Genomic DNA, 230,686 nt, shown 5'->3' with positions numbered 1-230,686 from the left:
TCTTCCCTGCAAACCCGTCTGACGCTAATGAGCAACCGTCAGCAGGGGGGCTCTGCGGGCGGCGTGTTCGCCATGGGTGCCATCGCCGGGCTGATTTGCTCCCCTTGCACCACCGCGCCGCTGAGCGCCATCCTGTTATACATTGCCCAGAGCGGCAACCTTTGGCTCGGCGGCGGCACGCTGTACCTTTACGCGCTCGGCATGGGTCTGCCGCTGATCCTTGTGACGGTATTTGGCAATCGTCTGCTGCCGAAGAGCGGCCCGTGGATGGAGACAGTGAAAACAGCGTTTGGTTTTGTCATTCTGGCGCTACCGGTATTCCTGCTGGAACGCATCATCGGTGATGTGTGGGGTACGCGTCTGTGGGCTATGCTCGGCGTGGCCTTCTTCAGCTGGGCATTTATCGTGAGTCTGGGTGCGAAGAAACCGTGGATGCGCCTGCTACAGATCCTTCTGCTGGCGGCCGCGCTGGTGAGCGTCCGTCCGCTACAGGACTGGGCGTTTGGCACCCCGACAGATCAGACGCAGGCTCATCTGAATTTTATACAGATTAAAAACGTGGACGATCTCAACCGCGCCCTGGTGCAGGCGAAAGGCAAACCGGTCATGCTCGATCTCTATGCCGACTGGTGCGTGGCCTGCAAAGAGTTTGAAAAATACACCTTCAGCGATCCGCAGGTACAACATGCGCTGAGCGATACCGTTCTGCTCCAGGCGAACGTTACCGCCAACAGCGCGCAGGATAAGGCTCTGCTGAAGCAACTTAACGTGCTCGGGCTGCCTACCATCCTGTTCTTCAATGAACAGGGGGAAGAACAGCTGACGCAGCGTGTAACCGGGTTTATGGACGCGACGGCATTCAACGCGCATTTGCGCAATCGCCAACCGTAAACAACACTTTAGACGGGACAAACCGTTGGGAATAGCGGAGGAGATAACCGTGCAACGCGAAGACGTACTGGGACAAGCCCTGCAATTACTTGAGATTCAAGGGATCGCCAGCACCACGCTTGAGATGGTAGCCGACCGTATCGATTACCCTCTGGATGAACTTAAGCGCTTCTGGCCGGATAAAGAGGCGCTGCTGTATGATGCCCTGCGCTATCTCAGCCAGCAGGTGGATATCTGGCGCAGGCAACTGATGCTGAATGAAGAGCTGACCACCGAGCAAAAGCTGCTGGCACGCTATACCGCACTGACGGAGTGTGTCACCAACAACCGTTACCCAGGCTGTCTGTTTATCGCCGCCTGCACCTACTATCCGGATCCCGGACATCCCATCCATCAACTGGCAGATCAGCAAAAACGAGCCGCGCACGAGTTCACACACGAGCTGCTGACCACACTTGAAGTGGATGATCCGGCAATGGTCGCGAAGCAGATGGAGCTGGTGCTGGAAGGTTGCCTGAGCCGCATGCTGGTGAACCGTAGCCAGGCGGATGTGGATACGGCGCACCGTCTGGCGGAAGATATTTTGCGGTTTGCGCAGTGCCGTATGGGTGGTGCACTGACCTAAGCCAGCATTCCCGTCCAGGCGGAAATAAACAAACACAGCGCCATTGCACGTTGAAATCGCACCATCGCCACGGTGGTGCGGAAAATCCGGTTCACCGCCTTCCCCAGCCACGCCCAGCACAACAAACAGACCACTGAGATCGCCAGAAACCATAGCGCCATCAGCGAAATATCCCGTAATGCATGGTCGCTTGCCGGAGCAAACAGGCTGACGACGGCCAGCGCCATCATCCAGGTTTTTGGGTTTACAACCTGTAATAACGCCGCTGCCCGCGCGGTAAATCGCACATGACGCCTGGAGGAGAGATTCGCGGCCGGGGCGCTAAACAGCTGCCAGCTCATCCAGGAAAGCCACAGCACACCCGCCCAGCTCATCACCTGACGTATCAGCGGATACTGGCGTAACACTTCTCCTGCCCCAGCGCCTGAAACCAGAACAATAGCGCTGGCGGCAATACACCCACCCAGGATCGCAGGAATCGTATTTTTTACGCCAAAGTGCTGACTGTTAGCCAGTACCAAAATATTGGTTGGCCCCGGCGTAATCGAGGCGACAAATGCAAACAGCAGGAAGGGTATTAAATTCACAGGTGGCTCCTTTTAGTAGAGCCATGAATGTGCCGTTATTTTCTGGAAACGTCTGGAAGGTTTGTGCACAACCGACGGTAGTGTGCCGGAGAAATACGGTACGCCCGCTGGAACCAGCGACCAAGATGGCTTTGATCGGCAAAACCTACTGCCGTCGCCACATCAACAGGCAGTTCCCCATACGCCAGCATCTGTCGGGCCTTTGCCAGGCGCAGCTGGATAAGCCAGGCGTGCGGCGCAAGGTGAAATTCGCGCTTAAAGCAGCGGGTGAGCGTAAAGCGATCCGTCCCCGTCTCCCGCGCAAGGTCTGACAGCCCCACGTTCTCGCCGATATGCGCATAGAGATAGTCGCGGGCACGATGCGCCACAGCGGAGCTTTGTAACTGCGACGGGAGTTTCTTCCGCCAGTGGCAGTGGGCTGTAATCTTAGTGAGCAGGTTATCCATTGTGCTCTGTTGTACGATCTTCATCTCATCGTTATGCAGCGAGGCAAATGTATCACCGATAGCGCGCACCAGCTGAGGCTCTCGCGTTAGCGTTTGGGCAAAGTGGAGGGTGTAACTCCCGGGTGTAGAGTCATACAGCCCTTGAAGCGTACGGGTGAGCCAGTGTTCATCCAGATAAAAGGTCAGATAAGTAAAGCCACCCTCTACCGGTGCATCACCGTCATGAATTTCACCAGGCTCAAGTAAAAAAGCATCGCCCGGCTGGCTACGGTGGCGTTCACGGCGACAGTGGAACTGCTGGGTACCGGAAAGGGTTATTCCGACCAGATAGCTATCATGCCAGTGGGGATCAAAGGCGTGTCCTTCGAAATGCGCCTTAATTGTCTCAATACCTGTTTCTGCATGCTGACGCAGCTCAAGCCAGTCGTTTGCCATACTGCCCTCCTCTTACCGTCAGCATTGTCACATCTTGCCTGAACTGTCTGGAAGATTTGTGCATTTTCAGCGCACAAACGGACAGATTGCCGCAAACTTAAGCAGTTGAACAGCTTTTCCCGAAATAATGTTGACGATCGCGCGCGATTGCGGTTTAATGCGCTCCGTTGCCCGGATAGCTCAGTCGGTAGAGCAGGGGATTGAAAATCCCCGTGTCCTTGGTTCGATTCCGAGTCCGGGCACCACTATTTAAAGAACCCAGCCTATGGCTGGGTTTTTGCTTTTCTGCGCTTATTAAAACCTTACCTTAAATTTATTCCTGTATCTCTTCCCGATGTGGTCGCGCAGCCAGCATTGCCCGGGGGCGCTGCGCTTACCGGGCCTACAAAACCCGCAGGCCAGATAAGGCGAAGCCGCCATCCGGCATGTTTTTCCGCGCACAAAGCAAAAAACCCCGCACCTTCCGGTACGGGGTTCTTCCTGATTGATGCCTGGCAGTTCCCTACTCTCACATGGGGAGACCCCACACTACCATCGGCGCTACGGCGTTTCACTTCTGAGTTCGGCATGGGGTCAGGTGGGACCACCGCGCTAAAGCCGCCAGGCAAATTCTGTTAATCTGTATCAGGCTGAAAATCGTGTCTGTCTCTCGTTCGCCGAAACAGCTTCGGCGTTGTAAGGTTAAGCCTCACGGTTCATTAGTATCGGTTAGCTCAACGCATCGCTGCGCTTACACACCCGACCTATCAACGTCGTAGTCTTCAACGTTCCTTCAGGAGACTCAAGGTCTCAGGGAGAACTCATCTCGGGGCAAGTTTCGTGCTTAGATGCTTTCAGCACTTATCTCTTCCGCATTTAGCTACCGGGCAGTGCCATTGGCATGACAACCCGAACACCAGTGATGCGTCCACTCCGGTCCTCTCGTACTAGGAGCAGCCCCCCTCAATTCTCCAGCGCCCACGGCAGATAGGGACCGAACTGTCTCACGACGTTCTAAACCCAGCTCGCGTACCACTTTAAATGGCGAACAGCCATACCCTTGGGACCTACTTCAGCCCCAGGATGTGATGAGCCGACATCGAGGTGCCAAACACCGCCGTCGATATGAACTCTTGGGCGGTATCAGCCTGTTATCCCCGGAGTACCTTTTATCCGTTGAGCGATGGCCCTTCCATTCAGAACCACCGGATCACTATGACCTGCTTTCGCACCTGCTCGCGCCGTCACGCTCGCAGTCAAGCTGGCTTATGCCATTGCACTAACCTCCTGATGTCCGACCAGGATTAGCCAACCTTCGTGCTCCTCCGTTACTCTTTGGGAGGAGACCGCCCCAGTCAAACTACCCACCAGACACTGTCCGCAACCCGGATTACGGGTCTACGTTAGAACACCAGCCATTAAAGGGTGGTATTTCAAGGTTGGCTCCACGCAGACTGGCGTCCACGCTTCAAAGCCTCCCACCTATCCTACACATCAAGGACCAGTGTTCAGTGTCAAGCTATAGTAAAGGTTCACGGGGTCTTTCCGTCTTGCCGCGGGTACACTGCATCTTCACAGCGAGTTCAATTTCACTGAGTCTCGGGTGGAGACAGCCTGGCCATCATTACGCCATTCGTGCAGGTCGGAACTTACCCGACAAGGAATTTCGCTACCTTAGGACCGTTATAGTTACGGCCGCCGTTTACCGGGGCTTCGATCAAGAGCTTCGCGTTGCCGCTAACCCCATCAATTAACCTTCCGGCACCGGGCAGGCGTCACACCGTATACGTCCACTTTCGTGTTTGCACAGTGCTGTGTTTTTAATAAACAGTTGCAGCCAGCTGGTATCTTCGACTGATTTCAGCTCCGTCCGCAGGGACCTCACCTACATATCAGCGTGCCTTCTCCCGAAGTTACGGCACCATTTTGCCTAGTTCCTTCACCCGAGTTCTCTCAAGCGCCTTGGTATTCTCTACCTGACCACCTGTGTCGGTTTGGGGTACGATTTCGTGTTACCTGATGCTTAGAGGCTTTTCCTGGAAGCAGGGCATTTATCACTTCAGCACCGTAGTGCCTCGTCATCACACCTCAGCGTTAACAAGGTACCGGATTTACCTGGAACCTCCGCCTACATGCTTAAACCGGGACAACCGTCGCCCGGCTGACATAGCCTTCTCCGTCCCCCCTTCGCAGTAACACCAAGTACAGGAATATTAACCTGTTTCCCATCGACTACGCCTTTCGGCCTCGCCTTAGGGGTCGACTCACCCTGCCCCGATTAACGTTGGACAGGAACCCTTGGTCTTCCGGCGAGCGGGCTTTTCACCCGCTTTATCGTTACTTATGTCAGCATTCGCACTTCTGATACCTCCAGCACCCCTCACAGGACACCTTCAACGGCTTACAGAACGCTCCCCTACCCAACAACGCATAAGCGTCGCTGCCGCAGCTTCGGTGCATGGTTTAGCCCCGTTACATCTTCCGCGCAGGCCGACTCGACCAGTGAGCTATTACGCTTTCTTTAAATGATGGCTGCTTCTAAGCCAACATCCTGGCTGTCTGTGCCTTCCCACATCGTTTCCCACTTAACCATGACTTTGGGACCTTAGCTGGCGGTCTGGGTTGTTTCCCTCTTCACGACGGACGTTAGCACCCGCCGTGTGTCTCCCGTGATAACATTCTTCGGTATTCGTAGTTTGCATCGGGTTGGTAAGCCGGGATGGCCCCCTAGCCGAAACAGTGCTCTACCCCCGAAGATGAGTTCACGAGGCGCTACCTAAATAGCTTTCGGGGAGAACCAGCTATCTCCCGGTTTGATTGGCCTTTCACCCCCAGCCACAGGTCATCCGCTAATTTTTCAACATTAGTCGGTTCGGTCCTCCAGTTAGTGTTACCCAACCTTCAACCTGCCCATGGCTAGATCACCGGGTTTCGGGTCTATACCCTGCAACTTAACGCCCAGTTAAGACTCGGTTTCCCTTCGGCTCCCCTATACGGTTAACCTTGCTACAGAATATAAGTCGCTGACCCATTATACAAAAGGTACGCAGTCACCCCATAAAGAGGCTCCCACTGCTTGTACGTACACGGTTTCAGGTTCTTTTTCACTCCCCTCGCCGGGGTTCTTTTCGCCTTTCCCTCACGGTACTGGTTCACTATCGGTCAGTCAGGAGTATTTAGCCTTGGAGGATGGTCCCCCCATATTCAGACAGGATACCACGTGTCCCGCCCTACTCTTCGAGTTCACAGCAAGTGTGCTTTCGTGTACGGGACTATCACCCTGTACCGTCGGACTTTCCAGACCGTTCCACTAACACACAAGCTGATTCAGACTCCGGGCTGCTCCCCGTTCGCTCGCCGCTACTGGGGGAATCTCGGTTGATTTCTTTTCCTCGGGGTACTTAGATGTTTCAGTTCCCCCGGTTCGCCTCGTTAACCTATGTATTCAGTTAACGATAGTGCAACGGATTGCACTGGGTTTCCCCATTCGGACATCGCCGGGTCAAAGGTTCATATCACCTCGCCGGCGCTTTTCGCAGATTAGCACGTCCTTCATCGCCTCTGACTGCCAGGGCATCCACCGTGTACGCTTAGTCGCTTAACCTCACAACCCGAAGATGTTTCACTTCATGATTGCGAAAATTTGAGAGACTCGAACACACCATTAAAGATGTGTCGTTTCAATTTTCAGCTTGATCCAGATTTTTAAAGAGCAAATATCTCAAACATGACTCGCAAGTCAGTTTTGAGATATGACGGCAGGTGACTTTCACTCACGAACCAGCAAGTGGCGTCCCCTAGGGGATTCGAACCCCTGTTACCGCCGTGAAAGGGCGGTGTCCTGGGCCTCTAGACGAAGGGGACGTACAGTCTCAATCGCAAGACGCCTTGCTATTTACTTTTCATCAGACAATCTGTGTGGACACTACAAAGGCAGGTTCTTTAAGGTAAGGAGGTGATCCAACCGCAGGTTCCCCTACGGTTACCTTGTTACGACTTCACCCCAGTCATGAATCACAAAGTGGTAAGCGCCCTCCCGAAGGTTAAGCTACCTACTTCTTTTGCAACCCACTCCCATGGTGTGACGGGCGGTGTGTACAAGGCCCGGGAACGTATTCACCGTGGCATTCTGATCCACGATTACTAGCGATTCCGACTTCATGGAGTCGAGTTGCAGACTCCAATCCGGACTACGACGCACTTTATGAGGTCCGCTTGCTCTCGCGAGGTCGCTTCTCTTTGTATGCGCCATTGTAGCACGTGTGTAGCCCTACTCGTAAGGGCCATGATGACTTGACGTCATCCCCACCTTCCTCCAGTTTATCACTGGCAGTCTCCTTTGAGTTCCCGGCCTAACCGCTGGCAACAAAGGATAAGGGTTGCGCTCGTTGCGGGACTTAACCCAACATTTCACAACACGAGCTGACGACAGCCATGCAGCACCTGTCTCAGAGTTCCCGAAGGCACCAAAGCATCTCTGCTAAGTTCTCTGGATGTCAAGAGTAGGTAAGGTTCTTCGCGTTGCATCGAATTAAACCACATGCTCCACCGCTTGTGCGGGCCCCCGTCAATTCATTTGAGTTTTAACCTTGCGGCCGTACTCCCCAGGCGGTCGACTTAACGCGTTAGCTCCGGAAGCCACGCCTCAAGGGCACAACCTCCAAGTCGACATCGTTTACGGCGTGGACTACCAGGGTATCTAATCCTGTTTGCTCCCCACGCTTTCGCACCTGAGCGTCAGTCTTTGTCCAGGGGGCCGCCTTCGCCACCGGTATTCCTCCAGATCTCTACGCATTTCACCGCTACACCTGGAATTCTACCCCCCTCTACAAGACTCTAGCCTGCCAGTTTCGAATGCAGTTCCCAGGTTGAGCCCGGGGATTTCACATCCGACTTGACAGACCGCCTGCGTGCGCTTTACGCCCAGTAATTCCGATTAACGCTTGCACCCTCCGTATTACCGCGGCTGCTGGCACGGAGTTAGCCGGTGCTTCTTCTGCGGGTAACGTCAATCGACAGGGTTATTAACCCTGTCGCCTTCCTCCCCGCTGAAAGTACTTTACAACCCGAAGGCCTTCTTCATACACGCGGCATGGCTGCATCAGGCTTGCGCCCATTGTGCAATATTCCCCACTGCTGCCTCCCGTAGGAGTCTGGACCGTGTCTCAGTTCCAGTGTGGCTGGTCATCCTCTCAGACCAGCTAGGGATCGTCGCCTAGGTGAGCCGTTACCCCACCTACTAGCTAATCCCATCTGGGCACATCCGATGGCAAGAGGCCCGAAGGTCCCCCTCTTTGGTCTTGCGACGTTATGCGGTATTAGCTACCGTTTCCAGTAGTTATCCCCCTCCATCAGGCAGTTTCCCAGACATTACTCACCCGTCCGCCACTCGTCAGCGAAGCAGCAAGCTGCTTCCTGTTACCGTTCGACTTGCATGTGTTAGGCCTGCCGCCAGCGTTCAATCTGAGCCATGATCAAACTCTTCAATTTAAAAGTTTGATGCTCAATGAATTAAACTTCGTAATGAATTACGTGTTCACTCGTTGAGACTTGGTATTCATTTAGTGTCCGAAGACATTAAGAATCCATGTCACTTTGAGTGCCCACACAGATTGTCTGATAAATTGTTAAAGAGCAGTTGCGACGCGCTTCAGCGCTCTGTCGCGAGGTGGCGTATATTACGCTTTCCTCTTTCAGAGTCAACCCGTTATTTCAGGATTTTTTCTCTTCAACCGACCGGGTTGTCTGTGAAGTGATTCACATCTGCCGTGTCGATGGAGGCGCATTATAGGGAGTTCCCGAGCGACCGCAACAGAAAAGTTGCAAAAAAATGACTGACTGCTGTATTCCCCAGCAAAACCCCGCCTTATACCCTTTTACGCACAGAGTTATCCACAATCCATTGACGATCCCGGTGCGATCCCACTAATTGAACACTATACTAGCGGCAAATATTCCTCTCGCAGACCAACCTGATGACGACACAACGACTTCAACGTGACTGGCGTATCCCAACCGCCGGGCTCGCCGTGCTGGTGTTACTTATGGCAGGTTTCGCACTGCATACGCACTGGAATGCATTTATTCAGTGGTGCCTCGCCGCTCAGATCACCCTGCACCGTTATCTGGTGATGTATTTGCTGCAACTTAATAATCATCAGTACAGCGGTGGGCTGTGGTTGTTAACCGGTGCGTTTCTTTATGGTGTACTCCATGCCGTTGGACCAGGACACGGCAAATTTATCGTCGCCACGTATCTCAGCACCAATAAAGAGAGCCAGCTCGCGGCGCGCGTCGTACCGTTTATCGGTAGCCTGATGCAGGGCGTCAGCGCGATCCTCTTTGTCTTTATCCTGGCGGTTGGATTGAACCTCGCGGCAGGGGATATCAGTACCAGCCGTTGGTACGTCGAGAAAATCAGCGCCTTACTGATTGCCGCCTTCGGTGCGTTTATCATTTATCAGGCGCTCAGCAGCCTGCGTCCGCGCAAAATGGCGATTAGCGCCATCAAGCCGCATCATCATAATGAACACTGTGGCTGCGGCCATCACGGCGTAGGGGTGGATCTGGCTAAAAGCGACTGGAAAACCCGTCTGGGCGTGGTGCTGGCCATTGGCGCACGCCCGTGCAGCGGAGCAATTATGATCCTGATGTTCTCGAATGCGCTCGGCATTATTAGCTGGGGAATTGCTGCTGTGATGACAATGTCGCTGGGCACGGCGCTGTCGATTATGGGGCTGTCGCTGGCAGTACGTTACGCGCGTGAACGCACAGTAGCCTGGTTTAGTGGCGGCACTTCCCTGAACTGGGTAATGCCGATGGTCAAAATAGCCGGAGGAGTTGTTCTGATACTGTTCGCAACTATCCTCTTCCTGACGGTGATCCCCGTCAGCGTCAGCGGCGACTATATCGCCGCAGGATGCTAATAAAAGAAAACCCGCCAGCGGCGGGTTTTTTATCACTCGTTAATTCGCGGATGCTGGTCAACCAGGCGAGAACGTTTTTTCTGAAGCTCTTCAATCTCTGCGTCAATATCTTCAATCTTCTGCTCTACGTTATCGTAGTGCTCGCGCAGGATCTCCTTCGCTTCCTGAATATCGGACGCCGCAGGCGTTGCCCCTTTCAGTGGACGGTTCGCCGTCTCCTTCATAGTAATACCGGTAATCAGGCCAATCACCGCAATAACCATCAAATAGTAAGCAGGCATCATCAGGTTCTGCGTGCTCTCCACCAGTGAAGCAGCAAGCGTCGGCGTCAGGCCCGCAATCAGAACGGAGATATTAAAGGCTGCCGCCAGCGCACTGTAGCGAATATGCGTCGGGAACATTGCCGGTAGCGTAGAAGCCATCACCCCGATAAAGCAGTTGAGGATCACCGCCAGCATCAGCAGACCGGCGAAAATCAGCCCCAGCACATTGCTGTTAATCAGAATAAAGGCCGGGATTGCCAGCGCGAACAGTGCGACGCTACCGAGAATAATGAATGGCTTACGGCCAAAGCGATCGCTCAGCAGGCCCATAATCGGCTGCACAAACAGCATGCCTACCATGATGGCGATAATAATCAGCACACCGTGGTCTTCCGAGTAGTGCAGGTTATGCGACAGATAGCTCGGCATGTATGTCAGCAGCATGTAATAGGTCACGTTGGTGGAAATCACCAGACCGATACAGGTCAGCAGGCTGCGCCAGTGTTTGGTCGCAATCTCCTTGAACGACACTTTCGGGCCATCCTGCAACCCTTCACGGTCGCCCTGTTCCAGCTTTTCAACGTGCTGCTGGAACGCAGGCGTCTCTTCCAGGGCGTGACGCAGGTAAAGACCGATGATGCCAAGCGGCAGCGCCAGGAAGAACGGAATACGCCAGCCCCAGTCGAGGAAGTTCTCTTCACCCACTACGGTTGAAATCAGAACCACAACTCCCGCGCCCATGACAAACCCGGCAATCGAACCAAAGTCGAGCCAGCTGCCCATAAAGCCGCGTTTTCGATCCGGAGAATACTCAGCGACAAAAATCGATGCACCGGTATATTCGCCGCCAACGGAGAAGCCCTGCGCCATCTTACAGATCAACAGCAGGATCGGTGCCCATATACCAATGGTCGCATAGGACGGAATAAGGCCGATACAGAATGTACTTATCGACATGATGACAATAGTAATAGCCAGGATCTTCTGGCGACCATATTTATCACCCAGCATGCCGAAGAACAGGCCACCGAGAGGGCGAATAAGGAAGGGAACAGAGAACGTACCCAGCGCGGCAATCATCTGCAAGCTGGGATCGGCACCGGGGAAGAACACTTTACCAAGCGCATAGGCAACAAAGCCGTAGACACCAAAATCGAACCACTCCATCGCATTACCGAGCGAGGCCGCCGTAATCGCTTTGCGCAGTTTCGCATCATCAATAATGGTGACATCGCGCAGCGTGATGGGTTTTACTTTTTTCCTTCTAAGCATAGCTTTCCTCGTAGACTCAGCCCCGTCCGTTTCACAGCGCATTTGCAAGCTGTGAACCAGAGATCCGCTCCATGCGAATCTCCTTATTCAAGCGTAGCAGGTTTACTTACATTGACGTTTTACCTCAATACAACCGAACCTGTTGACGCCTGTCTGGGCAGTTAAAGACCTTTTTACCCTACCAGCGTTTATATATGTGATCAACTTCACATATATTTTTCCGGTTCGTAAGTTGGCTTCAGGTTTTGTCAATTCACGATAAATAAGGTCATTCTCACCCCCTTTATCAAGCACATCTTAACACCCGTTATTATTCCTCTTAAAACAAAAAACAATCACATTTCTTCACATCGAATTTACACAAAATTTAATTATTAACAGCGGGCATTCCTGTTTACATTCAATATGTGACGCAGATAACTAAAACAGTGTTTTATTTTCATTGAATCGCAATTCCAAAGATCGCATGATAAACCCGAACACAATATCCCAGCGGCTTTCAAATGAAGGAATGCTAAGCACCTGAATTTCGCTTTACAGCATAAGTAACGAATCGATTGGTCTTCAAAAAAGGCAATCATTTGAATTTGTTGATCTATTTTTTGAGATTTCCGCCAGCCACGCGGGCGAGATGTGAGGGTTAATGATGAAGATTAAAGCAACAATAGAACGCATCCCGGGCGGGATGATGCTGGTCCCGCTGGTACTTGGCGCGATATTAAATACGCTGGCCCCGAATACCGGTGCTTATTTTGGCGGTTTTACAAAAGGTATGATCACCGGAACGGTGCCGATTCTGGCAGTCTGGTTCTTTTGCATCGGCGCATCTATTAATTTACGTGCAACTGGTACGGTATTACGTAAATCAGGGACGCTGGTCATTACTAAAATTGCGGTCGCCTGGGTCGTTGCCATGATCTGCGCGATGTTCATTCCGGAGAATGGCATACAGACCGGATTCTTCGCCGGATTATCCGTTCTGGCCATTGTTTCAGCAATGGATATGACCAACGGCGGTCTCTATGCCAGCCTGATGAATCAATATGGCACCAAAGAAGAATCAGGCGCGTTCGTGCTGATGTCCCTGGAGTCGGGTCCGCTAATGACCATGCTGATTCTGGGTTCCGCCGGCCTTGCCTCCTTTGAACCCCACCATTTTGTCGGGGCGATCCTGCCGTTCCTGATTGGTTTTGCGCTAGGCAACCTCGATCACGATCTGCGCGATTTCTTCAGCAAAGCCACCCCGGTACTGATCCCGTTCTTCGGCTTCGCGTTGGGCAATACCATCAATCTGAACGTGATTCTGGAAACCGGCCTGCTGGGTATTGTGCTGGGTGTTGCCGTCATCGTCATCACGGGTATCCCGCTAATTATTGCAGACCGCGTCATTGGGGGCGGTAACGGAACCGCAGGTGTGGCCGCCTCGTCGGCCGCAGGCGCTGCGGTAGCTAACCCGGTGATTATCGCCCAGATTAACCCGGCCTTTGAACCGGTGGCGGCTTCCGCCACGGCCCTGGTTGCCGCCAGCGTGATTGTGACGGCGATTCTGGTCCCGATCATCACGGCGCTGTACGCCAGACGTTTTGGACAGGTTCCGGAGACCCAGGCAGAGCCGAAAGCGGTAGAAATGCACCACTAAGCCGTTCGCCCCCTCCTTAAAAAGAGGGGGCAATCACGCACTAAATATCTCTTCCACCATGCCATCCACCAGCCGTTTTGCCGAACAGAGTCTCGGCATACCCAGCGCGACCGTTTGCCAGCTCTGCGTCACTGACCAGCTCACCGGATGTTTATCCGCCTGACACCAGTCCCCCAGCCAGCCAAGCATATCTTTATAATCCATCAGACCAGGAGAAGCGGGCGTCGTCAGCCACTGATGGTAAAAATGCCGGGTGGTGGGAGAAGCATTAATCCCCTGTGCCAGATAGTTTGCGGCCATGCTGCGCAGGTTATCTTTCAGCATGGCCGCCACATCACTATTCGCCAGACGACAGGCATCGCCAAACGCGCCCCAGCGCAACTCTTCCAGCACGATAAAGCAGCGGCCAGCCAGCGACCAGCCGTCATACTGCCCGGCTCGCCAGCGGGTAAAAATTTGCTCGCTGTGCTCACCCGCCTGAACCGTAAGGCCGCGCTGCGCGAGCGCTTTCTCTTTATAGGCGGCACGCTGGTTGAAATGTGCGGAGAGCGCCTCGTACTGTTGCAACAATCCGGAAGGTTGAGGGAGGCGTGGATTAACCTGCTGGCGCAGGGCTACCAGCCTGTCGGACATGCGGGTCAGCGCCAGGTGTCCGGGGTCGAGCATACCGGCCAGTTTCTCCGCCAGACCCAGCCGCAGTGCTGCATTTTCGTTGAGCATTCCCGCCATTGCCCATGGCCGCAACCGGGTCTGCGTAACGATCTCCTGCGTCAAACGCTCACGAAATTGCAGTTGCTGTGGCCCCAGGAGGGTGTGACGAGCAGCATCCGCCCCCTGGACCAAATCGACCATAAATTTTGGATGAATACACTCCAGCGTCCGCCCGGGACCGTCCAGTAGCTGTGTTGTCATGGTTGCTCTGCCGCGAATAAGGTTTGAATATCATCGCGTAACAGTCGGGTATCTTCCTGAATCCACGCCGCTGTGGTCATACTTTGCTTCAACAACTGGCTAAGCGCCCGGGTTGAATGCTCATTCTGCTGCCGCACGGCAAGGCTATCACGCAAGCTTTCCTGTAACCCGGTCAGGCACAACGAAAACTCTGCAAAAAACGTTGCCATACCTGCCGTAACAGAGACATCGACCTGCGCGGCCAAAGCTTTACGTATTTGATCGCAAAACTGATCGGTATGCTGCGTAAATTTGCCATGAAGCTGAGCGATATCGATGACATATCGGGTGCGCGTCTCCACATACGCTTCCCAGCCCCAGCCGGGATGATTGAGCCAGCGCGAGACGGTATTACGTACGCTGCCCGCCCCTGCAGGCTGACTGGCGGGAGGGGTGTCCTGCACAATGGCATCATTAAATAAGCCGCGCGTATTGAAGTTAAGCTGGTTTGCCTGAAACGCCGGAAAGCTAATCCGCGCCCGAAAGCCGGCATGACTGAGCTGTTCCTTAATTTGCATCTCGATGGGGCGCATCGCCTCATTCAACGATCGGGCGAGCGTAGACTCCAGCTGATCGAAGCGTAACGCCAGCTCCCGGCTAATTCTGCTCTGCGCATTCAGCAAAATCTGCTCGCATGACGATCGGATCTTGCTCAGGACAATCTGTGCCTGCCCTTCATCGTCAAGCACCAGCTGCTGGTTCTCATCCGTGTCGTCTGTACGCATGCTGGATGGCTCGCGCCCGGCTAAATCAAGAATTAACGGGCGGCTAAACATGTCGTCCAGCGCCTGGTGAAGTTCACCTTTCTGACTAAGCAGAAATGCATCCGCTGCGTTGAGCGCCTCTTCAACTTCATGCTGGACCTCATCGCTCACTACGCTCTGCCGCTGACGCAGCATCGCCATGTCCTCTTCCAGGCGCTTAATATTCCGCTCCAGCTCATCAAAGGCGACCGTCAGTCCCTGATGGCGAAAATCCAGGTATTCTCTGGCATTTTGCGCATAGTTCAGCAGCTTATGCGATGCCGACCGCAGGGCGAACAGCGAGGCGTTGGCGTAAGCCGCGTAAATCAGCTTGCGGATGGGCTGTTCGAACAGCGAATCCTCCCACAGCAGATCCGCCGCATGGCGAATATGGTCACTATCGTCGAGATCGGCCGTACGCCAGCGGCGGCCCAGCGCGGCCTCGGCAAAATCCTGCACCCAACGCTGATCCTGATGATCGGGAAGCCGCCCATGGGTGTTCATCTCATAGCGGGCGCGGTTTGCCAGGTAGGCCCACATGGAAGAGACCGGATAAATTTGTCCCGGAGAAATATTCCCTTTCATCAGCGTGCCGGAAATCATCGCCCGTATCTGCTCTTCATCGTCGCTGTTACGATCTTTCTGATCGAATTTGTTGACCAGGGCGTAAAGCGGCACGGATTTCCCCGCCGCCGAAATTGCCTGACGAACCTCGGCGTCGGAAATGGATTTAAGCTGGGTATAGTCCATCACCGCCAGCACGGCGGAGGCGCGCGCCAGCTGCTCGCTGAGCATTTTTTGCAGGTGCGGCTGACCGGCCTCGTTCGGCCCCGGCGTGTCGAGCAGCGTCAGTTGCCCCAGGTGCGCATCCAGACCGGCGAGGTGCACAAATTCCACCTCAATCACCGGAATATGTTCAATCGCGGCGTACTCAGAAAAAGGAAACTCCACGCCCAGCGCCTGAGAAAGCCGCACCAGATCGTTCAGGCTTTTCAGACAATGAAAGATGGGCTCCGCGCCCAGGTGATGTTTTCCGAACGCCTCACCTCTTTCGATGCGCTCCAGCAGCGTATTCATGTCCTTGTCGATTTCCAGACGCCGCGCCAGCTTGCCGCGATCTTTATCGCACAATTTCGTCTGCAACTGGGAAATCAGGGTATCAATGGGCGCAACGTGCAAAAAATGCAGCACCGGCTCCTTCTGGCCCGGCGTATGGCGGATCAGCGTGGGCAGCGCCGTCATCGGACGATTGCGGTTCGGCAGCACTTCCGTGCCCACAATCGCATTAATGGTGGTCGATTTTCCCGCTTTCATGGTACCCACAATCGCCAGCACCATTTCGAGGCGGGTTATTTTGCGTAATTCGTTATTCAGCAACGCCTGCTGAGCGTCGACACCCCGCGCGCTAAAATGTAATGGCAAAACGTTGTTATTAACGCCGCTCATGGCAGCGGCTGTGCTATCCAGCTTTGCAATCGGCATTGATTTTAATGAATCAAGATTGTTCAGAGCCAGCTGTAACAAACGTTCGGCTTCCTGGCTTAATTCAAATATGGTCTGTGTGTGCATGATAAAAGCCTTCCCTTAACGCAAATTTATTACTTTTATTAAGCCACGTTTTTTTAATTATACTGTTCAGGCTTATATGATCACGTATGGAAAACATGTTCATTTAATACAAGTAACTGAAGATAATGAGAATTTAAATCTCACCCTTCTAATACGTGTAAAACATCCCTCTGGTCAGAAGACCAAAAGTAAATAGACAAAACGCATTTTCAGGAAACATCAGGAGATATCATCGTTATTTACCCACCAAAAAAGAGAGGTATTCCCTGACACCAAAAGATGTATAGCATCAGAAAGGATAGATAAATAACGGCTTGTTCCTTCACCTTATCCGAAATGGCACAGCGTAGCAATTTGCTGTAATAAAATATTCGATATATTTATCATCATAACGATCACTGCTGTGCAGGGCATAAGCTTCCCTTAATTCACTGACAGTTCGTGTCATCTTTTACGCATTTTTGCGCTATTTTTCTAAAACAATATCACCGACAAAAGTGGGGATTTGCGTTATACTCGCTGCCTTTTTCGGCACACTGCCGTCATTTAGCTGGCGTTTTCCAGCGTGTTAACACTTTTGAGGATACCAACATGCAACTTCCACACTGCCCGAAATGCAATTCTGAATACACCTATGAAGACAATGGCATGTTCGTTTGCCCGGAATGCGCCCATGAATGGAACGATGCGGAGCCTGCGCAGGACAGCGATACGCTGATTGTGAAAGACGCGAACGGCAACCTGCTGTCAGACGGCGACAGCGTTACCGTTGTGAAAGATCTGAAGGTAAAAGGCAGTTCTTCCATGCTGAAGATTGGTACCAAAGTGAAAAACATCCGTCTTGTTGAAGGCGATCATAATATCGATTGCAAAATTGACGGCTTCGGTCCGATGAAACTGAAATCTGAGTTCGTGAAAAAGAACTGATTGACCCGCCCGGTGACGCTTCGCTTACCGGGCGTCCGGGAACTACACTTAACGGGCTTTTCTTACGTGAGGTAAAGATTATGCCGTTAAGTCCCTACATCTCTTTCGCTGGCAACTGTGCGGAGGCCACCGCCTTCTATCAGCAGGCCGTCGGCGCAGAACTCCTCTACAAAATCACCTTCGGCGAAATGCCTAAAGACGAAAACAGCGAAGAAGGCTGTCCGTCCGGCATGAACTTCCCGGATACCGCCATCGCCCACTCTAACGTCCGCATCGCGGGCAGCGACATTATGATGAGCGACGGGATACCGCCTGGCAGCAGCGCGCAATACGCGGGTTTCACACTGGTGCTCGACACCCAGGATGTGTCGGAAGGCAAGCGCTGGTTCGACAACCTCGCCGATGGCGGCAATATTGAAATGGCCTGGCAGGAGACCTTCTGGGCGCACGGATTTGGCACTGTGACCGACAAATACGGCGTGCCGTGGATGATTAACGTCGTTAAATCGTAGGCTGGATAAGCGCAGCGCATCCGGCAATAGCGTCCGGTGGCGCTGCGCTGACCGGGCCTACGGTGATTGTCATCAAATCCCCCTCAACTCTTCAAACTCCCGCAACCAACACTTAACCTGAATGTCATATTGATGCGCCAGCATGAGGCCACATTTATCGTGAGGCCCAGCACATGCAAACTGTCATTCGCGTCGAGAAACTGAGCAAAACCTTCCATCACAACAAGGCGCTGCATGCCGTTGATCTGACCGTCCAGCAGGGCGAAATGGTGGCGCTGCTGGGGCCATCCGGTTCAGGAAAATCCACCCTTCTTCGTCACTTAAGCGGCCTCATTACCTGTGACAAAACGCCGGAAAGCCGCGTCGAGCTGCTGGGTAACACCGTGCAACATGCGGGGCGTCTGGCAAGCGATATTCGCAAAAGCCGCGCGCAGACGGGCTATATCTTTCAGCAGTTCAACCTGGTGAACCGCCTGACGGTGCTCGAGAACGTGCTGATTGGCGCGCTCGGCAGCACCCCGTTCTGGCGCACCTGCCTGCGCTGGTTCTCCCCTTCCCAGAAACAAGAAGCCTTACAGGCGCTGACCCGCGTCGGCATGGCGCATTTTGCCCACCAGCGCGTCTCAACGCTCTCCGGCGGACAGCAGCAGCGCGTCGCCATCGCCCGCGCTCTGATGCAGAAAGCCAAAATCATTCTGGCCGATGAGCCTATCGCCTCGCTGGATCCGGAATCGGCCCGCATCGTGATGGAAACCCTGCGCGACATCAACCAGAACGACGGCATCACCGTGGTGGTGACGCTGCATCAGGTGGATTACGCCCTGCGCTACTGCGAGCGCATCGTCGCCCTGCGTCAGGGCCACGTGTTCTTCGATGGCGCCAGCCATCAGTTTGATAACGAACGTTTTGATCATCTCTACCGCAGCGTAAACCGCGTCGAAGAACGCGCGCAGGCTGCTTAACGCCCCGATAACGAGGAATGGAAATGAACTACAAAGCCGTTGCCGCGCTGGCCTTCACCAGCATGTTCAGCATCAGCACCCTGTTAAGCCCGGCCTGGGCAGAGGAACAGGAAAAAGCGTTGAACTTTGGCATCATTTCAACGGAATCACAGCAAAACCTGAAGCCGCAGTGGGAACCGTTCCTGAAAGATATGGAAACCAAACTGGGGATCAAAGTGAACGCCTTCTTCGCCCCGGACTACGCGGGCATTATCCAGGGAATGCGCTTCAACAAAGTCGACATCGCGTGGTACGGCAACCTCTCTGCCATGGAAGCGGTAGATCGCGCCAACGGCCAGGTCTTTGCCCAGACCGTTGCAGCAGACGGCTCCCCGGGCTACTGGAGCGTGCTGATCGTTAACAAAGACAGCCCGATCAACAACCTCAACGATATGCTCGCCAAACGCAAAGAGCTGACCTTTGGTAACGGCGACCCGAATTCTACGTCCGGCTTCCTCGTCCCGGGTTACTACGTCTTCGCGAAAAACAACATCTCCGCCAGCGACTTCAAGCGCACGGTCAACGCCAGCCACGAAACCAACGCCCTGGCCGTAGCAAACAAGCAGGTAGACGTTGCCACAAACAACACTGAAAACCTCGACAAGCTGAAGACCTCCGCGCCGGACAAGCTGAAAGCGCTGAAGGTGATCTGGAAATCGCCATTGATCCCGGGCGACCCGATTGTGTGGCGTAAAAACCTCTCCGAAAGCACCAAGGACAAGGTCTACGACTTCTTTATGAACTACGGCAAAACGCCGGAAGAGAAAGCAGTGCTGGCGCACCTGGGCTGGGCACCGTTCCGCGCGTCCAGCGATTTGCAGCTGGTGCCGATTCGCCAGCTGGCGCTGTTTAAACAGATGCAGGGCGTGAAGGACAACAAAGGTCTGAAGGAAGAAGAGAAGACCAGCAAAGTGTCGGAAATTCAGGCGCAGCTGGACGATCTCGACCGCCTGACCGCCGCGCTCGGGGCGATGACCAGCGTGAATAAAGCGGTGCAGTAACTCAAGTCCCCTCTCCCACAGGGAGAGGGAGAACAGATTAAGGAGCCAACATGCAAACCATCACCCTCCCGCCGCCAAAGCGCAGCTGGTTCTCGCTCATAAGCTGGGCCGTTCTGCTGGCGGTGCTCGTTATCTCCTGGAAGGGCGCGGAGATGGATCCGCTGCTGCTCTTCAGGGACTCGGGCAACATGGCGACCTCCGCCGCCGACTTCTTCCCACCTGACTTCAGCCAGTGGCAGGACTACCTCAGTGAAATGGCCACCACCCTGCAAATCGCCGTCTGGGGCACCGCCCTCGCCGTGATCCTCTCCATTCCGTTTGGCCTGATGAGCGCCGAAAACATCGTGCCTTGGTGGATCTACCAGCCGATGCGTCGCCTGATGGACGCCTGTCGCGCCATCAACGAAATGGTCTTTGCGATGCTGTTCGTGGTCGCCGTCGGCCTGGGTCCGTTCGCTGGCGTGATGGCGCTGTTCATCCACACCACCGGCGTACTCTCCAAGCTGCTCTCCGAAGCGGTTGAAGCCATCGAGCCCGGCCCGGTGGAAGGCATCCGCGCAACCGGCGCGAACAAAATCGAAGAGATCCTCTACGGCGTCCTGCCGCAGGTCATGCCGCTGCTCATCTCCTATTCGCTATACCGCTTCGAGTCCAACGTTCGCTCCGCCACCGTGGTCGGCATGGTGGGCGCAGGCGGTATTGGCGTCACCCTGTGGGAAGCGATTCGCGGTTTCCAGTTCCAGCAAACCTGCGCATTGATGGTGCTTATCATCGTCACCGTCAGCCTGCTGGATTTCCTCTCTCAACGCTTGCGTAAGCACTTCATCTGAGAAGCGAGGCTTTGATTGGTATGCACTTATCCAGACATCCGACCAGTTACCCTACCCGCTGGCAAGAGATTGCGGCAAAGCTCGAAGTGGAGCTGCGCACGCACTATCGGTGCGGCGACTACCTGCCTGCCGAGCAGCAGCTTGCCGACCGCTACGAAGTGAATCGCCACACCCTGCGTCGCGCCATCGATCAGCTGGTGGAGCGCGGCTGGGTCCAGCGTCGTCAGGGCGTCGGCGTGCTGGTGCTGATGCGCCCGTTTGACTACCCGCTCAATGCCCAGGCGCGTTTTAGCCAGAACCTGCTCGATCAGGGCAGCCACCCCACCAGCGAAAAGCTGCTGTCTGTCCTGCGCCCGGCCTCCCGCCACGTAGCGGACGCGCTGGGGATTCAGGAGGGCGACAACGTCGTTCACCTGCGCACGTTGCGCCGGGTGAACGGCGTGGCGGTCTGTCAGATCGACCACTACTTCGCGGACCTCTCCCTCTGGCCCGTGCTGCAACATTTCGCCAGCGGTTCCCTGCATGATTTTCTTCAGGAGGCGACGGGTATCGCGCTCAAACGCACCCAGACGCGCATCAGCGCCCGCCGCGCGCAGGCTAAAGAGAGCAAGGTGCTGGAGATCCCCAACATGGCCCCGCTGCTCTGCGTGCGCACCCTCAACCACCGTGACGGCGACGTCAACGCAACGGAATACTCCGTCAGCCTGACCCGCGCCGACATGATTGAATTTACCATGGAGCACTGAATGCACTTCGACACCTCCACTCGTCAGCGCTGGATGCGCGTGCTGGCCCACAGCCAGCCTGCTGCGCTGGCTGCCCGCATGAACGCGCTCGGCCTGACGCCGGACTACGACACGATCCGCGCGCCGGAGATCGGCCTGGTGCAGATCCAGGCACGCATGGGCGGCACCGGCGAGCGCTTCTTCGCCGGCGATGCCACCCTCACCCGCGCGGTGATCCGCCTGAGCAGCGGCACGCTGGGCTACGGCTACGTACTTGGGCGCGACAAAACACACGCCGAGCGCTGCGCCGTGATCGACGCGCTTTTACAGGAACAGCCGCATTTTCAGACCTTAATGGAAACCCTTATTGCCCCGCTGGAAGCTGACCGCGCCGCACGCCTTGCCGCGCGTCAGACCGAAGTGAATACCAGCCGGGTCGACTTCTTTACGCTCGTTCGCGGAGACAACGCATGACGCTTCAACCTGCCTTTACCCTGGCCGTCCAGGATGCCCAACAGAGTTTCCGTCGCCTGCTGAAAGCCATGAGCGAGCCCGGCGTGATCGTCTCGCTGCACCAGCTTTCGCAGGGCTGGCTGCCGCTGAACCTCGCCTCTACCAGCGTGCTGCTGACGCTGGCGGACAACGACACGCCGGTATGGCTGTCAGGGGCATTGCTGAACGATATCGCCAGCCAGAACCTGCGCTTTCACACCAACGCGCCGCTGGTCGAGCAGCCCCAGCAGGCGGTCTTCGCCGTGGCAGACGAGCAAATCAGCCACGAGCAGCTTAACGCCCTGAGCGAAGGCAGCGCCGTCGCCCCGGAAACCAGCGCCACGCTGATTTTGCAGGTCTCCAGCCTGAGCGGTGGTCGCATGCTTCGCCTGACGGGTGCAGGCATCGCCGACGAGCGGATGGTCGCCCCCCAGCTGCCGGAGTGCATCATCCATGAGCTGACCGAGCGCCCGCATCCGTTCCCGCTCGGTATCGACCTGATCCTGACCTGCGGCGAGCGCCTGCTGGCGATCCCGCGAACCACTCACGTGGAGGTGTGCTGATGTACGTTGCCGTCAAAGGGGGCGAGAAGGCGATCGCCGCCGCCCATGCCTTGCAGGCGCACAGACGCCGGGGGGATGACGCTCTTCCCGAGCTGAGCGTCGCCCAGATTGAACAGCAGTTAAATTTGGCCGTCGACCGCGTGATGACCGAAGGCGGCATCGCGGACCGTGAGCTGGCGGCGCTGGCGCTGAAACAAGCCAGCGGCGATAACGTGGAAGCCATCTTCCTGCTGCGCGCTTACCGCACAACGCTTGCGAAGCTGGCGGTGAGCGAGCCGGTAAATACGGCGGAAATGCGTTTAGAGCGCCGTATTTCTGCGGTGTATAAAGATATTCCTGGCGGCCAGCTGCTTGGCCCCACCTACGACTACACCCATCGTCTGATGGACTTCGCTCTGCTGGCAAACGGTGAAACACCGCAGCTCAGCGCCTCTGATGCTGAACAAGACGCCTCCCCGCACGTCTTTAGCCTGCTGGCAAACCAGGGGCTGGCGAAGGCGGAAGAAGACACCGGCAGCACACCGGATGACATCACCCGCACGCCGCCGGTCTATCCCTGTTCGCGCTCGTCCCGTCTGCAACAGCTGATGCGCGGCGACGAAGGGTATCTGCTGGCGCTGGCCTACTCCACGCAGCGCGGCTACGGGCGCAACCACCCGTTCGCGGCAGAGATCCGCAGCGGCTATCTCGATGTCGAAATTGTGCCAGAAGAGCTGGGGTTTGCGGTGAACATCGGCGAACTGCTGATGACCGAGTGCGAAATGGTCAACGGTTTTGTCGCGCCAGAAAATGAAGATCCACACTTTACCCGCGGCTACGGGCTGGTGTATGGCCTGAGCGAGCGCAAGGCGATGGCGATGGCGCTGGTTGACCGTGCGCTCCAGGCGCCGAACTACGGCGAGCATATTGCAGGCCCGGCACAGGACGAAGAGTTCGTGCTGGCCCACGCGGATAACGTTGAGGCCGCGGGCTTTGTCTCGCACCTCAAGCTGCCGCACTACGTCGATTTCCAGGCCGAACTGGAACTGCTGAAACGCCTGCAACGGGAGCGCGCCAATGGCTAACTTAAGCGGCTACAACTTTGCCTATCTGGACGAGCAAACTAAACGCATGATCCGCCGCGCCATCCTTAAGGCTGTGGCGATCCCCGGCTACCAAGTGCCGTTCGGCGGCCGCGAAATGCCGATGCCCTACGGCTGGGGCACCGGCGGTATTCAAATCACCGCCAGCGTGATAGGCGAAGCGGACGTGCTGAAGGTCATCGACCAGGGGGCAGACGACACCACCAACGCCGTGTCGATCCGCAACTTCTTCAGGCGCGTAACGGGCGTCAACACCACTGAAAAAACCGAAGACGCGACGCTGATCCAGACCCGTCACCGCATTCCGGAGACCCCGCTGACTGAAGATCAGATTTTGATTTTCCAGGTGCCGATCCCGGAGCCGCTGCGCTTTATCGAGCCGCGGGAAACCGAAACCCGCACCATGCACGCCCTGGAAGAGTACGGGATCATGCAGGTCAAACTGTATGAGGACATCGCCCGCTTCGGCCATATCGCCACCACCTACGCCTACCCGGTGAAGGTGAACGGCCGCTACGTGATGGACCCGTCGCCGATCCCGAAATTCGATAACCCGAAGATGGACATGATGCCCGCCCTGCAACTTTTTGGTGCCGGACGTGAAAAACGCATCTACGCCGTGCCGCCGTACACCCGTGTGGAGAGCCTGGATTTCGACGATCACCCGTTTACGGTGCAGGAGTGGGACGAGCCGTGCGCCATCTGCGGTTCGAAGCATAGCTATCTGGATGAAGTGGTGCTGGACGACACGGGCAAACGGATGTTTGTCTGCTCCGACACCGATTACTGCCGCCAACAGAGCGAGGCGAACAGCCAATGAAACCGCTGCTTTCGGTTAATAACCTGACTCACCTTTATGCGCCGGGCAAAGGCTTTAGCGACGTGTCGTTTGAGCTGTGGCCGGGCGAAGTGCTGGGCATTGTCGGCGAGTCCGGCTCCGGTAAAACCACCCTGCTGAAGTCCATCTCCGCGCGCCTGACGCCGCAGAATGGCGACATTTTGTATGAGGGCGCATCGCTGTACGGCATGAGCGAAGCCGAGCGCCGCCGCCTGCTGCGCACCGAGTGGGGCGTGGTGCATCAGCACCCGATGGACGGCCTGCGCCGTCAGGTGTCAGCGGGGGGCAACATCGGTGAACGGCTGATGGCCACCGGCGCACGCCACTACGGCAATATCCGCGCCACGGCGCAGCACTGGCTGGAGGAAGTTGAAATCCCCGCCTCGCGCATCGACGACCTGCCGACCACCTTCTCCGGCGGCATGCAGCAGCGTTTACAGATTGCCCGCAATCTCGTCACCCATCCGAAGCTGGTGTTTATGGACGAACCGACCGGCGGGCTGGACGTATCCGTGCAGGCTCGCCTGCTCGACCTGCTGCGCGGCCTGGTGGTGGAGCTGAACCTGGCGGTGGTGATTGTCACCCATGATTTAGGCGTCGCGCGCCTGCTGGCGGACCGTCTTCTGGTGATGAAGCAGGGTCAGGTGGTGGAAAGTGGGTTAACCGACCGGGTGCTCGACGATCCGCATCATCCGTATACCCAGCTGCTGGTGTCGTCGGTGTTGCAGAACTGAGGGCGCTGTTGCCGGGTGGCGCTGCGCTTACCCGGCCTACGAACAGCGCACCTGTAGGCCGGGTAAGGCGAAGCCGCCACCCGGCAAAACGAACACCGCACCCGTAGGCCGGGTAAGGCGAAGCCGCCACCCGGCAAAACGAATCGCGAGGCAAAAATGATCCACGTTGAAAATGTCAGTAAAACCTTTGTGCTCCACCAGCAAAACGGTGTCCGCCTGCCGGTACTGCAAAATGCCTCATTAGAGGTCAGCAACGGCGAATGCGTGGTGCTGCATGGCCATTCCGGCAGCGGAAAATCCACCCTGCTGCGCTCCCTGTATGCCAACTACCTGCCGGACGAAGGCCATATTCATATCCGCCATAACAATGAATGGGTCGATCTGGTCCAGGCTCCCGCGCGCAAGGTGCTGGAAGTACGCCGCTCGACGATCGGCTGGGTCAGCCAGTTCCTGCGGGTGATCCCGCGGATCTCTGCCCTGGACGTGGTCATGCAGCCCCTGCTGGATCTCGGCGTGCCGCGCGAAACCTGCGCCGCTAAAGCCGCCAGCCTGCTGACGCGTCTCAACGTACCGGAGCGTCTGTGGCACCTCGCCCCGTCGACCTTTTCCGGCGGCGAACAGCAGCGCGTGAACATCGCCCGCGGCTTTATCGTCGATTACCCGATTTTACTCCTGGATGAACCCACCGCCTCGCTCGACAGTAAAAACAGCGCAGCGGTGATGGAACTGATCGAACAGGCCAAAGCGCGCGGCGCGGCGATCGTCGGGATCTTCCACGACGACGCCGTACGCCATCGCGTGGCGGACAGACTGCACCCGATGGGGACAAACGTATGATTATCAATAACGTCAGGCTGGTGCTGGAAAATGAGGTCGTGATCGGCTCGGTTGAGGTGCGGGACGGTGTCATCCGCGCCTTTGCCGAAACCCGGAGCCGCACTCCTGAAGCGATGGACGGCGAAGGCGGCTGGCTGCTGCCGGGGCTGATTGAGCTGCATACCGATAATCTCGATAAATTCTTCACCCCGCGCCCAAAGGTGGACTGGCCTGCTCATTCAGCGATGAGCAGCCACGACGCGCTGATGGTCGCCAGCGGCATCACCACGGTGCTGGACGCGGTGGCGATCGGCGACGTGCGCGACGGCGGCGATCGGCTGGAGAACCTGGAGAAGATGATCAATGCCGTGGAGGAGACGCAAAAGCGCGGCCTCAACCGCGCCGAGCACCGCCTGCACCTGCGCTGCGAGCTGCCGCACCACACTACCCTGCCGCTGTTTGAAAAGCTGGTGGGCCGCGAGCCGGTCTCGCTGGTTTCCCTGATGGATCACTCGCCGGGGCAGCGCCAGTTCGCCAACATTGAAAAGTATCGCGAATACTATCAGGGCAAATACGCGCTCAATGATGCCGAGATGGCGCGCTATGAAGAAGAGCAGCTCCAGCTTGCGGCGCGGTGGTCGCAGCCGAATCGTCTCTCCATTGCCGCGATGTGCCGTGACCGTAATATTGCCCTGGCCAGCCATGATGACGCTACGCACGACCATGTTCGCGAATCCCACCAGCTTGGGAGCGTGATCGCCGAATTTCCCACCACGTTCGAGGCGGCAGAGGCATCGCGTAAGCATGGCATGAACGTGCTAATGGGTGCGCCGAACATCGTGCGCGGCGGGTCACACTCCGGCAACGTGGCGGCAAGCAAGCTCGCCTCCCTCGGCCTGCTGGATATCCTCTCATCTGACTATTATCCCGCCAGCCTGCTGGACGCGGCCTTCCGCGTCGCGGACGACGAAGGCAATAGCTTCACGCTGCCGCAGGCAATTCGTCTGGTGACGAAAAACCCGGCCTCGGCGCTTAATCTTCACGATCGCGGGGAAATTGCCGAGGGGAAACGGGCCGATCTGGTGCTGGCGCACCGTAAGGGCGAGCATATTCATATCGACCACGTCTGGCGTCAGGGAAAAAGGGTGTTCTGATGGGAAGACTCATCTGGTTAATGGGCCCGTCCGGCTCCGGGAAGGACAGCCTGCTGTCGGCGTTACGGCAGCGGGAACACTCACAGCTGCTGGTGGCGCACCGCTATATCACGCGCGATGCCAACGCCGGAAGCGAAAACCATATCGCCCTGAGCGAGCAGGAGTTTTTTACCCGCGCCGGACAAAACCTGCTGGCGCTAAGCTGGCATGCCAACGGTTACTACTATGGCGTCGGCATTGAGATCGACCTCTGGCTGCACGCGGGGTTCGACGTGCTGGTTAACGGCTCACGGGCGCATCTCCCGCAGGCTCGCGCCCGGTACGAAGCGGCGCTGCTCCCGGTCTGTTTGCAGGTTTCCCCGGAGGTTCTGCGTAGCCGGCTGCAAAAGCGGGGGCGCGAAAACGCACGCGAGATCGACCAGCGGCTGGAACGGGCGGCGCGCTACACCCCGTCGGGTTGCCATCTCCTCAATAACGACGGAAGTTTGCTACAGTCAGTCGAGACCTTTCTATCGCTTATTCGCCAGAAGGAGAAACAGCATGCCTGACTGCCAGCTTCGCCCCGCCACCGCCGACGATGCGCCGATCGTTTACGCTCTGATCTGCGAACTTAAGCAGGCCGAGTTCGATCATCAGGCGTTTCACGCCGGGTATCTGGCCAACTTGCAGGATCACAATATGCGCTACCAGCTGGCCGAGCTGGACGGGAAGATCATCGGGATGATCGGCCTGCACATGCAGTTTCACCTGCACCACGCCCGCTGGATCGGCGAGATCCAGGAGCTGGTGGTGATGCCGCAGGCGCGCGGATTGAAAGTGGGCAGCCAGCTGCTGGCCTGGGCAGAGGAGATCGCACGCCAGGCAGGCGCCGAGCTGACCGAGCTTTCCACCAGCGTGAAGCGCGTGGACGCGCACCGTTTTTATGTACGTGAAGGGTATACGCAAAGCCATTTCCGCTTCACCAAACCGCTGTAGAGGTGCGTTATGAGTCTGACGATCACGCTGACAGGAACGGGAGGGGCGCAGCTGGTGCCGGTGTTTGGCTGCGACTGCGCGGCGTGCCGACGGGCGCGTTTGCAGGAAAACCATCGCCGTCGCCCCTGTAGCGCGGCGGTGAAATTCAACGATGCGGTCACCTTGCTGGACGCAGGTATTCCACACCTGATGGACGACTGGCCCGCAGGGAGTTTCAGACAGTTTTTGCTTACCCACTATCATATGGATCACGTTCAGGGGCTGTTTCCTCTGCGCTGGGGCGTGGGGGCGACCATTCCGGTTTACGGTCCGCCGGACGACGCAGGCTGTGACGACCTGTTCAAACATCCGGGCCTTCTCGATTTCAGCCACACGGTAGAGCCGTTTGTAACGTTTGAACTTCAGGGCTTGCGGGTCACGCCGCTGCCGCTCAACCATTCAAAACTCACATTTGGCTATCTGCTGGAGTCTGCCCACAGCCGCGTGGCGTGGCTTTCTGATACCGCCGGGCTACCGGATAAAACGGTGACATTTCTGCTAAATAATCAGCCGCAGGCGATGATTATCGACTGTAGCCATGAACCGCGCCAGGAGACGCCGCGCAACCACTGTGATTTGAATACGGTGATTGCGCTGAACGAGGTGATTGGCTGTCCGCAGGTGATCCTGACGCATATCAGCCATCAGTTTGACGTCTGGATGATGGATAACCCGCTGCCGGACGGCATTGAAGCGGGGTATGACGGGATGGTACTGGTGCTGGATTAGGTTTTGCCGGGTGGCGGCTGCGCCTTACCCGGCCTACGCGTTGCGATACCGGGGTTTACCACCGATCGTAATCATCCTCTAACCGGCGCTCATCCTCCTCTAACCGACGCCGGTCGTCATCCAGCTGCCGCTGACGCTCGTCTAAGCGCTGGCGTCGGTCTTCTAACTGCCGGCGACGATCGTCGTACTGGCGGCTGTCGGTTTGACGGCTGCGATCGTAACGATCGTCGTCATCGTCATTACGGCTGCTGCCGGGGTTATAGGCGTCGTTGATCGCCTGCTGAATATTGCCAATAGCATCATCAATCACATCGGCATGCGCCAGTTGGCTGGTTAAAGTCAGCAGACCCAATAACAGAGCGGTAGAGTAACGTTTCATAAGGCCAGACTCGCAGGTGAACTGGCCTTAAAGTAATGACTGGCTACTGGCTGGTGTAGCGGAGGAATCTCAAATTACCATCACCTTGCGCAGCGCCTGCGCCAGCTGTGCGCGGGTGAACGGTTTTCGCAGTAACGGAACGTCCGGCAGCTGCGGGTTATGCGCCGGGCGCAAATCCTGCCCGCTGATCAGCAGAACCGGCAACTGCGGATAGTGGCTGCGTACATGGCCGATCACCTCCGCACCGCTCAGGCCGCCCGGCAACATCAGGTCGCTGATAAACATACCGATATCCGGCGACACGTCCAGCATGTTCAGCGCCTGCTCGCCGTTTTCGGCTTCAAGTGTCAGGTAGCCAAGCTGGTGCAGTTGCTCGCACAGGGTCTGCCGCACGCCCGCCTCATCTTCCAGGACCAGCACAAGCAGCTCACTTTCTGCCGGGGCCGTGGTCGCCAGCACGACATCATCGGAGAACGCGGGCAGCGTCGAGCGCGGCAGCTGGAGCCGCACGGTGGTTCCCTGCCCCGGCGCGCTTTCGATCTCAACGCGACCACCCGACTGGCGCACAAAGCCGTACACCATCGACAGCCCTAACCCGCTGCCGCTGCCGGTCTGTTTGGTGGTGAAGAACGGTTCAAAGACCTGCGATTTCACCTCCTGCGACATCCCGCAGCCGTGGTCAATCACCTCCAGCGCGACCATATCCTGCCTGCGCCCGTCGCTGCGGGTCACACGCTGGTTCCAGGTGCGGATTTTGATCACACCGTATTGCCCCTCCATTGCGTCACGGGCGTTCATTACCAGGTTGATAATGGCGTTTTCCAGCTGGCTGACGTCAATCCATGCGGGCCAGGCCGGGGTTTGCGCTTCAATATCCAGCGTCAGCGTGGCGGGAAGCGAGTGCCGCATCAGCTCGCTCAGGTTCTCCAGCAGCGGCTTCATCTCTACCGCATGTGGATGCAGGGATTGCTTGCGCGAGAAGGCCAGCAGACGCTGGGTGAGCATGGCTCCGCGTTCCGCGGCTTTAAGCGCACGGGTGATGCGCGGCGCGTCCGGTGATGCCGAATCGGTCAGCTCCAGACTGCCGATAATCACCGCCAGCAGGTTATTAAAATCATGCGCCAGGCCACCCGTCAGTTGCCCGACCGCCTTCATTTTCTGGCTGTGCAGCAGCGCCTCCTCCAGCCCCTGACGTTCGATGCGGTCAACCTCCATCTGTGAGGTCTTCACCTTCAGCAGCCGCGTGGTGTGCTCCAGCGAAGCGGTATTGCGGGCGAAAACGTTAAACGCGCGCGCCAGTTCCCCCAACTCATCACGCCGCTGTAGCGCGGGCACCGACACATCCTGCTCCCCGTGAGCGAGACGCGACATCGCCCTTGAGATAGCCGTCAGGTTGGAGCCCAGATTGCGGTAAATATACCAGCAGGCACAGCCGGTGATGATCAGCGCCAGCACCGCGAAGATGCTGATAAACACGCTGATGGATTGCAGCTCGTGATGGCTCTGGGCCGTGCGAAGCCGGGAAGCCTGCGCCACCTGTTCAACGTACTGATTAATGTCGCTGTTTAATATCGCCACCAGCGCCTTGATGTGGAACATGTACCAGCTGATGGACAGATCGCTCTCCTCCAGCTGCGTCGACAGTGGTGCGAGCTTGCGCAGCTCATCATTAAAATCCGGGAGCACCAGGTTGGCCACCGGTTGCAGGGCGCTCGCGGGTAACCCCGCGGTTACTGCATCCAGCTGCTGCACCGTGGCGCGCGGTGAAGGGGTATCAATGGCGGCAACGATCAGCCTGTCCATCTCTGCAAGCTGTCGGGCGTCTGGCACATTGCTCGCGTAACGGCGGTTGATATCCTGCAAATGACGCAGGTAGCTTTGGCTTTGATAGAGCGAGCTGAGCAGCGCGTTACGCTCCAGATGCCGCTTTTGCCCGCGCTCCAGCATTCCCGTCACGCTCTGCTGTAATTCATTACTCCTGCGAATAATTCGCGCCACCAGCGCCGGCTCCTGCTGCGCCAGCGGCGCATCGGCAAGTTGATCCAGCGAGTGGCGCAGCGCCATCTGCGTCTGTTTCAGCCGCTCGGCTTCGCCTTTGTACTCCAGCGCACCGACCACCTGCGACAGCCGCACCGCCGCCGTTGCCACATTTGCGGTATCACGGGCGAGGTTCATGCTGCCGGTCATGTCATCCAGCGTTTGCTGTTGGACCTGCTCCTGGATCTGGCTGGCGTGACGAAAGCCGAGCACCGCCACACCGCTCACCATCAGCGTGACGGCGACCACCAGCAGATTAAAAATCAGCAGGCGTCCGCGGGCGCTGGTGAAGAACGGGGGGCGTGAAGACATGGGTTTGGGCTCCTCTGCGGATTGGTGCCCTCACCCTGGCCCTCTCCCACAGGGAGAGGGAAAAGGAAAATGTGATGGCGATTAGCTATTCATAACTATGACAAATATGAACAGCTTCTGACATTTTGCATTTACGCGCCTGTGATGAAGTGCAGATATCGACATTCACAGGAGATCCGCCATGAGCAGAACCCCGGTTTTAGAGATGCGCCACATTGCCAAAACCTTTGGCAATTTCCACGCGCTCAAGGGCGTGGATTTGACGGTTTTCCCCGGTGAGATCCACGCGCTGATGGGGGAAAACGGCGCCGGAAAAAGCACGCTGATGAAGATCCTCGCAGGTGCCTATACCGCCAGCAGCGGCGACATCCTCATCGACGGTAAGCCGTTTCATATCAAAGAGCCGAAGGATGCGCTGGCCGCAGGCATTACCCTGATTTATCAGGAGATGCAGCTTGCTCCTAACCTGACCGTGGCGGAAAACATTTTTCTCGGCAGCGAGCTGTCGCGCGGCGGGCTGGTCCAGCGCAAAGAGATGGCTGCCCAGGCGCAGGCGGTCATTGACCGCCTCGGTGCGCAGTTCAGCGCCACCGACCTGGTCATGAAACTGACCATCGCCGAGCAGCAGCAGGTGGAGATCGCCCGCGCCCTGCACCGCAACAGCCGCATTCTGGTGATGGACGAACCTACCGCCGCCCTCTCCTCACGCGAAACCCACCGTCTGTTCGAACTGATTTTGCGCCTGCGCGATGAAGGCATGGCGATTATTTACATCAGCCACCGGATGGCGGAAGTGTATGAACTCTCTGACCGCGTCAGCGTGCTACGCGACGGGCAATACGTCGGCAGCCTGACGCGCGACAAGCTCAACGCCTCCGAGCTGGTGCGCATGATGGTGGGCCGTCCGCTCAGCGATCTGTTTAACAAAGAGCGCGATATTCCCCTCGGCAGCCCGCGTCTTAACGTCCACCACCTCACCGACGGCAAAAAAGTACAGCCGTGCAGTTTGCAGGTGCGCTCCGGTGAAATCGTCGGGCTGGCAGGGCTGGTCGGGGCCGGGCGTTCCGAGCTGGCGCAGCTGATCTTCGGCGTGCGCAAAGCCACCGGCGGCATGATTGAGGTGGACGGCGAACCGGTGGTGATCCACTCCCCGCGCGCGGCCATTGAGAACGGCATCGGTTTTCTTACCGAGAACCGCAAGGAGCAAGGTCTGTTTCTGGAGCTGGCGGCGCAGGAGAACATCACCATGGCGACGCTGGAGCGCGACGCCACCTTCGGCTGGCTGAACCGCAAAAAAGCGCAGTCGATTTCCGATGACGCCATCGCCCTGCTCAATATCCGCGTGCCCCATTCACAGGTGCGCGCGGGCGGGCTCTCCGGCGGCAACCAGCAAAAACTGCTGATCTCCCGCTGGGTGGCGATAGGCCCGCGCATTCTGATTCTGGACGAGCCCACGCGCGGCGTGGACGTCGGCGCAAAAAGCGAGATCTACCGCATCATGAACCAGATGGCGCGCAAAGGCGTTGCGATACTGATGATCTCCAGCGAGCTGCCGGAAGTAGTAGGGATGAGCGACCGGGTGTACGTGATGCGGGAAGGCAGCATTGCGGGTGAACTGCACGGGCGCGACATCTCTCAGGAAAACATCATGACGCTGGCAACCGGCGTAAACGACACACATCATCAGGCGGTGTAATTATGACAACTCCAACCCATCCGCAGCAGGTGGCGAAATCCGCCTCCGCCAAAAAAATGCTGATGAGCGATCTGATGCAAACGATCGGCATTTTGCCGATTTTAATCCTGATTGTGGCGGTATTTGGCTTTATCGCCCCGAACTTTTTCACCGAGAGTAATCTGCTCAACATTACCCGGCAGGCGTCGATCAACATTGTGCTGGCGGCCGGGATGACCTTCATCATCTTGACCGGCGGGATTGACCTCTCCGTGGGCTCGATTCTGGGCACCACGGCAGTGGCGGCGATGGTGGTCTCGCTTATCCCTGAATTTGCGATGCTCTCCATTCCGGCGGCGCTGATGCTCGGTATGGTGCTGGGGCTGTTCAACGGTGCGCTGGTGGCCTTCGCCGGACTTCCGCCGTTTATCGTCACGCTCGGCACCTATACGGCGCTGCGCGGCGCGGCCTACCTGTTGGCGGACGGCACGACGGTTATTAACTCCAACATTAACTTCGAGTGGATCGGCAATAACTACCTCGGCCCGATTCCGTGGCTGGTGGTGATCGCCCTGGCGGTGATTGTGGTGTGCTGGTTCATCCTGCGCCGCACCACCCTCGGCGTTCACATCTATGCGGTTGGTGGCAACATGCAGGCGGCACGCTTAACCGGCATTAAGGTCTGGCTGGTGCTGCTGTTTGTCTACGGCATGAGTGGCCTGCTCTCGGGCTTAGGCGGCGTGATGAGCGCTTCACGTCTCTACAGCGCCAACGGCAACCTCGGCACGGGGTACGAGCTGGATGCGATTGCGGCGGTGATCCTCGGCGGCACCAGCTTCGTCGGCGGGATCGGCACGATCACCGGCACCCTGGTGGGCGCGCTGATCATCGCCACCCTCAACAACGGCATGACGCTGATGGGCGTCTCCTATTTCTGGCAGCTGGTGATCAAAGGGGCGGTGATCATCATAGCGGTGCTGATCGACAAATACCGTACCCGACACCATCAAAGTGCATAACAACAATACCCTACGTGAGGAATACAGCATGAGATTGAAGCCCTTAGTGACCGCGCTCTGTGCTGGCGCGCTGCTGGCCGCAACCCCGTTTGCGCAGGCAAAAGATCTGAAATCCATCGGCGTGACGGTGGGTGACCTGGCTAACCCGTTCTTCGTGCAGATCACCAAAGGTGCCGAGCTGGAAGCGCGCAAGCTGGCGGGGGACAACGTCAAGGTGACGCTGGTCTCCAGCGGGTACGATCTGGGCCAGCAGGTGTCGCAGATCGATAACTTCATTGCGGCGAAAGTAGACATGATCATCCTCAATGCCGCGGATTCCAAAGGGATCGGCCCCGCGGTAAAACGCGCTAAAGAGGCGGGGATCGTGGTCGTGGCGGTGGACGTGGCGGCGGAAGGGGCCGATGCGACCATCACCTCCGATAACACTCAGGCGGGAGAAATGGCCTGTAAGTACATTACCGACCGCCTGAAAGGTAAAGGCAACGTGGTGATCATCAACGGACCGCCGGTTTCTGCGGTACAAAACCGCGTGGAGGGCTGCCAGACCGAGTTCAGGCGCCACCCGGATATCAAAGTGCTCTCGGATAATCAGAACGCCAAAGGCAGCCGCGAAGGCGGCCTGGAGGTCATGACCTCCCTGCTGGCTGCCAATCCGAAGATCGACGGCGTATTCGCGATTAACGATCCGACCGCGATCGGCGCCGATCTGGCGGCTAAACAGGCGCAACGCAACGAATTCTTTATCGTTGGCGTGGATGGCAGCCCGGATGGTGAAGAAGCCCTGAAGCGCGAAAACTCCCTGTTTGTGGCGACGCCAGCGCAGGATCCGCAGGTGATGGCGGCGAAGGCGGTGGAGATTGGCTATGACATTCTTCAGGGCAAACCTGCGCCGAAAGAGCCCGTGCTGATCCCGGTGACGATGATCGATAAAAAGAACGTCGGCACATATAAGGGTTGGACGGTTAAGTAAGCCCCTCACCCCGGCCCTCTCCCCAAAGGGGAGAGGGTGTTCAAGTTCCCTCTCCCCTTTGGGGAGAGGGTTAGGGTGAGGGGGCGGCAAAAACTCAAGGAGTCCCCATGAAACGCTCCGACATCAATGAAATCCTCGGCCACACGCGGCAGTTCTTCTCCATGCACGACGTGCATCTCCCCCCTTTTGCCAGCTTTCCGCCGACAAAATGGCAGCAGCTTGACCAGGCAGCATGGCAGGAGGTGTTTGACCTCAGGCTCGGCTGGGACGTGACGGCATTTGGTGGCAACAACTTCGCTGCACAGGGGTTAACGCTGTTCACCCTGCGCAACGGCTCCCCCAACGGCGTGCCCTATGAAAAGTGCTATGCCGAAAAAATCATGCACGTCCGCGACGGCCAGGTGACGCCGATGCATTTTCACTGGCGCAAGCGGGAGGACATTATTAACCGCGGCGGCGGGAATCTGATTATTGAGTTATGGAATGCGGGCGCGCATGAAGAGACCGAAAACACCGACGTGACCGTCACGATAGATGGCTGTCGGCAGACGCACATGCCCGGCAGCCAGCTGCGCCTCACGCCAGGGGAGAGCATCTGCCTGACGCCCGGCCTGTACCACAGTTTCTGGGGTGAACGCGGCTTTGGTGACGTGCTGGTGGGCGAAGTGTCGTCGGTCAATGACGATGAACACGACAACCACTTTTTACAGCCCATTGACCGCTACAACACCATTGAAGAAGACGAACCGGCGGTGCTGGTGCTGTGCAACGAGTACACCCTCTTTCGGATATAAGGAGTGAATGATGCCATTGATTTCTCTTGCCGACGGTCTGGCCCACGCCAGGGAACACCGCTACGCCCTGGGCGCGTTCAACGTGCTCGACTCCCATTTTCTGCGCGCGCTGTTTGCCGCCGCGAAGCAGGAACGCTCGCCGTTTATCATCAACATCGCCGAAGTGCATTTTAAGTACGTGTCTCTGGAGTCGCTGGTGGAAGCGGTGAAATTCGAAGCTGCCCGCCACGATATTCCCGTGGTGCTGAACCTCGACCACGGACTGCATTTTGAGGCGGTGGTGCGCGCCCTGCGTTTAGGGTTCAGCTCGGTGATGTTCGACGGCTCCACGCTGAGCTATGAGGAAAATATCCGCCAGACCCGGGAAGTGGTGAAGATGTGCCACGCGGTGGGCGTCTCGGTAGAGGCGGAGCTGGGCGCGGTAGGCGGGGATGAAGGTGGCGCGCTGTACGGTCATGCGGATGAAGCCTTCTTTACCGACCCGCAACTGGCGCGCGAATTTGTTGATTCAACCGGCATCGATGCGCTGGCGGTTGCCATTGGCAACGCGCACGGCAAATACAAGGGCGAGCCGAAGCTTGATTTTCCGCGTCTGGACGCCATTCGCCAGCAGACGGGCCTGCCGCTGGTTTTACACGGCGGCTCTGGCATAAGCGACACTGATTTCCGCCGCGCCATTGAACTCGGTATTCATAAAATCAATTTCTATACCGGCATGTCGCAGGCCGCACTTGCCGCCGTTGAGCAACGCATGGCGAACCGCCAACCGCTTTACGATGAGTTTGCCGAGCTGCTGCTGGGCATTGAAGAGGCCATTACCGATACGGTTGCGGAACAGATGCGCATCTTCGGCAGTGCGGGGCAGGCCTAATGGAACGCAAAGGGATCGTCGCCGCAGGCAATATGCTGGTGGATCACGTCCACCAGATCGTACAGTGGCCGGAGCGCGGCTGGCTGGCAGAAATCACCCACAGCGAACGCTCAACCGGCGGTGCGCCGCTCAACGTTCTGCTGACGCTGGCAAAAATGCACGTCGGCCTGCCGTTACAGGCGGTGGGGCTGATTGGGGAAGACAGCGACGGAGACTATATTCTGGCGATGCTCGACCAGTATCACGTCAATCGCCAGCGCGTGCAGCGCACGACGTTCTCCCCAACGTCGATGTCGCAGGTGATGACCGACCCCAGCGGACAGCGCACCTTTTTCCACTCGCCGGGCGCCAACCGCCTGCTGGATCTTCCCGCCTTCGATCGTTTAGACGGATCGCTGAAGATCTTCCATCTCGGCTATCTGCTGCTGCTCGACAGCCTGGATATGCCGGACGAGGAATTTGGCACCCGCAGCGCGCGGTTACTGGCACAGATGCACGATCAGGGGTATGAAACCTCGCTCGATCTGGTGTCCCGCAAGGGCGACCCGCGCTATCAGCCGCTGGTGCTCCCTGCCCTGCGCCATCTTGATTATCTGGTGATTAACGAGCTGGAAGCCGGTGAGTTTAGCGGGCTTGAGATCCGCGACAGCCATGATGCGCTGAACATGGCCCATATCGCCGACGCTGCCGCACAGCTGCTGGCGGCAGGCGTGCGGCAGCGGGTGGTGATCCACTGTCCGGAAGGGGCATGGGGTGAAGCGCCGGGTGAAAAAGGGCAATGGGTTCCGTCGTGGAAGCTGACGCAGGACGAGATTATCGGCAGCGTCGGCGCGGGCGACGCGTTTTGCGCGGGCTTTTTATACGGCTGCCATGAATCCCTGCCGCTGACGGAGAGTATTTATCTGGCGCACGCCTGCGCGCGGGCCAGCCTGCTGGCGGCTAATGCAATTGACGGCGCGAAAACGCTGGCCGAGCTTCAGACGTTTATTCAGGAGAACGGTCAGGCGGCTTTCTCATGATGGGAAACGTCCGTGGCAAAAACATAGCCCAGACCGCGAATGGTTTTGATCAGCAGAGGCTGGTGCGGATTGACCTCAATTTTTCGCCGCAGCCGCATGATCAGCACGTCGATAGTGCGGTCAAAGACCTCGGCGCTTTCGCTGTGGGTCAGTTCAAGCAGCTGTTCACGGCTCAGTACCCGGCGGGCGTTTTGCGTTAATGCCAGCAGCAGGCCATATTCGCCCTGGGTTAACGGCACGGTATTACGCTGCGGATCGCTCAGCTCGCAGCGGGTGGTGTCCAGCGTCCAGCCGTTAAAAGCAATACCCTCAACGCGCGGCGCGGCAGGCTCCGCGGCCAGCGCGCCGGTACGACGCAGCACCGCCTTAACGCGGGCGACCACCACGCGCGGATTGAACGGTTTTCCGATGTAATCATCAGCGCCCATTTCCAGCCCAACGACCACATCTGATTCACTTCCCAGCCCCGTCAGCATCACCACCGGTAGCGACGGTCGCCGCTTTTGCATCTGCAGCAAAACCTGTAATCCGTTGATATCCGGCAGCATCATGTCCAGCAGAACCAGCGCAATGCCGGAGTCCTGCTGGACACGGTTCACCGCTTCCTGACCGGTGTGACACGTCAGCACGGTAAAGACGTGCTCGCTGAGCACATCCTGTAGCAGTTCGCAGACTGCGACATCATCATCAACCACCAGAATCGCCGGTTTCATCGCATGCTTCCGTCAGGGAATTATGTTAAGTCTGAACCATTCTGCCGCCGGCTCCAGCCGAATTGTTTTTTACGTGACGGAAATTCAATCCATGTCACATCCCCTGCCCTTTCGACACGTCAATTTTGACGATTGGCTGTTTTTCGTCAGGGTTTTGCCCCGCAAAGGGTCGTAAAGTCAGGAAATACCCATAGTAAAAACATGGCATAGAAGCTGCATATTGGGCAGGTAAGAACTGTTTAACTGGAGCAAAGTGATGAAAAAAGTCGTCACGGTTTGCCCTTATTGTGCCTCAGGTTGCAAGATCCACCTGGTGGTCGATAACGGCAAAATCGTCCGGGCGGAAGCGGCGCAGGGTAAAACCAATCAGGGCACGCTGTGCCTGAAAGGGTACTACGGCTGGGATTTTATTAACGATACCCAAATCCTCACCCCGCGCCTGAAAACCCCTATGATCCGCCGCGAGCGCGGCGGCAAGCTGGAAGCCGTCTCCTGGAATGAAGCGCTGGATTATGTTGCCACGCGCCTTAGCGCCATCAAGGCCAAGTATGGCCCGGATGCGATTCAGACCACCGGCTCCTCACGCGGAACCGGGAATGAAACCAACTATGTGATGCAAAAATTCGCGCGCGCCGTTATTGGTACCAATAACGTCGACTGCTGCGCTCGCGTCTGACACGGCCCATCGGTTGCAGGTCTGCACCAGTCGGTCGGTAACGGCGCAATGAGTAATGCCATCAATGAGATAGATAACACCGATCTGGTGTTCATCTTCGGCTATAACCCGGCGGATTCTCACCCTATCGTCGCGAATCACGTGATTCGCGCCAAACAGAACGGGGCGAAAATCATCGTCTGCGATCCGCGCAAAATTGAAACCGCGCGCATTGCCGATATGCACATCGCACTGAAAAACGGCTCGAACATCGCGCTGTTGAATGCGATGGGGCACGTCATTATTGAGGAGAACCTCTACGACCAGGCGTTTGTCGCAAGCCGTACGGAAGGGTTTGAAGAGTATCGCAAGATTGTCGAAGGCTATACGCCGGAGTCCGTAGAGGCGATAACCGGCGTCAGCGCACAGGAGATCCGCCAGGCGGCGCGGATGTACGCCGGAGCGAAAACCGCCGCCATTCTGTGGGGTATGGGCGTGACCCAGTTCTACCAGGGCGTGGAAACCGTGCGCTCGCTCACCAGCCTCGCCATGTTGACCGGCAATCTGGGTAAAGCGCATGTGGGCGTGAACCCGGTACGTGGTCAGAATAACGTGCAGGGCGCGTGCGACATGGGCGCGCTGCCGGACACCTATCCGGGCTACCAGTACGTCAAATTCCCGGAAAATCGCGAGAAATTCGCGAAGGCCTGGGGCGTGGAGAGCCTGCCTGAGCACACGGGGTATCGCATCAGCGAGCTGCCGCACCGCGCGGCGCACGGTGAAGTGCGTGCGGCCTACATCATGGGTGAAGATCCGCTCCAGACCGACGCCGAGTTGTCTGCGGTGCGTAAAGGGTTTGAGGATCTGGAGCTGGTGATTGTTCAGGATATCTTTATGACCAAAACCGCGGCGGCGGCGGATGTGATTTTACCGTCGACCTCCTGGGGAGAGCATGAAGGTGTCTATACGGCGGCAGACCGCGGCTTCCAGCGCTTCTTCAAGGCTGTCGAGCCGAAGTGGGATCTGAAAACGGACTGGCAGATCATCAGCGAAATCGCCACCCGCATGGGCTACCCGATGCACTACAACAACACCCAGGAGATCTGGGACGAGTTGCGGCATCTGTGCCCGGACTTTTATGGGGCAACCTATGAAAAAATGGGTGAGCTAGGCTACATCCAGTGGCCGTGCCGGGATGAGTCAGAGGCGGATCAGGGAACGTCGTACCTCTTTAAAGAAAAATTCGACACCCCGAACGGGCTGGCGCAATTCTTCACCTGCGACTGGGTCGCGCCGATCGATAAACTCACCGACGAGTATCCGATGGTGCTCTCCACCGTGCGTGAAGTGGGCCATTACTCCTGCCGTTCCATGACCGGCAACTGCGCCGCGCTGGCGGCGCTGGCGGATGAACCGGGCTACGCGCAGATCAACACCGCCGATGCCGAACGGCTCGGTATTGAAGATGAAGCGCTGGTGTGGGTGAACTCGCGTAAAGGCCGCATCATTACCCGCGCGCAGGTCAGCGACCGTCCGAACAAAGGCGCGGTCTATATGACCTACCAGTGGTGGATTGGCGCCTGTAACGAGCTGGTGACGGAGAACTTAAGCCCGATAACCAAAACGCCGGAGTATAAATACTGCGCCGTAAACGTGGAGCCCATAGCGGATCAGCGCGCAGCGGAACAGTACGTGATCGACGAATATAACAAGCTGAAAGCCCGCCTGCGTGAAAGCGCAATGGGATGAAGCTGTTAATTAATCGCTGACTAAATGGGGTGAGATATTCACCCCATTATTATTTCTGGCATCGCTATTAATAATATCAATATATTTCTCTGAAGACGTCTCGCAGAAAAATGTAATTTGCGCGAAAATTAATTACATCTTTGCATTTTAATTCAGAGGGATAAGATATGCGGCGGGTGCTTAAGACTTTCTGTCTTGAGCATTGTTGAGGGACAGAAAGTGGAAAGCCCCGGGAAATTTGCATTTACCCGAGGCTACCCCTCAACCCCCAACAGGTTGAGAGTAGCCTCTTATTCTTTTTTTCACAAGGAGTAAAAGGCATGACGCCATTAAAAACTGCGTTAGGCATCGTCTTTATTATTTGCCTGACGATAGTGATCTTTACCTTTATTACTCGCGGTAACTTATGTGAGTTTTCAATAAAGAGTGAACATCAGGAGGTGGCGGCTAAATTAGCCTGTAATGCAGGCTAACCTCTTCGGGCGGAACCCGTGTTCCGCCCGGCTTGTGGGATGCTGAGGTCTTAACGCACCCGTTTTTTTCTTCTGTCGCCGCGATTATACTGCGCGGCATGTACCCCGATGATAAGAATCCATGAAAGCCATTTTTCTGTTGTTATTATTTTTAACCGCCTTTGCCCGTGCCGATGAGATAGGCAGCCAGTATCGTAAACAGGCGGAAGCCGGTGATGCGCGCGCCCAGTATTATCTTGCCGATACGTACTTCAGCTCCGGCGACAGCAAGCAGGCCGCGCTGTGGGCCGAGAAAGCGGCGAAAGGCGGCAATGTCGACGCCATGGCGCTGCTGTCGCAAATCCTCTTTACGCAGGGCGACTACGCACAGGCCAAAGCTCTGGCCCAACAGGCAAACATTGCGGGCAGCAAACGCGGCGCGATCATGCTGGCACGGGTGCTGGTGAACACGCAAGCAGGCAAGACCGACTACCCGCAGGCCATTAAACTGCTGCAAACGGCGACCGAAGACATCGATAGCGACTCGGCGGTAGACGCGCAACAGCTGCTGGGGCTGATCTATGCCAACGGCGTTGAAGTCCCTCAGGATGACGTGCAGGCTGCGGCGTGGTTCAAGCGGAGTTCGGCTCTGTCCCGGACGGGCTATGCGGAGTACTGGGCAGGCATGCTGTTCAGGCAGGGTGAGAAAGGCTTTATCACACCGAATAAACAGAAAGCGCTTTACTGGTTAAACCTGAGCTGTACGGAAGGGTTTGATACCGGGTGTGAAGAGTTTGATGCGTTGAGCGGAGAGTAAATTATTGCCCGGTGGCGCTGCGCTTACCGGGCCTACGGTTATGTAGGCCGGGTAAGGCGAAGCCGCCACCCGGCATTTTTACATCATTGGTCAGCCGTTTTATCAAAACGACCCAGCACCTCGCGTTCATACGCCAGCGCTTTTTTACGGTCGAACTTGTGTTCCCACTTGGAGATTACCAGCACCGCCAGCGCATTACCCACCACGTTCAGCGCGGTACGCGCCATGTCGAGGATACGGTCCACACCGGCGATAAACGCCAGGCCTTCCAGCGGAATACCGACGCTGCCCAGCGTCGCCAGCAGCACCACGAAGGAGACGCCCGGCACGCCTGCGATACCCTTTGAGGTCACCATCAGGGTCAACACCAGCACGATTTCCTGCCACAGCGACAGGTCAATGCCGTACAGCTGAGCGATAAAGATTGCCGCAATACTCTGATACAGCGTTGAACCATCCAGGTTGAAGGAGTAACCGGTCGGTACAACGAAGCTGGTAATGGACGCCGGTGCACCGTAGGCCTCCATCTTCTCAATGATACGCGGCAGCACGCTCTCGGAGCTTGCCGTGGAGTACGCCAGAATCAGCTCATCTTTCAGAATGCGGATCAGGATCCAGATGCTCAGCCCGCACAGGCGCGCCACAATCCCCAGCACTACCAGCGCGAAGAACAGGATCGCGAAGTGCACCAGAATCACCAGCTTCGCCAACGGCCACAGGGAAGCAAAGCCGAAGTTCGCCACGGTTACGGCGATCAGCGCAAAAACACCCACCGGCGCATAGCGCATCACCATGTGGGTGACTTTGAACATGGTTTCAGAGATAGAGCGGAACACCGTTACCAGCGGTTCACGGTGCGTCGCGGGCAGGGAAGAAAGCCCCAGACCAAAGAGCACCGAGAAGAAGATGATCGGCAGCATCTCGCCCTTCGCCATTGACGCGATAATGTTGGTCGGCACCAGTGACAGAATTGTGCCCATCAGACCGTGCGAATGGCTCTGCACGTCGGCGGTGGTGCTTTGATATTTCGAAATATCCACCGTCGCCAGCTGCGACATATCAATCCCGGAACCTGGCTGGAACACGTTCGCCAGGGTGATACCAAGAATGATGGCAACCGTGGTGATCACTTCGAAATAGAGAATGGTTTTAACGCCGATGCGGCCTAACTGTTTCGCATCACCTACCCCGGCAATACCGACCACCAGCGTCGAGATCACAATCGGCACAACAATCATCTTGATCAGATGAATAAAGATATCGCCCGCTGGCGAGAGAAGGTTCGCAATCAGCCACTCGCGGCTGTCGCTATGGTAATGGAGGTAACTGCCCAGCAAGATGCCCAGCACAAGGGCCAGCAGGATCTGCCAGGCCAGGCTGACTTTCAAATTTTTCATAGAAACTGACTTCCTCAATGAAATCTCCGCACCAGCAAAACTGCATGAATATGGAGACATACTGAAAGGGTATGAATTGTGTTGCGTTGGTTTATGGGATTTTTTAACGCGCCGTATGAGTATCATTTGCACGGCATGCTGCGCAAGCCTTAAAGAACAAGGCATTTCACTGCAAAAAGCGTCATTGACGGTAATTAATAGCAATCCACATCAATAACCGATTGTTATGAAAAAACTTTTACAAACAAAAAAGTGAATAATTCTTCAGATGAATTATTTCCCTTCAAAGTTTCATTCGCTCAATTTTCATACTCTTCAGACATTGCGTGATCTGTCGCCCAAATACTAAACAAAGCTTGTAAAGCCCCTACTATTAACGTTTTTGCGACATATTATTAACATCTTACAAGGAGAAAAAAAGCCATGAGCCAAATACACAAACACGACATTCCCGCAAACATTGCGGACCGTTGCCTGATAAGCTCGGAGCAGTACCAGGAGAAATACCAGCAGTCCATTTCCAGCCCTGACGCATTCTGGGGTGAACAGGGCCACATCCTCGACTGGATCAAACCTTATCAGAAGGTAAAGAACACCTCTTTCGCGCCGGGCAACGTCTCCATTAAATGGTATGAAGACGGCACGCTGAACCTGGCGGCGAACTGCCTGGACCGCCATCTTGCCGAACGCGGCAACGAAACGGCCATTATCTGGGAAGGCGATGATGCCTCTCAGAGCAAACACATCTCATATAAAGAGCTTCATCGCGATGTCTGCCGCTTCGCCAACGTGCTGCTGGCCCAGGGCATTAAAAAAGGCGATGTGGTGGCGATCTATATGCCGATGGTGCCGGAAGCCGCGGTGGCTATGCTGGCCTGCGCGCGCATCGGCGCGATCCACTCCGTTATTTTTGGTGGCTTCTCGCCGGAGGCGGTTGCCGGACGTATCGTCGACTCGAACTCAAAGCTGGTGATCACCGCTGACGAGGGCGTGCGTGCCGGGCGCGGCATTCCGCTGAAGAAAAACGTCGATGAAGCGCTGAAAAACCCGAACGTGAAATCCATCCATAACGTCATTGTCTTCAAACGCACGGGCGGCAACATCGACTGGCACGAAGGCCGAGACCTGTGGTGGAGCGATCTGATTGAAAACGCGAGCGACCAGCATCAGCCGGAAGAGATGAACGCGGAAGATCCGCTGTTTATCCTTTATACATCCGGATCCACTGGTAAGCCGAAAGGCGTGCTGCATACCACCGGCGGCTATCTGGTTTACGCGGCCACCACCTTTAAATACGTTTTCGACTACCATCCGGGCGACATCTACTGGTGTACCGCCGACGTGGGCTGGGTCACCGGTCACAGCTACCTGCTGTACGGCCCGCTGGCCTGCGGCGCAACGACGCTGATGTTTGAAGGCGTACCTAACTGGCCAACGCCGGCGCGTATGTGCCAGGTGGTCGATAAGCATCAGGTCAACATTCTCTACACCGCGCCAACGGCGATCCGTGCGCTGATGGCGGAAGGCGATAAAGCCATCGAAGGGACCGACCGCTCTTCCCTGCGCATCCTCGGTTCCGTGGGCGAGCCGATCAACCCGGAAGCCTGGGAGTGGTACTGGAAAAAGATCGGCAACGAGAAGTGCCCGGTGATGGACACCTGGTGGCAGACCGAAACCGGCGGCTTCATGATCACCCCGATGCCGGGCGCCACGCAGTTGAAAGCCGGTTCGGCCACCCGTCCGTTCTTCGGCGTGCAGCCTGCGCTGGTGGACAACGAAGGCAATCCGCAGGAAGGGGCCACCGAAGGCAACCTGGTAATCGTCGATTCCTGGCCTGGCCAGGCGCGTACCCTGTTCGGCGACCATGAGCGCTTCGAACAGACCTACTTCTCGACCTTTAAAAACATGTACTTCAGCGGCGACGGCGCGCGCCGGGACGAAGACGGTTATTACTGGATCACCGGACGCGTGGACGATGTGTTGAATGTTTCCGGCCACCGTCTGGGCACGGCGGAGATTGAGTCTGCGCTGGTGTCGCATCCGAAGATTGCCGAAGCGGCAGTTGTCGGCATTCCTCACAACATCAAAGGCCAGGCGATCTACGCCTACGTCACCCTGAACCACGGCGAAGAGCCGTCGCCAGAGCTGTATACCGAGGTGCGCAACTGGGTGCGTAAAGAGATCGGCCCGCTGGCCACGCCGGACGTGCTGCACTGGACCGACTCACTGCCGAAAACCCGTTCCGGCAAGATTATGCGTCGTATTCTGCGCAAAATCGCAGCAGGCGACACCAGCAACCTCGGTGATACCTCAACGCTTGCCGATCCTGGCGTGGTGGACAAACTGCTCGAAGAGAAGCAGGCCATCGCAATGCCTTCCTAGTGTTTCTCCCTCTCCCCGTGGGAGAGGGCCGGGGTGAGGGCATCAGACCGCACCTTCCTTCCATCACCCTAACCCTCTCCCCATAGGGGAGAGGGGATAAAAACAAACCAACCTTACCTTTGGAGACTCTGTGATGAATAACGATATTTGTCAGCAGATAGAGAATAGTGCGCACTACAGGGAGCTCGTCGAAAAACGGCAACGGTTTGCCTTTATCCTTTCCATCATCATGCTGGTTATTTACGTCGGCTTTATTCTGCTGATCGCCTTTGCGCCGCAGTGGCTCGGTACGCCGCTGCACGCCGGAACCAGCGTTACGCGCGGCATCCCAATTGGCATTGGCGTTATCGTTATTTCGTTTGTGCTGACAGGTGTGTATGTCTGGCGTGCGAACGGTGAATTCGATCGTCTTAACAGAGAAGTTCTGCGCGAGGTAAAAGCATCATGAAGCGAGTCCTGACGGCGCTTGCCGCCACACTTCCCTTTGCTGCCCATGCGGCAGATGCCCTTACCGGCGAGGTCCAGCGCCAGCCAACCAACTGGCAGGCGATTATCATGTTCCTGATTTTCGTGGTGCTAACGCTTTACATCACCTACTGGGCGTCGAAACGCGTGCGCTCCCGTAACGATTACTACACCGCGGGCGGCAACATTACCGGCTTCCAGAACGGGCTGGCGATTGCGGGAGACTTTATGTCTGCCGCCTCGTTCCTCGGGATCTCCGCGCTGGTTTATACCTCGGGGTATGACGGCCTGATCTACTCCCTCGGCTTCCTCGTCGGCTGGCCGATCATTCTGTTCCTGATTGCCGAGCGCCTGCGTAACCTTGGCCGCTACACCTTTGCAGACGTAGCTTCATACCGCCTCAAACAAGGCCCCATCCGCATGCTCTCCGCCTGCGGTTCGCTGGTGGTGGTGGCGCTGTACCTGATTGCGCAGATGGTCGGTGCGGGCAAACTGATCGAGCTGCTGTTCGGTCTGAACTACCACGTCGCGGTGGTGCTGGTAGGCGTGCTGATGGTGATGTACGTCCTGTTCGGCGGCATGCTGGCCACCACCTGGGTACAGATCATCAAAGCGGTACTGCTGCTGTTCGGCGCCAGCTTTATGGCCTTTATGGTGATGAAACACGTCGGGTTCAGCTTCAATAATCTGTTTACCGAAGCCATGTCAGTGCACCCGAAAGGGGAAGCGATCATGAGCCCAGGCGGGTTGGTGAAAGATCCGATATCCGCGCTCTCGCTCGGTCTCGGCCTGATGTTCGGTACCGCTGGCCTGCCGCATATCCTGATGCGTTTCTTCACGGTGTCTGATGCACGTGAAGCGCGTAAAAGCGTGTTCTACGCCACCGGGTTTATGGGCTACTTCTACATACTGACCTTTATCATCGGCTTTGGCGCGATCATGCTGGTGGGGGCAAACCCGGCGTTTAAAGACGCGGCGGGCGCGCTTATCGGCGGTAACAACATGGCGGCGGTGCATCTGGCCGACGCGGTAGGCGGTAACCTGTTCCTCGGCTTTATCTCTGCCGTGGCCTTCGCCACCATCCTCGCGGTGGTTGCCGGGCTGACGTTGGCTGGTGCGTCTGCGGTATCGCACGATCTCTACGCCAACGTTTTCCGCAAAGGCGCAAGCGAGCGCGATGAGCTGAAAGTCTCCAAAATCACCGTACTGGTGCTGGGCGTCGTCGCCATCCTGCTGGGGATTTTGTTCGAGAAGCAGAACATCGCCTTTATGGTGGGGCTGGCCTTCTCGATTGCGGCAAGCTGTAACTTCCCGATCATTCTGCTCTCCATGTACTGGTCAAAACTGACCACCCGTGGGGCGATGATTGGCGGCTGGCTGGGGCTGCTGACGGCGGTGATTCTGATGATCCTCGGCCCGACCATCTGGGTGCAGATCCTCGGTCACGAAAGCGCTATCTTCCCGTATGAATACCCGGCGCTGTTCTCCATTGCCGTGGCGTTTATTGGGATCTGGTTCTTCTCAGCGACCGACAACTCGCCGGAGGGTAACCTGGAGCGTGAGAAATTCCGCGCCCAGTTTATCCGCTCGCAAACCGGCCTGGGTGTTGAGCAGGGCCGCGCGCACTAAACCTTTTCTCCCCGGTCGCTCTGGCCGGGGAACTTAAAACATCACCCACGCCACCAGCGGCGCGATTAATACCATTGTCACGCCCGAGAGCATCATCACCAGGCTTGCAACAACGCCTTCCTGCTGTCCCAGCTCATACGAACGTGCCGTCCCCGCCCCGTGCGACGCCGCGCCAAACCCCGCCCCTTTCGCCATCCCTTCGCGAATGGAAAGGCGCAGAAACAGCACATCCCCCACTGCCATGCCGAACACGCCGGTCACCACCACAAACAGCGCCACCAGATCCGGCTGTCCGCCGAGCGGTTTAGCCGCCGCCAGCGCGAACGGTGTGGTCACCGAGCGTACCGCCAGGCTGCGCTGGATTTCATCAGACAGGGTAAACAGCCGCGCCAGCCAGACCGAGCTGCACACCGCCACTACCGTCGCGGTGACGACTCCCGCGCTGAGCGACATCCAGTGGCGTTTAATAATTGCCAGGTTGTCATACACCGGCACCGCAAAGGCGATAGTCGCCGGGCCGAGCAGCCACAGCAGCCAGTGGGATTCACCAATGTAGTTCTGCCAGGAGATATGGCCGAAGACCAGCATCAGCACCAGCAGGATCGGCGTAAAGACCAGCGGCATCAGCGGCAGCGTGCGAAAGCGGCGATACAGGCGCTTGTTGGCAAAGTAAATGACGACTGTCGCAATCAGGCATAGCACGCTTATCTGAAAGTTAGTCATGCTTCTGCCTGCTGATTTCAAAGCGATACACTTTATCCACCACCCAGGCGGTGGCGCCCAGCACCATCAGCGTGCTCAGGGCGATAACCGCAAAGATGCGCCAGCCGTCGACCATCAGCAGTTGCGCATAATTCACCACCGCCACCACGGCCGGAACGAAGAACAGCAGCATCTCCGCCAGCAGCCAGCGCGCACCGGCCCGCACCCAGCTAAGGGGTAACGCGCGACAGAGGATCAACGTCAGCATCAGCACCATTCCCACCAGGTTGGCGGGTAAAGGCAGGTTCAGCCAGTCGACAAGATATTCAGCAAAAACAAACAGTCCCGCGTAGAGCAGTACCTGAACCGGTACCTGGAGTCGTTGAACAACGGCAGGCGTAACACGGCTTAACGCCACGGCCATGGGGGTTTTCCTCAGAAATGAGACGAGGCGCCAGTATAGTGAGCGTACGGTATCGACTGAAATGAATTAAAATCATCGAAGGTATAGTTTCGAGGAATAATCATGGACATAAGAACGCTGCGCTATTTTGTCGAGGTGGTTCGCCAGCAAAGTTTTACCCGCGCAGCGGAGAAGTTATTCGTAACCCAGCCTACCATCAGTAAGATGCTGAAAAACCTCGAAGATGAGCTGAACTGTACCCTGCTGATCCGCGACGGGCGCAAGCTGCTGCTGACCGATACCGGTCGCGTAGTGTTCGAGCGCGGGCTGGCAATTCTGGCGGAGTTCCGCCAGCTGGAGGCCGAGCTTGGGGACATCAACCACCTGACAAAAGGGCTGCTGCGGCTCGGCATTCCGCCGATGGTCGGCATGATGATGGCCGGGCCGATTAGCCTGTTTCGCCAGCGCTATCCCGGCGTTGAGCTAAAAATCTCTGAGTTTGGCGGCCTGACCGTGCAGCAGGCGGTGATGAACGGTGAACTGGACGTGGCCATGACGGCCCTTCCCGTGGAAGAAGAGAGCGGGCTGGCAACGCTGCCGCTGTTCAGCCACCCGCTGTGCGTGCTGGTGCCGCGCTCCGGCGACTGGCTGAAGATTGAATCAGTAAAACCCGAGCTGCTCGGCGAACACCCGCTGCTGATTTACAACGAAGATTTCGCCTTAAGCCGCCAGCTGATGGCGCTGTTTAACCAGCACAACGTAAAGCCGCGCATTGCGGTGCGCAGCGGCCAGTGGGATTTTCTGGCGGCGATGGTACAGGCGGGCGTGGGGATAGCCATTCTGCCGCAGCCGATCTGCGAGCGGCTGGATAAAAACACGCTGCGCTGGATCCCGCTGGAGAGCGATCTGCACTGGCAGTTAGGGATGATCTGGCGTGAAGGGGTGTATCTGTCGCACAGCGCACAGGCGTGGTTGCAATGCTGTGAGGGGTTTTGGGTACCCTCACCCTAACCCTCTCCCTGTGGGCTGAGGGATCCCCAGTAATTTTTTTATGCAGAAGCAATAAAGTTGCTTTCTAAATGACTGAGGGCTGTCAGCGATGCCCTGGTCCGGCTGTAAATCGCTGAGGCGTTTGCCTTCCGGCCGGGGCGAGGCGCAGGGATGCGCCGAGAGGGCGGCTTTACAGGGACGTTGCCTCCGCCCGTACCCGATAAGCCGGAAGGAATAAGCCGAGGGCACCGCGAAGCGGCGATTTACCGCCGGGAGCCCGGGTCGCCAGGGTGGTGGCGACTGAGCCACCCTGGCACGTTCACCGGTCATGTCGTTACAGAGTAGCAAGGAACATAAAGTGAACGGAATGACCACCACCGCCGTATGTTCCCCTCACCCTAACCCTCTCCCCGGAGGGGCGAGGGGATTGCTCAGTGCTCGCATTAATTTGTGGGGAACCCTCAGCCCATAGGGAGAGGGAACCGATCGAGCACGTAGGCCCGGTAAGCGCAGCGCCACCGGGCAATTACAGCGCTACTGATTCTCTATCAACAACGCTTCCAGCAGATCCAGATCGTGCAGCAGCTTTTGCAGCGTCTCGTTGCTGATCTGCCGCGTCGCGCGCAGGTGATACAGCTCGGCACGCTCGGAGCGCAGCGCCGCCAGGCGGAAACGGCGCTCGAGGTTCTCTTCCTGCAACGAACTTTCCACGTCGTTACGTCCGTCAGCACGGCGACGCAAATTACCGATCACGCGTGAACTGACTTCCTTCAGCAGCTGGTTATCAATGTTCTCTTCGGCATCGGCGGCCAGACGCTCCTCCATCTTCTCGATGGCGACAATCGCTACTTCCGCCGTCGCCGCACGGGCAATCCGCTCTTCCTTATGCTGCTGCGAGGTGTCACCCGCATCAATATGCTGCAGCAGAATCGGCAGCATAATTACGCCGACAAACAGGGAGAAGAGGATCACGCCCGCCGCCAGGAACACCAGCTCGTAGCGCGCCGGGAAGACGTCGCCCGTCGGCAGAAGCAGAGGAATGGAGAGCACACCAGCAAGGGTGATCGCCCCGCGAACGCCCGCGAAAGAGGCAATCAGCAGCTCGCGCGTGGTCCAGGAGCCGAACTCCATCGGCTTTTTGGTCAGGAAGCGAACGCTGAACTTCTTCATCGTCCACAGCCAGCCGAAACGCACCAGCATCAGCGAAAGGTAGATGAGTACGATATCGGTAAACAGCATCCAGACTTCAACGTTTGGATCCGCTTCGGCCGCGATCAGCGAAGATTCCATAATGCCCGGCAGTTGCAGGCCCAACAGCAGGAACACCATGCCGTTAAAGACAAACTCGAGCATCGCCCAGGTACTGTTCGCGCGCAGACGCATCGCCAGCGGCGCCCGGCGCATCACGCCGGAACGGGTGATGGTCATCCCCGCGGCTACCGCCGCCAGAATGCCCGACACGCCGATATGTTCGGCAATCAGGTAAGAGGCGAACGGCAGCAGGAACAGCAGGACGATCTGCGTCGCCGGTTCATCGCCGCCCCAGCGGCTGAGGAAGCGCAGCGAACGACCGTACAGCCAGCTTACAACAAAGCCTGCGAGGATACCGCCAATCGCCACCTTGAAGAATTCGAGGGTTGCACCGCCGACGGTAAAGACCATGGTGCCCATGGCTACCGCCACGGCAAACTTCAGGGCGACCAGGCCGGAAGCGTCGTTCATCAGCGCCTCGCCCTGCAAAATGCCCATGATTTTCTTAGGAATGCGCCCTTCGCCCACAATGCCGGACAGCGCCACGGCGTCGGTCGGCGACAGCACGGCAGCCAGCGCAAAGGCGGGTATAAGCGGGATCCCCGGTACGGCCCAGTAGATCAGGAAACCAATCCCGACCACGGTAACGACCACCAGCGCCAGCGCCAGACCGAAGATCTCTCGCCCGTGCTCAAGAAATTCGCGCGTCGGCGTTTTCCAGCCATCGGCAAACAGCAGCGGCGGGATAAACAGCACGAGGAACAGTTCCGGATCGAACTCCACGTGCAGACCGAACGTCGGCCACGCCAGCAGCGCGCCGATAGCTATTTGCATTAAAGGCAGGGGGACCTGGAAGGGCAGTACGCGTGTAACCACCCCGGATAATGAGACCACAAGGGTCATGATGAGTATTGTGAAGAAAATTTCCATGCGTTCCCTGTTTGCTGTGTTTCTTTTCAAGCCAAAACTGAGGCGTCGTGCCTCTTATTCTATCCTCTCCAGAGTAACGTAAAAGACAACGGGATGAGTCCTGAAAATAAAAACGGGCGGCCTGAGCCACCCGTTTTCGCATCAATGGATAACTTAAATTGCCCAGCCGCCCGCGTAGAACGCCACCAGCGCAACGGCGATGACAACGGTACCGATGTTCAGCTTGCGCCACTCACCGGAGACCAGACGCCCAATCACCAGCGAGGCGAAACCGATCATAATGCCGGTCACGATGTTACAGGTCAGCACGATAAAGACCGCGGTGATCAGACCGGACATGGCATCAACAAAGTCAGCAAAGTCGATTTTCGCCACATTGCTCAGCATCAGCAGGCCGACGTACATCAGCGCAGGTGCGGTCGCGTAAGCTGGCACCAGATAAGAGAGCGGAGAGAGGAACAGGATCAGCAGGAACAGTACGCCAACGGTAATAGCCGTCAGGCCGGTTTTGCCGCCTGCCGCCGTACCCGCTGCGGACTCAATGTACACTGCCGCTGGCGCTGCACCCACCAGGCCAGAGAAAACGCTGCTCAGGGAGTCGGTGGTCAGCGCTTTGCCGCCGTCAATGATCTGGCCGTCTTTGTCCAGCAGGTTAGCCTGCCCCGCCACCGCGCGGATGGTCCCGGTGGCGTCAAACACCGCGGTCATTACCAGCGCCAGCACGCTTGGCAGGATCACCGGGTTCAGCGCGCCCACAATATCCAGGCTGCCAATCAGGGAGTTACCGTTGTCATCGCTCAGCGACGGCATGGCGAAAATCCCGGAGAAATGAACGGACGGGTCGAAGATCAGACCGACGATGGACACGCCGATAATGGTCAGCAGAATGCCGCCCGGCACTTTCAATTTTTCCAGGCCAATGATCACCGCCAGCCCCACCAGCGACATAATTACCGGGAAGCTCGCGAAGTTACCCAGCGCAACCGGCAGGCCGTCCAGCGGGTTCTTGATGACCAGACCCACGCCGTTGGCGGCGATCAGCAGCAGGAACAGGCCGATGCCGATACCGGTGCCGTGCGCCACGCCCTGCGGCAGGTTGCGCAAAATCCAGCTACGGATGCCGGTAGCAGAGATCACGGTGAACAGTACACCCATCAGGAACACCGCGCCGAGCGCTACCGGGACGCTGATATGCTGGCCCAGCACCAGGCTGAAGGCGGTAAACGCGGTCAGGGAGATGGCGCACCCGATCGCCAGCGGCAGGTTCGCCCACAGGCCCATCACAATCGAACCCACACCCGCAACCAGGCAGGTGGCAACGAAGACCGCCGCTGGCGGGAAGCCCGCTTTGCCGAGCATGCCCGGCACCACGATGACGGAGTACACCATCGCCAGAAACGTCGTCAGACCGGCAACAACTTCCTGGCGCACGGTGCTGCCGCGAGCAGAAATTTTAAACATGGCGTCAAGTGAACCGCCGGTACGCGCAGATGGCGTAGACATAGAAAACATCCCCTGAAAATTTTTATTGAAAGTCCGTAAGCGTGGTGGAGACTCCACTGCCAGCGAAACGTCAAATCCTTGTGCTGCGTTTGCGACGAAAGGGGCGTCACAAAAAAAGCAAACGTTTAGCTCCGCGCTTACAAAACGGGTGGTCAAATGTAGGCAAACGATTATCTAGCCTAATACCCGCCCTTTTCAACTGAACTTTCTCGTTTTTCGCTAAAATTGCCTCATGACGATGAAGAATTAAGCAGAGGATGCGCAAACGTTATCGTCCATGCGCAATTTCGTTACATTTCATCCCCCGCCGGGTATCGTCAGCGGGCCGCCTTTCGCAAGCGTTGTCTGCCAGCCCGGACGTGCCTCCACTCTCTGTTTCCACGCCGCTATGTGGTCGAGATTGTCGATGCCGCCTCTCGCCAGCAGGGCGAAGAGGGGAAAACTCATCTGGATGTCCGCCATGGTCAGCGTGTCGCCGGCAAACCAGCTGTTTTCGGCAAGATGATCGTTAATAAAGCGCGCATGCGTTTCCAGCTGGCGGTTGAGATACGCTTTTTGCACCCCCTGCCCCAGCGCCTTACCCAGCGTGCGCAGGCCAAACGGGACGGGGGGTTTGCCGAGGCTGTTAAATACCAGCTTCATTAACAGCAGCGGCATCAAAGATCCTTCGGCGTAATGCAGCCAGAAGCGATACTGCACTTTATGAGCGGGATCTAACGGTTTGAATCGTGACGCCGAATCGTACGTTTCCTGAAGATATTCCAGAATCGCGCCTGATTCAGCCAGAACCAGTCCGTTATCTTCCAGTACCGGGGATTTTCCCAGCGGATGCACTTTTTTGAGCGCGTCTGGTGCGAGCATGGTTTTTTCGCGCTGGTAGCGCACAATCTCATATGTCAGACCCAGCTCTTCCAGCGCCCAGAGGACGCGATGGGAACGAGACTGGTTAAGGTGGTGGACCGTTAGCATGATGTTCTCCGGTGATTCATACTTTTTAACTATAGAAAACTGAACAACTTCACGAAAAAAATTCGGCTAAAATCTCATCATCTCCGGTGGCAAAAACGGCGGCCGGGCATAGAATTAAAGTGTCAGTACAAACCGGAACCTCCTCCATAAGCTCGACACGAGGAGTACTGATGTCGGGGGAAACCCTCCCGTGAGCCAGCGGGATAGAGAGAAAGACAAAGACCGGAAAAAACTAAAGCGCCCTTAGTGGCGCTTTAGTTCTTTATGCTTGTTGCCGGGTGGCGGCTGCGCCTTACCCGGCCTACAAAACCGAGAGCGTAGGCCGGGTAAGCGAAGCACCCGGCAAACACCTTTCAATCCTCCTCCAGCAACCGCGCCCCTGTTCCCTGCTCGCCCAGCCTGTCACCCGGGTTACGCAGCGGACAATCACTACGTGATAAACACCCGCAACCAATACAGCCATCCAGTTCATCGCGCAGGGCCACCAGCGTGTGAATACGACGATCCAGTTCTTCTCGCCACTGGGACGACAGCTGCTTCCACTCTTTCGCGCTCAGCGAGTGTCCTTCCGGCAATACGCCGAACGCGTCGCCGATGGTAGCCAGGGGGATGCCGATACGTTGCGCAATTTTGATAATCGCCACGTAGCGGAGCACATCGCGGGTATAGCGCCGCTGGTTTCCGGCGTTACGGATACTTTTTATTAACCCTTTGCTTTCATAGAAGTGGAGCGCCGACACCGCCACGCCGCTTCGTTTCGCCACTTCACCGGGGGTTAACAGCGCTTTGATGCGCGGTAATCTCTTTTCCATAAAACCTCTTTACCTCAAGTTAACTTGAGGAATTATACTCCCCCGCAGAGAAAACGACGAATCAACCAGGACAGATGTCTCCACAGAGGGGTAACCTTATGTCGCATCAGCAAATTATTCAGACGCTTATTGAATGGATTGATGAACATATCGACCAGCCGTTGAACATTGATGTGGTCGCTAAGAAGTCGGGCTATTCGAAATGGTATTTACAGAGAATGTTCCGCACCGTAATGCATCAAACGCTGGGTGACTACATTCGCCAGCGCAGGCTCCTGCTGGCGGCGCAGGCGTTACGCTCAACGCAGCGGCCCATTTTTGATATCGCAATGGATCTGGGCTATGTGTCGCAGCAGACCTTTTCCCGCGTCTTCCGCCGCGAGTTTGACCGTACGCCGAGCGACTACCGCCATCAGCTCAATTAATGCGTGTTAACGCAAGGGTTGCTGCTGCCAGGCCATAAATGCCTGGGGCGGCATCGCTTTCGCGAAGTGCCATCCCTGACAATACTGCACGCCACGTTTCAGCAGCCAGCTCACCTGCTCCCCCGTCTCGACCCCTTCCGCAATGGTTTTCAGCCGCAGGCTTTGCGCCATCTCAATGATGTGCTCGGCAATCAGGTGGCTGGTGCTGTTGGTGGTTAAGGTATCGATAAAAGATTTGTCGATTTTCAGGATATCGACGTTCAGCGAATAGAGGTTATGCAGGTTAGAGTAGCCGGTTCCGAAATCATCAATCGCCACTTCATACCCCGCCTGGCGAAACGCCTGAATGACCGGCGTGGTTTTCGGCACGTCAATAAACCCCCGCTCCGTCACCTCAATTTTGATTTGCTGCGCGCGAACCGAGTAAAAGCGGGCTTTGTCGGAGATCAGGGCGATAAGACGCGAAGAGTGAAAATCTGACGCCGACAGGTTAATCGAGACATACAGATCGGGGTGAGCGGCAAGAAAATGGCCCAGATCGGTGAACACCTCCTCCACGACGTAATCCGTAATGCGCTCAATCATCCCCTCTTTTTCGGCCAGGGGAATAAATTCCGCCGGGCTCATAACCTGACCGTTGAATCCTGGCCAGCGCAACAACGCCTCTGCTCCCACGCACTGGTTATTTTTTATATCAATAATGGGCTGATAATGGACGCACAGCTGGCGTTTATTCAGCGCCCGGTGCAGAAGTCGGCCAGGCGAATTGAATTCACGGTGTGTTCGCGACCACACCAGCAAAATAATAATGCTGCAAATCATCCCCAGCGGTAGCGTCAGAGTAGCCTGATGATAAAGCGTTTTATAAAAACGGGCATTGGAGGTTGAAACGATGGCCGCAATGGGCCTCTGCTCTGATTTTACGATCGTATAAAAACGGTCATCTTTCTGAAAAGTCGTTTCCTGATGTCGGAGCATCGAATGCAATAAAGACATATTGGCTTTCTGACTCACAGAAAAGAATGCATTGCTGACGGTGTCATACACTCCCCACGACAGGGAACGATCGTCTGACATCACCTCACTGTACGAAAGCGGGTTGATCACTGCGACATAATTTCCGCGCTGCATATATATCATTTTATAACCATTAAAAAATGGCGTATCGCGAAAATAATAGATAGCAACGTCGGGTTTACGTGTGTAATTGGCAGCGGGGATGATGTAAGGATGATCCGGCGTAAAAAGGGTCGAGCAGAGAAAGTCCTGGCCTTCAGCATAAATTAAATCGGCAACAAAAAGGCGACCGCGGGAAACGTTCAACATATATTGACGATGCTCCGGCGTACACACTTTACCCTGATATTTTTCTGCGTCTTCCCGGGCCATATCAACCTGTTGAATAACCCGTTCAGTTTTGTTTAAAGCAAGTTCAGCAAACGTGCGCAGCTGAGCGCTGATTTCCGACACGGCTCTAAGCTGGGCAAACCATAGCGCAAGCATCACCGGCAGCATAACTACCATGATAATCCCGACCGCTTTGAGCATTTTGCGCCGCGCGCTACGATTCATTTCCCGCTCTGTATCCCTGCATGTTGTACGCCTGTAGCAATGAAGACCGGCTGCTTTGATAAACAGGTGATTACGTTGCATGAATCATGGGAAGTTAGCAACTGACTTTTGGTATTAAAAATCCTAAAATTCGTGATGCCGATAATATTTTCCCGTAAGCCAAACTAAAAGTATTCATTTCGTTTCTGATAAGGATAATAATTACCCGCGACAGGTGTGGAAAATTTGTTGGCTGAAATAGCCTGCTCTTTGTTCTTATGCTGATTTATAAATAATCAGACGCCAGAACCGTTTTTCCTCTTCCCGTACGCTTGGCGTCATATAATGCCTTATCAGCACGCATCAGTATGGCAGAAGTATCCCGTTGCCCCTGACAGACTTCAACCACCCCGGCGCTGAAAGAGAGTACCAGCGTTTTATCGCCCACACGCAGCGGTTTTGAGATCAGCGCGGCACGCAGCCGGGAAGAGAGCAACGTAGCGGCCATACCATCCGTACGCGCCAGCAGAAGAACAAACTCTTCGCCCCCTACCCGTCCCAGTGCCGACCCGGCCGGGCTCACTTCGCGAATACGGTCGCAAAAGTGAATCAATGCCGCATCGCCAACCTGATGTCCCCACCGATCGTTGATCTGCTTGAAATAATCGAGATCGAACATCAGGAGACAGAAATGGCTACTGACATCCTGCGGCGAACTGGCTGCCAGCGCCATTTTGAGCCGCTGTAAAATTGTCGAGCGATTCAGACAGCCCGTCAGATCGTCCGTGGTGGCTTTGACGGTCAGCTGCTGTTCTGCTTTTTTACGTTCGGTGATATCCAGGCCAATATTGAGAATGGAGTTATCCGGTAAAAGGATGTTTGACCAGAGGATGGTTAACGGCGTCCCGTCTTTACGCACCGGGTGCCATTCGTACATATCCTTAAGTGGTGCGAAACGAACCGACTCCTGCACGCGCCGTCGCTCCTCGGGATCCGGGTAAAACAGGGCCAGCGGATCGGGGTGCTCGCCGATTTCAGTCATACTCCAGCCAAAGACTTTTTCGCATTCGGCGTTCCACAATACACACCGGTTATGCCTGTCAAAGGCGTTCATCAATACCGGAGCACGTTCAAATAAAGTTTTATATTGCGTGACGACGCGCTGCATCTCTTGCGCTGTTTTTTCCCGCACGATGATGTCATCAAAATAATCTTTTAGCTTCTCGACCAATACCACCACGATATTTTTCAATATCGGTAACGAGGTCAGTTTTTCATTAAAAGCCAAAAAGAAATAACCACTGCACTGTCTGCCATGCGCTGAGAGTTTACACAGCACGCCGCTTTGCAGCCGCGCATAGCCCGGGTGCTGAGGGGAAAATACCGCCCGACCAATATGCTCTTTCCAGTAGATAACGCGCCAGGCGCGGTGATGCCGTTGCAACAGGGTGCTGGCAAGAAAATCCGCCACGTTGAAGGCGTGACACGTCACGTCGCCGACACAAACCACGCGCGGCCCGTCTGCGGATTCGACACTGACCCACGAGAGATTTGCCCCCAGTGCGCTGTTGATGATTTCCAGCATTTCAACCGGCGAACACTGCGCGTTGAGTTGTGGCATCAGCTTCGCCAGGGCGTGCAGAGCCTGCATGCTGTCGTTAATAATCTCGCGTCTTTTTTCTTTCATTATCTTTTCGCAGGTCATTAATCGAGAGAGCAACCGCAATAACTCATATCTGAATAAAAGAATAAGACCACGAAATCAAAGAGTATGCTGAGTGTTAAAAAAGAATAAAAATCCAAATAATTCAATGTGATGAATTATTTTTGCGGGTACATTTATTGTTCCACACAAGCATAATCCATAGACATACTGCTGTAAACGCTATACAGCCGAGGGTGTTTTGCAAAGGTTTTGCTATCTGAATGAATTAAAAATAAAAATTCCGGCTAAGCGCCGATCTGAGCGAGTACGATATATTTTCCCCGGTTAAAAACCCACTTTTACCTCATAGGATACTGGCGAATAAAACAGCAAATGTGATATAGTTCACACATCTTATGTAACGAGAAACATTGTTTCATTCCAGTTCGTCTGTTTTGTCGAGGATGGGTTTTATGGCAACCATTACCACCAGCATGGTGCTCCTGCGCTGGCCGTTGTTGAGCGCGGTTTTGATGTTCCTGGCCAGCACGTTAAACATTCAGTTCCGAAAGTCCGACTACGCAGGTCTTGCTGTGATTAGCACCCTGTTAGGGTTGGGTGCCGCATGCTGGTTCGCGACAGGTTTGCTCGGCATTACGCTGGTGGATATGGCCGCCGTCTGGGAAAACATTAAAGTGGTGATGGTTGAAGCCATGAGCCACACTCCGCCAGACTGGCCGATGGTGATTACCTGATAGCCTGTTATAAAAAAACCCAGACATTGTCTGGGTTTTTTGTGTTTCACGCGTCTGGATATCAGAACGGGATATCGTCGTCGAAGTCCATTGGCGGTTCGTTAGACGGTGCCGGAGCAGACTGCTGCTGCGGACGAGACTGCGCGCCGCCGCTAAACTGATTGCCGCCCTGAGGCTGCTGAGGCTGACCCCAACCGCCCTGCTGCTGGCCGCCACCTGCCGGTGCGCCACCGCCCTGACGACCACCCAGCATCTGCATGGTGCCGCCTACGTTGACCACCACTTCCGTGGTGTATTTTTCCTGACCGGATTGATCGGTCCATTTGCGGGTACGCAGCTGGCCTTCGATATAGACCTGAGAACCCTTACGCAGATACTCACCGGCCACTTCAGCCAGTTTGCCAAACAGCACAACGCGGTGCCATTCGGTCTGCTCTTTCATTTCACCGGTCGCTTTATCACGCCAGGATTCGGAAGTAGCCAGCGTAATGTTGGCAACTGCGCCACCACTCGGCATGTAGCGTACTTCCGGGTCCTGGCCCAGATTACCGACGAGAATCACCTTGTTTACGCCTCTGCTGGCCATGTTCGTGTCTCCTGAATACGTTTCTTAATAGTGTAAACGCGCGAGTGTACCATTTCCATGCGACACTTTGATAGTTGCGTAGCATGTTCCAGAGTTCTCTCGCGGACTCGACATTGTTACACAGTGAATCAGAAAATGCATTCCAATACTGTATATTCAAACAGGTCATTTTGTGTCATAATTAGCCGTTTCTGACAGCCGTTTGTCCTTCAAACAAATCAGGCAATCCGTGTTCCAACCGGGAAAGGTGAATGGATAAGATCGAAGTTCGGGGCGCCCGCACCCACAATCTCAAGAATATCAACCTCATAATCCCTCGCGACAAACTCATCGTCGTGACCGGGCTTTCGGGGTCTGGCAAATCCTCACTGGCTTTCGACACTTTGTATGCCGAAGGACAGCGTCGTTACGTTGAATCGCTCTCGGCGTACGCGCGTCAGTTCCTGTCGCTGATGGAAAAACCGGATGTCGACCACATTGAAGGGTTGTCTCCTGCTATCTCCATTGAGCAGAAATCCACATCGCATAACCCGCGTTCTACGGTCGGTACCATTACCGAAATCCATGACTACCTGCGTCTACTGTATGCGCGCGTGGGCGAGCCGCGTTGTCCGGATCATGACGTTCCGCTGGCGGCCCAGACCGTCAGCCAGATGGTGGATAACGTGCTGTCTCAGCCGGAAGGCAAACGCCTGATGCTGCTGGCGCCAATCATTAAAGAGCGTAAGGGTGAACACACCAAAACGCTGGAAAACCTGGCAAGCCAGGGCTATATCCGCGCCCGTATCGATGGCGAAGTGTGTGACCTGTCCGATCCGCCAAAGCTGGAGCTGCAAAAGAAACACACCATCGAAGTGGTGATTGACCGCTTTAAGGTACGTGAAGATCTGGCGACGCGTCTGGCGGAATCCTTTGAAACGGCGCTGGAACTGTCGGGCGGCACGGCGGTGGTGTCAGACATGGACGATGCGAAAGCGGAAGAGCTGCTCTTCTCCGCTAACTTCGCCTGCCCGATTTGCGGCTACAGCATGCGCGAGCTGGAACCGCGCCTGTTCTCGTTCAACAACCCAGCGGGCGCGTGCCCGACCTGTGACGGCCTCGGCGTTCAGCAATATTTCGACCCGGACCGCGTGATCCAGAACCCGGAGCTGTCGCTGGCGGGTGGCGCCATTCGCGGCTGGGATAAGCGTAATTTTTACTACTTCCAGATGCTGAAATCGCTGGCAGAGCACTATAAGTTCGACGTTGAAGCCCCGTGGGCCAGCCTGAGCGCGAACGTACATAAAGTGATCCTGTTCGGTTCCGGCAAAGAGAACATCGAGTTCAAGTACATGAACGATCGCGGTGACACTTCCGTGCGTCGCCACCCGTTCGAAGGGGTGCTGCACAACATGGAGCGCCGCTACAAAGAGACCGAATCCAGCGCGGTGCGCGAGGAGCTGGCGAAGTTCATCAGCAACCGCTCCTGCGCCACCTGCGAGGGTACACGTCTGCGTCGCGAAGCGCGTCACGTGTTTGTTGAAAACACGGCGCTGCCGACCATCTCAGACATGAGCATCGGTCACGCAATGGACTTCTTCAACAACCTGAAGCTCTCCGGCCAGCGCGCGAAAATCGCCGAAAAAGTGCTGAAAGAGATCGGCGATCGCCTCAAGTTCCTCGTGAACGTCGGCCTGAACTACCTGACGCTTTCCCGATCGGCTGAAACGCTCTCCGGCGGTGAAGCCCAGCGTATCCGTCTGGCGAGCCAGATTGGTGCGGGCTTAGTCGGCGTGATGTACGTGCTGGATGAGCCGTCTATCGGCCTGCACCAGCGCGACAACGAACGCCTGCTCGGCACGCTGGTTCACCTGCGTAACCTTGGCAACACGGTGATTGTGGTTGAGCACGACGAAGACGCCATTCGCGCCGCAGACCACGTGATCGACATCGGCCCGGGCGCTGGCGTGCACGGCGGACAGGTGGTGGCAGAAGGGACGCTGAAAGACATTATGGCGGTGCCCGAGTCGCTGACCGGCCAGTACATGAGCGGCAAGCGCAAAATTGAAGTGCCAAAACAGCGCGTGGCGGCGAACCCGGAAAAAGTGCTGAAGCTAACCGGGGCGCGCGGCAACAACCTGAAAGACGTGACCCTGACGCTGCCTGTCGGGCTGTTTACCTGCATCACCGGCGTGTCCGGTTCCGGTAAATCGACGCTGATCAACGATACGCTGTTCCCGATTGCGCAGACGGCGCTGAACGGCGCGACGCTGGCCGAGCCTGCACCGTACCGCGACATTCAGGGGCTGGAGCATTTCGACAAGGTTATCGATATCGATCAGAGCCCGATTGGCCGCACCCCGCGCTCCAACCCGGCGACCTATACTGGCGTCTTTACGCCCGTCCGTGAACTCTTCGCGGGTGTACCGGAAGCGCGTTCGCGCGGCTACACGCCAGGACGTTTCAGCTTTAACGTGCGCGGCGGCCGCTGTGAAGCGTGCCAGGGCGACGGCGTAATCAAGGTTGAGATGCACTTCCTGCCGGATATCTACGTGCCGTGCGACCAGTGTAAAGGCAAGCGCTATAACCGCGAAACGCTGGAGATTAAGTACAAAGGCAAGACCATCCACGAAGTGCTGGATATGACCATCGAAGAGGCGCGCGAGTTCTTTGACGCCGTCCCTGCGCTGGCGCGTAAGCTGCAAACCCTGATGGATGTGGGTCTGACCTATATTCGTCTGGGGCAGTCAGCGACAACGCTGTCCGGCGGTGAAGCGCAGCGCGTGAAGCTGGCGCGTGAGCTGTCCAAACGCGGTACCGGTCAGACGCTGTACATTCTGGACGAGCCGACCACCGGCCTGCATTTTGCGGATATCCAGCAGCTGCTGGACGTGCTGCACCAGTTGCGCGATCAGGGCAACACCATCGTGGTGATTGAGCACAACCTGGACGTGATTAAAACCGCGGACTGGATTGTCGATCTCGGCCCGGAAGGCGGCAGCGGCGGCGGTGAAATCCTCGTCTCCGGTACGCCAGAGACCGTTGCAGAGTGCGAAGCCTCGCACACCGCGCGCTTCCTCAAACCGTTGCTGTAATCGTTACACGGAGAGCTGCTGTCGGATCGTTTCCGGCAGCAGTTCTACCGCCTGTTGATACGACGCATCTACCAGGTAGTAAATTTGCGAATCTGGCAGCGAGCCGTCGAGAAACACCGTACTCCAGTGTGCTTTATTCAGATGCTTGCTTGGCCTGACATCATCGTGCTGCTGGCGCAGTAAGTCGGCCAGTTCAGGACTGGTTTTCAGCGATGCCGCAGGACGTCCCTCAACCTCTTTTACCATCGCGAACAACACATCACCCACTTTGATCTGCGTGGCTTTCCAGTCGCTGTGAACGCTCTGTTCTGCGCCCGGCTTGCTCATGCAGTACTGAAGTATCTCCGAAATTGTCATCTTTATTCCCCTTGTAGCGTTGCGATAATTTTACGCGAACCACCGTGAATGCGATGTTCTCCCAGCCAGATCCCCTGCCACGTTCCCAGCAGCAGCCGTCCGTTGTGGACCGGCAGCATCAACGAGACCCCCAGCAAAGAGGATTTGATGTGCGAAGGCATATCATCCGCCCCCTCGTAATCATGGTCATACGGGGCGTTATCCGGGACGGTTTTCAGAAAATGCCGCTCCATGTCAGACCGGACGGTGGGATCGCAATTTTCATTGAGCGTGAGAGAAGCAGACGTGTGCTGAAGCAGCAGATGCAGCAAACCCGTTTTGACGCGCGGCAGGTCGCGGATTTGCCCGATGACTTCGTCCGTCACCAGGTGAAATCCGCGTGGTTTTGCGCTTAAGGTCAGGGTCTGTTGATACCACATGTGCTGCTCCGTGTTGAAAGATGAATCTTTCTAAGTGTGCAGCAAGAAAGCGAAAGGTAAAACCCGCGCGGCGAGATTTGCTTAAAAAAGCATTCACCCCGCGTTAATGCATCAGTATTCGGAGTTAACGATCACCTCTTCACCAAATTTTCCGGCCATTGGCAGAGGCCGGTAGGTGGAGTTCGAGGCGCGTAACACCCGGATGCCTCTGGCTCCCACATCGTGCGCCGCGGTGATGTCGTTATCTGAATCACCGTAGAACACCTTGATATTTTTCTTTTCCAGCCACTGGGTTTTGGTGTTTTGCCCTTCCTGGTCCCCGGCAAAAATGACCGGATTCATGCTGGCCGCCGGGATCAGAAAATCATCCTGTAGCGTTTTCGAGACGGTTTCGGTTTTGGTCTGGCTACGTCCTGTCACGAAGTAAATGCTGTCGCCGCGCTTTACGTGCATGGCGATCAGCGCGCGGGCAACCTCTTTCGGGATACTGAACTCATCCCAGCCGTTGTTCATCTTTTCCCAGAATTCCGGGTTTTTCAGATAGGCTTCGCTCTCAGGGGAGTACGTTTTTTTGCCGCGCCAGAAACCGGGGCTGGAGAAGAGAACGGTATCGTCAATATCGAAGCCCACGGCCATCGGCGGGCGACCCGTCAGGCTGTTTTCGATTTGTGCCACTGAAACCCAGTGAATGGGGGCCTGTTCGGCAAGAATGGCGGCGGTGGTGCCGGTGTAAAGCGGCGTGGGTGCAGAAGCCCGCGCAACAACGGTACTATTAAGCGAGAACAATAAGCAGGCGGCGCTGAGCGCCAGTGTGATCTTGCGCATGTTTTCCCCTGAATATTCAGTTTGTTATCTTTTTATTTTGAGCGGATGGTCAAAAACTATCCGACCATAACCCCAGCGGGAGGGGAAGAAAAGGAGTTTTTGCTTATGAAGCTGAATAAAAAGAAGACGATCACAAAGTGTGGATGAGTGATGTAGGCCCGGTAAGGCGCAGCCGCCACCGGGCAAGATTTTCTGCGGCCTGATGCCCTCACCCCAGCCCTCTCCCACAGGGAGAGGGAGATAATAAGTAGTGAGTACTTACATCACAGCTGCAAACGCCTGCGCCACGCGCTGGACGTTGCTGGCATTCAGACCCGCCACGCACATACGGCCGCTGGCGATCAGGTAGACACCGAACTCTTCACGCAGGCGATCGACCTGCGCTACGCTCAGTCCGGTGTAGCTGAACATCCCGCGCTGCTTGAGAAGATAATCAAAGTTATGCCCAGGCACGGCCTCTTTCAGGACGTTAACCAGCTCCTGACGCATCGACAGGATGCGCTCACGCATCGCTTCCACTTCCGCAAGCCAGGTGGCTTTCAGTGTTTCGTCACCGAGAACTGTCGCCACCACCTGCGCACCAAAGTTCGGCGGGCTGGAGTAGATACGGCGGACCGTCGCTTTAAGCTGGCCCAGCACGCGGCCCGCCGCTTCAGCGTCTTCACACACCACGGACAGACCGCCAACGCGCTCGCCGTACAGGGAGAAGATTTTTGAGAAGGAGTTGCTGACCAGAGCGGGAAGCCCCGCGCTGGCAATCGCGCGAATGGCGTAGGCGTCTTCCTCCATGCCCGCGCCAAAGCCCTGATAGGCGATGTCGAGGAACGGGATCAGGTTACGCGCCTTCAGTACCTCGATCACCGCATCCCACTGGGCATTGGTGAGGTCCGCACCGGTCGGGTTATGGCAGCACGGATGCAGCAATACGATACTGCGCTCCGGCAGGGTGTTCAGTTTTTCCAGCAGCGCATCAACGCGTACGCCGTTGGTTTCGCTGTCGAACCATGGATAGGTCGCAACCTTAAAGCCCGCGCCTTCAAAGATGGCCACGTGGTTTTCCCACGTCGGGTCGCTGACCCACACGCCGGAATCCGGGAAGTACTTTTTCAGGAAATCTGCGCCTACCTTCAGCGCACCCGAGCCACCCAGCGTCTGGATAGTCGCCACGCGCTTTTGCGCGAGCACCGCGTGATCCGCACCAAACAGCAGCGGCGCAATGGTATTACGGTAGGTATTTAACCCTTCCATCGGCAGATAAAGCGAAGCCCCGTGCGGGGTTGCGTTCAGACGCGCTTCAGCTTCGGCAACGGCTTTCAACTGAGGAATGATGCCGTCTTCGTTGTAGTAAAGACCAATGCTGAGGTTCACTTTGTCGCTGCGAGGATCTTCTTTGAAACGCTCCATCAAGGAGAGGATAGGGTCGCCGGCGTAGGCGTCTACTTTCTGAAACACGCGATGTTCTCCGGATTGTTATGAGGCAGGATTTTCAACAATAAACCGGAAGCAGGAGAAGGTCGAGAAGGTTATGAAAACCGTTTCTGGATATGCCCACGAATTTGTTCGATACGTTCAGACGTCGACCCTGTGACGCGTAAATACGGGATATTTCGGCGCGCCAGTTCAGCGATATACCACGACTGCTGCCTGCGGCGAAACGCCGCGCCTTGCCTGGTACCGTCCTGTACGAAGGGAAATTCATCGCCGCACAGTACAACCAGCGAATAGTCCCGCCCGGCTAAGTCGTGCAGCGCCTGAGGCGCCGAGCCATACTGGTCGAGGGTATAAAACAGCGTGGTTAAGGGCGACGTATCACAAATCAGATAAGGCGCCGTGCTGGCTGCGTCCTCACGCCGCACCTGCTCGCGCGCAATATGCAGGAGATCGTCGCATTCCAGTACTCCGTTCTTTTCTTCCCAGTATTCGCGCCCGAACTCAGCGACATAGGGCGCGTTAAACGCTGCTGCCAACGCCCGGGAAAGCGTGCTTTTGCCCGTCGACTCGCCGCCCAATAAGCAAATTCGAAAGACAAAACTCCGGTAAACCTCCGCCGAGAGCATCTCGCGGTAGCGATGAACATCAGAGCGAATAAGCGTGCCTGAGGGCGCATCAGGGCCCTCCGGGCGCTGAAGCCGCACGTGCGTGACCGGTTTGCCAAAACGCTGGCTTAATACGCGGGCAAAGCCATCGCCGTAATCCTCCGCAGTGAATACGGCGTCCGGTCGGCAGTGAAAGAAGCGTTCGCACAGGGTAGCCACGTAGTGTCGGTGGCGATCGGCATCTGCGTCGTTGGGCGGCGGCGGTTCAATATCATGGCCCGCCGCGATCTCTGGCGAAAACACCAGGTGACGACACCGCGGGAAACGCGTCTGTAGCCACTGAAGGCGCTTTTCGGGTTCGCACCCCGGCATTTCCGGTAGCGAATAGCTGATGATAAATACCGTCTCGCACCGGGCAAGCGCAGCGTTGATAAGCAATTCATGTCCTGCGTGTAAGGGCGCGAACTTGCCGACAATCAGACCCTCTGCGTAAGGTTTCATCGCGCGCGGATCTCCTTACGCCATTGATATAAACCGTGCCAGGCGTTAAACCAGAACACCAGATACAGAACCGCGGTCAAATGCAGGCCCCTCATCGCATACAGCGGCACGGCAAGGGTATTGACGGCAAGCCAGACGTACCAGTTCTCCAGGCGTCGGCCCATTAGCATGAACTGCGCCAGGATGCTGAAGGTTAAAATAATGGAGTCCAGCCAGGGTGCCCAGGCGTTGGTATACCGATGCAATAAAAGCCCGTACAGCGCCGCTACTGCCACGGCACAGGCCAGCAGAAGGAGAAAATGTCTGGGGTGGGTTCGCCGCACCGGCAATACCTCTCCGCGGTTTCCTTTCAGCCAGTGCACCCAACCCGTTATGCTCGTGATAATGAAAAAGAGCTGTAGGGTAACATCGGCATAGAGCTGCACTGAATAGAAAACCCAGGCGTATAGCCCGCTGCCGAGAATACCGATCCACCACGTGTTGATATTGTTTCTGGCCGCCAGCCAGACAGAGAGCGCATAGGCCAGACAAGCAGCCATTTCAGATGGTGACATATCCCTTCCCGGATACTGTGATTAGTCGACGTATTTCATCGCGACCCTTGAGGTAAGGCGCGTGATAAGTTCGTAAGCACTCACTTTTGTTATTTCAGCAATACGCTCTACCGGCAGGCCTTCGCCCCACATCACCGCATCGTCCCCCGCTTTATCCTGCGCGTCGGGTCCCAGATCGACACAAATCATGTCCATCGCCACACGGCCGACAATCTTCACTTCGCGACCATTGACCAGTACCGGCGTACCCGTTGGCGCGGCGCGCGGATAGCCGTCGCCGTAGCCCATCGCTACCACGCCAAGCTGCGTGTCGCGCTCACTCGTCCAGGTGCCGCCGTAACCTACCGGCTCGCCTGCTTTGTGCTCACGCACGGCAATCAGCTTTGAAACCAGCGACATCACCGGCTTAAAGCCGAAGTCCGGTCCCCAGGGTTTGTTCTCAAGCGGGGAAACGCCATACAGGATAATCCCCGGACGCGCCCAGTCGAAGTGCGACTGCGGCCACAGCAGAAGGCCGCCGGACGCCGCAATGGAGCGCATCCCCGGTTTGCCTTCGCAGAAGGTGGTGAAGATATCAAGCTGCTGTTCCGTTGCGCCGCATTCAGGCTCATCGGCGCGGGCAAAGTGGCTGACGATATTCACCGGCTGACGCACGTTCTGGCACTGGCACAGCCGTTGATAAAACGCTTCGGCATTCTCCGGGCGCACGCCCAGGCGGTGCATGCCCGTGTCGAGCTTCATCCACACGGTGACCGGCTCGCTCAGTTCGGCCGTTTCCAGCGCGGCCAGCTGTTCTTCGTTATGCACCGCCGTGTGCAGGTGCTGATCGGCAATGGTCGGCAGGTCCGAGGCTTCAAAAAAGCCTTCGAGGAGCAGAATCGGTTGCGTAATTCCACCTGCGCGCAGGCGGAGAGCTTCTTCGAGACGGGCGACGCCAAAAGCGTCGGCATCGGGGAGCGTTCGCGCGGTCTCAAGAAGACCGTGTCCGTAAGCGTTCGCTTTCACGACTGCAACGAGCTTACTGGCGGGCGCCAGTTCTCGCAGACGTTGCAGGTTGTGTCGCAGAGCGCGGCGGTTAATCACAACAGTTGCCGCTTGCATTTGAATTCCTTAGAAATTACTCATCATCATATTGAGGACCGGCATAGTTGTCGAAACGCGACCACTGGCCGTTAAAGGTCAGACGTACCGTACCGATGGGGCCGTTACGTTGCTTACCAATAATAATTTCGGCGATCCCTTTCAGATCGCTGTTCTCGTGATAAACCTCATCACGGTAGATGAACATGATTAAGTCGGCATCCTGCTCGATGGAGCCGGATTCACGCAGGTCGGAGTTGACCGGGCGCTTGTCTGCACGTTGTTCCAGAGAACGGTTTAGCTGCGACAGCGCCACCACCGGCACGTGCAGCTCTTTGGCTAACGCTTTGAGCGAGCGGGAAATTTCGGCAATCTCCAGCGTACGGTTGTCGGAAAGCGACGGAACACGCATCAGCTGGAGGTAGTCAATCATGATAAGGCCGATGCCACCGTGTTCACGGGCGATACGGCGCGCGCGGGAGCGCACTTCCGTCGGCGTCAGGCCGGAGGAGTCATCAATATAGATGTTCCGTTTTTCCAGCAAAATCCCCATGGTGCCGGAGATCCGCGCCCAGTCCTCATCGTCGAGCTGACCGGTACGGATGCGGGTCTGATCCACGCGCGACAGGGATGCCAGAGAACGCATCATGATCTGTTCTGAGGGCATCTCAAGACTGAAGATAAGAACCGGTTTATCCTGCAACATCGCCGCGTTTTCGACGAGGTTCATCGCAAATGTCGTTTTACCCATCGACGGACGCGCCGCGACGATAATCAAATCCGATGGCTGAAGACCTGCCGTTTTCTTGTTGAGATCGTCATAACCGGTGTTCACCCCCGTCACGCCATCGTGCGGCTGCTGGAAAAGCTGCTCAATACGCGCAACGGTGGCGTCGAGCACATCGGCGATGTTTTTCGGGCCTTCGTCTTTGTTCGCACGGCTTTCGGCGATTTTAAAGACACGGGACTCGGCAAGATCAAGTAGATCTTCGCTGGTGCGCCCCTGGGGATCGAAACCGGCCTCGGCGATCTCATTCGCCACCGAGATCATCTCGCGGACAACGGCACGTTCACGGACGATATCAGCGTAAGCGCTGATATTCGCGGCACTTGGCGTGTTTTTTGACAGTTCTGCCAGATAGGCAAACCCGCCGACACTGTCGAGCTGTCCCAGACGCTCCAGCGATTCTGCGAGTGTAATCAGGTCGATCGGGCTGCCCGACTCCTGCAAACGCGCCATTTCAGTAAAGATGTGGCGGTGCGGGCGGGTATAGAAGTCTTCCGCAACAACGCGCTCGGTGACGTCGTCCCAGCGTTCGTTATCCAGCATTAAACCGCCCAACACCGACTGTTCCGCTTCAATCGAGTGCGGCGGGACTTTTAACCCGGCGACCTGATAATCACGTTCACGGGGTTCAGTCTGTTTGTTGAAGGGTTTGTTTCCTGCCATAGTGAATGGAGTTACCGAGATAAAGAGTGGGTCGAAAGATTACCATAATTTTCTAACGGAGGGAGCATGGCAACACGCATTGAGTTCCAGAAACATGGCGGGCCAGACGTACTGCAAGCCGTGGAGTTTACCCCCACGGCACCTGGCGAGAACGAAATCCAGGTTGAAAACAAAGCGATCGGCATTAACTACATCGATACCTATATTCGCGGCGGTCTCTATCCGCCTCCGTCGATGCCGAGCGGACTGGGCACCGAGGCGGCCGGTATCGTCAGCAAAGTGGGCAGCGCGGTTAAGCACATTAAGGAAGGCGATCGCGTGGTGTACGCGCAGTCGGCGCTGGGCGCTTACAGCTCCATCCATAACGTTCCGGCCGAGAAAGCGGCGCTTTTGCCAAATGCGATCGGCTTCGAGCAGGCTGCCGCCTCATTCCTGAAAGGGCTGACGGTCTATTATCTGCTGCGCAAAACCTACGAAATTAAGCCTGACGAGCAATTCCTGTTTCACGCAGCCGCAGGTGGCGTAGGGCTGATTGCCTGCCAGTGGGCGAAAGCCCTGGGGGCGAAGCTGATCGGCACCACAGGCAGCGCGCAAAAAGCGCAGCGCGCGCTGGACGCGGGCGCATGGCAGGTGATCAACTACCGGGAAGAGAGCATCGTTGAGCGGCTGAAAGAGATCACTGGTGGCAAAAAGGTACGCGTGGTGTATGACTCGGTGGGGAAAGACACCTGGGAATCTTCGCTGGACTGCCTGCAACGTCGCGGGCTGATGGTGAGCTTCGGTAACGCCTCCGGGGCTGTCACCGGCGTGAACCTGGGCATTCTGAATCAGAAAGGGTCACTGTATGTCACCCGCCCTTCCCTGCAAGGTTACATCACTAATCGGGAAGAACTTGAGGAAGCCAGCAACGAGCTGTTCTCGCTGATCGCCAGCGGGGTGATCAAAGTGGATGTGGCAGAAGCGCAGAAATATCCGCTGACCGATGCGCAACGTGCGCATGAGGTGCTGGAGAGCCGGGCAACCCAGGGCTCAAGTCTGTTAATTCCCTGAGCCATAAAAAGAAATTGGGCTTCCCATGGGAAGCCCTTTCTTTTTTTTAGTTCGGCTGTATGTAGGGTACAGCTCGATGAATTCTTTAGCGGCAGCCATAGTGACAGATTCGATAAGTAAATCCTATTCTGTTCTAAAGATTGCTGCCGGAAAAGTTGCAGGTATGTGACGTACCCCTCAATACCTTAGTAACGGAAGCGGTTATTACGCTGATAAGTCGGCAGTTTTGGTGATTTAATCGCCCGTATGGCCCATACCACCGCAATCGCCAGAAGTAACCACGGCAAGAGTTTAATCGTCAGGGCAAATAAACCGCCGACAAACATCACCACCGTGGCCACAACGAGCGCGGCCAGAATACCGAGCAGCGACACGCCCGAGACCATCAGCATGATAAAGAAGCCAATCACAAAAAGTAGTTCCAGCATGGTGCTCTCCCACGAGTTCCCGAATGATGCTGCGATCATTACAAGAATCATGCCAAAAATAAGTTGTTGATCTGAAAGCAAAACGCCCCGCAATGTGTTGCAGGGCGTGGCGTATTTGACCATCTTTTAGCGAAATTTAACGTTTATCCGCAACCAGACGCAGCGCGTGTTCCAGTACCTCAATATCCGCACCGGCTTTATGCGCGTTCTCGCTGAGATAACGACGCCACTGGCGCGCACCAGGAATGCCCTGGAACAGGCCAAGCATATGGCGGGTAATGTGGCCCAGATACGTACCATGACTCAGCTCGCGCTCAATGTACGGATACATGGCGCGCACTACGGCCACGGGATCGGTGTCAGCACCCTCAACGCCAAAGATTTCCCGGTCAACCGTCGCCAGAATGCCCGGATTCTGATACGCCTCGCGTCCGACCATCACGCCATCCATATGTTCGAGGTGCGCTTTGGCCTCGTCCAGCGACTTAATACCGCCATTGATCGACATGGTCAGGTGTGGGAAGTCGCGTTTCAGCTGGTACACGCGCGGGTAGTCCAGCGGCGGGATCTCGCGGTTTTCTTTCGGGCTGAGGCCTGAGAGCCAGGCTTTACGGGCGTGGATGATAAACATCTCGCATTCACCCTTCCCTGATACCGTGTTGATGAAATCACACAGAAACTCATAGCTGTCCTGGTCGTCTATGCCGATACGGGTTTTGACCGTGACCGGGATAGAGACGACGTCGCGCATCGCTTTGATGCAGTCCGCCACCAGGTGCGCATTTCCCATCAGACACGCGCCGAACATGCCGTTTTGCACACGGTCGGACGGACAACCGACGTTGAGGTTAATCTCGTCATAGCCGCGTTCTTCGGCCAGCTTCGCGCACTGCGCCAGCGCAGCCGGATCGCTGCCACCGAGTTGCAGCGCAACCGGATGCTCCTCTTCGCTGTACGCCAGATAGTCGCCTTTGCCGTGAATAATTGCGCCGGTAGTGACCATTTCGGTGTATAGCAGCGTATGGCGGGAGAGCTGACGCAGGAAATAGCGGCAATGTCTGTCCGTCCAGTCGAGCATTGGCGCAATGGAAAAACGGTGTGCAGGGAAAGCGGTCTGGAATTCTGACGACATGGCGAACTTTTAAGCATCTGGTGGAAAAGGGGCGCTACTATAGCACAAAGAAAAGCCGGAGGCGCAGCGCCTCCGGTGTACTTTAGAACGTCATGCTCAACTGTGCCCCTGCGCCCCAGGTCTCGTCTTCGCCATAAAGCCCCATCAGGTCAACATGGACGGAGTTGAACGGCGCAAAACCGACACCGCCGGTAAAGACGTTGCTGTCGTTCCCCTTCATATCCGCACGATAACCGGCGCGTACTGCCAGCCAGCTCAGCGGCGTGACTTCGGCACCGACGCCAACGTACTGGGAGGTGTCTTCGCTTTTAAAGCCCTTGGTTTCGGTCAGATCGCCATCTGCGGTCAGCGTGACCAGATCGTTGTGCCAGGCGGCCCCGGCAGTGACCAGCGGACGGATCTGATAGGTGTCTTTATAACTCACCACCTCTCCTGTGCGCCCGTTGCGAATGCGGATATCTTTGGTATCGATATCGCGCGACATCAGGTTTTGCCCGCTCACGCCGACCGTCCAGTTTTCACCGAAATCAGCAGCAATACCGGCATCAACGTTGAAGCCAGTGTCGTCGGTACGGTAGCGGCTGTCGTTCCACTTATTACTGTCGTAATCGTAGATTGAGGTAGTGTAGTTATAGAGCCAGGTTTTTTGCAGCTTCGGCGTGACGCCAACGGAAACCGGAACGCCGCCAAGATCGAACTGACGGGCTACCGCAATACCGTAGTCGGACACAATCGCCGCCCGACCAGACGCCGTAGAGTTAAGGTTTTTGGTGATCTGATCGGAACCGTTTAGCGCGGCATCCAGCGCCACACCGGCAGCCACCGCATCGCTTCGTTGTATACCGCGCAGATAATCAATGTCCTGCTGATCGATTGAAGAGCTGACGCGGCCATGTGCATAGCCTTTGGCCATAAAGGCCACGGAAAGGACATCGTTAGGGATACTGACGGCAATCCCCGCCCCTGCGGTGGCGTGTGCGGTTTTGCCTTTCAGGTAGTCCAGCTCATCAGCGAGATCTTTCGCTGCGCCCTGGAACTGATTGATCGAACCTAATGGATCCGTGATGATATCAATGGGGGTCAGACTATCAACCACGTCCTTGTAATGATTGATTTTATCGTTAATGGTATCAATCTCGTCCTGAAGATTGTCTTCATCGGTCACCTGCACGCCAACGGACGGCAAAATGACCGTCACATCATCCTCGGGCTTAGATTTTGCCAGTAACGCGGGGTTGATTAACGCCCCGCTGCCATAGCTCCCTGCCGCGACACCCGTTCCGCCCATTGCGTCGCTACGCGCTTCCGTCCAGGTATTGGCTGCTCCCGCCTGATTTGCCATAAAAAAGGAGACAGCAATGCTAACCATCGAAAATTTAAAATGTTTTTTCACAGTGTGCTCGTAAATAGTTTGTTATTAGTTAACCCTGTCTGTTATCACCCAAACAGGAACGAACTATTGCTGTGAATAAGTACAAAAAGACCCGCTATTTCCCTAAGTTAAATTCCATCCCGGCCTGTTCTAATGTGTGACGACCATCAATATTTATAGAAGAGGAAATTATTTTCGCCCAGGTTTTCCATCGTGCGGGCCAAAAAACTGAGGCGGATGGTCTACCCAGTGGTCTTCGCGCGTCACGGCATACACCGGATTGAGGGGATAGTAGATGCGGTTATGTTTTTTATTAGCCTCACCCACCACCAGTAAGCGCACCTCTTCATCGGTGTTGTTGATAAAGGTATGGCACACGCCCGTGCCGGCAGGAAATCCCACGCTGTCTCCGGGTTCAAGCTTCCACAGATAACCATTGATCCAGGCCTCAGGGTAACCCTCCAGAACGTAAACAAACTCCTCTTCGTCGCTTTCCGCATGCGGATAAGAAGTACGGCGTCCGGGCGGCAGCCGTTCATGGTGAATACCAATGCGGCCGAGACCCAGCTTGCGGGCCAGCGGCGCGCCAATAGAAAACCGTTCATTGCTGTCCGGATACGTTGCGTCATCGGCGCCTTCCACGTCCCGCCAGTGCCGAATACAGTCAGGTCTTTTCATCATGCGATCTCCCGATTTGCGATGCGTCAGGTATAGCACAGCCCGGCGGATCTCGGTGTTTTTAGCAGAACATGATAAAGTGAGGGTTTTCACCCCTTACCACATCCGAGGTGCCCGATGGACAAGTCCACAAAAGAGCTGTTAGCGCAAGCTGAAAAGCTGTGCGCGCAACGCAATGTGCGCCTGACCCCGCAGCGCCTTGAGGTACTGCGTCTGATGAGCCTGCAACAGGGTGCCATCAGCGCCTACGATCTGCTCGATCTGCTGCGTGAAAGCGAGCCGCAGGCAAAACCGCCGACCGTTTATCGGGCGCTGGATTTTCTGCTGGAGCAAGGGTTTGTGCATAAAGTGGAATCAACAAACAGCTATGTGCTGTGCCATCTTTTTGACCAGCCAACTCACACGTCCGCCATGTTTATCTGCGATCGCTGTGGTGTGGTGAAGGAAGAGTGTGCGGAAGGTGTGGAAGATATTATGCATACGCTGGCAGCCAGAATGGGCTTTGCGCTGCGCCATAACGTGATTGAAGCCCACGGCTTATGTTCTGCCTGCGTGGAGGTGGAGTCATGCCGCCATCAGGATGCCTGTCAGCACGATCACTCTATCCTGGTGAAGAAAAAGCCGCGTTAAAGCCAAAGAAAAAGGCGGCTCAGGGCCGCCCTTGGGGATAGTGCCGGTTACCAGCGGTAGTCGTTACGGGTTTCCCAGTCTTTGACTTCGTTTTCCGCCTGATCTTTTTCGTAACCGTAGCGCTCCTGGATTTTACCTACCAGCTGATCGCGCTTACCTTCAATGACGGTCATATCGTCATCTGTCAGCTTACCCCACTGTTCTTTCGCTTTACCTTTGAATTGCTTCCAGTTGCCGCCGATTTCGTCTTTATTCATAATCGTGTCCTCGTGTTAAGCGTCTATGAGTATCGTCCGCTTCGTTCTTTTCTGCTGGACGTGATTATTATTGTAGTTAAGGATTCGGCAGTTGTTTTTATATTCGGAATCTTTAACCGTTACGATATATCGTGCGGGGCTGGAAACCAGGTATTGTTTCGCCAGTGACGACGCCAGATAACGGCCAGCGAAAGGCCACGCAGTGAGAGAAACACCGCCAGCGCGAGCCACAGACCATGATTGCCGAGATACGGCAAGGCCAGCAGCGTCAGGCCGAACCCCGCCGCAGCGACGGCCATACTGTTGCGCATCTCCGCCCCTCGCGTCGCACCAATAAACATGCCGTCCAGCAAATAGCACCACACGCCCACCACCGGTAATACTACCTGCCAGAGGATGTAGCGATCGGCCAGCTCACGTAGCGCGGGCAACGAGGTGAGAAGCGCGACAATATGCCCACCAAAACAGGCGTAAACCAGAGCAAAGACCAGCGCCACCAGACCCGCCTGACGACAGGCAGCACGCCAGACTTCGCGTAACTGGCCGCTTTCACGCGCACCATAAGCCTGCCCTGAATGCGCCTCGACGGCGTAAGCAAAACCATCCAGCGCGTAAGCGGTAAAGGTCAGTAACGTCATGAGCACTGCGTTGACGGCGACGATCTCAGGCCCAAGACGCGCACCAAAAACGGTTAATGCGCCGAAGCAGAGTTGCAGCAGGAGCGAACGGAGCATGATGTCGCGATTGAGCGCCAGCAGCTTACGCATATTGCCGCGCCAGGCCGATTTCAGCAGATCCAGGGTGATACCGCGCATCGCCAGCACGCGCCAGACCATCCCCAAACCGATCAGCAGCGTCCCGTACTCGGCAATTGCCGTAGCCAGCGCCGCGCCCCGGACGTTCATGTGCAGTCCCATCACCAGCCAGAGATCGAGCACAATGTTAAGCAGGTTGCCCACCACCAGCAGGATCACTGGCGCGCGGGCGTACTGCACGCCCAGCAGCCAGCCCAGAAGGACCAGGTTTGCCAGTGAAGCGGGCGCGCTGAGCCAGCGAATTTCGAGGAACCGCCGGGCTTGTTCCAGTACGGCATCGCTGCCGCCTACAATATGGAGCGCAAGATCAATCAGCGGCGTACGCAACAGAACGATTAACGCGCCAGCACCGAACGCCAGAATGAGCGGCTGAACCAGCGCACGCGCCAGACGCAGGGGATCTTTTGCACCATACGCCTGGGCCGTAAGGCCTGTCGTACTCATGCGCAGAAAAAGTAGCAGCATAAAGAGGAAGCTGGTCGCCGTTGCGCCAATCGCGACGCCGCCCAGGTAAATCGGCGAATCCAGATGCCCGATAACTGCCGTATCCACCAGCCCCAGCAGAGGAACGGTAATATTGGAAAAAATCATCGGTAGCGCAAGACGCCACAACGCCTTATCGGCAGAAGTTAGCAATGCCATGGAAATTACCGGAATCAGAAAACAGGCCAGGCTGTAGAGGAACTACAGCCTGTCAGGAAGAGATTACAGCCATTCACCGTTGCGGATAACGCCGACCGCCAGCCCTTCAATAGAGAAGCTCTGCTCGCGGAGATCCACCACAATCGGGGAGAATTCATTGTTTTCAGGCAGAAGCTGCACGGTATTGCCTTGTTTTTTCAGGCGTTTAACCGTCACTTCATCATCAATGCGCGCCACCACGACTTGCCCGTTACGCACGTCCTGCGTTTTGTGTACCGCCAGCAGATCGCCATCCAGAATACCGATATCTTTCATGGACATTCCGCTAACGCGCAGCAGGAAATCGGCGCTCGGCTTGAACATGCCTGGGTCAACCTGATAGTGCCCTTCGATGTGCTGTTGCGCCAGCAGAGGTTCACCTGCGGCTACGCGGCCCACCAGCGGAATACCGCTCTCTTCTTCCACCAGCAGACGGATGCCGCGTGAGGCGCCGGAAACAATCTCAATCACGCCCTTACGCGCAAGCGCCTTAAGGTGCTCTTCGGCAGCATTAGGAGAACGGAAGCCCAGACGCTGCGCAATTTCTGCACGCGTGGGTGGCATACCCGTCTGGCCGATATGATCCCGAATGAGATCAAACACCTCTTGCTGCCTGGTCGTTAACGCTTTCATACCGCCCCCTGGGTGTATATACAGTTATGCTGTGAGTATATACAGTCAAAGGCGATTTTGGAACCAAAAACTGCACAAAAAACCAGGGACTTAATTATTCCTCGAGGCTCATCGGAAATGCGACCAAAGTAGCGTGACCCAGGTGATCGCCGCCGTGATAATCGACAGCAGTACGGCAGCGGAACCCATGTCTTTCGCCCGGCCAGACAGTTCATGGAATTCCGACCCGATTCGGTCAACAACGGCCTCAATAGCGCTATTCAGAATTTCCACTATCATCACCAGAAGGACAGATCCGATGAGCAGTACGCGGGTGATAGCATCAACATCAAGGAAGCAGGCGATGACAACGGCAACGATTGCGGCAACCGCTTCCTGGCGGAAAGCGGCTTCATTAACCCATGCGGCGCGGAAACCTTTCCATGAATAACCGGCAGCTTTAATGATTCGAGTTAACCCAGTGGTATTATTGGCCATTAAAAGAACCTTTTATGATAAATAGCGTCAGTAACTAAAGCCGCAGCGCGTTTTGCTGCGACCTGAAGTATGACGGGTAACAACAGAAATTTTGCGCGCTTTCTGTTATCCTTGCGCCGCAATTGCATTATTAACCAGAGGCTTTACATCGTTTATGTCCGGCTGGCCACGAATTTACTACAAATTACTTAATTTACCATTAAGCGTACTGGTAAAAAGTAAGTCTATCCCAGCAGAACCTGCGCTGGAATTAGGGCTCGATACGTCGCGCCCTATTATGTACGTTTTGCCTTATAACTCGAAGGCAGACCTGCTAACGCTTCGCGCTCAATGTCTGGCGCACGATTTACCTGACCCGCTTGAACCGCTGGAAGTCGACGGTACGCTGCTGCCGCGCTACGTGTTCATCCATGGCGGACCGCGCGTGTTCACCTATTACACGCCGAAAGAAGAGTCCATTAAGCTGTTCCATGATTACCTCGATCTGCACCGCAGCAACCCCGATCTGGACGTGCAGATGGTGCCGGTGTCGGTGATGTTTGGCCGTCGTCCGGGGCGTGAAAAAGGGGAAGAGAACCCGCCGCTGCGTATGCTCAACGGCATTCAGAAATTCTTCGCCGTCTCATGGCTGGGACGCGACAGCTTTGTTCGCTTCTCGCCTTCCGTTTCACTGCGCCGCATGGCGGATGAACACGGTACTGACAAAATCATTGCGCAAAAGCTGGCGCGCGTTGCGCGTATGCACTTTGCACGTCAGCGTCTGGCGGCCGTTGGGCCACGTCTCCCGGCGCGTCAGGATCTGTTTAACAAGCTGCTGGCTTCCAAAGCGATTGCCCGTGCCGTAGAAGACGAAGCGCGCAGCAAGAAGATTTCGCACGAGAAAGCGCAGCAGAACGCAATCGCGCTGATGGAAGAGATCGCCGCGAACTTCTCCTACGAGATGATTCGTCTCTCTGACCGTATCCTCGGTTTCACGTGGAACCGCCTCTATCAGGGGATTAACGTCCACAACGCCGAGCGCGTGCGTCAGTTAGCGCATGACGGCCACGAGATTGTCTATGTGCCCTGCCACCGCAGCCACATGGACTACCTGCTGCTCTCTTACGTGCTCTATCACCAGGGCCTGGTGCCGCCGCATATTGCTGCCGGTATCAACCTGAACTTCTGGCCAGCAGGTCCGATTTTCCGCCGTCTGGGTGCGTTCTTCATTCGTCGTACCTTCAAGGGTAACAAGCTCTACTCCACCGTTTTCAGGGAGTATCTGGGCGAGCTGTTCAGCCGCGGCTATTCCGTGGAGTACTTTGTTGAAGGCGGTCGCTCCCGTACCGGTCGTCTGCTCGATCCGAAGACCGGCACGCTGTCGATGACTATTCAGGCCATGCTGCGTGGCGGTACGCGTCCTATTACGCTGGTGCCTATTTACATCGGTTATGAACACGTGATGGAAGTGGGCACCTACGCGAAAGAGCTGCGCGGTGCGACCAAAGAGAAAGAGAGTCTGCCGCAGATGCTGCGTGGTCTGAGTAAATTGCGCAACCTCGGTCAGGGCTACGTGAACTTTGGCGAGCCCCTGCCCCTGATGACATATCTGAACCATCATGTTCCGGAGTGGCGCGAGTCTATTGATCCTATCGAAGCGGTACGTCCGGCCTGGCTGACGCCAACGGTCAACGGCATTGCATCCGAGCTGATGGTACGCATCAACAATGCTGGTGCGGCAAACGCCATGAACCTGTGTTGTACCGCGCTTCTGGCCTCTCGCCAGCGTTCACTGACCCGTGAACAGCTGACCGAGCAGATTGATTGCTATCTGGATATCATGCGCAACGTGCCGTATTCCGTGGATTCGACCGTGCCGTCTGCCACCGCCAGCGAATTGATCGATCACGCGTTGCAGATGAACAAGTTCGAAGTCGAGAAAGATACGATTGGTGACATCATCATTCTGCCGCGCGAGCAGGCCGTGCTGATGACCTACTACCGTAATAACATCACGCACATGCTGATGCTGCCGTCACTGATGGCAGCCATTATTACCCAGCACCGCCGTATTTCGCGTCAGGAGCTGCTGCGCCATATTCAGGCCATCTATCCGATGCTGAAAGCGGAGCTGTTCCTGCGCTGGAGTAACGATGAGCTGGCGGCAGAGCTCGATAAAATGTCCGCAGAGATGCGTCGTCAGGGGCTGATTACCATCAGTGATGACGAACTGCATATCAATCCGTCACGTTCCCGAACCTTGCAGCTCCTGGCTTCCGGTGCGCGTGAGACGTTGCAGCGCTACGCCATTACCTTCTGGTTATTGAGTGCTAACCCGTCAATCAACCGCGGTACGCTGGAAAAAGAGAGTCGGACGCTGGCCCAGCGCCTGTCCGTTCTGCATGGCATTAACGCCCCGGAATTCTTCGACAAAGCGGTATTCAGCTCCCTGGTGCTGACGCTGCGCGACGAAGGTTACATTAGCGATACGGGCGATGCTGAGCCGGAAGAGACGATGAAGGTTTACCAGATGCTGGCAGAGCTGATTACCGCGGATGTGCGTTTAACGATTGAGAGTTCGACGCAGGGCGAGTGATGTTAAAGCCGGGTGGCGCTAACGCTTACCCGGCCTACATATTCTGCTAAATCGTAGGCCGGGTAAGGCGAAGCCGCCACCCGGTTTTTTTATGACCAGTAACTCATCGCCAGCCCCATAAACAGCACCAGCCCGACGTAGTTATTATTCAGAAACGCTTTAAAGCAGGCTTCACGCTCGCGCTTCACGATCAGCTTCTGCTGATACGCAAACAGCAGACCCGCCACCAGCACGGACCAGTAAAACTCCCAGTTCAGCCCGTTCAGGCGACCAATCGCCACCATCAGCGCCAGCACCGCCACCTGCAATATGCCGATGATCAGTTTGTCGTGACGGCCAAACAGGATCGCCGTCGATTTGATGCCAATCTTGAGATCGTCATCGCGATCGACCATCGCGTATTGGGTATCGTACGCAACGGCCCAGAGAATATTCGCCAGGAACATCAGCCAGCAGCTGAGCGGAACGGACTCGCTGACCGCGGCAAACGCCATGGGAATCGACCAGCCAAACGCCGCACCCAATACCACCTGCGGCAGATGGGTGTATCGCTTCATAAATGGGTAGACCCAGGCCAGCGCCAGAGCAGCGACGGACAGCAGAATGGTCATGGTGTTAAGGGTTAACACCAGCATGAAAGAGAGAAGCACCAGCACCACAAACAGGATGCGCGCCTCTTTCCCGGTCACCTGACCGCTCGGCAAAGGACGATTCGCGGTGCGCTTAACATGTCCATCAAATTTCCGGTCAGCATAGTCGTTAACCACACAGCCCGCAGCGCGCATCAGCCAGACACCCGCCACAAACACCGCCAGGATCCACAGCGGCGGTACGCCCGGCGTGGCAACCCACAGCGCCCATAAGGTCGGCCACAGCAGCAGCAGCGCACCAATGGGTTTATCAGTACGCATCAGGCGGTGATAGGCCAGCAGCTTATTCTGCGTCAGACTCCACTCCATTTTTTCTCCCTCTTAGTACAACGGCGATGCAGGCAAAAAGAGTTCCGTCAGTATTAACGGCTTGCCACTCAAACGAAGGCGGGAACGGCGCCCCCACAAATCGGCATCGCAACCAATTTCAATAAAATCACGGGTCAGTTCAGACGAGGTGAACAGATAGCGCCCCAGCGGCGTTTTGCCGAGGCGTTGCAGTGCAAGCTCCGGCCCGGAAAGTGTAGACTCAGGAACCACCGTTCGCCCGGCAAGCCACGGCTCGCCATCCGCACAGAGTAAAATTTCACGCAGCCAGTAGCGTTCTTCCTGCGGCAGCAGCGGCAGCTCGCTGGCAATCTCCGCAGGCGAGACAAACCCTTCCTGAATCATCGTCACCGTGACCGTTTTACCCTGTTGCTCAAAACGTTTTGTCATGGAATCTTCCAGCAGCAGCCAGTCCAGCTGTTCCGGGTCAAGCGCAGGGATGTGGTCGAAATAGCGTAGCGCACGCAGCTGCGTTAGCGCGGGGTGTGACATGCCAGACTCTCCGATACATAACGTAAAGGCATTGTATCGCAGATTGGCAAAATGAGGACGGACAAACCAAATTTAGCGATCACTATCGCAACAATGGTGCAACAGCGCGGGAGAAATGTTCGTGGCAGCAATAGCAGAACTTGATTTTGGTTAAGTATCGCGCGGATAAATTGTGAGCTAATGCAGCTCTTGAGAAGGAATATCAGGAACTTAATACATGGATGACAACAAAAATAGCCCCCCTAATCGGTCTTATCATCGTCCCATCTGGGATGACGATGGCACGTTTCATTATAAAGTTTTTTCTCAGCCAAAAGACAAAAACCACATCTCGGTTTGTCTCAAGCCCCCTACAAAAGTGATCCCGGTGATTTTTATTCCTGGGGTGATGGGGTCAAACTTAAAGAGTGGAGATAAAAAAGTCTGGCAGTTCAGCTTGTCATCGCTTAAAAAATGGCCACTTGCTGGCCCCCAAAAAAGAAAGCAACTGCTTGATCCGACGACCACCGTCGTCGATGACTCTGGGGAAATTTTAAACGACGGTGCGGATGGGAAAAAATTCCCGTCCCGTCACGCCCGCGGATGGGGAAGTGCGTTTTACATGAGCTACGGTGAGGCGCTTGACCGGCTGCAATACCTGCTCAGCGACGACGAGATCCTGATGGATAATTACTTTCGGGAGACACAGTTGCAAACGGCACGTCAGCGTTTTATCGGCGTCAGAATCGGTAACGAGCCTCAGGAGCAGGTGCTGAGCGAAGAAGAAGTGGCTCACGGGCACAAGTTCTTATTCCCGCTGCACGTTTTTGGTTACAACTGGCTGCAATCGAATGCGGACTCTGCGGCGTTGCTGGGCGAATATATCCGTAAGGTGCTGAGTGCTTACCACGGACGACTGGCAGTCAACAAGGTCATCCTGGTCACCCATTCGATGGGCGGACTGGTCGCCCGCCATTACTCGGAAAATATGGGCGGGCAGGACTCAATCCTGGGCATCGTACACGGCGTCATGCCGGATCTCGGCTCACCGGCAGCTTATCGCCGCATGAAGATCGGTGAGCGTGGCATCACTGGAATGATTATCGGAGACAGTGCAGAAAAGCTGATGCCGGTGCTGGCACATTCTCCCGGTCCGTTACAGCTGCTGCCGGGCATGGCTTATGGTCCGGGATGGCTGAAAATCAACAGTAAAGAGACTCAACTTTCCCTCCCGGTGGCCGATCCGTATGAGGAAATTTATCTCAACAAAACAGCGTGGTGGCGGCTATGTGAGCAGGATTTGCTGCTGGATGATACTAGGGTCGAATGGAATAAATATGAGAAAACAATAAGTAATATCGTTAAAAAATTTATTGAGAAGTTAAACGGCAAATACCACCCCCAGACCTGGCTATTTTACGGAGCCAGCAAAAGCAACCCGTCAGATGGATTCCTGACATGGGAAGAGCGGATCCCCCTGAGCGTTAAGGAAGCGCAGAGGAGCAGGGAAAATGCAGCTAACCCTTTTGAACTGTCCCCGTTAAGGTCCCATCAACTAATTTCATCTGCAAGCCCCGGCGATGGGACCGTGCCGATCACCTCCGTCTGCACCAGCTCTTCACGTATTCAGGGCGTCCTGGCGACAGATGTCGATCATGAAGGAGCTTATGCTGTCGATCCTGTCGATCTCTCCCGCTCGGTATACAGCGATCTCTCCGACGCACTGGTGTTCACGGTTCGCTCGGTGGTGAAGATTGTGCAGCAGGTTCCCGCCCCATGAAAAAAGACACATCCCCCCTGATTGTTACGCTGACGCTCCTGCTGCTGGCGGCAGGATATTACATCCATAACTATGTGACATTTGTGCATGCGCCCCCGGCGTTAACGGACAAGGAAAAACGTATGGTTAATACTCTTTTTGCCACCACCAAATCCCAGTGCGTGGGGCGCTATGTGTTTGAGGTTCCGGCCTCATTCGAAAACACCTTGACTGACCGGGCACAGATTAATGAGATCCGCATCAGCAGCAAGCGACTCTACCGCCCGGCATTTGAGCAGCGTATCCGGTTGCGGGAACAGAAACTGAAAAACAGCGCTACCGTGGACCCTGTTGATCAGCCATTTCTTAAGCAGATATACAAGCTGAGTGATAATGCGGTCATTTTTGACCGTAATGAAAATGAGAGTGTGGCGGGATTTGGGCGCATTCTGGAAGGTCATCTCTACGTTGACGGAGTAGCGTTTATCCTCATGCAGGGGATTACCGATTATTCTGATCCGCGCTTCGCTAAAGAGCGAGCGTTTTATCTGCGCAAGGAAGCGGGAAGACCTGACTGGATGGCGAATGATAAACCCCAGAAATTGGCGGAATTACAGGACCTCATGTCCCGACTGAGCGGACGGCATAATGAGGATATTCCTTCCGTGCCCGGCACCTGTATTCCGCAAGGGTTTATCCGCGACGGAAACGGCAAGCCTAAGGAAGATATTACCTTTGTTTACCCCTATAGTTCGGTGTTTTCTTTTTCAGTCTGGAGCAATAACGCCCTTAAGGAAAGCACAACCATGCTGGAGCGCAGCGGGGAAATTCAGTCTTACATCAACAGCATAGACGGTAGTACGCTGAGAAAAGGAGAAGCACGCATTGCCGGTTTTAATGCCAGCGAATGGTTAATCACCGCCCCGCCAGATAACTCATCCGATAATCCGTCAAAACAACTAATGTTTACCGCCGTAGCCAATGAAACAAACGCTGATTTTGCACACCCCAGCCTTGATCTGACATTAAGCAATGAAATCTTACCTGAAGGAAGTGATGTCTCATCTCCCCCGGCCTATAGCGACGCTGAACTGGTGGAAATCTGGGATCGCATCATTCGTTCTTTCCGCGTCAGGAAAAATGCGTTCTGAGCAGATCGCCCATGAGTAGTGGCAAAAAAAGTGCGCCCGCGAAGGCGCACCAAACGACTAACAAAATCAGCACTGTGGGGAGACGGTTACCCCTTGCCTTTTACACTGCTGATAAAGGTGGAACGGGCAGTGGTTGAACCTAAACGCTCGGCTTCATCAAGCAGTTTCAGCGCTTTATCGACATCGCCGTTTTTAACTGCCTGCTTGATGGCGTTGTTAAAGTAAGTTTCAGTATCGTTAAGCACCGGCTCGGCTTTTTTCGCCGGGGCCGGGGCTGCGGCTGGTGCTGCGGCTGGCGCGGCATACACAGGCGCGGCAGTATTACCCACCGTTACCGGACCCGGGCCAGATGAGCCAAACAGTGGGCCTACGAGTACGCTGGAGCTGCTGTTGGTTTTCACCTTCAGCTTAAGCAGGCCGTCGGTGGTATGGCGCGCAATCGGATCGGGAATATCGGGAATGGCGTTACCAACCCCTTTGGCATAGGCTTTTGCCGGATCGAGCAGAGTGGTGGTTTGCTGCAAATCTTTTTCAGTGGTGAAGACCAGTACGTAGAGCTTTTGCTGCCCGAGCGCCGGGATCAGACGCATTACCCCTTCCAGGCGGTCCGCGCTCATTACACCCGGCTCTTGATAGGTAAAATAGCTGCTGGGGAAATAGGCGGAAGGCGTCATGTTCTGATCGAGGATCAGAACGTTCGGCGCAAAAACGCTGGTCTGTTTGTTAACTTCACTGGATAAAGTCAACGTTAGCTCACCGATATTAGCCGGTACGCTATAGGCGGCTACCGGCCCGGTAATGCCAGCCACATTGAGCTGTTGGCCACCCGTCGCAAGCTGTGTGCTCTGCGTTTTGGACTGATCCACCGGCGTCCAGGTTAATTGCTGTAGAGCGGCTGTCGGAATGGCAGGCGCTGCGCTGGTATTCTGCGGGACATAATTGACGTCAGCGAGCGTAACGCCAGGCACACAGGCCAGCAGACCCGCTGACAGGCACAGCGCGACGAGATTTTTCTTCATTTTCATTGTTATCACCTCAGAAAGCGTAAGCACTGCGGTGGCCAGGCAATAGCGCGCAGTACCTCAGGAATTGAGGGGCTCTCGCCCCCCAGATTACATCGTCAGATCAGGATGCGGTTACCACCAGATTTCCATCTGGGCGCCGAAGGAGAACTCATCGTCATCGCCGCGGCTGGTAGAGAATCGACCGTTACCGGTGGAGTCAGAGATCGCGTAACGGGTGGCATCGCCGTTACCGTTCTTCGCGTAGCCCCATTTCTCATCCCACTTCGCGTAGGTTGCGAAGACACGGATGGCCGGACGAGACCAGATGCTGTCGCCAGCCTGCCACTGTTGCGCCAGGGTGATTTTGTACTGGCTGTTGCGATCGCCGGTTTCCTGGGATTTGACGTTGTCGTAGCCCACTTCCAGCAGGGTGCTCATGATTGGCGTCCATTTGTACATCGGACGTACACCCACGGTCCACCAGTCACTCCCCTGGTTATCATCCATGTCGAGTTTCTGGTACATACCGACATACATCAGGTCCCACTTGTCGGCCAGGGTGATTGCACCGTGGTCCAGGATGCGCCAGAGGCTGCCGTTGTTGTTAATCACATCGTTGGCGTAGTTGGTCGTCGTGCCATCAGGATTCGTGATGGTAAAGCTGGAAGAACCATAGGAACCCTGGCTCAGACCTTTACCCTGCGTGGTCATTGAGTCCATCGCATACTGCAGCACAAACTTGTTGTAGCCTTTCAGCATGCTCTGGGTATGTTCAGCGGTGAACATCCAGCCATCTTTCGACGCGCCGTCGGCAAGATCATAGCCGTCGGTCGTGTTCGCGCGGCCATAATCCACACCCAGTTCCAGCACGCCGTCCGGGTTAGTTTCCAGGCCCGCTAAACGCACGTCAAATACGTCGTTCGCGGTATCTTTGGTACGGTCATAGATGTTCTGGCTGCTGAAGGCATAAGAACCGCCAGCTTCCTGGGAACGCGTCGCTGCCAGAGACAGTTTACCGAAGCCCAGATCGATGTTTTCAATACCGGCACCAGGACCAGAGATATCCCAGTAGTAGAAGTCGATCATGTGTACGTCATGACGCTGATAGAAGCGCTTACCGGCCCAGATGGTAGAGCCAGGCAGCCATTCAATCAGGTTTTTACCCTGCACGTTAGCTTCACGGAACGCCGGATCGGTACCTTCCCAGTCATTCTGCTGTGCCACGGAGTACGCTACGTTGGTGTCGAAATAGAAGCTCTTGTCGCCTTCTTTCCACACTTCCTGGCCCAGTTTCAGTTCGGCGTAGGTTTCACATTCGTTACCGAGACGGTATTTACTTTGTGCGCCTGTTGCCTGGAAACATTGTTGTTCACCGCCACTACCCGTCCAGCCGATACCAGAACGAGCATAACCATGGAAATCCACTGCCAGTGCCTGAGCAGACATTACGCCCGCTGCGACGGCAACTGCCAAAGGAAGTTTGCGCAGAGTAATCATTATTCTATCTCCTGAGATCATTGCTTTTCTTTGTAATTGGAATGCTTAAACGCCTGGCTCTTTGTGCAACCGACGACATGCAGTGCCATCCTCACGGAACAGATGGCAACGCTCTGGCGGCAAACCGATAGCGAATGTGGCACCCTCTTCTACCAACACCACGTCATTCTGGCGGTAGACCAGGTTCTGACGGATGGCGGGGATCTGGATATGAATCTGTGTTTCGTGACCAAGCTGTTCGACGACCTGAACTTCACCTTCCAGCGTCACATCAGCGATGTGGCTCGGCAGTAAATGCTCAGGGCGGATACCGAGGGACATATTGGCCCCCACCTGTACATTGGCGCTGTCGACCGGCAGCCAGACTTGCTGACGGTTTGGCAGCTCCACCTGTACCTGTTCGATTGCCGTCGCGGTCACTTTTACGGGCAGGAAGTTCATCTTTGGCGAGCCAATGAAGCCCGCAACAAAGCGGTCTGCCGGGTAGTGATACAGCTCCAGCGGTTTGCCCACCTGCGCCACGCGACCGGCGTCCAGTACCACGATTTTGTCGGCCAGCGTCATCGCTTCGACCTGATCGTGGGTGACGTAAATCATCGTGCGTCCAAGACGCTTGTGCAGACGGGAGATTTCGATACGCATCTGGACGCGCAGGGCGGCATCCAGGTTAGAGAGAGGTTCATCGAGCAGGAACACGCGCGGCTCGGCCACCAGCGTACGGCCGATCGCCACACGCTGACGCTGACCACCGGAGAGCGCCTTCGGTTTACGCTCCAGCAGATGTGCCAGCTGGAGCACTTCCGCCACCTGGGTGACGCGCTGGTTAATGGTCTCTTTTTTCGCGCCGGCCAGCTTCAGGCCAAAGGACATGTTCTCGGCAACGGAAAGATGCGGATAAAGCGCATAAGACTGGAACACCATGCCTACGCCACGTTCAGCTGGCGGGATGTCGTTCATTCGGGTATCACCAATAAATAAATCGCCACTGGTGATGGTTTCAAGACCGGCAATCATACGCAGCAGAGTAGATTTACCACAGCCTGATGGACCAACGAACACCACAAACTCACCTTCGTGGATGTCCAGATTGATGTCTTTTGACACCACAACGTCGCCCCAGGCTTTCGTTACATTACGCAGCTGTACGCTCGCCATGCCCTTCTCCCTTCGTTACAACCTGTCACCGACAGAAACATTCAAGATAAGTTCACTATGCGTGTTCCATTACTTTCGTGAATCCTCCACCCCCCGGCTTTTTTATGGGGGAGGAGGCGGGAGGATGAGAGAGCAGGCTCTGCGACCGCAGCGGAGGGGCTAAGGCGAAAATCGTGAAGCGGCCTGCAAAATTCAGTGGGTTTTTATGTGCGCCAGCACTCATAACTTAAATTTATGTTACAGGGATCACACAAACAGGGGGTGGGGCGTAGGGACTGGGAGGATGGAAAGAGGATGTCAAATAAGGAGACTGAGTCACGTTGAACCACCTTATGTATCCACGAGCACATCACCAATAAAGGATGGCAGATATGAAGATCAAGACTGGCGCACGCGTTTTCGCATTGTCCGCCCTCGCAGCAATGATGATTTCCGCACCGGCTCTCGCCAAAATTGAAGAAGGTAAGCTGGTTATCTGGATTAACGGCGACAAGGGCTATAACGGTCTGGCCGAAGTGGGCAAAAAATTCGAGAAAGACACCGGTATCAAAGTCACCGTAGAACACCCGGACAAACTGGAAGAGAAGTTCCCGCAGGTTGCGGCAACCGGCGATGGTCCGGACATTATCTTCTGGGCGCATGACCGTTTCGGGGGCTACGCGCAGTCTGGCCTGCTGGCAGAAGTCACGCCAGACAAAGCCTTCCAGGACAAACTGTTCCCGTTCACCTGGGACGCCGTTCGCTATAACGGCAAGCTGATCGCTTACCCAATCGCGGTTGAAGCCCTGTCACTGATTTACAACAAAGACCTGGTGCCAAATCCACCGAAAACCTGGGAAGAGATCCCTGCTCTGGATAAAGAGCTGAAGGCGAAAGGTAAATCCGCTCTGATGTTCAACCTGCAAGAGCCGTACTTCACCTGGCCGCTGATTGCTGCCGACGGCGGCTACGCGTTCATGTTTGAAAACGGCAAATATGACGTGAAAGACGTGGGCGTGGACAACGCGGGCGCGAAAAAAGGCCTGACCTTCCTGGTTGACCTGATTAAGAACAAACACATGAACGCGGATACCGACTACTCCATCGCGGAAGCGGCGTTCAACAAAGGCGAAACCGCGATGACCATCAACGGTCCGTGGGCCTGGACCAACATCGACAAGAGCAAAGTCAACTACGGCGTGACCCTGCTGCCAACCTTCAACGGCAAACCGTCTAAACCGTTTGTTGGCGTGCTGAGCGCGGGTATCAACGCCGCCAGCCCGAACAAAGAGCTGGCGAAAGAGTTCCTGGAAAACTACCTGCTGACCGATCAGGGTCTGGATGAAGTGAACAAGGACAAACCGCTGGGTGCCGTTGCGCTGAAATCCTTCCAGGATCAGCTGGCGAAAGATCCACGCATCGCGGCCACCATGGATAACGCCCAGAAAGGCGAAATCATGCCGAACATCCCACAGATGGCCGCGTTCTGGTACGCCACCCGTACTGCGGTGATCAACGCTGCAAGCGGTCGCCAGACCGTTGATGCCGCGCTGAAAGATGCTCAGGGCCGTATTACTAAGTAAGTCTGAAAAACGGCGGGTGGCGCATGCGCTTACCCGCCCTACGACTACGGCACGATCCGTAGGTCAGGTAAGCGCAGCGCCACCTGACGATAAGTTTCCACCGTTGTAGAGGAAGAACCCCATGGATGTCATTAAAAAGAAACACTGGTGGCAAAGCGACGCGCTGAAGTGGTCAGTGATAGGTCTGCTGTGTCTGCTGGTGGGTTACCTTGTTGTTTTAATGTACGTACAAGGGGAATATCTGTTTGCCATCATGACGCTGATTTTAAGCTCTGCTGGCCTGTATATTTTCGCCAACCGTAAAGCCTACGCCTGGCGCTATGTCTACCCTGGCGTGGCCGGAATGGGGCTGTTTGTCCTCTTCCCACTGATCTGTACCATCGCCATTGCGTTCACCAACTACAGCAGCACTAACCAGCTCGCGCAAGAACGCGCAACGCAGGTGCTTCTGGACCGCTCTTATCAGGCGGGTAAAACCTTCAACTTCGGCCTGTATCCTGCGGGTGACGAGTGGAAGTTAGCACTCACTGACGGTGAGAGCGGCAAAAACTATCTTTCCGACGCGTTCAAATTTGGCGGCGAGCAGAAGCTGGTCTTAAAAGAGGCCGCGGCCCTGCCGGAAGGTGAACGTGCCAACCTGCGTATCATCACTCAAAATCGCCAGGCGCTGACCCAGCTCACCGCCGTGCTGCCCGATGACAGCAAAGTAACCATGAGCTCGCTGCGCCAGTTCTCCGGCACGCAGCCGCTTTATACGCTGGCGGATGACGGCACGCTGACCAACAACCAGAACGGCGTGAAGTATCGCCCGAACAACGATATCGGTTTCTATCAGTCGGTGAATGCCGACGGCAGCTGGGGCGACGACAAGCTCAGCCCGGGCTATACCGTTACCATCGGCTGGGATAACTTTACCCGCGTGTTTACCGACGAAGGCATCCAGAAACCGTTCTTCGCCATCTTCGTCTGGACGGTAGTCTTCTCCATCCTGACCGTGATCCTGACCGTGGCCGTGGGCATGGTGCTGGCCTGTCTGGTCCAGTGGGAATCCCTAAAGGGCAAAGCGATTTACCGCGTGCTGCTGATTCTGCCGTACGCCGTGCCGTCGTTCATCTCGATTCTGATTTTCAAAGGGTTGTTTAATCAGAGCTTCGGTGAAATCAACATGATGCTGAGCGCGCTGTTCGGCATCAAACCGGCCTGGTTCAGCGACCCGACCACCGCTCGCTCGATGATTATCATCGTGAACACCTGGCTCGGTTATCCGTACATGATGATCCTGTGCATGGGGCTGCTGAAGGCCATCCCGGACGACCTGTACGAAGCCTCGGCGATGGACGGCGCGGGTCCGTTCCAGAACTTCTTCAAAATTACCCTGCCGCTGCTCATTAAGCCGCTGACGCCGCTGATGATTGCCAGCTTCGCCTTTAACTTTAACAACTTCGTGCTGATTCAGCTGTTGACCAACGGCGGTCCGGACCGTCTCGGCACCACCACGCCGGCAGGCTATACCGACCTGCTCGTGAGCTACACCTACCGTATCGCCTTCGAAGGCGGCGGCGGTCAGGACTTCGGTCTGGCGGCAGCGATTGCCACCCTGATCTTCCTGCTGGTGGGCGCCCTGGCGATCGTGAACCTGAAAGCTACACGTATGAAATTTGACTAAGGAGGGCACTGAACATGGCAATGGTACAACCCAAATCTCAGAAACTGCGCCTCCTCGCGACGCACTTAGGCCTGCTGATTTTCATCGCGGCGATCATGTTCCCGCTGCTGATGGTTATCGCCATCTCCCTGCGTTCGGGGAACTTCGCCACCGGGAGCCTGATCCCGGATGAAATCTCCTGGGAGCACTGGAAACTCGCGCTGGGCTTCAGTGTGGAACACGCGGATGGCCGCGTCACTCCACCGCCGTTCCCGGTGCTGCTGTGGCTGTGGAACTCGGTAAAAGTGGCGACCATCACTGCCATCGGCATCGTGACGCTCTCCACCACCTGTGCTTACGCCTTCGCCCGTATGCGTTTCCCTGGCAAAGCGACCCTGCTGAAAGGGATGCTGATTTTCCAGATGTTCCCGGCGGTGCTGTCACTGGTGGCGTTGTATGCCCTGTTTGATCGTCTGGGCCAGTACGTGCCGTTTATCGGCCTGAACACCCACGGCGGCGTGATCTTCGCCTATCTTGGCGGCATCGCCCTGCATGTGTGGACCATCAAGGGCTATTTCGAAACCATCGATGGTTCACTGGAAGAAGCCGCCGCGCTGGATGGCGCCACCCCGTGGCAGGCGTTCCGTCTGGTGCTGCTGCCGCTGTCGGTGCCGATTCTGGCGGTGGTGTTCATCCTGTCGTTTATCGCGGCGATCACCGAAGTACCGGTCGCCTCTCTGTTACTGCGCGATGTGAACAGCTACACCCTGGCCGTCGGTATGCAGCAATACCTCAACCCGCAAAACTACCTGTGGGGCGACTTTGCCGCGGCGGCCGTACTCTCTGCCATCCCGATTACCGTGGTGTTCCTGCTGGCCCAGCGCTGGCTGGTCAACGGCCTGACGGCGGGCGGTGTGAAAGGTTAAGTTTCATCTGTTATGCCACTGCAACCCTCAACTTTAGACGTATTGTATTGAACCAACTTGTGACTGTTGTTAGGCGCTCTTCGGAGCGCCCTTTTTTTATTCGCGTTTCAGCCGCTTTGAGTTGCACAGCCAGAGGGTGATCACCAGCAGCAGGATCGCCGCCGAGTAGATCAGCACGTCGAGCGGGGATTTATGATCGACGATGATCAGCCGCACAATGGCGGTGATGCCAATGTAGACAAAATAGCGCAGCGGGAAGTGAAAGCCGGACTGAAAGTACTTCACAATCAGGGCGATAAATTCAAAGTAGAGAAAGTAGACCACCAGGCCTTCCACCAGCGCGTATTTGCTGGTTTGCTCAGGTGCGAACAGCACATCCGCCAGATGCACCGTCTCTTTACCCAGAAACACGACCAGGATCAGGCCAAGGCTCAGCAGACCGAGGTTCAGCACGGTCTGGAGTATCGTTGAGATAAACTCAACACGCGGACGAGTCAGGGATGTCATACAGCACCTCATTCTCCAGGGCGAGGTTCCTGTATAACGCAAAAATGTGACGGGGATCTATATTTTTTGTTTATGTTTTGTCCATATGAACATTCTTGCCGGGCGGCACTGCGTTTGCCCGGCCTACAAAAATACTCTCGTAGGCCCGGTAAGCGCAGCGCCACCGGGCAAACAAGCATCAGCGGAAGTTAATGTTCTTATCGCTGGTCATATCATACAGCTGGAACTTACGTCCAAGCTGCTGACCGCCGTCGCGCGTCAGCGGCGTCCAGCCCACTGCCGCACGGCTGCGGGTTGGGCCTGACGAGAACAGATCCAGCGGAATCGACACGTACACCCCTTTGGTGAAGTCCCCTTCCCCGTACTCGTCTGGCGAAACGTTGGTGATGGTGGCATAACCGCCTACCACTACGCCGCTGTCGAAGTGTTTGGAGATATCCAGCGTGCCGCCCTTATCGCCCGCCAGGTACTGCCCGACGCTGGCTTTCACCAGCACATCCTGTGCGAACGACGGCGTCCAGTAGGCGGTCAGGTGGCCGGTTTTGACACTGTAGTCGGTGAACTTCATCATGTCCTGCGCGCTGCGCCAGTCACGCTGTTTCACGTAGTTGGCATCAATCCCAAACGCCCAGTTACTGTCGACGGGACGATAAAGCACCTCCGCCCCCGCGCCGCCGAACATGGTTTCCAGATAGCCACCGTAAACCTGGCCGTAGAAGCCGTTACCGAAGTACTGGAAGTAGTTGGCCTGCAGGTTATTCACGTAGATATCGTTCTGCACATATTCGCGAACGCGGGTACGCACGCGCGGCAGTTTTGAATCGTTCGGCGGGTTGGTGTAGTTAAATTTGTCGTAGTTGTTGGCAAGGTTGCCGAACAGACTACCGGTGGTCAACAGGTGGTCGGTCACCCACAGATCCGCCGTCGCCATCGCGCCCAGCTGATACATGTAGAAGTTTTCCGGCCCACCCACGGACTGGTTCAGCACCGGATCGATATGGAAATCGAAGCGGGATTTATCGATATACCAGCCCTGCTCGGTGCTCTCTGGCACCACCGGCTCAACGCGTTTTTGCACCAGCTCGGTTTCATGTCCCAGCGGTTCGCCTTCAAGATGACGCTTAAGGCTGGCAACATCGGTTTCAGTGGTGACCTGCGGCAGGTTGAGACGGTTCTCCGTCACGCGGATCGTGCGGATCCCCTCCGGCAGATCGTTCATGACGATCCGGTTGGCGCGCTCGATCCCTTCGCGGGAGTCGCGGTATTTTACCTGCTCGCCGGTGACGTACAGCGTATCGCCTTTGGTCTGGATCTTCGGATCCGCCAGGCCTGCGTTATATTTCAGCAGCGTCAGCTGGTTCGCTACCACGGAGTGCTGAATGATCGCATCCTGCGGCTCCGGCTGGTATTTGGGCCGCGGGTTATCATTGTAGCGCGGCCGCATGTCGTTAAAGTTGGTGCGCAGCGTAAAGCCAAACATCAGGGTATTACCGCGCTCATAGCTGAGATTAACGTCGGCCCAGTCGGTGACGCGGTAAATGGCGCCGACGTTAAACTTGCTCTTCTGCTCAATCTTGCCGGCAAAATCTTCGCTGTAGTTATTGCCTTCGTACTCCAGCTTCAGGCGCAGCGGCTGCCATGGCGTTTGATACTCTACGCCTCCAAACAGCGAGGCCGGGCCGTGGAACATCTGGTCGCCGTTGATGGAACCCGCTTTTTTATAGCTGTTATCGCGGTAGCAGTATTTGTCGCTGTAGGTACAGAACGGGTTGGTTACGTTGCCGCTGGTGCCGAGGTAGCCCCAGCCAAGACCCAGCGAGAAATCAAACGGTCCCCAGGCTTTGCTGGCAACGATGTATTCCGCATCAAACAGGCCGGTCCCGCCAATGTCTTTCGCCCCGACGGAGACCTGCGGCATCCAGTAGCTCTCTTCCCACAGGCGCAGCTTCACGTCGAAGGCTTTGTCTTTATAGGTCTGATCGCCGGAGAAGGCGTCCACGCTGCTGTACTGTTTTGTACGCACGTCGGTGTAGCGCAGCGTGGTCTCCAGCCAGGGGAACAGCTGCACGGACGCAGAGTAGTAACGGTACTGATCGTTATCGCGATAGTTAAGGCTGATTTCCCCCTCGCGGGCCATACGCGCGGTCGGGGTTTGCAGTAAGCCCACGCCGCCAAAATCGGACTGCGACGGGCCGATGGGTGCCGGATACGTTTCTGCATGACAGGCGGCACTCACGCACAGTGCAAGCATGCTGTAGAGATAGGTTTTTTTCATTATTCCGGTATCCGCTGTATCAGGGAGCGAAGGATATCGGCATTAAGCCCGTCATACGCTTTCGTCCAGAAATGGTCGGCAAAACCGACAAAAATGATGCTGCCTGGCATAGGTTCGATATGGCGTTTATTCCAGTAAGCCACCGGCGCTTTTTGCGTATGCCCGTCCGGATAGACCACCCAGGCATAGCTGTTATCCGCACCGCTGAGCAAGCTTTGCTCGTCGAGATAGCTCACGACGTCCCGGCCCGGCGTAAACGGCTTTTTGCCAGGGCTGCTGATAAGCCCCATCACGGTGACGGTGGAAGGCTGAGCTGGCAGCCACAGGGTATAGTCCCCTTCCAGCGACGGATTGCCGTTTTCGGCGACGCGCACCTCATCCGGATCGAGATTCACCTTCTGGCGACCCGTCACCTTAACCGCCTGAAGCTGCTGACGCAGGCTAGTAATGGCCGCGGCATCGTCAGCATCTTCCTGTTGTGCCAGCCCGCTCAGTCGGGCGAGCAGCGCCTGATGTTTTTGTTCCGCTACAATCGTCGCCTGACGCTCGCTGATAACCGCCCCGGTCCACCAGCTTTTCGCCAGCCTCGGCTGCCCCACCAGATCGAGCAGATGCCCGGCATTGGTTAAGGTTTTAGGTTTTTCGCTGTCCGGGGTGTAGACCTGTACCGTTCCCGCAGACCACGCCAGCGGCGAGGCCAGGCTGGCGAGAAGCGCAACGTGAATGAACATTTTCATGATTTCGCCGCCTTGATCAGGGTGGTCTTCACCGGGAAGAAACCGGCACCGAGATACTGTAAGGACTGGCGGATTTGCCCCTCTTCGTCCACCCAGAAGCGGTTATGCCAGGTGGCCTGATCGGTTGTCACCTCTTCATCCAGCACGCGCACCTGCGTTTCGTCGCTGCCCACTTTGACGCTGTCCGTACCATCCCAGCGGAAGGTGGAGCGGGCCGTGGCGTAGCGCACCTGTTTGTGCTCGGTCCAGCCCATTGTGCGCGTCCAGCTTGCGCCATCGACGATCTGATTCGGCTTGATGAGCGGATCTTCAGCCAGGTTGTTTACCTCAAGCAGGTTGTCGCCGCCGAGCAACGTTTTCACGATTCGGGAATGCTGAGTCACGATGGTGGCCTGATCCTGCGTCACCCATTTCTGCTGCCCGTTTTCATCGAAAGCGAGCACCACAAACAGTTGCGGACCATCGTTTAGCTGCATGTACTGGCTGGCATACGGCATGTTCTGAAGTTCGTCATCGGTCAGATGCACGCCCGGCGTGCCGAACATGCTGTCCCACAGTGAGTGGCCCAGCCCTTTGGTGGTAGCTGAGCACGCCTGCAACAGCAGGCAAATCAGGATGATTGCAGGTCGCTTCACGACTCTTCTCCGAAGGGGCGAAATAACCACACCGAAGTGTGGTTATGATTAAAACACCCGGTATTACTGGGTGCTGGTCGTCGTAGTGGTCGTGGTTCCGGTATTGGAGCCATCACCGCCACCGGTTGCCGCCAGCGCGACACCCACGGCTGAACTTACGGCGCTGGTGCTGGCTGCGGTAGAACTCCCCGCAGACGCAGACGTCGCTGCCGACCCTGCTGCTTCCCCGACCTGGACCGGAGCTGCATAGACAGACGTCGCCGCAAGCGCAGATATGGCAAAAATGCCATACAGTACTTTCTTCATAACAATTTCCCTTCAATGAATGAATGGAGATTTGCCCGAAAAGAAATTCAGGCGGATTCGAGTATACACAACTAAAGCAGTGGGTTTACCGTGGGGGTAAATAGGGATGAGGTTTTCAGACTAATGGTTAAAAATGAAAAGAAAAAAGAATTATTGAAATAGATAACCATTCATTATCAAACAGTTATAATATAAACCCATTAAAGTATCACTCCGTATTTTCTTAAAATAACCCTCAGCAATTAACGGGGTAACCGTGTTTTTCGGATTAAACTCAGATTCAGAATTTGAGATAACTAACAGACATCAGGAATTATCCGATAAAAAAATGCCGGCATATCGCCGGCATTGTTCATGACATATTTATTACGCACGCCATGCTTTATAACGGTTAATCAGACCATTGGTGGAGCTGTCGTGGCTGTCGATTGCTTTATCGTCACCCAGCTCTGGCAGAATGCGGTTTGCCAGCTGTTTGCCCAGCTCAACGCCCCACTGGTCAAAGGTGAAGATGTTCAGAATAGCGCCCTGAGTGAAGATCTTGTGCTCGTAGAGGGCAATCAGCGCGCCCAGGCTGAACGGCGTAATTTCACGCAGCAGAATGGAGTTAGTTGGACGGTTGCCTTCGAACACTTTGAACGGCACAACGTGTTCCAGGGTTGCCGGATCTTTACCCTGGTCACGGTACTCCTGCTCAACCACCTCGCGGGATTTACCGAACGCCAGCGCTTCGGTCTGGGCGAAGAAGTTAGACAGCAGCTTCGGATGGTGGTCGGAAAGCGGGTTGTGCGTAATCGCCGGGGCGATGAAATCGCACGGTACCATTTTGGTGCCCTGGTGGATCAGCTGGTAGAACGCGTGCTGACCGTTGGTGCCCGGCTCGCCCCAGATGATTGGGCCAGTCTGATAATCCACCGCGTTACCGTTACGGTCAACGTATTTACCGTTGGATTCCATGTTGCCCTGCTGGAAGTAGGCCGCAAAGCGATGCATATACTGGTCGTACGGCAGAATCGCTTCGGTTTCAGCGCCGAAGAAGTTGTTGTACCAGATCCCGATCAGCGCCAGCAGCACCGGCAGGTTTTTCTCAGGCGCGGTGGTGGAGAAGTGTTTGTCCATCGCGTGCGCGCCGGAGAGCAGCTCAACGAAGTTGTCGAAGCCGACGGACAGGATGATGGACAGACCGATCGCAGACCACAGTGAGTAGCGGCCACCCACCCAGTCCCAGAATTCAAACATGTTCGCAGTATCAATACCGAACTCACCCACCGCTTTACCGTTGGTGGACAGCGCCGCGAAGTGTTTCGCCACGTGCTTTTCGTCGCCCGCGGTTTTCAGGAACCAGTCGCGCGCGCTGTGGGCGTTGGTCATGGTTTCCTGAGTGGTGAAGGTTTTAGACGCCACCAGGAACAGCGTGGTTTCCGGGTTCACCTTTTTCAGCACTTCAGCGATGTGAGTCCCATCGACGTTGGACACGAAGTGCATGTTGAGATGGTTTTTGTACGGGCGCAGCGCCTCGGTCACCATGAACGGGCCGAGGTCAGAGCCGCCGATACCGATGTTTACGACGTCGGTGATCGCTTTCCCGGTGTAGCCTTTCCACTGACCTGAGATGATCGCTTCAGAGAAGGTTTTCATCTTTTCCAGCACCGCGTTCACTTCCGGCATCACATCTTTGCCGTCAACGATAATTGGAGTATTGCTACGGTTGCGCAGCGCCACGTGCAGCACGGCACGGTCTTCGGTGCGGTTGATCTTCTCACCGGAGAACATGGATTTGATGGCATCTGCCAGCTCAGTCTCTTTCGCCAGATCTTGCAGCTTCGCCAGCGTCTCTTCGGTGATACGGTTCTTGGAGAAATCCACCAGCATCAGGTCATCGAAGGTGGCGGAAAACTTGCTGAAACGATCGGCATCTTTCGCGAACAGATCCGCGATAGTGACGTCTTTCATTTCATCAAAATGTTTCTGTAGTGCCTGCCATGCAGCGGTCTGCGTTGGGTTGATGTTTTTCATAGCAATACTCTTCTGATTTGAGAATTGTGACTGCGGTCGATTGTAGCGCCTGCAAATAAAAATTGTGATGGTTTTTATGCCATTGCCCTGGTCTGCATCAAACGCAGGTGAAAAGACCCGAAAAGTATAGCTGCTGTCGCGCCCTTCCGGCGTGGCGAAATGTTGGTCAAAAAGGGGTAAAAAGGAGCATAAAATATGGGCCTGTTATAAGTCCTGTTTCTGAGGGGTACCCCCCCATGAAAAATCCGCATAATCCCAGCATTGACAGGACCTCCCCCGCATTTTATTTATAGGGCCGTATTTTGCGCCTGCACCTGTTCTCGCTTCATTCTTGTGCCAAGGTCGCTCTATTCATTCCCTGACACGAGGTTGTTATGACGAGTTTTGTGGTCGCCAAGTTTGGCGGCACCAGTGTGGCAGACTACGCTGCCATGAACCGCAGCGCCGATGTGGTGCTGGCCGATCCGAATACCCGCCTGGTGGTGCTCTCCGCCTCAGCCGGCGTGACGAACCTGCTGGTTTCTTTGTCTGAAGGACTGGAAGCGACCGAGCGTTTCGTGAAGCTGGATGCACTGCGCAAAATTCAGTTCGACATCCTTGAGCGTCTGCAAAACCCGAACGTCATTCGTGAGGAAGTGGAACGCCTGCTGGAAAATATCACTACCCTGGCAGAAGCCGCTTCACTGGCAACCTCTACCGCTCTAACCGACGAACTGGTCAGCCACGGCGAACTGATGTCCACCCTGCTATTCGTTGAGATCATGCGCGAGCGCAATATTCAGGCGCAGTGGTTCGACGTGCGTAAAGTAATGCGCACCAGCGACCGCTTTGGCCGCGCCGAGCCGGACGTGGAAGCGCTGGCCGAGCTGACCAACCAGCAGCTTGCCCCGCGTCTGGATGAAGGCATAGTGATCACCCAGGGCTTTATCGGCAGCGAAGCCAAAGGGCGCACAACCACGCTGGGCCGTGGCGGCAGCGACTATACCGCCGCCCTGCTGGGTGAAGCCCTGCATGCCACCCGCGTGGATATCTGGACGGACGTGCCGGGCATTTACACCACCGACCCGCGCGTGGTCTCTGCGGCAAAACGCATTGACGTGATCGCCTTTGAAGAAGCGGCTGAAATGGCCACCTTCGGCGCGAAAGTGCTGCATCCGGCCACGCTGCTGCCCGCCGTGCGCAGCGACATTCCGGTCTTCGTTGGCTCCAGTAAAGATCCAAAGGCGGGCGGGACGCTGGTCTGCAAGAAAACCGAGAACCCGCCGCTATTCCGCGCGCTGGCCCTGCGTCGTAAGCAGACGCTGGTTACCCTGCACAGCCATAATATGCTGCACTCCCGCGGATTCCTGGCGGAAGTGTTTGGCATCCTGGCGCGCCACAATATCTCTGTAGATTTGATTACCACTTCCGAAGTGAGTATTGCGCTGACGCTCGACACCACCGGTTCAACCTCAACGGGTGATACCCTGCTGACGCAGTCGCTGCTGATTGAGCTTTCCGAGCTGTGCCGCGTGGAGGTGGAAGAAGATCTGGCGCTGGTTGCCATCATCGGTAATAAGCTGTCGCGCGCGTGCGGCGTGGGCAAAGAGGTGTTCGGCGTGCTCGACCCGTTCAGCATCCGCATGATTTGCTACGGCGCGTCCAGCTACAACCTCTGCTTCCTGGTCCCTGCCGATCAGGCCGAGCAGGTTGTGCAGAAACTTCATCAGAATTTGTTTGAATAAAATTCGTTAGCACGATAAACATTATCCATAAGCCGGGCACAGACCCGGCTTTTTTATAACAAAACAACACGACAATACTGCAAGGAATTCACTATGCTCTCCGCTATCACCCGGCTGTTCCCGTTATGGGCGCTGCTGCTCTCCGTACTCGCGTATTACACTCCCACCACGTTCACGGGCATTGGTCCGTGGGTCACCACGCTACTGATGCTGATTATGTTCGGCATGGGCGTGCATCTAAAAATTGACGATTTCAAACGCGTGCTGTCTCGCCCGGCACCGGTTGCCGCAGGGATTTTCCTGCACTACCTGGTGATGCCGCTCGCGGCCTGGCTGCTGGCGATGGCCTTTAAGATGCCGCCCGACCTTTCCGCCGGGATGGTGCTGGTGGGGAGCGTCGCCAGCGGCACGGCATCTAACGTCATGATCTATCTGGCGAAAGGCGACGTGGCGCTCTCCGTCACTATCTCTTCCGTTTCCACGCTGGTGGGCGTGATTGCCACGCCGCTGTTAACCCGCCTGTACGTGGACGCGCATATCCAGGTGGATGTGATGGGCATGCTGCTCAGCATTCTGCAAATCGTGGTGATCCCGATTGCGCTGGGACTGGTGATCCACCATCTCTTCCCGCAGGTGGTGAAAGCGGTTGAGCCGTATCTGCCCGCGTTTTCGATGGTCTGCATACTTGCCATTATCAGCGCCGTGGTAGCCGGTTCCGCATCGCACATTGCTTCGGTGGGCTTTGTAGTGATCGTCGCGGTTGTGCTGCATAACACCATTGGTCTGCTGGGCGGATACTGGGGTGGAAAGCTGTTTGGTTTCGACGAATCCACCTGCCGCACGCTGGCGATCGAAGTGGGGATGCAGAACTCTGGCCTGGCGGCGGCGCTGGGTAAAATTTACTTCTCACCGCTGGCGGCGCTACCGGGAGCGCTGTTCTCCGTCTGGCACAACCTGTCCGGTTCGCTGTTAGCAGGGTACTGGTCCGGTAAGCCGATTGATGACCAACCGAAAAAAGATGCGGTGAAACAGGGTTAATTGAGCCGGCTTGCTTTACACTGAAGCCTCCCCATCAGGAGGCTTCAGCAATGGCTACACCACGTTTGACCCAGAAAGACATGACCGAAGCCGAGCAGCGCGAACTTAAAACGCTTCTCGACCGCGCCCGCATCGCGCATGGCCGCACGCTGACGAACGCCGAAACCAATCAGGTTAAAAAAGAGTACATCGATAAGCTGATGGCGCAACGTGATGCCGCGGCGAAAAAAGCCCGCAAGCTGAAAAAAGAGCAGGCGTATAAACCCGACGCAGAGGCGACTTTTTCCTGGTCCGCCAGCACATCAACCCGTGGAAGGCGCTAATCAGCGCCCTTTCTTTTTGCGCCCCGGCTGGGTAAAGCGTTTTCCGTTGCCCGGCTTGCCTCGCCCTTTCTCTTCCGCCTGCGGTGCCTTCACCACCGGACGCTTAATCGCCTGCGTTTTCGGTTTGGCTTTAGCTTTCGGCTTCGCTTCGGACGAGGAGTTCTCGATAAGTTTGAACAGCTCGATCAGCTCGTCATCCGTTAAGTCACGCCACTCGCCCAGCGGGATGCCAGACAGGCTGACGTTCATGATGCGCGTGCGTTCCAGCTTCGTCACTTCATAACCGAAGTACTCGCACATGCGGCGGATCTGGCGGTTCAGGCCCTGAACCAGCGTGATGCGGAACGCAAACGGCGCCTCTTTTTTGACTTTACACTTCTTCGTCACGGTGCCCAGAATCGGCACGCCAGCGCCCATTCCGCGGATAAACTCGTCCGTCACCGGCTTGTTCACCGTCACGATGTACTCTTTCTCGTGGTCGTTACCGGCACGCAGAATTTTGTTCACCAGATCGCCGTGGTTGGTGAGGAAAATCAGCCCCTGAGAGTCTTTATCCAGACGGCCAATCGGGAAAATGCGGCTGCTGTGGTTCACGAAATCAACAATGTTGTCCCGCTCGCCATCTTCCGTGGTGCTGACAATCCCAACCGGTTTGTTCAACGCGATAAACACCAGGTCTTCGGCATCACGCGGTTCGATGACCTGACCATTCACTTTCACCACATCGCCAGGTACCACCTGATCGCCAATGGTGGCGCGTTTGCCGTTAAGAAACACGTTACCCTGTTCAATGTAACGGTCAGCCTCGCGACGTGAGCAGATCCCGCTCTCGCTAATGTATTTGTTTAATCGGGTTGATTGAGTTGGCAGCATAGTTTCTCCTGTGAAGGGCGAAATATACCTTACCTTGCGCCTGACAAAAAAGTCCTAGTAACCGCTGATCAGAAAATCGAGTGCATCCCGCAATGAAGCACTGCTGTTAGTAAGATCGGCAACGCGTTCACCTAACTCTTTTAGCGATATGCCTGCCATCATGTGCATCATCACCACGCAGGGTTTTCCCGCGACCTCAACGGCGGGAGCGACCAGTACATGCTTCATCAGAACGACCTCTGAAAGTCACTAAAGGAGCCGTTTTCATCAACCCACTGGTTAATGGCGTCAATAGAAGCTTTATTTTCTTCAAGCCACTCTGCGCGCCGATGTTCACGAAATTGCTCCTGCAAAGCAGCCGTTAGCACGGCAGAAAGGTTAAGTTTAAGCCTTCGCGCCTCTTCAAGGATGTCCGGCGACAGGGAAACATTCACTGATTTTTTAATACTATTAGCACCGCGTATGGGAACCCCCATTGGAATGCGCATGAACTGGCGAAGTGTAGCGTAATAAATGAGCACTTCCTATTCCCTTAAAAATGTAAGGGTTGAAGAATAAATTGCTCTTTATGGGGAGTCACGCCTCACAAAACCGTTTTGCGAGGCGCTTTCAGAGATTAATACTCATCCCGCTCATCGTCTTCATCCGGTTGCTCCATCACGCTGTATGCCACCGCACAGAACAACGAGTTAAGACGCTTCATATCTCCCAGCAGCCCCAGGTGCAGGGAGCTGGTCTCGATACTCTGCACGTTCTGCTGGTGCAGACGCTCAACGTGGGCGTGCGAGTAGCGCCGGTTGAGGATGCGGAAACGGTGCTTGTTGCGGCGCAGGCGGCGCGCGCTCGGCACGTCGCTGGAGAAGAAGACCGACATCGCCAGCTTCAGGTTGCTGACCAGCTGTTCGTGGAGCGCTTCCAGCTCCTTCAGCCCTTCGACAGAAAACGCCCGACGTGCGGCCAGGGATTTGTCTGCGATTTCACTGCCCATACGCTCGACAATATCCGAAGCCTGCTCCAGGTTAAGCGACATCTCAATGATTTCCGCCCAGCGGCGCGACTCCTCTTCCGCCAGCTCGTCCTGTGGGATCCGCGCCAGATAGAGCTTGATGGCGGTATACAGCACGTTGATATCGTCCGCCAGCCTGCGCAGCTCTTTTTCTTCGCGCGGCTCGCCGTGCATCACCTTTTGCAACCCTTCCAGCATGGTTTCCATCGCGTCACCCATGCGCAGCGTTTCGCGGGCGGCATTCGCGATGGCCAGCGCGGGCGTGTCCAGCACCGAGGTGTCCAGATGCTTCGGTTTAAGGCGCGCGTCCAGCTCCGGTTCATCACGAATAAGCCGCTCGCAGAAGCGGGCCATCGGCGCGGCAAACGGCACCATCGCCAGACAGCGCACGAGGTTGTAGAAGACGTGAAAGTAGATCACCAGCTCCGCTTTCGGCAGAGAGAGGTTGTCCATCAGGTTCGCCAGCGGGTGCACAAACGGCAGAATGATCAGGCTACCCACCAGCTTGAAGAGCAAACTCCCCAGTGCCACCCGGCGGGCAGCAGCATTGGCTGCGCTGTTGTTGAGCATCGCCAGCAGGCCAGAGCCAAGATTCGCACCGATGACCAGGCATAGCGCCACCGGGAAAGAGATCGCGCCCGCAGCGGTTAAGGTCGCCGTCAGGAGGACCGCTGCCAGGCTGGAGTAGCTGACAATGGCAAACACCGCGCCGATCAGCGCATCCAGCATAATATCGCCGGTTAACGAGGCGAAAATGACCTGCACACCGTTGGCCTGGGTAATCGGCGTAACTGCCTGCACAATCAGCTCCAGCGCCAGCAGGATCAGCCCGAGGCCAATACCGACGCGGCCAAGCTGCCCGGCACGGCTTTGCTTACGACCGAGGAAGAAAATGACGCCGATAAAAATCAGCAGCGGCGACAGCCAGGAGAGATCGAAGGTCAGGATACGTGCCATCAGCGCGGTACCGACGTCGGCGCCCAGGACAATCACCAGCGCCGGGGCGAGCGCCACCAGATCCTGCGCCACGAACGAGGTGACGAGCATGGTGGTGGCGTTGCTGCTTTGCACCAGCGCCGTGACGCCAATACCCGCACAGAAGGCGAGCGGCTTCTTCTCAACGCTGCCGCTGAGAACGGTACGTAAACGTGCGCCAAACACGCGCATCACGCCGGTACGAACGATATGGGTGCCCCATACCAGCAGTGCGACTGCGGAGAGCAGGTGTAACAACGTCAACACAGTGGGTTTTCCTCCTTATCGTTATTCATTTTCCTTAGGTTCAGTATAAGGGTTTAAACGTAAGAAAGAGACAAGGCACCATAGCGGTGCCCTGTTTGTTGTAAGGAAAAGTGACGTTAGTCTGCGTCGTAGCCTAAATTCGGCGCCAGCCAGCGTTCCACCTCTGACACGCTCATGCCTTTTCGCAGGGCGTAGTCTTCAATCTGATCCCGCTGAAGCTGTGCCACGGCGAAGTACTTGCTGTCCGGGTGGCTGAAATACCAGCCGGAAACGGACGCGCCCGGCCACATGGCGAACGACTCGGTAAGTTTCATGCCGGTATGCGCTTCCACGTCGAGCAGTTTCCAGATAGTGCCCTTCTCGGTGTGTTCCGGGCAGGCCGGATACCCCGGCGCCGGACGAATGCCCTGGTAGTTTTCGCGGATCAGCTCCTCGTTGCTGAGATTCTCATTCGCCGCGTAGCCCCAGTGCACCTTACGTACGCGCTCGTGGAGGTACTCAGCAAAGGCTTCCGCCAGGCGATCGGCGATCGCTTTCACCATGATTTTGTTGTAATCATCGTGCTGTGCGTCGTACGCGTCCGCCAGCGCGTCTTCTTCCAGACCGCCGGTCACCGCAAAGGCGCCGATATAGTCGGCTTTACCGGAGAGTTTCGGTGCGACGAAATCCGCCAGGCAGTAGTTGGCAAAGCCCACTTTCTCGGTTTGCTGGCGCAGATGGTGGCTCACGGCCAGCACATGGGTGCGGGTTTCATCGCGGTAGATTTCTATGTCGTCGCCCACGCGGTTCGCCGGGAACAGCCCCACCACGCCGCGCGGGTTGAGGGCTTTCTCTGCGCTCAGTCTGTCGAGCATATCGTTGGCATCTTTAAACAGGCGTTTCGCCTCTTCGCCTACTACCTCATCTTCAAGAATGCGCGGATATTTGCCCGCCAGCGACCAGGTCATGAAGAACGGCGTCCAGTCGATGTAGTTACGCAGCGTTTCGATGCTGGCCGTCACGTCCTGCACGCCCAGACGGTGCGCGACCGGCGGCGTATAGCTGGACCAGTCGAACGCCAGATCGTTATCGCGCGCCGCCTGAAGCGAAACCGGCGGCGTGCGCGGTTTCTTACGTCCATGCTGAATGCGGACGGTTTCATACTCTTTGCGGGTGCGGGCGACAAAGTCATCGCGCTGGGTGTCAGACAGCAGCGCGGAGACCACGCCCACGGTGCGCGAGGCGTTTTGGACATACACCGTCGGCCCACTGTAGTTCTGCTCGATTTTCACTGCGGTGTGGGCTTTCGAGGTGGTTGCCCCGCCAATCAGCAGTGGAATAGTGAAGCCCTGGCGCTCCATCTCTTTTGCCACGTTGACCATTTCGTCCAGCGACGGCGTAATCAGCCCGGAAAGACCAATCAGATCCGCATTCACTTCGCGAGCGGTCCTGAGGATTTTATCCGCCGGGACCATCACGCCAAGATCGATAATTTCGTAGTTATTGCATTGCAGTACCACGCCGACAATGTTTTTGCCGATGTCGTGTACGTCGCCCTTCACGGTGGCAATGACCATCTTACCGTTACTGGAGCCCTTCTCTTTGCTGGCTTCGATAAACGGCTCAAGATAAGCCACGGCCTGCTTCATGACGCGGGCGGATTTCACCACCTGCGGCAGGAACATTTTTCCCTCGCCGAACAGATCGCCGACCACGTTCATGCCGTCCATCAGCGGCCCTTCGATCACTTCAATCGGACGGGCTGCCTGCTGACGCGCTTCCTCGGTATCCTGCTCAATGAACTCAGTAATGCCTTTTACCAGCGAGTATTCCAGACGCTTTCTCACATCCCAGGAACGCCATTCGGCCTGCTGAACGTTGGCTGATTCGTCAGCTTTACTGCCGCGGTATTTTTCCGCCAGATCCAGCATGCGTTCGGTGGCGTCGTCGCGACGGTTGAGGATCACATCTTCTACTGCGTCGCGTAGTTCTGCGGGCAGGTCGTCGTAAATCGCCAGCTGTCCGGCGTTAACGATCCCCATGTCCATCCCGTTGCGGATGGCATAGTAGAGGAACACGGCGTGGATGGCCTCACGCACCGGGTCGTTGCCGCGGAACGAGAACGAGACGTTCGACACGCCGCCGGAAATTAGCGCATGCGGTAGCTCGCGTTTGATGTCTTCACACGCGCCGATAAAGTCCTGGGCGTAGTTGTTGTGCTCTTCAATGCCGGTTGCGACAGCAAAGATGTTCGGGTCGAAAATAATGTCTTCCGGCGGGAAGCCCACCTCTTCGGTCAAAATTTTGTACGCCCGGCGGCAAATCTCAATTTTGCGCTCGCGGGTATCGGCCTGGCCCACTTCATCGAAGGCCATCACCACCACGGCGGCCCCGTAGCGACGCACCAGCTTCGCGTGGTGGATAAAGGTATCGACGCCCTCTTTCATTGAGATGGAGTTAACGATGCCTTTGCCCTGAATGCACTTCAGCCCCTTTTCGATGACGTCCCATTTGGAGGAGTCAATCATGATCGGCACGCGGGCGATATCCGGCTCACCGGCAATCAGGTTGAGGAAACGCACCATCGCCGCTTCGGCGTCGAGCATCCCCTCGTCCATGTTGATATCGATAATCTGCGCGCCGCTCTCCACCTGCTGGCGGGCAACGTCCAGCGCTTCGCTGTACTTCTCTTCTTTGATCAGGCGCTTGAATTTAGCGGAACCGGTCACGTTGGTACGTTCACCCACGTTCACAAACAGGCTGTCGTCGCCGATGGTCAACGGCTCAAGGCCGGACAGACGGCAGGCTACCGGAAGCTCGGGTAGCTTGCGCGGTGGAAGCCTGGCGACGGCGCGGCTCATGGCGGCGATATGCTCCGGCGTGGTGCCGCAGCAGCCGCCGACGATGTTGAGGAAGCCAGATTCGGCCCACTCGCGGATTTGCGCCGCCATGGTATCGGCATCCAGATCATACTCACCGAACGCGTTCGGCAGACCGGCGTTCGGGTGGGCGGTGACGTAGCACTCTGCGATGCGCGAAAGCTCCTGCACGTACTGGCGCAGCTCGTCCGGCCCCAGCGCGCAGTTCAGGCCGAAGGAGAGCGCTTCGGCATGGCGCAGAGAGTTATAAAACGCTTCGGTTGTCTGGCCGGAAAGCGTGCGCCCCGAGGCATCGGTGATGGTGCCGGAAATCATGATCGGCAGGTCAACACCCAGCGCCTCGAACTCCTCTTTCACCGCGTAAATTGCGGCTTTGGCGTTGAGGGTGTCGAATACGGTTTCAATCAGGATCAGGTCGGAACCGCCTTTCACCAGCGCTTTAGTGGACTCACGATACGCGGCCACCAGTTGGTCAAAGGTGATATTGCGGAAGGCTGGATCGTTCACGTCCGGAGAAATCGACGCGGTGCGGTTGGTCGGGCCCAGCACCCCGGCAACATAGCGCGGTTTGTCCGGCGTGCGGGCCGTCCACTCGTCGGCGCAGGCGCGCGCCAGTTTCGCCGCTTCAAAGTTGATCTCCGCCGACAGGGATTCCATCTGGTAATCCGCCATGGCGATGGTTGTCGAGTTGAAGGTGTTGGTTTCTACAATATCCGCACCCGCTTCGAAGTAGGCGTTATGGATATCCCTGATGACAGAGGGTTTGCTCAACACCAGCAGGTCATTGTTTCCTTTCAGGTCACAAGGCCAGTCGGCAAAGCGCTCGCCACGGAAATCGTCTTCACTCAGACGATAGCCCTGGATCATGGTGCCCATGCCGCCGTCCAGCACCAGAATTCGTTCATTTAACTGCGCACGCAGTTGCTCTACTTTGCTGCTCACACTTGCTCCCGACAACGTTCAACATGGCCAAAAGGCTGCGTTCCATACTGGCATAATCTCTAAGGGTCGAAAAGTCACACAGCGGTAACATGAGACATGTTCACTATCACTCCTCCGATCAGTCAGGAAAGCGGTTGCAAAACCACCAAATAAAACGAAAATGATTTCCACGATACAGAAAAAGGAGTTCGTCATGGTTACGACCGTTCCCGCTAAACGCGGCAGAAAACCTGCTGCAACCACCGCTGCACAACCTGGCGGACAGGTTCAATCCCTGACGCGCGGCCTGAAGCTGCTGGAATGGATAGCCGAATCGCATGGTAGCGTGGCCCTGACGGAGCTGGCGCAGCAGGCTGGCCTGCCGAACTCCACCACTCACCGCCTGTTAACCACCATGCAGCAGCTGGGCTTCGTACGTCAGGTGGGCGAGCTGGGTCACTGGGCGGTTGGCGCACATGCGTTTATTGTCGGCAGCAGCTTCCTGCAAAGCCGCAACCTGCTGGCGATTGTCCACCCGATTCTGCGCAAGCTGATGGAGGAGTCCGGCGAGACGGTAAACCTGGCCGTGCTGGATCAGAGCGATCATCAGGCGATTATCATCGACCAGGTGCAGTGTACGCAGCTGATGCGCATGTCCGCACCGATTGGCGGCAAGCTGCCGATGCATGCCTCTGGCGCAGGGAAAGCGTTTCTCTCGCAGCTTAGCGAAGAGCAGGTGACGGGTCTGCTGCACCGTAAAGGTCTGCACGCCTACACCCACGCCACCCTGGTGTCGCCGGTGCATCTGAAAGAAGATCTGGCTCTGACCCGCAAGCGCGGCTATTCGTTTGATGACGAAGAACATGCCCTCGGGCTGCGCTGCCTCGCGTCCTGTATTTTCGACGAACACCGCGAGCCGTTTGCCGCCATCTCCATCTCCGGGCCGATTTCACGTATGACCGACGACCGCGTCACCGAGCTGGGTGCGCTGGTGATTAAGGCCGCGAAAGAGGTGACGCTGGCGTATGGTGGGATTCGCTAGGATTGAGGGCGGTCTGGTGCCCTCACCCCGGCCCTCTCCCACAGGGCTGAGGGTTCCCCACAAATTAATGCGAGCACTGAGCAATCCCCTCGCCCCTCCGGGGAGAGGGTTAGGGTGAGGGGAACATACGGCGGTGGTGGTCATTCCGTTCACTTTATGTTCCTTGCTACTCTGTAACGACATGACCGGTGAACGTGCCAGGGTGGCTCAGTCGCCACCACCCTGGCGACCCGGGCTCCCGGCGGTAAATCGCCGCTTCGCGGTGCCCTCGGCTTATTCCTTCCGGCTTATCGGGTACGGGCGGAGGCAACGTCCCTGTAAAGCCGCCCTCTCGGCGCATCCCTGCGCCTCGCCCCGGCCGGAAGGCAAACGCCTCAGCGATTTACAGCCGGACCAGGGCATCGCTGACAGCCCTCAGTCATTTAGAAAGCAACTTTATTGCTTCTGCATAAAAAAATTACTGGGGATCCCTCAGCCCACAGGGAGAGGGAGAAAACATGATGCCCTTACCCTGCGGGAGAGGGAGAAAAGCGGATGCAAAACCGCTGCTTGCGGCGGTAAGCGTAGACATCTTCCACGTGCCCGTTTTTGATCCGCGCTTGCAGCCCGCGCCAGTAGCTGGCGCGGAACAGATCGGCATGCATCTCTTCAAATAACGGCCCGATGCGTGGGTCCGCACACAGCCAGTGGCGAAACTCCTCCGGAAACACATCGCCCGGCGAGACGCTGTACCACGGCTCGCTGGACAGTTCATCTTCCGGGTAGCGCGGCGGCGGGATATCGCGGAAGTTCACCTCGGTCATGTAGCAAATTTCATCGTAATCGTAGAACACCACCCGCCCGTGACGGGTGACGCCGAAGTTTTTAAACAGCATATCCCCGGGGAAAATATTGGCAGCGGCGAGCTGGCGGATGGCGTTGCCGTACTCTTCGATGGCATCACGTAAAGCCTGGCCCTCTGACTGTTCCAGCCAGATATTTAGCGGCACCATACGGCGCTCAATGTAGAGATGGCTGATCGCAATCTTATCGCCAAGATCGGTAATTTTCGTCGGCGCTTCCTGCATGAGCAGCGTCATTAGCGCCGGATCGACCTGCTGCTTATCCAGCACAAAGTTTTCAAACTCCTGGGTATCGGCCATTCGCCCGACGCGATCGTGCTCTTTTACCAGCTGATAGCAGGCACGGACGTGGAATGCGGTCATCTCTTTCTGCGGGGCGAATTTATCCTTAATCACCTTAAACACCCGATCAAAGCCCGGCAGCGTGAAGACCAGCATCACCATGCCGCGGATACCCGGCGCTTCGATAAACTGCTCATCAGCCGTGGTGACATAACGCAGGTATTCCCGATAACTCTCCGTTTTGGCATGCTTCTGACAGCCAATCGCCATATACAGCTCGGCGGTGGTTTTGCCCGGCAGGATCTCGCGCAGCCACTCCACCAGGGCGGCGGGCAGCGGGGCGTAGACCATGAAATAGGAGCGGGCGAAGCCAAATACGATACTCGCCTCAGCGCTGGTAGTCAGGCAGGTATCGACAAACAGTTCGCCGTCGTCGGTACGGTGAATGGGCAGCAGAAACGGCACGATGGCTGTCGGCGTAACCAGTTTGCCCACCAGCCAGGCGGCCTTATTGCGGTAGAAAAGCTCGTTGGCAACCTGCAAATGGCTGCGGCTGAGCACCGCCTCACCGAAGGTTTCACTGAGATACGCGTGGATATAGCCGATATCCCGGGGTTTATTCTGCCACGGCAGGCGCAGCGGCAAATCCGTTAAGACGCGGTGCAGGAGCTTTTCCCAGCCGCGATCGGGAAAGAAATCTTTCGCCAGCGGACGCGGAATGGTACGGAAGCGTCGCTCGGGCTGGGAGCTGAAGATAAATAACCGCTCAGGAGATAATGAGCGGTGGTCAAATAACCGGCAATAGACGGAGTTGAAAAAGCTCTCCGCAATCTCGAAGCGCGGGTAGTCGGGTAACAGATGGGTGTAATGCTCTTTCACGCGCAGTAAAAATTCCGCATCCGGGCTTTTACCGTCGGTGATACAGCGCAGTTGTTCCACCACCAGACCTACATGGTGATCATAAAGATGGATACGCTGCTTCATGGCCTGCTGAACCGCATGCCAGTCGGCGTGCTCAAAACGCTGTTGCGCGCCAGAGGTAACTTCCAGAAAGCGGCCATACTGGGCATCGAAGCCCTGCAAAATAGTTTGGGCTATCAGTAATTCCAGACCACGCGACATATATTCCCCCTCACCCCAACCCTCTCCCCGAGGGGGGAGAGGGGGAAAGATCAGAACTGTGCTTCTTCCGTTGAGCCCGTTAATGCCGTGACGGAGGAAGTCCCGCCCTGAATAATCGTGGTCACATTATCGAAGTAGCCGGTTCCCACCTCCTGCTGGTGCGAAACGAAGGTATATCCCTCTTTACCCGCCGCAAATTCTGGCTGCTGTACCTTCTCAACATAGTGCTTCATGCCTTCGCCCTGTGCGTAGGCATGCGCCAGGTCGAACATGTTGAACCACATGCTGTGGATACCCGCCAGGGTGATGAACTGGTACTTGTAGCCCATATCCGACAGCTGCTGCTGGAAGCTGGCGATGGTCGTGTCGTCCAGATTTTTTTGCCAGTTGAAGGACGGTGAACAGTTATAGGCCAGCAGCTTGCCCGGATATTTCGCATGAATCGCATCGGCAAAGCGCTTCGCCAGCGCCAGATCCGGCGTGGAGGTTTCACACCAGACCAGGTCGGCGTAAGGTGCATACGCCAGGCCGCGGCTGATCGCCTGTTCAATACCGGCATGCGTGCGATAGAACCCTTCGCTGGTGCGTTCGCCGGTGATGAATTCGCTGTCGTACGGGTCGCAGTCAGAGGTGATCAGGTCCGCTGCGTCCGCATCGGTACGAGCAATGACCAGCGTCGGCACGCCGAGCACGTCAGCAGCCAGACGCGCGGCAACCAGCTTCTGGATCGCTTCCTGAGTTGGCACCAGCACTTTCCCGCCCATATGCCCACACTTCTTCACCGACGCCAGCTGATCTTCAAAGTGTACGGCCGCTGCACCGGCCTCAATCATCGATTTCATCAGCTCAAAGGCGTTCAGCACGCCGCCGAAACCGGCTTCCGCATCGGCGACGATCGGCAGGAAATAATCAATAAAACGCGGATCGTGGGGCTCGATGCCCGCCGCCCACTGGATCTGATCCGCACGGCGGAAGGTATTGTTGATCCGATCTACCACTGACGGCACCGAGTTCGCCGGATAAAGAGATTGATCCGGATACATGCTGGAGGCCAGGTTAGCATCCGCCGCGACCTGCCAGCCGGAAAGATAGATAGCTTCAATGCCGGCCTTCGCCTGCTGCAATGCCTGACCGCCAGTCAGTGCGCCGAGGCTGTTGATATAACCTTTTTTAGACCCCCCGTGCAGCAGATCCCACATTTTCGCCGCGCCGTTCTGCGCCAGCGTACACTCCGGGTTAACCGAGCCGCGTAACTTCACCACTTCCTCTGCGCTGTACGGACGGCGAATGCCTTCCCAGCGCGGTTGGGTCCACTCTTTTTGTAACTCTTCGATCTGTTGGGTACGGGTTTTCATGTGCAGATGCTCCATATTGTTATGTGGTGAATTACGCCAGGAAGCGGTAGCCCGGCAGGGTCAGGAAGTCGATTAAGTCATCAGAGGTGGTGATTTGCTCCATCAGGCGCGCAGCGTCATTAAAACGCCCGCTGCTGAAGCGGTGCTCGCCCAGTTCGTCCTGGATGACCCGCATCTCTTCGGCCAGCATCTGACGGAACAGGGCTTTGGTGACCGGTTTGCCGTTGCTGAGCGTTTTTTGATGATGGATCCACTGCCAGATGGAGGTACGTGAAATTTCCGCCGTGGCGGCATCTTCCATCAGGCCGTAGATCGGCACGCAGCCGTTGCCGGAGATCCATGCCTCGATGTACTGCACGGCGACGCGAATATTGGCGCGCATGCCCTCTTCCGTACGCTCGCCCGCACACGGCGCAAGCAACTGTTCTTCTGCGATTGGCGCATCGTCTTCACGGGTGACAAACAGCTGGTTTTTGTTGTCGCCGAGTACGCGGTTGAAGACCTCCATCGCCGTGTCGGCCAGACCGGGGTGGGCAATCCACGTCCCGTCGTGGCCGTTACGGGCTTCCAGCTCTTTATCGGCTTTCACCTTGTTGAGCACCTGATTGTTACGCTCTGCGTCTTTGCTCGGGATAAACGCCGCCATGCCGCCCATCGCAAAGGCGCCGCGTTTGTGGCAGGTCTTAATCAGCAGGCGCGAGTAGGCGCTGAGGAACGGTTTATCCATGGTCACAACCTGACGATCCGGCAATACCCGGTCGGCATGGTTTTTCAGGGTTTTGATGTAGCTGAAGATGTAATCCCAGCGGCCGCAGTTCAGGCCCACAATATGGTCACGCAGCGCATGGAGGATCTCATGCATCTGGAATACGGCTGGCAGGGTTTCAATCAGCAGCGTGGCCTTAATGGTGCCGCGCGGCAGGCTGAAGCGGTCTTCTGCGTAGCTGAAGACTTCACTCCACCACGCCGCTTCCTGCCAGGACTGGGTTTTCGGCAGATAGAAATAGGGGCCGCTGCCTTTCGCCAGCAGGTTCTTATGGTTGTGGAAGAAGTACAGCGCAAAGTCGAACAGGCTGCCCGGAATGGCTTCTCCGCGCCACGTAACGTGTTTTTCTGGCAAATGCAGACCGCGTACGCGGCAGATCAGCACCGCCGGATTCGGTTTGAGCTGGTAAATTTTACCGGCTTCGTTGGTATAGCTGATGGTGCCGTTGACGGCGTCGCGCAGGTTGATCTGCCCGTCGATAACTTTCTGCCAGTCCGGCGCGAGGGAATCTTCGAAGTCCGCCATAAATACTTTGACGTTGGCATTCATGGCGTTAATCACCATTTTGCGCTCTACCGGGCCGGTGATCTCTACGCGACGATCCTGTAAATCTTCAGGGATTCCGCGAATTTTCCATTCACCATGACGAATGGAAGCGGTTTCCGAAATAAACCCTGGCAACTTGCCGTTATCGATCTCCTGCTGTTGATGAATGCGTGCCGCCAGCAGTTTATTACGCTGTGGCGTAAAGCGAGTCACCAGTTCAGTCAGAAACTCTACCGCTTCTGCCGTCAAAACTTGCTGTTCTTGCTCGCCATTCGGCTGGGTAAAGGTCAGTTCATCGACCGTTGTTGCCTGTTGAGTCATCGTTCTGCTCCTCATCAAAGATCCAAAATCACGCCCCCGATGCGAGCGAAAGATCGTTGTGTAGTTTTCGCTCAGCAGAATTAAGACTATCTATAATTTTTCCAAATTCAAAAAACAATTTCCATTTTAATTAATATCCAATCACAACTGTATGATTAATATGGGATTAAAGTTTTTCACGATGTTGAGTTGGTTTTCGGAAATAAAAAAGGCACCCGAAGGTGCCTGATGTGAATAGCTGAAACGCTTTAGGATCGTTTAATGCAGACGATTACTCCAGCGTCGGATTCATGTGGCGCAGATCGTACGGCGTAATCTGGTAGACGTAATAGTTGAGCCAGTTAGTGAACAGCAGATTTCCGTGACTACGCCAGGTTGCCCGAGGCGTGTTTTGCGGATCGTTTTTCGGGAAATAGTTGTACGGGACATCCGGATTCAGACCCGCTTCAACGTCACGAAAATACTCTGACGCGAGGGTATGCGGATCGTACTCAGGATGGCCGGTAACGAACGCGATGCGTTTGTCTTTACTGGCGAACAGGTAGGCATCGCCGTCTTCCGTTTCGGCCAGGATTTCCAGGTCGGTGTAATCGCGGATCAGCTGTGCCGGAAAATCGGCGTAGCGAGAATGCGGAGCCAGGAAAGTGTCATCGAAACCACGCGTCAACAGCGCATGCGGGTGAAGAATGTGGTGTTCGTATACGCCAGAAAGTTTGTCGCTGCGGGTTTGCTTGGGAATGCCATAGAGGATATTCAGCGCGGCCTGTACCGCCCAACAGACAAATAAGGTGGACGTGACGTGATCTTTTGCCCACTCCAGCACCTGCCTGATTTGTGGCCAGTAGGCAACGTCATTAAATTCCACCAGACCCAGCGGTGCGCCGGTGACGATCAGTCCATCGAAATTCTCATCGCGAATATCTTCAAAATTACAGTAGAAGTTATTCAGATGCTCAGCAGGCGTGTTGCGTGACTCACGGGCGTCAATGCGCAGCAGCTGGATATCAACCTGAAGCGGAGAGTTGGAGAGCAAACGCAGGAACTGGTTCTCCGTTTCGATCTTTTTTGGCATCAGATTGAGAATAAGCACCTTCAGCGGGCGAATTTCCTGACCTGTCGCACGCGAAGCCGTCATGACGAAGACATTCTCTTCACGCAAGAAATTGACGGCTGGTAGCTCGTCCTGCACCCGAATCGGCATAACCTTAAATCCTCACAGCATACGTATAAACGTTTAGACATCCAGACAGCTAACGATACCCAGAAACGGGCTTAATGTCGAGTCTGCAAGCGAAAGGTGAGAAAGTTTCAAGGAGGGAAAGCATGTAGGGCGGGTAAGGTGGGGCCACCACCCGACTTTTCAGAACGCACAAAGCAAAAAACCCCGCACCTTCCGGTACGGGGTTTTTTCTGTTTGATGCCTGGCAGTTCCCTACTCTCACATGGGGAGACCCCACACTACCATCGGCGCTACGGCGTTTCACTTCTGAGTTCGGCATGGGGTCAGGTGGGACCACCGCGCTAAAGCCGCCAGGCAAATTCTGTTAATCTGTATCAGGCTGAAAATTTCGTCTCTTCGCCAAAACACCTTCGGCGTTGTAAGGTTAAGCCTCACGGTTCATTAGTATCGGTTAGCTCAACGCATCGCTGCGCTTACACACCCGACCTATCAACGTCGTAGTCTTCAACGTTCCTTCAGGAGACTCAAGGTCTCAGGGAGAACTCATCTCGGGGCAAGTTTCGTGCTTAGATGCTTTCAGCACTTATCTCTTCCGCATTTAGCTACCGGGCAGTGCCATTGGCATGACAACCCGAACACCAGTGATGCGTCCACTCCGGTCCTCTCGTACTAGGAGCAGCCCCCCTCAATTCTCCAGCGCCCACGGCAGATAGGGACCGAACTGTCTCACGACGTTCTAAACCCAGCTCGCGTACCACTTTAAATGGCGAACAGCCATACCCTTGGGACCTACTTCAGCCCCAGGATGTGATGAGCCGACATCGAGGTGCCAAACACCGCCGTCGATATGAACTCTTGGGCGGTATCAGCCTGTTATCCCCGGAGTACCTTTTATCCGTTGAGCGATGGCCCTTCCATTCAGAACCACCGGATCACTATGACCTGCTTTCGCACCTGCTCGCGCCGTCACGCTCGCAGTCAAGCTGGCTTATGCCATTGCACTAACCTCCTGATGTCCGACCAGGATTAGCCAACCTTCGTGCTCCTCCGTTACTCTTTGGGAGGAGACCGCCCCAGTCAAACTACCCACCAGACACTGTCCGCAACCCGGATTACGGGTCTACGTTAGAACACCAGCCATTAAAGGGTGGTATTTCAAGGTTGGCTCCACGCAGACTGGCGTCCACGCTTCTAAGCCTCCCACCTATCCTACACATCAAGGACCAGTGTTCAGTGTCAAGCTATAGTAAAGGTTCACGGGGTCTTTCCGTCTTGCCGCGGGTACACTGCATCTTCACAGCGAGTTCAATTTCACTGAGTCTCGGGTGGAGACAGCCTGGCCATCATTACGCCATTCGTGCAGGTCGGAACTTACCCGACAAGGAATTTCGCTACCTTAGGACCGTTATAGTTACGGCCGCCGTTTACCGGGGCTTCGATCAAGAGCTTCGCGTTGCCGCTAACCCCATCAATTAACCTTCCGGCACCGGGCAGGCGTCACACCGTATACGTCCACTTTCGTGTTTGCACAGTGCTGTGTTTTTAATAAACAGTTGCAGCCAGCTGGTATCTTCGACTGATTTCAGCTCCGTCCGCAGGGACTTCACCTACACATCAGCGTGCCTTCTCCCGAAGTTACGGCACCATTTTGCCTAGTTCCTTCACCCGAGTTCTCTCAAGCGCCTTGGTATTCTCTACCTGACCACCTGTGTCGGTTTGGGGTACGATTTCGTGTTACCTGATGCTTAGAGGCTTTTCCTGGAAGCAGGGCATTTATCACTTCAGCACCGTAGTGCCTCGTCATCACACCTCAGCGTTAACAAGGTACCGGATTTACCTGGAACCTCCGCCTACATGCTTAAACCGGGACAACCGTCGCCCGGCTGACATAGCCTTCTCCGTCCCCCCTTCGCAGTAACACCAAGTACAGGAATATTAACCTGTTTCCCATCGACTACGCCTTTCGGCCTCGCCTTAGGGGTCGACTCACCCTGCCCCGATTAACGTTGGACAGGAACCCTTGGTCTTCCGGCGAGCGGGCTTTTCACCCGCTTTATCGTTACTTATGTCAGCATTCGCACTTCTGATACCTCCAGCATGCCTCACAGCACACCTTCAACGGCTTACAGAACGCTCCCCTACCCAACAACGCCTAAGCGTCGCTGCCGCAGCTTCGGTGCATGGTTTAGCCCCGTTACATCTTCCGCGCAGGCCGACTCGACCAGTGAGCTATTACGCTTTCTTTAAATGATGGCTGCTTCTAAGCCAACATCCTGGCTGTCTGTGCCTTCCCACATCGTTTCCCACTTAACCATGACTTTGGGACCTTAGCTGGCGGTCTGGGTTGTTTCCCTCTTCACGACGGACGTTAGCACCCGCCGTGTGTCTCCCGTGATAACATTCTTCGGTATTCGTAGTTTGCATCGGGTTGGTAAGCCGGGATGGCCCCCTAGCCGAAACAGTGCTCTACCCCCGAAGATGAGTTCACGAGGCGCTACCTAAATAGCTTTCGGGGAGAACCAGCTATCTCCCGGTTTGATTGGCCTTTCACCCCCAGCCACAGGTCATCCGCTAATTTTTCAACATTAGTCGGTTCGGTCCTCCAGTTAGTGTTACCCAACCTTCAACCTGCCCATGGCTAGATCACCGGGTTTCGGGTCTATACCCTGCAACTTAACGCCCAGTTAAGACTCGGTTTCCCTTCGGCTCCCCTATACGGTTAACCTTGCTACAGAATATAAGTCGCTGACCCATTATACAAAAGGTACGCAGTCACCCCATAAAGAGGCTCCCACTGCTTGTACGTACACGGTTTCAGGTTCTTTTTCACTCCCCTCGCCGGGGTTCTTTTCGCCTTTCCCTCACGGTACTGGTTCACTATCGGTCAGTCAGGAGTATTTAGCCTTGGAGGATGGTCCCCCCATATTCAGACAGGATACCACGTGTCCCGCCCTACTCTTCGAGCTCACAACCTGTGCATTTTCGTGTACGGGACTATCACCCTGTACCGTCGGACTTTCCAGACCGTTCCACTAACACACAAGCTGATTCAGACTCCGGGCTGCTCCCCGTTCGCTCGCCGCTACTGGGGGAATCTCGGTTGATTTCTTTTCCTCGGGGTACTTAGATGTTTCAGTTCCCCCGGTTCGCCTCGTTAACCTATGTATTCAGTTAACGATAGTGCAACGGATTGCACTGGGTTTCCCCATTCGGACATCGCCGGGTCAAAGGTTCATATCACCTCGCCGGCGCTTTTCGCAGATTAGCACGTCCTTCATCGCCTCTGACTGCCAGGGCATCCACCGTGTACGCTTAGTCGCTTAACCTCACAACCCGAAGATGTTTCACTTCATGATTGCGAAAATTTGAGAGACTCGAACACACCATTAAAGATGTGTCGTTTCAATTTTCAGCTTGATCCAGATTTTTAAAGAGCAAAACTTCTTAATGCACTCAAAAGTACATTCAGAAGTTCATCATTCATCAGACAATCTGTGTGAGCACTGCAAAGGCAGGTTCTTTAAGGTAAGGAGGTGATCCAACCGCAGGTTCCCCTACGGTTACCTTGTTACGACTTCACCCCAGTCATGAATCACAAAGTGGTAAGCGCCCTCCCGAAGGTTAAGCTACCTACTTCTTTTGCAACCCACTCCCATGGTGTGACGGGCGGTGTGTACAAGGCCCGGGAACGTATTCACCGTGGCATTCTGATCCACGATTACTAGCGATTCCGACTTCATGGAGTCGAGTTGCAGACTCCAATCCGGACTACGACGCACTTTATGAGGTCCGCTTGCTCTCGCGAGGTCGCTTCTCTTTGTATGCGCCATTGTAGCACGTGTGTAGCCCTACTCGTAAGGGCCATGATGACTTGACGTCATCCCCACCTTCCTCCAGTTTATCACTGGCAGTCTCCTTTGAGTTCCCGGCCTAACCGCTGGCAACAAAGGATAAGGGTTGCGCTCGTTGCGGGACTTAACCCAACATTTCACAACACGAGCTGACGACAGCCATGCAGCACCTGTCTCAGAGTTCCCGAAGGCACCAAAGCATCTCTGCTAAGTTCTCTGGATGTCAAGAGTAGGTAAGGTTCTTCGCGTTGCATCGAATTAAACCACATGCTCCACCGCTTGTGCGGGCCCCCGTCAATTCATTTGAGTTTTAACCTTGCGGCCGTACTCCCCAGGCGGTCGACTTAACGCGTTAGCTCCGGAAGCCACGCCTCAAGGGCACAACCTCCAAGTCGACATCGTTTACGGCGTGGACTACCAGGGTATCTAATCCTGTTTGCTCCCCACGCTTTCGCACCTGAGCGTCAGTCTTTGTCCAGGGGGCCGCCTTCGCCACCGGTATTCCTCCAGATCTCTACGCATTTCACCGCTACACCTGGAATTCTACCCCCCTCTACAAGACTCTAGCCTGCCAGTTTCGAATGCAGTTCCCAGGTTGAGCCCGGGGATTTCACATCCGACTTGACAGACCGCCTGCGTGCGCTTTACGCCCAGTAATTCCGATTAACGCTTGCACCCTCCGTATTACCGCGGCTGCTGGCACGGAGTTAGCCGGTGCTTCTTCTGCGGGTAACGTCAATCGACAGGGTTATTAACCCTGTCGCCTTCCTCCCCGCTGAAAGTACTTTACAACCCGAAGGCCTTCTTCATACACGCGGCATGGCTGCATCAGGCTTGCGCCCATTGTGCAATATTCCCCACTGCTGCCTCCCGTAGGAGTCTGGACCGTGTCTCAGTTCCAGTGTGGCTGGTCATCCTCTCAGACCAGCTAGGGATCGTCGCCTAGGTGAGCCGTTACCCCACCTACTAGCTAATCCCATCTGGGCACATCCGATGGCAAGAGGCCCGAAGGTCCCCCTCTTTGGTCTTGCGACGTTATGCGGTATTAGCTACCGTTTCCAGTAGTTATCCCCCTCCATCAGGCAGTTTCCCAGACATTACTCACCCGTCCGCCACTCGTCAGCAAAGCAGCAAGCTGCTTCCTGTTACCGTTCGACTTGCATGTGTTAGGCCTGCCGCCAGCGTTCAATCTGAGCCATGATCAAACTCTTCAATTTAAAAGTTTGATGCTCGTGAATTAAACTTCGTAATGAATTACGTGTTCACTCAGAGACTTGGTATTCATTTTTCGTCTTGCGACGTTAAGAATCCATGTCACTTTGAGTGCCCACACAGATTGTCTGATAAATTGTTAAAGAGCAGTTGCGACGCGCTTCAGCGCTCTGTCGCGAGGTGGCGTATATTACGCTTTCCTCTTTCAGAGTCAACCCGTTATTTCAGGATTTTTTCTCTTCAACCGACCGGGTTGTCTGTGAAGTGATTCACATCCGCCGTGTCGATGGAGGCGCATTATAGGGAGTTCTCCGCAGGCCGCAACCGCTAAATGACAGAAAAATGACTGACTGCTGCATTCCCCAGCAAAACCCCGCCTTATACCCTTTTACACACAGAGTTATCCACAGCGCTTCGAAAAAGTGAAAATATGCGAGCGTTGCGCAAACGTTTTCGTTAAAATGCTCGCGCTTAACAAGGAGGCCTCGTCAGGTGTGTTAGATGAGTTTTTCGCTGGAAAATTCATCTAACGCTCTCTGTAATCGTGAAATCCAGGGGATTTACCATGCAACAACGTCGTCCAGTCCGCCGCGCTCTGCTCAGTGTTTCTGATAAAGCCGGTATCGTCGAATTCGCTCAGGCACTTTCCGCACGCGGTGTGGAGCTGCTTTCTACAGGCGGTACCGCTCGCCTGTTAGCAGAGAAAGGTCTGCCGGTAACCGAAGTGTCCGACTACACCGGTTTCCCGGAAATGATGGATGGACGCGTCAAAACCCTGCACCCGAAAGTGCACGGCGGCATTCTGGGTCGTCGCGGTCAGGACGACGGCATTATGGAGCAGCACAATATTGCCCCCATCGACATGGTTGTCGTTAACCTCTATCCCTTCGCCCAGACCGTCGCCCGCGAAGGCTGTTCTCTGGAAGATGCCGTAGAGAACATTGATATCGGCGGCCCGACCATGGTGCGCTCCGCAGCCAAGAACCATAAAGATGTGGCCATCGTAGTGAAGAGCAGCGACTACAGCGCCATTATTAATGAGATGGACGCCAACGAAGGGTCCCTGACGCTTGATACGCGTTTCGACCTCGCCATCAAAGCCTTCGAACACACCGCCGCGTACGACAGCATGATCGCCAACTACTTCGGTAGCCTGGTTCCTGCCTACCACGGTGAAAGCAAAGATCCATCTGGTCGCTTCCCGCGCACCCTGAACCTGAACTTCATTAAGAAGCAGGATATGCGCTACGGCGAGAACAGCCACCAGCAGGCAGCCTTCTATATAGAAGAAGAGGTGAAAGAAGCCTCTGTTGCGACTGCTCAGCAGGTACAGGGCAAAGCCCTCTCTTATAACAACATTGCCGATACCGACGCCGCGCTGGAATGCGTGAAAGAGTTCAGCGAGCCGGCCTGCGTTATCGTCAAGCACGCCAACCCATGCGGCGTCGCAGTAAGCACCTCCATTATGGATGCCTACGATCGCGCCTACAAAACCGACCCGACCTCCGCGTTCGGCGGCATTATCGCCTTCAACCGCGAGCTGGATGCGGAAACCGCGCAGGCCATCATCTCCCGTCAGTTTGTCGAAGTGATCATCGCGCCATCCGCATCCGAAGTAGCGCTGAAAATCACCGCGGCGAAACAGAACGTGCGCTTGCTGGTTTGCGGCCAGTGGGCAGAGCGCGTTCCAGGTCTGGACTTCAAGCGCGTGAACGGCGGTCTGCTGGTTCAGGATCGCGATTTGGGTATGGTGACAGAAGCCGACCTGCGCGTGGTGACCAAACGTCAGCCGACCGAACAGGAGCTGCGCGACGCGCTGTTCTGCTGGAAAGTGGCGAAGTTCGTGAAGTCTAACGCCATTGTTTACGCCAAAGAGAACATGACCATCGGGATAGGCGCAGGCCAGATGAGCCGCGTTTACTCTGCGAAAATCGCGGGTATTAAAGCAGGTGACGAAGGTCTGGAAGTCAAAGGTTCCGCCATGGCCTCTGACGCCTTCTTCCCGTTCCGCGACGGTATCGATGCGGCCGCTGCTGTGGGCATCACCTGTGTGATCCAGCCTGGCGGTTCAATCCGTGATGACGAAGTGATTGCCGCTGCCGACGAACATGGCATCGCAATGATCTTTACCGACATGCGCCACTTCCGCCATTAATTTCCGGAGCAGAAAATGAAAGTATTAGTGATTGGTAATGGCGGGCGCGAGCACGCTTTGGCGTGGAAAGCAGCGCAGTCTCCGCAGGTTGAAACCGTCTTTGTGGCACCGGGTAACGCCGGTACCGCACTGGAGCCCGCGCTACAGAACGTCGCCATCGGCGTAACCGATATCCCGGCGCTGCTGAGCTTTGCCCGGAACGAGAATATCGATCTGACGATTGTGGGCCCGGAAGCGCCGCTGGTGATCGGCGTTGTAGATGCCTTCCGCGCTGCGGGCCTGAAAATTTTCGGCCCAACGGAAGGTGCCGCACAGCTGGAAGGTTCAAAAGCCTTCACCAAAGATTTCCTCGCGCGTCATAACATCCCGACGGCGGAATATCAGAACTTCACCGAGGTAGAGCCTGCTCTGGCTTACCTGCGTGAAAAAGGCGCGCCGATTGTGATTAAAGCCGACGGTCTGGCTGCCGGGAAAGGCGTTATCGTGGCGATGACCCTTGAAGAAGCGGAAGCCGCTGTGCAGGATATGCTGGCGGGTAACGCCTTTGGCGATGCGGGCCACCGCATCGTGATTGAAGAGTTCCTCGACGGCGAAGAGGCGAGCTTTATCGTGATGGTCGACGGCGAGCACGTTCTGCCGATGGCCACCAGCCAGGATCACAAGCGCGTAGGCAATGCCGACACGGGTCCAAACACCGGCGGGATGGGTGCTTACTCCCCTGCTCCGGTGGTCACTGACGAAGTACACCAGCGCACCATGGACCGCATCATCTGGCCAACCGTAAAAGGGATGGCGGCGGAAGGCAATACCTACACCGGTTTCCTCTACGCAGGCCTGATGATCGACAAGCAGGGTAACCCGAAGGTGATTGAATTCAACTGCCGCTTCGGCGATCCGGAAACTCAGCCGATCATGCTGCGCATGAAGTCCGATCTGGTTGATCTGTGTCTGGCGGCGTGCGAAGGCAAGCTGAATGAGAAAACTTCCGAGTGGGACGAGCGTGCCTCTTTAGGTGTGGTGATTGCTGCGGGTGGGTATCCGGGTAGCTACAACACCGGGGATGAGATCCACGGCCTGCCGCTGGAAGAGATTGACGGTGCGAAGGTGTTCCACGCCGGTACAAAGCTCTCTGACGATGACCGCGTGCTCACTAATGGTGGACGCGTGCTGTGTGCGACCGCGCTGGGTCATACCGTGGCAGAGGCGCAGAAGCGCGCCTATGCGTTGATGGCGGATATTCACTGGAACGGCAGCTTCAGCCGCCAGGATATCGGCTATCGTGCCATTGCGCGGGAGCAGGGAGAGTAATTTCACACCCTCACCCTAACCCTCTCCCTCAAGGGAGAGGGGACTTAAATCAAAAACTCTTTTCTGTCGGCTGCCAGGTGCAGAAATCTTCGTTCGCCACCAGCAACAGCTGAGAGCCTTCCGGCGCTTCCAGCCATGCCACACTCACCTCCACAGATGAATGCCGCTGACGACGCTGAATGTGTTCGGTTGCCCAGGATTCAAGCTCAGGCTTCACTGTCTGCCCTTCGCAGGTGGTCACCGTGCCGTCGGCATGCCAGCGCCCCTGGCGCAGCACCACGCGGCCCTGACGCAGCGCATCGCTGGTCTGGCGAAGTTGTTCAGCACGGTAGCGGTAGAGCGCGACCTGATCGCTGGAAAGCTGCTGTTTCAGTCCACTGACCTCATGCTGCATAAAGCTCAGCTCGCCGTGGTCGTCAAAACGCACCTTCACGTGTTCGGGAGTCTTACTGTAGATATTCAGTTCAATGAGCGACAGCGCATCGCCCTGCCAGCGGTATTCTGCGGTCGAGGTATTGCCGTTATGCCACGGACTGAACGCGGTAAGCATATGCACTTCATCGCTGGAATCTTTGCGCCAGATCCTGACCGCACCCTGGTTGTCAGCGTAGCCGCTGGCGGTAAACGGGGGGAGTGAGGAATCATGACTACAGGCAGACAGCAACAGTACGCCTGCCAGCGCGAGCGGTCCACGCCAGAATGACAAAAGGGGCGTTGCCGCCCCTTCGTTAAAACTGTTCACTGCCACGCGTCTTACTTAACTGCGTCTTTCAGTGCTTTACCAGAAACAAATGCCGGCACGTTAGCTGCGGCGATTTTGATTTCTTTACCGGTCTGCGGGTTGCGGCCAGTACGCTCAGCGCGGTGGTTCACTTTGAAGGTACCGAAACCAACCAGTTGTACAGCATCGCCTTCTTTCAGAGACTCAGTAATAGCAGCCAGGGTAGATTCCAGAGCAGCTTTAGCCTGCACTTTAGACAGATCAGCCTTGTCCGCAATTACATCAATCAGTTGAGTCTTGTTCATAAGTTATCCTTTCAATGTGTTTATCGCTTGCTAAGCATCGAGTGCGACGAAAATGCCAAAAAAGCACTCTCCTGCATACACGCACCGATAGCCACTTTTTTTCGCCCCCCAAATGTAGACCAGACGGGGGGCGAAAGGGAAGAGTCGAGGAGTGACAAAACAGGCGTTAAATCACGTTTTGTTGTCTCATTGGTTAAAAATTATACCAATATTGCTCTCACCGGCCTCGCGCAGGTCCGCGCGAAGCCCTTTGATCAGCTCAATATCACGTTCTTCACACTCCGCCAGCAGACGGAAAATTTCCCACTGAATATCCCATTCCTGTTCAACCGCCGGGTTAGCACGCAGCTCTTCGTCGGTCATTTCACGGCCTTCCTGGGTCATTTCCAGCATCGCGACGGTGGTGATGGATGCCTTACTGACTTCAATGGCGTGCTCCAGGGTTTCACCGCTCAGACGGGAGTGGATCAGCTCGCTCAACGCCACACAGGCATCGATAGCCGGGTAGACGCCATACAGGTCGTAATCGTCCGCCGCAGGAATTGCCTCTTCCAGCTTTTCAAGCTGAGAGTCGAAGTTTACCTTTGCGTCTTTGACCGTCAGCGTCTCCCAGATCAAATCCAGGATACGTCGATAAATCTGGCCTTCGCCAAACTCCGTTTGCTTACAGAACGCGGCATAGTTGGGGTACATGCGCTCGCACAGGCAAGCCATAAACGTCACGTGCTGCCAGCTTTCCAGCTTCTCAAGGCGCAGATGAATCGGGTTTTGTAACATGATGATGTCTCGAATCGAAAATTAGCCGCAGTTTACCTGAATCACGGCTGAATTTCCTGCCAACGAATGAATGCCGGACGTGAAGAGGCAACGGCGTCAGCCCAGCGGGTAGGCTCAGGTAAGCGGTAGCCCTTCATACAGCGTTGCACCCACGCCAGGGCGCTGTCCATGCTGACCCGATGCCCGGTTGCGATAAACAGCGGATTGCATCGCGCTTTACTGCGCCAGACCCACGCCAGCTGCTCGCCTTTATGGATAAGCGGCGCCAGCGCGCCCGGTTCGGCAGAGAGCGGCTCAAACGCGCCGCACAGGCGTTTTTTCGCCACGCCGATGGTCGGCACGTCTACCAGCAGACCAAAGTGGCTGGCAACGCCCAGGCGACGCGGATGGGAGATGCCGTGCCCATCCACAAACAGCAGATCGGGTTTTTGCGAGAGTTGCTCCCACGCGGCCAGCAGCGCGGGATATTCGCGGAAGGAGAGAAAGCCGGGGATATAGGGCATGGTGGTGGCGATACGCGCCACCTTGTACTCCACCAGCTCCAGCGACGGGTATTTCAGCACCACCATCGCCGCTCGCGTCACTTCACCGCCTTGCTCAAACCCGACATCCGCCCCGCCAATGTATCGCGGAGGGTCCGTATCCAGACGATCCTCGCGGATCACCGATGAAGCCAGTTCGATTTGCTGAGCGCGTAGCGACGCGAGATCCATAACCACTCCTTACTTGTGATACTGGGCAGAAAGCCGATGCACCGCCTCCACAAATACGCCAGCGTGTTCTGGCGGTACATCCTGATGAATACCGTGACCGAGGTTGAAGACGTGGCCTTCGCCCTGGCCGAAACCAGACAGTATAGTCGACACTTCTTCTTCGATACGGGCAGGCTGTGCATAGAGCATGGACGGGTCCATGTTGCCCTGGAGCGCCACTTTATCCCCCACGCGACGACGCGCATCGGCAATATCAGTGGTCCAGTCGAGGCCCAGCGCATCACAGCCGGTGGCCGCCATCGCTTCCAGCCACTGACCGCCGCCTTTCGTAAACAGCGTTACCGGCACGCGACGGCCTTCGTTTTCACGCAGCAGACCATCGACAATTTTGTGCATGTAGTACAGGGAGAACTGCTGATAATCACGCCCGGTCAGCACGCCGCCCCAGGTGTCGAAAATCATCACCGACTGCGCGCCCGCTTTAATCTGCGCGTTGAGATAGAGCGTGACGCTCTTCGCCAGCTTGTCGAGCAGGGCATGCAGGGCCTGCGGCTCTGCGTACATCATCTTTTTGATGACGGTAAAGGCTTTGCTGCTGCCACCTTCCACCATGTAGGTTGCCAGCGTCCACGGACTACCGGAGAAGCCAATCAGCGGCACGTCGCCTTTGAGCTCGCGGCGGATGGTGCGCACGGCGTTCATCACATAGCCCAGCTCGCCTTCCGGATCGGGGATCGGCAGCTTATCAACGTCGGCTTTGCTTTTGATCGGTGAGGTAAAACGCGGCCCCTCGCCGGTTTCGAAATAGAGCCCAAGGCCCATCGCGTCCGGAATGGTAAGAATGTCCGAAAAAAGAATGGCGGCATCGAGCGGGAAGCGGCGCAGCGGCTGGAGCGTCACCTCACAGGCCAGCTCGGCGTTTTTGCACAGCGACATAAAATCGCCCGCCTGCGCACGCGTGGCTTTGTACTCTGGCAGATAGCGTCCCGCCTGGCGCATCATCCACACAGGGGTGACATCAACGGGCTGGCGCAGCAGCGCACGCAGATAACGATCGTTCTTCAGTTCGGTCATTTTGCAGTTCCTTATTGCGTCAGTCCGTCAGTGTAACACTACTCATACTCGGCCCGACACATTGCCACGGTATCTTCTATCAGGCGACGCGCCACCGTTCCCGGCGGGGGCAGAAGCGGTAAATCGTCGTAGCGATACCAGTTCGCCTCCAGCAGCTCTTTCTGATCGATAACAATCTCGCCGCTGTCGTATTCCGCCATAAACGCGGTCATCAGGGACATCGGGAACGGCCACGGCTGCGACGTCACATAGCGCAGGTTTTTCACCTTAATGCCGCTCTCCTCCATCACCTCGCGCGCCACCGCCTGTTCCAGCGTTTCGCCGACTTCCACGAACCCGGCGAGGACGGTGTGAATGCCGTTGCGATGGCGGGTATGCTGCGCCAGCAGGATGGAATCATCACGGCGGATGGCGACAATGATGCACGGTGCGATTTGCGGGTAGTAACGTTCACGGCAGTGGCCGCAGAGCAGCGCCCATTCGGTTTTGCTCGGGTGCATGGTGTGGCCGCAGTAACCGCAGTATTTGTGCGAGCGGTAAAACTCCGCCAGCTGTACGCCGCGCCCCGCCAGCTGGAACAGGCCGACGTCCAGATCCAGCACCTGACGTACGGATCCCATATCCTGACGGCGCGCCTGTTGGATCAACCACACGGGATCGCCCTGCCACTCGCCGATCTTCAGTGCGGACTGGCCCACCAGATCGAACGTTTCCGCGGCACCGTAGGGCAACTCTCCTGAGGGCAGCCATAATTTTTGTTCGTGGCTGACGATCCACCAACCCAGATCTGATTTTTCAATAATACGATCCATATCTATTGCACTACCTTCGCTTCACTGACATGTTGTTAGCATTGTGGTTACATTTTGGATAAGCAGATCCCATTTTAAACCTTATGGAGTCGACCATGTTAAACCAGCTGGAAAGCCTGACTGAGCGCGTTGGAGGAAGTAACACCCTGGTGGATCGCTGGCTACATGTGCGCAAGCATCTCCTTGTGGCGTATTACAATCTGGTTGGTCTTAAGCCTGGCAAAGAATCCTTTATGCGACTCAATGAAAAAGCGCTGGACGACTTTTGTCAGAGCCTGGTCGACTACCTCTCCGACGGCCATTTCAACCTTTATGAACGCATTATCCGCGAAATGGAAGGGACAACGCCGTATTTAGCGGCCAGTAAACTCTGTCCGCTGCTGGAAGCCAACACCCAGCAGATCATGGACTACTACGATTCCACGCTGGAGAACGCTATCGATCACGATAACTATCTTGAGTTTCAGCAGGCGCTTTCCGACCTTGGCGAAGCACTGGAAGAGCGATTCACGCTGGAAGACAAGCTCATCGCCCTCGTGCTGGACAACAACCTGACTATCAGCACCAGCGATAACGTTGCGCGCCCTGCTTGAGTTCTTAATCGTTAACGAGTAATTTACAACCATTCGCCCCTCTGCGGAGGGGGATTTTTCTTGTCGGAGTGCCCAGTGTGAAAGCACGGGCTGAGACCGTTAATTCGGGATCCGCGGAACCTGATCAGGTTAATACCTGCGAAGGGAACAAGAGTCACACTGCTGTTGTATCGCCTTCGGGCGATCTTCTCTTGCTTCATCCGTCGTCTGACAAGCCATGTCCTTCACATCTGGAATGAGCTATGTCTACAACAAAACTGACCCGCCGCGAACAGCGCGAACACGCACAACGCTTCATCGACACCCTGGAAGGCACCGCTTTCCCGAACTCAACGCGCATCTACATCACCGGTTCACAGGCCGATATCCGCGTGCCGATGCGCGAAATCCAGCTCAGCCCGACGCTTATCGGCGGCAGCAAAGAGCACCCGCAGTTTGAAGACAACGAAGCCGTGCCGGTGTATGACACCTCCGGCCCGTACGGCGATCCTGATGTTGCTATCAACGTGCAGCAGGGTCTGGCAAAGCTTCGCCAGCCGTGGGTTGATGCCCGTAACGACTGCGAAGAACTGAGCGTGCGCAGCTCGGCGTACACCAACGCGCGCCTGGCCGACGACGGTCTGGACGAGCTGCGCTTTACTGGCCTGCTGACGCCGAAACGCGCTAAAGCGGGCAAATGCGTAACCCAACTGCACTACGCGCGACAGGGTATCGTCACGCCGGAGATGGAGTTCATCGCCATCCGCGAAAACATGGGCCGCGAGCGCATTCGCAGCGAAGTGCTGCGCCACCAGCATCCGGGTGAAGGGTTTGGCGCTCGCCTGCCGGAGAACATCACGCCGGAATTCGTGCGTGATGAAGTAGCCGCCGGGCGCGCGATTATTCCCGCCAACATCAACCACCCGGAATCCGAGCCGATGATTATCGGCCGCAACTTCCTGGTGAAGGTCAACGCCAACATCGGCAACTCTGCCGTCACCTCTTCCATCGAAGAAGAGGTGGAAAAGCTGGTCTGGTCAACGCGCTGGGGCGCGGACACGGTGATGGACCTCTCCACCGGCCGTTACATTCACGAAACCCGCGAATGGATCCTGCGTAACAGCCCGGTTCCGATTGGCACCGTTCCGATTTATCAGGCGCTGGAGAAGGTAAACGGTATCGCCGAAAACCTCACCTGGGAAGCGTTCCGCGACACGCTGCTGGAGCAGGCGGAACAGGGCGTGGACTACTTCACCATTCACGCGGGCGTGCTGCTGCGCTACGTGCCGATGACCGCGAAGCGTCTGACCGGTATCGTCTCACGCGGCGGTTCGATTATGGCGAAATGGTGCCTTTCCCATCATCAGGAAAACTTCCTCTACGAGCACTTCCGCGAAATCTGCGAGATCTGCGCCGCTTATGACGTTTCTCTGTCGCTGGGCGACGGCCTGCGTCCTGGCTCCATCCGTGACGCGAACGACGAGGCGCAGTTTGCCGAGCTGCACACGCTGGGCGAGCTGACCAAAATCGCCTGGAAGTACGATGTGCAGGTGATGATTGAAGGCCCGGGCCATGTACCGATGCAGATGATCCGCCGCAACATGACCGAGGAGCTGGAGCACTGCCACGAAGCACCGTTCTACACCCTGGGGCCGTTGACCACCGATATTGCGCCGGGCTATGACCACTTCACTTCCGGGATCGGCGCGGCGATGATCGGCTGGTTCGGCTGCGCCATGCTCTGCTACGTGACGCCGAAAGAGCACCTCGGGCTGCCAAACAAAGAGGACGTGAAGCAGGGGCTGATCACCTACAAGATTGCCGCCCACGCGGCGGATCTGGCGAAAGGCCATCCGGGCGCGCAAATTCGCGACAACGCCATGTCCAAAGCGCGCTTTGAATTCCGCTGGGAAGACCAGTTCAACCTGGCGCTGGATCCGTTCACCGCCCGCGCCTACCACGACGAAACCCTGCCGCAGGAATCGGGCAAAGTCGCGCACTTCTGCTCCATGTGTGGGCCGAAGTTCTGCTCGATGAAAATCAGCCAGGAGGTGCGCGACTACGCCGCCGCGCAGACCATTGAAGTCGGCATGGCAGACATGTCCGAAACCTTCCGCGCCAAAGGCGGCGAAATCTACCTCAAAAAGGAGGAGGCGTAATGTACCAGCCCGATTTCCCACCTGTCTCCTTCCACTTAGGGCTTTACCCGGTGGTGGACAGCGTGGCGTGGATAGAGCGCCTGCTGGAGGCAGGCGTTCGCACCCTCCAGCTACGCATCAAGGATAAACGCGATGAAGAGGTGGAGGCCGACGTGATCGCTGCTATCGCGCTGGGACGTCGCTACCACGCTCGCCTGTTTATCAACGACTACTGGCGGCTGGCGGTTAAACACCAGGCGTACGGCGTCCATCTGGGTCAGGAAGATTTGGAAACCACCGATTTGAACGCCATCCGCCAGGCTGGCCTGCGCCTTGGCGTTTCAACACACGATGACATGGAAATCGACGTGGCGCTGGCGTCCCGCCCCTCCTACATCGCCCTCGGTCACGTTTTCCCGACGCAAACCAAACAGATGCCGTCTGCCCCACAGGGTTTGGCTCAGCTGGCAGCCCACGTTAAGCGCCTTGCCGATTACCCCACCGTCGCCATCGGCGGGATCAGCCTTGAACGTGCGCCCGCCGTGCTGGAAACCGGCGTCGGCAGTATCGCCGTCGTCAGCGCTATCACCCAGGCCGCAGACTGGCAGGCCGCCACCGCACGGCTTTTACAACTGGCAGGAGCAGGCGATGAAAGATCGTGATTTTATGCGCTACAGCCGCCAGATCCTGCTGGAGGATATCGCCATTGACGGGCAGCAAAAGCTGCTCGCCAGCCGGGTACTGATTGTCGGTTTGGGTGGCTTGGGCGCGCCCGCCGCGCTGTATCTGGCCGGGGCGGGCGCGGGAACGCTGGTACTGGCCGATGACGATGAGGTACACCTCAGCAACCTGCAACGGCAAATCCTCTTCACGACAGAAGATGTTAACCAGCCTAAAGCACAGGTTACGCGCAAGCGGCTGAACCAGCTTAACCCCGATATTGAACTGGTGGCGCTCCAGACGCGGCTGAGCGGAGAAGATCTGCAACGCGAAGTTGCCCTTGCCGACGTGGTGCTGGACTGCACGGACAATATGGCGACGCGTCAGGCCATTAATGCGGCCTGTGTTGCACAGAACACGCCGCTGATCACCGCCAGCGCAGTCGGTTTCGGCGGGCAGATAATGGTGCTTACGCCGCCGTGGACGCAGGGCTGCTACCGCTGCCTGTGGCCGGACGAGGCTGAACCGGAGCGTAACTGCCGCACGGCTGGCATTCTTGGGCCGGTGGTGGGCGTGATGGGTACCCTTCAGGCGCTGGAAGCCATCAAGTTGCTCAGCGGCATGGAAACAGAGCGCAACACGCTCCGGCTGTTCGATGCCCGTTCCAGCGGCTGGCGCCATCTGGCGTTAAACCGCGCCAACCGCTGCCCGGTATGCGGAGGCCGCGATGCGCATTCTGTTTAACGATGAGCCGATGACGTGCGACGACGATCTCACCGTTGCCGCCCTGCTCGACACGCTGCGCCAGCTGAAGCCGGGAACGGCGCTGGCGCTCAATCAACAGATCCTGCCGCGCGAGCGGTGGGAACATCAGCAGGTCAATGAAGGCGACCAGATCCTGCTGTTTCAGGTTATCGCTGGGGGCTGAGATGTTACGTATTGCCGACAAAGTCTTTGATTCACATCTGTTTACCGGAACCGGAAAATTCGCCTCCCCGCAGCTAATGGTGGATGCTATTCGTGAAAGCGGCAGCCAGCTGGTGACGCTGGCGATGAAGCGCGTGGATCTGCGTCAGCACAACGATGCCATACTTGCGCCGTTACTGGAGGCAGGCGTGACGCTCTTACCCAATACCTCCGGTGCGAAAACGGCCGAGGAAGCAATTTTCGCTGCGCATCTGGCCCGGGAAGCGCTCGGCACCTGCTGGCTGAAGCTGGAAATTCATCCGGACGCCCGCTGGCTGTTGCCCGATCCGATCGAAACCCTGAAAGCGGCAGAGACGCTGGTGCAGCAGGGATTCACCGTTCTGCCCTACTGTGGTGCCGATCCCGTGCTGTGTAAGCGTCTGGAAGAGGCCGGCTGCGCGGCCGTGATGCCGTTAGGGGCGCCCATTGGCTCCAACCAGGGACTGGAGACCCGCGCGATGCTGGAGATCATCATCGAGCAGGCGACCGTGCCCGTGGTGGTGGATGCGGGCATCGGCGTACCCAGTCATGCCGCGCAGGCGCTGGAGATGGGGGCCGATGCGGTGCTGGTCAATACCGCGATTGCGGTGGCCGACGACCCGGTGATGATGGCGCGTGCGTTCCGCCTTGCCGTGGAGTCCGGTCTGCTGGCACGACAGTCCGGCCCCGGCTCGCGCAGCTTTCAGGCGCAGGCCACCAGCCCGCTGACCGGTTTTCTGGAGGCACTCTGATGGCTACCTTTACCGATCGCTGGCGTCAGCTTAACTGGGACGATATTGCCTTACGCATCAACAGTAAAACCTCTGCGGACGTAGAGCGGGCATTAACAGCCCGGCATGTGACCCGCGAGGATTTGATGGCCCTGCTTTCTCCGGCAGCCAGCGCATACCTTGAACCGATGGCGCAGCGCGCGCAACGCCTTACCCGCCAGCGCTTTGGCAACACGGTGAGCTTTTACGTGCCGCTTTATCTCTCTAATCTGTGCGCCAACGACTGCACCTACTGTGGCTTCTCAATGAGCAACCGCATTAAGCGTAAAACGCTGGATGAGCATGAGATCGCCCGCGAGTGTGCGGCTATTCGTGAGATGGGTTTTGAACATCTCTTACTGGTGACGGGTGAACATCAGGGCAAAGTGGGGATGGACTATTTTCGCCAGCATCTTCCGGCCATCCGCCGCGAATTTGCCTCATTGCAAATGGAAGTGCAGCCTCTGTCGCAAGAGGAATATGCGGAACTGAAAACCCTTGGGCTGGACGGCGTCATGGTCTATCAGGAAACCTACCACGAGGCGACCTATGCCCGGCATCACCTGAAAGGGAAGAAGCAGGATTTCATCTTCCGGCTGGAAGCGCCGGACAGGCTGGGGCGCGCCGGTATCGATAAAATTGGGCTGGGCGCGCTTATCGGTCTGTCCGACAGCTGGCGGGTTGACTGCTATATGGTGGCAGAGCATCTGCTGTGGCTACAGCAGTACTACTGGCAAAGCCGCTATTCCATCTCATTCCCACGGCTGCGTCCGTGTACGGGAGGCATTGAACCCGCCTCGCTGATGGATGAGCGCCAGCTGGTGCAAACCCTGTGCGCATTTCGCCTGTTCGCGCCGGAAGTGGAATTGTCGCTCTCCACGCGTGAATCCCCCGCGTTTCGCGACCGCGCGATCCCTCTGGCGATCAACAACGTCAGCGCCTTTTCCAAAACGCAGCCGGGCGGTTACGCGGACGATCGCCCGGAACTGGAACAGTTTGCACCGCACGACGGACGACGGCCCGACGCGGTGGCGGAAGCCCTGACTGCACAGGGGCTACAGCCCGTGTGGAAAGACTGGGACAGCTGGCTGGGAAGAGCTTCGCATTTGAGCTGAAACCGCCTGCAACAATGCGGAAAGGTTACGAGACGGCTCGTAAGATCAACGCCGGGCGATTGAGGAGATCTGCCCGGTTTTATTAGGATTAACCACGTCAGCAACGGACGCTGACCAGGGTGAAAATGCTTCTTCCTCGTTTCGCCCTGCCCTCCGCCCCTTAAACAAAATTTCAATTGATAAAATAAATACGTCGTTTCTTATCTACTCTTAAGATAAATCAACCCGTCGGAAATCGCTTTCTGTATAATTTACTACCAGCAATCTGACAGCGACTATGCTGAGGATATCGACAGACGCAACGCGTCTACCATCTGGATTGATGCACAACTCATGGCACTCCACAGTAAAAAGCTCTCTTTCACCCGACCAATTATGGTCAGCTTCGCGGGGATTCTGTTCAGTTTCGCGATAATCGCGATTCTGGTCATCCTTTCACAACGGAAGGATTTTATTGAGGATTATCATAAAATTAATGGTAACTTCACCCATAATCTGGCGGTGAACTATACCGAATCCATTCTGCGAGAAAACGACTATATTCTTGGTCGCGCTGCGATGTACTACGCCCGTGACGACAGAGTGAATCAGACGATAAATATCGATCCAGCACAGGGTTTGCAGATGTTAATGCATTTGCAGAACCTGATGCCGACGGTGTCGTCTATCTCTCTGGCGGACACCGAAGGGCACCATCTGCGCGCGCCGGAAGTACTGCCAACGGAGAAGAGTAGGTCGTTCGACGCACGAACACGCCCATGGTTTATCGGGCAAGCGGAAGCCAGCAACTTTCCTCACTACACCCGCCCCTATCTGGACTATTTCACCCAACATCCTACGGTCACCCTCTATAAACCGGTCATTTCACCGGAAGGCCGTCTGAAGGGCACGCTCGCTTTCCATCTTGATTTAACCTCCATGGGGTATACCCTGCGCCAGATGGTGGCACCGGTTCAGGGTGAGTTTTTTGTCGTGGAACGTGACGGCGCCGTTGTGCTGCATCCGGACACGGGGGCGCTCTTTAAGCAGTACGTAAGCGAAGCGCTGATGGACAAAATGACCAGCGGCGAAGGGCATCTTTTCGACCCCAAAAGTAAAACCTGGTATTACTACTACTCTTTCACCAATCCGGACTGGTTTGTGATTTATCGGGTGTCCGATGCCACGCTTTCCGTCATCACCCGGCATGAAACCACCGTCGTCGGCTGGGGATTTGCGCTGGCGGCAATCATCATCATTCTGTTCGGGCTCTACCTGCGCCATGCCTCGCGTTCTGTGCTGATGAACATTATCAACGCCATCAAAACCGGAGACGTCAATCAGGCGCCACGTCTTGAGGCGATGCTCAGCCATACCATTCGAACCAATAAGGAACGTGAGATGGCCTATGTCCGTCAGGCCACCCATGATGCGCTGACAGGCTGCAAGAACCGCCGTGCTTTCGACAACGATGTGGATGAGCTGCTGACCGCTCATCAACCCTTCGTTCTTGCGCTGGTCGATATCGATAACTTCAAATCTATTAACGACACCTGGGGCCACCTGAGCGGGGATATTGTTCTGCGCAGCGTGGCGCGCGAAGGTATTCAGATCATGCAGCCGCACCACGTTTCCGTTTACCGCTACGGTGGGGAAGAGTTCGGGGTGATTTTCCCGGCCGAGCTGATGAACTCCGCGCACGCGCTACTGGAAGCCTGGCGCACCGCCGTGGAAAAACGGACCTGGCGGGAAGAGAACCTGCGAGTAACCTTCAGCGCGGGGGTGGGAGAGTGGCACTTCGAACCGCTGGAACAATTTATCGGCAGCGTAGATGAAGCGCTGTATACCGCTAAACAACAGGGTAAAAACCGCATCGTAAGCACGGCCAGCCGATAATACCCTTCCTGAAATTCCGCCCGTTAAGACGGGCAGAATGCTTTCATGTATAAAATTGTAACCGGTTTCAGAAAAATGCCGATTTCTTTGTGATGCCTGACACACAATCGCGGTAAAGCGGTTGTTGAAGCGGTCTGCGCGGGATAATTATCAATAAACACATGTAGATCGAGGCTGACTATGAAGAACATCGTTTTATGCTGTGCAGCGGGAATGTCAACCAGCATGCTGGTTCAACGTATGAAAGATGCCGCGCAGAAAAAAGGAGTCGAAGTAACCATTAAAGCCGTTCCGGTCGCGGAGTTTAAAGATAACATCGCGACGGCTGATATCGTATTACTGGGGCCACAGGTTAAATACGAACAGGCAAAACTCCAGGCGCAGGCCGATCCGCTTGGAAAAAAGGTCGCGGTTATCGACATGATGGATTACGGCATGATGAAAGGTGATGCCGTACTGGAAAAAGCGCTCAAGCTGCTGGAGTCATAATGGAAGACTTAGAAACCACAATCATGGAGCTATTGGTCAATGCAGGTGCGGCGCGCAGTGCGGCCCTGACAGCGTTGCAGATGGCGCGAAAAGGTGACTTTGACGAAGCCGAGAAAGCGATGGAAGAGTCGCGTGAATATGTGAAACATGCGCATACTATCCAGACGCAGCTCATCGGTCTTGACGAAGGGACAGGTAAACTTCCGGTTAACCTGATCACCGTTCACTCTCAGGATCACCTGATGAACGCGATGGTCATTCAGGATCTGGCGGGCGATATGATTGAGCTTTATCGACGCATCCCGTTAGTGAATTGAAGACATACAGACGTAAAAAAACCCGCCGAGGCGGGTTTTTTATTGTCGGGTGGCGCTGCGCTTACCCGACCTGTGATTCATATGCCCGGTAATTTTACCTACCGGGCATCAACGATTACTCGTTGTCGGAACCGCCCAGACCTGCGTTCAGCAGTTCTGCAAGGCTCGCGGATGCATCTTCGGCAGTCACCTGCGGTGCAGCTGGCAGTTCACCCGCTGCACGACGACGCATACGATCCTGGTGGTACGCATAACCGGTACCGGCCGGGATCAGACGACCCACGATAACGTTCTCTTTCAGACCGCGCAGTTCATCACGTTTACCTGCAACAGCCGCTTCGGTCAGGACACGAGTGGTTTCCTGGAACGATGCAGCAGAGATGAAGGACTCGGTTGCCAGAGACGCTTTGGTGATACCCAGCAGATCGCGTGCAAAGGTCGCACCGATTTTGCCGTTCGCTTCCAGATCGCGGTTAGCGATCTTAACGCGTGAGTATTCAACCTGCTCGCCTTCCAGGAAGTCGGAGCTGCCCGCGTTTTCGATGGTTGCTTTACGCAGCATCTGACGAACGATAACTTCGATGTGCTTATCGTTAATCTTAACGCCCTGCAGACGGTATACGTCCTGTACTTCGTTAACAATGTAACGAGTAACAGCATGCACACCACGCAGACGCAGGATGTCGTGCGGCGCTTCTGGACCATCGGAGACCACGTCACCACGTTCCACGCGTTCACCTTCGAACACGTTGAGCTGACGCCACTTAGGAATCATCTCTTCGTACGGCTCGCTGCCATCTACTGGCGTGATAACCAGACGGCGCTTACCTTTGGTCTCTTTACCGAAGGAGATGATACCGCTGATTTCAGCCAGGATAGCAGGCTCTTTCGGACGACGTGCTTCGAACAGGTCCGCAACGCGTGGCAGACCACCGGTGATGTCCTTGGTACCGCCGGATTCCTGAGGAATACGCGCCAGGGTGTCACCAGAGCTGATCTGTACGCCATCTTCCAGCTGTACAATCGCTTTACCCGGCAGGAAGTACTGCGCAGGCATATCGGTGCCAGGGATCAGAACGTCGTTACCCTGAGCATCAACGATTTTCAGTGCAGGACGCAGATCTTTACCACCGGTAGTACGTTCAGCAGAATCCAGAACCACCAGAGAAGACAGACCGGTCAGCTCGTCGGTCTGACGAGTAATGGTCTGGCCGTCGATCATGTCAGTGAAGCGGATGAAACCACTTACTTCGGTGATAACCGGCATGGTGTGTGGATCCCAGTTTGCTACGGTTTCGCCGCCGGCAACCTGCTCGCCATCACCTTTCGCCATAACCGCACCGTAAGGCACTTTATAGCTCTCTTTGGTACGACCGAATTCGTCGATCAGCTTCAGCTCGGTGTTACGAGAAGTCACAACCAGCTTGCCTGCGGAGTTAACAACAGACTTCGCGTTGCTGAGCTTGATGCTACCTTTGTTTTTCACCTGGATGCTGGATTCAGCAGCCGCACGAGATGCCGCACCACCGATGTGGAACGTACGCATCGTCAGCTGTGTACCCGGCTCACCGATGGACTGTGCTGCGATAACGCCGATAGCCTCACCTTTGTTGATGATGTGGCCACGCGCCAGGTCACGACCGTAGCAGTGCGCACACACACCAAAGTCGGTGTCACAGGATACAACGGAACGCACTTTCACAGAGTCAACAGAGTTCGCTTCCAGCAGGTCACACCACTGTTCGTGCAGCAGAGTGTTGCGTGGAACCAGAATGTCTGCGGTGCCCGGCTTCAGGATGTCTTCCGCGGTCACGCGACCCAGTACGCGATCGCGCAGCGGCTCTTTAACATCACCACCCTCGATAACCGGGGTCATGGTGATACCTTCGAGGGTGCCACAATCGTCTTCGGTGACGACCAGATCCTGCGCAACGTCAACCAGACGACGCGTCAGATAACCGGAGTTCGCCGTTTTCAGTGCGGTATCCGCCAGACCTTTACGCGCACCGTGCGTGGAGATGAAGTACTGGAGTACGTTCAGACCTTCACGGAAGTTCGCGGTGATTGGCGTTTCGATGATGGAGCCATCTGGCTTCGCCATCAGACCACGCATACCTGCCAGCTGACGAATCTGTGCCGCAGAACCACGCGCACCGGAGTCGGCCATCATGTAGATGCTGTTGAAGGAGACCTGCTGCTCTTCTACGCCGTCACGGTTAATCACGGTTTCGGTTTGCAGGTTATCCATCATCGCTTTGGATACACGATCGTTCGCCGCAGCCCAGATATCGATAACTTTGTTGTAACGTTCGCCTGCGGTTACCAGACCAGACTGGAACTGCTCCTGGATCTCAGCAACTTCAGCTTCCGCTTCAGAGATGATCTCGTGTTTCTTCTCTGGGATGACCATGTCATCGATACCAACAGATGCACCTGAACGCGCTGCATAAGCAAAGCCGGTATACATTGTCTGGTCAGCGAAGATAACGGTCGGCTTCAGGCCCAGAATGCGGTAACAGGTGTTCAGCATTTTGGAGATCGCTTTCTTGCCCAGCGCCTGGTTGACGATGGAGAAAGGCAGACCTTTCGGTACGATCATCCACAGAATCGCACGGCCAACGGTCGTGTCTTTCAGGCTGGTTTTCGCCACGAATTCGCCGTTTTCATCTTTTTCGTATTCGGTGATACGCACTTTAACGCGCGCATGCAGAGAGGCCAGGCCAGCGCGATAAATACGCTCAGCTTCTTTCGGGCCAGTCAGCACCATGCCTTCGCCTTTGGCGTTAACACAGTCACGGGTCATATAGTACAGACCCAATACAACGTCCTGAGAAGGAACGATGATAGGTTCACCGTTCGCTGGAGACAGGATGTTGTTGGTAGACATCATCAGCGCACGCGCTTCGAGCTGGGCTTCCAGCGTCAGCGGTACGTGAACAGCCATCTGGTCACCATCGAAGTCGGCGTTATAGGCCGCACAAACCAGCGGGTGCAGCTGGATCGCTTTACCTTCGATCAGGACTGGCTCAAATGCCTGGATACCCAAACGGTGCAGAGTTGGTGCACGGTTCAGCAGTACCGGGTGTTCGCGGATCACTTCGTCCAGGATATCCCAAACGACAGCTTCTTCACGCTCAACCATTTTCTTAGCGGCTTTGATGGTGGTGGCCAGGCCACGCAGTTCCAGCTTGCCGTAGATGAACGGTTTGAACAGCTCCAGAGCCATTTTCTTCGGCAGACCGCACTGATGCAGACGCAGGTATGGACCTACGGTGATTACAGAACGACCGGAGTAGTCAACACGCTTACCGAGCAGGTTCTGACGGAAACGACCCTGCTTACCTTTGATCATGTCGGCCAAAGATTTCAGAGGACGTTTGTTAGAACCGGTGATCGCACGACCGCGACGACCGTTATCCAGCAGGGCATCTACCGCTTCCTGCAGCATACGTTTTTCGTTGCGTACGATGATGTCCGGCGCAGCCAGATCCAGCAGACGTTTCAGACGGTTGTTACGGTTGATCACGCGACGGTACAGATCGTTCAGATCCGACGTTGCGAAACGACCACCATCCAGCGGAACCAGCGGACGCAGATCTGGCGGCAGAACCGGCAGAACGGTCAGGATCATCCACTCTGGTTTGTTACCAGACTGAACGAACGCTTCCAGCAGTTTGATACGCTTGGTCAGCTTTTTACGCTTGGTTTCGGAGTTGGTTTCGTTCAGCTCTTCGCGCAGAGTTTCACACTCTTGCTCCAGATCCATGCTCTTCAGCAGGGCCTGGATAGCTTCCGCACCCATCTTCGCGTCGAATTCGTCACCGAACTCTTCCAGCGCGTCCAGATACTGTTCTTCGGTCAGGATCTGGTTACGTTCCAGATTCGTCATCCCGCCTTCGATCACAACATAAGATTCGAAGTACAGAACACGTTCGATATCGCGCAGCGGCATATCCAGCAGCAGGCCGATACGGGACGGCAGAGATTTCAGGAACCAGATGTGAGCAGTTGGAGACGCCAGCTCAATGTGGCCCATACGCTCACGGCGTACTTTGGTCTGGGTCACTTCAACGCCGCACTTCTCACAGATCACACCACGGTGTTTCAGGCGCTTGTACTTACCGCACAGGCACTCGTAGTCTTTTACTGGCCCGAAAATACGCGCACAGAAAAGGCCGTCACGCTCAGGTTTGAACGTACGGTAGTTGATGGTTTCCGGCTTTTTAACTTCACCAAAAGACCATGAACGGATCATGTCTGGCGAAGCCAGAGCAATTTTGATCGCATCAAACTCTTCGGTTTTAGTCTGCGCTTTCAGAAACTTTAATAAATCTTTCACGGATTTGCTCCCGTCGGAGTTAGCACAATCTGGTATCGGGGGTTAACCCGACACCAGTGACCTGTTTGAGCGAGAATTACTCGTCTTCCAGTTCGATGTTGATACCCAGCGAACGAATCTCTTTCAACAGTACGTTGAAGGATTCTGGCATGCCCGGTTCCATCTGATGGTTGCCGTCTACGATGTTCTTATACATCTTAGTACGACCATTCACGTCATCAGACTTAACGGTGAGCATTTCCTGCAGGGTGTATGCTGCGCCGTATGCTTCCAGCGCCCACACTTCCATCTCCCCGAAGCGCTGACCACCGAACTGAGCCTTACCACCCAGCGGCTGCTGAGTAACCAGGCTGTAAGAACCGGTAGAACGAGCGTGCATCTTGTCGTCGACCAGGTGGTTCAGTTTCAGCATGTACATGTAACCTACGGTTACCGGACGCTCGAACTGTTCACCGGTACGGCCGTCAAACAGCGTAATCTGACCAGACGTTGGCAGACCACCCAGTTGCAGCAGCTCTTTAATTTCAGCTTCTTTTGCACCGTCGAATACCGGCGTTGCAATTGGCATACCCTTACGCAGGTTTTCCGCCAGACGCAGAACTTCATCATCGCTGAAGGTGTTCAGGTCGACTTTCTGACGCACGTCGGTACCCAGATCGTAGGCACGCTGGATGAACTCGCGCAGTTTCGCGACTTCTTCCTGCTGCTTCAGCATGGCGTTAATCTTGTCGCCGATACCTTTCGCAGCCATACCCAGGTGGGTTTCCAGGATCTGACCGATGTTCATACGAGACGGTACACCCAGTGGGTTCAGTACGATATCTACCGGCGTACCGTTAGCATCGTGCGGCATATCTTCGATCGGGTTGATCTTAGAGATAACACCCTTGTTACCGTGACGACCTGCCATCTTGTCACCAGGCTGGATCTGACGTTTAACAGCCAGATACACCTTAACAATCTTCAGCACGCCTGGTGCCAGATCGTCGCCCTGAGTGATTTTGCGGCGTTTCGCTTCGAGTTTTTTCTCGAACTCGTGTTTCAGTTCGTCATACTGCTCAGCCAGCTGTTCCAGCTGATTCTGTTTCTCTTCGTCGGTCAGGCCCAGCTCCAGCCAGCGATCGCGTGGCAGTTTGTCGAGCTTCTCAGCTTCAACGCCACCGGCAACCAGCACCGCATAGATACGGCTGAACAGACCCGCTTCGAGGATTTGCAGTTCTTCAGACAGGTCTTTCTTAGCCTGTTTGAGCTGCATCTCTTCGATTTCCAGCGCACGCTTATCTTTCTCAACGCCGTCACGAGTGAAGACCTGAACGTCGATAACCGTACCGGAAACACCGTTTGGTACGCGCAGAGAAGAGTCTTTAACGTCAGACGCTTTCTCACCGAAGATAGCACGCAGCAGTTTCTCTTCTGGCGTCAGCTGGGTTTCGCCTTTCGGTGTAACCTTACCAACCAGAATGTCGCCGCCGGTCACTTCCGCGCCGATGTAAACAATACCGGATTCATCCAGTTTAGAGAGCGCAGCTTCACCCACGTTAGGGATGTCGGCAGTGATCTCTTCTGGCCCCAGCTTGGTGTCACGGGACACACAGGCCAGTTCCTGAATGTGGATGGTGGTGAAACGATCTTCCTGAACCACACGCTCGGAGACGAGGATGGAGTCTTCGAAGTTGTAACCGTTCCACGGCATGAACGCTACGCGCATGTTCTGACCGAGCGCCAGTTCACCGAGGTCGGTGGACGGACCGTCTGCCAGCACGTCGCCGCGCTCAACTGGCTCACCCAGAGATACGCAAGGCATCTGGTTGATACAGGTGTTCTGGTTAGAACGGGTGTATTTGGTCAGGTTGTAGATGTCGATACCCGCTTCGCCCGGATACATCTCGTCTTCGTTAACTTTGATAACGATACGGGATGCGTCAACGTACTGAACGGTACCGCCACGCTTAGCAACTGCTGTAACACCGGAATCAACGGCAACAGCACGTTCCATACCGGTACCAACCAGCGGCTTATCAGCACGCAGAGTTGGAACGGCCTGACGTTGCATGTTCGCACCCATCAATGCACGGTTGGCGTCATCGTGTTCCAGGAACGGGATCAGGGACGCACCGACGGATACCACCTGTTGGGTGGATACGTCCATGTAGTCAACCTGGTCGCGGCTGAACAGGCTGGATTCGCCTTTGCTACGGCAGGTAACCAGATCTTCTACAAAGTGGCCTTCGTCATCCAGGTTGGAGTTCGCCTGAGCGATAACGTAGTTGCCTTCTTCGATAGCAGACAGGTAATGAATTTCGTCGGTAACCACACCGTCGGTCACTTTACGATACGGGGTCTCAAGGAAACCGTATTCGTTTGTCTGTGCGTACACGGACAGGGAGTTGATCAGACCGATGTTTGGACCTTCAGGCGTTTCGATTGGACATACGCGACCGTAGTGAGTCGGGTGTACGTCTCGAACTTCAAAGCCTGCACGTTCACGGGTCAGACCGCCTGGGCCGAGTGCAGAGATACGACGTTTGTGCGTGATCTCAGACAGCGGGTTGTTCTGGTCCATGAACTGAGACAGCTGGCTGGAACCGAAGAACTCTTTCACTGCCGCAGAAATCGGCTTGGCGTTGATCATATCCTGAGGCATCAGGGTATCCAGATCGCCCAGAGACAGACGCTCTTTCACCGCACGCTCTACACGAACCAGGCCAACGCGGAACTGGTTTTCCGCCATTTCGCCTACGGAACGGATACGACGGTTGCCGAGGTGGTCGATATCGTCCACTTCGCCTTTACCGTTACGGATATCGATGAGCTTCTTCATCACTTCAATGATGTCGTCTTTGCTCAGGATACCGGAACCTTCGATTTCGTCGCGCAGCAGAGAACGGTTGAACTTCATACGACCTACCGCGGACAGATCGTAGCGGTCTTCGGAGAAGAACAGGTTCTCGAACAGGCTTTCCGCCGCTTCGCGAGTTGGTGGCTCACCAGGACGCATCATGCGGTAGATTTCAACCAGCGCGCTCAGACGATCGTTGGTTGGGTCGACGCGTACAGTCTCAGAGATGTACGGACCGTGGTCCAGATCGTTGGTGAACAGCGTTTCGATACGTTTGTGGCCAGACTGGCTCAGCTTAGCCAGCAGATCCAGGCTCAGCTCCATGTTCGCCGGGCAGATCAGCTCGCCAGTTGATTCATCAACGTAATCTTTCGCGGCTACTTTTCCTGCAATGTATTCAACCGGAACTTCGATGTGTTTGATATCATCTTTTTCCAGCTGGCGGATGTGGCGCGCGGTGATACGGCGACCTTTTTCCACATACACTTTGCCGTCGGCTTCGATGTCGAACGACGCGGTCTCACCACGCAGACGTTCCGGCACCAACTCCATCTGCAACTTGTTGTCGCGGATTTCAAAGATCACTTTCTCAAAGAACAGGTCCAGGATCTGCTCAGTGGTATAGTTCAGTGCACGCAGAATGATGGTTGCAGGCAGCTTACGACGACGGTCGATACGGACAAACAGGTTGTCTTTTGGATCGAATTCGAAGTCCAGCCATGAACCACGGTAAGGAATGATGCGTGCGTTATACAGTACTTTACCGGAAGAGTGCGTTTTACCTTTATCGCTGTCGAAGAAGACGCCCGGGCTACGGTGCAGCTGGGAAACGATAACACGCTCAGTACCGTTGATAACGAAAGTACCGTTGTCCGTCATGAGTGGAATTTCACCCATGTAGACTTCTTGTTCTTTAATGTCTTTTACGGTGCCTTCCGGCGCTTCGCGCTCGTAGATCACCAGACGCAGTTTTACGCGCAGCGGTGCGGAATAGGTCACGCCACGGATCTGACATTCCTGAACGTCAAACACCGGTTCGCCAAGGCGGTAGCTGACGTACTGCAGCTCGGAATTACCGCTGTAGCTCTGAATCGGGAACACGGAACGGAAGGCTGCTTCCAGGCCGTACTGCCCTTCAGGATCTTGCTCGATAAACTTCTGGAACGAGTCAAGCTGGATAGAAAGGAGATATGGAATGTCCAGAACTTGTGGACGTTTACCAAAATCCTTACGAATACGTTTTTTCTCGGTATAGGAGTAAACCATAGGGTTCCTCAGCTCGCTGACAAGTCGACCCATCTGTCCGACGAAGGGACAGTTTGTGCAACACCATTTTGTGGACCGGAAAATTGAATACTTTCCGCAATACCTGTTGCTATCACGCTTAAACCATTTCATTGCGATTTACACAGAGCGAGCACCCTGTCGCAGTATATTAAGTCGTCGATAGAAACAAGCATTGTCAGGACAACCAGCAGTCAAACAGTGTGAAATGCTGCTGATGCCTTACAGCGCAAAAAGGCTGGTGACTAAAAAGTCACCAGCCATCAGCCTAATTACTTAGGCTGCAACCAGAAAAGTTGGCTTATTTAACTTCAACTTCAGCGCCAGCTTCTTCCAGAGATTTTTTCAGTGCTTCTGCGTCGTCTTTGCTCACGCCTTCTTTCAGCGCAGCTGGAGCAGATTCTACCAGGTCTTTAGCTTCTTTCAGACCCAGGCCAGTTGCGCCACGTACTGCTTTGATTACAGCAACTTTGTTCGCGCCAGCAGCTTTCAGAATTACGTCGAATTCAGTTTTTTCTTCAGCAGCTTCAGCCGGGCCCGCAGCTACAGCTACAGCAGCAGCAGCAGAAACACCGAATTTTTCTTCCATTGCAGAAACCAGCTCTACAACGTCCATTACGGACATAGCTGCTACTGCTTCAATGATTTGATCTTTAGTGATAGACATTTAAATTGTTCCTGAAAATCAGAATAAGTTTATACGTAAGCAAATGCTTTATAAAGATAACTGCGATTAAGCAGCTTCTTTCGCATCGCGTACAGCAGCCAGAGTGCGAACCAGTTTGCCAGCCGCAGCTTCTTTCATGGTTGCCATCAGGCGTGCAATTGCTTCTTCGTAGGTCGGCAGGGTGGCCAGGCGATCGATTTGCGATGCCGGGATCAACTCACCTTCAAAGGCTGCAGCTTTGACCTCAAATTTTGCATTCGCTTTCGCGAACTCTTTGAACAGACGAGCAGCAGCGCCCGGGTGTTCCATAGAGTATGCAATCAGGGTCGGACCAACAAACGTGTCTTTCAGGCACTCGAACTGAGTACCTTCAACTACGCGACGCAGCAGGGTGTTACGAACAACACGCATGTATACGCCAGCTTCACGACCTGCTTTACGCAGTTCAGTCATTTTGTCTACAGTAACGCCACGGGAATCCGCAACTACTGCAGACAGCGCGCCTTTGGCTACTTCGCTGACTTCAGCAACAATCGCTTGTTTGTCTTGAAGATTTAAAGCCATTAGCTTTGCTCCTGGATGTTTGCCGGAACTCATGTTCCGGAACTCACTTCACTCGACCCAACGGGAAGAGCGTCTTAATACGGTGAGCAGAAACAAGCCAGAGTATTTAAAATAATCTTAGCGTTCTGTCACCGTCTACGCAGGGGATTAAGTTTCTTGCGAAACACCTGCGGTCTTCGACGGAGGCCTGGATAGGCCAGGCTCCAACGAACAATTCTTTTAGCCGCTAACTTTTGTTAGCAAACGTGGGGGTAAGATTGTAGACAAAATCACCGCCCACGTAAAGGCATTAGTTTGCAGCAGCGCTCAGGCCAGCCTGGTCAACTGCAACACCTGCACCCATGGTGGTGGAGATGCTAACTTTCTTGATGTACACGCCTTTCGCCTGAGTTGGTTTAGCTTTTTTCAGCGCAACCAGCAGAGCTTCCAGGTTTTCTTTCAGTTTGTCAGCGTCAAAGTCCACTTTACCGATGGTGGTGTGGATGATGCCGTTTTTGTCGTTACGGTAACGAACCTGACCTGCTTTAGCGTTCTTAACCGCTTCAGCAACGTTAGGAGTTACAGTACCCACTTTCGGGTTTGGCATCAGGCCGCGTGGACCCAGAACCTGGCCCAGCTGGCCAACAACGCGCATTGCATCTGGAGAAGCAATAACAACGTCAAAGTTCATTTCGCCTTTCTTGATCTGATCAGCCAGATCTTCCATACCTACCAGTTCAGCGCCGGCAGCTTTAGCCGCTTCAGCGTTTGCACCCTGAGCAAATACAGCTACGCGTACGGAACGGCCAGTACCGTGTGGCAGTACAGTTGCGCCACGAACGTTCTGATCGGATTTACGAGCGTCGATGCCCAGGTTAACGGCAACGTCAACGCTTTCAACGAACTTAGCAGTTGCCAGTTCTTTCAGCAGAGCGATAGCTTCGTTGATGTCGTACTGTTTGGTCGCATCAACTTTGTCACGGATCACGGACATGCGCTTGGTCAGTTTAGCCATTTCTTAGTCCTCCACTACCAGGCCCATGGAACGTGCAGTACCTTCAATGGAGCGAGTCATCGCTTCAATGTCGGAACCAGTCATGTCGGCAGCTTTGGTCTGCGCGATTTCCTGCAGCTGAGCGCGGGAAATTTTACCCACTTTGTCTTTGTTCGGCTTACCGGAACCAGACTTGATGCCCGCTGCTTTCTTCAGCAGAACTGCTGCTGGAGGGGTTTTGGTAACGAAAGTGAAAGAACGGTCAGCGTAAACAGTGATTACAACTGGGATTGGCAGACCTTTTTCCATGGATTCAGTTTTGGCGTTGAACGCTTTACAGAATTCCATGATGTTCACACCCTGCTGACCCAGAGCTGGACCAACTGGTGGACTTGGGTTCGCCATACCTGCTGCAACCTGCAGCTTGACGTAGGCTTGTACTTTCTTAGCCATTCTAAAATCCTCTGATTGGGTAATAACGCCTCGGAGAGGCTCCCCGTGAATAAAATTCGTTTTACGGGTCGGAACCCATAAAAACAAAAGGCGCGAAATTGTATTCCAATCTCGCGCCCTGTGCAACGATTAAATCGTCGCTTTTTTGATCGCTGCTTAGGCTTTTTCTACCTGAGCAAAGTCCAGCTCTACCGGGGTCGCACGACCAAAGATAGAAACGGAAACTTTCAGGCGGGACTTCTCGTAGTCCACTTCTTCGACGACGCCATTAAAGTCAGCAAACGGACCGTCGTTAACACGAACCATCTCACCCGGTTCAAACAGCGTTTTCGGACGCGGTTTATCACCCACCTGCTGGAGGCGGTTCATAATCGCATCAACTTCTTTGTCGCTGATTGGCGCCGGACGGTCAGATGTGCCGCCGATAAAGCCCATCACGCGTGGTACGCTGCGCACCAGGTGCCAGCTCGCGTCGTTCATCACCATCTGAACCAGCACGTAACCCGGGAAGAATTTACGCTCGCTTTTGCGACGTTGGCCGCCACGGATCTCAACCACTTCTTCGGTCGGAACCATAACTTCGCCAAATAACTCTTCCATATTGTGTAATTTGATATGCTCACGCAGCGACGTAGCTACGCGGCCTTCAAAACCGGAAAACGCCTGAACGACGTACCAGCGCTTTTTAGGGGCTTCAGACATCTCAGAACCTCAGGCCAGTGATAAAGGATACCAGGCGAACCAGAATACCATCCAGTCCCCACAGGATCAGTGACATTACAGCGGTTACCGCCGCTACAATCAGCGTGGTGTGCAATGTTTCCTGGCGAGTCGGCCAAATGACCTTGCGGACTTCGGTACGCGCTTCGCGGGCAAACGCAACGGTCGCTTTGCCTTTCGTCGTCAACAGCGCGACACCACCCGCCGCAGCAATCAGAATTACCACTGCAAGCGCGCGTAGCGGCAGCATCATGTCACGATAAAGATAGTTGCCGACAATCGCCACAATCAGCAGCACGGCTACAACTACCCATTTCATCGCTTCCAGGCCGCGCCCGCTCCCTTGAGCTTCGGTATTCGCACTCATAAACCAACCTGTCAGAAGTATTCTACAAACATTTTCACCCCGCGAGTGCGAGGCAAACCAATCGAAATGCTATTCGCTTTTCGTATTATACGCTCTCCGCAGAGCCTGTCTCAGCAATGATTATGACAAAATTAATCACTGATGAGCCAGGTTCTGATGTGAAAGCGTGCAAAAAGGGCATCAAATGATGCCCTTTTATTGCGCATTGCGTCAAATGTTATCAGCGATTAGCCGAGAACTTTAGCAACAACGCCCGCGCCAACGGTACGGCCACCTTCACGGATTGCGAAACGCAGACCGTCGTCCATCGCGATTGGGTGGATCAGAGTCACAACCATCTTGATGTTGTCGCCTGGCATTACCATCTCTACGCCTTCTGGCAGTTCGATGGTACCAGTCACGTCAGTTGTACGGAAGTAGAACTGTGGACGGTAGCCTTTGAAGAACGGAGTATGACGGCCGCCTTCGTCTTTGGACAGAATGTACACTTCAGATTCGAACTTGGTGTGTGGCTTGATTGAGCCTGGCTTCGCCAGAACCTGACCACGTTCGATTTCTTCACGCTTGATACCACGCAGCAGAACACCAACGTTCTCACCAGCACGGCCTTCGTCCAGCAGTTTGCGGAACATTTCAACGCCAGTACAGGTAGACTTCGCAGTCTCTTTGATACCAACGATTTCAACTTCTTCACCAACTTTGATGATACCGCGCTCTACACGACCGGTAACAACGGTACCACGACCGGAGATGGAGAATACGTCTTCGATTGGCAGCAGGAATGGCTTGTCAATCGCACGCTCTGGTTCTGGGATGTAAGAATCCAGGAAGCCAGCCAGTTCGATGATTTTCGCTTCCCACTCTGCGTCGCCTTCCAGCGCTTTCAGCGCGGAACCACGAACGATTGGAGTGTCGTCGCCTGGGAAATCGTACTGAGACAGTAGTTCACGAACTTCCATCTCTACCAGTTCCAGCAGCTCTTCGTCATCAACCATGTCGCATTTGTTCAGGAACACGATGATGAAAGGAACGCCTACCTGACGACCCAGCAGGATGTGCTCACGAGTCTGAGGCATAGGGCCGTCAGTCGCAGCAACAACCAGGATCGCGCCGTCCATCTGCGCAGCACCGGTGATCATGTTTTTAACATAGTCGGCGTGGCCTGGGCAGTCTACGTGTGCGTAGTGGCGAGTCGGGGTGTCATACTCAACGTGAGAGGTGTTGATGGTGATACCACGAGCTTTTTCTTCTGGTGCGTTATCGATCTGATCGAAAGCACGAGCAGCACCGCCGTAGGTTTTAGCCAGTACGGTAGTGATTGCAGCGGTCAGCGTTGTTTTACCATGGTCAACGTGGCCGATAGTACCGACGTTAACGTGCGGTTTTGTACGTTCAAACTTTTCTTTAGACATCGATTGTCCCTCTAAGACACGGATAAATCGGTGATATCACCACATCAACCAGGCGAAAATGCCTGAACTGTTGAATACATTTACATTGAAACAGAGAGAAAGGGAGGGAGAAGTGAAGTGGTGCTGATACCCAGAGTCGAACTGGGGACCTCACCCTTACCAAGGGTGCGCTCTACCAACTGAGCCATATCAGCACGTATTGGAGCGGGCAGCGGGAATCGAACCCGCATCATCAGCTTGGAAGGCTGAGGTAATAGCCATTATACGATGCCCGCATCCTGAAACTCGGCTACCCAGTTCTTTCTGTAACAAAAAAAGAGATTTCTCTCTTTTCTGTTCGAGCTGGTCAATTTTTCCAACCAGCTCCGGCGGCGTTGACGCTGCCAGAAAGTGGTGGTGGGGGAAGGATTCGAACCTTCGAAGTCTGTGACGGCAGATTTACAGTCTGCTCCCTTTGGCCGCTCGGGAACCCCACCGGACTTGATGGTGCCGACTACCGGAATCGAACTGGTGACCTACTGATTACAAGTCAGTTGCTCTACCTACTGAGCTAAGTCGGCATCAAGTAGCGCGCATTCTATGGAGACCTGCGCAGTCATGCAACTAAAAAATTGCATAAAACGTTCTTTCGCTCACATTTTATTCGAAACTAGGGCTAACCGCTGTAAATTCATCCGCTCGCGATTAAAAATCCAACATGAACGCCTGATTTCGGCACGCTATAGCCCCGGGTGATGCCTGCCCGGTTAAGCATCGCTTTCCCATATTTTTTCTTATTATTCCTCTCATCTGGTGTTAACCTCCTGCCCATTGTCCAAAATTAACTATGTGATGAGCCCGCACCCGCCGTTTCGTGATGGTTCACAGAAGCATGCTTATGAGCAAAAAAGAGCAAACGTTAATGACGCCCTATCTTCAGTTTAACCGTAGCCAGTGGGCAGCCCTGCGTGACTCCGTCCCTATGACACTGACGGAAGGTGAAATCGCACGGCTAAAAGGGATAAACGAAGATCTCTCCCTGGAAGAGGTGGCAGAAATCTATCTCCCCCTCTCTCGCTTGCTTAACTTTTATATCAGCTCCAACTTGCGTCGTCAGGCCGTACTGGAACAGTTCCTCGGCACGAACGGTCAACGTATTCCTTATATCATCAGTATTGCGGGCAGCGTGGCAGTGGGTAAAAGTACCACCGCGCGCGTGCTACAGGCGCTGCTTAGCCGCTGGCCGGAACACCGCAGCGTGGAGCTGATCACCACCGACGGCTTCCTGCATCCCAATGAGGTGTTGAAAGAACGCGGCCTGATGAAGAAGAAGGGCTTCCCGCTCTCTTATGATATGCACCGCCTGGTAAAGTTTGTCTCTGATTTAAAATCCGGCGTGCCGAACGTTACCGCACCGGTCTACTCGCATCTGATCTACGACCGCATCCCGGATGGTGACAAAACGGTGGTGCAGCCCGACATCCTGATTCTGGAGGGCTTAAACGTACTGCAAAGCGGGATGGATTACCCTCACGATCCGCATCACGTGTTTGTCTCTGACTTCGTCGATTTCTCAATTTATGTGGATGCGCCTGAAGATCTGTTGCAACGCTGGTATATCAACCGCTTCCTGAAGTTCCGTGAAGGGGCGTTCACCGACCCGGATTCTTACTTCCACAACTACGCTCAGCTCTCTGAAGAAGAGGCTATCAACGTGGCGACCGGGCTGTGGAATGAGATCAACTACGTCAACCTCAAAGAGAACATCCTGCCGACGCGCGAACGTGCAAGCCTGATCCTCACCAAGAGTGAGAAACACGCCGTTGACCAGATTCGTTTACGGAAGTAGATCTCAGACGTAAAAAAAACCGGCTAATCGCCGGTTTTTTCCTTTATGCATGCGGCTTTTCGCCGTTTTCATCCTGATCGACCGCGAAGCAGGCCACCAGCTGTCCGCCATAATCTTTCAGTTGTGGCTGCAACTGCGTACACGGACCGAAGCGGCGACGGCAGCGAGCGTTGAACGCACATCCCGGCGGCGGGTTAAGCGGGCTTGGTAACTCGCCGGTCAGCTTAATGCGCTCACGGCGGTCATCCGGGTTCAGTCGCGGCGTCGCAGACAGTAGTGCCTGAGTATATGGATGACGCGGGTTATTAAAGATCTGATCTTTCGTCCCCTTCTCTACGCAGCGTCCCAGATACATCACCATCACCTCATCGGCAATGTGCTCAACCACAGACAGGTCATGGGAGATGAAAACGTACGACAGCCCAAGATCCTGCTGTAAATCCATCATCAGGTTCAGCACCTGCGCACGCACGGATACGTCGAGCGCCGAAACCGGTTCATCGGCAATCACCACGTCCGGGTCGAGCATCAGACCACGGGCGATGGCGATACGCTGACGTTGACCGCCAGAGAACATATGCGGATAGCGATCGTAATGCTCGGTTTTCAGGCCCACCTTCGCCATCATCGCCAGCGCTTTTTCACGACGCTGCTCTTTGCTCAGGTTGCTGTTGATCAGCAGCGGCTCTTCCAGAATCTGCCCCACTTTTTTTCGCGGGTTCAGCGAACCATACGGATTCTGGAACACAATCTGGATTTTCTGACGTCGCAGTTTCTGCGCCTGCGGATCGTGCTTGAGCAGATCCTGGCCCTGATAGTAAAGCTCGCCGCCAGTCGGAACTTCAATCATCGTTAACAGACGGCCCAGCGTGGACTTCCCACAGCCAGATTCCCCTACCACCGCCAGCGTTTTTCCGCGTTCTAGAGTAAAGGAGACACCATCCAGCGCTTTTACCAGGCGCTCAGGAGCAAAGAGGCCCTTCTTCACCGGGTAATGTTTTTTCAGGTCGATGGCCTGCAACAGCATTTGTTGCGTACTCATAGTGTTGGCCTCCCGGCATCATCGAGTGGGTAGTGGCATTTCGACTGACGTCCGTCAGCTAACAGGTTCAGCTCCGGCTCGTCGACGCGGCATTTATCCGTCGCATACGGGCAGCGCGGGTTAAGCAGACAGCCCTGAGGACGGTCATATTTACCCGGTACCACCCCCGGCAGCGAGGCCAGACGCGCTTTATCCTGCGCGAACTCCGGCAGCGCGCGCAGCAGCGCCTGCGTATAGGGATGACGCGGGGCCCGGAAGATATCGTGTGAACTCCCGGTCTCCACCACCTGGCCTGCATACATCACAATGATTTTGTGTGCCGCTTCAGCCACCAGCGCCAGATCGTGCGTAATCAGCACCAGCGCCATATTCTCTTTCTGCTGCAACTCCAGCAGTAGCTCAATAATTTGCGCCTGAATGGTCACGTCCAGCGCGGTTGTCGGTTCATCGGCAATCAGCAGTTTTGGTCGACAGGCAATGGCCATCGCGATCATTACACGCTGACTCATCCCACCGGACAACTGGTGCGGATAAACGTCCAGACGCGATGCCGGATCGGGTATACCCACCTGCGTCAGCAGGTCAATAGCGCGCTGGCGACGGGTTTGCTTGTTACCGCCCTGGTGCACCTTAATGGCTTCCATAATCTGGAAACCCACGGTGTAACACGGGTTCAGACTGGTCATCGGGTCCTGGAAGATCATCGCCACTTCCGCTCCCACCAGCTGGCGACGCTGTTTTTCGGAAATGCGCTGCAGATCCTGACCATTGAACTCCAGGCTTTCCGCCATTACGCGGCCGGGATAATCAATCAGCCCCATGATTGCCAGTGAACTCACTGACTTACCGGAACCGGACTCCCCAACGATACCAACCACTTCGCCCTGATTTACGCTATAGCTGATGCGGTCCACAGCACGAAACGGTGTGCCTTCATCGCCGAAGTGCACCGATAATTTATCTACATTTAATAACGCCATCTCGTGCCTCTTACTGCTTCAGTTTGGGATCAAGTGCATCACGCAGACCATCACCCATCAGGTTAAATGCCAGCACCGTCAGCAGAATCGCCAGACCCGGGAAGGTGACGACCCACCAGGCGCTTTGCGCGAACTGCAACACGTCGGAGAGCATGGTGCCCCATTCCGGTGTTGGCGGCTGCGCACCCATGCCAAGGAAGCCAAGAGCGGCCATATCGAGAATGGCGTTAGAAAAACCGAGCGACGCCTGAACAATCAGCGGTGCAAGGCAGTTAGGAAGAATATTGACGAACATCTGGCGCATCGCCCCCGCACCCGCCACTCGAGATGCTGTCACATAATCGCGGTTCACCTCGACCAGCACGGCCGCACGGGTTAATCGGACATAGTGAGGAAGCGCAACGAACGTTAGCGCGAGCGCGGCATTGCCTATCGAAGGACCAAAGACCGCGACCAGCACCAGGGCCAGCAGAAGGCTTGGCAATGCCAGCATGATATCGACGATACGCATGATGACGTTATCAACGATGCCGCCGAAGTAGCCCGCCACCAGACCAAGCACAACGCCCATGATCAGCGACAACACCACCACGAGACAGCCAACCAGCAGAGAGAGGCGCGCGCCGTACATCAGACGAGACAGCACATCGCGGCCAACGTCATCAGTACCGAGCAGGTGCGTCAGGCTACCACCTTCCTGCCAGGCCGGTGGCGCGAGCAGCGCATCACGGAACTGGTCCGCGGGGTTATACGGCGCAAGGAAGTTCGCAAACACCGCAATCAGGATCATGATGGAAACATATACCAGCCCGACGACCGCGCCTTTGTTGCGCTTGAAGTAGTGCCAGAATTCCTGCATCGGCGTCATTGGCACCGGTGCGGTAACCGCTTTATTTTGAGTAACTTGTGACATGATGGCCCCTTACTTCTTATGACGAATACGCGGGTTCACCACGCCGTACAGCAAATCGACCAGCAGGTTGACGAGGATAATCATCGTCGCGACCAGCAATACACCGCCCTGCACAACCGGATAGTCACGGCGTTGCAGCGCATCAATTAGCCAGCGTCCAAGGCCTGGCCAGGAGAAGATGGTTTCGGTCAGGATCGCCCCGGCCAGCAGCGTACCGACCTGCAAACCGATAACGGTCACCACCGGCAGCATGGCGTTACGCAGGGCATGAATGATGATGACGCGCATACGGGTCAGACCTTTAGCGCGGGCAGTACGAATATAATCTTCGCCCAGCACTTCCAGCATGGAGGAACGAGTCATACGCACGATCACCGCAAGTGGGATGGTGCCCAGCACCATTGCAGGCAGGATCATGTGCGCAACCGCATCAATGAAGTTGCCCTCTTCGCCCCAGATCGCCGTATCAATCAGCATAAAGCCGGTTAACGGGTTGGTGTCGTCAAGGAAAACCATATCGCTGACACGTCCGGAGACCGGCGTCAGGTTCCACTGCACCGAGACCAGCATGATCAGCATCATGCCCCACCAGAAGATAGGCATGGAGTAGCCGGTCAGTGCCAGGCCAACGGCGGTGTGGTCGAAAATAGAGCCACGCTTAACGGCAGCCAGCACGCCGACGGGAATCCCCACCGCGGTCGCGAAGATCATGGCGCAGATGCCGAGTTCCAGCGTCGCCTGGAAACGCGGCACGAACTCGTCCCACACCGGAAGACGGCTTTTCAGTGAAATCCCTAAATCGCCATGTAATACGCCCCAGATGTAGTGGAGGTACTGCTGCCACATCGGCTTATCAAGGCCGAGTTCAGCCAGCAGTTGCGCATGACGTTCAGGGGAGATACCACGCTCGCCCGCCATAATCATCACCGGATCACCCGGGATCATATGGACGAAGGCAAAAGTGAGAAGGGTGATACCGATAAACGTCGGGATAACCAGTCCCAGACGTCGGAGGATGAACTGCAACATAACCCGGATTCTCTCTGATGACGCACGCTCAGTAGCGTGACGTCTGTATTGCTCACAAATGTAAATTCCCTCTCCCTTCGGGAGAGGGTTAGGGTGAGGGGATGCATGCACGCCCCTCACCCCTGCCCTCTCCCACAGGGAGAGGGAGAACACCCTACTTATTATTCAACAGACACGTTTTCGAAGTGGTGTTTGCCCAGTGGATCGACCACGTAGCCCTTCACTTCTTTACGCACTGGCTCGTACACGGTGGAGTGAGCAACAATCAGCGCCGGAGCCTGATCGTGCATGACAACCTGCGCTTGCTTGTACAGTTCGATACGTTTGTTGTGATCATCGGTCGCACGCGCCGGCTGGATCAGGTCTTCAAACGGCTTGTAGCACCAGCGAGAGTAGTTGGAACCGTCTTTCGCTGCCGCACAGCTGAACAGGGTCGCGAAGAAGTTGTCCGGATCCCCGTTGTCGCCGGTCCAGCCCATCATGACCGCCTGGTGTTCGCCCGCTTTGGCGCGTTTCAGGTACTCGCCCCACTCGTAGGTCACAATTTTGGCCTGTACGCCAATCTTCGCCCAGTCAGCCTGAACCATTTCCGCCATACGACGTGCGTTCGGGTTGTAAGGACGCTGTACCGGCATCGCCCACAGCTCAACGGTGAAACCTTTATCCTGGCCCGCTTCTTTCAGCAGCGCTTTCGCTTTCTCAGGATCGTAGGTGTAGTCCTTAATGTCGTCGTTATAGCCCCACATGGTTGGTGGGATCAGGTTCTTGGCCGCAACGCCAGCGCCCTGGTAAACGGCTTTGATGATCGCTTCTTTGTTCACCGCGTAGGTCAGCGCCTGACGCACTTTCACGTCATCGAACGGTTTCTTCTCGGTGTTGAAGGAGAGATAACCCACGTTCAGGCCCGCCTGCTCCATCAGGTTGATATTTTTATCCTGCTTCATGCGCGCGATGTCAGCCGGGTTTGGATACGGCATCACCTGACATTCGTTTTTCTGCAATTTTGCGTAACGCACGGATGCGTCAGGCGTGATGGAGAAGACCAGACGGTCGATCTGCGGCTTGGTGCCCCAGTAGCCCGGGAAGGCTTTATACAGAATACGGGAATCTTTCTGGTACTGAAGCAGCTGGAACGGGCCGGTACCGATTGGGTTCAGGTCCACTTTTTCCGGCGTGCCGGCTTTCAGCATGTTGTCCGCGTACTCTTTAGAGAGAATAGAGGCGAAGTCCATCGCCAGGTCAGCGAGGAATGGCGCTTCCGGACGCGTCAGCACGAACTGAACGGTTTTATCGTCCACTTTTTTCACTTCAGCAATCAGGTCTGGCAGACCCATCCCTTCGAAGTATTCATAGCTGCCGCCAGACACTTTATGGTACGGGTTCTGGGCATTTTTTTGACGGTCGAAGGAGAACACTACGTCGTCGGCGTTAAAGTCGCGCGTAGGTTTGAATTCTTTGCTGTCCTGCCACTTCACGCCCTGACGCAGGTGGAAGGTATAGGTTTTACCGTCTTCGCTGATATCCCACTTTTCAGCCAGGCCAGGAATCACTTCCGTGGTACCGGTTTTAAATTCAACCAGACGGTTATAGATCGGTACAGAGCTTGCGTCGTAAGTCGTACCAGAGGTAAAGAGCTGTGGGTTAAAGCCTTCCGGAGAGCCTTCAGAACAGTAAACCAGGGTTTTTGCCTGTACGCTTGCTGCGACGGTCATGGCCACCAGGCTCAGACCAAGCTTCAGCATCCCTGACTTCTTCAAGGAAATACTCATTATTGTGCTCCAATGTGATGTTTTGCTTTGTTGTGTTACGCCGCCTGACCTTTATTTATTTTTTACCCGGTCCGGTCGGTGATGCCCGAGGGCGTTAAAAGGGATAGAGAATCCTTTCAGAAGAGCGTTTGAGTTGCAGCGCAGATCCTCCCTGAAATGCCCCTCGTGCCCTACAATCTGTCAACAGAATGTGAAAACGTCAATACAGGTGGCGGGGATTTACGTGGAGTGTGAGAAACCGCAAACAAAGATTAAAAAAACTCTGAATGCCAGTTTTCAGCAGAGAAATTTATGCTACTCGCCATGTTGCAGCACAAACCCCTTCCTATTTCGCAACACCCAGTGATTAAGTTTTATTCAGAATGGGTAAATTTTCTTACAGAATGGTGATTATCTGAGCACTAAATACCGCGAACGTTAAAACGCACAGCGAAAAATGCTGAGGTTATCCATAAGCAACGCGAAAAAAGATCAAACTATATATAAAAAAATACAATGGATTATGTCACAAAACCGCAAGCAGGCAGGGGGAAGCAGGGCTAAGGGGTATTTTGAGGACTCGTGTGGGGTAACGCGTTAATGCAAAAAGGGCTAACCTTGCGGTTAGCCCTTTTTAGAATGTGGTCGGCGAGAGAGGATTCGAACCTCCGACCCACTGGTCCCAAACCAGTTGCGCTACCAAGCTGCGCTACTCGCCGAATGCGGAGCGCATCTTACTGCTGAGGTGCGCCCTCGTCAATCCCTTATTTTCAAAAAGCCATTCAACTGGCGATATTCTCGCCAGACCAGCTACTGCGCGGCTTTTGTGGTGTTATCAGGGAGTTTACACCAGTTGTTGTTTTCGTTAATCCCACCGTTCGGTGAGGTATAGCCGAGACAGCCCATAATAGTGTCGTACAGCTCAACGTGACGGCGCGGTACCTTAATCTCTGCCTGCTGTTTCAGGTGGGCAAACATTTTGGCTTTGTCCGGGTTTTCCAGATACTTGTCCGACATCCACATGATCATCGGCACGCGGAACTGCTCTGGTGGCGCCAGCTTACGCGGCGTACCGTGTAAATGCTCTTTCTCGTTGATGGACTCGCCGTGGTCGGCCGCGTAGATCACAATCGCTTTCTTATCGCGAAGCTGGTCAATCACCCGGCTGAGGAAGGTATCCACATACAGAATCGAGTTATCATAGGCATTGATCAACTCCTGCTTGCTACAGTTCTTGTTAATGCCGACGCACTCAGGCGTCCATTTGGCGAAATCGCGCGTGTAACGCTGATAGTAGCTGTAGTGTGACCCTTTGGTATGCAGAACAATTAGGTGCTTACCCTGCGGATGGTTTTTCAGCGACTGTTCCATCTCAGAGAGCAGCAGCATGTCATCAACGTTCTTTCCGCGGTTACGCGGCTCGGCGCCAATCTGCTCGCGGTAGGCGATGTTATCCGCCATGGTGTTGGTGTAGAACCACATCTCACTTTGCATGGCGAACAGATCGGAGCTAAATCCAAGCTGCTTCAGAACAGCAAACACGTTTTGCTCTTTGAGTGTGCGCTGAGGGTTATCACTCGCACCGCCCTCGCGAACAAACATACAGCGCAACGAGAGCTTCGTGGCGGTATCGCAGGAGTAGCCGCGGTATGCCACCAGATTCTTTTCCTGCGCCAGTTTCGGGGTGGTATCGCGGTCATAACCGAGAATACCCATATGATCCCAGCGCGTCGTTTCGCCGATAACGAAGACCACGTAAGTATCATCCAGCCCGTCAGCCGGAGCCTGGTAGGTGAACTTTTTGGTTGGGTTAATCAGCGATTTCACATCGCTGGATTCGTCCGCCTGAGCCCAGGCGTAAAGACCTAACGCCGACAGCCAGTTAGACGGCAGGTACGAGTTAGCCACCACGCCGCCGTAGCTTGGCATATCCACGCCTGTCGCTTTTTCGATCCGTTTTTGCTGCTTTTCCATCAGGCGAATAGGCGCCCATACCAGCAGACCCGCCAGAAGAACGACGGCGACGTTGCGGATGCGCTGTCCCCGGGTACGCAACTGGCGTAACAGGGTGTAGCGACAGGTGTTACTCCAGATAAAGAAGAGCGGGATCAGGCAGGTCAGAATCGTCCACAGGATGAACCCTTGACCCACCACCTCTTTCGAGAGGTCGATGTCCGTGGTCATCACCGAGGCCACAATACCGTAGCCAATGACCACGTTCATGAATGTCATGTAATAGCTTGCGGCGGCGGAGATAATCACCACCAGCGAGGCCAGAATTTGCCATGTACGACGGCCAAAGAGAGAGAGCAGGCGTAACAGGAAGAAGGTCGCCAGAATTGAGCCAAACACTTCAATCGCGGCAAAAATTCCATTTCTTACAGTGAGGTGTTCGAAATAACCTTCCACTCGTCTGAACAGCACCGCGCCATTCAGAAACAAACCGATATAGACAGCCAGCATCAGACACAATCTTTGCTGGGTAAGAGACCTAATATATTTCATGCAAACAACCCTGGGGGAAGGGGTATAAAAACCCGCCGAATCTCAGTGAGAAAGCTGACAGAGTAAGTAGATGCGAGAGAAACCGTTATCAGAAACGTCTACAAGCGCGATAAGTAGACCACAGCAGGGAAGAAAAGTGGCAGCAGAGAATGTGAATCGATGAAGATTTTTACAAAATAGCAAGTCCGGAAGCGATTTAGAAATAAATAAAAGAGGCCCTGCGGCCTCTTTTCATCGCATCATACATGCGCTTCTTTATACAGTTCGCGCTGCGGCTGACGGATCGTGGTGGACAGCGCCAGCGAAATAATCAGCAAAGCGAATATCACGCAGAAGGTCACGTAGAAGCCGCCAAACAGCGAGGCAATCAGTGAACCGCAAATACTGCCGATACCGAAGCCGAGATAAATGACGCCGTAGTTTTTCGCCAGGTTGTTCAGGCCGAAGAACTCGCTCACCAGTGACGGGAAGACGGTAATAGTGCCGCCAAAGTTAAAGGCTACGCAGGCAATTGCTGCAAAGAATGTCGCCTCGTTCAGCGGAGCGAACAGCAGTGCTGCCATACCCACCAGGGAGATGACCTGCCCCAGCGTAATCACACGGATACGGGCGATTTTGTCAGACAGGATACCCAGTACCAGACGACCCGAGAGGTTAGCGATGGAGATGACCGTTACCGCGTTCGCCGCCGTCGCCGCGTCCAGTTTTACCATCCCCTGCGCGATATCTTTCGCCACACCGATGACATACAGACCGCTCATGCAGGCCGTCAGGAACATCACCGCCAGCATCCAGTACTGCGGCTTACGCATGGACTGAGCGAGGGTGAAATCGTTCTCCACCACGCCGTTAACGGTTTTCACTTCCTGCTGCGGCGCATCTTTCATCAGCGTGGCGCCGAAGAGGATCATTACCAGCACAATCACGCCCCAGATCATAAAGGTTTTCTCAAGCCCAACCGAGGCCAGCAGATGGGAGTCAATGAATTTGAACCCCAGGCTGCCCAGGCCATATGAACCAATGGCAAACGCGGAGATAAGCCCTTTACGCTCCGGGAACCACTTCACGCAGTTAGACAGCGTCAGCAGATAACCTGCGCCGTCCGCCAGACCCACCAGCACCCCGGCGCTTAGCCACAGCATCATCAGGTTGTTTGAATGTGCCGTCAGGAAGAAGCCCACGCCCAGCAGGATCCCGGAGGCCATGGTTACGCGCTTCACGCCGAAGCGCTCCTGAAGTTTGCCCGCCACGGAAGAGGAAATCGCTAATCCAAGGCTCAGCAAGCCGAAGGAGAATGCCACCTGGCTTATCGGTGCGCCGAGCTTATTGGACAGGGCGCTGTTAAACAGGCTCCAGGTATAGACCGAGCCCAGTGCGAACTGGGTAACGATGGTGCCGAAAAGCGTCAGCCAACGCGTGCGGTTATAAGTTGATGTGTTCATGGCAGTGTCCTGCAAGAGAAATTAAGGAAGTTCGCTGAGGACACGATAAACAAAACCCCAAAACGCCAGGGGTAAAACGGCATGAAATGCAGGAGATACGGAATGAAATGCCTGGAAGCGGGAATGAATGACCTTGCCGGAAAAGAAAACACTTAAAGGTGAGTGACCACTATCACCACAGCCCGCGCCGTTATTGTATTAAATATGTTACCGCAGCGTTTAAAAAAGTAACAACCCTAAAATTTGGCGCTTAAACCCAGGGTGTACAAATATTCTTCCTCCGACTGCTGGTTGTAGCTGATCTTCGCCCAGGGATGTAAATCACCATACTGCGTATCAACGCGCCACCCCAACGAGTTCACGCTGGCATGCCAGAGGGGATCGGTAAGCGGCTGCGTGGTAGTTGCCTCACCAAATGCATTCACCGTTGCAGGGGGAGCGCCATCAGTGCGCCACGCCATGACGGGGCCGGTGGTAAAATGTCCCGCCACGGGAAAATTCCAGCCGACGCTCAGAACGGTTTCCGCATCTGAACCGGATGGGTCGTTCAGGGCAAAGCCCGCAGCATTCTGCGAATGGTTGATACGCTCCGCGAGAATATCTTCATAACGAGGTTGGTGATCGGCGTCCCATGTATAGCGTTCCGTCGTATTACTTTGTGCATCTGAAACGATATATTCCTGTTGCCACGCAAAAGCGGTGTTACATATAAGCAGGCAGGCTGAGACACCCACCAGGCCAGAAGCAGCATGGCGACCACTGATTTTTTTTAACATCATCAAAGCGACTCCAGAAAGAGCCGAGTTCGGCGATATATGTCATTGTTCGAAGAGGTATTAGGGCGTATAGCCCTGTATTAACTATTGCCTCTTTAGCAAACACGTCAAGCCGGGCAGATTGAAATTTTTGCGTTTACCGTATCAGGAAGGGAGATGACCTATGCAACGTTGCGGCTGGGTAAGCCAGGATCAGCTTTATATCGATTATCACGACAAGGAATGGGGCGTGCCGGAAACCGACGGTAAAAAACTGTTTGAAATGATTTGCCTTGAAGGCCAGCAGGCCGGGCTGTCGTGGATCACCGTTCTGAAAAAGCGTGAGAACTATCGCAAGGCCTTCCACCATTTCGATCCGGTTGCGGTGGCCGCCATGACCGACGAAGACGTGGAAAGGCTGGTTCTGGATACCGGTATCATCCGCCATCGCGGTAAAATTCAGGCCATTATTGGTAACGCGCGTGCTTATCTGGCGATGGAGCAAAACGGCGAACCCTTCTCAGCTTTTGTCTGGTCGTTTGTGGATAACGAGCCGAAGGTGACGCAGGCCGCCACGCTTGCAGAGATCCCAACGTCTACCCCCGCCTCAGATGCCCTGTCAAAAGCACTGAAAAAACGCGGCTTTAAGTTTGTGGGCACCACCATCTGTTACTCCTTTATGCAGGCCTGCGGGCTGGTCAATGACCACATTAAGGGCTGCTTCTGCCACCCGGAGGGCCACCATGATCCGCAAATGGCAAAGTGAGGATACCGCTCCGCTTTTGAGTCTGTGGCTGGAGAGCACCACCGAGGCGCATCCGTTTATCGACGCAAGTTACTGGCAAGCGAATGAAGCGGTAGTGCGGGATGATTACCTTCCCGCCGCCGAGACCTGGGTCTGGGAGGAAAACGGTACCCTGTGCGGTTTTATCAGCGTCATGCAGTTCCAGTTCGTGGGGGCGTTGTTTGTCGCCCCGGCGTTCATCGGAAGGGGGATCGGGCGTGCGCTGCTGAACTATGTTCAGCAGCACTACCCGTATTTAACCCTGGAGGTGTATCAGAAAAACGTGCGGGCGGTGAATTTCTATCATGCTCAGGGTTTTCGCATCGAAGACAGCGCCTGGCAGGATGATACCCAACACCCGACGTGGATCATGAGCTGGCAGGCGGATCAAATGCCGTAAGGGGAAGCGCCGGCCCCTCATATTTCTCCACCCATGCCAGCGCCGTATTCCCCGCACAGCCGTTCCCCAGCTTCGAGCTGGGGAGATCTTTGGTCAGCACGTTTACGGCGCCGTTCTTACAAATACCGCCCTCGTCCAGCGCCAGATCCGGCCATGCTCCCTGATGAATGCAGAACACGCCTGGGCGGATCCCGTCACTCACCACGGCGCCAGCCAGCACCTGCCCGCGTGCGTTCCAGACGCGAACGAGATCGCCGTCGTTAATCCCCCGCGCCTTTGCATCGTCGCTATTCAGCGCGATCGGCTCACGACCCGCCACCGCATACTGCTCGCGCAGAGCCGAATAGTTGAGCTGGCTGTGCAGACGATGGGCAGGATGGGCAGACAGCAGCTGAAGCTGCCCCGGCTGCGCATTGCCATGCCATTCGTCCGGCTCCAGCCACGCCGGGTGCGGCGGGCAGTCCGCGTAGCCAAAGCTGGCGATGCGCTCGCTGTGGATCACAATCTTCCCGCTTTCGGTTTTTAACGGGTTATTCTCCGGATCGCGACGGAAGTCAGCAAAGCGCACAAACCGCGCGTTCTGCTCGCTTTCCGGCATTTCGAAGAGTTGATTCGCCTCCCAGAACTCAGCAAATGGCGGCAGCGTCACGCCCTGCGCAGCCCCGCGCTGGCAGGCAATCTGGTAAAACGTTTCCAGCCATTGCAGATCCGTTTTGCCCTCGGTGAAACGCTCCCGTCCGCCCGCTTCCCATAATTCACTCAGGTCAGCAAAGACGTCAAAATCATCCCGCGCTTCATCCCGGGGAGCCACTACGCGCTTCATCGGCACCATATGCTGGTTGCTGTAATCCCCCGTCATGGTGAGATCGTTACGCTCGAACGAGGTCGTGGCGGGCAAAACGATATCGGCATGTTTCGCTGACGCGGTCCAGAAGCACTCCGAGATCACCACCAGCTCCGGTTTCTGCCAGGCGCGGATCAGGCGGTTGGTATCCTGGTGATGGGTGAAGTTGGCCCCACCCGCCCACCAGACAAACTTAATATCCGGGAAATGGCGATCCTGACCGTTGTGCTGATAAAACCCGCCGGGGTTCTCCAGAGCTTCAACAATGCGTGCCACCGGAATTTTATCCACAGCGTCCACGCCCCCCTGCACCGAGCCCTGCATGGACGCCAGCACCGCCGCTTTACGCGTCGGGTTACCGCCGTTGGCAAAGTGATAGGAAAGGCCAAAACCGCCGCCGGGTGTGCCAATCTGCCCAAGCATCGCGGCGAGCGTCACCAGCATCCAGTGCTTCTGCTCGCCAAACTGCTGGCGCTGCATCCCCCATCCGGACATGAGCATCGTGACATGGCTATGGAATAACGCTGCCAGTTCGCGGATTTTAGCGGCATCAACGCCGCAAATCGCCGCAGCCCACTCTGCGGTTTTGGCGATACCGTCGGTTTTGCCCGTCAGATAGTCGGCAAATTTATCGAACCCCGTTGTGCAGCGCGTCAGAAATTCCGTGTCGTGCCAGCCCTTCTCCACCAGGGTGTGGGCGATACCCAGCATCATCGCCACGTCGGTGCCCATATGCGGCGCGATCCACTCGGCGCTGTCGCCGAAGAAATCAAGCGTTTCAGAACGCATCGGATCGATACAGATGATGCGCTTGCCGCTTTTGCGCAGCGCATCGAAGTAGGAAACGCCCTGCTCGTCGGACGCATTCCAAGCAATTTTAAGGGTATTGAGCGGGTTGGCGCTCCACAGCACCACCACCTCTGTATGCTCCAGCACCAGCGGCCAGCTGGTCTGCTGCTGATAAACCTCATTCCCGCCCACGACATACGGCATGATCGCCTGCGCCGCGCCGGTCGAGTAATCACCCAGATGGCCGGTATATCCTCCGGCCAGGCTCATATAACGTTGCAGCAGGGTTGCGGCCTTATGCAGCACGCCGTTTGAGCGCCAGCCATAGGAGCCGGCAAAAATGGACGACGGGCCATAGCTGTCGCGGATGCGTTTATGCTGCGTATGGATCAGCGCCAGGGCATCGTCCCAGCTCACGCGCACGAACTCATCCTGCCCGCGAATACCTTGCGGTTTATCCGGTGACGCCAGAAAGCCTTTACGCACCATCGGCCAGCGTACGCGGGTTTTGCTATGTACCTGATCGCGAACGACGGTCTGTAAAGAGTTGAGATGGCGCGAAGGCAAAGCCCCGCGAGACGACAGCACGGTGTCGCCATCGGTTTCGACCAGCATCGGCCCCCAGTGGGCGGCGGTCAGAATGGTTTTTGTTGAGGTGCTCAAAGCGTGCGCTCCTGGTTGCGTGCAGGTATGACGGCCTTTCATTGAGGCAGTTTATCGTTTGTGACAAATTTCAGAGTTATACACTGAATTTTCTCCGTATTCGGACGTCATAATCCACTGCCACGTCCGTCGTGGCAAAGAATAAAAAGGATTAAGGAAATAAGATGAAAAAACGCGTACTCGTTATTGCCGCTCTGGTGAGCGGTGCACTGGCTGTTTCAGGCTGCACAACCAACCCTTACACCGGCGAACGCGAAGCGGGTAAATCCGGCATTGGCGCGGGTATTGGTTCCCTGGTGGGCGCTGGCGTTGGCGCACTCTCCTCCTCCAAGAAAGATCGCGGTAAAGGTGCGCTGATTGGCGCAGCGGCAGGTGCAGCCCTGGGCGGCGGCGTGGGTTATTACATGGATGTGCAGGAAGCAAAACTCCGTGACAAAATGAAAGGTACAGGCGTGAGCGTGACGCGCAGCGGTGACAACATCATCCTGAACATGCCAAACAACGTGACCTTTGACAGCAGCAGCGCGACGCTGAAACCCGCAGGCGCGAACACCCTGACCGGCGTGGCCGCGGTGCTGAAAGAGTACAACAAAACTGCCGTGAACGTGATTGGCTACACCGACAGTACCGGCAGCCAGGATCTGAACATGCGTCTGTCGCAGCAGCGTGCCGATTCCGTGGCCAGCTCGCTGATCACCCAGGGCGTAGAAGCGAACCGCATCCGCACCAGCGGCATGGGTCCGGCTAACCCGATCGCCAGCAACAGCACGGCGGAAGGCAAAGCGCAGAACCGCCGCGTTGAGATTACGTTGAGCCCTGTGCAGTAGGTAAAAGCAAAACGGCAACCCTGTTGCCGTTTTAGTGTTTGCGCCCTCTCCCGTGGGAGAGGGTTGGGGTGAGGGCATCAGACCGCCACCCGGCAAATTGCTTGATTCGTCAGATTTTCCCGCTAAGGTATTCTCACTAATTTCAGGGAAATCAGCGATGAGCAAACCAACCCGGGCCACCATCAGCGACGTGGCGAAAGCCGCCAAAACCGGTAAAACCAGCATTTCACGCTACCTCAACGGCGAGAAACACCTGCTTTCCGATGCACTGCTGGCGCGAATTGAACAGGCCATTGCCGATCTCGACTACCGTCCCAGCCTGATGGCGCGCGGCCTCAAGCGGGGTCGTACCCGTCTGATTGGCCTCATCATCGCCGATATCACCAACCCTTACTCCGTTAACGTCCTCAGCGGCATTGAGGCGGCGTGCCGTGAGAAAGGCTTTACCCCGCTGGTCTGTAACACCAATAACGAAGTTGATCAGGAGTTGCACTACCTCGATCTGCTGCGCAGCTATCAGGTGGAAGGGATCGTGGTCAATGCCGTCGGGATGCGCGAAGAGGGACTGAATCGCCTGCAACAATCGTCGCTGCCGATGGTGCTTATTGACCGCAAAATCCCGGAATTTGCCTGCGATGTGGTCGGGCTGGATAACACCCAGGCGGCCACCACTGCCACCGAACATCTGATTGAACAGGGTTTCGAAGCCATTTTGTTCCTGAGCGAACCGCTGGGTATGGTTAACACCCGCCGCGACCGCCTGGCTGCATTTCGTGCCACGCTGGCGCGTTATCCCGGTGTGATCGCCGAAAATGCCGAAATCTCCCTCCATGAAGCCGGTCAGCTGGATAATACCCTGCGCCAGTTCCATACCCGCCATCGGGGTATGCGCAAAGCGGTGATCTCCGCGAACGGGGCGCTGACGCTTCAGGTTGCCCGCTCGCTTAAACGCATTGGCCTGCACTGGGGCAGCGACATCGGCTTACTCGGCTTTGATGAACTGGAGTGGGCTGAACTTGCTGGCGTAGGCATTACCACCCTCAAACAACCCACCTGGCAGATCGGCTATGCCGCGGTTGAACAAGTGGTTCGCCGCATTGAAGGCACCCGCGACGCCGTACGCGAGCAGGTTTTTTCTGGCGAGCTGATCGTTCGCGGCTCTACTACCCGTTAATTTCCCCTTCGTGACAGCGATCATAAATTCAGCATCCCGATCTTTTCTTTGGAACCGGTTCCATCTAGCGTAATACTATCGATTACGCCCTGGAGTCAGGAAATGAGCAGGAAAATTATGGTGGTCACCGCCGCGTATGGCGCGGATCAGGTGCGACAAGCAGGCGGTCAACGGGCGATGCTTCCCGTTATTGCCGGCGCAGGGGCTGATGGCGTTGAAATCCGCCGCGAGCTCTTCAGCAGCGACGAGTTAATGGCCCTGCCTGCGCTCGGCGAGTCCATTGAACTGCTGGGTTTACTGGCGTGCTACTCCGCCCCGGCCCCCCTGTTTATGCCCGATGGAACCCTCAACCCGGATCTTCCGCGCTACCTTAGCGAAGCCAGCACCCTGAACGCCCTGTGGCTTAAAGTCTCGCTGGGCCATTTCAGCGACAAACAACAGCTTGAAGCCCTGCGCGTACTGCTGGATGAAAGCGGCATGACGCTGGTGGTGGAAAACGACCAGACCGACTGCGGTCAGCTCGCTCCGATGCAGCGCTTCAAAGCCGCCTGCCGGGTAATGGCACTGCCGGTCACGCTGACGTTCGATATGGGCAACTGGCTGTGGGTTGGCGACTCCCCGGAAGAGGCTGCACGTCAGTTGGCTCCCGCCGTGAGCTACATTCATGTGAAGGCCGCGATCCCGCATAAGGCGCAATTCCGCGCCGTCGCGCCGGATCAGACCGATTCTCGCTGGCGGGATCTGCTTAATCAACTGCCTGCCGATGCGCCACGCGGTATCGAATTTCCGCTGGAAGGGACGGATCTCACCGCCGTCACCCGCCATTACGTCAACCTGCTGCGCGAGGAGTAAACCATGCACAAGACGCTGGATGTCATCACCATCGGCGAGGCCATGGCGATGTTTGTCGCCACCGAAACAGGCGAGCTGAACGCAGTGGAGCACTTTATCAAACGCGTTGCAGGTGCTGAGCTGAATGTTGCTACCGGCCTTGCGCGGCTGGGGCTGAATGTTGGCTGGGTAAGCCGCGTGGGAAATGACAGCTTTGGCCATTTCGTACTCGACTCGCTGAAAAAAGAGGGCATTGATGCCGCAGGCGTGACCCTCGACGGACGCTTCCCGACGGGCTTTCAGCTGAAATCTAAAGTTGAAAATGGAACCGATCCCATCGTGGAGTATTTCCGTAAAGGCTCAGCGGCAAGCCATCTCTCCGTGGATGATTATCACGCCGCGTATTTCTCCTCCGCGCGCCACCTGCACCTGAGCGGCGTGGCGGCGGCGCTCTCGGCCAGTTCGTACGATTTACTCGATCATGCCGCTTCGGCAATGAAAGCGCAGGGCAAAACGATCTCCTTTGATCCAAACCTGCGTCCGGTGCTGTGGAAAAGCGAAGCGGAGATGGTTGAGAAACTCAACCGACTGGCGTTTCAGGCGGACTGGGTACTGCCGGGGGTAAAAGAGGGAATGATCCTCACTGGCGAGAGCACGCCGGAAGGCATTGCTGATTTTTACCTCAACAAAGGAGTAAAAGCCGTGGTGCTGAAAACCGGTGCTGACGGTGCATGGTTCAAAACTGCCGACGGCGAGCAAGGCGCCGTCGCTGCGGTAAAAGTCGACAACGTGGTCGATACCGTGGGTGCGGGCGATGGGTTTGCCGTCGGGATCATCAGCGCCCTGCTGGAGGGCAAACCGCTGTCGCAGGCCGTGGCGCGAGGCAACAAAATTGGTTCGCTGGCGATTCAGGTGCAGGGCGACAGCGAAGGATTACCAACACGAGCAGAGCTCGGAGTCTAAATTCTCTCTCCCACAGGGAGAGGGCCAGGGTGAGGGCAGCAATCCGCACCAGATAATTAAGCCACCGTGTACCCTACAGACAACGGCGGCAACAACCTCAACAACAGAGGCAAGCCTATGAACAGTTCGACCAATGCAGTAAAACGCTGGTGGTACATCATGCCAATCGTGTTTATCACGTACAGCCTGGCGTACCTGGATCGTGCCAACTTCAGTTTTGCATCCGCCGCCGGGATCAACGAAGACCTCGGGATCACCAAAGGGGTCTCCTCCCTGCTGGGCGCCCTCTTCTTCCTGGGTTATTTCTTCTTCCAGATCCCCGGCGCGATTTACGCTGAACGCCGCAGCGTGCGAAAGCTCATTTTCATCTGCCTGATCTTATGGGGTGCATGTGCATCGCTGACTGGCGTGGTGAATAACATTCCTGCTCTGGCGGCTATTCGCTTTATTCTCGGCGTGGTTGAGGCGGCCGTCATGCCAGCAATGCTGATTTACATCAGCAACTGGTTCACAAAATCTGAGCGTTCACGTGCCAATACGTTCCTGATACTCGGTAACCCGGTCACCGTGCTGTGGATGTCGGTGGTTTCCGGCTATCTGATCCAGTCCTTCGGCTGGCGCGAGATGTTCATCATCGAAGGGGTTCCCGCGATTATCTGGGCCTTCTGCTGGTGGGTGCTGGTGAAAGATAAGCCAGCCCAGGCTAAATGGCTTTCTGAAGACGAAAAAGCCGCACTCCAGGCGCAGCTGGATAAAGAGCAGCAGGGGCTGAAAGCGGTGCGTAACTACGGCGAAGCCTTCCGCTCCCGGAACGTTATTCTGCTATGCGCACAGTATTTTACCTGGAGTATTGGCGTGTACGGCTTTGTTCTGTGGCTGCCGTCGATTATCCGCAGCGGCGGTGAAAACCTTGGCATGGTGGAAGTGGGCTGGCTGTCATCAGTGCCTTACCTGGCTGCAACCATCGCGATGATTATCGTCTCCTGGGCATCGGACAAGCTGCAAAACCGTAAGCTGTTCGTCTGGCCACTCCTGCTGATCGCTGCTTTTGCCTTCATTGGTTCCTGGGCCGTAGGCGCGAACCACTTCTGGGCCTCGTATACGCTGCTGGTGATTGCGGGTGCGGCCATGTATGCCCCGTATGGTCCGTTCTTTGCCATCATCCCGGAAATGCTGCCGCGTAACGTCGCAGGGGGCGCGATGGCGCTGATCAACAGTATGGGTGCGCTGGGTTCGTTCTTTGGCTCGTGGTTTGTGGGCTATCTGAACGGCGCCACCGGCAGCCCTTCAGCTTCTTACATCTTTATGGGGGTGGCGCTTTTTGCCTCGGTATGGCTTACTCTGATCGTTAAGCCTGCTAATAATCAACAGCTACCCGTCGGCGCACGCCACGCCTGAATCCTTTTAAATCAACGGAGATTAGCATGAAGCCGTCCGTCATTTTGTACAAAGCACTGCCTGAAGATCTGCAAAAACGCCTGGAGGAACACTTTACCGTTACCCGGGTAAAGAACCTCAGCCCGCAAACCGTGGCACAGCACGCCGACGCGTTTGCCTGCGCCGAGGGCCTGCTGGGTTCAAGCGAAAAGGTGGATGCAGCGCTGCTGGAGAAAATGCCGAAGCTTCGTGCAACCTCAACCGTTTCTGTGGGCTACGACAATTTCGACGTGGATGCGCTTAACGCGCGCAACATCCTGCTGATGCACACGCCACATGCTCTGACGGAAACCGTCGCCGACACGCTGATGGCGCTGGTGCTCAGCACTGCTCGTCGCGTGGTGGAGGTGGCTGAGCGCGTGAAAGCGGGCGAATGGACGAAAAGCATTGGCCCGGACTGGTTCGGCGTGGACGTACATGGCAAAACGCTGGGGATTGTTGGGATGGGCCGTATCGGTCTGGCGCTGGCACAGCGCGCCCATTTCGGCTTCAACATGCCCATTCTGTATAATGCACGCCGTCATCACGCTGAAGCTGAAGAACGTTTCAACGCCCGTTACTGCGAGCTTGATACGTTGTTGCAGGAAGCCGACTTTGTCTGCCTGATCCTGCCGCTGACGGATGAAACGCGTCATCTCATCGGCAGGGCGGCGTTTGAAAAGATGAAGAAATCGGCCATTTTCATCAACGCAGGTCGCGGCCCGGTGGTCGATGAGAAGGCGCTGATTGAGGCACTGCAAAACGGTGAGATCCACGCCGCCGGTCTGGACGTGTTTGAACAGGAGCCACTGCCGGTGGATTCTCCGCTACTGAACATGCCAAACGTCGTCGCCCTGCCCCACATCGGCTCTGCAACTCATGAAACACGCTACAACATGGCGGCGACCGCCGTGGATAACCTGATTGCCGCGCTCGGCGGTAAAGTGGATAAGAACTGCGTTAACCCGCAGATACAACAGTAGAAACGAAAAAACCCGCCAGAAGGCGGGTTTTTGAATTTTGTGCTACTGGGTTGGAAGCTTACAGGCTTACAACGTTACCAGCTGCTGGGCCTTTAGCGCCGCTTTCGATGGTGAAGGAAACTTTCTGACCTTCATCCAGAGATTTGTAGCCATCGTTCTGGATAGCAGAGAAGTGTACGAACACGTCTTTAGAGCCATCGTCAGGAGTGATGAAGCCGAAACCTTTATCAGCGTTGAACCATTTTACCAGACCAGTCATTTTAGCAGACATAGAAATTACCTTATTAACAAATATATTGTGCCTTCCGGCTTGATGGATTGCGTTACAGATTTTTAAGCGATGAAGGAAGGGTCACTACGAAGGGTATCTATGGATAACAATCTGGACTGCTTTACTAAACTGCTTTAGGTCTGTGTAACAAACCGACGAACATAGTTATACCGATATGGTAGAAGAATGACAAGCGTTATTTTCATCATGCATAAAAAAACCCCGCCGAAGCGGGGGTTTTTCTTATTCCGTTGCAGCGACCGCTGCGCTCCAGGCCTGGCTAAAGGCCTGATGCTGGGACGCCAGCGGCCCAATCAGCGTATTGTACTGACTCGCCTGTTGGGAGGTCGGGAACTGGATACCGTTAGAGACGAAGCTCACCTGCGTACCCTGCTCATTAATAAAGTCACCCACCTGAACCAGCTGCTGAGTAAAGACTTGCGCCGCCGGGATCAGTGGTTGCAAGGCGTTTGACGGCTTGGTCACGACTTTCTCATACACCTGGTCATAAACCGGCTTGAGATCCTCGTCCTGCTTCAACGCGGAGCGCGACGCATCAGCCTGCATTTTGGCATTTTGCAACTGCTGGCTCAGCACCCCAAGGGCGCCGTTGGACTGGCGCAGCGGTTCGCGCTGGGTCATATAATCCTGTGGAACGCGAATGGCATTGACGCTATCCACGACCGGGCGAATACCCGAATCCATCGCCTGGCTTACCTGCTGTGAATAGCCATACAGAATGGCGTAATCCGACACGAATGGACCAAACTGTTTTTTCTGATCCGCAGTCAGCGTTGGTAAACGCTCGCCGCTACGCATCACTGTATTCTGTAAAAAATCGATAAACGCTTTGCGCTGATCGCCTTCTTTATCGAAACACCCACTCAGGCTAACAACCATCAACAACGCCGCAATAGGCGCAAACCAGCGAGAGCAGGACTTTCCTGTCGCCATTTTATTACTCCTTTCACCCAAAAAGCGCACACCGGCACACGCGTGCCCAACGCTGACAAGGATAGTCCAGGTCAGCCTTGCAAGATAGAGTTTTCATGCAAAACGGGTATTGCCGTTTTTGTACTGACTATTTACAAAAAAATACCTGTGCATCCCTACATATGATTAATCAGGTAATTAGCATAACTATCCATATAGCTGAAACGGGTAAAGCGATCGTTATCGCACAATTAATCACAACCGTGACGATCCTGTGTTTGGTTTAGGGACTATTCTTAACATGCTCTCTGATGTTCATGATCCCGATGTGTGATTTATGAGGAGTTCTCAATGGAATTAAAAGATCCTGAGTTTGAGCTGCTGAGCAGCCTGGAACAGATTATTTTTAAAGATGTACCGCCGACGGTTACCCTGAATCAAAAGTCCAATCCTTTTAGTGAATTTGAGCGTTTACGCAAAGGGTCGGGCCTGAAAACAGATGAATTCGCAAGAGCGATGGGTGTCAGCGTAGCGATGGTTCTGGAGTGGGAGTCAAAGCGTGAAAAACCTACCCCAGCCGAGCTAAAGCTGATGCGCCTGATCCAGGCAAACCCTGACCTTCGCAAGCAGTTAGCCTGATAAAGTTTGTTTGCCCCCGCCCTTGCGGGGGCTTGTGTTTAGAAGCTTTCACATCGCCATCCCGACTCTTCCCACATCAGCTCATGCGTCAGCTTTAATCCTGCTAAAAACGCTTCATCGTGCGACACCACCAGCAGCGCGCCGGGATAATCGGCCAGGGCCGCTTCAATGGCCTGAACGGAAGCCAGATCGAGGTGGTTGGTCGGCTCATCCAGAAGCAACAGCTGCGTTGCCGCTTCACGCCACAATACGCAGGCCAGCGCGGCCTTCAGGCGCTCGCCGCCGCTTAGATCGGCCAGTGGAAGTGTCACTTTCTCCGCGCCCAGCTGAAGCTGCGCTAAACGGGTACGCAGCGCCCCCTCTTCGAGCGGCGTATTGCCCAGGCTAAGGTGTGTCATCACCGACTGCGACAGATCCAGCCGGGAAAGATGCTGATCGAGATAAGCACATCTGACGGAGACCTTACAGGTTCCCGTAACAGGGGCGGTTTCGCCCAACATCACTTTCAACAGCGTGGATTTCCCACAGCCGTTCGGCCCGCGTAGCGCCACGCGCATCGGGCCATCCATTCGCCAGTTTATCGGGGAGACAGGCACGTGCGGAAGCACCAGTTCTTCCAGCACCAGCACCTGTTTTCCCTCCGGGATTTCACTGCCCGGCAGGGTAAACATCACCGCGTTATCTTCTTCAACCCGCTCGCGTGCCTGGTGAACCGCAGCGTTCAGGGCATGATTTTGATCGCTATGCTGTTTTTTCCAGGAACCAATCCGCTCTTTCGCCGCCCCTTTGTATTTGACCCGTTCAAACGAGGCGATGTTAAGGCTGTCGACCGTGCGAAGCGTTTTGGCCGAACGCCGCTGGCTGTCGTCATGCTCTTTATGCATACGGGCGCGGGTACGCTTGCGTTCGGTGGCAGCATGCTCCAGCGCGGCGCGGGCAGCCAGCTGCTCAGCATCACGCTGGGTTCGATAGTCAGCATAATTCCCGCCGTAGCTGCGCAAGCCCAACGCGCTCAGTTCAAGGATACGCGGTACCTGGGCCAGCAACTCACGGTCGTGAGAGGCCACCAGCACCCCGCCCTGATACCGGGAAAGCTGCTCGTAGAACCACACGCGGCCTTGCCTGTCGAGGTGGTTGGTCGGTTCGTCCAGCAGCAGGTAATCAGCATCCGCGGTGAATGCGCCGCACAGCAAGGCACGAATGCGCTCGCCGCCGCTTAGCTCTGCCGCGCGTTTGTTCGGCTCAAAAGCGGGAAGTTTTGCAGCGATAAAAGCCTGGCTTAGCCGTTCAGCCAGATCCCAGTAACCATCGAGCGTGTCGAGATCGTCGGGTTCATAATGACCGCCGTCGATGCGCGTGCGCGCCGCAAAGATCGCGTCGTAACCAAGCAGTCCGGCAAGAGTCGTATCCGCAGAAATACCCTGCTGCTGCGCCACATAGACGTGTGTACCAAAGCGCTCAATGTGACCGCTGGCGGGTTCATCAACCCCTGCCAGCAGACGCAGAAGGCGTGTTTTACCGCTGCCGTTGCGGCCAACCAGCGCACACACTGACGCATCCAGAGAAAGATTCAGTGGACCAAAAAGGATATCGCCCGTCGCAAACTGACAGGTGACCTGATGCAAAATAAAAGAGGGGGATTGCGCAAAATGAGCCATAAGCACTCCTGAATGAAATCAAAACATCCCCTGCCGACGCGATGCGTTGAGCAAGGATCGAAATTCATCAGTCGTGTTTGTTCATTTTTGGGGGCGCTCCTGAGGGCGAAATTTAACGGGAACAAGAATAACGGCAATGCGCCGCCCATTTCAAGGTTAAATTTTCACCAGCGCTATTGCCCGAGCGTAAAAAACCCGCCGAAGCGGGTCTCACAATCAGATAAACGCAAACGCATCGCCAAACAGACGATCTTCCCGCGCGTCACGCTCGTTGCAGAACAGGTCGCGGGCAATTTTCGCCATTTCAAAGCGACCGGCAATGTAGATATCGTGCCCGGCCAGCGTTCCGTGATCCTGCAATACCGCAGTCAGCACCGTGCCGCTGCGCCCGCGCCAGCCCTCTTCCGGCTGCTCGACGACCGGCTCGATGCGCAGGTTTGGATGATTGACGCTCAGCGCTTCCAGCTCAGACAGATCGTAAAGGTGCTTCTCTTCACGGCCGCCCCAGTAGATGGTGATATCGCGATTTGGATTACGCGCCAGCGCCGTCAACAGAATAGAGCGGACATAGGAGAAGCCTGTACCACCGGCAATCAGGATCAGCGGACGGTCTTCGTCTTCACGCAGCCAGGCCTCGCCGTGAGGAATATCGACCACGATTTCACGCTCTTTCAGGATGCGATCCATCACGGCCATCGCGTACAGGTTAAGCTCAGACGCACCAATATGCAGCTCAATAAATTCCTTCTCTGCTGGCGTTGAGGCCATAGAGAAAGGACGCTTATCACGCTCGTCCATCACGACCATCAGGTACTGACCGGCACGGAATGAGAATGCCGCTTCAGGAACCAAACGGACGCGATATACGGTGTCGGTAATAGCATCTACCGACGTCACTTTACAGCTTAAGGTTGTCATTCGCTCTCTCTGTCGGGAAGTCTATAGGGCTAAACGGTCTTATTCTGCCTTACCGTTATTCATTATGGCCAGCTCGTCCCAGATCGCGTCAATTCGCGCGGTCACGGCAGGATCTTTTTCGATCGGGCGACCCCATTCACGGTCGGTTTCGCCAGGCCATTTGTTCGTGGCATCCAGTCCCATTTTTGAACCAAGGCCGGAAACCGGCGAGGCAAAGTCCAGATAATCAATCGGCGTGTTTTCCACTAACACCGTATCACGCGCCGGATCCATACGCGTGGTGATGGCCCAGATGACGTCATTCCAGTCGCGGGCATTGACGTCATCATCGCAGACAACCACAAACTTGGTATACATAAACTGGCGCAGGAAAGACCATACGCCCATCATCACGCGCTTAGCGTGACCGGCATACTGCTTCTTCATCGTCACCACCGCCAGGCGATACGAACACCCTTCCGGCGGCAGATAAAAATCAACGATTTCCGGGAACTGCTTTTGCAGGATCGGCACGAACACTTCGTTCAGCGCCACGCCAAGTACCGCCGGTTCATCCGGTGGACGGCCGGTGTAGGTAGAGTGATAGATGGCATCTTCACGCTGGGTAATGTGCGTGACGGTGAATACCGGGAAGTTATCCACTTCGTTGTAATAGCCGGTGTGGTCGCCGTACGGTCCTTCGGGTGCCAGCTCGCCCTGTTCAATGTAACCTTCCAGCACGATCTCTGCGCTGGCTGGCACTTCCAGGTCATTGGAGATGCACTTCACCACTTCGGTTTTGGTGCCGCGCAGCAGCCCTGCAAAGGCATATTCCGACAGCGTATCAGGAACAGGCGTCACCGCGCCCAGAATGGTTGCCGGATCGGCACCCAGCGCGACGGAAACCGGGAAGCGTTCGCCCGGATGGGCCGCGCACCACTCCTGGAAATCCAGCGCGCCACCGCGGTGGGACAACCAGCGCATGATGAGCTTGTTCTTGCCAATCAGCTGCTGGCGATAAATGCCGAGGTTTTGACGCTCTTTATGCGGCCCACGCGTCACGGTGAGGCCCCAGGTAATCAGCGGTGCGGCATCTTCAGGCCAGCACTGCATGATGGGAATTTTGGTCAGATCAACCGCATCGCCTTCCAGCACTTTTTGCTGGCATGGCGCGCCGCGCAGGCGTTTGGTGGGCATATTCAACACCTGCTTAAACTGCGGCAGCTTGTCGAACAGGTCGCGGAACCCTTTTGGCGGCTCCGGCTCTTTCAGAAAGGCCAGCAGTTTGCCCACTTCACGCAGCGCCGTGACATCTTCCTGCCCCATGCCCATCGCCACGCGGCGAGGTGTGCCAAACAGGTTGCACAGTACAGGCATAGCGTAGCCTTTTGGGTTTTCAAACAGCAACGCCGGGCCGCCCGCGCGCAGGGTGCGGTCAGCGATTTCTGTCATTTCCAGATACGGATCAACAGGAAGCGTAATGCGTTTGAGTTCGCCCTGCTTTTCCAGCAGCGCCAGGAAGTCGCGTAGATCGTGGTATTTCATGCAGTTAATCATGGCCTCTCTGTAAGCGCTTCATTATACGGCGTAAGACCGCGTGATGCTGTAATTTTGTTAAATTAGCGTGAACTTCCACGACTTACTCTCTTTTTCGCCATTATAATCACCTTAGCGATCCCGCCAGGGTTTTGGTATGCTTGCGCCCCGAACAATGGGAAGAGTGATTATGCAGGCCTGGTATTTACTGTATTGCAAACGCGGGCAACTTCAGCGCGCACAGGAACATCTTGAACGTCAGTCTGTTAACTGCCTGACGCCCGTGATCACGCTTGAAAAAATGCAGCGTGGAAAACGCACGACCGTCAGTGAGCCTCTGTTCCCGAACTATCTGTTCGTTGAGTTCGACCCCGAAGTAATCCACACCACGACGATCAGCGCCACGCGCGGCGTCAGCCATTTTGTGCGTTTTGGCGCCCATCCGGCAAGAGTACCGTCATCGGTTATTCATCAGCTCTCTGTCTACCAGCAGCCTGAAGATATTACCGATCCGGAAACCCCTTATGCCGGGGACAGCGTGGTGATCACCGAAGGCGCTTTTGAAGGGTTACAGGCCATCTTCGCTGAACCAGACGGTGAAGCGCGTTCTATGCTGCTGCTCAACCTGCTGAACAAAGAGGTGTTGCAGAGCGTTAAAAACACCGATTTCCGCAAAGTTTAGAACTGCACGCCGAACAGACGACGCACGTTGTCATCGGTTTGGGCTGCCAGCCACTGCGCATCTTCCCCGCGCCAGTACGCCACTCGCTCAGCAATGTGTCCCAGATAAGCCGGTTCGTTACGTCGTGATGCCGGTTTGGGCTGCATATCCCGGGGCAACAGATACGGCGCATCCGTTTCCAGCAACAAACGCTCGGCCGGGATTACGGATAACAGCTCGCGCAGCTCCAGCCCACGACGCTCATCGCACACCCAGCCCGTGATACCCAAGTAAAGCCCGCGGTTCAGGCAATCCAGCGCTTCCTGACGGGAGCCCGTAAAGCAGTGCAACACCGCGCCTGGCAGTTTCTCCAGCCAGGGGTCCAGTAGCGCCAGAAAACGTTCATGCGCATCGCGACAGTGCATAAACACCGGCATCCCCAGCTCTGCAGCCAGCGCGAGCTGGGCGGTAAATGCCTTCTCCTGCTCTTCAGGCGTCGAGAAGTTACGGTTGAAATCAAGCCCGCATTCGCCAATGGCAACCACTTCTGGCGTAGCCGCCAGACGATGAAGCGCCTCAGCGCTTTCATGCGTCCACTGGCTGCTGTCATGAGGATGCACGCCTGCGGTGGACCAGCAGTGTTGATAGCGTTGCGCCAGCTGCCGTGCCTGCTCACTCTCATGCAGATTTGTTCCCGTCAGTAACAGCCCGTTCACGCCGGCGGCAAAGGCGCGCGCCACCACCTCATCGCGGTCTTTCGCAAACTGGGCGTTGGTCAGGTTAAGCCCGATATCAAACATACGTATCCCCATATGACAACCGCCCTGACGGGCGGTTGGTTTTATTCTTTAGTGGTCTCTTCAGACGGCTCGTCTTCTTCGTCCCGGGTACGCCCCTTTCCAACGTAGAAACGAGCGAAGAATACGCCGACTTCAAACAGGCAGTACATGGGTATCGCCAGTAAGGTTTGCGAGAAGACGTCCGGTGGCGTTAACAGCATACCTACGACAAATGCCCCTACCAGGATGTACGGGCGCTTCTTACGCAGATCGTCAGGCGTGGTCACCCCCACCCAGCAGAGCAGGACAATCGCGACGGGCACCTCGAAGGCGACACCAAAGGCCATAAACAGCGCCATCACGAAGCTGAGGTAGCTGGCGATGTCCGTCGACACCTGTACCCCTTCCGGCGCGGTATGCGTCAGGAAGCCGAAGGCCAGCGGGAAGACAACGAAGTAGGCGAACGCCATACCGATATAAAACAGCAGCGAACTGGACACCAGCAGCGGAATAACTAGCTTGCGTTCATGCCTGTACAGCGCGGGTGCCACAAATGCCCAGACCTGATACAAAATGACCGGCGCAGAGGCAATCAACGACACCCAGAAGGTCAGCTTGATCGGGGTAAAGAACGGCGAGGCAACGTCCGTTGCAATCATCGTTGCGCCCAGCGGCATCTGCTTAATCAGCGGTGCGGAAACCACCTGATAGATATCGTTGGCAAAATAGACCAGACATAAAAAAATGAGGAAAACCGCAATAATGCAGTTTAACAGACGCTTACGCAGCTCAATGAGGTGCGTAATCAGCGGTTGAGTATCATCTACTGCCATGTTTACGCTTTATCACTCGACGAGGGGGATGATTCGGAAACGGGCGCGGCGGGTTTTACCTCAGCCGTTTTGACCACGGGCTCTTCCGGCGGCACCTGCTTTTTCACTTCGGGCTCCTGCGGCGATTGCTCTGGCGAAGCAGCCTGATGCTCCGCGCTGGAAGGCGTCACACCCTCGCGCTGCTCTTCGCTGCCCTTCACCACCGGATTATGGATGGTGTTTGCTTCATCGCTCGCCTTCTCAGGATCGTTAACGCTGTATGAGCGCTTCATGGATTCAGCCGCTTCGCGCAACTCATCCATGGATGCTTTCAACTCCGGCGTCAGGTTATCCATGCTCGCCTTTTCAACCTTTTTCAGGCTGTCCTGAAATTCCTGAAGCTTCAGTTCCTGCGCCAGCTCGTTCTGCACGGTCGTTGCCAGCGAACGGAGCGCACGCACCCAGCCCACGACAGTTTTTACCGCAACGGGTAAACGCTGCGGCCCCAGCACAATCAAACCAATCACAAAGACCAGCAGTAACTCACCAAAACCAATGTCGAACACGAATTACACCTGCTCTTTATCGTGACGTTTGGCCTCTTCCTTTTTGGCTTCGTCCTGCTTATCGGCGATAGATTTAGCGGTAAAATCAGCGTCCTGACCGCTTTTTTCCTGCTTATTCTCATCATCGCTCATGGCTTTCTTGAAGCCTTTGATTGACGCGCCCAGGTCGGAACCAATTGATCCGAGTTTTTTCGTGCCGAACAGCAGCACAACGATGACGGCAATGATCACTAACTGCCAGATACTGATACCACCCATGCGTGTTCCCCAGTGATAGATGATTAATTAGTCAGATCGCATTATACGTATGCAATCCCTCGATAGCGACGCTAATTCAGCGTGTTTTTTGCCAGCCAGCAAGCCAGACAACCACACCGGCAGCCATAATCCAGGCTGGCATCATTTCCCAGTCCGGACGATTGATCAACAGCAACGTGCCGCTTATCAGCAGCGTCGCGCCAATTCCGAAGAGATAGCGGGACTGCCCCTGACGCACGCGACTGGATTGAAGCTCGTGCGCGATTTTATCCATGCTGTGCTGAAGGTTCTTGCTCTGACGCAAACTGTCGTAAACCAGTTCAGGAATTTCTGGCATTTTTTCAATCCAGAACGGGCCTTTCTCTTTAAGCGAGCGAACCAGGGCTGGAATACCGACCTGATCCTTAATCCAGGATTCGAGGAACGGTTTCGCGGTTTTCCACAAGTCTAACTGAGGATAGAGCTGGCGGCCTACGCCCTCAACGTAAAGTAATGTTTTCTGAAGTAAAACTAATTGTGGCTGCACTTCCATATTAAAACGGCGTGCGGTGTTGAACAGGTTGAGCAGAACATGCCCGAAAGAGATCTCTGAGAGCGGCTTTTCAAAAATTGGCTCACAGACGGTACGGATCGCAAATTCAAACTCTTCCACGTTGGTATCTGGCGGAACCCATCCTGAATCCACGTGCAGTTCGGCCACCTTACGGTAGTCGCGATTGAAGAAAGCGATAAAGTTCTCGGCGAGATAACGCTTATCCTCTTTATTCAGCGAGCCGACAATACCGCAGTCGATGCCGATGTATTTCGGATCTTCCGGGTGCTCATAGCTGACGAAAATGTTGCCGGGATGCATATCAGCATGGAAGAAGCTGTCGCGGAAAACCTGAGTAAAGAAGACCTGCACGCCGCGCTCGGCAAGCAGCTTCATGTTGGTGCCCTGTTTTTCCAGCGCTACCACGTCCGAGACCGGGATGCCGTAGATACGTTCCATCACCATCATGTTCTGACTGCAATAGTCAGAATAGACTTCAGGAACATACAGCATCGGGCTGTCTTCAAAGTTTCGACGCAGCTGAATGGCGTTCGCCGATTCACGCAGCAGGTTAAGTTCATCGATGAGCGTTTTTTCGTATTCCCGTACCACTTCCAGCGGACGCAGACGGCGGCCATCCGGCAACAGACGCGGCACCCAGCGAGCCAGGCGATAGATCAGCTTCATGTCCGCTCTGATAACCGGCAGGATATCCGGGCGAATCACCTTAATGACCACCTCTTTGCCATTCTCCTTCAGGCGCGCGGTGTGAACCTGCGCAATAGAGGCAGAGGCCAGAGGCTGAATGTCGAAATCATCAAACCAGGTCTCGATGGGGATATTGCCCATCGCTTCTTCGATTTGTTTCTTCGCTCTCTCTCCGTCAAACGGAGCGACGCGGTCCTGCAATAGCGCGAGCTGATCGGCAATCTGCGGCGGGAAAAGGTCGCGACGCGTTGAGAGCATCTGCCCAAACTTGATCCAGACCGGTCCCAGCTCCTGCAACGCAAGACGCAGGCGTGCGCCGAGCTCCTGATCCTTATGGCGATTCGGCATCCAGAACAGCGTGCGACGCCAAAGCCGAAGCGGCAGGGTGATACGCATTCTGGGGATAAGCTCGTCGAGCCCGTAGCTCAAAAAGGTGCGAACGATAAAATAGAGGCGCCGAATTTCACCAGGCGTCATTTGCCCTCCAGTTTTTCAAGCCGTTTGGTTAACGCATCAACTGCGCGCTCAACTGCCGCGGTCTCTTCTGCAAACCAGGCGACTTCTAAAGGCCCAGGCGCCATACGCCACTCTTCGGTCAGCACCTCGGCAGCATAGCGCTGTTGACGGAGCAGGCCTTTACGCAGGAAAGTGGAACCCGTGCGCAGCGTTTTGCTTATCCCTTCAGCCGCGATGTCGCCGATATAGGGCGCCAGCAGTTCCGCGGGGTCAAATTCAGCCTGATCGCTGAGTGCAACGAAGTTCTGTACCACCTGAATATCGCCCTCGACCTCCAGCTCACCGCTGCGAATAAGCGCCGTCATCTGCTGACGGTCACGCAGTTTTGGCAATACGCTCATGTGCGTAATCACCGAGCAGTCAGCCTCGCCTTCCCACTCCCCCAGAACGTCAAGCTGGCGTTCGCTGAAGACCAGCACAAGCGGCGTCGAGAACTCTTTTAAAACGATACGCAGCACCTTTCCGTTAAGCCGCTGACGTGCGGTTTTCAGCGCCGGGGCGCGATACAGAAAGGCATTCAGTACATTCTCGATGCCTGCGGTGACTAAGGGTTTAATGGGCACGGGAAACCTCCACTCAGAACTTGTAACCACGATGCAGCGCGACGACACCCGCCGTCATATTGAAGTATTCCACGTTTTCAAACTCCGCATCCTGCATCATCGCTTTCAGCGTGTCCTGATCCGGGTGCATTCGGATGGATTCGGCCAGATAACGGTAACTTTCTGCATCGTTTGCCACCAGCTCGCCGATGCGCGGCAGAACGTGGAAGGAATAGGCATCGTAAGCTTTGCTCAGCGGGTCGATAATTGGTTTAGAAAACTCGAGAACCAGCAGTCGGCCGCCCGGCTTCAGCACGCGGTACATAGAGCGCAGCGCTTTATCTTTATCGGTCACGTTACGCAGGCCGAAGGAGATGGTAATGCAGTCGAACGTATTGTCCGGGAACGGCAGCGCTTCGGCGTTGGCCTGAACATATTCAACGTTGCCTACCACGCCGATGTTACGCAGCTTTTCGCGTCCCATTTTCAGCATGGAGTCGTTGATATCTGCCAGCACCACGCGACCGGTTTCGCCAACCAGACGGGAGAATTTAGCGGTCAGATCCCCTGTGCCGCCGGCTAAATCCAGTACCTTTTGTCCACGGCGCACGCCGCTGCAATCAATAGTGAAGCGCTTCCACAAGCGATGAATGCCAAATGACATCAAATCATTCATCACATCGTACTTCGCCGCCACGGAATGAAATACGTGGGCCACCATGTCAGCTTTCTGCGCTTTGGCGACAGTCTGAAAGCCAAAGTGCGTTGTGTCTTGTGAATCGTCAACCATCTCAGAGCCTGCTAATCAGTCAAATGTTCGTGAAGTGTAACAGATTGGGCGCATTTGCCCTACGTTTCAACCACCGTGAAAGAAACGCGCCGACTGCGCTTCGGGGGATAAACTCGCCGCTAACCCATTGTCTTCATTGCGGCTATTTTGCTCACCATCGCCTTCACGCAAACGAAACTCCTCGTCCTGAGCCGTAGCCTGCTCCACCAGTTCCGGATTAATCTCGCGTTTAACTTCCACCCCCAGACTGCGAAACGCCTCCGCCTGCGCCAGCAAATTGCCGCGCCCGGAGGAGAGTTTTTTCATCGCCTGGCGGTAGTTATCCTGCGCGCGATCCAGGCTTTGCCCCACCGAGGACATATCGTCCACAAACAGCCGCATTTTGTCGTACAGCTTGCTGGCGCGATCGGCAATCTGCTGCGCGTTACGGCTTTGGTGCTCATAACGCCACAGGTTGGCAATGGTACGTAACGCCACCAGCAGCGTGGTGGGGCTGACCAGCATAATGTTATTTTTCAGCGCTTCGGTGATCAGTTCGGGCTGTCTGTCGAGCGCCAGCAGGAAGGCAGGCTCAACCGGAATGAACATCAGCACATAATCCAGCGATCGCAGCCCCGGCAATTGTTGATAATCTTTTCTGCCCAGCAGACGGATATGGTTACGCACGGAGGCGATATGCTCCTGCAACGCTGTTTCGCGGGTATAGTCATCTTCCGCGTTGAAGTAGCGCTCATAGGCCACCAGCGTCATTTTGGCGTCGATAACCACATCTTTGCCCTGCGGCAGACGAACAATGACATCCGGCTGCATCCGCGAGCGCGCATCGTTTTCAATGCTGACCTGCGTTTCGTATTCGTATCCTTCACGCAGGCCAGAGGCCTCCAGCACGCGCGTCATGACCACTTCGCCCCAGTTTCCCTGCGCTTTGTTATCACCTTTCAGTGCGCGCGTCAGGTTAACCGCCTCCTGAGCCATCTGCGCATTCAGCTGCTGGAGATTACGGATCTCATGCGCCAGCGTGTGGCGCTCGCGAGCCTCCTGACCAAAGCTGTCCTGCACCTGACGGCGAAAGCCGTCCAGCTGTTCACGCAGCGGCGTCAGAAGGCTGTTCAGGCTCTGGCGGTTCTGCTCATCCACGCGGCGATTGCTGTGCTCAAAAATGCGGTTCGCGAGGTTCTCAAACTGCTCGCTAAGACGCTGCTCGCTGTTGATCATCTGACGGATTTTGTCTTCGGCGTGCAGTTGGGTGGATTCAAGGCGGGTGGTCACTTCCCGGAGATCGGCCTCCAGCGAGGTGTTAATGTCGCGCAGATTGCGCAGTTCGTTATTAAGCAGTTCACACTCATCGCGCCAGTGGTCACACAGCGCAAGCTGTTGTTTCGTCGCGCTGAGTTCGGCGACGATCTCTTCGCGCTCTGCCAGCTGATCGGCTTTCTGCTGAGCATGTTGGTAGCCGCAAATGAGCCAGCCAATCCCCACGCTCACCAGCGCAACTACCGCATAAACCAGGATTGAGATATCCACAATGCCCCCTGCATCCACGTGTAACCCGCACAAAATAGAATTGTGCTGTATGAACGTCCAGTTTGAAAGGGTTTTCCTGCGAGGCGTTACGCAAAAAAAAAAGGCCGAGCATGTCGGCCTTTTAGCACTGAAGAGAGAATTAGATCAGACGGCGCGCCGCTTCAACCACGATTTTCACCGCATGGCTTTCAGTCTGCTTCATGGTTTCAGCGTTCGGGATCTCCTGCTGGGTACGGTTGACGATAACGCCCGCCACCATACCGGCACGCAGACCCTGGCTTGCGCACATGGTCAGCAGCGTCGCAGATTCCATTTCGTAGTTCATGACGCCCATCGACTGCCACTCTTCCATGGAGCCTTTGAAACGGCTCACCACGCGACCAGAGAAGGTGTCGTAACGCTCCTGGCCCGGGTAGAAGGTATCGGAAGATGCAGTGACGCCCACGTGGGTGGTGGCGCCCACGGACTTCGCGGCTTCAACCAGCGCGGTGGTGCATTCGAAATCAGCCACTGCCGGGAATTCCATCGGTGCAAAGTGCAGGCTTGCCCCGTCCAGACGCACGGATGCGGTGGTAACCAGCACGTCGCCCACGTTGATGTGCGGCTGAATGGCGCCTGTGGTGCCAATGCGCAGGAAAGTACGAATGCCCAGCTGTGCCAGCTCTTCAACGGCGATAGAGGTAGACGGGCCACCGATACCGGTAGAGCACACGATCACCGCTTTACCGTCCAGCTCTGCGCGCCAGGTGGTGAATTCGCGATGCGCTGCCAGCTTAACCGGCTTATCCATCAGCGCGGCGATCTTTTCCACACGCTCAGGATCGCCAGGGACGATAGCAAGCGTAGCCCCTTGTAAATCGTTTTTAGTGAGGCCGAGATGAAAAACATCAGACTTAGACATAGGTGACTCCTCTGTGGGTCGGTTTGTCAGAAGAAGTAAAACGGTACTTTACAGAAGCAATGTGCATTATTTCGTGACACACCTCACCATGAATGAAAATGATTGCAGTTAATTTCCATAAAATGGTGATTCACATCACATTAACAAGTTATATCGCCGGGTGCTGCACAAAAGATAGACGCTATAAGGCACTGTGGGTTGTTAACCTGGTGTCTATATTTATCTTTGCGCTAATCCATTCATTGGTACGGAGAATGCCATGACTGAAAAAACCGGTTTTGCACCTGCTGCGGCCCCGCATGCTTCAACCATCGTCTCAACCCCTGAAGAGGCCATTACCGCAGGCGAGACCTCCATTCCCTCCCAGGGAGAGAACATGCCAGCGTACCACGCGCGGCCAAAATCCGCCGATGGCCCGCTGCCCATCGTGATCGTGGTGCAGGAAATATTTGGCGTTCATGAACATATTCGCGACCTCTGCCGCCGTCTGGCGCTGGAGGGTTACCTGGCCGTTGCGCCGGAACTCTATTTCCGTCAGGGCGATCCGAATGATTACAGCGACATCCCGACGCTGTTCAGCAACCTGGTCAGCAAAGTGCCGGACGCGCAGGTGCTGGCCGATCTCGACCACGTTGCCAGCTGGGCAGCGCGCAACGGTGGCGATGCGCATCGTCTGATGGTGACTGGCTTCTGTTGGGGCGGACGCATTAGCTGGTTGTACGCCGCGCATAACCCGCAGCTAAAAGCGGCCGTGGCCTGGTACGGCAAGCTGGTGGGTGAAAAAACGCTGAATTCACCGAAGCAACCTGTTGATATTGCGACGGATTTAAATGCGCCTGTGTTGGGGCTCTATGGCGGTCAGGATACCGGGATCCCGCTTGATACGGTCGAGACCATGCGCCATGCGTTGCGCGCAGCAAACGCGAAGGCGGAAATTGTGGTGTATCCGGAAGCCGGGCACGCCTTTAATGCCGATTATCGTCCGAGCTATCATGCGGAATCGGCGAAAGATGGCTGGCAGCGGATGCTGACATGGTTTAGCCAGTACGGCGGGAAAAAAGCGTAAAAGCAAAAAGCCCGGTGGCGGCTACGCCTGACCGGGCCTACATTTCATCAAGCCTGACGCAAATTCTGCGCCGCCTGCACCATGTTCGCCAGCGCCGCGCGGGTTTCAGGCCAGCCACGGGTTTTCAGGCCGCAGTCCGGGTTTACCCACAGACGTTCCGCCGGGATGCGCTGGGCCGCTTTTTGCAGCAGCGATTCAATCCACTCCACGCTTGGCACATTCGGGGAGTGAATGTCGTACACGCCCGGTCCGATTTCGTTCGGGTAGTCGAACTCTTCGAACGACTCCAGCAGTTCCATGTCTGAACGCGAGGTCTCGATGGTGATCACATCGGCGTCGAGCGCGGCAATGGAGTCCATGATGTCGTTAAATTCGCAGTAACACATGTGGGTGTGGATCTGCGTATCGTCCTTCGCGACAGCCGCGTTGAGGCGGAACGCCTCCACGCCCCACTGTAAGTAAGCATCCCAGTCGCTGCGACGCAGCGGCAAACCTTCACGCAGCGCAGGTTCGTCGATCTGAATGATGCCAATCCCGGCCGCTTCCAGATCCGTAACTTCATCGCGCAGCGCCAGGGCGATCTGTTTGGCGATGGTTTCCCGGGTTACGTCTTCACGCGGGAACGACCAGCAGAGAATGGTCACCGGACCCGTCAGCATGCCTTTTACCGGTTTGTCGGTCAGAGACTGGGCATACTTCGCCCACTCCACGGTAATCGCTTCCGGGCGGCTGACGTCGCCGATTACCACCGGCGGCTTCACGCAGCGGGAGCCGTAGCTCTGCACCCAACCGTTCTGGGTAAAGACAAACCCGTCCAGGTGCTCACCGAAGTATTCCACCATGTCGTTACGCTCGGCTTCACCGTGCACCAGCACGTCCAGACCTAAACGTTCCTGCTCGATAATCGCCTGTTTGATGTGTTCCGCAATACCGGTGCGGTAGTGATTCGCATCCAGATTGCCCTTTTTGAAGTCCAGGCGCAGGCTGCGGATCTCGGTAGTCTGCGGGAAGGAGCCGATTGTCGTGGTCGGCCACGCGGGCAGGTTAAAGCGCGCACGCTGGGCTTCGGCGCGCACTTCATACGGGCTCTGGCGCTGGCTGTCCCGGGTGGTGATGGCCGCCAGACGTTTTTCCACTGCCGGGTTATGAACGCGCGTCGAGTGACGGCGCGCCTGGATCGGAGCGCTCCAGTCGCTAATCGCTGCCGTGTCGCCGCTGTTCAACGCGTCGCGCAGCAGAGCCAGCTCCTCACACTTTTGCAGGGCGAAGGCAAACCAGCTTTTCACCTCAGGGTCGAGTCGGGTCTCCACGCTCAGGTCAATCGGGCTATGCAGCAGGGAACAGGAAGAGGCCACCCACAATTCACGTTTACCGACTATGTCTTTAATTTGTGCATATTTCTCGGTGAGATCGGCACGCCAGACGTTACGACCATTCACCAGACCGGCAGAGAGCAGCCAGTCCACTGGCAGACGCTTGTGCAACTCTGCTACATCGTCTTTGCCGTGAACGAGGTCAACGTGCAGACCCTGAACCGGCAGCGCGGTAATGGTTTTCAGGTTCGGCGTGACGCCTTCGAAGTAGGTGGTCAGCAGCAGCTTCACCTGCCCGGTGAGCGCGTTATACGCCGGTTTGAAGGCGTCCAGCCACGCCTGCGGCAGCTCAAGCACCAGCGCCGGTTCATCGATTTGCACCCACTGAATGCCGCGTTTGCCCAGCTCAATCAGCACCTGCTTATAAACCGGCAGAATGTCGTTCAGCAGGCTGAGGCGGTCGAACTGTTCGCCTTTCACTTTGCCCAGCCACAGGTAGGTTATCGGCCCCAGCAGCACGGGTTTCACCTGGTGACCCAGCGCCAGCGCTTCGTCCACTTCATCCAGAAGTTGGGTCCAGGTCAGTTTGAACTGCTGGCCTTTAACGAACTCCGGCACCATATAGTGATAGTTGGTGTTGAACCACTTGGTCATTTCCGCCGCTGCCGCTGGCTCACCCGTTGGCGCGCGGCCACGGCCGATGCGGAACAGGGTATCGATATCCACCGATCCATCTTTGTTCTGATGACGAGCCGGCACGTTGCCAAGCAGCAGGCTGGTGGTCAGAACATGGTCGTACCAGGCGAAATCGCCCACCGGCAGCAGGTCAATGCCCGCCTGTTTTTGCTGATCCCAGTGACGCGCGCGCAGCTCACGTCCCACCGCCAGCAGTTCTTCACGGGTGGCGTTACCTGCCCAGTAGCTTTCTTGCGCTTTTTTTAGCTCGCGACGCAGGCCAACGCGAGGGAAACCGAGAGTATGAGTGCGGATTGTCATGGTATGCCCCTTGTGAAATTCGTTATTTAGACGTCCAGATGTTTACACATCTATAATTGGCAGGTACTGTATATTCCTCAAGCGCAAAATGTTCATGGCGAAGTGAAGGACTTTCATGATCGAGATAAAACACCTGAAAACGCTACAAGCGTTGCGGAACTGCGGTTCTCTTGCGGCGGCAGCGGCCACGCTGCACCAGACTCAGTCTGCCCTTTCTCACCAGTTCAGCGATCTGGAACAACGCCTCGGCTTTCGTCTTTTTGTGCGTAAGAGCCAGCCTTTGCGCTTTACGCCGCAGGGCGAAATTTTGCTTCAGCTGGCGAACCAGGTGCTGCCGCAGATTGCCAGCGCGTTGCAGTCCTGCAACGAGCCGCAGCAGACCACCCTGCGCATCGCCATTGAGTGTCACAGCTGTATACAGTGGCTGACCCCCGCGCTTGAGAATTTCCGCCAGAAGTGGCCGCAGGTGGAAATGGACTTCAAGTCCGGCGTCACGTTTGATCCGCAGCCGTCGCTTCAGCAGGGTGAGCTGGATCTGGTGATGACCTCAGATATTCTGCCGCGCAGCGGTCTGCACTATTCGCCAATGTTTGATTTTGAGGTACGTCTGGTGCTGGCCCCGGACCATCCGCTGGCCGCCAAAACGCGCATCACGCCGGAAGATCTGGCAACGGAGACGCTGCTGATTTACCCGGTACAGCGCAGTCGTCTGGATATCTGGCGCCATTTCCTGCAACCCGCAGGCATCAGCCCACAGCTGAAGAGCGTGGATAACACGCTGCTGTTAATTCAGATGGTGGCGGCCAGAATGGGAATTGCGGCGCTGCCGCACTGGGTGGTCGAGACGGTTGAACGCCAGGGTCTGGTGGTTACCAAAACCCTGGGTGAAGGACTGTGGAGCCGGCTGTACGCCGCCGTGCGCGACGGCGAGCAGCGTCAGCCGATTACGGAAGCGTTTATTCGCTCAGCGCGGAACCACGCGTGCGACCATCTTCCGTTTGTGCGGAGCGCGGAGCGACCCAGCGGCGATGTACCCACAGCGAAGCCAGGATCACCGTTCCCCCAATAAGAAAACTCGGCCAGTGCGGCTGTTCCTGCCAGATGGCGAGGTTCACCAGTAGCCCCGCCGGCACGTGCACGTTGTTCATGATCCCCAGCGTTCCGGCGTCTACCTGCGTCGCGCCGTAGTTCCACATAAAGTAGCCTAGCCCCGAGGCCACCACGCCCAGCCAGACCAGAACGCTCCACTGCACGGGGGTGGTTGGCAGCTTTTGCGGGTTGCCGAGCATAAACCATGCCGCAATCGCGACAATCGCCGCGCCCATATAGAACCACGCAAACGCGTTATGCTGCGGCATCGGGCGGGTCTCCATCAGGCGTTTATAACCCACCATCCCGATGGCGAAGCTGATATTGGCGAGCTGGACGAACATCAGCCCGGTCCAGAAGTGATCGCTCACCTTGTCATAGCGAATTATCGCCGCGCCAATGACTGCCAGCGCCGCGCTCAGCAGATATCCCCAGCGCAGGCGGCGCCTGCTGAGCAGGTCGTAAATCAGCGTGATATAGAGCGGCGTGAGCACGGTAAAGAGCAGAAATTCCGAGACGGAGAGGTAGACGTAAGCCCGGAAGCTGAACAGGTACATGATGCCGAGCTGCATCGCGCCTACCAGCATGTACAGCAGAATGGTTTTCAGCGATTGCCCGCGGGTACGCAGGAACGGCAGGAACACCAGCGCCGCCAGCCCCACACGCATCAGCACCGAAAAGTAGCTGTCGACCGATCCGGCAAGGTATTCGCCAATCAGGCTAAAGGAGAAGGCCCACAGGATAGTGGTGATAATGAGTAGCGCCACAATGCTTGTCTCTCAGAAAGAAGGAGAGGCATTGTAGCGAACTCTTTAGTTGACATCTGAACAATAAACAATCAAATGAAGATTATTCAAGGAACAGTTTGCGCAAATACTTAGGTACCGCGTTGTCTGCGTTGGTGCCAATCACTTCCAGCTCCGGGTGCAGATCTTTCAGGCGCTGGTGCGCGTTCTGCATGATGCAGCCTTTGCCCGCCATGGAGAGCATCTCGGCATCGTTCATGCCATCGCCGAACGCGATGCAGTCTTTCAGATCAAAGCCCAGACGCTTCGCGACCGCTTCCAGCGCGTGACCTTTGGACACCCCGCCCGCCATCACTTCCAGACAAGTCAGCGTGGAGAAGCTCACGTTCACGCGGTCTCCCCAGCGGGCGTTGATCGCCTGCTCCAGCGGAAGCAGCGCTTCGTGACTTTCGCAGGTAAAGAACACCTTGCTGATCCCTTCAGGATCCAGCAAACCCGGTTCATACAGGGAGTAGTTGAAGACGGCTTCCTTGAAGAAACGCATTTCGTCCGGGCGATGACGGTTCATAAACCACTCGTCGTCGCGATAAACGTTAGTGACGATATCCGGGTTGTTATGCACAATGCCGAACAAATCAGTGGCGATGTCGCGATCGAGATTGTGGGTAAAAATCAGGTTGCCGTCCGTGTCGTGTACGCGCGCACCGTTGGAGGTGATCATGTACGACTTGATCTCCAGGTTATCGCGGATCTGCCCCACGTCCACGTGGTGGCGGCCGGTGGCGAACACAAAGTTCACGCCACGGGCAGTCAGGAGTTTTAAGGTCTCTTTCGCATAAGGCGACAGGGTGTGGTCGGGGGAAAGCAGCGTGCCATCTAAATCAGATGCAACAACCTGGTACATAGGGATTTCAACCTCTGGTGGAAAACAATAATCAGTTATGCCTGTTGAAAAATTCAACAATGGCGTTGAGCGCGACTGAGCGCATAGCGTCCTTTTCAAAAAGGATCTCATGGTACGCACCGTTGATGACCAGCGGTTTACCCCCTTCACAGGGATGGCCCGCCGCGGCGCGAAGTTCACAATAGCGGTCATGCATGCGGTTATCCACCACACGCTCTTCTTCCGCCTGGATCAGGAGCGTCGGCGTGTCATCATCGCCTACGCCCGCCAGCACCTGCTCACCGGCATGAATACCTTCCCGCACCCAGTGCCAGGTGGGGCCGCCGACCCGCAGACGCGGTTCATCGGCATAAAAACGCAGGTTGCGGCGATAACGCTGCCGACTGTGGGTTAACACGTTGATGGCAAACGGCAACGCCCGCCAGCGTCCTGTTCCGATGGCATAGCCTTCACGAATGCGCTGATGGCCCTCAGCCCAGTCGAGAAGATGGCGCACCATCCAGTCAGGAAAACGTATCACAATGCCGTACATCGGCGCGGTCAGCGCAATGGCGTTGCACTGGTGCTTATGGCGCTGCAAAAACAACGTCGAGATCGCGCCCCCCATGGAGTGGGCAAGAATATAACGCTTGCGCCACGGTCCGGGCTGCACTTCCTGCTGCCAGAACGCGGCCAGATCGTCGACGTAATCGCTGAAGTTATCCACGTGGCCGCGATGGGTATCCGGCAGCATCCGGCCGGATAGCCCCTGCCCGCGATGGTCGATAATTAACACATCAAAGCCCAGATGGAACAGGTCATACGCCAGCTCGGCATATTTGATATAGCTTTCGATGCGCCCGGGGCAAACCACAATCACCCGGTCATTTTTTTCATCATGGAAACGAACGAAGCGTACCGGGATATCCCCGACGCCCATAAACTCATCTTCCTCACGCTGGCGCCAGAAATCGGTCAGCGGCCCCATGGAGAAAGCAGCAAATGCGTTTTCTCGTGTTTCCCAGTCCTTTTTCTGCTGAAACATTGGGTTTCCACCCCCCGTAATTCAGGGAATATCGTTTTTTTCGTCACCGGTCACAAAATGACTCAACAATAGCGTATTGTGGCATAAAAACAGACGATCCGGGAGTTTCAAATGACCTTCGAGTGGTGGTTCGCTTACCTGCTGACATCCATCATCCTCAGCCTTTCACCTGGCTCGGGCGCAATCAACACCATGACCACCTCCATTAATCACGGCTATCGCGGCGCGGCGGCGTCAATTGCCGGTTTACAGACAGGGCTTGGCATTCACATTGTGCTGGTGGGGATTGGTCTGGGCACGCTGTTCTCCCGTTCGGTGCTGGCCTTCGAAGTGCTGAAATGGGCTGGCGCAGCGTATCTTATCTGGCTGGGCATTCAGCAGTGGCGCGCCGCAGGCTCGATTGATCTGCATACGCTCTCCCGGACGCAAACACGCGGCCACCTGTTTAAGCGCGCGGTATTCGTTAACCTGACCAACCCGAAAAGCATTGTGTTCCTCGCCGCCCTGTTCCCGCAGTTTATCGTGCCGCATCAGCCCCAGGTGATGCAGTACGTGGTGCTGGGCGCGACCACCATTATTGTCGATATCATTGTGATGATTGGTTACGCGACGCTGGCGCAGCGAATTGCGGCATGGATCAAAGGGCCTAAGCAGATGAAGGCCCTGAACAAAGTCTTTGGTTCGCTGTTTATGCTGGTTGGCGCGCTGCTTGCGTCAGCGCGTCATGCTTAGCGAGAAATGATGAGATGAATGCCGAAGCCGGCGAACAGTGCGCCGGCAAAGCCGTCGATCCACTTCGCGATGCGCTGGTAGCCGCGACGCATCGCCGGTAAAGCAAACAGGCTTGCCACAACGGTAAACCAGGCGAACGTCTCAACAACGATTAGCAGGAAGATCCCCCAGCGCGCGCCCGCACCGACGTTATCCCCCACAAACAGCGAGAACACAGAGCCGAAGTAAATAATCGCTTTCGGGTTCGCCAGGTTAGTCAGCAGCCCTTTCACAAAGCTACGGCCGCCCGTTGCCAGCTCAACCTTTGGCTCTTCCGGCTTTTTCTCTTCTTTCTTCAGCGCCCCGCGCAGCATCTGGTAGCCCATCCAGCACAGGTACAGACCGCCGCCAACCATGATGATGTTATGCAGCCACGCCATTTTCGCCAGGATCAGGTTCAGACCAAGCAGCGCAACCGACGCCCAGACCATAACGCCCATGGTGATACCGAGCACACCCATCATCGCCTCTTTGCGGGAGCGGCTGACGGCCGTTTGTGACACGAAGAAGAAGTCAGGGCCAGGGCTCATCAGCGCAACGATGTGCACTAACGCCACGGTGAGAAATAGCATTAACATAATTAGCTCGCGGGGAAATAATGTAGTGAGTCATCATCCTGGCACTTTTTCGCCCGGCTGACTACTCCTCATCCTCACCATCAGCGTGGGAACGGATAAGCGCCATAAACTCTTTACCAAAGCGCTCCAGTTTGCGCGTGCCGACGCCGTTGACGCTGAGCATCTCGCTGGCGCTGAGTGGCATTTGCTCGGCCATCTCGATCAGCGTCGCGTCATTGAACACCACGTATGGCGGGATGTTCTCTTCATCGGCAATGGCTTTACGCAGCTTGCGCAGCTTGGCGAACAGCTTGCGATCGTAGTTGCCGCCGTAGGATTTCTGCATCACGCGCGGCTTCAGGGCGACGACGCGCGGAACGGCGAGCTTCAGTTCAACCTCACCGCGCAGGACCGGTCGCGCCGCTTCGGTAAGCTGAAGCGCAGAGTGCTGGGCAATATTTTGCGTGGCAAAGCCGAGATGGATCAGCTGGCGGATGATACTCACCCAGTGCTCATGGCTCTGGTCTTTCCCGATGCCGTAAACCGGCAGCTTGTCGTGACCCATGTCGCGGATACGCTGGTTGTTAGCCCCACGCAGCACTTCGACGACGTAGCCCATCCCAAAGCGCTGGTTCACGCGTCCGATAGTCGAGAGCGCTTTGCGCGCGTCCATCAGACCGTCGTACTGCTTCGGCGGGTCGAGGCAGATATCGCAGTTGCCGCACGGCGCCTGACGCCCTTCACCAAAGTAGTTGAGCAGCACCAGACGGCGGCAGGTTTGCGCTTCGGCGAAGGCACCCATCGCATTAAGCTTGTGGCGTTCGATATCCTGCAACTGCCCCTGCGGTTTCTCCTCGAGACAGCGGCGCAGCCACGCCATATCCGCCGGATCGTAAAACAGCATCGCTTCCGCAGGCAGGCCATCACGCCCGGCGCGGCCGGTTTCCTGATAATAGGATTCGATATTGCGCGGGATATCAAAGTGCACCACAAAGCGCACGTTGGGCTTGTTGATCCCCATCCCGAACGCCACCGTTGCGACCACGATTTGCAGGTCGTCGCGCTGGAATTTTTCCTGTACGTCGGCGCGGATGTGGTTTTCTAACCCGGCATGGTATGCCGCCGCGCTAAAGCCGCGATTTTGCAGACGCGCAGCGGTGTCTTCCACCTTCGCGCGGCTGTTGCAGTAGATGATGCCGGACTTGCCGCGCTGCTCCTGCACGTAGCGCAGGAGCTGATCCAGCGGCTTGAATTTTTCCATCAGCATATAGCGGATGTTCGGCCGGTCGAAGCTGCTGACCTGAATATAGGGGTCTTTCAGCCCCAGCAGGCGAACGATGTCCTGACGCGTGGTGTCATCCGCCGTGGCGGTAAGCGCCATAAACGGCAGCTCAGGGAAGCGCTGACGCAGCTGGCCGAGGGCGGCATATTCCGGGCGGAAATCGTGCCCCCACTGGGAGATACAGTGCGCTTCATCCACCGCCAGCAGCACCGGGTTCCAGTGCGCCAGGTGGTCGAGGAAGTTGTCCAGCATCAGGCGCTCTGGCGCGATATACAGCAGGCGGATCTGCCCGGTGCGGCACCCGGCCATCACCTCTTGCTGCTGCTCGCGGGTTTGCGTCGAGTTAAGACAGGCCGCCGCCACGCCGTTGGCAAGCAGCTGGTCGACCTGGTCTTTCATCAGGGAAATAAGGGGGGAGACCACAACCGTCAGGCCATTAAGTACCAGCGCGGGCACCTGATAGCAGAGCGATTTTCCGCCGCCGGTCGGCATGACCACCAGGCAATCGCGGCCTTCCAGCACGGTTTCAATGATGGTTTCCTGGCCAGGACGGAACTGCTGGTAGCCAAAGGTTTCATGCAAAACCTGTTTAGCCAGCGATTCCTGATTCAATACTTCCGCCTGCGCCACGTTAACCCCATATGCCAGAAATGAAACAGGCGCTATTTTCAGCGCCTGAGAGAGAAACTTCAACGTTTAACGCAAAAACATTCGAGCAGCTTAGAAAATATCGTTCAGCATGACGCCCACACCAACGCGGGTCTGGTTGAAGTTATAGTCGATCAGCGATTCGCCATAACCGCTATACACCTGGGTATAGAGACGAACGTGTTTCGTCACCGGGTAGCTCAGGCCCAGCTCTGCGCCGCCGTAGCCGGTATTCCAGTTGTACTGCCCTTTGGCGCTCAGCACCGCGTCACCCAGCTGATAGCCCACTTTAAGCTGATAATAGCCCATGTATTTGGTGATATCCGGGTTGTCATCGGTGCTGCCCACCACGTACCACGGCTTCACTTCCACCATGAAATTGCCGTTCTGCGCCATCAGACGCGTATAGACGCGATTCCAGCTGCGTGAGGTTGGGTCGGAACGACCGTTGGAATCGTGGTTATAGCCCACCTCCACGTCGCGCAGCGTCCAGCCTGCAAACTCATAATCAGTGGCGAAACCGAGGAACAGCTGCGGTTCATAGTTGGTTTCGCGGAACGGTGAAGATTCCCCGCTGTTGGAGAGCTGCCACCATGACTTCTGCGTGTAAGATGCACCAAGCACCGAGTTCGGCCCCAGGATGCCGCGCCATAACGGGAAGGCCAGGCTGAGCTGGAACTTCACCTCATCTTTACGCGCATTGTCAGACCAGTTATAGGAACTTATCGCCTCTTTGTTGAGATCGCTGGTCTGGGTATAGATCACGTAGTTTGTGTCATAGGGGTAGAGCGTGAACGGATTGTCATGCTCCTGAAGCATATTGGCGATGATGCTGCCCTGAACGGCAGGTTTATCATGCACTTCTTTGATCGTCGCTTCCTGCGCATATGCTGTGAGGGGCAGCGCAACCGCCGCCAGTAACCAACCCAGATACGTCCGCATCGGTGGTGTTCTCCTGAAATTGTGACATTTAATGAATAGTTTTGTCCGGGCATTCTACAGACTTCTGCGATAACTTCCGCTTCCTCGTTTCTTAAAGTGGCATTCCTTTATCCTGAAGCATAAAATCAACATTTTGTTAACAACAAGGATGCCACGTCAGATGTCAGCCACACTCACCGCCGAAGAAACCTTAAAGCTCGTGGGCGAGATTTTTGTGTACCACATGCCATTCAACCGTGCACTGGGTCTTGAGCTGGAGCGATACGAAAAAGACTTCGCTCAGCTGAGTTTCAATAATCAGCCAATGATGGTCGGTAACTGGGCGCAAAGCATTTTGCACGGCGGAGTGATTGCCTCTGCGCTGGACGTGGCGGCCGGTCTGGTGTGTGTGGGCAGCACGCTGACGCGCCATGACACCATCAACGAAGATGAGTTACGCCAGCGCCTGTCGCGCATGGGCACCATCGATTTACGCGTCGACTATCTGCGACCGGGACGCGGAAACCGCTTCACCTGCACCAGCAGCCTGCTGCGCGCCGGGAATAAAGTTGCCGTCGCCCGCGTTGAGCTGCATAACGAGGAGCAGGTTTATATCGCCAGCGCAACCGCTACTTATATGGTGGGTTGAGACGGCAAATTCGGGTAAAATTACTTCACTTTTTTGTAACGGATTTTCCCGATGGATGCTAAACAGACGCGGCAGGGCGTTTTACTCGCTCTTGCCGCTTATTTTATTTGGGGTATCGCGCCGGCGTACTTCAAGCTTATCGCCTATGTCCCGGCGGACGAGATCCTCACTCACCGCGTCATCTGGTCGTTTTTCTTTATGATTGCGCTGATGAGCATCAGCCGTCAGTGGTCAGGCGTCAAAACGCTACTGAAAACCCCGAAGAAGGTCTTCCTGCTTGCCCTCTCTGCGGTGCTGATTGGCGGAAACTGGCTGCTGTTTATCTGGGCGGTGAATAACCATCACATGCTCGAAGCCAGCCTGGGCTACTTCATTAACCCGCTGGTGAACATCGTGCTGGGGATGATTTTCCTCGGCGAACGTTTCCGCCGGATGCAGTGGGTGGCAGTGATTCTGGCCTTCTGCGGCGTGCTGGTGCAGCTGTGGACCTTCGGTTCACTGCCGGTTATCGCCCTGGGGCTGGCGTTCAGCTTTGCCTTCTACGGCCTGGTGCGTAAAAAAATCGCCGTGGAAGCGCAGACGGGAATGCTGTTTGAAACCCTGTGGCTGCTGCCTGTCGCCGCGATCTACCTGTTCGGTATTGCCGACAGCGCCACCAGCCACATGGGCAGCAACCCATGGTCGCTGAACCTGATGCTGATGGCGGCGGGCGTGGTCACGACGATTCCCCTGCTGTGCTTCACCGGCGCGGCAACGCGTCTGCGTCTCTCGACGCTTGGCTTCTTCCAGTACATCGGCCCGACGCTGATGTTCCTGCTGGCGGTGGTGTTTTACGGCGAGGTGCCGGGTGCGGATAAGATGGTGACGTTTGCCTTTATCTGGGTGGCGCTGGCAATTTTCGTTGCGGATGCAATTTATACCCAGCGCAGGACTCGCAGAGGAATTTAGGTGCTTTGTAGGGCGGGTAAGCGCAGCGCCACCCGCCTGATTTTTACAACCAGTTCTTCCGCTTGAAGTACAGGTACGGCGCCAGCCCGGCGAGGATCATAAAGATAATCGCCCCCGGGTAGCCAAAGCTCCACTTCAGCTCCGGCATAAACTCAAAGTTCATCCCGTAGCTGGATGCCACCAGCGTCGGCGGCAGGAACACCACGGAAACCACCGAGAAGATCTTGATGATGCGGTTCTGCTCGATGTTGATAAAGCCCATTGCCGCCTGCATCAGGAAGTTGACCTTCTGGAACAGGGATTCGTTGTGCGGCAGCAGGGATTCGATATCGCGTAAGATCTCACGCGCCTGCTCCAGCTGACCGCCCGGCAGACGCGCCTTGCGCACCAGGAAGTTCAGCGCGCGCTGGGTATCCATCAGACACAAACGCACCTTCCAGCCGATATCTTCCAGCTCTGCAAGCGTGGACAACGCTTCGTCGTACTCATCGCCCTGATGGCCTTCCATGATCACGCGGCTCAGCTTTTCCAGGTCGCTGTAGATGTTTTCGATTTCATCCGCCAGCTGTTCGATTTTGGTTTCGAACAGATCCAGCAGCAGCTCATAGGCGTTACCGTCCATCATCGCCTGGCTGCGGGCGCGCATGCGGTAGAGACGAAACGCAGGCAGTTCGCGCTCGCGCAGGGTGAACAGGCGGCCATCGCGGATGGTAAACGCCACGGTGGAGTTCCCCGCGTGGTCTTCGGCATCTTCGAAGAAGAAGAAGGAGTGAATGTGCAGGCCGTCTTCGTCTTCAAAAAAACGGGCAGATGCTTCGATGTCTTCCAGTTCCGGGCGTGTCGCCAGGCTTTGCCCCAGTTCAGATTGTACGCGAAGGCGCTCATCGTCGTCCGGCTCGACCAGATCCACCCATACGGCATCAATGAGGGGCTGTGACTCTTCGGCTTCAAGCCGAGTCAGTCGGTTATTTTCGAGTTGAAATGCGCTCAACATGACCGGGACTCCCAATGCAAAAAATATCGGACAGTTCGGTGGGCACACAGAAACAAATTGGGTTTCAGACCATTAAACAGCCTGACTCAGCGCGACGGGAATGATGCAGTCGCTGACAACCACTAAGGCCATCAGCAAGAGGAGATAGCCTTAGGAGTTGTTCCTGGATGACAGGGAATTGAGCCAGTATCTACTGGGTGTGTCCAAGGCGAATGTCCTCTTAGCGTAATCGTGCGCGCATGTTACGCCAGCAATAACTGTGGCGTCAACACGCAACGGAACGCTGAAGGGCATTAATTGACCTTCAACGTATAAGGCTAGCAGATTATTACAAAATAGTGATATTTTTCTGAAAGTTACACACTTTCCAGCTTGGCATAGGCTGCCACCAGCCATTTGATCCCCTGCCCCTGAAACGCTACCTGCAAACGGCTGTGCTCGCCGCTGCCTTCCAGATTGACGATGGTGCCTTCGCCAAACTTCGAGTGGCGCACGCGCTGGCCCAGCTTGTAACCGGTATCGGTTTCAGAGATTGGCGAGCCCATACGCTGATGACTGACCGGACGGCTGATGCTGGCGCGCAGGCGCACCTCTTCCACACACTCTTCCGGCAGTTCGCCGATAAAGCGCGACGGACGGTGATACACTTCTTTCCCGTACAGGCGGCGGGTTTCCGCGTAGGTCAGGGTCAGTTTCTGCATCGCACGGGTCACACCCACGTAGGCCAGACGACGCTCCTCTTCCAGACGCCCGCCTTCATCCAGCGACATCTGGCTCGGGAACATCCCCTCTTCCATCCCGACGATGAACACCTGCGGGAACTCCAGACCTTTCGCGGAGTGCAGGGTCATCAGCTGAACCGCATCCTGCCAGGTATCGGCCTGCCCTTCACCCGCCTCCAGTGCGGCGTGAGAGAGGAATGCCTGCAACGGCATCAGGTCTTCGTCTTCTTCGTTGTAGCTGAACTGGCGCGTTGCCGTCACCAGCTCCTCTAAGTTCTCAATACGGGTCTGGCCCTTCTCGCCTTTTTCCTGCTCGTACATGGTGCGCAGGCCGGAATCTTTGATCACCCGGTCGGTCTGGACGTGCAGCGGCATGTCGGCCGTTTCCTGCGCCAGCGCGTCGATTAACTCCAGGAAGCGCTGCAATGCGCTGGCGGCGCGTCCGGCGAGGGCTTTTTCCTGTAACAGCTCGCGGCATGCCTGCCATAGCGTGAGCTGACGATCGCGCGAGGCCTGACGCACCACGTCCAGCGTACGATCGCCGATGCCGCGCGTCGGCGTGTTCACCACGCGCTCAAACGCCGCATCGTCGTTACGGTTGGCAATCAGACGCAAATACGAGAGCGCATCTTTGATCTCCTGACGTTCGAAGAAGCGCATACCGCCATAAATGCGGTACGGCATGCTCACCTGTAACAGCGCCTCTTCCAGCACGCGCGACTGGGCGTTGCTGCGATAGAGAATGGCACACTGCTCCAGCGCACCGCCGTTCTCCTGCCAGGTTTTAATGCGGTTCACCACGAAGCGGGCTTCGTCGAGCTCGTTGAAGGCGCAGTAAATCGAAATCGGTTCGCCGTCGACGCCATCGGTCCACAGCTTTTTACCCAGTCGCCCGTTGTTGTTCTCAATCAGGGCGTTGGCCGCGCTCAGTATGTTGCTGGTAGAACGGTAGTTCTGCTCCAGACGGATGGTTTGCGCGCCGGGGAAATCGTTGAGAAAGCGCTGGATGTTCTCCACCTGCGCGCCGCGCCAGCCGTAGATAGACTGGTCGTCATCGCCCACGATCATCACCTTGCCGGTATCCCCGGCCAGCAGGCGGATCCACGCGTACTGAATGTTGTTGGTATCCTGGAATTCGTCCACCAGAATGTTGGTGAAGCGTTCACGGTAGTGTTGCAGGATATGTGGTTTGTTCAGCCACAGCTCGTGGGCGCGAAGCAGCAGTTCGGCGAAATCCACCAGACCGGCGCGATCGCACGCTTCCTGATAGGCCTTGTAGACGTTCTGCCAGGTCTGCTCAACCGGGTTACCGAAGCTTTGAATGTGGTGCGGACGCAGCCCTTCGTCTTTCTGACCGTTGATGTACCACATCGCCTGACGCGGCGGCCACTGCTTCTCGTCGAGGTTCATCGCCTTGATCAGACGTTTCAGTAAGCGCAGCTGATCTTCGCTGTCGAGGATCTGGAAATCCTGCGGCAGGTTAGCGTCCATATGGTGCGCGCGCAGCAGACGGTGCGCCAGGCCGTGGAAGGTGCCAACCCACATGCCGCCCTGGCTGGTGCCCATTAGCTGTGCGATACGGTGGCGCATCTCCGCCGCCGCCTTGTTGGTGAACGTCACGGCCATAATCGAGTACGGCGAGCAGTTCTCCACGCTCTGTAGCCAGGCGATACGGTGAACCAGCACGCGCGTCTTACCACTGCCCGCTCCAGCCAGTACCAGCAGGTTTGTACGCGAGGCGGCAACCGCGTCACGCTGTTTGTCATTAAGGCTGTCGAGCAGGTAAGAAACGTCCATTGGCACCGTCACGTCATGTCGGGCGGGCAAATGTTTCCATTCGCCAAAACCCTGTTAATTTATACAGAACAATTGATGATTATATCAGCGTCGTGAGGGATGCCAACCGTGAAATTTCCACGTGCGGCAGAAGACGGCTATCCGGGGTAGTCATCAGATCGGCATTTTCCGGCTTGATCCAGCAGGCCTGCATGCCGCAGCGGATCGCCCCGGCGACGTCCGTGGTCAGGTCGTCGCCCACGTGCAGGATCTCACCGAGCGGCAAATCCAGTTTTTCCGCCGCCAGATGATACATATCGTTGAACGGCTTCGAGCGTCCGTGCGGGCCCGCGCGCAGCACGAACTGAAAATAGTTCCCCAGACCAAACAGTTCAGGCTGAGCGTTGCCGTTGGTAATGGCGACCAGCGGCCACTTTTCGGCGAGCTTCGCCAGCGTGTCGTGGGTCTCCTGCGGCACGTCGATTCGGCTGCGCCATTTGGCGAAGTTTTCCATGGCCGCTTCAGCACCCATGGCCGCGTCCTGCGCGCTCAGGCCGGCATTGAGCATCGCCTGTTCAACCGCACGGCGGCGCCATTCGGTCACGTCATGATAAATTTCCGGCTCGGTTTCCCGCAGGGACTGACGCAGCTTCTGGAACTCTTTGTTCTGGATCGCTTTCAGCGCAGGATGGTAGTTTTGCACAAACGCCAGCGACTCCTGCTCGGTACGCAGGATCACTGGGCGGTTGTCGTAAAGGGTGTCATCAAGATCAAACGTCAGGGCTGAGATCTGACCGAGTGGGCGGTAAAAACGCATTATTTCCCCCGTTTGGCGCGTGGATGCGCCGCGTCATACACCGAGGCAAGGTGTTGGAAGTCTAAGTGGGTATAGATTTGGGTGGTCGACAGATTCGCGTGACCAAGCAGCTCCTGTACGCCGCGCAGGTCGCCGCTTGATTCCAGCATGTGCGTCGCAAAAGAGTGGCGCAGCTTATGCGGGTGAACGTGGCTGTTCAGCCCCTGCTTAATGCCCCACTCCGCAAAGCGCTTCTGCACGTTACGCGCCGAGATCCGCTTGCCGAGCTTCGACAGGAACAGCGCATCCTCTTCCGCGCCAAACAGACCGCGCAGATCCAGCCAGTGCTCAATCCAGGAGACCGCATTGCGGCCGATCGGCAGGCGGCGCTCTTTGCTGCCCTTGCCCATCACCCACACTTCGCCAGATTCCAGATCGAGGTGCTTTAAGTCGAGGTTCACCAGCTCAGAGAGACGCAGGCCCGCGCCGTACATCACCTCCAGCATCGCGCGGTCGCGCACGGCCAGCGGATCGTTAAGATCGATATCCAGCAGGCGGTTTACGTCGTCGACGTCGATATTTTTCGGCAGATGACGCGGGGCCTTTGGCGTGGCGATCCCTTTTGCCGGGTTGGCTTTCAGACCGCCCTGGCTGACCAGCCAGTCGAAGAAACTGCGCAGGGCAGAGAGCCGGAGCGCCAGGCTCGCCGGGCTTAAGTTTTTTTTACGGCTACGCACAACGAAGCCGCGAACCGTGGCGGCGTCACATTGTTGCCAGCTTTTAAGACCGATTTCATCGGCAATCTGCATGATGGCATCAAGCTGACGCTGATAGTTGAGCAGCGTAATAGGGCTAAGCTGGCGTTCTACGCCAAGATAGCGCAGAAAACGGGTGACGTCAGTGGCGAGCAGTCCGTCCGTCATACGCGCTCAATCCAGCGCTCCAGCAGCTCAGGCAGCATCAGGGCGATCTCCTGCAACAGTTGCGTACCCTGCCCCTGTTCATAGTGATGCGCGTCGCGGCTGGTAAATAACATCACACCCAGGTCACCATCGCGCCCCATCAGCGACATCGCCACCGAGCCGATAGCTTTGGCTTCCGGCAGCACCACCAGCAGTTCTGGCCCGTTAAGCGGCCCCAGATAGTGGTGCTCATGGCCCAGACGCTGAATGCGCAGCGGCTCAAACGCCTGACGGCTGAGCGCCAGATGGGTAAACCCGGACGGCGCGCCAATGCGCCAGCGGTCAGGGAAGAGACGGATCGTCGCGCCTGCCAGCCCCAGCTCGCGCGCCCAGCGATGGAAGCGGTTGAGGAACTCTTCGAGACTGTGCGCGGAAGCCAGACGCGCCTGAAGGTGCAGAAGACGATAGAACAGGCTTTCGTTATTGCTGGCCTGCTCCATCAGCAGCGTCATGTTCTCTTCGAGCTGATTGATGTGGTTGCGCGAGCGCGCCATGTGCCATTCAACCAGCGACACGGTCTCGCGAACCGGATGCGGTACGCGCATCCTTTCGACGACGCGTGCATTGCGGATAAAAAACTCAGGATTGTGCAGCAGGTAATCCACAACAGCGCTGTCGTCCAGCTCCGTTACAGGTTCCCGCAGTTCTTCCCCTGGTTGCTTCATAGATGGATAAACCCGTCATAAACATGTGTCGCCGGGCCAGTCATGTACAGTGGATGACCCGCTCCTTTCCAGGCGATATCAAGACGCCCGCCCGGTAATTCCACGCGAACCTCTTCCGCCAGTAACCCCTGTGAGATACCGACGGCCACCGCCGCACAGGCACCGCTTCCGCAGGCCTGGGTTTCGCCCGCGCCGCGCTCGTAAACCCGCAGGCGAATGTGTTCACGCTTCACCACCTGCATGAAACCGATGTTCGCCCGCTCCGGGAAGCGCTCGTGGCTTTCCAGCACCGGGCCGAGCGTTTCAACCGCCGCGGTTTGGACATCATCTACCTGAATCACGCAGTGCGGGTTACCCATCGAGACGACGCCGCACAATACTGTCTGCTCGGCGGCACGCATAATATAGGTCTTTTCCGCTTTGTTGGCGCGAAACGGCACGGCAGAGGGTTCGAAGTTCGGCTCGCCCATGTTCACGCGCACCAGTTCGTCGTCGGTGACGCTGAGCACCATCCGGCCATTGGCGGTGCTGACGCGGATATCGCGCTTGTTGGTCAGCCCTTTCAGCCGAACAAAGCGGGCAAAACAGCGTGCGCCATTGCCGCACTGGGAAACTTCGCTGCCGTCGGCGTTAAAAATGCGATAGTGGAAGTCCAGGTCAGGATCGTAAGGCGGCTCCACCACCAGCAGCTGGTCAAACCCCACGCCCACGTGCCGATCCGCCAGACGACGGATCAGTTCCGGGGAGAAAAAGACATTCTGCGTTACCGCGTCGACGACCATAAAGTCGTTGCCAAGGCCATGCATTTTAGAGAACTGCATCATTTGCTCCATTGCGCGGGTACAGAACGTAATCGTCAGAGATTGACCTGAGTCGGGCCGCCGTTATTGCCGCGATCGTTGGTATCCGGCGTAGATGACTCGATACCACTTTGCACTGGTTTTGTCGGCGGTGGTGCGTTTTTATCCTCTGGCGGGAAGTACAGTGGTCCCTTCAGTCCACAGCCGGTCAGGCTAAACAGAGTGACAAGAACGACAAGCGTTCGGAAGACGTTTTTCATGTAGAGGTTGCCCGTAAGTTCAAATCTGTTTCTATCATCGCAGGAGAAGACACAAAAGCAAGAGTTTGCCGCTTTCCTGCAACGGGAATTATTTAGCGTTATACTGCCGCCATCACGAAAAATAGGAATAAAACCATGAACGACAGTGAATTTCATCGCCTTGCCGATACCCTGTGGATGACCGTCGAAGAGCGTATCGACGAGTGGGACGGCGACAGCGATATCGATTGTGAAATCAACGGCGGGATCCTGACCTTAAGCTTCGAAAACGGCAGCAAGATTATTATTAACCGTCAGGAGCCGCTTCACCAGGTGTGGCTGGCGGCGAAACAGGGCGGTTATCACTTTGATCTGAAAGGTGACGAGTGGATCTGCGACCGCAGCGGCGAAACGTTCTGGGATCTGCTGGAGCAGGCGGCGACGGCGCAGGCGGGCGAGGACGTGAGTTTCAGGTAGTTTTGTTGCCCGGTGGCGGCTACGCCTTACCGGGCCTACTACGGCTCGAACCATAGTCCGGGTAAGCGTTAGCGCCAACCGCAACAGCAGCTCGGACCGTAGGCCGGGTAAGCGTGAGCGCCAACCGCAACAGCAGCTCGGACCGTAGGCCGGGTAAGCGTTAGCGCCAACCGCAACAGCAGCTCGGACCGTAGGCCGGGTAAGCGTTAGCGCCACCCGGCAACAGCAGCTCGGACCGTAGGCCGGGTAAGCGTTAGCGCCACCCGGCAACAGCAGCTCGGACCGTAGGCCGGGTAAGCGTTAGCGCCACCCGGCGAAAAGGGTCAGGAGAAATACTGCTGCAACAGCGGCGCAGTTTCCTGGTTAGCGGGCGCCGCAGGGGTAATCGCCTGCGTACGGAACGGGATCACCTGCGCTCGTCCATCCACATTCACAATCTGGTAGAACTGCGGCAGGTTGAAGTTGATAAAGCTTGAGCCGTAGGTAAAGCGATCGTGCGAGGATGAATAGAACCGGCTGACGTCGCGCACCAGCTCCTCTTTGCTGCCTTCACAGTGGTGATACACCTCGGCACGGTTGGTTTCATCCAGAATGTAGATATTAAACCCGGCGTTATCGCCCGACTCCTCGAAGAAGAACTGAATAATCCCTTCACTCGCAAAGCCATCCACCACCTGCGGCAGCTTAACGTGGTTGGTTTCCACCTGAACCGACAGGCCATGCAGTTTGTTGTGTGAAATCGCGCCGTAGAATTCAATGGCGTTCTCCAGCTTCTGCACCGACACGTTCAGGCGCTCAAAGAACAGCCCCCAGGTCTGGCCGGAGACGCGCAGCGCTTTAAAGCGTCCGGTTTCATTCCGGGTGCTGGAAAGACGCAATTCGATGCACTCAGACACCAGCTGCTGCACGCGGGTACGAATCAGGCCGCGAAGGTGCTGGCTGTAGCAGAACACCTCCACGCTGTCCGGCGGCGCGGCGTCCTGGTGCATCTTGCCGAGGATCGTTTTCAGCGCCTCGATCATCGCCTGCTCGCCGTTAAAGTGCAGGGTACGCACTTCGTTCCACGAGTTGCGGTACAGCAGATCCACGCTGCCCACCAGGCAGTTTTGCTGCTCACCGAAGCTAAAGACGTCCAGCTTACGGAAGTCAAAGTGAACCACCTGATTGCGGAAGGCCGCCGTCGGGTCGTATTCCAGGTTGACGATGATCGCCAGATGGCGAATCTCACACGGGCTGTAGAGCGCTTTTGGCGTCGGCGCAGGCAGACGCAGTGGGAAGTGGTGCGAGACATCCGCCACCATCTCCTGCAATTTGGCTAAATCGACCACCTCGTTGCCCTTGATAAACAACCGGGTGCGTGAGGTGAGAAGGCCGTTAAACCAGGCCCAGGCCACCAGCTTGTTAAGGTAGCGGTTATACTCCAGCGGCTGATGGCTGATGATCGAATCCATGCTTGGCGCACGGTTGTACAGATACCACCCGGTGCGGTTCGCGCGGCCCGGCGGCACGTAGATAAAGGTCAGATTCGGTTCAGACAGGTCAGGCGAAATCTGTGGGTTCACCAGCGTTACCTTGCCCGGCAACGCTTCAAACGCGGCGTACAGTTTACGGGTCAGCACCCCGATATCCTGTGGGCTGGCAGAAACGCTAAGGTTGTTACGGCGGGCAAAGCGGATCAGGTTGCGGTAGCTCTGCATCATCGCATCAAGCAGCTCGTTGTGCGCCTCGCGCACCTGATCGATTTTCCAGTTGGCGCGGTTGTCGAGCATGGCGAGACGCGCTTCGTCCCATCCCCACTCTTTGACTAACTGGCTGACCACTTCACGGCGCCAGCCAACGCAGGCGCGCTCGCGGCTCAGTTTTTCACAGACTTTGAGATAGAAACATCGACGCACCAGGTCAAGACGCGTGGCGTCATCAATGGCCGTCAGGTATTCGGTGACGCGTTCCAGCATCATGCAGTAGGCATCAAGCCCGTAGGAGACGATCTCCCCGTCGTGCAGACGCTGCTTAATATCTTTCGCCAGCAGACGCGGGGTGGGGTATTCCCAGGAGTAGGCTTCCAGCAGCAGGGTTTTCAGCACCGCTTTGTACGGTGAATCAATGCTCTTATAGAGCTGCCAGAGGCTTGCACCAAAGTACTCTTCGGCGGACAGGGAGCTCAGACCGCCCAGATCCAGCCACTCGTTTGGCGTCAGTACGCCCTGCGAGTAAAGCGACATGACGTAGTCGTCATAATTCTCTTCTTCATCGCACGGCACCATATTCCACAGAATACGTTTTCCGGCCAGGCGAACCGCTGTACGGTAAAACTCATCCAGCAACAGAATATGCTGAGTCGAGCCGCAGTCTTCACCACCCAGACTGCCGCTTTCGTTATGGCGGAAACGGTTTTCATCAATCAGGAAGAAGCTCACTTCCACGCCGAGCGACGCCGCCCAGCTCTCCAGCAGACTGCATTTACGCTGCAACAGCTGGCGCTCTTCATTGTCGAGCCAGGACTGATGGCAGACCCAGATATCCAGGTCAGAAGAACAACTTTGCCCAACCGATGACGTGCTGCCCATGGAGTAAACCCCGGTAATCGGCAGCTCGCCTTTCGGCGAAACCTGCGGCGGCATACCACGGTAAAGCTCAAGTTCAGTCAGATAGTGCTGTTGGGTTTCATCAGGCGTGAAGAGGCAAATGCCCTGGGGAACGTTACCATCGAGGTAACCCGGCATTAGCGGATGGTGATAGTGCAACAATGTCGGCAGTAGACTGTATACCTGCTGGAAAGCAGGGCCCATGGCAGCAAGCGCGCGATCCACACGCAATTGATTGATGGCATCCAGTCTCTGTTTCAGAGTCTCAATATAGAGGTACAAGACGTATCGCCTGATGTTTCCGGGTGTCGCACGCCAGTCAAAACAGAACAAGCAGCGGACCCGCAGTATTTCAAAAAATAACCGTTACCCTTTTTCGCCTTGTTGTTTTCTGGTGGTACAGACGAAAAAATGGTCTAAAACGTGATCAATTTAACACCTTGCCGGTTGACCGTAAAGAAAGATGCGCTACATACAAGTGTAGCACCGTTCTGTACGTGTAAATTCCTGAATACGGCGGTGGCTGACGCGAACGCCGCCCTGTCCCTCTCACTCTTCATCAACCGTAAAACTGCCATCCGAGTGTCAACAATGTTAGGATGGTTAGCGATTGATAATGACGGTAACAAGCATGTTAGACAATGTTTTGAGAATTGCCACACGCCAAAGTCCTCTTGCGCTCTGGCAGGCACATTATGTTAAGCAGCGCCTGGAAGCCTGCCACACCGGATTACGCGTTGAGCTGGTGCCAATGGTCACGCGTGGCGATGTCATTCTTGATACGCCGCTGGCCAAAGTGGGCGGAAAGGGTCTGTTTGTCAAAGAGCTGGAACTGGCATTGCTTGAGAACCGCGCCGATATCGCCGTGCATTCGATGAAGGATGTGCCCGTTGAGTTCCCGGAAGGGCTGGGGCTGGTGACCATCTGCGAGCGCGAGGATCCGCGCGATGCGTTTGTCTCTAATCGCTATGACTCGCTTGATGCGTTGCCGGCAGGCAGCGTGGTCGGCACGTCAAGTTTACGCCGCCAGTGTCAACTGGCTGAACGTCGTCCGGATCTGGTGATTCGCTCGCTGCGCGGGAACGTCGGCACACGCCTTGGCAAGCTGGATAACGGCGACTACGATGCCATTATTCTTGCGGTTGCGGGCCTGAAACGCCTGGGGCTGGAAGAACGTATTCGCGTGGCGTTGCCGCCGGAGCTGTCGCTCCCCGCCGTCGGCCAGGGTGCCGTCGGCATTGAGTGTCGTCTGGATGATGCGCGTACTCAGGCACTGCTCGCGCCGCTGAATCATGACGATACCGCCGTTCGCGTAAAAGCCGAGCGCGCGATGAATACTCGCCTCGAAGGAGGCTGTCAGGTGCCAATTGGCAGCTATGCTGAATTAACTGACGGTGAGCTGTGGCTGCGTGCGCTGGTTGGCGCGCCGGACGGCTCGCAGATGGTTCGCGGTGAACGTCGCGGCAAGCCGCAGGATGCCGAGGCGCTTGGCGTATCGCTGGCGGAAGAGCTGCTGAGTAACGGCGCGCGTGAAATTCTGGCTGAGGTCTATAACGGAGAGCCCCCTGCATGAGCATACTTGTCACCCGCCCTTCTCCCGCAGGAGAGCAGTTAGTGAGCCGTCTGCGCGCACTGGGGCAGGTGGCCTGGAGTTTTCCGTTGATTGAATTCTCCCCCGGTCGCGAGCTGCCTACGCTCGCTGACCAGATGCGTGCCTTGCAGGAAGGTGATCTGCTCTTTGCGCTATCGCAGCATGCCGTGGAATTTGCCCATGCGCAGCTACAACAGCAGGGCGTTAACTGGCCCCACGCACCCCGCTATTTCGCTATCGGGCGCACCACGGCGCTGGCCTTACATACCGCGAGCGGAATCGATGTTCGTTACCCGTTAGATCGGGAAATCAGCGAAGTCTTGCTACAATTACCTGAATTACAAACTATTGCCGGAAAGCGTGCGCTCATTTTGCGCGGCAACGGTGGTCGCGAACTGCTGGGCGAAACGCTGCGCGAACGCGGCGCAGACGTGACGTTTGTGGAGTGCTATCAGCGCTGTGCGAAACACTATGATGGCGCGGAAGAAGCCATGCGCTGGCACGCGCGCGGCATTAATACGCTGGTGGTTACCAGCGGTGAAATGTTACAACAGCTTTGGTCGCTGATTCCGCTTTGGTATCGCGAAAACTGGTTACTCCGCTGTCGGCTTCTGGTCGTCAGCGAGCGTCTGGCGAACCACGCCCGGGAACTGGGCTGGCAGGATATTCGGATCGCTGATAACGTCGACAACGATGCGCTGCTGCGCGCATTACAATAACTCTCAAATGGGAAGCCATAATGACGGAACACGAAAAATCCTCCGCCGTGGTTGAAGAGACCAGGGAGACTGTGGACACCACGTCACAGCCAGAGACGACAGACAAAACCGTTGAGAAGAAAAACGGCAGCAATAAAACCAGCCTCACGCTGAGCGTGATTGCCATCGCGATTGCGCTGGCCGCAGGCGTGGGTCTCTACGGACTGGTGAAGAAACAAGGCACCAACCAGACGGCCACCAGCGACGCGCTGGTTAACCAAATCACCGCCCTACAGAAAGCGCAGGAGACGCAAAAAGCTGAGCTGGAAGGCGTGATCAAACAGCAGGCTGCCGCCCTCGCCGACGCGAACAGCAAACGTGAAGAGTTGACCAAACAGCTGAGCGAAGTGCAGGAGAAAGTCGCCACGATTTCGGGAACCGATGCCAAAACCTGGCTGCTCTCACAGGCCGATTTTCTGGTGAAGCTGGCCGGGCGCAAGCTCTGGAGCGATCAGGATGTCACCACCGCCGCCGCGCTGCTGAAAAGCGCCGACGCAAGCCTGGCCGATATGAACGATCCGAGCCTCATCAACGCACGCCGCGCTATTACGGAAGATATCGCCAGCCTGTCTGCGGTTTCTCAGGTCGACTACGACGGTATCATCCTTAAGGTAAATCAGCTCTCCAACCAGATTGATAACCTTCAGCTGGCCGATAACAACGACGATGACTCTCCGATGGATTCTGACGGCACCGAGCTGTCCAGCTCCCTGAGCGAATGGCGTATCAACCTGCAAAAGAGCTGGCAGAACTTTATGGACAGCTTTATTACCATTCGCCGCCGCGATGAAACTGCCGTGCCGCTGCTGGCACCGAACCAGGATGTCTATCTGCGCGAAAACATTCGCTCCCGCCTGCTGGTGGCTGCCCAGGCCGTACCACGTCACCAGGAAGAGACCTACAAACAGGCGCTGGATAACGTTTCAACCTGGGTACGTGCTTACTACGATACCAATGACGCAACCACGACCGCGTTCCTGGAGGATATCGACAAGCTGAGCCAGCAAAACATCACCATGAACGTGCCGGACAAGCTGGAAAGCCAGCCGATTCTGGAGAAGATCATGCAGACGCGCGTGCGTAACCTGCTGGCCCAGCCGGGCGTTCCGGCAGAGCGCCCGGCTGAAGCACCTGCCGCCGCGCCAGCGCCTGAAAGCGCGCCGCAAGGAGAGTGATGATGCTAAAAGTCTTCTTACTCTTCATCCTGCTGATCGCCGGAATTGTACTGGGGCCGATGCTCGCGGGTCACCAGGGTTACGTATTGATCCAGACCGATAACTACAACGTCGAAACCAGCGTGACAGGGCTGGTGATCATCCTGATCCTGGGTGTGGTCGTCCTGCTGGCAGTGGAATGGATCCTGCGTCGGATTTTCCGTACCGGCGTTCACACGCGCGGCTGGTTCGTTGGCCGTAAGCGCCGTCGCGCCCGTAAGCAGACCGAGCAAGCGTTGCTGAAGCTGGCCGAAGGCGACTATCAGCAGGTTGAAAAGCTGATGTCGAAAAATGCCGACCATGCAGAACAGCCGGTTGTTAACTATCTGCTGGCCGCTGAGGCGGCGCAACAGCGAGGCGATGAGGCCCGCGCCAATCAGCATCTTGAACGCGCATCTGAGCTCTCAACTAAGGATCCGATTCCGGTTGAGATCACCCGCGTTCGTCTGCAACTGGCGCGCAATGAAAACCATGCCGCACGTCACGGCGTTGACCGTCTGCTGGAAATTACCCCTCGTCATCCGGAAGTGCTGCGTCTTGCGGAGCAGGCATACATTCGGACCGGTGCCTGGGGTTCGCTGCTGGACATTATCCCTTCCATGGCGAAAGCCGACGTGGGCGATGATGAACATCGTGATGAACTTCAGCGTCTGGCCTGGATTGGCCTGATGGATCAGGCGCGCGCCGATCTTGGCAGCGACGGCCTGAAAACCTGGTGGAAAAACCAGAGCCGCAAAACGCGCCAGCAGGTTCCCCTTCAGGTGGCGATGGCAGAACATCTGATTGAGTGTGACGACCATGACACCGCGCAGGAGATCCTTCTCGACGGTCTCAAGCGACAGTATGATGACCGCCTGGTGATGGTCATCCCGCGTCTGAAAACCAACAATCCGGAACAAATAGAAAAAGCACTGCGCCAGCAGATCAAAACCGTGGGCGATCGTCCGCTGCTGTGGAGTACGCTTGGCCAGTCTTTGATGAAACACGGCGAGTGGCAGGAGGCGAGTCTCGCCTTCCGCGCAGCGCTGAAGCAACGCCCGGACGCATTTGATTACGCCTGGCTTGCTGATTCGCTGGACAAGCAGCACAAGCCGGAAGAGGCCGCAGCCATGCGGCGTGATGGGCTTCTGCTTACGCTACACAATAACGGAACGCAGCAGTAATTATCCAGGAGGCCAGATGGCCTCCTTTTTTGTACCCATAAAAAAACGCCTGCTATAAAAGCAGGCGTTAAAACAGGTCTGTAAGACAACATATTTGGTGCTTCACTCAACGTTATGTCCATGGTGTTTGATGAGGCCGAAGCGACATCTGTCAGTGGACGATAAGCACCGTAAACGGCTCTGCGTCATTCCTGAGTTTATGAGGCCGTAGGGCGAACATAAGAGATGGAATGAGCATCTACACGCATATTATTGCATGTAATGTGCCAGGTTTACACGCATAACTTTTACATCGCGCAACATTTTAAGATAAAAGGAAATTATGTTGCTAAGAGCCGCCTTACGCCATACAAACTCGCGCTAAGGGCGGCAATCTGTCGTCACCAGGAGACAGGTTAAGAGAGAAAATAATAAATTCTTTATTATTAAAGGCTTATATGTCGCTGAATCGCGACAAGGATATAGAGTGTTGTCGGGGAATGGCTACAGGATGAAAAAGCGCAGAAAACAAAAAACCCCGCCGAAGCGGGGTTCAAAATTGGTCGGCGAGAGAGGATTCGAACCTCCGACCCACTGGTCCCAAACCAGTTGCGCTACCAAGCTGCGCTACTCGCCGATGTACTGCTTTTTTGAATTTTTAGTTCAACTCATTAAAAGTCGTGGTGCGAGGGGGGGGACTTGAACCCCCACGTCCGTAAGAACACTAACACCTGAAGCTAGCGCGTCTACCAATTCCGCCACCTTCGCAATTCACAACTCTTTCAATAATGGGGTGGCTAATGGGATTCGAACCCACGACAACTGGAATCACAATCCAGGGCTCTACCAACTGAGCTATAGCCACCACTGTATTCTTTCACGCGGTTCTGACTACTTCTCAGACCACCGCAGCTCTAGCGCCGGGACTAAAATGGCGCGCCCGACAGGATTCGAACCTGAGACCTCTGCCTCCGGAGGGCAGCGCTCTATCCAGCTGAGCTACGGGCGCTTAGCGCCGTTGCGGGGCTGGATATTACGTACCTCCGACCCCGCTGTCTAGTGCTTTTTTGAAAAAAATGCGCGTTTGGTTATGGTTTGCACATTTTGCCGCTTATTCCTCCACTTTATGGGCGGAGCCACGGCGACCCAGGCCAAAAAGTTTATAAGCAGCTGTGACGGCAGCCAGGAAGATCATCCCGACAAACAGCGACATGCGGGTATCTTCATTAAAGTACATTCCAATTAATACGCAAATCAGGAACGCCATCGTCAAATAGTTCGCATACGGGAACAGAATGGAACGGAATGGATGGCTGGCGATCGCTTCTTTGTGCGCCTGTCGGAAACGCAGCTGGCTAATCAAAATGACAAACCACGGTACCATCCCCGGCAGCACGCTGGCGCTATAAACATAAACAAACACGCGCTGCGGATTCGGGATGATGTAGTTCAGGCAAGAGCCAATCAGCAGAATCACAATCGACACCGCTACGCCCGCCACCGGTACACCCACGCGGGAGACTTTACCCATCACCGCCGGCAGCTGTTTGTTTTGCGAGAGCGCGTAAAGCATACGCCCACAACTGTACATTCCGCTGTTACAGCCGGAGAGCGCCGCCGTCAGCACCACAAAGTTGATAATGGCGGCTGCCGCCGTGATGCCAATCTTAGCGAAGGTTAAGACAAACGGGCTGCCGGTGGTGCCGATCTCGTTCCATGGGAAAATGGTCACGATAACGAAGATCGCGCCCACATAGAAAATCAGGATACGCCACAGTACCTTGCCTACCGCGCTACGCAGCGTGACCTGCGGGTTTTTCGCCTCACCTGCGGTAATGCCGATCAGCTCAACGCCCTGATAGGAGGCGACAACGATACAGAGCGCCGTCAGAAAGCCCTTCCAGCCGCCCGCAAAGAAGCCGCCGTGCCCGGTCAGGTTACCAAAACCGATAGCGTGCCCGCCGTTACCGAAGCCAAAGAAGATGACCCCAAGGCCAACGACAATCATCACGATGATGGTGGTGACTTTGATCATCGCAAACCAGAACTCGATTTCGCCGTAAAGACGAACGGCGGCAAGGTTCGCCAGCGCCACCAGCCCTACGGCAATAAGCGCGGGTATCCACTGGGCCATCTCCGGGAACCAGAACTGCACGTAGACCCCGATGGCGGTGATCTCCGAAATCCCCACGGCCATCCACATAAACCAGTACGACCAGGCCGTGAGATAACCAAAGAACGGGCTCATATACCGGTGGGCGTAAACGGCGAAAGAGCCCGTCACCGGCTCCAGGAACAGCATTTCGCCCATTGAGCGCATGATGAAGAAGACGAACAGTCCGGCAATAATATACGCCAGCAGGACGGAAGGCCCCGCCCACTTCAGCGTGCTTGCCGAGCCCATAAACAGGCCAACGCCGATAGTCCCGCCCAGCGCGATCAGTTCAATATGTCGAGCTTCCAGCCCACGCTGAAGCTCCGGTTTTTTCTCTGCCATAATTCCTCGGTTGTGTTTGCTGTTTCCCGACTTGTTGCCGGGTATTGTTTTGAGGGGTACTGAAATACGGAGCGAATGGTTTCTTAAATTCTGGCAAATGGCAAACAATGCATTAAAAAAATGAATGCATTGCACATAAACTCAGCAGTTTTGCGGGGGCGTTGCAGCGCGAACAGCAGATCGCGCTGCATATTGATTACATTTTCCCGGTGTAGTGCCAGGCGAGGTAGCGCAGAAGGCGAATCTGTCGTTTTATACGCGTCGGTTGGGAGAGCAGGCGGTAGAGCCACTCCAGCCCCAGGTTTTGCCAGACTTTGGGCGCACGCTTAACGTGGCCGGTAAAGACGTCGTAGGTGCCGCCAACGCCCATATAAAGCGCATCCGGGCTGACCAGACGGCAATCGCGCATCAGTATTTCCTGGCGCGGCGACCCCATAGCGACAGTGACAATTTTCGCCCCGCTGTCGCGCACGCGCTCATATAACGCCAGGCGATCTTCCGGCCTGAAATAGCCATCCTGGCTGCCCACTATGTTAACATTCCACTGGTTACGCAGCTTTTGTTCGGTTTGCGCCAGCACCTCTGGCTTGCCGCCGATCAAAAATACCGGCGTGCCTTCAGCGCCTGCGCGCTCCATAAGCCGCTCCCAAAGGTCAGCACCCGCCACGCGAGACACATTAGCGTCTGGAAACTTTTTACGAATTGAACGTACCACGCTAATACCGTCTGCGTATTTAAACTCCGCGGCTTCAATCAGGCTTTTCACTTCCGCATTATCTTCAACCGCCAGCATTTTTTCTGCGTTGATGGCCACCAGCGTGCCCGACTTCATCTGCCCGTCCGCGAACAGAAAATCCAGCGCGTGCTGCATGTCACGCCAGCCAATCAGCTGTAGCCCGCGCAGTGCATAACGCGGGGCTGAAGTTGTATCCGTCATGATAATCCCTACTCAGACTTGCGACAGCGTTGTGCTGCCCTGTGGCTCACGTCTGTGCACAAGCCCTGCACTGTCAAACAACCAGTACAGCAGTTTTGCCAGCAGCAGACAGAGTCCGAAAACGACCATAAAGAACACCACGCGTGAGACGAATGAATCCAGCCCCTCGCGCGCCAGAACGATCATATTGAAAATGGCACCGAAACAGAAACTGTGCAAAACAGCGGCTTTGTAGCGGTTGGTCTCTTCGTTACCCAGCGTATATAGCCAGTCGAACCATTTTATTATCAGCCCTACCGCGATCGCGCCAGGCAGGATAAACCACGTTCCGCCCATCACTACCAGCGAGCCAATCAGGGTTGGGGAAATCGCCAGACCCGAATGGTTGTTCAGCACTTCCCAGGTGAAGTAGTTCGCCGTGTTCAGGACAATGCCGGGACGATCGGGCCACAGCCACGTCGGTATAAAGACATAGAAATCGCGAACAATCGGCGCCAGCCCCTGGAATTCGATCTTGTCGTAGTTTTGCAGCAGTAATGCCAGGTTTTCCCACGGCGAGAAGGTGTCGCGCGTCAGATACAGGAAGGTGTAAAACGCTTCGTCGCCGGCCACGTTCAGCCCGTAGCGCTTCAGCGCCAGCCAGAACATCCCCACAATGCCAAAGACGCCTGCCGCCGCCAGCATCCACAGCGAGATCCAGCCGCGAATAATGCCGATAAACAGGAAAATCGCGAAGGCGATAATGATGTTGGCGCGGGTGCCGCCGACGATCATGTAGGTCAGAATGCCAAATGCGACGGTGCTGACCAGGAAGAATAGCCAGGCTTTGCTGTCCTGACGCAGGAAAAAGACCACCAGCATCGCCGGGATAAAGAAATAGAAGAAACGCTTGAGCGCGACGCCGGAGACTTCGGCGGAGAAAATCTGGCTATAGGACTGCAACTTAAACAGTAAAAAGCCGTTATGCATGAAGAAAATCGCCACGCTAACGAGGGCGATAGTCATCAGCATAACCCACGTCAGATGGGTTTCTACCCGGTTCATGGTAAACAGCGGACGACGAGGGGTGGTGTCTTTTGCCGCTCGCAGGCGCGTTTTATAAGTGACGTAGTACACCGCGTAGAAGCAGGTCGCAGAGAGCAGCGCCTGCAACAAGATTTCCGGCGGCGCGACGCCAACATCAAAGCGGAACACGAGGATGCTGGTCAGCGGGAAGCCAAAGAAAAAGGTCAGCAAAAACAGCAGCGAGAAGAATACGTTGAAGTTAAAACGTACCCGCCGGAATTCAAACCAGGTGAGCGTGGCGATAAACAGCGTGCTCAGCAGCCAGACCACCAGCAAGCCGCTAAACTGCAACTGGCTCATGCGTTGTCTCCTGAAGCAATACGCAGCGCGCGGTGCCACGGCGTGAGGTAGTTCGGGCTGAAAAAGTCGATGCTATTTTTATCCACCAGCGTGAGCTGACGCTGCGCTTCCCGTACCACCTCGACATTAAGCGTGTCAGAGGTAAACAGCACCGGAATATGCTGCTCGGCCATGTCCTGCCAGAACGGGTTTTCGCGGTTGAGCACGCAGGGTACGCCCGCCTGAATCAGCAGACACAGCGTGCCAATCCCCTGCTGACGGGCAAAGATGAAATAGCCCAAATCGCATTTTCGCAGCAGCGCGAGATAGTCATCAAATTCCAGCTTATCGCTGAGAATGTGCAGGTTTTCTGCGCTAAACAGCGCAAGCCCCTGCTGGCGAACTTCATCGATGTAGGCGTCGTTATTGGCGGGATAGCCCATCGGCACCACCACGTTCACCGTGTCGCCAAACTGCTGATGCACCGCCCTCAGCGCCGCGACATGCTCGTTACTGCGATCGCCGGAATTCCCCACCAGGATGGTCAGCTTGCCCTCTCGAACCGTGTCATTCGCCATGGTGTTCAGCGCCGGATCCATACGGGTCGGGAAATAGAGCAGCTCCCCGCGAACCTTCGGGTGCTGTTTAGCAAAATAGTTGAGATCGCCTCGGGTAGCAAAAACGCAGCCCACGCGCGCCTGCGCCAGACGACGCAGCGGATAGAAAAGTCGGAACTTCCAGCCACGGGAGACTTCGTAGAGATCCGCTCCCCAGATATGCCAGCTGAACTGAGAAGGTTTGATCCCGCCGCTTAACAGCGCCAGCCACAGTCCGGTATTGAACTGTCCATGGAAGAAGAAACGTTGGCTTCGATCCGCTTTGGCTTTAGCAACCACGGCCTTCGTCAGCGCCGCTTTGTCTGGCCAGAAGGTGATATGCAATGCCGGACACGCCGCGCTCAGGCCGTTATCGCATCCAACGACCATAAACTCACGCGCATCGGGCGTGCCGGATGCCAGTTCATCGTTGAAGAACCGCAGAACGGTCTGGTTATGATGCGGGATATCCGATCCCAGTATGTGTATCAGTGCAGTCATGCGCGTTTACGCCAAAGTAAAAATACGCCGCAACAGGCAGCAAAATAAACGATATAAGTTGCCATATAGGCCTGCGCCGCCCCCAGCGCACCGTGGGTGGGGATCAGCCAGTGAGAAAATGCCGTTAGCAGCGCAAACTGGCCGATCTCTGCCAGGATATACAACCGCAGCGAAGCCTTCGCAATCACCAGATAGCCGAAAACGTATGCCCCCACTTTCAGCACATCGCCGACCAGTTGCCAGGCAAACAGATCGCGCATGGCGGTAAACTTCGCCGAAAACAGCAGCCAGATGGCGAAATCACGCAGTAACCAGACGGTAAAGCTGGCGATCGCAACGGCCGGCAACACGAAACGCAGGGCGCGAAAAATCTCGCGGGTAATATCCTGCCTGGACGTCAGGCGCGATAAGGTTGGCAGCAAATAGACGCTAAAGGAAGCCGTAATAAATTGGAGGTAAGCATCTGAAATGCTGCTTACGCCCTGCCAGATCCCCACTTCATCCCAGCTGTAATGCGCTGCCAGCAGGTTTCGCATCATCACGTAAGCCACGGGAAGCGTTACCGAAGTGATGAGCGCCATCAGGGTAAACTTTCCTAGCTGCCCCGCCAGTATCTTGTCCCACTGCGGTTTCAGGTAACTCAGCGGGACATTGCCTCTGCGCATCAGCATAAACGCAGCCGGAATGACAACGAGCGCAGGCACCAGCGCCAGCCCCAGCAGCGCGCCTTCATAGCCGCCCAGCCGATAGCAGAAGTAGTAGGCGATAACGCCGATAATGCTGCCGAGGATCAGCGCCAGCGCATTCCCGGCGGCATCACGGAAGCCTTTCATCAGCGCCAGCAGCAGGTTCGCCCAGGCGATCCCCATCTGAACGAGCGCCACCAGGCGCACCAGTCCCTGATAGTGCGTGTGTCCGAACAGTCCCTGACTAACAGGTGCCGCCGCCAGCAAAAAGACGATGGCCAGCAACGTAGAGAAGCCCAGCACCATAGCAGAGGAGGTGCCCACCACCGTGCGAAGCTTTTCGGCATCGTCATGATGCTGCGCGACGTATTTGGTGACGCCATTGAATATCCCGGCACCTGCCAGCACGCCAAGCACCGTGACCAGCTGGCGGAAGTTCCCTGCCAGCCCAACGCCTGACGGACCAAATGAGACGGCCAGCAGCTTGACGACCAGTAACCCGGCGCCAATTTTTACTAGCGTGGACGCTGCCGTCCACACCGACGCTTTTGCCAGAGACATATCAGGCGAAATAACTCAGAAGCGAATTGATCACCGTACGCTGGTTCACCGGCGCGAGGTTGTAGAACAGGGGCAGGCGGAGCAGACGTTCGCTCTCTTTGGTGGTGTAGCGGTCTTCACCGGCAAACATCCCGAAGGCTTCGCCAGCCGGGCTGGAGTGCAGCGGAATATAGTGGAATACCGCCATAATTTCCGCCTCTTTCAGCCAGGCAATCAGCTTGCTGCGATCGTCGTTATCGCGCAGCTTGATATAGAACATGTGGGCGTTGTGGATGCAGTCTGCCGGAATGGTCGGCAGTTCAATACGTCCGGCTTTAGCCAGCGGCTCCAGCGCGTCGTAGTAGGTTTGCCACAGGGAGAGGCGTTGCAGATTGATTCGCTCTGCCGCTTCCAGCTGCGCCCAGAGATACGCGGCCTGCAAGTCCGCCATCAGGTAGCTTGAGCCGATATCGCGCCAGGTGTATTTATCCACCTGACCGCGGAAGAACTGGCTGCGGTTGGTCCCTTTTTCACGGATCACTTCCGCACGCTCGACAAGGGCACGATCGTTAATCAGCGTCGCGCCGCCTTCGCCGCCTGCGGTGTAGTTTTTGGTTTCGTGGAAGCTAAAGCAGCCGATATGACCGATGGTTCCCAGCGCGCGACCTTTGTAGGTGGACATCACGCCCTGCGCGGCATCTTCCACCACGAACAGGTTGTGCTTTTTGGCGATGGCCATGATGGTGTCCATTTCACAGGCCACGCCCGCGTAATGCACCGGAACAATCGCCCGCGTTTTGTCGGTGATCGCCGCTTCAATCAGCGTTTCGTCGATGTTCATGGTATCCGGACGGATATCCACAAACACGATTTTCGCCCCGCGCAGGACAAACGCGTTCGCCGTGGAGACGAAGGTGTAGCTCGGCATGATCACTTCATCGCCGGGCTGAATATCCAGCAGCAGCGCGGCCATTTCGAGCGATGCGGTACAGGACGGCGTCAGCAGCACCTTGGCACTGTGAAAACGTTGCTCCATCCACTGCTGGCAGCGACGGGTAAAACCACCGTCGCCACAGAGCTTGCCGCTGCCCATAGCCGACTGCATGTAATCAAGTTCAGTGCCCACAACGGGAGGCGCGTTAAATGGAATCATCTTGTCACCTGTATAACCAGTAGGCGGTGGCGTCAATGCTGGCACCACTCGCAATATAACGTTTAAGCGCAGCGGTGTTGCCCATCTGGGTTGCGACCCGCAGCGTCGATACCTGTTGTTGCTCCGCCCAGTGCAGCGCCGCCTGCATGAGTTTTTCGCCCATGCCGCGCCCGGCTAACAAACCGATGCGCGCCTCTTGCTCGTTGAGCCTGCGAAGCGAAACAAAACCCTGAATCTGCCCACCGGCAGTACGGAACACCAGACAGACGTGGTCAAACGTGCCTTTAACCGCATTCTCTATCCACCGGGCATAAAAGCGGCCGCTGTCATCGGGCGCATACCAGGGCGCCCGGAAACGGCTTTGAGCGAAAGCCAGCGCCGCCATCTTGCGCAGCGCGGGGATATCCTGCTCCGTTGCAATTTCCGCGCCCGGTGAGCCGTGGCGGGCCACGGTAACAGAGAGATCAACCTCGCCCTCGACCAGCCGGAATCCGTGCTGCTGGAGCGCGTCCAGCAGATCGGCGCGGTCCGCCGGGATCTTAGCCTGTACGCGCTGCCAGGCGCTGAAGTCTGCGTCCTGCAACGCAGGAGCGTTATCGCGCAGACGCACTATCGCTGAGGGGAGAGAAAAAAATACGCTTTCCCACTCAAGGGACTCCAGCACGCCGTTGAGAGTAATCAACGCCAAACGCCCTTAGTATCAACAATATACTGCTGACGCACGGCATCAGCGGAGACCGCTTTAAACGCATTGTGATCCACCAGCAGCACCAGCACATCCGCCGTCGCCAGCGCGTCATCCAGTGCGGTAAGGGTGCAGTGACCGGCAAGTTTTGCCGGCAACGCATGAATATTCGGCTCAACCACCAGCGTTTCACCGCTGTGCCAGGCTGCGATCGTTTCGGCAATTTCCATTGCCGGGCTTTCGCGAAGATCGTCAATATTCGGTTTGAATGCCAGACCAAAGCAGGCAATTTTCAGCTCACTGGCACGTTTACCGCTGTCGGCGAGGCAATCCGCCACCGTGGCTTTCACCTGGTTGATAACCCAGTGCGGTTTGTGGTCGTTTACTTCGCGCGCGGTGCGAATCAGGCGTGCCTGTTCCGGATTCTGCGCCACGATAAACCACGGATCGACCGCGATACAGTGCCCACCCACACCCGGCCCCGGCTGAAGGATGTTCACGCGTGGGTGACGATTGGCAAGGCGAACAAGTTCCCAGACGTTAATCCCCTGATCGGCGCAAATCAACGACAGTTCATTCGCAAATGCAATGTTAACATCGCGGAAGCTGTTTTCGGTCAGTTTGCACATCTCGGCGGTGCGGGAGTTGGTCACCACGCATTCGCCTTCAAGGAAGATCTTATACAGCTCGCTGGCGCGCGCGGAGCAGACTGGGGTCATGCCGCCAATCACGCGGTCATTTTTAATCAGTTCCACCATCACCTGGCCTGGCAGTACGCGCTCAGGGCAGTAGGCGATGTTGATATCGGCCTGGTCGCCCGCCTGCTGGGGGAAGCTGAGATCGGGACGCGCCTCGGCCAGCCACTGTGCCATCTGCTCGGTTGCCCCAACAGGTGAAGTGGACTCAAGAATAACCAGTGCCCCTTTCTTCAGCACAGGCGCAATGGATTTTGCCGCCGCCTCGACGTAAACCATGTCAGGCTCGTGATCGCCTTTAAAGGGCGTAGGCACCGCAATCAGGTACGCATCGGCTTCTACCGCCGTGGTGCTGGCGCGCAGGAAACCACCGTCCACCGCCTTTTTCACCACACGATCGAGATCGGGCTCCACGATATGAATTTCGCCACGGTTGATGGTTTCTACCGCGTGCGCGTTGATATCTACGCCAATAACCTGCTTTTGACGAGAGGCAAAGGCCGCCGCAGTAGGCAGCCCGATATAGCCGAGACCAACAACAGAGATGGTAGTAAAACTCATAGCGTTACCCGATTGTGTTTAAGTGCGTGCAAAATACGTCCACAAGCCTGCCCGTCCCCGTACGGGTTATGGGCACGGCTCATCGCCTGATACTCTTCTTCGTCATGCAGTAAGCGCGTGACCTCTTCGACAATGCGACGCGGATCCGTTCCCACCAGACGCACGGTACCGGCAGTGACCGCTTCCGGACGTTCAGTGGTTTCGCGCATCACCAGTACCGGCTTACCGAGGGAAGGCGCCTCTTCCTGAATGCCGCCAGAATCGGTCAGGATCAGCCAGGCGTGGTTCATCAGCCAGACAAATGGCAGATAGTCCTGCGGCTCTATCAGGAGCACGTTTTCCACGTGGCCCAGGATACGGTTGACCGGTTCGCTGACGTTAGGGTTAAGGTGCACCGGATAGACAATCTGCACATCCTCATTCTGCGCGGCGATTTCAGCCAGCGCGTGGCAGATTTGCTCAAAGCCACGGCCAAAACTTTCGCGGCGGTGTCCCGTCACCAGAATCGTTTTCTTGCCGTTGTTCAGGAACGGATAGCGCGCAGCGAGTTCTGCCTGAAGCTCGCTGTTAGCCAGCACGCGGTCACGCACCCAAATCAGCGCATCAATGACCGTATTGCCGGTAACGAAGATTTTGCTGTCGCTGATATTTTCGCGCAGCAGGTTCTGACGTGAGTTCTCGGTTGGCGCAAAATGGTACATCGCCAGGTGACCGGTGAGCGTACGGTTGGCCTCTTCCGGCCACGGGGAATAAAGATTGCCGGTACGCAGTCCCGCTTCGACATGGCCAACAGGGATACGCTGATAGAACGCGGCCAGGCTGGTCGCCACGGTGGTGGTGGTGTCGCCGTGCACCAGCACTACATCCGGCTTGAACGACTCCAGAATAGGCTTTAATTCTTGCAGAATACGGCAGGTGATTTCCGTCAGTCCCTGTCCCGGTTTCATTATATTGAGATCGTAATCCGGGACGATAGAAAAGAGGGTTAAGACCTGATCGAGCATCTCACGGTGCTGGGCAGTCACGCACACTTTCGCTTCAATATCAGGATCTCTGGCCAGCGCATGAACCAGAGGCGCCATCTTGATGGCCTCCGGCCTGGTGCCAAATACGGTTAGTACTTTCACATCGATTCTCTTCGATTAGACGATGAAGGCCGCAGCCTTCATCGTAGACGGCGTTCTTAGTTTGTGCGGCGACGCAATAACGCTACGCCAGCGCCAGTCAGTGCGCCCACAATCCCCCACATGATCATCAGGAATGCGCGACGCGGACTATCGCGTTTTACAGGCTCTTCAGGCGTTCTTAAATAACGATAGGTCTGAAAACGCGGGTCCAGCGTTGGACCGACGTTGAGCGTATTGAGCATGGCGCGGTTTTGGTCGTAATCAAGGTCAAAGTCAGGGCCAACGGCCTGGATATTTTCCAGACGTGCCTGAAGCATTGGGCGACCAAGAAGGAACATTTCTGAATCAGGGAGTTCGTCAGCCGGAACATCCGTTTCGCTACGGGAAATATTGTGCTGTTCCGCAATCTTCAGCGCCTGCTCAATATTATGCACGCGACGGGCGAAGATGGCCTTAGCGACCTCTTCCTGACGTTTGACCTGCGCTTTCATCTGGATAGTTCGCGCAGCCCAGGCGCCTTTCAGCTCGTCATTCAGATGACTGGCCGCACGCTGGCTGGCAAAAGCAACGTACTGACGCAACAGGTTATTGGCGTCAGGCGCCGTTTCCGCAATCAGCTTCACGCTGTCGCTAACGTTACGGAGCACATCGCCAGGCATAAACTGAATGTTGTTGATTAAATCATCCAGCAGCGCGGCATCCGCTTTGCTGTTACCGACCATGCGCTGCTTGTAGTAGTCTGTCTGGGACCAGAAATCGCGACGTGTATCCCACGACGCCAGCTGCATCACAAACTCTTTGTAGGACTCATCCATCACCGAGGCCTGATCCGGGGTCGCCAGATTGGCCTTGATATCAAGATTACGCAGGAATTGCTGCTGGGAGTAGTAGCCTCCAAGCATATTCACCGTTGGTCGGTCTGTGATCGCCGTGGCGCTCCACTCTTGTTTCGCAAAGAAGGTATAGGCAAGCGCTAACAGCGCGAACCCCAGGCCAATCCCCACAATCCACAGTTTGCCCTGCCATAACACTCGAAACAAACCACGAATATCCAGCTCGTTCTCAGTGCCCACTGATTTCGCTCCCGCCAACGGTTGAGTCATCATAGTCCCGGTTTTACTTAGTTAATGTTGTGTTTTTGCCACTGTTCCGACGCATCCTGCGTTTTAAACGTTTAATAAAACGCGCGACTTTCCATGCACGCTTGATGCAGTAACCGTACATGAAAAATGCTAGCAAGAATAATACCAACATTACCCATTCAGGAATGAAATGAGCATATTCCGCGGCAACGCCAATCGCAGCCAGAATAGCAGCCGCTAGCGTAATCAGCACAAACGCCTGACGAGACGTGAAGCCGGCGCGCATAATCAGATGATGAATATGCTGCCGATCGGGAGAAAACGGGCTCATCCCTTTACGTAGACGACGGTACATAATAGCGACCATGTCCATCAGCGGGATGGCGATAATCCAGAGAGCCGTTACCGGGCTGATAGGGTGCGTTTTACCCTGCGTGGTCTCCAGCAGGACCCAGATCACCGTAAAGCCAATCAGGGTACTGCCCGCATCGCCCATAAAGACTTTATAGCGACGCCCTAACACACCCAGGTTCAGGCAGATGTAAGGCAGAATGGCGGCAATCATGGCAAAGCACCACATTGACAAGCTGTACTGGCCGTCAAACCATAAAATGATGCCGATTGCGCCAAACGAAACAGAGGACAGCCCACCGAGCAGACCGTCTATGCCATCAACCATGTTAAAGGCGTTGATAGCCGCCCACACGGCAAACAGCGTGAGGAAGAAGCCGAACGGCCCAAGCACCAGCTCCCAGGGACCAAACACGTAGCCCAGGCTTCTGAGATAGAGGCCGCCCACCACCATCATAATGATGCCAATGGCCGCCTGCACCGTCGCGCGGAACTTCACGCTGATATCAAAACGATCATCAAGGGCGCCGACCAGTACCAGCACACCGGCACATGCCAGGTAGAGTGCGGCATGGGGGATATAGTAATCCGCGATCCCGAATGTGAAACAGATGCCTGCGTATACCGAAATGCCGCCCACCAGCGGAATAAGCCCCTGATGACGTTTACGGAAATTCGGTTTGTCCACTAACCCAATTCTTTTTGCTACCTTGCGCGCAATGAACAAAAAACAGGTTGTGA

200 protein-coding genes, 11 tRNA genes, 6 rRNA genes and 1 riboswitch (2 of these 218 running past the window's edge) are annotated in these 230,686 nt (G+C 55.8%); of the genes, 82 read left to right on the top strand and 135 right to left on the bottom strand.

Annotated features, from left to right (window positions below; all coding sequences use genetic code 11):
* Positions 1 to 891 carry the 3' portion of a protein-disulfide reductase DsbD gene (locus tag ACQG0S_RS01925; protein ID WP_048966013.1) on the top strand. It extends 813 nt beyond the left edge of the window, so only the last 891 of its 1,704 coding nucleotides appear in the window; the start codon falls outside the window, past its left edge; its stop codon occupies positions 889 to 891.
* A gap of 49 nt (positions 892 to 940) precedes the next feature.
* Complete coding sequence (locus tag ACQG0S_RS01920) at positions 941 to 1,516, top strand: transcriptional regulator (RefSeq protein ID WP_017383972.1); 576 nt, start codon at positions 941 to 943, stop codon at positions 1,514 to 1,516.
* Here the strand turns inward: ACQG0S_RS01920 and ACQG0S_RS01915 are convergent.
* Positions 1,513 to 2,103, bottom strand: coding sequence for a LysE family translocator (locus ACQG0S_RS01915; RefSeq protein ID WP_023299118.1), 591 nt, complete (start codon positions 2,101 to 2,103; stop codon positions 1,513 to 1,515). The genes ACQG0S_RS01920 and ACQG0S_RS01915 overlap by 4 nt on opposite strands.
* 35 nt (positions 2,104 to 2,138) lie before the next feature.
* A complete protein-coding gene (locus ACQG0S_RS01910; protein ID WP_023299117.1) occupies positions 2,139 to 2,984 on the bottom strand; it encodes an AraC family transcriptional regulator in 846 nt (281 codons plus the stop codon).
* Positions 2,985 to 3,153: 169 nt separating this feature from the next.
* On the opposite strand from ACQG0S_RS01910, the gene ACQG0S_RS01905 reads away from it, so the two are divergent.
* Positions 3,154 to 3,229, top strand: a tRNA-Phe gene (locus tag ACQG0S_RS01905).
* Between the two features lie 244 nt (positions 3,230 to 3,473).
* On the opposite strand, the gene rrf (ACQG0S_RS01900) is transcribed toward ACQG0S_RS01905, so the two are convergent.
* The 4 genes from rrf (ACQG0S_RS01900) to ACQG0S_RS01885 all read right to left on the bottom strand — a co-directional run bounded on the left by rrf (ACQG0S_RS01900) (position 3,474) and on the right by ACQG0S_RS01885 (position 8,453).
* Positions 3,474 to 3,589: ribosomal RNA gene (gene rrf, locus ACQG0S_RS01900) — 5S ribosomal RNA — on the bottom strand.
* Positions 3,590 to 3,661: 72 nt separating this feature from the next.
* A 23S ribosomal RNA gene (locus ACQG0S_RS01895) occupies positions 3,662 to 6,567 on the bottom strand.
* A gap of 184 nt (positions 6,568 to 6,751) precedes the next feature.
* Positions 6,752 to 6,827, bottom strand: a tRNA-Glu gene (locus ACQG0S_RS01890).
* Positions 6,828 to 6,911: 84 nt separating this feature from the next.
* Positions 6,912 to 8,453, bottom strand: a 16S ribosomal RNA gene (locus ACQG0S_RS01885).
* Together the 16S, 23S and 5S rRNA genes with 1 tRNA gene alongside form the textbook arrangement of a ribosomal RNA operon.
* A 485-nt stretch (positions 8,454 to 8,938) precedes the next feature.
* Here ACQG0S_RS01885 and ACQG0S_RS01880 point away from each other — a divergent pair.
* Positions 8,939 to 9,889 carry a nickel/cobalt transporter gene (locus tag ACQG0S_RS01880; protein ID WP_023305283.1) on the top strand — a complete coding sequence of 317 codons (951 nt, stop codon included), beginning with the start codon at positions 8,939 to 8,941 and terminating at the stop codon, positions 9,887 to 9,889.
* A 32-nt stretch (positions 9,890 to 9,921) separates the two neighbouring features.
* Here ACQG0S_RS01880 and proP read toward each other — a convergent pair whose 3' ends face one another.
* Positions 9,922 to 11,424, bottom strand: coding sequence for a glycine betaine/L-proline transporter ProP (gene proP, locus ACQG0S_RS01875; protein WP_022646793.1), 1,503 nt, complete (start codon positions 11,422 to 11,424; stop codon positions 9,922 to 9,924).
* A gap of 646 nt (positions 11,425 to 12,070) precedes the next feature.
* On the opposite strand from proP, the gene kdgT reads away from it, so the two are divergent.
* On the top strand, positions 12,071 to 13,063 hold the full coding sequence (gene kdgT / locus ACQG0S_RS01870) for a 2-keto-3-deoxygluconate transporter (RefSeq protein ID WP_022646792.1): 993 nt from the start codon (positions 12,071 to 12,073) through the stop codon (positions 13,061 to 13,063).
* Between the two features lie 33 nt (positions 13,064 to 13,096).
* Here kdgT and ACQG0S_RS01865 read toward each other — a convergent pair whose 3' ends face one another.
* Both ACQG0S_RS01865 and crfC read right to left on the bottom strand, forming a co-directional pair.
* Positions 13,097 to 13,975, bottom strand: coding sequence for a diguanylate cyclase regulator RdcB family protein (locus tag ACQG0S_RS01865; RefSeq protein ID WP_048965912.1), 879 nt, complete (start codon positions 13,973 to 13,975; stop codon positions 13,097 to 13,099).
* A complete protein-coding gene (gene crfC / locus ACQG0S_RS01860; RefSeq protein WP_169440900.1) occupies positions 13,972 to 16,326 on the bottom strand; it encodes a clamp-binding protein CrfC in 2,355 nt (784 codons plus the stop codon). Before crfC ends, ACQG0S_RS01865 begins: the two co-directional genes overlap by 4 nt.
* A gap of 591 nt (positions 16,327 to 16,917) precedes the next feature.
* Here crfC and ACQG0S_RS01855 point away from each other — a divergent pair.
* The 16 genes from ACQG0S_RS01855 to phnP all read left to right on the top strand — a co-directional run bounded on the left by ACQG0S_RS01855 (position 16,918) and on the right by phnP (position 28,744).
* Entirely contained in the window at positions 16,918 to 17,253 is a 336-nt protein-coding gene (locus ACQG0S_RS01855) for a zinc ribbon domain-containing protein YjdM (protein ID WP_022646789.1), read from the top strand.
* Positions 17,254 to 17,333: 80 nt separating this feature from the next.
* A complete protein-coding gene (gene yjdN, locus ACQG0S_RS01850; RefSeq protein ID WP_022646788.1) occupies positions 17,334 to 17,765 on the top strand; it encodes a VOC family metalloprotein YjdN in 432 nt (143 codons plus the stop codon).
* A 173-nt stretch (positions 17,766 to 17,938) separates the two neighbouring features.
* On the top strand, positions 17,939 to 18,727 hold the full coding sequence (phnC, locus tag ACQG0S_RS01845) for a phosphonate ABC transporter ATP-binding protein (RefSeq protein WP_003860210.1): 789 nt from the start codon (positions 17,939 to 17,941) through the stop codon (positions 18,725 to 18,727).
* A 23-nt stretch (positions 18,728 to 18,750) separates the two neighbouring features.
* On the top strand, positions 18,751 to 19,767 hold the full coding sequence (gene phnD / locus ACQG0S_RS01840; RefSeq protein ID WP_022646786.1) for a phosphonate ABC transporter substrate-binding protein: 1,017 nt from the start codon (positions 18,751 to 18,753) through the stop codon (positions 19,765 to 19,767).
* A 50-nt stretch (positions 19,768 to 19,817) separates the two neighbouring features.
* A complete protein-coding gene (gene phnE, locus ACQG0S_RS01835; RefSeq protein ID WP_213760470.1) occupies positions 19,818 to 20,597 on the top strand; it encodes a phosphonate ABC transporter, permease protein PhnE in 780 nt (259 codons plus the stop codon).
* Positions 20,598 to 20,617: 20 nt separating this feature from the next.
* A complete protein-coding gene (gene phnF / locus ACQG0S_RS01830; RefSeq protein ID WP_022646784.1) occupies positions 20,618 to 21,343 on the top strand; it encodes a phosphonate metabolism transcriptional regulator PhnF in 726 nt (241 codons plus the stop codon).
* Positions 21,344 to 21,796, top strand: coding sequence for a phosphonate C-P lyase system protein PhnG (gene phnG / locus ACQG0S_RS01825; RefSeq protein WP_022646783.1), 453 nt, complete (start codon positions 21,344 to 21,346; stop codon positions 21,794 to 21,796).
* On the top strand, positions 21,793 to 22,377 hold the full coding sequence (phnH, locus tag ACQG0S_RS01820) for a phosphonate C-P lyase system protein PhnH (protein ID WP_003860219.1): 585 nt from the start codon (positions 21,793 to 21,795) through the stop codon (positions 22,375 to 22,377). Before phnG ends, phnH begins: the two co-directional genes overlap by 4 nt.
* Positions 22,377 to 23,441 (top strand): carbon-phosphorus lyase complex subunit PhnI, encoded by a 1,065-nt coding sequence (locus tag ACQG0S_RS01815; RefSeq protein ID WP_048966818.1) that lies wholly within the window; start codon positions 22,377 to 22,379, stop codon positions 23,439 to 23,441. Before phnH ends, ACQG0S_RS01815 begins: the two co-directional genes overlap by 1 nt.
* Positions 23,434 to 24,279, top strand: a complete 846-nt coding sequence (gene phnJ, locus ACQG0S_RS01810; protein WP_048966817.1) for an alpha-D-ribose 1-methylphosphonate 5-phosphate C-P-lyase PhnJ — start codon at positions 23,434 to 23,436, stop codon at positions 24,277 to 24,279. The genes ACQG0S_RS01815 and phnJ overlap by 8 nt, the downstream gene beginning before the upstream one ends.
* Positions 24,276 to 25,031 carry a phosphonate C-P lyase system protein PhnK gene (gene phnK, locus ACQG0S_RS01805; protein WP_006177354.1) on the top strand — a complete coding sequence of 252 codons (756 nt, stop codon included), beginning with the start codon at positions 24,276 to 24,278 and terminating at the stop codon, positions 25,029 to 25,031. Before phnJ ends, phnK begins: the two co-directional genes overlap by 4 nt.
* Before the next feature lie 156 nt (positions 25,032 to 25,187).
* Positions 25,188 to 25,868, top strand: a complete 681-nt coding sequence (gene phnL, locus ACQG0S_RS01800) for a phosphonate C-P lyase system protein PhnL (RefSeq protein ID WP_022646780.1) — start codon at positions 25,188 to 25,190, stop codon at positions 25,866 to 25,868.
* Positions 25,865 to 27,001 (top strand): alpha-D-ribose 1-methylphosphonate 5-triphosphate diphosphatase, encoded by a 1,137-nt coding sequence (phnM, locus tag ACQG0S_RS01795; RefSeq protein ID WP_048966816.1) that lies wholly within the window; start codon positions 25,865 to 25,867, stop codon positions 26,999 to 27,001. The genes phnL and phnM overlap by 4 nt, the downstream gene beginning before the upstream one ends.
* Positions 26,998 to 27,549, top strand: coding sequence for a ribose 1,5-bisphosphokinase (gene phnN / locus ACQG0S_RS01790; protein WP_032621424.1), 552 nt, complete (start codon positions 26,998 to 27,000; stop codon positions 27,547 to 27,549). The genes phnM and phnN overlap by 4 nt, the downstream gene beginning before the upstream one ends.
* Entirely contained in the window at positions 27,542 to 27,976 is a 435-nt protein-coding gene (gene phnO / locus ACQG0S_RS01785; protein ID WP_022646777.1) for an aminoalkylphosphonate N-acetyltransferase, read from the top strand. The genes phnN and phnO overlap by 8 nt, the downstream gene beginning before the upstream one ends.
* Positions 27,977 to 27,985: 9 nt before the next feature.
* Positions 27,986 to 28,744, top strand: coding sequence for a phosphonate metabolism protein PhnP (gene phnP, locus ACQG0S_RS01780; protein WP_022646776.1), 759 nt, complete (start codon positions 27,986 to 27,988; stop codon positions 28,742 to 28,744).
* A gap of 55 nt (positions 28,745 to 28,799) precedes the next feature.
* Here the strand turns inward: phnP and yjdP are convergent, their stop codons facing one another.
* Together yjdP and ACQG0S_RS01770 are read right to left on the bottom strand one after the other, a co-directional pair.
* Positions 28,800 to 29,123, bottom strand: coding sequence for a DDRRRQL repeat protein YjdP (gene yjdP / locus ACQG0S_RS01775; protein WP_017382647.1), 324 nt, complete (start codon positions 29,121 to 29,123; stop codon positions 28,800 to 28,802).
* Between the two features lie 69 nt (positions 29,124 to 29,192).
* Entirely contained in the window at positions 29,193 to 31,472 is a 2,280-nt protein-coding gene (locus tag ACQG0S_RS01770) for an ATP-binding protein (RefSeq protein WP_426749957.1), read from the bottom strand.
* A 181-nt stretch (positions 31,473 to 31,653) separates the two neighbouring features.
* On the opposite strand from ACQG0S_RS01770, the gene ACQG0S_RS01765 reads away from it, so the two are divergent.
* The 6 genes from ACQG0S_RS01765 (at position 31,654) to ACQG0S_RS01740 (ending at position 37,820) form a co-directional block, all read left to right on the top strand.
* On the top strand, positions 31,654 to 33,168 hold the full coding sequence (locus ACQG0S_RS01765) for a sugar ABC transporter ATP-binding protein (RefSeq protein WP_426749955.1): 1,515 nt from the start codon (positions 31,654 to 31,656) through the stop codon (positions 33,166 to 33,168).
* 2 nt (positions 33,169 to 33,170) lie between these two features.
* The gene (locus ACQG0S_RS01760; RefSeq protein ID WP_003860239.1) at positions 33,171 to 34,166 is read left to right on the top strand and encodes an ABC transporter permease subunit; all 996 of its coding nucleotides are present in this window, start codon (positions 33,171 to 33,173) and stop codon (positions 34,164 to 34,166) included.
* A 28-nt stretch (positions 34,167 to 34,194) separates the two neighbouring features.
* On the top strand, positions 34,195 to 35,136 hold the full coding sequence (locus ACQG0S_RS01755) for an ABC transporter substrate-binding protein (protein ID WP_003860240.1): 942 nt from the start codon (positions 34,195 to 34,197) through the stop codon (positions 35,134 to 35,136).
* A gap of 107 nt (positions 35,137 to 35,243) precedes the next feature.
* Positions 35,244 to 35,930: a D-lyxose/D-mannose family sugar isomerase gene (locus ACQG0S_RS01750; RefSeq protein ID WP_048965640.1), complete on the top strand. Its 687-nt coding sequence runs from the start codon at positions 35,244 to 35,246 to the stop codon at positions 35,928 to 35,930.
* Between the two features lie 10 nt (positions 35,931 to 35,940).
* A complete protein-coding gene (locus ACQG0S_RS01745; RefSeq protein ID WP_048965641.1) occupies positions 35,941 to 36,801 on the top strand; it encodes a ketose 1,6-bisphosphate aldolase in 861 nt (286 codons plus the stop codon).
* Positions 36,801 to 37,820, top strand: a complete 1,020-nt coding sequence (locus ACQG0S_RS01740) for a carbohydrate kinase family protein (RefSeq protein ID WP_048965642.1) — start codon at positions 36,801 to 36,803, stop codon at positions 37,818 to 37,820. The genes ACQG0S_RS01745 and ACQG0S_RS01740 overlap by 1 nt, the downstream gene beginning before the upstream one ends.
* On the opposite strand, the gene ACQG0S_RS01735 is transcribed toward ACQG0S_RS01740, so the two are convergent.
* Positions 37,802 to 38,533, bottom strand: coding sequence for a response regulator (locus ACQG0S_RS01735; protein ID WP_022646769.1), 732 nt, complete (start codon positions 38,531 to 38,533; stop codon positions 37,802 to 37,804). The two genes, ACQG0S_RS01740 and ACQG0S_RS01735, sit on opposite strands and share 19 nt — an antisense overlap.
* A 256-nt stretch (positions 38,534 to 38,789) precedes the next feature.
* On the opposite strand from ACQG0S_RS01735, the gene fdhF reads away from it, so the two are divergent.
* From fdhF to ACQG0S_RS01720, 3 genes are all read left to right on the top strand, one after another.
* Positions 38,790 to 40,937: a formate dehydrogenase subunit alpha gene (gene fdhF / locus ACQG0S_RS01730; RefSeq protein ID WP_080298763.1), complete on the top strand. Its 2,148-nt coding sequence runs from the start codon at positions 38,790 to 38,792 to the stop codon at positions 40,935 to 40,937.
* Between the two features lie 320 nt (positions 40,938 to 41,257).
* Entirely contained in the window at positions 41,258 to 41,410 is a 153-nt protein-coding gene (locus ACQG0S_RS01725; protein ID WP_022646767.1) for a Hok/Gef family protein, read from the top strand.
* A gap of 121 nt (positions 41,411 to 41,531) precedes the next feature.
* A complete protein-coding gene (locus tag ACQG0S_RS01720; protein WP_038415085.1) occupies positions 41,532 to 42,206 on the top strand; it encodes a tetratricopeptide repeat protein in 675 nt (224 codons plus the stop codon).
* A gap of 83 nt (positions 42,207 to 42,289) precedes the next feature.
* Here the strand turns inward: ACQG0S_RS01720 and gltP are convergent, their stop codons facing one another.
* Entirely contained in the window at positions 42,290 to 43,603 is a 1,314-nt protein-coding gene (gltP, locus tag ACQG0S_RS01715) for a glutamate/aspartate:proton symporter GltP (protein WP_022646765.1), read from the bottom strand.
* 423 nt (positions 43,604 to 44,026) lie between these two features.
* Between gltP and acs the strand changes: the two genes are divergently transcribed.
* The 3 genes from acs to actP all read left to right on the top strand — a co-directional run bounded on the left by acs (position 44,027) and on the right by actP (position 48,079).
* On the top strand, positions 44,027 to 45,985 hold the full coding sequence (gene acs / locus ACQG0S_RS01710; protein WP_169440885.1) for an acetate--CoA ligase: 1,959 nt from the start codon (positions 44,027 to 44,029) through the stop codon (positions 45,983 to 45,985).
* Between the two features lie 133 nt (positions 45,986 to 46,118).
* Positions 46,119 to 46,433: a DUF485 domain-containing protein gene (locus ACQG0S_RS01705; RefSeq protein ID WP_022646763.1), complete on the top strand. Its 315-nt coding sequence runs from the start codon at positions 46,119 to 46,121 to the stop codon at positions 46,431 to 46,433.
* Complete coding sequence (actP, locus tag ACQG0S_RS01700; RefSeq protein WP_023299099.1) at positions 46,430 to 48,079, top strand: cation/acetate symporter ActP; 1,650 nt, start codon at positions 46,430 to 46,432, stop codon at positions 48,077 to 48,079. Before ACQG0S_RS01705 ends, actP begins: the two co-directional genes overlap by 4 nt.
* A gap of 33 nt (positions 48,080 to 48,112) precedes the next feature.
* On the opposite strand, the gene ACQG0S_RS01695 is transcribed toward actP, so the two are convergent.
* Complete coding sequence (locus ACQG0S_RS01695; RefSeq protein ID WP_022646761.1) at positions 48,113 to 48,802, bottom strand: LrgB family protein; 690 nt, start codon at positions 48,800 to 48,802, stop codon at positions 48,113 to 48,115.
* The gene (locus ACQG0S_RS01690; RefSeq protein ID WP_022646760.1) at positions 48,795 to 49,205 is read right to left on the bottom strand and encodes a CidA/LrgA family protein; all 411 of its coding nucleotides are present in this window, start codon (positions 49,203 to 49,205) and stop codon (positions 48,795 to 48,797) included. Before ACQG0S_RS01690 ends, ACQG0S_RS01695 begins: the two co-directional genes overlap by 8 nt.
* A 102-nt stretch (positions 49,206 to 49,307) precedes the next feature.
* Here ACQG0S_RS01690 and ACQG0S_RS01685 point away from each other — a divergent pair, with 102 nt between their 5' ends.
* Positions 49,308 to 50,195 (top strand): LysR family transcriptional regulator, encoded by an 888-nt coding sequence (locus tag ACQG0S_RS01685; RefSeq protein WP_022646759.1) that lies wholly within the window; start codon positions 49,308 to 49,310, stop codon positions 50,193 to 50,195.
* Positions 50,196 to 50,708: 513 nt separating this feature from the next.
* Here the strand turns inward: ACQG0S_RS01685 and ACQG0S_RS01680 are convergent.
* The 4 genes from ACQG0S_RS01680 to soxR all read right to left on the bottom strand — a co-directional run bounded on the left by ACQG0S_RS01680 (position 50,709) and on the right by soxR (position 55,639).
* Positions 50,709 to 52,355: a Na+/H+ antiporter gene (locus ACQG0S_RS01680; protein WP_022646758.1), complete on the bottom strand. Its 1,647-nt coding sequence runs from the start codon at positions 52,353 to 52,355 to the stop codon at positions 50,709 to 50,711.
* Positions 52,356 to 52,508: 153 nt separating this feature from the next.
* The gene (gene ghxP, locus ACQG0S_RS01675; protein WP_022646757.1) at positions 52,509 to 53,858 is read right to left on the bottom strand and encodes a guanine/hypoxanthine transporter GhxP; all 1,350 of its coding nucleotides are present in this window, start codon (positions 53,856 to 53,858) and stop codon (positions 52,509 to 52,511) included.
* 297 nt (positions 53,859 to 54,155) lie between these two features.
* Positions 54,156 to 54,827, bottom strand: a complete 672-nt coding sequence (locus tag ACQG0S_RS01670) for a glutathione S-transferase family protein (protein ID WP_022646756.1) — start codon at positions 54,825 to 54,827, stop codon at positions 54,156 to 54,158.
* Positions 54,828 to 55,180: 353 nt separating this feature from the next.
* A complete protein-coding gene (gene soxR, locus ACQG0S_RS01665; protein ID WP_003860275.1) occupies positions 55,181 to 55,639 on the bottom strand; it encodes a redox-sensitive transcriptional activator SoxR in 459 nt (152 codons plus the stop codon).
* A 98-nt stretch (positions 55,640 to 55,737) separates the two neighbouring features.
* Here soxR and soxS point away from each other — a divergent pair, with 98 nt between their 5' ends.
* The gene (soxS, locus tag ACQG0S_RS01660) at positions 55,738 to 56,064 is read left to right on the top strand and encodes a superoxide response transcriptional regulator SoxS (RefSeq protein WP_003860277.1); all 327 of its coding nucleotides are present in this window, start codon (positions 55,738 to 55,740) and stop codon (positions 56,062 to 56,064) included.
* A 6-nt stretch (positions 56,065 to 56,070) separates the two neighbouring features.
* On the opposite strand, the gene ACQG0S_RS01655 is transcribed toward soxS, so the two are convergent.
* Positions 56,071 to 57,636, bottom strand: coding sequence for an EAL domain-containing protein (locus ACQG0S_RS01655; protein ID WP_048966214.1), 1,566 nt, complete (start codon positions 57,634 to 57,636; stop codon positions 56,071 to 56,073).
* 265 nt (positions 57,637 to 57,901) lie between these two features.
* Positions 57,902 to 59,302 carry a sensor domain-containing diguanylate cyclase gene (locus tag ACQG0S_RS01650; RefSeq protein WP_048966215.1) on the bottom strand — a complete coding sequence of 467 codons (1,401 nt, stop codon included), beginning with the start codon at positions 59,300 to 59,302 and terminating at the stop codon, positions 57,902 to 57,904.
* A 431-nt stretch (positions 59,303 to 59,733) separates the two neighbouring features.
* Here ACQG0S_RS01650 and ACQG0S_RS01645 point away from each other — a divergent pair, with 431 nt between their 5' ends.
* Positions 59,734 to 60,015: a YjcB family protein gene (locus tag ACQG0S_RS01645; RefSeq protein ID WP_022646751.1), complete on the top strand. Its 282-nt coding sequence runs from the start codon at positions 59,734 to 59,736 to the stop codon at positions 60,013 to 60,015.
* A 61-nt stretch (positions 60,016 to 60,076) separates the two neighbouring features.
* Here ACQG0S_RS01645 and ssb1 read toward each other — a convergent pair whose 3' ends face one another.
* Positions 60,077 to 60,601 carry a single-stranded DNA-binding protein SSB1 gene (gene ssb1, locus ACQG0S_RS01640; RefSeq protein ID WP_003860284.1) on the bottom strand — a complete coding sequence of 175 codons (525 nt, stop codon included), beginning with the start codon at positions 60,599 to 60,601 and terminating at the stop codon, positions 60,077 to 60,079.
* A gap of 251 nt (positions 60,602 to 60,852) precedes the next feature.
* On the opposite strand from ssb1, the gene uvrA reads away from it, so the two are divergent.
* Positions 60,853 to 63,675, top strand: a complete 2,823-nt coding sequence (gene uvrA, locus ACQG0S_RS01635; RefSeq protein WP_003860287.1) for an excinuclease ABC subunit UvrA — start codon at positions 60,853 to 60,855, stop codon at positions 63,673 to 63,675.
* Between the two features lie 3 nt (positions 63,676 to 63,678).
* Here the strand turns inward: uvrA and ACQG0S_RS01630 are convergent, their stop codons facing one another.
* From ACQG0S_RS01630 to dnaB, 8 genes are all read right to left on the bottom strand, one after another.
* Positions 63,679 to 64,032, bottom strand: a complete 354-nt coding sequence (locus tag ACQG0S_RS01630; RefSeq protein WP_006810472.1) for an MmcQ/YjbR family DNA-binding protein — start codon at positions 64,030 to 64,032, stop codon at positions 63,679 to 63,681.
* Between the two features lie 2 nt (positions 64,033 to 64,034).
* Complete coding sequence (locus ACQG0S_RS01625) at positions 64,035 to 64,451, bottom strand: secondary thiamine-phosphate synthase enzyme YjbQ (RefSeq protein ID WP_023299095.1); 417 nt, start codon at positions 64,449 to 64,451, stop codon at positions 64,035 to 64,037.
* A gap of 111 nt (positions 64,452 to 64,562) precedes the next feature.
* Complete coding sequence (gene aphA, locus ACQG0S_RS01620; RefSeq protein ID WP_048966216.1) at positions 64,563 to 65,276, bottom strand: acid phosphatase AphA; 714 nt, start codon at positions 65,274 to 65,276, stop codon at positions 64,563 to 64,565.
* Between the two features lie 258 nt (positions 65,277 to 65,534).
* Positions 65,535 to 66,728 (bottom strand): aromatic amino acid transaminase, encoded by a 1,194-nt coding sequence (gene tyrB, locus ACQG0S_RS01615; protein ID WP_048966217.1) that lies wholly within the window; start codon positions 66,726 to 66,728, stop codon positions 65,535 to 65,537.
* A 71-nt stretch (positions 66,729 to 66,799) separates the two neighbouring features.
* On the bottom strand, positions 66,800 to 67,813 hold the full coding sequence (locus ACQG0S_RS01610; protein WP_048966218.1) for an AAA family ATPase: 1,014 nt from the start codon (positions 67,811 to 67,813) through the stop codon (positions 66,800 to 66,802).
* Positions 67,810 to 68,367: a nicotinamide riboside transporter PnuC gene (gene pnuC, locus ACQG0S_RS01605; RefSeq protein WP_032627030.1), complete on the bottom strand. Its 558-nt coding sequence runs from the start codon at positions 68,365 to 68,367 to the stop codon at positions 67,810 to 67,812. Before pnuC ends, ACQG0S_RS01610 begins: the two co-directional genes overlap by 4 nt.
* 21 nt (positions 68,368 to 68,388) lie before the next feature.
* Complete coding sequence (alr, locus tag ACQG0S_RS01600) at positions 68,389 to 69,468, bottom strand: alanine racemase (RefSeq protein ID WP_048966219.1); 1,080 nt, start codon at positions 69,466 to 69,468, stop codon at positions 68,389 to 68,391.
* A 16-nt stretch (positions 69,469 to 69,484) separates the two neighbouring features.
* The gene (gene dnaB / locus ACQG0S_RS01595; protein WP_426749949.1) at positions 69,485 to 70,897 is read right to left on the bottom strand and encodes a replicative DNA helicase; all 1,413 of its coding nucleotides are present in this window, start codon (positions 70,895 to 70,897) and stop codon (positions 69,485 to 69,487) included.
* Positions 70,898 to 70,963: 66 nt separating this feature from the next.
* Here dnaB and ACQG0S_RS01590 point away from each other — a divergent pair, with 66 nt between their 5' ends.
* Positions 70,964 to 71,947 carry a quinone oxidoreductase gene (locus ACQG0S_RS01590; protein WP_022646744.1) on the top strand — a complete coding sequence of 328 codons (984 nt, stop codon included), beginning with the start codon at positions 70,964 to 70,966 and terminating at the stop codon, positions 71,945 to 71,947.
* Positions 71,948 to 72,132: 185 nt separating this feature from the next.
* Here ACQG0S_RS01590 and pspG read toward each other — a convergent pair whose 3' ends face one another.
* The 4 genes from pspG to ACQG0S_RS01570 all read right to left on the bottom strand — a co-directional run bounded on the left by pspG (position 72,133) and on the right by ACQG0S_RS01570 (position 75,557).
* Positions 72,133 to 72,375, bottom strand: a complete 243-nt coding sequence (gene pspG, locus ACQG0S_RS01585) for an envelope stress response protein PspG (RefSeq protein ID WP_048966227.1) — start codon at positions 72,373 to 72,375, stop codon at positions 72,133 to 72,135.
* 136 nt (positions 72,376 to 72,511) lie between these two features.
* Positions 72,512 to 73,507 (bottom strand): tRNA dihydrouridine(20/20a) synthase DusA, encoded by a 996-nt coding sequence (dusA, locus tag ACQG0S_RS01580; protein ID WP_003860304.1) that lies wholly within the window; start codon positions 73,505 to 73,507, stop codon positions 72,512 to 72,514.
* Between the two features lie 82 nt (positions 73,508 to 73,589).
* Complete coding sequence (traF, locus tag ACQG0S_RS01575) at positions 73,590 to 74,876, bottom strand: conjugal transfer protein TraF (RefSeq protein ID WP_152811457.1); 1,287 nt, start codon at positions 74,874 to 74,876, stop codon at positions 73,590 to 73,592.
* A gap of 192 nt (positions 74,877 to 75,068) precedes the next feature.
* Positions 75,069 to 75,557: a cupin domain-containing protein gene (locus ACQG0S_RS01570; protein WP_022646741.1), complete on the bottom strand. Its 489-nt coding sequence runs from the start codon at positions 75,555 to 75,557 to the stop codon at positions 75,069 to 75,071.
* A gap of 117 nt (positions 75,558 to 75,674) precedes the next feature.
* On the opposite strand from ACQG0S_RS01570, the gene zur reads away from it, so the two are divergent.
* The gene (zur, locus tag ACQG0S_RS01565; protein WP_006810484.1) at positions 75,675 to 76,187 is read left to right on the top strand and encodes a zinc uptake transcriptional repressor Zur; all 513 of its coding nucleotides are present in this window, start codon (positions 75,675 to 75,677) and stop codon (positions 76,185 to 76,187) included.
* Between the two features lie 47 nt (positions 76,188 to 76,234).
* Here zur and ACQG0S_RS01560 read toward each other — a convergent pair whose 3' ends face one another.
* The 4 genes from ACQG0S_RS01560 to ACQG0S_RS01545 form a co-directional block, all read right to left on the bottom strand.
* Positions 76,235 to 76,444, bottom strand: a complete 210-nt coding sequence (locus ACQG0S_RS01560) for a CsbD family protein (RefSeq protein WP_003860314.1) — start codon at positions 76,442 to 76,444, stop codon at positions 76,235 to 76,237.
* Between the two features lie 119 nt (positions 76,445 to 76,563).
* The gene (gene dinF, locus ACQG0S_RS01555; RefSeq protein ID WP_048966220.1) at positions 76,564 to 77,901 is read right to left on the bottom strand and encodes an MATE family efflux transporter DinF; all 1,338 of its coding nucleotides are present in this window, start codon (positions 77,899 to 77,901) and stop codon (positions 76,564 to 76,566) included.
* A gap of 63 nt (positions 77,902 to 77,964) precedes the next feature.
* Positions 77,965 to 78,573: a transcriptional repressor LexA gene (gene lexA, locus ACQG0S_RS01550; protein ID WP_003860318.1), complete on the bottom strand. Its 609-nt coding sequence runs from the start codon at positions 78,571 to 78,573 to the stop codon at positions 77,965 to 77,967.
* Between the two features lie 108 nt (positions 78,574 to 78,681).
* Positions 78,682 to 79,050 (bottom strand): diacylglycerol kinase, encoded by a 369-nt coding sequence (locus tag ACQG0S_RS01545; RefSeq protein ID WP_006810487.1) that lies wholly within the window; start codon positions 79,048 to 79,050, stop codon positions 78,682 to 78,684.
* A 154-nt stretch (positions 79,051 to 79,204) separates the two neighbouring features.
* Here ACQG0S_RS01545 and plsB point away from each other — a divergent pair, with 154 nt between their 5' ends.
* Entirely contained in the window at positions 79,205 to 81,625 is a 2,421-nt protein-coding gene (plsB, locus tag ACQG0S_RS01540; RefSeq protein WP_022646738.1) for a glycerol-3-phosphate 1-O-acyltransferase PlsB, read from the top strand.
* Positions 81,626 to 81,714: 89 nt separating this feature from the next.
* On the opposite strand, the gene ubiA is transcribed toward plsB, so the two are convergent.
* On the bottom strand, positions 81,715 to 82,584 hold the full coding sequence (gene ubiA / locus ACQG0S_RS01535; protein ID WP_022646737.1) for a 4-hydroxybenzoate octaprenyltransferase: 870 nt from the start codon (positions 82,582 to 82,584) through the stop codon (positions 81,715 to 81,717).
* 12 nt (positions 82,585 to 82,596) lie between these two features.
* A complete protein-coding gene (ubiC, locus tag ACQG0S_RS01530) occupies positions 82,597 to 83,094 on the bottom strand; it encodes a chorismate lyase (protein ID WP_022646736.1) in 498 nt (165 codons plus the stop codon).
* Positions 83,095 to 83,311: 217 nt separating this feature from the next.
* On the opposite strand from ubiC, the gene ACQG0S_RS01525 reads away from it, so the two are divergent.
* A complete protein-coding gene (locus tag ACQG0S_RS01525; RefSeq protein ID WP_048966221.1) occupies positions 83,312 to 84,853 on the top strand; it encodes a lipase family alpha/beta hydrolase in 1,542 nt (513 codons plus the stop codon).
* Entirely contained in the window at positions 84,850 to 85,983 is a 1,134-nt protein-coding gene (locus ACQG0S_RS01520) for a T6SS immunity protein Tli4 family protein (protein WP_048966222.1), read from the top strand. Before ACQG0S_RS01525 ends, ACQG0S_RS01520 begins: the two co-directional genes overlap by 4 nt.
* Positions 85,984 to 86,069: 86 nt before the next feature.
* Here the strand turns inward: ACQG0S_RS01520 and malM are convergent, their stop codons facing one another.
* The 3 genes from malM to malK form a co-directional block, all read right to left on the bottom strand.
* Positions 86,070 to 87,008: a maltose operon protein MalM gene (malM, locus tag ACQG0S_RS01515; protein WP_426749945.1), complete on the bottom strand. Its 939-nt coding sequence runs from the start codon at positions 87,006 to 87,008 to the stop codon at positions 86,070 to 86,072.
* Positions 87,009 to 87,119: 111 nt separating this feature from the next.
* A complete protein-coding gene (locus ACQG0S_RS01510; protein ID WP_032621777.1) occupies positions 87,120 to 88,487 on the bottom strand; it encodes a maltoporin in 1,368 nt (455 codons plus the stop codon).
* A 42-nt stretch (positions 88,488 to 88,529) separates the two neighbouring features.
* Positions 88,530 to 89,639, bottom strand: coding sequence for a maltose/maltodextrin ABC transporter ATP-binding protein MalK (gene malK / locus ACQG0S_RS01505; RefSeq protein WP_003860329.1), 1,110 nt, complete (start codon positions 89,637 to 89,639; stop codon positions 88,530 to 88,532).
* A gap of 371 nt (positions 89,640 to 90,010) precedes the next feature.
* Here malK and malE point away from each other — a divergent pair, with 371 nt between their 5' ends.
* From malE to malG, 3 genes are all read left to right on the top strand, one after another.
* Entirely contained in the window at positions 90,011 to 91,201 is a 1,191-nt protein-coding gene (gene malE / locus ACQG0S_RS01500; protein WP_426749943.1) for a maltose/maltodextrin ABC transporter substrate-binding protein MalE, read from the top strand.
* Positions 91,202 to 91,322: 121 nt separating this feature from the next.
* Positions 91,323 to 92,867 (top strand): maltose ABC transporter permease MalF, encoded by a 1,545-nt coding sequence (malF, locus tag ACQG0S_RS01495; RefSeq protein WP_063138210.1) that lies wholly within the window; start codon positions 91,323 to 91,325, stop codon positions 92,865 to 92,867.
* Positions 92,868 to 92,881: 14 nt separating this feature from the next.
* Positions 92,882 to 93,772 carry a maltose ABC transporter permease MalG gene (gene malG, locus ACQG0S_RS01490; protein WP_003860332.1) on the top strand — a complete coding sequence of 297 codons (891 nt, stop codon included), beginning with the start codon at positions 92,882 to 92,884 and terminating at the stop codon, positions 93,770 to 93,772.
* Between the two features lie 96 nt (positions 93,773 to 93,868).
* Here the strand turns inward: malG and psiE are convergent, their stop codons facing one another.
* The 6 genes from psiE to pgi all read right to left on the bottom strand — a co-directional run bounded on the left by psiE (position 93,869) and on the right by pgi (position 100,248).
* Positions 93,869 to 94,279 (bottom strand): phosphate-starvation-inducible protein PsiE, encoded by a 411-nt coding sequence (gene psiE, locus ACQG0S_RS01485; protein WP_000202963.1) that lies wholly within the window; start codon positions 94,277 to 94,279, stop codon positions 93,869 to 93,871.
* A gap of 178 nt (positions 94,280 to 94,457) precedes the next feature.
* The gene (locus ACQG0S_RS01480) at positions 94,458 to 96,554 is read right to left on the bottom strand and encodes a YjbH domain-containing protein (RefSeq protein ID WP_023299084.1); all 2,097 of its coding nucleotides are present in this window, start codon (positions 96,552 to 96,554) and stop codon (positions 94,458 to 94,460) included.
* The gene (locus ACQG0S_RS01475; RefSeq protein WP_048966223.1) at positions 96,554 to 97,291 is read right to left on the bottom strand and encodes a capsule biosynthesis GfcC D2 domain-containing protein; all 738 of its coding nucleotides are present in this window, start codon (positions 97,289 to 97,291) and stop codon (positions 96,554 to 96,556) included. The genes ACQG0S_RS01480 and ACQG0S_RS01475 overlap by 1 nt, the downstream gene beginning before the upstream one ends.
* Positions 97,288 to 97,926, bottom strand: a complete 639-nt coding sequence (locus ACQG0S_RS01470) for a YjbF family lipoprotein (RefSeq protein WP_003860339.1) — start codon at positions 97,924 to 97,926, stop codon at positions 97,288 to 97,290. The genes ACQG0S_RS01475 and ACQG0S_RS01470 overlap by 4 nt, the downstream gene beginning before the upstream one ends.
* A gap of 63 nt (positions 97,927 to 97,989) precedes the next feature.
* On the bottom strand, positions 97,990 to 98,232 hold the full coding sequence (yjbE, locus tag ACQG0S_RS01465; RefSeq protein ID WP_003860341.1) for an exopolysaccharide production protein YjbE: 243 nt from the start codon (positions 98,230 to 98,232) through the stop codon (positions 97,990 to 97,992).
* A gap of 366 nt (positions 98,233 to 98,598) precedes the next feature.
* The gene (pgi, locus tag ACQG0S_RS01460; protein WP_022646728.1) at positions 98,599 to 100,248 is read right to left on the bottom strand and encodes a glucose-6-phosphate isomerase; all 1,650 of its coding nucleotides are present in this window, start codon (positions 100,246 to 100,248) and stop codon (positions 98,599 to 98,601) included.
* 374 nt (positions 100,249 to 100,622) lie between these two features.
* Between pgi and lysC the strand changes: the two genes are divergently transcribed.
* From lysC to ACQG0S_RS01445, 3 genes are all read left to right on the top strand, one after another.
* On the top strand, positions 100,623 to 101,972 hold the full coding sequence (gene lysC, locus ACQG0S_RS01455; RefSeq protein WP_022646727.1) for a lysine-sensitive aspartokinase 3: 1,350 nt from the start codon (positions 100,623 to 100,625) through the stop codon (positions 101,970 to 101,972).
* 93 nt (positions 101,973 to 102,065) lie between these two features.
* Entirely contained in the window at positions 102,066 to 103,010 is a 945-nt protein-coding gene (panS, locus tag ACQG0S_RS01450; protein ID WP_048966224.1) for a ketopantoate/pantoate/pantothenate transporter PanS, read from the top strand.
* 50 nt (positions 103,011 to 103,060) lie between these two features.
* Positions 103,061 to 103,333 (top strand): DUF3811 domain-containing protein, encoded by a 273-nt coding sequence (locus tag ACQG0S_RS01445; protein ID WP_017382612.1) that lies wholly within the window; start codon positions 103,061 to 103,063, stop codon positions 103,331 to 103,333.
* On the opposite strand, the gene rluF is transcribed toward ACQG0S_RS01445, so the two are convergent.
* The 5 genes from rluF to metH all read right to left on the bottom strand — a co-directional run bounded on the left by rluF (position 103,334) and on the right by metH (position 110,254).
* Entirely contained in the window at positions 103,334 to 104,206 is an 873-nt protein-coding gene (gene rluF, locus ACQG0S_RS01440) for a 23S rRNA pseudouridine(2604) synthase RluF (protein WP_022646725.1), read from the bottom strand.
* A gap of 54 nt (positions 104,207 to 104,260) precedes the next feature.
* Positions 104,261 to 104,434 carry a CcdB family protein gene (locus tag ACQG0S_RS01435; protein ID WP_022646724.1) on the bottom strand — a complete coding sequence of 58 codons (174 nt, stop codon included), beginning with the start codon at positions 104,432 to 104,434 and terminating at the stop codon, positions 104,261 to 104,263.
* Positions 104,434 to 104,727 carry a type II toxin-antitoxin system CcdA family antitoxin gene (locus ACQG0S_RS01430; protein ID WP_048966225.1) on the bottom strand — a complete coding sequence of 98 codons (294 nt, stop codon included), beginning with the start codon at positions 104,725 to 104,727 and terminating at the stop codon, positions 104,434 to 104,436. The genes ACQG0S_RS01435 and ACQG0S_RS01430 overlap by 1 nt, the downstream gene beginning before the upstream one ends.
* Positions 104,728 to 104,822: 95 nt before the next feature.
* Entirely contained in the window at positions 104,823 to 106,454 is a 1,632-nt protein-coding gene (locus ACQG0S_RS01425; protein ID WP_022646722.1) for a Na/Pi cotransporter family protein, read from the bottom strand.
* A gap of 116 nt (positions 106,455 to 106,570) precedes the next feature.
* On the bottom strand, positions 106,571 to 110,254 hold the full coding sequence (metH, locus tag ACQG0S_RS01420; RefSeq protein WP_048966226.1) for a methionine synthase: 3,684 nt from the start codon (positions 110,252 to 110,254) through the stop codon (positions 106,571 to 106,573).
* A 193-nt stretch (positions 110,255 to 110,447) separates the two neighbouring features.
* On the opposite strand from metH, the gene iclR reads away from it, so the two are divergent.
* Positions 110,448 to 111,275: a glyoxylate bypass operon transcriptional repressor IclR gene (iclR, locus tag ACQG0S_RS01415; protein ID WP_022646720.1), complete on the top strand. Its 828-nt coding sequence runs from the start codon at positions 110,448 to 110,450 to the stop codon at positions 111,273 to 111,275.
* 506 nt (positions 111,276 to 111,781) lie between these two features.
* Here the strand turns inward: iclR and aceK are convergent.
* The 7 genes from aceK to ACQG0S_RS01380 form a co-directional block, all read right to left on the bottom strand.
* Complete coding sequence (aceK, locus tag ACQG0S_RS01410; RefSeq protein ID WP_169440880.1) at positions 111,782 to 113,521, bottom strand: bifunctional isocitrate dehydrogenase kinase/phosphatase; 1,740 nt, start codon at positions 113,519 to 113,521, stop codon at positions 111,782 to 111,784.
* Between the two features lie 50 nt (positions 113,522 to 113,571).
* Positions 113,572 to 114,876, bottom strand: coding sequence for an isocitrate lyase (gene aceA / locus ACQG0S_RS01405; protein ID WP_017694726.1), 1,305 nt, complete (start codon positions 114,874 to 114,876; stop codon positions 113,572 to 113,574).
* A 31-nt stretch (positions 114,877 to 114,907) separates the two neighbouring features.
* Positions 114,908 to 116,509: a malate synthase A gene (gene aceB, locus ACQG0S_RS01400; RefSeq protein WP_023299079.1), complete on the bottom strand. Its 1,602-nt coding sequence runs from the start codon at positions 116,507 to 116,509 to the stop codon at positions 114,908 to 114,910.
* 271 nt (positions 116,510 to 116,780) lie between these two features.
* Positions 116,781 to 117,710 carry a homoserine O-acetyltransferase MetA gene (gene metA / locus ACQG0S_RS01395; protein WP_022646716.1) on the bottom strand — a complete coding sequence of 310 codons (930 nt, stop codon included), beginning with the start codon at positions 117,708 to 117,710 and terminating at the stop codon, positions 116,781 to 116,783.
* A gap of 218 nt (positions 117,711 to 117,928) precedes the next feature.
* A 5S ribosomal RNA gene (gene rrf / locus ACQG0S_RS01390) occupies positions 117,929 to 118,044 on the bottom strand.
* A gap of 65 nt (positions 118,045 to 118,109) precedes the next feature.
* Positions 118,110 to 121,015, bottom strand: a 23S ribosomal RNA gene (locus tag ACQG0S_RS01385).
* Between the two features lie 200 nt (positions 121,016 to 121,215).
* A 16S ribosomal RNA gene (locus ACQG0S_RS01380) occupies positions 121,216 to 122,757 on the bottom strand.
* 560 nt (positions 122,758 to 123,317) lie between these two features.
* Here ACQG0S_RS01380 and purH point away from each other — a divergent pair.
* Together purH and purD are read left to right on the top strand one after the other, a co-directional pair.
* Complete coding sequence (purH, locus tag ACQG0S_RS01375; protein ID WP_169440878.1) at positions 123,318 to 124,907, top strand: bifunctional phosphoribosylaminoimidazolecarboxamide formyltransferase/IMP cyclohydrolase; 1,590 nt, start codon at positions 123,318 to 123,320, stop codon at positions 124,905 to 124,907.
* Between the two features lie 15 nt (positions 124,908 to 124,922).
* On the top strand, positions 124,923 to 126,215 hold the full coding sequence (gene purD, locus ACQG0S_RS01370) for a phosphoribosylamine--glycine ligase (RefSeq protein WP_022646714.1): 1,293 nt from the start codon (positions 124,923 to 124,925) through the stop codon (positions 126,213 to 126,215).
* Positions 126,216 to 126,264: 49 nt separating this feature from the next.
* Here purD and ACQG0S_RS01365 read toward each other — a convergent pair whose 3' ends face one another.
* The 6 genes from ACQG0S_RS01365 to nudC all read right to left on the bottom strand — a co-directional run bounded on the left by ACQG0S_RS01365 (position 126,265) and on the right by nudC (position 130,617).
* Entirely contained in the window at positions 126,265 to 126,957 is a 693-nt protein-coding gene (locus tag ACQG0S_RS01365) for a DUF1481 domain-containing protein (RefSeq protein WP_022646713.1), read from the bottom strand.
* Between the two features lie 11 nt (positions 126,958 to 126,968).
* Entirely contained in the window at positions 126,969 to 127,241 is a 273-nt protein-coding gene (hupA, locus tag ACQG0S_RS01360) for a nucleoid-associated protein HU-alpha (RefSeq protein ID WP_002445246.1), read from the bottom strand.
* A gap of 186 nt (positions 127,242 to 127,427) precedes the next feature.
* Positions 127,428 to 128,018, bottom strand: a complete 591-nt coding sequence (locus tag ACQG0S_RS01355; protein WP_022646712.1) for a YjaG family protein — start codon at positions 128,016 to 128,018, stop codon at positions 127,428 to 127,430.
* Between the two features lie 41 nt (positions 128,019 to 128,059).
* On the bottom strand, positions 128,060 to 128,731 hold the full coding sequence (gene nfi, locus ACQG0S_RS01350) for a deoxyribonuclease V (protein WP_003862312.1): 672 nt from the start codon (positions 128,729 to 128,731) through the stop codon (positions 128,060 to 128,062).
* 9 nt (positions 128,732 to 128,740) lie between these two features.
* Entirely contained in the window at positions 128,741 to 129,805 is a 1,065-nt protein-coding gene (gene hemE, locus ACQG0S_RS01345) for a uroporphyrinogen decarboxylase (RefSeq protein WP_023299076.1), read from the bottom strand.
* 38 nt (positions 129,806 to 129,843) lie between these two features.
* The gene (nudC, locus tag ACQG0S_RS01340) at positions 129,844 to 130,617 is read right to left on the bottom strand and encodes an NAD(+) diphosphatase (protein ID WP_022646710.1); all 774 of its coding nucleotides are present in this window, start codon (positions 130,615 to 130,617) and stop codon (positions 129,844 to 129,846) included.
* Positions 130,618 to 130,712: 95 nt separating this feature from the next.
* Between nudC and ACQG0S_RS01335 the strand changes: the two genes are divergently transcribed.
* From ACQG0S_RS01335 to ACQG0S_RS01290, 10 genes are all read left to right on the top strand, one after another.
* The gene (locus ACQG0S_RS01335; protein ID WP_023299075.1) at positions 130,713 to 131,210 is read left to right on the top strand and encodes an Rsd/AlgQ family anti-sigma factor; all 498 of its coding nucleotides are present in this window, start codon (positions 130,713 to 130,715) and stop codon (positions 131,208 to 131,210) included.
* A 54-nt stretch (positions 131,211 to 131,264) separates the two neighbouring features.
* Positions 131,265 to 131,374, top strand: a riboswitch (TPP riboswitch).
* A 78-nt stretch (positions 131,375 to 131,452) separates the two neighbouring features.
* Positions 131,453 to 133,348 (top strand): phosphomethylpyrimidine synthase ThiC, encoded by a 1,896-nt coding sequence (thiC, locus tag ACQG0S_RS01330; protein ID WP_169440876.1) that lies wholly within the window; start codon positions 131,453 to 131,455, stop codon positions 133,346 to 133,348.
* Positions 133,348 to 133,989, top strand: coding sequence for a thiamine phosphate synthase (thiE, locus tag ACQG0S_RS01325; RefSeq protein ID WP_169440874.1), 642 nt, complete (start codon positions 133,348 to 133,350; stop codon positions 133,987 to 133,989). Before thiC ends, thiE begins: the two co-directional genes overlap by 1 nt.
* Positions 133,976 to 134,731: a thiazole biosynthesis adenylyltransferase ThiF gene (gene thiF / locus ACQG0S_RS01320; RefSeq protein ID WP_169440872.1), complete on the top strand. Its 756-nt coding sequence runs from the start codon at positions 133,976 to 133,978 to the stop codon at positions 134,729 to 134,731. Before thiE ends, thiF begins: the two co-directional genes overlap by 14 nt.
* Positions 134,715 to 134,915, top strand: a complete 201-nt coding sequence (gene thiS / locus ACQG0S_RS01315; protein ID WP_003862324.1) for a sulfur carrier protein ThiS — start codon at positions 134,715 to 134,717, stop codon at positions 134,913 to 134,915. The genes thiF and thiS overlap by 17 nt, the downstream gene beginning before the upstream one ends.
* A 1-nt stretch (position 134,916) precedes the next feature.
* Positions 134,917 to 135,684, top strand: coding sequence for a thiazole synthase (gene thiG / locus ACQG0S_RS01310; protein WP_022646705.1), 768 nt, complete (start codon positions 134,917 to 134,919; stop codon positions 135,682 to 135,684).
* Positions 135,684 to 136,817, top strand: a complete 1,134-nt coding sequence (gene thiH, locus ACQG0S_RS01305) for a 2-iminoacetate synthase ThiH (protein ID WP_426749938.1) — start codon at positions 135,684 to 135,686, stop codon at positions 136,815 to 136,817. Before thiG ends, thiH begins: the two co-directional genes overlap by 1 nt.
* 333 nt (positions 136,818 to 137,150) lie before the next feature.
* The gene (locus tag ACQG0S_RS01300) at positions 137,151 to 138,692 is read left to right on the top strand and encodes a sensor domain-containing diguanylate cyclase (protein ID WP_022646703.1); all 1,542 of its coding nucleotides are present in this window, start codon (positions 137,151 to 137,153) and stop codon (positions 138,690 to 138,692) included.
* 180 nt (positions 138,693 to 138,872) lie between these two features.
* Complete coding sequence (locus ACQG0S_RS01295; protein ID WP_010425948.1) at positions 138,873 to 139,181, top strand: PTS sugar transporter subunit IIB; 309 nt, start codon at positions 138,873 to 138,875, stop codon at positions 139,179 to 139,181.
* A complete protein-coding gene (locus ACQG0S_RS01290; protein ID WP_003862327.1) occupies positions 139,181 to 139,498 on the top strand; it encodes a PTS lactose/cellobiose transporter subunit IIA in 318 nt (105 codons plus the stop codon). The genes ACQG0S_RS01295 and ACQG0S_RS01290 overlap by 1 nt, the downstream gene beginning before the upstream one ends.
* A 115-nt stretch (positions 139,499 to 139,613) precedes the next feature.
* Here the strand turns inward: ACQG0S_RS01290 and rpoC are convergent, their stop codons facing one another.
* The 13 genes from rpoC to ACQG0S_RS01225 all read right to left on the bottom strand — a co-directional run bounded on the left by rpoC (position 139,614) and on the right by ACQG0S_RS01225 (position 153,676).
* On the bottom strand, positions 139,614 to 143,837 hold the full coding sequence (gene rpoC, locus ACQG0S_RS01285) for a DNA-directed RNA polymerase subunit beta' (protein WP_022646702.1): 4,224 nt from the start codon (positions 143,835 to 143,837) through the stop codon (positions 139,614 to 139,616).
* 76 nt (positions 143,838 to 143,913) lie between these two features.
* On the bottom strand, positions 143,914 to 147,942 hold the full coding sequence (rpoB, locus tag ACQG0S_RS01280) for a DNA-directed RNA polymerase subunit beta (protein WP_023299068.1): 4,029 nt from the start codon (positions 147,940 to 147,942) through the stop codon (positions 143,914 to 143,916).
* 319 nt (positions 147,943 to 148,261) lie between these two features.
* Positions 148,262 to 148,627, bottom strand: a complete 366-nt coding sequence (gene rplL / locus ACQG0S_RS01275; RefSeq protein ID WP_002445276.1) for a 50S ribosomal protein L7/L12 — start codon at positions 148,625 to 148,627, stop codon at positions 148,262 to 148,264.
* Positions 148,628 to 148,693: 66 nt separating this feature from the next.
* A complete protein-coding gene (gene rplJ / locus ACQG0S_RS01270) occupies positions 148,694 to 149,191 on the bottom strand; it encodes a 50S ribosomal protein L10 (protein WP_003862338.1) in 498 nt (165 codons plus the stop codon).
* 289 nt (positions 149,192 to 149,480) lie between these two features.
* The gene (gene rplA, locus ACQG0S_RS01265; RefSeq protein WP_006810530.1) at positions 149,481 to 150,185 is read right to left on the bottom strand and encodes a 50S ribosomal protein L1; all 705 of its coding nucleotides are present in this window, start codon (positions 150,183 to 150,185) and stop codon (positions 149,481 to 149,483) included.
* A gap of 3 nt (positions 150,186 to 150,188) precedes the next feature.
* Positions 150,189 to 150,617 carry a 50S ribosomal protein L11 gene (rplK, locus tag ACQG0S_RS01260; protein ID WP_003862340.1) on the bottom strand — a complete coding sequence of 143 codons (429 nt, stop codon included), beginning with the start codon at positions 150,615 to 150,617 and terminating at the stop codon, positions 150,189 to 150,191.
* A gap of 156 nt (positions 150,618 to 150,773) precedes the next feature.
* Positions 150,774 to 151,319, bottom strand: a complete 546-nt coding sequence (nusG, locus tag ACQG0S_RS01255; protein ID WP_003862341.1) for a transcription termination/antitermination protein NusG — start codon at positions 151,317 to 151,319, stop codon at positions 150,774 to 150,776.
* A gap of 1 nt (position 151,320) precedes the next feature.
* Positions 151,321 to 151,704 (bottom strand): preprotein translocase subunit SecE, encoded by a 384-nt coding sequence (secE, locus tag ACQG0S_RS01250; RefSeq protein WP_003862342.1) that lies wholly within the window; start codon positions 151,702 to 151,704, stop codon positions 151,321 to 151,323.
* 227 nt (positions 151,705 to 151,931) lie between these two features.
* A complete protein-coding gene (tuf, locus tag ACQG0S_RS01245) occupies positions 151,932 to 153,116 on the bottom strand; it encodes an elongation factor Tu (RefSeq protein ID WP_022646700.1) in 1,185 nt (394 codons plus the stop codon).
* Positions 153,117 to 153,234: 118 nt separating this feature from the next.
* Positions 153,235 to 153,310: transfer RNA gene (locus tag ACQG0S_RS01240), tRNA-Thr, on the bottom strand.
* A 6-nt stretch (positions 153,311 to 153,316) separates the two neighbouring features.
* Positions 153,317 to 153,391 (bottom strand) — tRNA-Gly (locus ACQG0S_RS01235).
* Between the two features lie 116 nt (positions 153,392 to 153,507).
* Positions 153,508 to 153,592 (bottom strand) — tRNA-Tyr (locus ACQG0S_RS01230).
* A gap of 8 nt (positions 153,593 to 153,600) precedes the next feature.
* A tRNA-Thr gene (locus ACQG0S_RS01225) sits at positions 153,601 to 153,676 on the bottom strand.
* Positions 153,677 to 153,993: 317 nt separating this feature from the next.
* Here ACQG0S_RS01225 and coaA point away from each other — a divergent pair.
* Positions 153,994 to 154,944, top strand: coding sequence for a type I pantothenate kinase (coaA, locus tag ACQG0S_RS01220; protein WP_032622068.1), 951 nt, complete (start codon positions 153,994 to 153,996; stop codon positions 154,942 to 154,944).
* Between the two features lie 43 nt (positions 154,945 to 154,987).
* Here coaA and dppF read toward each other — a convergent pair whose 3' ends face one another.
* The 9 genes from dppF to ACQG0S_RS01175 form a co-directional block, all read right to left on the bottom strand.
* The gene (dppF, locus tag ACQG0S_RS01215; RefSeq protein ID WP_022646698.1) at positions 154,988 to 155,986 is read right to left on the bottom strand and encodes a dipeptide ABC transporter ATP-binding subunit DppF; all 999 of its coding nucleotides are present in this window, start codon (positions 155,984 to 155,986) and stop codon (positions 154,988 to 154,990) included.
* Complete coding sequence (dppD, locus tag ACQG0S_RS01210; RefSeq protein WP_010426220.1) at positions 155,983 to 156,966, bottom strand: dipeptide ABC transporter ATP-binding protein; 984 nt, start codon at positions 156,964 to 156,966, stop codon at positions 155,983 to 155,985. Before dppD ends, dppF begins: the two co-directional genes overlap by 4 nt.
* 10 nt (positions 156,967 to 156,976) lie before the next feature.
* Positions 156,977 to 157,879: a dipeptide ABC transporter permease DppC gene (gene dppC, locus ACQG0S_RS01205; protein WP_022646697.1), complete on the bottom strand. Its 903-nt coding sequence runs from the start codon at positions 157,877 to 157,879 to the stop codon at positions 156,977 to 156,979.
* A gap of 9 nt (positions 157,880 to 157,888) precedes the next feature.
* Positions 157,889 to 158,908: a dipeptide ABC transporter permease DppB gene (gene dppB / locus ACQG0S_RS01200; RefSeq protein WP_022646696.1), complete on the bottom strand. Its 1,020-nt coding sequence runs from the start codon at positions 158,906 to 158,908 to the stop codon at positions 157,889 to 157,891.
* A 161-nt stretch (positions 158,909 to 159,069) separates the two neighbouring features.
* Positions 159,070 to 160,677, bottom strand: coding sequence for a dipeptide ABC transporter periplasmic-binding protein DppA (dppA, locus tag ACQG0S_RS01195; RefSeq protein WP_022646695.1), 1,608 nt, complete (start codon positions 160,675 to 160,677; stop codon positions 159,070 to 159,072).
* A gap of 621 nt (positions 160,678 to 161,298) precedes the next feature.
* Positions 161,299 to 161,375: transfer RNA gene (locus ACQG0S_RS01190), tRNA-Pro, on the bottom strand.
* 91 nt (positions 161,376 to 161,466) lie between these two features.
* Positions 161,467 to 163,161: a kdo(2)-lipid A phosphoethanolamine 7''-transferase gene (gene eptB / locus ACQG0S_RS01185; RefSeq protein WP_022646694.1), complete on the bottom strand. Its 1,695-nt coding sequence runs from the start codon at positions 163,159 to 163,161 to the stop codon at positions 161,467 to 161,469.
* A gap of 239 nt (positions 163,162 to 163,400) precedes the next feature.
* A complete protein-coding gene (locus tag ACQG0S_RS01180; RefSeq protein WP_048965802.1) occupies positions 163,401 to 164,603 on the bottom strand; it encodes an L-lactate MFS transporter in 1,203 nt (400 codons plus the stop codon).
* Positions 164,604 to 164,839: 236 nt separating this feature from the next.
* Positions 164,840 to 165,382 (bottom strand): lipase, encoded by a 543-nt coding sequence (locus ACQG0S_RS01175; protein WP_038415055.1) that lies wholly within the window; start codon positions 165,380 to 165,382, stop codon positions 164,840 to 164,842.
* Between the two features lie 160 nt (positions 165,383 to 165,542).
* Between ACQG0S_RS01175 and tag the strand changes: the two genes are divergently transcribed.
* Both tag and ACQG0S_RS01165 read left to right on the top strand, forming a co-directional pair.
* Positions 165,543 to 166,124, top strand: coding sequence for a DNA-3-methyladenine glycosylase I (gene tag, locus ACQG0S_RS01170; RefSeq protein WP_022646691.1), 582 nt, complete (start codon positions 165,543 to 165,545; stop codon positions 166,122 to 166,124).
* A complete protein-coding gene (locus tag ACQG0S_RS01165) occupies positions 166,102 to 166,542 on the top strand; it encodes an N-acetyltransferase (RefSeq protein ID WP_022646690.1) in 441 nt (146 codons plus the stop codon). Before tag ends, ACQG0S_RS01165 begins: the two co-directional genes overlap by 23 nt.
* Here ACQG0S_RS01165 and ACQG0S_RS01160 read toward each other — a convergent pair.
* Complete coding sequence (locus tag ACQG0S_RS01160; protein ID WP_048965801.1) at positions 166,511 to 168,880, bottom strand: molybdopterin guanine dinucleotide-containing S/N-oxide reductase; 2,370 nt, start codon at positions 168,878 to 168,880, stop codon at positions 166,511 to 166,513. The two genes, ACQG0S_RS01165 and ACQG0S_RS01160, sit on opposite strands and share 32 nt — an antisense overlap.
* Before the next feature lie 122 nt (positions 168,881 to 169,002).
* Between ACQG0S_RS01160 and ACQG0S_RS01155 the strand changes: the two genes are divergently transcribed.
* The 6 genes from ACQG0S_RS01155 (at position 169,003) to ghrB (ending at position 175,032) form a co-directional block, all read left to right on the top strand.
* Positions 169,003 to 169,665 (top strand): OmpA family lipoprotein, encoded by a 663-nt coding sequence (locus ACQG0S_RS01155; protein WP_022646688.1) that lies wholly within the window; start codon positions 169,003 to 169,005, stop codon positions 169,663 to 169,665.
* A 157-nt stretch (positions 169,666 to 169,822) separates the two neighbouring features.
* A complete protein-coding gene (locus ACQG0S_RS01150; RefSeq protein ID WP_048965852.1) occupies positions 169,823 to 170,839 on the top strand; it encodes a LacI family DNA-binding transcriptional regulator in 1,017 nt (338 codons plus the stop codon).
* Between the two features lie 102 nt (positions 170,840 to 170,941).
* Positions 170,942 to 171,691 carry a sugar phosphate isomerase/epimerase family protein gene (locus ACQG0S_RS01145; RefSeq protein WP_046621680.1) on the top strand — a complete coding sequence of 250 codons (750 nt, stop codon included), beginning with the start codon at positions 170,942 to 170,944 and terminating at the stop codon, positions 171,689 to 171,691.
* Positions 171,692 to 171,694: 3 nt separating this feature from the next.
* Entirely contained in the window at positions 171,695 to 172,633 is a 939-nt protein-coding gene (locus ACQG0S_RS01140; protein WP_048965851.1) for a sugar kinase, read from the top strand.
* A gap of 117 nt (positions 172,634 to 172,750) precedes the next feature.
* Positions 172,751 to 174,031, top strand: a complete 1,281-nt coding sequence (locus ACQG0S_RS01135) for an MFS transporter (protein ID WP_001089079.1) — start codon at positions 172,751 to 172,753, stop codon at positions 174,029 to 174,031.
* A 26-nt stretch (positions 174,032 to 174,057) separates the two neighbouring features.
* Positions 174,058 to 175,032 (top strand): glyoxylate/hydroxypyruvate reductase GhrB, encoded by a 975-nt coding sequence (gene ghrB / locus ACQG0S_RS01130; RefSeq protein WP_022646684.1) that lies wholly within the window; start codon positions 174,058 to 174,060, stop codon positions 175,030 to 175,032.
* A 58-nt stretch (positions 175,033 to 175,090) separates the two neighbouring features.
* Here the strand turns inward: ghrB and cspE are convergent, their stop codons facing one another.
* Positions 175,091 to 175,303: a transcription antiterminator/RNA stability regulator CspE gene (cspE, locus tag ACQG0S_RS01125; protein WP_003860775.1), complete on the bottom strand. Its 213-nt coding sequence runs from the start codon at positions 175,301 to 175,303 to the stop codon at positions 175,091 to 175,093.
* Between the two features lie 243 nt (positions 175,304 to 175,546).
* The gene (locus tag ACQG0S_RS01120; protein ID WP_023299059.1) at positions 175,547 to 176,257 is read right to left on the bottom strand and encodes a DUF3053 domain-containing protein; all 711 of its coding nucleotides are present in this window, start codon (positions 176,255 to 176,257) and stop codon (positions 175,547 to 175,549) included.
* Between the two features lie 330 nt (positions 176,258 to 176,587).
* Between ACQG0S_RS01120 and ACQG0S_RS01115 the strand changes: the two genes are divergently transcribed.
* Entirely contained in the window at positions 176,588 to 176,875 is a 288-nt protein-coding gene (locus ACQG0S_RS01115) for an HTH-type transcriptional regulator (protein WP_003860776.1), read from the top strand.
* Positions 176,876 to 176,913: 38 nt separating this feature from the next.
* On the opposite strand, the gene ACQG0S_RS01110 is transcribed toward ACQG0S_RS01115, so the two are convergent.
* From ACQG0S_RS01110 to ubiD, 3 genes are all read right to left on the bottom strand, one after another.
* On the bottom strand, positions 176,914 to 178,533 hold the full coding sequence (locus tag ACQG0S_RS01110) for an ABC-F family ATP-binding cassette domain-containing protein (RefSeq protein ID WP_426749933.1): 1,620 nt from the start codon (positions 178,531 to 178,533) through the stop codon (positions 176,914 to 176,916).
* A 216-nt stretch (positions 178,534 to 178,749) separates the two neighbouring features.
* Positions 178,750 to 179,451, bottom strand: coding sequence for an NAD(P)H-flavin reductase (fre, locus tag ACQG0S_RS01105; RefSeq protein ID WP_003860778.1), 702 nt, complete (start codon positions 179,449 to 179,451; stop codon positions 178,750 to 178,752).
* A gap of 39 nt (positions 179,452 to 179,490) precedes the next feature.
* Complete coding sequence (gene ubiD / locus ACQG0S_RS01100) at positions 179,491 to 180,984, bottom strand: 4-hydroxy-3-polyprenylbenzoate decarboxylase (protein ID WP_115438018.1); 1,494 nt, start codon at positions 180,982 to 180,984, stop codon at positions 179,491 to 179,493.
* Positions 180,985 to 181,156: 172 nt separating this feature from the next.
* Between ubiD and rfaH the strand changes: the two genes are divergently transcribed.
* The gene (gene rfaH / locus ACQG0S_RS01095; protein WP_032626529.1) at positions 181,157 to 181,648 is read left to right on the top strand and encodes a transcription/translation regulatory transformer protein RfaH; all 492 of its coding nucleotides are present in this window, start codon (positions 181,157 to 181,159) and stop codon (positions 181,646 to 181,648) included.
* On the opposite strand, the gene tatD is transcribed toward rfaH, so the two are convergent.
* The 9 genes from tatD to udp form a co-directional block, all read right to left on the bottom strand.
* Positions 181,645 to 182,427: a 3'-5' ssDNA/RNA exonuclease TatD gene (tatD, locus tag ACQG0S_RS01090; RefSeq protein WP_048965848.1), complete on the bottom strand. Its 783-nt coding sequence runs from the start codon at positions 182,425 to 182,427 to the stop codon at positions 181,645 to 181,647. The two genes, rfaH and tatD, sit on opposite strands and share 4 nt — an antisense overlap.
* Before the next feature lie 41 nt (positions 182,428 to 182,468).
* Complete coding sequence (gene tatC, locus ACQG0S_RS01085) at positions 182,469 to 183,239, bottom strand: Sec-independent protein translocase subunit TatC (RefSeq protein ID WP_022646678.1); 771 nt, start codon at positions 183,237 to 183,239, stop codon at positions 182,469 to 182,471.
* 2 nt (positions 183,240 to 183,241) lie between these two features.
* Complete coding sequence (gene tatB / locus ACQG0S_RS01080; RefSeq protein ID WP_022646677.1) at positions 183,242 to 183,784, bottom strand: Sec-independent protein translocase protein TatB; 543 nt, start codon at positions 183,782 to 183,784, stop codon at positions 183,242 to 183,244.
* Positions 183,785 to 183,787: 3 nt separating this feature from the next.
* Positions 183,788 to 184,042, bottom strand: a complete 255-nt coding sequence (tatA, locus tag ACQG0S_RS01075) for a Sec-independent protein translocase subunit TatA (protein WP_022646676.1) — start codon at positions 184,040 to 184,042, stop codon at positions 183,788 to 183,790.
* 76 nt (positions 184,043 to 184,118) lie between these two features.
* Complete coding sequence (gene ubiB, locus ACQG0S_RS01070) at positions 184,119 to 185,759, bottom strand: ubiquinone biosynthesis regulatory protein kinase UbiB (protein ID WP_022646675.1); 1,641 nt, start codon at positions 185,757 to 185,759, stop codon at positions 184,119 to 184,121.
* Positions 185,756 to 186,361 carry a ubiquinone biosynthesis protein UbiJ gene (gene ubiJ, locus ACQG0S_RS01065; RefSeq protein WP_022646674.1) on the bottom strand — a complete coding sequence of 202 codons (606 nt, stop codon included), beginning with the start codon at positions 186,359 to 186,361 and terminating at the stop codon, positions 185,756 to 185,758. Before ubiJ ends, ubiB begins: the two co-directional genes overlap by 4 nt.
* A gap of 13 nt (positions 186,362 to 186,374) precedes the next feature.
* Positions 186,375 to 187,130 carry a bifunctional demethylmenaquinone methyltransferase/2-methoxy-6-polyprenyl-1,4-benzoquinol methylase UbiE gene (gene ubiE / locus ACQG0S_RS01060; protein WP_022646673.1) on the bottom strand — a complete coding sequence of 252 codons (756 nt, stop codon included), beginning with the start codon at positions 187,128 to 187,130 and terminating at the stop codon, positions 186,375 to 186,377.
* Positions 187,131 to 187,196: 66 nt separating this feature from the next.
* Positions 187,197 to 188,654: a DNA recombination protein RmuC gene (gene rmuC / locus ACQG0S_RS01055; RefSeq protein ID WP_023299053.1), complete on the bottom strand. Its 1,458-nt coding sequence runs from the start codon at positions 188,652 to 188,654 to the stop codon at positions 187,197 to 187,199.
* A 139-nt stretch (positions 188,655 to 188,793) separates the two neighbouring features.
* Complete coding sequence (udp, locus tag ACQG0S_RS01050) at positions 188,794 to 189,555, bottom strand: uridine phosphorylase (RefSeq protein WP_003860792.1); 762 nt, start codon at positions 189,553 to 189,555, stop codon at positions 188,794 to 188,796.
* A gap of 259 nt (positions 189,556 to 189,814) precedes the next feature.
* Here udp and ACQG0S_RS01045 point away from each other — a divergent pair, with 259 nt between their 5' ends.
* The gene (locus ACQG0S_RS01045; RefSeq protein ID WP_023299052.1) at positions 189,815 to 190,621 is read left to right on the top strand and encodes a dienelactone hydrolase family protein; all 807 of its coding nucleotides are present in this window, start codon (positions 189,815 to 189,817) and stop codon (positions 190,619 to 190,621) included.
* Positions 190,622 to 190,668: 47 nt separating this feature from the next.
* Here the strand turns inward: ACQG0S_RS01045 and metE are convergent, their stop codons facing one another.
* A complete protein-coding gene (gene metE, locus ACQG0S_RS01040) occupies positions 190,669 to 192,930 on the bottom strand; it encodes a 5-methyltetrahydropteroyltriglutamate--homocysteine S-methyltransferase (protein ID WP_048965846.1) in 2,262 nt (753 codons plus the stop codon).
* Positions 192,931 to 193,045: 115 nt separating this feature from the next.
* Here metE and metR point away from each other — a divergent pair, with 115 nt between their 5' ends.
* Positions 193,046 to 193,999, top strand: a complete 954-nt coding sequence (metR, locus tag ACQG0S_RS01035) for an HTH-type transcriptional regulator MetR (protein WP_015570000.1) — start codon at positions 193,046 to 193,048, stop codon at positions 193,997 to 193,999.
* Here metR and ACQG0S_RS01030 read toward each other — a convergent pair.
* From ACQG0S_RS01030 to pldB, 3 genes are all read right to left on the bottom strand, one after another.
* Positions 193,887 to 194,786: a carboxylate/amino acid/amine transporter gene (locus ACQG0S_RS01030; RefSeq protein ID WP_003860795.1), complete on the bottom strand. Its 900-nt coding sequence runs from the start codon at positions 194,784 to 194,786 to the stop codon at positions 193,887 to 193,889. The genes metR and ACQG0S_RS01030 overlap by 113 nt on opposite strands.
* 82 nt (positions 194,787 to 194,868) lie before the next feature.
* On the bottom strand, positions 194,869 to 195,669 hold the full coding sequence (gene yigL, locus ACQG0S_RS01025) for a sugar/pyridoxal phosphate phosphatase YigL (RefSeq protein ID WP_023299050.1): 801 nt from the start codon (positions 195,667 to 195,669) through the stop codon (positions 194,869 to 194,871).
* Positions 195,670 to 195,700: 31 nt separating this feature from the next.
* A complete protein-coding gene (gene pldB, locus ACQG0S_RS01020) occupies positions 195,701 to 196,693 on the bottom strand; it encodes a lysophospholipase L2 (RefSeq protein WP_045621338.1) in 993 nt (330 codons plus the stop codon).
* A 111-nt stretch (positions 196,694 to 196,804) separates the two neighbouring features.
* Here pldB and rhtB point away from each other — a divergent pair, with 111 nt between their 5' ends.
* Positions 196,805 to 197,425: a homoserine/homoserine lactone efflux protein gene (gene rhtB / locus ACQG0S_RS01015; RefSeq protein ID WP_006812363.1), complete on the top strand. Its 621-nt coding sequence runs from the start codon at positions 196,805 to 196,807 to the stop codon at positions 197,423 to 197,425.
* On the opposite strand, the gene rhtC is transcribed toward rhtB, so the two are convergent.
* From rhtC to pldA, 3 genes are all read right to left on the bottom strand, one after another.
* Positions 197,422 to 198,042, bottom strand: coding sequence for a threonine export protein RhtC (rhtC, locus tag ACQG0S_RS01010; RefSeq protein WP_169440870.1), 621 nt, complete (start codon positions 198,040 to 198,042; stop codon positions 197,422 to 197,424). The two genes, rhtB and rhtC, sit on opposite strands and share 4 nt — an antisense overlap.
* Positions 198,043 to 198,103: 61 nt before the next feature.
* Entirely contained in the window at positions 198,104 to 199,933 is a 1,830-nt protein-coding gene (gene recQ, locus ACQG0S_RS01005) for an ATP-dependent DNA helicase RecQ (RefSeq protein ID WP_048965845.1), read from the bottom strand.
* Between the two features lie 90 nt (positions 199,934 to 200,023).
* Entirely contained in the window at positions 200,024 to 200,893 is an 870-nt protein-coding gene (pldA, locus tag ACQG0S_RS01000; RefSeq protein ID WP_022646666.1) for a phospholipase A, read from the bottom strand.
* Positions 200,894 to 201,053: 160 nt separating this feature from the next.
* Here pldA and yigI point away from each other — a divergent pair, with 160 nt between their 5' ends.
* Positions 201,054 to 201,521: an acyl-CoA thioesterase YigI gene (yigI, locus tag ACQG0S_RS00995; protein ID WP_006812366.1), complete on the top strand. Its 468-nt coding sequence runs from the start codon at positions 201,054 to 201,056 to the stop codon at positions 201,519 to 201,521.
* Positions 201,522 to 201,572: 51 nt separating this feature from the next.
* Positions 201,573 to 202,469: an EamA family transporter RarD gene (gene rarD, locus ACQG0S_RS00990; protein WP_032622061.1), complete on the top strand. Its 897-nt coding sequence runs from the start codon at positions 201,573 to 201,575 to the stop codon at positions 202,467 to 202,469.
* A 43-nt stretch (positions 202,470 to 202,512) separates the two neighbouring features.
* On the opposite strand, the gene corA is transcribed toward rarD, so the two are convergent.
* The 8 genes from corA to lptM all read right to left on the bottom strand — a co-directional run bounded on the left by corA (position 202,513) and on the right by lptM (position 209,444).
* Positions 202,513 to 203,463 carry a magnesium/cobalt transporter CorA gene (corA, locus tag ACQG0S_RS00985; RefSeq protein ID WP_003860807.1) on the bottom strand — a complete coding sequence of 317 codons (951 nt, stop codon included), beginning with the start codon at positions 203,461 to 203,463 and terminating at the stop codon, positions 202,513 to 202,515.
* Positions 203,464 to 203,613: 150 nt separating this feature from the next.
* Entirely contained in the window at positions 203,614 to 203,670 is a 57-nt protein-coding gene (gene ysgD, locus ACQG0S_RS00980) for a YsgD/CorL family protein (RefSeq protein ID WP_212743980.1), read from the bottom strand.
* A gap of 149 nt (positions 203,671 to 203,819) precedes the next feature.
* Complete coding sequence (gene uvrD, locus ACQG0S_RS00975; RefSeq protein ID WP_017383586.1) at positions 203,820 to 205,982, bottom strand: DNA helicase II; 2,163 nt, start codon at positions 205,980 to 205,982, stop codon at positions 203,820 to 203,822.
* A 79-nt stretch (positions 205,983 to 206,061) separates the two neighbouring features.
* Positions 206,062 to 206,778, bottom strand: coding sequence for a 5-amino-6-(5-phospho-D-ribitylamino)uracil phosphatase YigB (gene yigB, locus ACQG0S_RS00970; RefSeq protein WP_022646664.1), 717 nt, complete (start codon positions 206,776 to 206,778; stop codon positions 206,062 to 206,064).
* The gene (gene xerC / locus ACQG0S_RS00965) at positions 206,778 to 207,680 is read right to left on the bottom strand and encodes a tyrosine recombinase XerC (RefSeq protein ID WP_022646663.1); all 903 of its coding nucleotides are present in this window, start codon (positions 207,678 to 207,680) and stop codon (positions 206,778 to 206,780) included. The genes yigB and xerC overlap by 1 nt, the downstream gene beginning before the upstream one ends.
* Positions 207,677 to 208,384 carry a DUF484 domain-containing protein gene (locus tag ACQG0S_RS00960; RefSeq protein ID WP_023295731.1) on the bottom strand — a complete coding sequence of 236 codons (708 nt, stop codon included), beginning with the start codon at positions 208,382 to 208,384 and terminating at the stop codon, positions 207,677 to 207,679. Before ACQG0S_RS00960 ends, xerC begins: the two co-directional genes overlap by 4 nt.
* Complete coding sequence (dapF, locus tag ACQG0S_RS00955; protein ID WP_022646661.1) at positions 208,381 to 209,205, bottom strand: diaminopimelate epimerase; 825 nt, start codon at positions 209,203 to 209,205, stop codon at positions 208,381 to 208,383. Before dapF ends, ACQG0S_RS00960 begins: the two co-directional genes overlap by 4 nt.
* Before the next feature lie 35 nt (positions 209,206 to 209,240).
* A complete protein-coding gene (gene lptM, locus ACQG0S_RS00950; RefSeq protein WP_003860815.1) occupies positions 209,241 to 209,444 on the bottom strand; it encodes an LPS translocon maturation chaperone LptM in 204 nt (67 codons plus the stop codon).
* 135 nt (positions 209,445 to 209,579) lie between these two features.
* Between lptM and cyaY the strand changes: the two genes are divergently transcribed.
* A complete protein-coding gene (cyaY, locus tag ACQG0S_RS00945) occupies positions 209,580 to 209,900 on the top strand; it encodes an iron donor protein CyaY (RefSeq protein WP_048965844.1) in 321 nt (106 codons plus the stop codon).
* A 323-nt stretch (positions 209,901 to 210,223) separates the two neighbouring features.
* Here cyaY and cyaA read toward each other — a convergent pair whose 3' ends face one another.
* A complete protein-coding gene (cyaA, locus tag ACQG0S_RS00940) occupies positions 210,224 to 212,767 on the bottom strand; it encodes a class I adenylate cyclase (protein ID WP_023299043.1) in 2,544 nt (847 codons plus the stop codon).
* 349 nt (positions 212,768 to 213,116) lie between these two features.
* Here cyaA and hemC point away from each other — a divergent pair, with 349 nt between their 5' ends.
* The 4 genes from hemC to hemY are packed head-to-tail and all read left to right on the top strand — an operon-like array spanning position 213,117 to position 217,211.
* A complete protein-coding gene (gene hemC / locus ACQG0S_RS00935; protein WP_038415042.1) occupies positions 213,117 to 214,058 on the top strand; it encodes a hydroxymethylbilane synthase in 942 nt (313 codons plus the stop codon).
* Positions 214,055 to 214,795, top strand: a complete 741-nt coding sequence (hemD, locus tag ACQG0S_RS00930; protein WP_426749928.1) for a uroporphyrinogen-III synthase — start codon at positions 214,055 to 214,057, stop codon at positions 214,793 to 214,795. The genes hemC and hemD overlap by 4 nt, the downstream gene beginning before the upstream one ends.
* A gap of 20 nt (positions 214,796 to 214,815) precedes the next feature.
* Entirely contained in the window at positions 214,816 to 216,009 is a 1,194-nt protein-coding gene (gene hemX / locus ACQG0S_RS00925) for a uroporphyrinogen-III C-methyltransferase (RefSeq protein ID WP_022646657.1), read from the top strand.
* A 2-nt stretch (positions 216,010 to 216,011) separates the two neighbouring features.
* Positions 216,012 to 217,211, top strand: coding sequence for a protoheme IX biogenesis protein HemY (gene hemY, locus ACQG0S_RS00920; RefSeq protein WP_032622057.1), 1,200 nt, complete (start codon positions 216,012 to 216,014; stop codon positions 217,209 to 217,211).
* Between the two features lie 539 nt (positions 217,212 to 217,750).
* Here the strand turns inward: hemY and ACQG0S_RS00915 are convergent.
* The 15 genes from ACQG0S_RS00915 to wecA all read right to left on the bottom strand — a co-directional run.
* Positions 217,751 to 217,827, bottom strand: a tRNA-Pro gene (locus tag ACQG0S_RS00915).
* 44 nt (positions 217,828 to 217,871) lie between these two features.
* A tRNA-Leu gene (locus ACQG0S_RS00910) sits at positions 217,872 to 217,958 on the bottom strand.
* A 21-nt stretch (positions 217,959 to 217,979) separates the two neighbouring features.
* Positions 217,980 to 218,055 (bottom strand) — tRNA-His (locus ACQG0S_RS00905).
* A gap of 67 nt (positions 218,056 to 218,122) precedes the next feature.
* Positions 218,123 to 218,199, bottom strand: a tRNA-Arg gene (locus ACQG0S_RS00900).
* 102 nt (positions 218,200 to 218,301) lie between these two features.
* On the bottom strand, positions 218,302 to 219,687 hold the full coding sequence (thrP, locus tag ACQG0S_RS00895; RefSeq protein ID WP_023305225.1) for a bifunctional threonine/serine APC transporter ThrP: 1,386 nt from the start codon (positions 219,685 to 219,687) through the stop codon (positions 218,302 to 218,304).
* Between the two features lie 196 nt (positions 219,688 to 219,883).
* Complete coding sequence (gene wecG / locus ACQG0S_RS00890) at positions 219,884 to 220,624, bottom strand: lipopolysaccharide N-acetylmannosaminouronosyltransferase (protein WP_023299039.1); 741 nt, start codon at positions 220,622 to 220,624, stop codon at positions 219,884 to 219,886.
* A 12-nt stretch (positions 220,625 to 220,636) separates the two neighbouring features.
* Complete coding sequence (gene wzyE, locus ACQG0S_RS00885) at positions 220,637 to 221,989, bottom strand: ECA oligosaccharide polymerase (RefSeq protein WP_017693948.1); 1,353 nt, start codon at positions 221,987 to 221,989, stop codon at positions 220,637 to 220,639.
* Positions 221,986 to 223,065, bottom strand: a complete 1,080-nt coding sequence (locus tag ACQG0S_RS00880; RefSeq protein WP_023305223.1) for a TDP-N-acetylfucosamine:lipid II N-acetylfucosaminyltransferase — start codon at positions 223,063 to 223,065, stop codon at positions 221,986 to 221,988. Before ACQG0S_RS00880 ends, wzyE begins: the two co-directional genes overlap by 4 nt.
* Positions 223,062 to 224,312 (bottom strand): lipid III flippase WzxE, encoded by a 1,251-nt coding sequence (gene wzxE, locus ACQG0S_RS00875; RefSeq protein WP_048966559.1) that lies wholly within the window; start codon positions 224,310 to 224,312, stop codon positions 223,062 to 223,064. The genes ACQG0S_RS00880 and wzxE overlap by 4 nt, the downstream gene beginning before the upstream one ends.
* Position 224,313: 1 nt before the next feature.
* Positions 224,314 to 225,444, bottom strand: a complete 1,131-nt coding sequence (rffA, locus tag ACQG0S_RS00870) for a dTDP-4-amino-4,6-dideoxygalactose transaminase (RefSeq protein WP_032608214.1) — start codon at positions 225,442 to 225,444, stop codon at positions 224,314 to 224,316.
* A 4-nt stretch (positions 225,445 to 225,448) separates the two neighbouring features.
* On the bottom strand, positions 225,449 to 226,126 hold the full coding sequence (gene rffC, locus ACQG0S_RS00865; protein WP_023305220.1) for a dTDP-4-amino-4,6-dideoxy-D-galactose acyltransferase: 678 nt from the start codon (positions 226,124 to 226,126) through the stop codon (positions 225,449 to 225,451).
* Positions 226,123 to 227,385, bottom strand: a complete 1,263-nt coding sequence (gene wecC, locus ACQG0S_RS00860) for a UDP-N-acetyl-D-mannosamine dehydrogenase (RefSeq protein WP_108367980.1) — start codon at positions 227,383 to 227,385, stop codon at positions 226,123 to 226,125. Before wecC ends, rffC begins: the two co-directional genes overlap by 4 nt.
* Positions 227,382 to 228,512 (bottom strand): non-hydrolyzing UDP-N-acetylglucosamine 2-epimerase, encoded by a 1,131-nt coding sequence (wecB, locus tag ACQG0S_RS00855; protein WP_032622055.1) that lies wholly within the window; start codon positions 228,510 to 228,512, stop codon positions 227,382 to 227,384. The genes wecC and wecB overlap by 4 nt, the downstream gene beginning before the upstream one ends.
* A gap of 56 nt (positions 228,513 to 228,568) precedes the next feature.
* Positions 228,569 to 229,615: an ECA polysaccharide chain length modulation protein gene (gene wzzE, locus ACQG0S_RS00850; RefSeq protein ID WP_022646646.1), complete on the bottom strand. Its 1,047-nt coding sequence runs from the start codon at positions 229,613 to 229,615 to the stop codon at positions 228,569 to 228,571.
* A gap of 13 nt (positions 229,616 to 229,628) precedes the next feature.
* On the bottom strand, positions 229,629 to 230,686 hold the 3' portion of the coding sequence (gene wecA, locus ACQG0S_RS00845) for a UDP-N-acetylglucosamine--undecaprenyl-phosphate N-acetylglucosaminephosphotransferase (RefSeq protein WP_001050933.1). The gene runs 46 nt beyond the window's last position; only the last 1,058 of its 1,104 coding nucleotides appear in the window; its start codon lies off the right edge, out of view; its stop codon occupies positions 229,629 to 229,631.

This window comes from Enterobacter cloacae complex sp. 418I7 (assembly GCF_050030705.1).
GTDB classification, from domain to species: domain Bacteria; phylum Pseudomonadota; class Gammaproteobacteria; order Enterobacterales; family Enterobacteriaceae; genus Enterobacter; species Enterobacter intestinihominis.
Note: the sequence above shows the minus strand (reverse complement) of the source record. Positions and strands in the feature narration are given on the sequence as shown.

Coding starts and splice junctions, on each gene's coding strand:
- ssb1 (WP_003860284.1), bottom strand. CDS start 60,601: ATGGCCAGCAGAGGCGTAAACAAGGTGATTCTCGTCGGTAATCTGGGC.
- thiG (WP_022646705.1), top strand. CDS start 134,917: ATGTTACGTATTGCCGACAAAGTCTTTGATTCACATCTGTTTACCGGA.
- rpoB (WP_023299068.1), bottom strand. CDS start 147,942: ATGGTTTACTCCTATACCGAGAAAAAACGTATTCGTAAGGATTTTGGT.
- rplJ (WP_003862338.1), bottom strand. CDS start 149,191: ATGGCTTTAAATCTTCAAGACAAACAAGCGATTGTTGCTGAAGTCAGC.
- rfaH (WP_032626529.1), top strand. CDS start 181,157: ATGCAGGCCTGGTATTTACTGTATTGCAAACGCGGGCAACTTCAGCGC.
- phnG (WP_022646783.1), top strand. CDS start 21,344: ATGCACTTCGACACCTCCACTCGTCAGCGCTGGATGCGCGTGCTGGCC.
- ACQG0S_RS01445 (WP_017382612.1), top strand. CDS start 103,061: ATGGCTACACCACGTTTGACCCAGAAAGACATGACCGAAGCCGAGCAG.
- ACQG0S_RS01865 (WP_048965912.1), bottom strand. CDS start 13,975: ATGACAACACAGCTACTGGACGGTCCCGGGCGGACGCTGGAGTGTATT.
- traF (WP_152811457.1), bottom strand. CDS start 74,876: ATGGTTAGCATTGCTGTCTCCTTTTTTATGGCAAATCAGGCGGGAGCA.
- udp (WP_003860792.1), bottom strand. CDS start 189,555: ATGTCTAAGTCTGATGTTTTTCATCTCGGCCTCACTAAAAACGATTTA.
- ACQG0S_RS01760 (WP_003860239.1), top strand. CDS start 33,171: ATGACAACTCCAACCCATCCGCAGCAGGTGGCGAAATCCGCCTCCGCC.
- ACQG0S_RS01755 (WP_003860240.1), top strand. CDS start 34,195: ATGAGATTGAAGCCCTTAGTGACCGCGCTCTGTGCTGGCGCGCTGCTG.
- phnH (WP_003860219.1), top strand. CDS start 21,793: ATGACGCTTCAACCTGCCTTTACCCTGGCCGTCCAGGATGCCCAACAG.
- ACQG0S_RS00960 (WP_023295731.1), bottom strand. CDS start 208,384: ATGAAGCAACCAGGGGAAGAACTGCGGGAACCTGTAACGGAGCTGGAC.
- ACQG0S_RS01570 (WP_022646741.1), bottom strand. CDS start 75,557: ATGAAAAGACCTGACTGTATTCGGCACTGGCGGGACGTGGAAGGCGCC.
- phnM (WP_048966816.1), top strand. CDS start 25,865: ATGATTATCAATAACGTCAGGCTGGTGCTGGAAAATGAGGTCGTGATC.
- purH (WP_169440878.1), top strand. CDS start 123,318: ATGCAACAACGTCGTCCAGTCCGCCGCGCTCTGCTCAGTGTTTCTGAT.
- pldA (WP_022646666.1), bottom strand. CDS start 200,893: ATGCGGACGTATCTGGGTTGGTTACTGGCGGCGGTTGCGCTGCCCCTC.
- phnC (WP_003860210.1), top strand. CDS start 17,939: ATGCAAACTGTCATTCGCGTCGAGAAACTGAGCAAAACCTTCCATCAC.
- hemC (WP_038415042.1), top strand. CDS start 213,117: ATGTTAGACAATGTTTTGAGAATTGCCACACGCCAAAGTCCTCTTGCG.
- ACQG0S_RS01480 (WP_023299084.1), bottom strand. CDS start 96,554: ATGAAAAAAACCTATCTCTACAGCATGCTTGCACTGTGCGTGAGTGCC.
- aceB (WP_023299079.1), bottom strand. CDS start 116,509: ATGACTCAACAGGCAACAACGGTCGATGAACTGACCTTTACCCAGCCG.
- phnP (WP_022646776.1), top strand. CDS start 27,986: ATGAGTCTGACGATCACGCTGACAGGAACGGGAGGGGCGCAGCTGGTG.
- malM (WP_426749945.1), bottom strand. CDS start 87,008: ATGAAAATGAAGAAAAATCTCGTCGCGCTGTGCCTGTCAGCGGGTCTG.
- tatA (WP_022646676.1), bottom strand. CDS start 184,042: ATGGGTGGTATCAGTATCTGGCAGTTAGTGATCATTGCCGTCATCGTT.
- dppB (WP_022646696.1), bottom strand. CDS start 158,908: ATGTTGCAGTTCATCCTCCGACGTCTGGGACTGGTTATCCCGACGTTT.
- ACQG0S_RS01735 (WP_022646769.1), bottom strand. CDS start 38,533: ATGAAACCGGCGATTCTGGTGGTTGATGATGATGTCGCAGTCTGCGAA.
- ACQG0S_RS01685 (WP_022646759.1), top strand. CDS start 49,308: ATGGACATAAGAACGCTGCGCTATTTTGTCGAGGTGGTTCGCCAGCAA.
- ACQG0S_RS01115 (WP_003860776.1), top strand. CDS start 176,588: ATGGAATTAAAAGATCCTGAGTTTGAGCTGCTGAGCAGCCTGGAACAG.
- ACQG0S_RS01300 (WP_022646703.1), top strand. CDS start 137,151: ATGGCACTCCACAGTAAAAAGCTCTCTTTCACCCGACCAATTATGGTC.
- lysC (WP_022646727.1), top strand. CDS start 100,623: ATGACGAGTTTTGTGGTCGCCAAGTTTGGCGGCACCAGTGTGGCAGAC.
- ubiE (WP_022646673.1), bottom strand. CDS start 187,130: ATGGTTGACGATTCACAAGACACAACGCACTTTGGCTTTCAGACTGTC.
- ACQG0S_RS01165 (WP_022646690.1), top strand. CDS start 166,102: ATGATCCGCAAATGGCAAAGTGAGGATACCGCTCCGCTTTTGAGTCTG.
- secE (WP_003862342.1), bottom strand. CDS start 151,704: ATGAGTGCGAATACCGAAGCTCAAGGGAGCGGGCGCGGCCTGGAAGCG.
- malG (WP_003860332.1), top strand. CDS start 92,882: ATGGCAATGGTACAACCCAAATCTCAGAAACTGCGCCTCCTCGCGACG.
- hemY (WP_032622057.1), top strand. CDS start 216,012: ATGCTAAAAGTCTTCTTACTCTTCATCCTGCTGATCGCCGGAATTGTA.
- ACQG0S_RS01150 (WP_048965852.1), top strand. CDS start 169,823: ATGAGCAAACCAACCCGGGCCACCATCAGCGACGTGGCGAAAGCCGCC.
- rarD (WP_032622061.1), top strand. CDS start 201,573: ATGGATGCTAAACAGACGCGGCAGGGCGTTTTACTCGCTCTTGCCGCT.
- ACQG0S_RS01650 (WP_048966215.1), bottom strand. CDS start 59,302: ATGAAAGAAAAAAGACGCGAGATTATTAACGACAGCATGCAGGCTCTG.
- tag (WP_022646691.1), top strand. CDS start 165,543: ATGCAACGTTGCGGCTGGGTAAGCCAGGATCAGCTTTATATCGATTAT.
- rluF (WP_022646725.1), bottom strand. CDS start 104,206: ATGCTGCCAACTCAATCAACCCGATTAAACAAATACATTAGCGAGAGC.
- ACQG0S_RS01655 (WP_048966214.1), bottom strand. CDS start 57,636: ATGAATCGTAGCGCGCGGCGCAAAATGCTCAAAGCGGTCGGGATTATC.
- cspE (WP_003860775.1), bottom strand. CDS start 175,303: ATGTCTGCTAAAATGACTGGTCTGGTAAAATGGTTCAACGCTGATAAA.
- ACQG0S_RS01725 (WP_022646767.1), top strand. CDS start 41,258: ATGACGCCATTAAAAACTGCGTTAGGCATCGTCTTTATTATTTGCCTG.
- aceA (WP_017694726.1), bottom strand. CDS start 114,876: ATGAAAACCCGTACCCAACAGATCGAAGAGTTACAAAAAGAGTGGACC.
- thiC (WP_169440876.1), top strand. CDS start 131,453: ATGTCTACAACAAAACTGACCCGCCGCGAACAGCGCGAACACGCACAA.
- psiE (WP_000202963.1), bottom strand. CDS start 94,279: ATGACATCCCTGACTCGTCCGCGTGTTGAGTTTATCTCAACGATACTC.
- dppA (WP_022646695.1), bottom strand. CDS start 160,677: ATGAGTATTTCCTTGAAGAAGTCAGGGATGCTGAAGCTTGGTCTGAGC.
- aphA (WP_048966216.1), bottom strand. CDS start 65,276: ATGCGCAAGATCACACTGGCGCTCAGCGCCGCCTGCTTATTGTTCTCG.
- lexA (WP_003860318.1), bottom strand. CDS start 78,573: ATGAAAGCGTTAACGACCAGGCAGCAAGAGGTGTTTGATCTCATTCGG.
- rhtC (WP_169440870.1), bottom strand. CDS start 198,042: ATGTTAATGCTATTTCTCACCGTGGCGTTAGTGCACATCGTTGCGCTG.
- corA (WP_003860807.1), bottom strand. CDS start 203,463: ATGTTGAGCGCATTTCAACTCGAAAATAACCGACTGACTCGGCTTGAA.
- pnuC (WP_032627030.1), bottom strand. CDS start 68,367: ATGTCACCATCTGAAATGGCTGCTTGTCTGGCCTATGCGCTCTCTGTC.
- ACQG0S_RS01560 (WP_003860314.1), bottom strand. CDS start 76,444: ATGAATAAAGACGAAATCGGCGGCAACTGGAAGCAATTCAAAGGTAAA.
- dppD (WP_010426220.1), bottom strand. CDS start 156,966: ATGGCGTTATTAAATGTAGATAAATTATCGGTGCACTTCGGCGATGAA.
- thrP (WP_023305225.1), bottom strand. CDS start 219,687: ATGGCAGAGAAAAAACCGGAGCTTCAGCGTGGGCTGGAAGCTCGACAT.
- crfC (WP_169440900.1), bottom strand. CDS start 16,326: ATGCACACACAGACCATATTTGAATTAAGCCAGGAAGCCGAACGTTTG.
- uvrD (WP_017383586.1), bottom strand. CDS start 205,982: ATGGACGTTTCTTACCTGCTCGACAGCCTTAATGACAAACAGCGTGAC.
- dapF (WP_022646661.1), bottom strand. CDS start 209,205: ATGCAGTTCTCTAAAATGCATGGCCTTGGCAACGACTTTATGGTCGTC.
- ACQG0S_RS01175 (WP_038415055.1), bottom strand. CDS start 165,382: ATGATGTTAAAAAAAATCAGTGGTCGCCATGCTGCTTCTGGCCTGGTG.
- metA (WP_022646716.1), bottom strand. CDS start 117,710: ATGCCGATTCGGGTGCAGGACGAGCTACCAGCCGTCAATTTCTTGCGT.
- rplL (WP_002445276.1), bottom strand. CDS start 148,627: ATGTCTATCACTAAAGATCAAATCATTGAAGCAGTAGCAGCTATGTCC.
- ACQG0S_RS01135 (WP_001089079.1), top strand. CDS start 172,751: ATGAACAGTTCGACCAATGCAGTAAAACGCTGGTGGTACATCATGCCA.
- ACQG0S_RS01180 (WP_048965802.1), bottom strand. CDS start 164,603: ATGAACACATCAACTTATAACCGCACGCGTTGGCTGACGCTTTTCGGC.
- pldB (WP_045621338.1), bottom strand. CDS start 196,693: ATGTTTCAGCAGAAAAAGGACTGGGAAACACGAGAAAACGCATTTGCT.
- rplK (WP_003862340.1), bottom strand. CDS start 150,617: ATGGCTAAGAAAGTACAAGCCTACGTCAAGCTGCAGGTTGCAGCAGGT.
- xerC (WP_022646663.1), bottom strand. CDS start 207,680: ATGACGGACGGACTGCTCGCCACTGACGTCACCCGTTTTCTGCGCTAT.
- soxS (WP_003860277.1), top strand. CDS start 55,738: ATGTCGCATCAGCAAATTATTCAGACGCTTATTGAATGGATTGATGAA.
- ACQG0S_RS01525 (WP_048966221.1), top strand. CDS start 83,312: ATGGATGACAACAAAAATAGCCCCCCTAATCGGTCTTATCATCGTCCC.
- yigL (WP_023299050.1), bottom strand. CDS start 195,669: ATGTACCAGGTTGTTGCATCTGATTTAGATGGCACGCTGCTTTCCCCC.
- ghxP (WP_022646757.1), bottom strand. CDS start 53,858: ATGTCTACGCCATCTGCGCGTACCGGCGGTTCACTTGACGCCATGTTT.
- wecG (WP_023299039.1), bottom strand. CDS start 220,624: ATGACGGATACAACTTCAGCCCCGCGTTATGCACTGCGCGGGCTACAG.
- wzzE (WP_022646646.1), bottom strand. CDS start 229,615: ATGACTCAACCGTTGGCGGGAGCGAAATCAGTGGGCACTGAGAACGAG.
- ACQG0S_RS01690 (WP_022646760.1), bottom strand. CDS start 49,205: ATGGCCGTGGCGTTAAGCCGTGTTACGCCTGCCGTTGTTCAACGACTC.
- hemD (WP_426749928.1), top strand. CDS start 214,055: ATGAGCATACTTGTCACCCGCCCTTCTCCCGCAGGAGAGCAGTTAGTG.
- nudC (WP_022646710.1), bottom strand. CDS start 130,617: ATGGATCGTATTATTGAAAAATCAGATCTGGGTTGGTGGATCGTCAGC.
- ACQG0S_RS01680 (WP_022646758.1), bottom strand. CDS start 52,355: ATGGAAATTTTCTTCACAATACTCATCATGACCCTTGTGGTCTCATTA.
- ACQG0S_RS01745 (WP_048965641.1), top strand. CDS start 35,941: ATGCCATTGATTTCTCTTGCCGACGGTCTGGCCCACGCCAGGGAACAC.
- ACQG0S_RS01520 (WP_048966222.1), top strand. CDS start 84,850: ATGAAAAAAGACACATCCCCCCTGATTGTTACGCTGACGCTCCTGCTG.
- ACQG0S_RS01625 (WP_023299095.1), bottom strand. CDS start 64,451: ATGTGGTATCAACAGACCCTGACCTTAAGCGCAAAACCACGCGGATTT.
- yjdN (WP_022646788.1), top strand. CDS start 17,334: ATGCCGTTAAGTCCCTACATCTCTTTCGCTGGCAACTGTGCGGAGGCC.
- zur (WP_006810484.1), top strand. CDS start 75,675: ATGGACAAGTCCACAAAAGAGCTGTTAGCGCAAGCTGAAAAGCTGTGC.
- rffA (WP_032608214.1), bottom strand. CDS start 225,444: ATGATTCCATTTAACGCGCCTCCCGTTGTGGGCACTGAACTTGATTAC.
- ACQG0S_RS01770 (WP_426749957.1), bottom strand. CDS start 31,472: ATGTCTTCACGCCCCCCGTTCTTCACCAGCGCCCGCGGACGCCTGCTG.
- panS (WP_048966224.1), top strand. CDS start 102,066: ATGCTCTCCGCTATCACCCGGCTGTTCCCGTTATGGGCGCTGCTGCTC.
- dusA (WP_003860304.1), bottom strand. CDS start 73,507: ATGTCGTCAGAATTCCAGACCGCTTTCCCTGCACACCGTTTTTCCATT.
- pgi (WP_022646728.1), bottom strand. CDS start 100,248: ATGAAAAACATCAACCCAACGCAGACCGCTGCATGGCAGGCACTACAG.
- tatC (WP_022646678.1), bottom strand. CDS start 183,239: ATGGCAGTAGATGATACTCAACCGCTGATTACGCACCTCATTGAGCTG.
- phnO (WP_022646777.1), top strand. CDS start 27,542: ATGCCTGACTGCCAGCTTCGCCCCGCCACCGCCGACGATGCGCCGATC.
- gltP (WP_022646765.1), bottom strand. CDS start 43,603: ATGAAAAATTTGAAAGTCAGCCTGGCCTGGCAGATCCTGCTGGCCCTT.
- ACQG0S_RS01355 (WP_022646712.1), bottom strand. CDS start 128,018: ATGTTACAAAACCCGATTCATCTGCGCCTTGAGAAGCTGGAAAGCTGG.
- dinF (WP_048966220.1), bottom strand. CDS start 77,901: ATGGCATTGCTAACTTCTGCCGATAAGGCGTTGTGGCGTCTTGCGCTA.
- ACQG0S_RS01435 (WP_022646724.1), bottom strand. CDS start 104,434: ATGAAGCATGTACTGGTCGCTCCCGCCGTTGAGGTCGCGGGAAAACCC.
- ubiC (WP_022646736.1), bottom strand. CDS start 83,094: ATGTCACACCCCGCGCTAACGCAGCTGCGTGCGCTACGCTATTTCGAC.
- thiS (WP_003862324.1), top strand. CDS start 134,715: ATGCGCATTCTGTTTAACGATGAGCCGATGACGTGCGACGACGATCTC.
- nusG (WP_003862341.1), bottom strand. CDS start 151,319: ATGTCTGAAGCCCCTAAAAAGCGCTGGTACGTCGTTCAGGCGTTTTCC.
- thiF (WP_169440872.1), top strand. CDS start 133,976: ATGAAAGATCGTGATTTTATGCGCTACAGCCGCCAGATCCTGCTGGAG.
- coaA (WP_032622068.1), top strand. CDS start 153,994: ATGAGCAAAAAAGAGCAAACGTTAATGACGCCCTATCTTCAGTTTAAC.
- malE (WP_426749943.1), top strand. CDS start 90,011: ATGAAGATCAAGACTGGCGCACGCGTTTTCGCATTGTCCGCCCTCGCA.
- malK (WP_003860329.1), bottom strand. CDS start 89,639: ATGGCGAGCGTACAGCTGCGTAATGTAACGAAAGCCTGGGGCGACGTT.
- ACQG0S_RS01740 (WP_048965642.1), top strand. CDS start 36,801: ATGGAACGCAAAGGGATCGTCGCCGCAGGCAATATGCTGGTGGATCAC.
- phnJ (WP_048966817.1), top strand. CDS start 23,434: ATGGCTAACTTAAGCGGCTACAACTTTGCCTATCTGGACGAGCAAACT.
- ACQG0S_RS01045 (WP_023299052.1), top strand. CDS start 189,815: ATGACTGAAAAAACCGGTTTTGCACCTGCTGCGGCCCCGCATGCTTCA.
- ACQG0S_RS01720 (WP_038415085.1), top strand. CDS start 41,532: ATGAAAGCCATTTTTCTGTTGTTATTATTTTTAACCGCCTTTGCCCGT.
- ACQG0S_RS01910 (WP_023299117.1), bottom strand. CDS start 2,984: ATGGCAAACGACTGGCTTGAGCTGCGTCAGCATGCAGAAACAGGTATT.
- iclR (WP_022646720.1), top strand. CDS start 110,448: ATGGTTACGACCGTTCCCGCTAAACGCGGCAGAAAACCTGCTGCAACC.
- fre (WP_003860778.1), bottom strand. CDS start 179,451: ATGACAACCTTAAGCTGTAAAGTGACGTCGGTAGATGCTATTACCGAC.
- yigI (WP_006812366.1), top strand. CDS start 201,054: ATGTCAGCCACACTCACCGCCGAAGAAACCTTAAAGCTCGTGGGCGAG.
- phnF (WP_022646784.1), top strand. CDS start 20,618: ATGCACTTATCCAGACATCCGACCAGTTACCCTACCCGCTGGCAAGAG.
- rplA (WP_006810530.1), bottom strand. CDS start 150,185: ATGGCTAAACTGACCAAGCGCATGTCCGTGATCCGTGACAAAGTTGAT.
- plsB (WP_022646738.1), top strand. CDS start 79,205: ATGTCCGGCTGGCCACGAATTTACTACAAATTACTTAATTTACCATTA.
- phnE (WP_213760470.1), top strand. CDS start 19,818: ATGCAAACCATCACCCTCCCGCCGCCAAAGCGCAGCTGGTTCTCGCTC.
- yjbE (WP_003860341.1), bottom strand. CDS start 98,232: ATGAAGAAAGTACTGTATGGCATTTTTGCCATATCTGCGCTTGCGGCG.
- ACQG0S_RS01290 (WP_003862327.1), top strand. CDS start 139,181: ATGGAAGACTTAGAAACCACAATCATGGAGCTATTGGTCAATGCAGGT.
- proP (WP_022646793.1), bottom strand. CDS start 11,424: ATGCTTAGAAGGAAAAAAGTAAAACCCATCACGCTGCGCGATGTCACC.
- tatD (WP_048965848.1), bottom strand. CDS start 182,427: ATGTTTGATATCGGGCTTAACCTGACCAACGCCCAGTTTGCGAAAGAC.
- hupA (WP_002445246.1), bottom strand. CDS start 127,241: ATGAACAAGACTCAACTGATTGATGTAATTGCGGACAAGGCTGATCTG.
- yigB (WP_022646664.1), bottom strand. CDS start 206,778: ATGCGTTTTTACCGCCCACTCGGTCAGATCTCAGCCCTGACGTTTGAT.
- ACQG0S_RS01705 (WP_022646763.1), top strand. CDS start 46,119: ATGAATAACGATATTTGTCAGCAGATAGAGAATAGTGCGCACTACAGG.
- actP (WP_023299099.1), top strand. CDS start 46,430: ATGAAGCGAGTCCTGACGGCGCTTGCCGCCACACTTCCCTTTGCTGCC.
- ACQG0S_RS01645 (WP_022646751.1), top strand. CDS start 59,734: ATGGCAACCATTACCACCAGCATGGTGCTCCTGCGCTGGCCGTTGTTG.
- wzxE (WP_048966559.1), bottom strand. CDS start 224,312: ATGTCTCTGGCAAAAGCGTCGGTGTGGACGGCAGCGTCCACGCTAGTA.
- ACQG0S_RS01120 (WP_023299059.1), bottom strand. CDS start 176,257: ATGGCGACAGGAAAGTCCTGCTCTCGCTGGTTTGCGCCTATTGCGGCG.
- dppF (WP_022646698.1), bottom strand. CDS start 155,986: ATGAGTACGCAACAAATGCTGTTGCAGGCCATCGACCTGAAAAAACAT.
- kdgT (WP_022646792.1), top strand. CDS start 12,071: ATGAAGATTAAAGCAACAATAGAACGCATCCCGGGCGGGATGATGCTG.
- wecC (WP_108367980.1), bottom strand. CDS start 227,385: ATGAGTTTTACTACCATCTCTGTTGTTGGTCTCGGCTATATCGGGCTG.
- ACQG0S_RS01815 (WP_048966818.1), top strand. CDS start 22,377: ATGTACGTTGCCGTCAAAGGGGGCGAGAAGGCGATCGCCGCCGCCCAT.
- aceK (WP_169440880.1), bottom strand. CDS start 113,521: ATGTCGCGTGGTCTGGAATTACTGATAGCCCAAACTATTTTGCAGGGC.
- ACQG0S_RS01765 (WP_426749955.1), top strand. CDS start 31,654: ATGAGCAGAACCCCGGTTTTAGAGATGCGCCACATTGCCAAAACCTTT.
- phnD (WP_022646786.1), top strand. CDS start 18,751: ATGAACTACAAAGCCGTTGCCGCGCTGGCCTTCACCAGCATGTTCAGC.
- dppC (WP_022646697.1), bottom strand. CDS start 157,879: ATGTCACAAGTTACTCAAAATAAAGCGGTTACCGCACCGGTGCCAATG.
- thiH (WP_426749938.1), top strand. CDS start 135,684: ATGGCTACCTTTACCGATCGCTGGCGTCAGCTTAACTGGGACGATATT.
- nfi (WP_003862312.1), bottom strand. CDS start 128,731: ATGGATCTCGCGTCGCTACGCGCTCAGCAAATCGAACTGGCTTCATCG.
- tuf (WP_022646700.1), bottom strand. CDS start 153,116: ATGTCTAAAGAAAAGTTTGAACGTACAAAACCGCACGTTAACGTCGGT.
- ACQG0S_RS01110 (WP_426749933.1), bottom strand. CDS start 178,533: ATGGCTCATTTTGCGCAATCCCCCTCTTTTATTTTGCATCAGGTCACC.
- malF (WP_063138210.1), top strand. CDS start 91,323: ATGGATGTCATTAAAAAGAAACACTGGTGGCAAAGCGACGCGCTGAAG.
- ACQG0S_RS01880 (WP_023305283.1), top strand. CDS start 8,939: ATGACGACACAACGACTTCAACGTGACTGGCGTATCCCAACCGCCGGG.
- metR (WP_015570000.1), top strand. CDS start 193,046: ATGATCGAGATAAAACACCTGAAAACGCTACAAGCGTTGCGGAACTGC.
- ACQG0S_RS01670 (WP_022646756.1), bottom strand. CDS start 54,827: ATGCTAACGGTCCACCACCTTAACCAGTCTCGTTCCCATCGCGTCCTC.
- thiE (WP_169440874.1), top strand. CDS start 133,348: ATGTACCAGCCCGATTTCCCACCTGTCTCCTTCCACTTAGGGCTTTAC.
- dnaB (WP_426749949.1), bottom strand. CDS start 70,897: ATGGCAGGAAACAAACCCTTCAACAAACAGACTGAACCCCGTGAACGT.
- soxR (WP_003860275.1), bottom strand. CDS start 55,639: ATGGAAAAGAGATTACCGCGCATCAAAGCGCTGTTAACCCCCGGTGAA.
- ACQG0S_RS01695 (WP_022646761.1), bottom strand. CDS start 48,802: ATGACTAACTTTCAGATAAGCGTGCTATGCCTGATTGCGACAGTCGTC.
- ubiB (WP_022646675.1), bottom strand. CDS start 185,759: ATGACGCCTGGTGAAATTCGGCGCCTCTATTTTATCGTTCGCACCTTT.
- purD (WP_022646714.1), top strand. CDS start 124,923: ATGAAAGTATTAGTGATTGGTAATGGCGGGCGCGAGCACGCTTTGGCG.
- ACQG0S_RS01155 (WP_022646688.1), top strand. CDS start 169,003: ATGAAAAAACGCGTACTCGTTATTGCCGCTCTGGTGAGCGGTGCACTG.
- ACQG0S_RS00880 (WP_023305223.1), bottom strand. CDS start 223,065: ATGACTGCACTGATACACATACTGGGATCGGATATCCCGCATCATAAC.
- ACQG0S_RS01855 (WP_022646789.1), top strand. CDS start 16,918: ATGCAACTTCCACACTGCCCGAAATGCAATTCTGAATACACCTATGAA.
- uvrA (WP_003860287.1), top strand. CDS start 60,853: ATGGATAAGATCGAAGTTCGGGGCGCCCGCACCCACAATCTCAAGAAT.
- hemE (WP_023299076.1), bottom strand. CDS start 129,805: ATGACCGAACTGAAGAACGATCGTTATCTGCGTGCGCTGCTGCGCCAG.
- ACQG0S_RS01630 (WP_006810472.1), bottom strand. CDS start 64,032: ATGACAATTTCGGAGATACTTCAGTACTGCATGAGCAAGCCGGGCGCA.
- acs (WP_169440885.1), top strand. CDS start 44,027: ATGAGCCAAATACACAAACACGACATTCCCGCAAACATTGCGGACCGT.
- ACQG0S_RS01335 (WP_023299075.1), top strand. CDS start 130,713: ATGTTAAACCAGCTGGAAAGCCTGACTGAGCGCGTTGGAGGAAGTAAC.
- metE (WP_048965846.1), bottom strand. CDS start 192,930: ATGACAATCCGCACTCATACTCTCGGTTTCCCTCGCGTTGGCCTGCGT.
- eptB (WP_022646694.1), bottom strand. CDS start 163,161: ATGAAATATATTAGGTCTCTTACCCAGCAAAGATTGTGTCTGATGCTG.
- lptM (WP_003860815.1), bottom strand. CDS start 209,444: ATGAAAAACGTCTTCCGAACGCTTGTCGTTCTTGTCACTCTGTTTAGC.
- rhtB (WP_006812363.1), top strand. CDS start 196,805: ATGACCTTCGAGTGGTGGTTCGCTTACCTGCTGACATCCATCATCCTC.
- yjdP (WP_017382647.1), bottom strand. CDS start 29,123: ATGAAACGTTACTCTACCGCTCTGTTATTGGGTCTGCTGACTTTAACC.
- hemX (WP_022646657.1), top strand. CDS start 214,816: ATGACGGAACACGAAAAATCCTCCGCCGTGGTTGAAGAGACCAGGGAG.
- ACQG0S_RS01545 (WP_006810487.1), bottom strand. CDS start 79,050: ATGGCCAATAATACCACTGGGTTAACTCGAATCATTAAAGCTGCCGGT.
- cyaY (WP_048965844.1), top strand. CDS start 209,580: ATGAACGACAGTGAATTTCATCGCCTTGCCGATACCCTGTGGATGACC.
- ACQG0S_RS01140 (WP_048965851.1), top strand. CDS start 171,695: ATGCACAAGACGCTGGATGTCATCACCATCGGCGAGGCCATGGCGATG.
- ACQG0S_RS01160 (WP_048965801.1), bottom strand. CDS start 168,880: ATGAAAGGCCGTCATACCTGCACGCAACCAGGAGCGCACGCTTTGAGC.
- ACQG0S_RS01295 (WP_010425948.1), top strand. CDS start 138,873: ATGAAGAACATCGTTTTATGCTGTGCAGCGGGAATGTCAACCAGCATG.
- alr (WP_048966219.1), bottom strand. CDS start 69,468: ATGCAAGCGGCAACTGTTGTGATTAACCGCCGCGCTCTGCGACACAAC.
- phnL (WP_022646780.1), top strand. CDS start 25,188: ATGATCCACGTTGAAAATGTCAGTAAAACCTTTGTGCTCCACCAGCAA.
- pspG (WP_048966227.1), bottom strand. CDS start 72,375: ATGCTGGAACTACTTTTTGTGATTGGCTTCTTTATCATGCTGATGGTC.
- wzyE (WP_017693948.1), bottom strand. CDS start 221,989: ATGAGCCAGTTGCAGTTTAGCGGCTTGCTGGTGGTCTGGCTGCTGAGC.
- ghrB (WP_022646684.1), top strand. CDS start 174,058: ATGAAGCCGTCCGTCATTTTGTACAAAGCACTGCCTGAAGATCTGCAA.
- phnK (WP_006177354.1), top strand. CDS start 24,276: ATGAAACCGCTGCTTTCGGTTAATAACCTGACTCACCTTTATGCGCCG.
- ACQG0S_RS01750 (WP_048965640.1), top strand. CDS start 35,244: ATGAAACGCTCCGACATCAATGAAATCCTCGGCCACACGCGGCAGTTC.
- ubiA (WP_022646737.1), bottom strand. CDS start 82,584: ATGGAGTGGAGTCTGACGCAGAATAAGCTGCTGGCCTATCACCGCCTG.
- ACQG0S_RS01590 (WP_022646744.1), top strand. CDS start 70,964: ATGGCAACACGCATTGAGTTCCAGAAACATGGCGGGCCAGACGTACTG.
- ACQG0S_RS01145 (WP_046621680.1), top strand. CDS start 170,942: ATGAGCAGGAAAATTATGGTGGTCACCGCCGCGTATGGCGCGGATCAG.
- ACQG0S_RS01610 (WP_048966218.1), bottom strand. CDS start 67,813: ATGAAACCTTACGCAGAGGGTCTGATTGTCGGCAAGTTCGCGCCCTTA.
- ACQG0S_RS01475 (WP_048966223.1), bottom strand. CDS start 97,291: ATGAAAATGTTCATTCACGTTGCGCTTCTCGCCAGCCTGGCCTCGCCG.